Source organism: Mucilaginibacter ginsenosidivorax, assembly GCF_007971525.1.
Lineage (GTDB): Bacteria > Bacteroidota > Bacteroidia > Sphingobacteriales > Sphingobacteriaceae > Mucilaginibacter > Mucilaginibacter ginsenosidivorax.
In genome coordinates this window covers 6,101,954-6,332,639 of record NZ_CP042437.1, presented here as the reverse complement: position 1 = coordinate 6,332,639, position 230,686 = coordinate 6,101,954, and the positions used below count along the sequence as shown (strand labels likewise).

The following is a 230,686-nucleotide window of genomic DNA, read 5'->3' as shown; positions in this document are numbered from 1 at the left end:
AACCCGGTAACCGCTATCGGGCCGAGTATCGGCAGGATATGGATCATTCGGGTCATTCAGCGGATAACCTGTTTCCAGCAGATGACTAGTGTATCCGTGATCGCTGAAAAAACCGGTATGCTGAAAGCCATTCACTGTCGCTTTCTCATCAGGCGTTCCCCTTACCGAACGCGTGATTACTCCCCCTGCGTTGAGTGCCCAGCCGGCCCCCACCCAACCTGCAGGTTCAACTGTTTTTAAGCCCGATGCGTGATAGCTCATGCTTATAGGCAGCGATAAAGCCCCCTGCTGTAGCGTATACAAAGGAATATTGATATCCGGTATCCCTGTATGTAGGCTCACGGGAATATCCACAAATTTAGCAAGAGAGCCGGCCGTGGGCGACGCGATGGATACTTTATTATATTCATTTGCTTCAGCCGAGGTTTGCGCCATTAGATTAACAGAGCCTGAACAGGCAATAAGAATAATGGCAACGTTAATTTTTAAATAATAATTTTTCATTAAAATCTGATTAAGCCTTTAATAAGGCAATATTCCTTTTGATTTATTTCCCTACTTAATAAAAAGAAAACGAGTTTCGATTTAATGCACCAGGGCCTGCTCCAGTTTCTTAATCCTGGCCTCTTGTTTGTTCAATCTTTGTTCCTGCTCTTTTTCCTCCTTATCCTTCTCAATCAAATACAAAGTCAACTCCTCCACTTTTTTAAGCAGCAGCTTATTCATCTCGCCCAGGTTAATGCCATCTTTCTCAACTTGCTGTGCCGATGGGATTTCGGGCAGGTGCTGGTTTTGGTCGATATAGGTTTTTACATCGGTTAATGAAGGTAGCGTGTAGTCTTTTTTGAAAACGTAATCGGGCCAGCCTGTAGTTGTTACCGTTATTGCCTTTGCGTAGGTTGTGCCGTTGGCAGCAACGCGAAAGGTAATGCTGCTTTTGATATTAACATCGGTTAGTGTACGAGTAGCTGTTCCGGCGGTTGGTATAGGGGCTAAATAGATATTTCCTAAAACATCTGTATAAATTACACCTCCGCCATTATTGTAACCATCACCGTCGATTGTCCAGTTTGCAGAGGTACCGCTCCCAATACGCGCCGCGTTAAAGCCAATATAAGATGTACCGTAATTCATATCGACCCCGGGGCACCTTCCTACAGAAAACTTGAAAGTGCCGTTGTTGATTTGGAATGTAGAAATCGGGGCTGAGGTAGCAATACCCACATTCCCGGCCGAAGTAATCCGCATCCGCTCTGTATTAACACCATCTGCTCCAGCCAAATTAAACAAGAATGCTCCAGGTACTATGCCGCTTGATGGAGTCCCGTCGGCTTTAAGAACAAACTGGCCCGAACGCTGAAAGGTGGTGCCATCATGTCCATAAAAATCGAACCAGCCAATGTTATCGCCATTTTGTACTGCAAGAGGGGTGGTTGCCGTTCCGTGAGCTCGTCCGAAATATAAACGTGATCCCTGCCAGTTGGTGTTATTGTATGACTCAAAACCAAAGTCGGAATAAGATCCGCTATTGGTGCTTCGTGCTGTAGTATTGTATAAGTGAAATGGGTAAGCCGGGGTGGTTGTGCCAATGCCAACGGTGTTGGTAGTGGTGGTTACAGTGCCAACTGTTGCCCATTGGGCATAAGAAAAATGGCAGCCCAAAAGCATTACTGCGAGTGATAATAAGTTTTTTTTCATTTTAATTGTTTAGGGGTTATTTATTTCGATTTGGTTTTTTCTAACTCACTTACGCGAGCCTGAAGCGATTGCAGCAGCTTGCTTTTTTCTATGTCTTGCTTATCCTTCTCAATCAAATACAAAGTCAATTCCTCCACTTTTTTAAGCAGTAGCTTATTCATCTCGCCCAGATTAATACCATCTTTCTCCATTTGCTGTGCCGATGGTACTTCGGGTAGGTGCTGGTTTTGATCGATGTAGGTTTTTACATCTGTTAAGGAAGGGAGTGTGTAGTCTTTTTTGAAAACGTAATCGGGCCAGTTGGCAACAAGCTTTACTGTTACTGCGGTGGCAATCATGCTGCCGCCAACTGCCAGTTTATAAGTCGAACCTGAAAGATTCCAGGTTGAGTTGTCAGTGGTTCCTATGCCCACATTGCCTGTGCCGCTAACTCTGAACGCTATTCTGCTTTTAATATCAGCGTCAGCAAGTGTTTGCGTACCTGTTCCGTTTGATGCAACAGGGGCAATGGAAACTGTTCCAAATACATCTGTGTAAATTACACCGCCGCCATTATGATATCCGTCACCCTCAACTGTCCAATTAGCAGAGTTGGCTATCCCTATACGCGCTGCATTAAAGCCAATATAAGACGTGCCATAATTTAAATCGGGACCTGGTGCCCTGCCGACCGAAAACTTGTAGACGCTACTGTTGACCTGGAAGGTAGAAATTGGGGCTATAGCAGCGACTCCCACGTTCCCGGCCGAACTGATCCGCATCCGTTCCGAATTTACACCATCAGCGCCGGCAGTGTTGAATGTAAATGCCCCGGGAACAATTCCATTTGATGGAGTTCCATCAACCTGAAGAGTAAGCTGGCCCGACCGCTGCACTGCGGTGCCATCGTGGCCATAAAAATCAAGAAAACCAATATAATCTCCGCTTTGCACCGCCAGGGGAGCGGTTGATGTACCGCGAGAGCGTCCAAAATACAGCCTTGACCCTTGAAATGTGGAACTTGTGAACGAATCGAAACCAAACTCAGCCGATGACCCGGTATTGGTGCTTCGTGCTGTAGTGTTAAATAATTGAAATGGGTATGAAGGGGTAGTTGTACCTATGCCTATTTTACCATTTTGATCAATAGTTAAACGACGGACATTGGCTGTAACCAAGCTCATGGTAGGGGAATTTGCATAGGCATTGGCGCTTTCGAAAAGCAGGCCTCCCATTTTATCCGATTCGCCTGTTGCGCTTTCGCTCGATAGTTTAAATATCATGCCCAACTGGCGTGAAACAACATCCGGTGTAGCGCCCGGACGGCGGATAGTTATCAAGTCGGCAAACGGTGTAGTTCCTCCTATACCGGTAATTACCTCCAATTTTGGTGTTGCCGAGGGAAACAGCGCAGCCGACGCGTTAATAGTATATGGAGTTGCCGACCCGATAGTGACACTCCCCGTATTGGTGTTGCTGATATTAGGAGTAGTATTAGTCCATTGTGCATGTACAAATGCTGCAACAAAAAGAAGCAGGGTAGTGATAAAGATCGATTTTTTCATGATTGGGATAATAGTTAAAAAGGGATATAAAATGTGACCATGTTGTCGTACGAAAAAAACAACATACCATTTATAAAGGCTACTTTATAGCTGTGCTGAATAAGTTAAAATCAGGATTCGCTCTGGATTACAGCTTAAGATTACTTTGAGATAGTTTCATATTAATGCGATTAAGGGTTAGGTGGTAAATAGGTTGTGTACAAAAAGTATTTTAAATTATGATTTTCGGATTTGTTAAAAATACATGTTTTCTTTCGATTTACAAATGGTAAATTATTTACTATGTTAAATTTCACCTAACAAATTCCTTAATACTTTAATATAAGGTTGACACGTTTTTTTATAAGGCACTGTCGGTATTTCGGTGGGTACGGGTTCAAACAGCTATAAGATATTGAATTGCAATAAGATTTGAGATTTCTGTTCAACCCCTATCCAATTTTTATAAATTAAATTAATTACGGATTTCCATAAGATCAAAAGTTTCGTATATTTGCAGCGCGGCGATGAGGGGACAAATCCATTGTTCTACAAATCGTTGAATGATCTTTAAGAGTCCATAAGTTGTTATAAATTAAGAACTTACAAAACCGAAGTCATTCCTGCTCTAAGTACAAAGCCATACACCGGCGTATCAGGTTTTGTTATAAATGAGAGCATATGCCAATGCGAAAGTAGCTCAGTTGGTAGAGCACGACCTTGCCAAGGTCGGGGTCGCGAGTTCGAATCTCGTCTTTCGCTCATCAAAGCCCTTCTGTAAAAAGAGGGGCTTTTTTTTTGCCCAATTTTGGGATCAAGCAGAAAGGTTAGGGGATAAACTATTTGGTAGTTGCATCGGTGTATTTTACATACGCTGTAAGTATCATTCGGCAATGGGGTTGGCTTTTTTTTGGGAATAGCCGGAAATTTGGCCTGCTGATGAGCGGCGAAAACGACCATGGAATCGAACTTAATATCACCACCAGGGCCACGATGATCCAAATAGCCATTGTTTTAAACTTTTGCGGGTCACTAACCTGCCGTTAGCTTCTGGCCGGGCCAATGGCAATGAGGGTTATCCCGATTAACATCATGGTGATGTGTTCCATACCAAAAAAACGGATGGCTTGTTCATGTACTGCTGTGCCAAAGTGGTGTAAAAAGTAAGCAACAACCGGGCTGATTAAGTATAAGCAGAGGCCCAATGTTAACTGAATATGTGCCACTGTTGCTGTGGCATTTCTTACAACGTTATCGAATTTTAAATGGGGCTTTCGTAACAACCAGCTGCGATAAGCTCAAAAAATAGCGAACAGGAGGGCACTCAATACCAACCAACGAGTGAGTGAGTGTAATGCCAATAATGTTCCGTACCTGTTTATGCAGACGATTAGCCGATAAAAATATTTTTAAGTTTTTATTTTTTTATCATGCGTATTTTGAATTTGATAATGGCAGGCATAAAAGGAACAGAGTTATCCTGACTTCTCAGGATGACTCTGTTCCCCTGAGCGGGAATACATTCAACATTTATAAAGCTTTACGGCTTGTACAGCCCACTTAAAAGTAACATTTTGAAACCTATCAAACAGTTACTTGGTCGCCGCACTCTCTATCACGGTTGCCACTGCTTTGGCCTGCGACATGTACAGGGTATGACTGCCTTTCAATTCCGTTACCTTAGCGCCAGCGCGTTTATACATAGTGCGTTCCAACACAGGATTGATACTTTTATCTTCTGTTGCAACTATTGCATAGGAGGGTTTGTTTTTCCAGGCGGTTTCCGTTAGCGGGGTTAAAAATGATTTAACCGCAATCGGTTGCTGGGAATCAGCCATGAAATTTGCTTTATCTACGCTTTGCTCGGTCGCAAAGCATTCCCTGAATTTCGCTTTATCAAAATAAACAATTCCTTTTTCGTCGGGTGGAAGAATTCCATTTACCGGCAGCGGCGGGCCTGATTGTAGTAAAGAAATAACGGTTTCTCCCTTGTCGGGTACAAAAGCTGCCACATAAACCAGTGCCGCAACTTTGTCTGAAACGCCGGCCTGCGTAATCACCGCGCCGCCCCAGGAATGCCCGACAAGAATTACAGGGCCATCCTGTTTGTCTAAAGCGCGGTTAGTGGCTGCAACATCATCTTCCAGCGAGGTTAATGGATTTTGTACAAGGGTAACGTTGTAACCGTCTTTTTTTAGGATAGCATAAACCGCTTCCCAGCCCGATGCATCTGCAAAAGCACCATGAACGATAACAATATTTTTTTCAGGGGTTTTAGTTTGACCAAATGCGGCCGCCGAAATTAATAACATGCAGGCAGCAACAAGTTTAAATTGCACACCAATTAGATTTTGAAGTTTCATAATATTAACAATTAAGGAACAGGCGGATGCGTTAAAGTTTCTTGAATTTCCTGGAAATCCAGTTAGCTATCATCATATGAAATAGCTTCTTCATCTCTTCGCCCGTTGTTGATCTGCTTGATTAAGATTTAATAAGTTGTATATCGCAATTGATGCGGATCTCGTCGCTGACTACGACCTGTCCCGCCTCCGTAATGGCATCCCAGGTTAAGCCAAACTCTTTGCGGCTGATCTTGCCCGTTACGGTAAAGCCTGCCTTGATTTGATTATACGGATCTGCAACAATGCCGCCAAAATCCACATGTAGTAAGATCGGCCTGGTTACCCCTTTAATGGTCAGGTCGCCATGTAACAGGTATTCATCTGCATTTGGCTCAAACCTTTTGCCGCTAAAACTGATTGCCACGTGCTGTTCTGCGTTAAAAAAATCTGCCGATTTTAAATGCGCGTCACGCTGTTCGTTTTTAGTGCTGATCGAGTCGACATTGGCCGCGAATTCGATTTTTGAGGCTGTTGTAAAGTCGTCACCCTCTGTCAGCACTTCCAGGTCATAAGAATGAAAGTGACCGGAGATGGTGGTAATCATCAGGTGTTTTACCTTGAATTGTACTTCACTGTGTGAAGGGTCGATTTTCCATTTTGTTTTCATGGTTTTTTTGATTTTTATCCAGTAGGCTAATCTTATACCAATAAATCATTTAATTGAAAGTCAATTAGTTGCAATTTATAAACTATTGTTAATTCACGAGATTTCGTAAAAGCCTGGCAAAATCACTTTATATAGTTGGGCAATACCAATGCATGTGCGGAATCATTCAACGCCAAAGTCAAAGCTTTAAGAGGCGTAAGAGGCACTACTTTCTTCTTACTCAGTCTTGCTAAAATATATGCCCGATTTTTTATCCCCTAACTTTTTAGACTGATCCAAAACCTGTCAATATCGTTCAAACACCATCAAGAACAATACGCTGCCAGCCTGAAGTCGTTGTTTTGTAAAATACTTTAATTACAAGTTATACTATTAAAAAAACGGAGGTATATTTGCGCTATAGTAAATAAATTCCCAAACCTTAATCACCATTGATGAAAGTCAAAAACTTCAGGAAATGCTTAACCCTACTGCCATGTGCTATTTTTGCTTGCCTGAACGGATATAGCCAGGCGCCTAATATAACATATACTACCCCGGCACCCTATAAAACAGGAACTGCCATCACACCTCTTTCGCCCCAAAATAGTGGTAAACCCGTTCCTGCTGTGAGTTACGCTTCGGTTACTCCTTTTGCTGGCGGAAGCCTGGGCTGGACGGACGGCAGCGGTACAGCAGCACAATTCAACAATCCCGCAGGCGTTGCACTTGATGCTTCGGGCAATTTATATATTGCCGAAAATAGCGGCCAGCGCATTCGCAAGGCCACACCTGCCGGCATAGTAAGCACAATTGCCGGTACCTATAGGGTGGCGGGCTCTGCCGACGGCCCCGGCTCGTCGGCAACCTTTAACAGCCCATATGGCGTAGCTGTTGATGCAGCAGGCAATATCTATATTTCGGAGACAGCAGGGCGCAAGATCAGGAAAATAACGCCTGCAGGCGTAGTAAGCACCTTTGCCGGCAGCGGCACAAAAGGGGTTGCTGATGGCACCGGCACTGCAGCAAGTTTTAACGTTCCCGAGGGGCTTTGTTTTGACAAAAGCGGCAATTTGTACGTTGCAGATATTCAAAACAATAATATCAGAAAAATAACGCCCGCCGGCGTAGTTAGCACCTTTGCGGGCAGCACCAGCGGCACTCCCGGAGCTGCCAATGGCCTTGGCACAACAGCCTCTTTTTTTGGCCCCACAGGTATTGTGGCTGATGCCACAGGAAATCTGTATGTTACAGATGCCGGCAACCACAAGATAAGGAAAATTACAGCAGCCGGTGCGGTAAGTGATTTAGTTGGCGACGGTACAGCCAACTGGCGCGATGGAACGGGCACATCTGCAGCCCTTAACGACCCTTATGCCATTGCCATTGATGAACTTGGAAATTTGTATGAAGCCGAATATTATTTTAGCCTGGTACGCAAAATTACGCCGGCGGGAGTTATCACCACTATAGCTGGCAACGGAATTGAGGGCTCGGCCAGTGCTGTTGGCAATGCAGCCACATTCAATGATGTTAAGGGCATGGCATGTGATGGCCATGGCAATCTTTATATTGGAGAAGGCTATAATAGCGATGTACGTAAGATGAGTATCTGGGGCTATAGCATCAACCCTGCCCTACCCAATGGTTTAACATTCGATGGTACATCGGGTACTATCAGCGGTACGCCATTGGCAACTTCGTCGCTTACTGTTTATACAATAACGGCTTATAATGCAGGGGGCAGCAGTACTGCAACAGTCGGCCTGTCCACCGTTTTACCGGCCTCGGCGCCAACGGTTACTTCATTGGCACCCGTATTGGCAAGCGCATACTCAACTATAAATATTACAGGCAACAACCTGTTGGGCGCTACTGCGGTTACCGTTGGTGGTGTGCCCGCAAAATCTTTCACTCCGGTATCGCCCACAAGCCTTAATGTAACTATTCCTGGCGCGGCAACATCGGGTACTATCAAAATCACCACGCCTTACGGCAGCGTAACAGCTAATGGCTTTACACTGCTTAAAGCTCCTAAAATTTCCTATAGCCAGCCGCCAGCTTATGTTACCGGCAAAGCAAGTACTACCCTGTCACCTGCCAATACAGGCGGTGAAGTACCCAAAACAGGTTACAGATACGTTAGTCTGCTGGCCGGCAACCCTTCGGGCGGATCAAACGACGGCACGGGTAAAGCCGCCGGTTTTAAATACCCCTATGCAGGCGTATGTGACCTATTTGGAAATCTTTACGTTGCCGACATTACCAACGGCCTCATCAGAAAAGTTACTCCTGATGGCGTGGTTACAACCTTTGCAGGGGGTGGCCACTATCCTAACGACGGCACCGGAAAAACAGCCGGGTTTTATGGCCCGGCGGGTATTACTATTGACGCTGCAGGCAACCTGTATGTGGCCGACGGTAATGACCAGCTGATCAGGAAAATTACTCCGGCGGGCGTTGTTACCACACTTGCAGGCAGCGGGCGCGCGGGCTCCAAAGATGGTAAAGGGGTTTATGCCTGGTTTTCCGGCCCCGTAGAAATGGGTATTGATGCCCTTTGGAATTTATATTGCGGGGAGTTTTCGGCAACAAGCAATCTCAGAAAAATAACTACGGATGGCGTTGTTACTACTGTTGATAACAGCTTTAATGGTGTAACAGGCATAACAACAGACGATGCCGGTAATTTATATATAGCCGATCAGGGACATGCTTTAGTTAAAAAAATGACCCCGGCGGGCTCTGTAAGCATCTTTACAGGCAGCGGAAAAACTGGAAAAGCCGATGGTACCCCTGCATCAGCAAGCTTTACCGGCCTGAGTGGCCTGGCAGCCGATCATTTTGGAAACATTTATGCATGCGAAACAGGCAATAATCAGCTCAGGATGATTGACCCTGCCGGAAATGTATCCACCATTGCACCCTTACCCAAAATACTTGATTCTTATTTTTATAAGCCAAATGGTATTTGTGCCGATGGCAGAGGCAACATTTATATTTTCAATGGCGATAATACAATCCGCAAAATGTCGCTCACAGGCTACTCCATCAGTCCCGACTTACCCGCAGGCTTGAATTTCGATGCATCAACAGGCACCATCAGCGGTACGCCAACAACGGCAAGTGCGCTAACAAGCTATGTTATTACAGCTTTTAATACCAGCGGCAACAGCACTTATACGCTTAAATTCGCTGTAACTCAGGGCAACCTCGCTATAAAATCATTCAAACCCGCATCGGCAGCAAAAGGTGTTACCGTTACCATAACCGGCTCAAACCTGGGCAAAGTTACCGGTGTCCGCTTCGGCAGCATTGCCGCAGCATCATTTAAAGTGGTTAATGATACCACGGTTACGGCGGTGGTAGGTACCGGGGCAACAGGAAATGTAACCTTAACTACCGCTGCAGATAGCACCAGCAAAGCAGGATTTACCTTTGCAGCACCTGTTTCGTTATCGGGATTTACGCCCATGACGGCAGCACGGGGCGCAACGGTTAAACTTAGCGGCAGCAATTTTACAAGCGCTACCGCTGTAAGTTTTGGCGGCACCGCCGCAGCATCATTTAAAATTGTGTCAGATACCTTAATTACCGCGGTGGTGGGTACCGGCGCCACTGGGGCAATAAGCGTTACCTCGCCCGGCGGCTCCGCAATACTCCCAGGATTCAAATTTATTGCTGCGCCTGTAACAACATCGTTTTCGCCATTAAATGCGGCTTCCGGCACAACGGTAACCATTACCGGTACTGGCTTTACAGGCGCTACTGCCGTGAGTTTTGGCGGCGTTGCTGCAGCATCATTTTCAGTTACTTCGGATACGGGCATAAAAGCTGTTATCGGGCAAGGCGCAAGTGGTAATATTGTGATAACAACCCCTGGAGGAACATCAACCTTTGCCGGGTTCAAATTTATTTCCCCAACGGTAGTAACCGCATTTACGCCATTGAGTGCAAGCACCGGCGATAAAGTTACCATCACCGGTACCGGCTTCGGCGGGGTTTCGGCAGTAAGTTTCGGCGATATACCAGCCTATTCTTATACACTAAATGCTGATAATAGCATTACGGCTGTTATAGGGCAGGGTGCAAGCGGCAATATTAAGGTAACTACGCCCGGAGGTACAGGCACGCTTGGCGGATTCAAATATATCCCGGCACCGGCTATTACGTCATTTTCACCTGCAAGCGCTACTAAAGGTACAAGCATAACCATTGCCGGAACAAACTTCACCGGGGCAACCTCCGTAAGTTTCGGTGGTGTTGCTGCTGCCTCATATGTAGTAAATTCCGATAACAGCATTACCGCCGTTATCGGCTCTGCTGCAAGCGGCACAGTTACCGTAACAACCAGGGCCGGCACGGCTACAGTTTCGGGCTTCACATTTATCCCGGTTCCGGCTATTATCTCATTTACGCCGTCATCGGCAGCAACAGGAGATGTGGTGACCATTACAGGCAGTGGCTTTAACGGGGCAACTGCGGTGAGCTTTGGCGGAGCGGCGGCGGCTTCCTTTGTTGTTAATGCCGACAATAGCATTACGGCTGTTGTAGACAAGGGTGCAACCGGCAGTATCAGCGTAAAAACGGCAGGCGGTACAGCGATTTTAACAGGGTTCACTTATTATGCGCCACCTGCTATTGCCTCATTCACGCCGCTTACAGCAACCAATCAAAGCACTGTGACTATTACCGGTACCGGCTTTACAGGTACAACAGCTGTAAGCTTTGGCGGTATGCCTGCCGCCTCTTTTACGGTAGTATCGGCAACAAGCATCAAAGCAGTAACCGGGGACGGCTCTTCAGGCGCAGTATCGGTTACTACACCTTACGGAACTGGTACAAAAACCGGCTTTAACTACGTTCCCCAACCTCTCATAACGGCTGGCGGCCCAACAACGTTCAGTAGTATAAATGGCAGCGTTACTTTAACAGCCAGCCCGGCTAACGGCTATACTTACCAATGGTTTAAGGACGGAACTGCCATTAAAGGCGCAACAGGTGCAACTTATACAGCAGCACAAACGGGGGCATATACGGTAAAAATAACACTAAACGCCGTCACCCGCGAGTCGGATGCTATTGATGTGAACGCTGTGTTTATGTTGCCGGTAAATAATTTTCAGCTTACTTATACCAGTGCGAGTTGCAAAGGTTCGGCAAATGGATCGGTAAATATTACAGCGGCGCAAACATTAAACTACTTAGCTACAATAACCGGTAACGGCATAAGTAACAGTTATCCGTTCACTACCGGCACAGTTATTAATAACCTTGCAGCAGGCACATATAATATTTGTATTACAGTATCTGGCGAGCCCACCTATCAGCAATGTTTTACCGCGGTTATCACCGAGCCCAAAGATTTATCGTTATACACCAGCGTAGGTGGCTCCAACCAGGTTACGCTAAACCTCGATGGCGGAACTGTGTACACAATAAAGCTTAACGGCCTCGAATATACAACCACACAAAGCCAGGTTACCTTGCCGTTAAACACCGGCAGCAACCGTATTTTGGTAAGTACCGACAGGCTGTGCCAGGGAGTAATTGAAAGAGTCATTAACATCAACAATGCGTTGGTCATTTATCCAAACCCTTTTAACAACAACCTTAACCTTGATATTGGTAAACAAGCCGTAAAAAACGCAACTGTAACCATATACGCTATAACCAATGGAAAAGTGGTTTACAGTAATCAATACACAAACCCGTCCGAAATGCTTCACATCGATCTTTCGGCTTTAAAAAACGGCATTTATATGCTTAAACTGTCAGCAGATGGTTCAGATAACATCTCGAAAATAATAAAGCAATGATAAGAAAATCTATCAGTGTGGCTGCCTGCTTGTTACTGGCAATAGTTATAGCGGGATGCCAGAAAAAAAGCTCCCCCACACCACAAGTTGCTAACCCGGCAAAGGCGGCATTAACATTTCCGGCACAGGATGCCGTTTGTACCACAGGTACTATTATATCCGCAACACAAAGTTCGGTAACCTTTACCTGGCAAACTGCAGCCAATACCAGCAGCTACGAGCTAAATTTAAAAAACCTGCTTACCGGTACTTCAACCACACAAACAACAACCTCCAACCAATTGGCGGTTAAACTCTCCCGAAACACACCGTATTCCTGGTATATTGTATCAAAATCAGAAAAAACCAGCAGTACGGCCCAAAGCGACACCTGGAAGTTTTACAATTCAGGGCTCGGAACGGTATCGCACAGCCCGTTTCCCGCAGAACTTGTTTCACCGGGATTCGGGCTTGATGTTGCTTCGGGCGACGGCACCATAAAACTGCAATGGAAAGGCAGCGACGTTGATGGCGATATTACAGGTTATGACCTATATTTTGGTACAACAGTGACGCCGGCCCTGTACATGGCTAATGTAAAGGATATGTTTATGAACGGGATTAGCGTAAAATCGGGAACAACCTATTATTGGAACGTGATCACTACAGATTCGCAGGGTAATACTTCCAATTCGGGGCTGTTTCAGTTTAAGATAAAATAATTGTTTTAGGGTTGACTTATTTATTGCTTTGTCAGCTCGCGAGAGGGTTTCCGACTTCTTTTTTAGAAAATTTACTTATTGGGGTTGATATCAAACGAGTATTTATTTTGCAGATAATATGAAATACAAGTACATTTTAGTTTTAGCAATAATTATTGTTACGCTGCCTGCATTTCGGTTATCTGTAAAAAACATATTAAGCTTTAAAACATCAACAGGTCATACTATCAAAGTAGCAAGGGGGCAAATTCTTTACGATAATAAAATAATATTAAAAATAAAGCACCCTGACGACGTTCTTTATGAAAGCAAATCCAATCGCTTAATAGAGGATCATGGTTCTGTTTTTTTATTTATCGCGATGGCTGGCAACCCCAATATTGACCGCTTAAATGCATTTTTGATCAATTCCACAAAAGCTACTTTGCTGGTTGACGCCATTCTTTCGCCTATTAAAGATCATGACGGTGATGGATACCTGGAATTTGGTGGCAGGGATTTAACAGAAGTGTATGGTAATCCCGATTCGATGTATTATATACCATCAGCTTACTACGAAATACGTGAAGGAAAAATCTATCCGGATAATACGCTAACAAGAAACAAGGATATAAAAACAAACGGATTATACTTACCTCCGAACAAACAACTTGATAAAGATGGCTATTGCTGCAAAGTTGTGCCGGTACCACGACGAAAACATAAACTGCGAATGGCCACTCCATGTAGTTAGATTTCCAACAGTTGTATTTGAATACAACTAATGCTATCAAGCTATTTTATTGGCCAGCCAACACCTCTCTTTTAGTCCTACTGCTTCCGGGATTATTTGCAGCCATTAGTTGCTTTCATATATTTTTTTATACTTTTATCATATGATTGCTAAAACGATTTATAAAACACTCCGTAGCTACTTATTGCTACCCAGCCTGTTACTTTTTATCTTCAAAAACAGCAGTGCCCAAATCTTGCTGTCTCCTTGTTTTACCGATAATATGGTATTACAACAACAAACAAAAGTAAATCTGTGGGGAACAGAAACACCGGCCAAAAATTTCACTGTTACCACCTCCTGGGATCACAAAATTTACCATGCCGCCGGCGATGCGCAGGGTAACTGGAAAATAAAAGTAAGTACCCCAGCCTACGGAGGCCCCTACACCATTACCTTCAACGATGGCCAAATAACAACACTAAAAAATGTGCTGGTGGGCGAAGTTTGGGTTTGTTCCGGCCAATCTAACATGGAAATGCCCCTGACCGGTTTTTATGGCGATGTACTAAACCTGGAGCAGGAGTTGGCTGATGCCGCCAATCATCCCGAGATACGGATGTTAAAAATTGATAACAAAATAAGCTTTACGCCACTTACGCAGGTTCAAACCAAGGGAGGCTGGGCCATATGCAGCCCCCAAACGGTGCGCGACTTTTCGGCCGTCGCTTATTTTTTTGCAAAAAACCTTTTCGCAGGTAAACATATACCGGTAGGTATCATCAACAGCACCTGGGGCGGTACGGCTGCCGAAGGCTGGACCAGCGGCGGCGCTTTAAAGACGATGCCAGCCTTTGCGTCATTTGTAAAAGCTGCCGAAGGCGGCCTCACGCAACAAAAACTGGATGCCCGTTACCAGGAGGAGATCAGCAGTTGGATAGATTCGGTCAACCAACAAGACCCGGCCTTTCAGCAAGGCAGGCTGCTGTGGGCCGAACCAGGTTTCGATGATTCGGGATGGCCAACAATGAAAGTACCTGCCTATTGGGAACAAGCCGGGGTTCCGGATTATGATGGTACCATGTGGTTCAGGAAAAAAGTTACTGTGCCACCAGCGTGGGCCGGCAAAGACTTGAAACTGCACATGGGCGGTATTGATGACTATGATGTTACCTACTTTAACGGAACCGAAACAGGCCATACCGAACTATTTTTTTATCAGCGCAACTATACTATACCCGGCAAGTTGGTAAAAGCCGGCGAAAACACCATTGCCATCCGCGTTTTTGACAATGGCGGTCTTGGCGGTATCAACAAAGGCCCCTTACAGCTATCATTAGCAACCGACACCAGTAGCCAGATTGACCTGTCCGGCTCATGGGCTTATCATCAAGCCAGGTCGCTGGCAGCATTGCCACAGCCGCCCGTGCAATCAAACAGCCCCAGCCGGCCGGCGCTTATTTATAATGCCATGATTAACCCGATATTACCCTATACAATAAAGGGCGTAATATGGTACCAGGGCGAAAGCAACGCCGACAGGGCCCTGCAGTACAAGCATCTTTTCCCTTTGCTGATTAACGATTGGCGGGAAAAATGGAAACAGGGCAGTTTTCCGTTTTACTTTGTACAAATAGCTAATTATGCAGCCACCGACCAGCCGCCAGCTGCTAACTGGCCCGCACTTCGTGATGCACAGTTAAGTACACTTAGCCTGCCACAAACAGGCATGGCGGTAACCATTGATATTGGCGATGCTCACCGCATTCACCCACAAAACAAACAGGAAGTTGGCAGGCGCCTGGCGCTGATTGCACGCGCCAAAACTTATGGTGAAAATATTCCTTATTCCTGGCCACTTTATAAATCACAAACTATCAAAGGGCATCAAATTGAGCTGCAATTTACCCATACCGACAAGGGCCTGCTTGCACGCGGGGATATGCTGAAAGGGTTTACCATAGCAGGAGCTGATCAAAAATTTTATCCCGCATTGGCATTTATAGTTGGCGATAAGGTAATTGTGAGCAGTAGTGATGTTGCCAGCCCCATTGCCGTACGATATGCCTGGGCCAATGATCCGGTTTGCAATTTATATAATGGCGCAAACCTGCCTGCATCGCCCTTTCGCACAGATAATTGGGAAACCGGAAGATAGATTGTCAGGTAACTCAATGAATTTATTATCCTGATCTACCCCGCGTGCAGGCTATAATTGTATGCCAAATCATGGGCCACTGGTGGCCGGTTTATGTTACTTTTAAACAGGCTGCATCCGGGCTCAAAAAAATATTCTTCAAATCCGATAAAAAATGTCACGTATGTCGCTATTTTTTCGTATATTAAGTTATGGGTAGATCAGTAGAAACATTTAGTAAAAAAGAAAGAGAAAAGAAAAAGTTCAAAAAGCAACTGGATAAGAAAGATAAAGCTGAAGAAAGAAAAGCAAATTCAGGTAAAGGAAAAGGATTGGAAGATATGATGGCCTACATCGATGAGAATGGCAATATCACCTCTACCCCACCCGATCCGGCTAAAAAGAAAAAAATTATAGCAGAGGATATCCAGATTGGCGTACCCAAACAGGAAAACCTTGCTCCCGCCGATCCGGTGCGTAAAGGCGTGGTGGCTTTCTATAATGAATCTAAAGGTTATGGATTTATCAAAGACCTGCTAAGCCAGGAAAGTATTTTTGTACATGCTAATGGCTTAACAGAAGCTATCCAGGAAAATGATAAGGTAACTTTTGAAACCGAGCAGGGCGCCAAAGGGTTGAATGCCGTTAAAGTAAAAAAGCAATAATTGCTATCAGCCGTCATCAATTTCCGGAAAACATTAGCAATCCGGTAAACATTGTAAATAAATGGCCGGCCATCAATAAGCCGGCCATTTGAAAAATAGTTTAAAAACTCATTTAAGGCAAGCTATTTATTGATTTACCCGGAATGATTCATAAGTCTGGGCAGCGGTGCGATTACAGGTCATGGCTTGCGTGCCGTTTTCGCTCGAAACATATTTCGCGTTGTTTCCTCTCAGCGAAAATGTGCCGTTCCCATTGTTTACCCAATCAAACTGTTCCCAGGCCCCAATCGCTGTCCGGTTGCAATTTATGGCCTGTGTACCGTTTTCAGAAGATACATATTTACCCTGGCTCATCAGCGCTACCTTACCCCCACCTGCATCAACAATGGTAAATTGTTCCCAGCCCTGGGCGGTAGTCCGGTTACAGTTCATAGCCTGTGTGCCGTTTTCGCTGCTCACATAAAGATTATTGTTTCCCTTAATGGTAATGGTTTGCCCTATGGGTGCAGGAACACTGCCCGATACTACCGGTAGCGTAGGGCGGGTAGCCGTAAGCCCAATCTGGCCTTTCAGCATCCTGCCCCCATCACCTGTAAGGCGTAAATAATAATCTGCAGAGCAGGCTGTACCATCTTCATCCAACGATAAAAAGCCCAAGCCTGCAGGTGTATAGGCCGATGTTTCGGTAGTTTTGGCTATCTGGTTACCTTCGTTATATTCATCAAACATAGAAATGTAAATGCCCTGGGCACCCAGCCTTACCATGTTATAAAATTGTCTCCACATAAAATCGCCATGAACCCTCTGGCGTTTTTGCAAATCGCCCGGCAAAACACATGGCTGGTAATCGATGCCGTTGGCATTACAATAAGACTGATCGCCAACATTATGGTCGGTGTAAAAACCATCGGCTTCCGACGTATTTGAAATCTTCCCAATCATCCAGGGCGAAATCATGTTCAAGGCGTTATAAGTCGCCAAAAAGTCTGGCCTAACTTCGGTACTGTTTGTATCGCGCCAATAAGCAGGCACGCCGCCAATGATATAGCAGCCCTGGGCTTTAAACCAGTTAATAACATCAAGACAAACCGCTGCCGACCAGGGATGGTTGGTATCATTGAAACCGAAGCCCCATATACACACCACAGGTTTTCCATTTTGTTTAGCGTAAGCCGATGACGTGGTATAGGCCGACATTTTGTTGGTCCAGTCGGTTTTAATTTCCGATTGCATGTTAGTCCAGCCGCCTACGTCATACATAATGTAAAATTTACGCCCATAGGTTTCGGCTGCCGTTTTAACTTTGGCAGTGATAGCATCGCGGATTGGTCCTTCCTGCCCGTTGGGATTAAAACGTTGTAAGGCAGCTCCATCAATATTATTTTGCTGCATCCATAAAAAATGGGTATTTACTGTTTGATCGTTGAAGGAAGAAAACAATTTGGCCGGCTGACCATTGCCCAGGTTGCCAAAGTTGGATGCTGTGTAGGTACTTGTATACTCACGAACATCCGGCCAGGAAATAATGCTGGCGTTTGTTGGCGTAGGAACCCCGAACGGATCGCCGGATGCATAGTGCCACCAGGTGTTAAGGGGCGAACCATCGCCCGGGGCGGCAAACCAGCCCTGGTAGCCTACTATCACCTTACCTACAACGTCGCCGGCGGCAGAAGCCGAGGTTTTAAGTTTGGTTGTTTTTCCATCCGTGGTGGTAGCGGGTGCGCTAAGTTTATTTTTGGAACAGCTGATGGTGACAGCGGTGCAAGCTATCACCAGGATAAGATTGGTTTTCTTAAAATTCATAAAGATTGATGTTAAAAATTAATAATTGGTTAAACGACGGAGTTGCGTACCCATTACGGAGGTACAAAGAGTTTCTTTTCCATAGCTGCAGATTAATTTACCTGGTGGATTTGTGCGATTTACACCGATATTATTGGTTACTTATAAAGTAAGCCGGGGAGGCTTAATAAAAGATTAATTATCGCTTAACGTATATAATTCAGAACAGAATAGCAATTCAACTATTTGATATTTAGATAAATATATTGCACTGGCAATCAGAACGGGATATTAAGACATTTCAGTCCGAAATTTATGAAGACGTGTTTTAATATATAGAAATATCTGTGCGGCTTTTTGCCCCCCCTACAGACAGAGCTGGTTGAGTTTGATTTAGGTTATTTTTGGTGCTATAATGGTTTATTTGGGTAACACAGATGCGGTTGCTGATTAGTTTTTAAATATATATTTTGTTGACACATCGGGGCGTATTCAACACGACTTAGAGGCTTAGCCTCGGCCAATCTTATAACCGCGGGTTTTAACCCGTGGAAAAAAATAAAAAAAACGATTAAGAACCGTAGGCTCTATCCATATGAGCAACGCGTATATATCGTTTGAACAGATTGAAAATACCTGGATTTACACCAAAATATGGGCCGTGCCGATGGCACTCTCATTGTCATTGGCTAATCGTCCACGGGTTGAAATCCGTGGCTACAATATGTGCCGGGCTGATGGCCCATAGGAAGAGTGATATAGAAGCTAATTGAAATCGAACAACCCATTCAAACCGGCATAGAGCGATCATTTTCGTTTTATACCCAAAACAACCGTGCTAAATAGCTTGCCAACAGGCCATATTATTTACCAAGCGCAGCATCAAAGTCAATAAAAAGGCCGTCTTTGCCTTCGGTATTATAAACGCCGCCTGCTATAATACTTTGCCCGGTTATGCCCGGATTGTTCCCATGCCCCAGGGGCCACGAGCCTTTTGTATCGGCCACGCCGATGCCTGCGTATGAAGCGGCTTTAATTGCAAAATCGGTACAGTTGTTTTTAGATAGATGATATTCAAGCCCATCGTAGCTTTTGGTGAGCAGCAGGATCTTGTCAAACCTTTTTTTGGAGATAAACTTCCCCATCACCTCGTCCCAGTTATGCCCGTTATCGTTCTTGAACGTGCCCGAGCAGGAAGGATCAAGCGGCGTTGACGAAAACAGGTTGTCTTTTTGAGGATAAAATCCAAACGATATGGAAACCGATGTTGAATCGGTATTGTATTTTATAAGCGTAATAAAAGTATGGCCCGTATTAACTATCTTAAATATGCGTGGTTTACCGGGTACCGGCTGTTTCACATGAAATAACAGCGCATAGGCCGCCGCTTTTTTGCCATCGTTAAAAGTGTTTACAATACGCTGGTAAGTAACAGCCTTGCTTTTCTCTTCGGCCTTATCATTTAATGCTAAGGGTCTTGGATCGTTTACAAATAACGAATCGTCTTTTGAACTAATTGCCAGGTAACGTGTGCTAAGGCCCGAATCAACACTCAATGTATCTGCAGATACCGAATCAGCCAACGGTCTTATTTGCAAGGCTGGTGATTTTGGTCCTTTTTTATATTGCATAGTTTTAAAAAAGCATTTCATGGCCAGCGGATACATGCGCAACCGGGCAAATACATTGGCCAGTTTGTAGTATATCTTAACCCTCGACCTGTTATAATTTACTTCGTTGTTCCCCGCAGTCGAAAATTCTTTCAAGTACCCCATCAGCGCCTTGCGCTCCTGGCGGCTGCTTAAATGGGTTTCCATATTTTCCAGGAAATTGATGTTGCCTTCGGCCGGTACGCGTGTTTTATTAGCTATTACCGATGCTTTGTTAGCATCGTAATCGGTTATAACATCTGCAGATGTATCTGCCCGCATTGGTTTATAATGCACCGCGGCTGATAACTGGGCATGCAGGGGTATACTATATAAAAGATAACCTATAATGGTGAACGCTTTAAAACATTGCGTTATTCGATGGCTATTCATGAAAAGGAGCTTAGATGGATATTGTATTAACGTAATTTATTGGTAAACGGTATATGTGGTTTGCTTACCTGCAACAACAATAGTTGCCGCTACAACCTAAAAAATTAAAACATGTGGGTGTGTTTTTCATATCCGATACAAACGTAATAACATTTCAAATAGTCTACAAATTTAGTAGAGTATTTATTTAACTTGCGGAGTTTTTTGGGTTTTGGTTTAAAATGACAATTACAGGATGAAAAAATATGCTTTAGTAACCGGCGCAAGTAAGGGTATTGGCAAGTCGATAGCCTGGCTATTGGCACAAAAAGGTTATAATTTATTGCTTGTTGCCCGCTCAGAGGCCGAATTGAATGCTTTATCCGTAGCTATCACGTCGGCCCATCAAGTTGAGGTACACTTTTATGCAACCGATTTATCAAACCCAGGCGCAGCGGCAGCTATAGCGGCCTGGTTTACCGGCTTATCTGTACCATTATCTATACTGGTAAATAATGCGGGCTACGGGCAATGGGGTAACTTTGATGAACTTCCACTACCGGGCCAAATGGCCATGATGAGGGTTAATATAGATGCCGTTGTTGAGTTATCGCATTATTTTATTCCGTTTTTAAAATTACAGCAACAAGCCTATATACTTAATGTAAGCAGCACTACGGCCTACCAGGCCGTGCCTACAATGGCTATTTACGCGGCTGCCAAAGTATTTGTTTTATCATTTAGCAGGGCCTTGCGTTATGAACTAAAAAACACTCCTGTATCTGTAAGTTGCCTGTGCCCCGGCCCTACTGATACCAACTTTGTGCATCGTGCAGGCATGGATGCCATTGCAGAACTGGCAGCCAAATTTAACATGACTCCCGATGATGTTGCGGCCATAGGCATCGCCGGCATGTTTGCCAACAAAGCCGAAATTGTACCCGGCTTTTTAAATAAGCTATCGTCAACAGCGGCCAGGCACAGCCCAAAACGCCTTATTGAACGTATAACAGCCGGTTTATATAAACAATAAAAATATTTTCAGGAAAATTTGTTTGATTAAACAATTTATCTACATTTGCATAGTCTATAAAATACATAGACATTATATACATTGAACAAAACACAACATACCATCTTTGCATCCTCCATGCGAATGCCCTCTGCAAAAAGGGTGATGTGTAGCTGTTGTTGTTAATTTTCACCGGCCCCAGGCTCCCTCATTTAAAAGCTGCGTAGCGCTTTTATCCTATTCAACATTAATTATCTATTATTTTAACTACCCATTTTATGGCAGCGGTATATCAAAAATTCACCTTAGGCACAACTATTACGACCGAACAACAAGCTTTTTTTAACCAGCATGGTTTCATCCATTTCACCAATTTTATTAAGCCCGAAACCGTGGCCGATATCATCAAGGCATCTGAACAGGTACAGCAGCAATGGATAGATAATAAAGTAGAAAAGATAAACGGCGTCCCGGTTAAATATGGCAAAGATTTGGATGGCTCGCCAATTGTGCAGCGCTTCGCGTTCATTAACCAACACCATGCGGTGCTTAATGAATTTACCCACGACCCAAGGTTCCAGATATTGTTAAACCTTATTGGTGATGGCGCAAGGTTGGGCACCGAGGAAAAAGACGGGATGGTTTTTAACCATTATGTGAACGGCCCCGAAAGCAGCTTTACCAAAATGGGCTGGCACACCGATGGCTTGCGCGATATATTTCACGGGCAGCGATTAAATCCGATGCTGAATGTAGGTATCCACCTGAGCACATTAAAACCCGAAAACGGAGGATTACGCATTTTGCCCGGTACCCACAGGCAAAACCTTTACCAGATGCTTTTCCGTAAAAAGTATTTCCTGGATCATGATACTGATGAAAATGAGGTAGCAATTACACCAAACGCCGGCGACCTGACCATACACGATGGCCGCTTATGGCACCGTGTGGCACAATCAACCATAACTGGCGAGGCAAGCAGGCGCAGGGTAATATACATACCCATCATAGCGGGCAAATTCGAACCAAAAAATGCTGATAGCCCTACTGCATTTTATCAACGTTTTGCAGGTATTATTAAATAAATTAAATTATGCTGATAGCCTTACTCACCGGTTACCTTATCCGCACAGGAAAGATTGCCGTAATTAAAAACTTCATAAACAACAAGGTGCTTGCCAAAGTTTATGTACGTAGTACCATCAACTAATAGCAAACACCCTGAACTATTTACTCCTGTTGCTTTTTAAAGCTCCCTTAACCAGATATTGCGATAGCTAATAGGTTCGCTTTTATCGCCATGGGCCTGTAGCTTAATGGGCTCGGCGCCATGTTTACGATATTCTGGCTGACCGATGTAAGGGGTATCTCCTTTCAGAATAGTATTGTTTTGTACAAGCACTCCATTATGCAAAACCGTAGCGCGGGCTGCCGATTTTAAGGTGCCATCCTCATTAAACCGGGGGGCTGTCCAAATTACATCATAATACTGCCATTCACCCGGTTTGCGGCAAGCGTTTACCAAAGGCGGCGATTGTTTGTACATACTGCCGGCCTGGCCGTTTACATAGGTTGGGTTTTTGTAATTGTCCAATACCTGCAACTCGTAGCCACCTGCACCCCATGGCAAGGCCGCCAGGAAAATACCGCTGTTGCCACGTGCCTGGCTGGTGCCGGTAATGTTGGATGGAATGCGGTACTCAATATGCAATTGAAAATCCATGAATTTGCGTTTGGTACGGATATCGCCTACGCTTTTATCAACAGTTATAACATTGTCGGCAACTGTCCATTTGTGGGTTGATGTGGAATCGTTTAAATCTACCCACTCATCCAGGTTTTTGCCGTCGAACAAAACGATGGCATCAGATGGTGCTTCGCCCATTTTTTGGCCGGGTGTTACTACAGCTGGTACTGGTGTCCAGTATTCTGTATCTTCTGGTTTTCCTTTTTGCTGCGCGTTTGCAGCTATTGCCGAAACAGCTAATAAAGCTGATAATATGATAACGTTTTTCATTTTTACTATTGATGATCTGTTTTAATAAATTATTTAGCCAGCGATTTAATCCAGAGCGCTATCTTCCGGGCTTCATCTTTAGGCACCTGCGGCATGGGCGGCATCGGTGTCGAGTAATCGGGCCAGTGCTCGGGTTTGGGATTGTGGATCAGCTGTACCAATTCGTTCACGCTGTACTTCTTTTTGGCCACATCAACATAGGCCGGGCCAACCTGGCGCTTATTGGCATTATGGCACGATAAACAGGTATTCTTTAGTAACAACGGCTTTACCTCATCATATGTAGGTACCGCGTTGGCCATAGCCAATGCTTTTGCACCGGCGCCTTTAGCTAAAGCACCTTTTTTAGCATCTGCAGTTGCCACAGTTTTTACCGTTTTGGCCGAATTCAGGGTGCTAACACCCGCCATCGAAAGCTTTTGACCTTCGGGGATGTTGTTGAGGGTGTAATAAGCTGTTGGATGAACAAGGTTAAAATAATTCTCCTTATCGCGTATGCCATCTAATGTGATGGTATGAATGTAATACCGGCGCAGGTTGTTTACAATTAGCCTGGCTTTTAGTCCGTCTTCCGATACTTTAACACCTACGATCGGGCATTTTTCGGTATTTACCGGCGGGCTGCCATATACCGCCTGGTATTTGTAGATGTAGCTTTCTACCGAGTAGGAAGCGATATCCTCTGCTACTTTTTTATCAACCGGTTTGGTAAATTCAATCTCGAAACCATCGGGCATGGCCCGGATAGCGCGCATCTCAAACGGCACCTTATTGTTCCAAACCAAACGTTGCAGGCCCATGGTAGCCTCGCCTGCTGATCCCCAGCCACGGTTAGTTTCGCCGGCTGCTAATGAACCGTCGGGTAGCCAGGCCAACCGCACAATGCCCGATTGAAAACCGCTGCGGAAAGCCCATGCTGCGCCCTGGTACTGGCCGTTAACTTTTTCTAAAAAGATCCTGTCGACCATACTCTGCCCCTGGTCGCACACTAATAGCTGACCGGCAAAGGGGCCAAAAGCATCTTCAGGAATTTTTACAATTTCGGAATTGGAGATACCTAAGATACCGTGAGGTAACCAAACGGTTGGCAATGTCAGCTCGGGAATCTCTTTTTTAACCTCGAATTCAGTCCTGAATTTTTCGTTGACGATATCCTGTGGTTTAAAAGGCCGACCGTCTTTATCAAACTCAATCCTGGGGTTGTTTTTGGCAAAGAACTGCTCGGGCGTTAATTTCAGGGGCGAGTTTGGCAAATTAGTCCACACCAGGCTTGAAGGGTGGCCCATGAAAGCGCCTTTTTCTATCTTCATGATACTGCCCGATCCTACCCAGTCGCCCTGGTTATCACTATACCATAATTCGCCATCAATCATACTGATGCCACATGGCGAGCGGAAACCCGCGGCCCATGGGGTAACCGTACCATCCTCTTTAATATTTAAAGCCCAGCCGCGGTATGGCACAAAGCTCCTCGGATGCCACCAATCGTCCGGAAAACCCAGGTTAAGCGTAACAAAGAAAGAGCCATCGGGCGCCAGTTTTGGTCCGAAACTATATTCGTGGTAATTGCCCGATAATGGCCAGGCGTAAATGGTTTCAAATACATCGGCCTTGCCGTCCATATTAGTATCCTGTAGTTTGGTGAGCTCGCCGCGTTGTACTACGTATAAAGCGCCATCTTTCCAGGCCGCGCCCAAAACCTCATGCAGGCCCGATGCGAATTTCCTGAAATATGGGTGCTGGCCGGTAGGGTTCTCCACCATAAAAATATCGCCCCTGCGAGTAGTTACCGCCAAAGTTCCATTAGGCAGGGTACATAAACCGCCAACTTCCAGTATAGTACCCTCTGGTGCGGGTACCTTCATGATCTTGAAAAAATCATCCTCTTTAGGCGATTCGGCCTGGGCCAGAGTATGTTGTGTATTACTTAACAGCGCGCCAACTATCAGTGTAGTAAATAAGCCTGCCCTGTTTATCATTTGTTTTAATGTGTATTTCATGATTGACGGCTGCTTAAAAGATAATTGAATAGGTTAATTTTCCTTTGATGGGGATAATGAGCTCCTGTTTACCGCCCGCATCCCTAAGGATAGGTTTGGCCCCTGCCGCATCTTCTATTTTGATATAGTAAGATTTGTCATCAACGATATATAATCCGTTACCCGCATCTTCAATGTTGCTGCCGGTAGCCAGGTGGGCAAACAAGCCATCAGCCGGGTTTTGCAAAGTAATTTCGCGGTGAATGCCGTGGCCGCCATCTATAACCGTACTGGCATCATTTACCATCGATCCGTAAATGATGTACCTGAAGGTGGGCTGGTCGTTAGCGTTCAACACATAACCTTTAGGCCGGTAGCCTGTGCCGGCGGTATCTGCCGCCCAGGAAGCCTGTGCATTGGCCAGTTTTTCAATCCCAGGTACAGGTTTGCCCAGGTATTGTACCGAACCCGCTACGCGCGATGAGCCATCGCCCCTATCGTGCCACATGGGGGTGGCATCTAAAAAGCCACCACGCCATATCTGTACTATCATCCCTTTGTCCAGGTCGTAAGTGTAATGTACCTGTTCGGCACTGCCCACATTTACGCCATGGGTAACGCGGATGCCGCCCGGCAGATCAGAAAAGCTGCGCAAAATGGTGTTGGACGTTGCATTAATAAGGATAGGATCAACCGGATCGTTATTACTTACATTGGCATCGGTCAGCAAATATTCGCGGATGCCGGGGCCTGAAACGGTTAAGCCTAAAGCAGGCTTGGCCCAAACGATAGTTTTGGAATAAATCAGATCAAAAGCCAGATTGCCCGGTTGTAACTGGATTTTACCTTCGCCGCGGTTATTGGCCGATGCAATAGCATCAATGCCGCCAATACGCAAGGAGCCGTTACCGCCCGGTACACTTAGTTTAAAAGTATACAGCCCCGCCTCGGTAACCTTTATCGTCCCGGTGTAGTGTAACGCAAAATCGTTGGTTAGCGTGCCTACGTTGGATGATAATATGGTCGAATTTCCTTCGGCCACCGCCTTAGCTTTAGTGTCATTTATTGCGATGGCTGCACCTTTATAAACCGCATATTTCAGGTTAGATAAAACAGGTGGCGCTTTATCAAAACTGGTAATGCTGATATTCCGGAAAGCTACCGCACCATGATCGCCCTGGATACGCAGCGGGCCGGCGGTTGTTTCTTTACTGTCCATCGCACCGCGGGTTGGGCCTGCCAGTTCTGCATTATCCTGTATCAAAACACCGTTTAACCAAACGTAAATTACTTTGGCGTTACTTATCTTTTTGCCCTGTGCATCAAAGCGCGGAGCCTGGAACGAGATACGCATGTGCTGCCATAAGCCAGGAGCCCTGCTGGCATTTTGCCTTGGCGCGTGGCCATCATAGCCTTGCTGGCCGTCGGGCTTGCTATCGTCCCAACGTTCGTAAATGCCCCCGTTGTCGCCCGATTGGGGATTAACTTTACCCCAGCTATCCAGTAACTGAATTTCGTACCGGCCCTGTAAATAGATGCCCGAGTTTGATCCTTTGGCCATCATATAATCCAGCTCCAGGTCCATATCGCCATAGGTGGCTTTGGTATACAGGTCTTTAGCGCCATTTTTACCGGGCAGGTTAACCAATATGCCGGTGCCATCTTTGGTTGTTAAAACTTCGTCTTTATCCAGGTCGGCCTTTGCGCCGGCAGCCAATTTCCAATTTGATGATGGCTCCTGGAAGGCCGAAAGATCGGTTAAGGGCACCGTGCTTTGTGCCATTAATTGATGGCAACCCAACAGGCAGCCCAACAACATAACCAGCTTTTTACTGCTAAAGGTTATAGGCGGATACTTGATACAATACATTTTATTTAAAATTATAATTTGGTTTATGTGGCATAAGATGGTTAAGCCTTATACCGTGCAATTTAATAAATTAACAATCGATTGCGGATAATATTTGAATAAGTTATTTGATAAGAATTAAGTAGAAGCTACTATCCTTTCCCGATTTCTAAAAGCATTAACCCGTTGTCATTTCGAACGAGGTACGAGGAGAAATCCTATACGACTTGCATCACGATAAGCCGTCGGAATGCAAGGCGTACAAGATTTCTCACCCTTTCCCCGCACTTCCTCATCCTTCAAGGGATTCGAAATGACATTGGGTGTAATTTGAAAACTATGTTAGCTGATGCCCCCTATTTCACTACCCTCTTATTCCCCCTATCATCAAAAACAACCACACTCTTCATTCCATCATCAACCTGCATAAACCTTGCGGATTGCGAAAGGAACGAGCTGCCGTAGTAAAACTCCTGCTTAGTTACCCTGCCATCAGCGTATTTGATGATAGCATAAGCATCCCGCTCCTGTACCGCCATGGTTTTAACCTTTGTATTTTGTTTAAAAACTTTCAGGCTATCCTTGTTCTGGCTGGCAGCTAAAAGCACATGGTTATTTTTATCGGGAAACTGCACCAGGGCTTTGCCGTTGCCGGGAATGTAAATGCCGCTTTGCAAAATACTCAGCGGTTTAAAGCCGCCTTTGCCATCGCCTTTCAACATCAAACCATTTAAGGCATCGTAGCGACCTACGGATGCATCGCTACCATAATCATTGCCGTTCATGATAACATCCAGGTTGCCATCGCCGTCAAAATCGCCGGTTTGCATACCGTTGAGTATGGATACCTGGGCTTCTATTGGTAGCGGTATCAGCGTAAATTTGCCGTTGCCATCGTTGCGCAGGTAACATGATTTAAGCAGGTTGGCTTTAAGCCTTAAAGCGCCGTTCAGTTGTTCGGGCGTGAGCATATCCTGCAGGGTGGCAGTAGCAAATGATTTATAGTTGGTATATTTCTTTTTCAGGCTGATCATTTGTTTCAGCTGGTCTTCCCTCCCGTGCAATGGAAACTCTTTCTTTTCGCCATTTACATCCGGGAAAAACACCGATGGGATGGTGCTATACCCGCTGCCGTCGAAGTTTTTGGCGGTGATGTAAATGGGGTATTGGTCGCTGGCCTGCAGCAGGCTGTTTTGGCCAAGGTTGCCCACAATGTAATCGGTACGACCAGTATGCCTGAAATCGCCGCCGGTTATGGTGTTCCACATACCCAGCTTGTCGGCAACGCCCGATTTAGCGGTGATGTTCACAAATTTTCCATGGTCATTTTTCAGGAACGTAATGGGCATCCATTCGCCTGCCATGACCAGGTCGGGCCAGCCGTCGTTGTCAAAGTCGGTGAATAAGGCATCGCAAATAAGGCCCGCATTTTTTAATGCCGGGGCTACCTGGGCGGTAACATCGGTAAATTTAATGTGCCCGTTTTGGCTATCGTTCCTCAATATCATACTTGATACCGGCTGCGGGTATTTCCATGGCTCAACCCTGCCCGATACAAACAGATCAAGCTTACCATCTTTATTATAATCGCAGGCGCGTACGCACAGTTTGCTGGTAAAGTTTGTGGGCAAAGCATCGGTAGCTAAGGTAAAATTGCCTTTGCCATCATTTAAATAAAGCCTGTCCTGGTATTCTGGGCCGTTGGCTGCGGTTTCGTACCCGGCGCCTGCCGCGTATAAATCCAGCTTGCCATCGCCATTAGCGTCGAACAAAAGCAAACCGCCATCTTTGTATTTACCCTGGCTTTGTGCCGGATTATTTTTAACCAGGTCGCGCTGGATGAATTTGCCATTGGCCTGCTGCAAAAACACCTGCGCCGGAAAGTTGGAGTTGCCGCCGATCACCACATCGTCCAACCCGTTATTGTCTACATCACCAACGGCCAAAGCCGGGCAATATTCTGATAGTTTGTGGGGTAGCAATTTTTGAATATTAAAGTCGATGAAGGTTGCATCCTTGCTTACGTAACCTATTCCCAGGGAGTCTGTTACCTCTTTAAACAGCGATTTGGTATAAAATTGGGGCATTGTGGATGGATAATTATCCCTCGCATCGGCAATATTTACGTTCAGCTTTTGATCAGTCTTCACATCGCGCAACACTTGTTTTTTGCCACCCGGCCATTTTACCACTACCGAATCTAACTTGTTAATAGTTCCCAATCCAAAGTGAGCTATGGCCTGCATCGATGACAGGTATCCCCGGTACGGGTCGTGTTCATAAACCTGGTGTTTGCCTTTATCGTAAAAAATTTCGGCCAGTGCACCCAGTCCGTTGATATTATTTTTGTCGCCTTTAAAGGCTATCTGCAGGTAATGCGTACTATCCAGCTTGGTTTTATCATCCCGTGAAGTGTTGCGGTATACCGATGCTTCGTCGTTGATATTGTTCACCACCATATCCATCGTGCCATCATTATCCAGGTCGACGTAAACTGCACCGTTTGAAAACGATGGTGTGTTCAGTCCCCAGCTTTTGCTGACATCATGAAAAGTAAGATTGCCATTGTTTTGAAAAGCATAATTAGGGATCTTGATCTGGGGAATTTGCTCCAGCACCTTTTTCTTGGGCACGGCTGCGTAGGCCTGGCTGCGGTAGGTCATAAAATCACGGTCGGATACATCCTTGGGGAAACCGTTGGTTACTATTACATCGCGGAAGCCATCGTTGTTAAAATCGGTTACCAGGGGTGTCCAGCTCCAGTCGGTTTGGGATATGCCGCTCATGAAACCTACTTCGCTGAATGCCGGGCTGCCAATGGCTCCGTTTTGTCCCAAACGCGGGCCCTGGTTAACTTGCAGTGTATTGCGCACGTATTGATACTGCGTTTTAAACATATCAAAAAGCTGGAAGGTTTGGTAGCTGTTGGCGCCCAGGATCATTTTTTTACGGTAATTATCCTCGGGGTTCATGTCCAGCTCTATCACATCGGCCAGGCCATCGTTGTTAATATCTACAATATCCTGCCCCATGGCGTTGTAGGATGTATGTTTAAAATACTCTTTGGACCGATCTGTAAACGTACCATCGTGGTTGTTGATGTACAGGATATTGCTGGATACAAAATCGTCAGATACATAAATATCCTTCCAGCCGTCGCCGTTAATATCAACCGTGGTGGCTGCGTGGCCAAAACCATCTAAATTGATGCCGGCCTGGGCAGATACATTATGAAAAACGGCATGGTGCAGCTTTTCGTCCCAATCGTTACGGTACAGTTGCCCGGTACTGCTATTGCTGGTGCGGGTGGCTTTGCCAAAAACATTGGGGTAATAGGCAGATGACGCGGTATTAACCGTAAGGTACATATCCAGGTCGCCGTCGTTATCATAATCAAAAAAGCTGGCCATGGTTGATTGTTTGGTCAGCTCCAGGCCATAGGCTTTGGCTTCATCCTTAAAATGAGGAATGCCATCCTTATCAAGCCCCTGGTTAATGTATAAGATATTTTTGCGGCGCAGCGAATCGGGGTAAATGGTATTACATACGTAAATATCCATCAGGCCATCATTATTGATATCAACCACGGCAACGCCCCTGCCCCAGCGGCCCATGCCGCTTACCCCGGCTACATCCGTAATATCCTCGAATTTAAAATCGCCTTTATTCAGATAAAGCCGGTTTGATACCAGGTTGCCGGTAAAGTAAAGGTCCTGCAGGCCATCATTATTAAAATCGCCTACGCCTACCCCGCCACCGTTATAAATATTGGTGAGGTCGATGGGGTTAATGGTATCGGTTTCTATAATCTGGTTATTAAAGTGAATGCCCGAATGCGACGAAGAAATTTGCTGAAACAACGTATGCTTTTTGCAGGAAAGCAGGCATAACGATAATAAAAGCAGCACCGGGAAATAGATCTTATTCATATGGGGATATTCAATTATTTGTTAACAAATGCAATTATTTTTTTAACCTCCTGCGGATATATGGCTATATGATGCGTGTGTACAAAAAACCTTACAGGCGGGGCCTTATCGGCTGTTTGCACAGATATTACATTTGTAGTTAATTCGGGCATGTGGCAGCTAATGCATTTATCTTTAAGCACACCCGCGCTCAGCTTATCTGTCATTTTGCAATAAATATGATTGGGTTTATTATGGCAGCTGAGGCATTTTTGGGTATACAAAACATCGTTGCCACGGGTATTCTGGTGTGTATCGTGGCAGGTTGCGCAATCCATGGTACTGTTCATGTAGCACTTGCTGCTTTGTAATAGCTGCAACTGCTTACCATGCACATCTAAATGACTGGTATCCAACGTACGCTGAAATTCGGGAAGTTTATATCTGGCAAAGGTATCGCCGGGCATAAAACCGAATGTTGTTTTTAACAATGCTGTATGGATACCCGAATGACATACCGCGCACATATCCATCCTTTGCTCCCTGCTTAAATTTGCGTAACGGGCTATAAATTTTGCCGTTTTAACACCGGGATTGTTAGCCTGAAAATCCACGTGTTGTGCGCCGGGGCCATGGCAGCGTTCACAATCAATACCATATACCATGGTGCTTTTGTCAAATTGCTCATCGCGGCTTAACTGCTGCTTTTCCTGGGGCAACTCATCAACATACGAAACATGGCATTCCAGGCAACGCTTCCCTATTGACCGGTAGTTGACAAAATTAAACTGATAGCCAGGACTGGTTGACCATTGCTCCTGTTTATTGTAATAAGATAACGGCAGCTGGTAAAGCCGGTTGTTTTTCCAGTATAAATAACTTTCACCTTTTACCCCGCCAAAAACAATATCAAAACGGTTGCTTTGCTTAACCTTGCCATCCTGGTAAAGGGTTTGGTATAAGCCGCTATCGCGTTTCTCCATCACTATTTTTTGATTTTGGCCGATGTTAAACACGTTAAAGCCTGCTGCAAAACTACCATGTACCGTATTTGCCGATGCAGGGATTGACGCTATATAATGTGCAGTATGCAGGTACGAATCATAAAGCTTACCATGACATTTGACGCAGGCTTTTGAACCGGCGTATAAGGGGCCGCGGGGATCGGCATAGGCATTATTACTCCTAAACTGGAAGTAAATGACTGCCAGCAGGGTAATTAATATGCTTGTTACTATTAGTATTTTCTTCATGTTAGCTTACCGACATGTATAGCCGATAGAATATTTCACAGATGACTGGTGCTTAACCATGACGTTTAAATTAAATGCTTGTTTGAACGCTGGCCACCAACTCACCCCGGCAACGCTGCGCTGGCCGACCCTCTCTCCGGCTGCGCCGCAAAGAGGGTTTTAATATTTTTTCCTTTTTATTTTCCTCTTCCTTTCTCGCCCCTCTATGCGACGCAGTCGGAGGGGCAGATGGGCGGAGCCTCGTCGGGGTGAGTCGCCGCCGCTCGGCTACGTCATGCTCTTCTCAGAATTTAAAAAGGCTTTCTCCCGAAGGAGAAAGCCAAAACAAGTGAACCAATTATATAACTAAACTTATTTCATTTTAATTTATATAACCCTTTTATTAATAACCTGGGTTTTGTTTCAGGTTAGGGTTAAGCCCTATAGCGGTTTGCGGTATAGGTAATATGTCGTGGTTTGCAGGTAGCGTTGTGCGCCAAACGCCATGCAGTTTTCCATCGGCAGTTGGGCCGTAAGGATAAGGCTGAGGTGTTACTGTAGCATCGGTACCGTAGTTTTTTTGAATAAAGGCAGTAGCCACACCCGGGCCTGCCCTGCGCAACAGGTAAAATAAAGAATACTCGCCGGTTAATTCGTGCCTGTACTCGCTTAATACCATTTGCAATGGGTCGGTTATTGGCGATGTTGGTTTACCATCATAAGTAAGTCCATCCTGCATAACTGCCGGTGCTGTGCCGCCAAAAGCCCTGTCTCTAACCAATTTTAAATCGGCCATGGCACCGGGAATATCGCCGGTACGCACTTTACACTCTGCCCTTGACAATAAAACTTCGGCATAACGCATCAGGATTTGATTTTGCGAACCAAATATGGTTGATGAACCGTTGGCGCCTGTAAGGTTTGGATCGCGCCATTTTTTTGCGCAATAGTAGCCAGACCGGGTAAGGTCATCGCCGTACCATGGCTGCCTTAAGGCACCGCAGGTGTTAATGATGTTGCCATCATCGCCAACAAATGAGCCATATTTTTGAGCTGAGTTATCTTTAGTTCCGTTTTTAAAACCGTCAATAACCACCTGGTAACCTTTTATACCACCCCATTTGGCAATAATGCCTGGGCTAATGTTTTGATCGCCGGGACCAATGATGGTTGCATTTTTACGCAAATCGCCTGTTTGGTATGAGTATTCTAAACCTGGGTTACCATAATCATAACCAAAACCGCTTAACTCATGTGGCCAGCTAAAGTCATCAATCCATGCTACTTCGCCACCATTTTGCCAGCCGCCATCCCAGCTTTGTGAGCCCTGGATATCGAACTGAATTTCAAATAACGACTCGTCGTTATTTTGATTGCTAAATTCATGTACATCAATAAAGTTTGGCAATAAATGGTAATTGGCTGTCAATTCGGTATTGTTAAACGCGGTAAGCGCCTCGGTATATTTACCTAACCACATTTGCGCTGAACCCTCGTAAGCATAAGCCGCACCTTTGGTAGCCCTGCCCTTTTCGGTAGCCGGTAATACCGTTTTTGATTGCAGCAAGGTTTCAGCCTGTTTCATATCGGCTACCACTTGTGCAAATACTTCGGCCTGTGTGTTTCTTGGCGCCAAACCGCTCGGGTTTGATTTTAACTCCAACGGAACACCGCCAAAGCTACCCGCCAGGTAATAATAGCTCATCCCCCTTAAAAAGTAGGCTTCGCCTAATAAACGGTTTCCCAATTCAGCGGTAACTACGCCTTTTGTTTTTGCGGTAGCAATGATCTCTAAAGCCGAGTTTGCCCTGATGATATCAAAATAGGCATTTTGCCAAAAGGTATATAATGCCCCAAAAGTCGGGCTGATGGTATAGTTGTTCCAGGCTATATCGCCACCATCATTAAACCAGTCATGGCTGGTAAAATTGGCATAGTACCAGATTGATTTTTTCAGCAAATCGCTGTTTTGGTAACCATCATAAATACTGTTTACCAACGCTACTACATCCTGCGATTTTTGAAACGTAGCATCAGCGTTTGATGCTGTTGTATTGGTTTGTGTTAAGAAATTCTTTTTACAGCTGAGCGGGATCAGCATAGCCCCACACAAGGCCGCTATAGTGAAATATTTTTTATTGATTTTCATATCATTAATTTTTTTGTCCTTGGTTAGAATACTACGTTTAAGCCGATAGTGTAAAACCTTGATGATGGATAAGTACCATTGTCAACACCGTTTTGGGTTGGGTTGGCGTTTTGAGTGCCAATTTCGGGATCAAGACCAGTGTACTTGGTAATGGTGAACAGGTTTTGAGACGAAACATATACCCTTATTTTTGATAATGTAAGTTTCTTAACCAAATCCTGTGGTAATGAGTATCCAACCGTAACAGTTTTCAATTTCAGGAAACTACCATTTTCAATCCAGGCACTTGATGGTAACAGGTTACCGTAATCGGTATCATCATAATGTACCGCGGCATAACGGTTTGACGAGCGTGTAGGAGTCCAATAGTTATTGTAATACTGCTTGCTTACGTTTTCGATACTTACCGATCCTCTTTGCGCAAAGCTCTCCAGGTTACTTTCCTGGTAGTTCAAAATCTTGTTACCGTAAACTCCGTAGAAGTAAGCATTAAAATCCCACGATTTGTACGAACCGCCAAGGTTAAACCCGCCAAAAAACTTAGGCTGCGGACTGCCCAGGGCTACCCTGTCGTCGGCTGTTATTTTACCGCTGCCATCAACATCGGCATATAACCTATCGCCTACGCCGGTGGTAGCTTTGTAATAAAAGTCATTACCTTTTGCTTGTGCAGCCGCGTTTAAAGCGGTTAATTGAGCCTGGTTCTGGATAATTCCGATTGCTTTGTATCCATAAAACTCGCCAATTGGCTGGCCTATATAAGTCCTGGTAAATTCACTCCAGCCATCGCCTGTTAATCCAAGGCCACCAAAGTTGGAGATTGCATTAGTACCAGAATATAAGCCCGTAAGTCTGTTTTTAATGAATGAAAGCGTTAAACCTAAATCAATGTGTACATCACTATTTACAGCGTGATTATAATTAAGGGCAAACTCCCAGCCCTTATTTACCATCGAGCCCACATTTGAAGGTAATGTATTATAACCTGTTTGTGGCGATGCTGCAATGTTTAACAGGAAGTCTTTTGATTTTCTGTTAAAATAATCAACGGTAAGGCTCAATTCGCCATTTAAAAATGATGCGTCCATACCAATGTCGGTAACGTAGTCAGTTTCCCACCTGATGTTATCATTTTCTGGTTGGATTGAAGCCACACCTGCCTGGTAAGTTCCGTTTGAGCCACCTACTTTACCAAAGGCATAACCAAGGTTACCACTGGCTGTTGCAGAAGCGCCTGCAGAATATAATGATTGGTAGGTAAAGTCGCCTATGCCGTGCTGGTTACCCAGCTCGCCATAGCTTCCCCTGAATTTTAAACCTGAAAGCCAGTTAACGTTGGTAAGAAAAGATTCTTTTTTAACATTCCAGTTTACAGCGCCTGAATAAAAAGTACCATACTGATGACCTGGCGCAAACTGCGATGAACCGTCTCTTCTAACCGTACCTGTTAAATAATATTTGCTTGCATAGTTGTAAGCCAACCTTGCAAACTGCGAAGCGTAAGAACGTTTTACTTCGCCGTTGTTAACAGCACCATTGGTATTAGCATCCAATATAAGGTTGGTACCCTGGCTTAAGCTTTTAATAGTGTTGTTTGGCGGCGTAACACTACCACCTAAACTGTTATAATCGCTTTCCTGTTCAGATACACCCGCTACAAAATTGATGGTATGCGAGCCGAATGTTTTATCGTACGACAGGTAATTTTCCCACAACCAGTCGAAGGTGCTGTTGATATGCTGCGAATATAAAGCTGTACCCGATGCACCGGCAGCAGCGCCATACTGATCAATTTTACGGCTATCTGAAGGCTGGAAGTAAGAACCGTTGTAGCCGGTATAAGTAATACCGCCGTTGGTTTTAAATTTAAGGCCGTCGAAAATAGTAGCTTCTAATGACGAGTTAACCAAAAAGTAGTTGTTTATATTTTTATACTGATTGGTCTCGATTGAATAGATTGGGTTGTTATTTTTGGCCACATAAGTATAAATAGGGTTAAAAAAACCGTAGTTGCCATTAGCATCTTTTATCTGGCTGGTTAACTTATTACCGCCGTCAAGTGTTGGTGGCAACTGGTTTATATTACCTAAATTACCGGTACCGAATGGGTTATTTAAATTTTGGTAAGAGTATTTGGCACTGGTTGAAGATTTAAGCCATTTTTTTGGCTGATAATCTAAATTTTCACCTACGGTGATCCTTTTGAAGTAAGAGCCAAGCACAATACCCTTTTGATCATAATAACCAATAGATGTTGAGGATTGTACTTTTTCGTTACCACCACGGATAGCCAAATCATAGTTTTGGGTTAAACCGCTACGGTAAATGGCATTTTGCCAATCGGCATTGGTTAACGACGATGGGCTGGCCCAGTTGGCCAATGTTGTAAAGTGTTTGTTTGGGTCATTTGCGGCTACATCGTTGGCCAGGGTGGCAAACTGCTGCGCGTTTAACAAATCGTACTGTTTAGGCTTGCTCTGGAACGCGTTGTAAGCATTAAACTCAACCTGCGCGCCACCATCTTTTTTACCTTTTTTGGTGGTTACCATAACCACACCATTAGCTGCCCTAACACCGTAAATTGCTGTTGCCGAAGCATCTTTCAACACATCTATAGATGCGATATCGCTTGGGTTGATGTTGTTGATACCACCTGCATTTATTGGATAACCGTCTACCACATATAACGGTGTGTTACCGCCACTGGCCAGGCTACCTGTACCACGTATTAACACTGTAATGTTACTACCCGGCGAAGCATCGTTATTGGTAACCTGTACACCGGCAGCACGGCCTTGTAAAGCCTGGTCTAACGATGTAACGGGTACCTTTGCTATAGTTGCAGCGTTAACGGAGCTAATTGCACCCGTAACATCGCTGCGTTTGGCACTACCGTAACCCACAACAACTACTTCGTTAAGTGCCTTGTTTTCGGGAGATAATTTTATGTTTACTGTTGCGTTGCCGCCAACTGCTACTTCCTGGCTGGTGTAGCCAATAAAGCTGAATATTAGTGTAGCATTGCTGCCTGCTGTAATTGAATAAGTACCTTCGGTATTGGTACTTGTTACGGTGGGGCCGCCTTTTACTTTAACGGTAACTCCCGGTATTGGCAGCCCGTCATCGGCTCCGGTTACCTTACCGGTAATTTTGCTTTGTGCATATCCAGACATACTTACCAGCATAAGTGCTAAGTTGATCCAGATTAAAGCCACAAACTTTTTGATGTGTAGTTTTCCTCTCATACATTAATTATTAGATTTTGAAAATTGGTTTGCGATTGAAGCGGTTCGGCTTTTTTCGTGTCGGCAAAATTTCACCGAACCTTGATACCAAAACTATACAACCCGCACAATCGATTGTACTACTTATGTTTAAATTGATACAACAAATGTTACACGCATTTAAAGCAATGATTATCAATAAGATAAACAGAATACTGAGTATTAATGGTCAAAAAAATACCATAAGCTCCAAACCGATACAACTTTTGATACAGGCGTTATAACTATAATTTGAGGTAAAACAGGATTAAAACAGATTGGGAGATAAGTGTAGATTTCCGGGGAAGGTCAGAGTCCGCATAGCCCTTTCGTAATACTTGATAGAATAAGGAGAAAGACCTGATATACCATTTATTCAAACCTGGTCTCTTTTTAACTTAAAAGCTGTCTAATTAAAAAGAGACCGTCATTGCGAGTAACCACCAGCTCAGGCTGGAAAAAACAATAATGACATGGTTGCAAATGGGTTAATGTAGACGCAATATTTCTCGAATCCCTTTTAAAAAAAAGCGGGGGAATGTGCGAATCCCCTCTTGAGAGGGCGGAGGGGTGTGTTTATGCACGCGCAATGAAACGCGGAAAAACACACCCCTGCCAACGCACTTCCCAGCCCACCCCCTCTCGAGAGGGGAATAAAAACATAATTGATAATCAATAACTTACATCCATGTCATTATAAGGTACGAAGCAATCCCGAACTATATAGGGTTTAGTATATCGGGGATTGCTTCGTACCTCGCAATGACGGTAGTTTAAATTAAATTTAAACAGCTCTTAACACTTTGGGCTAAAGACTTTCGACTTAAAAAATCGGAGCAATTTTAAAAACGGCTTAACGCCGATGGCTTAATTTTCAAAATATTGCCTTGGTTATCAAAGTTCAGGCTATCTAAACAAAGCTCGCGCAATACATATTCTTTATTCTGGGGATGAATACGGTGGTATAAAATATAATACTGGCCGTTTTGCTGAAACACGGTGTGATGGCCCGGACCGATTGTGGTACTATCGGGCGTGGTTGCCAGGATAGGATCATACTGGCCCTCCGTCCACGGGCCAAAGGGCGTTTTACTTACCGAATAGCGCACCTGGTAAGTGGCATCAATGGCTTTACCGTATGAATACATCAGGTAATACAAGCCGCCGCGCTTAACCATATGCGGGGCTTCAAAGTAATGGGGAGGGGTAATGTCCTTCGGTTCGCCATCAAAAGTGACCATATCTTTTTTAAGCTTTACGGCCATGCAATGGCCATTTACCCATTTAAAGCCAGATCCCCAGTATAAATAGGCCTGCCCATCCTGGTCAATAAAGCAATCGGGATCGATATTATGAACACCTGGATATTTATTGCCTGCAACCAGGGGCGTATTGTCGGCTTTTGCATTTTTCCACGGGCCCAGGGGGTGGCTGCTTACCCCTACCCACAACTCGCTGCCAACTGCTACGTACAGGTAATACTTGCCATTGGCTGCCTTGCGGATGGATGGCGCCCATACCATGGAATTATTGGAGGTGGGGCTTGTACAGGCTTGTTTAGTTGGCCAGTTAATATGTTCTGTTTTAAAGGTCACAAAATCTTTGGTCACCAATACACCCAATTCGTTGCCTCCCCAGGGATCAATAGTGGCATAGATATAAAAAAGCCCTTTATCTTTAATTATAGTAGGATCGGCATAATAGCCCTTAACGACCGGGTTATTTATAGCCTTTGTTTGCGCAACTGCTGTCAGCAAAAAACTAAAAAATAATGTTACCAGCAATAGGGTTGTAAATATCCTCATGATGCGCAAATTAACAATTTTATCAATTACCGGTATCAATTGTGCTATTGCTACGCCAAAATATCTTCATGCTCTTTATTCTTCAGTTCGGCGATGTACTCAGATGGCAGCATACCAAACTCTTCTTTAAACACTTTTGCAAAATAGGCGGCATTGTTAAAACCAACTTCGTAAGCAACATTGGCAATACTTAGCTTGCTTTTCTCCAGCAACTGTACTGCCCGTTGCAAACGGATGGTGCGGATACAATCAACCGGCGTTTTACCGGTAAGGCTTAATAATTTACGATAAAGGGATACCCTGCTCAGCGCCAGGTGCCTGGCTAACTCTTCTACCGAGAAATTGGGTTTGGTGATATTTTGCTCAATAAAATCAAGCGCGTTTTTCAGGAATTTTTCATCTTCAGATACCACCACCACATCCTGCGATTGAATATCAACCTGCTTTTGATAGGTTTCTTTAAACGTTTGCTGCATCAGCAATAAATTATTGATTTTGGATAGCAGGATGCCCGAGTTAAATGGCTTAACAATATAATCGTTAGCGCCGCACTCCAAACCCACCAGCTGATCATCTTCGCCGGCCATAGCGGTTAGCAATATAACGGGGATATGCGATGTACGGCTATCTCCCTTTAACTTTCGCGATAACTCAAAACCATTCATTTCGGGCATGGTTACATCGCTCACTATTAATTTGGGGTGCAGGGCAAGCGCTTTTTGCCAGCCTTCTTTACCATTTACGGCCTCAATAATGTGGAAATGATCTTTCAGGTTTTCTTTCAGGTAAAAACGCATATCGTCATCGTCCTCAATTAATAAAACCGTTGGTTTTTTGTTTGAACCCTGTATACCTTCGGTGTTTTTTAACGTTGGCAGCGTGTTATTTTCCTGTATTGCAGGCGCAAGCGTCAGTTTCTCGGTTTTGCCCTCAAATGGTATACTTACAATAAAACAACTGCCATATTCGGGTTCGCTTTCCAGCCTTATCGTTCCGCCATGTATCTTTATAAACTCTTTTGTAATTGATAAGCCAATTCCGCTGCCCTGGTTTAGCAGGCTTTCGGGAATATTATCCTGGAAAAACCGTTCAAAAATCATCTCCTGGTTTTCCTTCGTAATCCCGATACCTGTATCAATTACCCTGATTTCGAGCATCCTTTTATCGGCCGGCAAATTAGCAACCTGCGGGGTATTTAAAATTACGCTGATGCTGCCGCCGGCCGGCGTAAACTTAAACGCGTTTGATAGCAGGTTAAACAGTATCCTTTCTATTTTATCGTGGTCAAATTTGGTGGTAAATGAGTGCAGCTCGCTTTCAAACAGGTATTGGATTTTCTTTTGATGGGCTACATCCGTAAATGACGATGAAACCTCTTTTATAAATTGAATAATATCGCCCTTATTTAAGCTCAACTTCAATTCGTTATGCTCCATTTTTCTGAAATCTATCAACTGGTTAACCAGGTTAAGCAAGCGCTTGCTGTTGCGCTTAATCATGGTTAAATGATGTTGCTGATCGGGGTTATCAGATACCTTAATAAGATCATCAATGGGCGACAGGATTAATGACAGTGGCGTACGAAACTCGTGACTAATGTTAACGAAGAATTTAATCTTCATTAAATCAAGCTGGTGCATGCGCTGCGCTTCTTCGCGCTGGCTGGCAAGTTTTCTTTCAGCCTCTATCTCGGCCTGTTTAAATTCAAATTGCCGCTCCAGTTTGGTTATACCGCGGTGCCTGATGTAAAACAACAGCCCGAGTGCAAGCAGCATGTAAGCAATGTATGCTATTGGTGTTTTCCAAAAAGGCGGCTGAACAGTAATTTTTAGCGAGATCTCTTTACCTGTATTCAATTCCCTCACTTTAAAAGTATAATCGCCACCGTCAAGATTGGTGTAGGTAACACTATGGCTGTTGGCCGGAAAAGTGATCCAGCCTTTATCAAAGCCTTCAAGGGTATACTGGTAACTTATTTTATTGGGGTAAAAATACTCGTTGGCAGCAAACTCTATATCAAATACATTTTCATTATGGTTCAGGGTTATCCAGTCTGTTTCTGCTATGGCTTTGTTTAGCACAACCCTCCCCTTTATCGAATCGCCGGCGGCTACGCTTTTGTTAAACAGCCTAAAATCGGTAAATACCAGTTTGGGATTGGGTTTAAGGGTGTTTATTACTGCAGGGTCAAATAAATTAAACCCATGCGCGCCGCCAAATGCCATTTGCCCGTTCCGTAGTTTTATTGCGGCATATAAGTTAAAATCCCGCCCCTGTAAGCCATCGGCTTCATTGTAATTATCAACCTGGAATTTATATTGCCCGCCTGCGGGTGTTAAACTGATGTTTGAAAGGCCGTTGGTAGTGCTTACCCACATCCGGCCCTGGTTATCTTCTAAAATGTTCGATACATTATTTACCGGCCAGCCCATGCCCTTATCTACATTTAAAAATGTATTGGTTTGGGCGTTAAGTATGCTTAAGCCGCTTTTTGTGCCAATCCACATCAATCCGCGGCTATCCTGGGTTATTATATTTACATCGCTGCCGGCAAGGCTGTTCGGATTTTTAGGCTGATAGTAGTAATGCCGCACCCGGTTTGTTTTGCGCTCTATTACATCAACACCTTTATCGCGGCCTATCCAAATATTTTGCTGCCTGTCCTTATAAAAAAAAGCAGTGTAGTCAGATACCATTTTATACTCGGGATGGCGGAAAGTGTTGCTTTTACGGTCAAGTACGTTCAGTCCGCCGGCAAAGGTGCCGGCCCACAAATTCTGTGAAGCATCCTCTATCATGGTATAAACCCGGTCGTCGCTAATGGTGGTTTTATCTTTATCGCTGTGACGGTAATGAATAAACTTTTTACCATCAAAACAATCCAGCCCGCCAAAATAGGTGCCTATCCAAAGTTTATTTTCATGGTCAACATATAAGCTTATGATAATATCAATTGATAAACTGTTAGGATTAGCCGCATCGTGCTTGAACTGGGTATATTTTTTGGTTTCCGGGTTAAAATTAATAAGGCCGCCGCCATTTGTCCCAATCCATAAATTACCGTTCCTGTCTTCGGCAAAAGCATTAATATCCTCGTAGGGCAGGCTGTTTTTATCTGTTAACAAATGCCTGTAAACCGGAAATTGAATGATGGCGCTGTGGTAATAACTTATGCCCTGCTTAAAAGTGCCCGCCCAAACAATGCCGGCATCATCCCTGTATAAAAAAACACTGTTACCGCTGATGGATTGAGGGTCGTCCTCCTTATTTACCAGGTAGGTTACTTTATGGGTTACCATATCAAGTACATTGATGCCGCCATGATCGGTACCTATCCATATTTTGTTATCATCGCCCTGTATTATGGTATTCACAATATTGGAGTTTAGCCGGCCATCGGGCGTATCTTTGCTAAAATGTAAAAGTGAATAGTTTTGGGTATTGAAGCAGTAGGTACCAAAAGGGCCTGCGGCCGAATAAATCCATAAGTTGTTTTTATTATCAACGGCAAGCGTGTACGATTCCTGCTTATATAAGTTAGCCCTGGCAAGGCCATCAAAACGTTTGATGATTTTATTTAACCGGGTATCCAACAAATCGATGATACCATCGCTATAAATTAACCAAACAGCATTGTTTTTTGTGGCCGCCACATCCATTATGGCATCTGAATGCAAAATGGTTTTTGAAAAGGAGGATGTGCAGTAAAACGATGTGGAACTATCAGCGGGGTTATACCTGTACACGCCTTTATTTTTGGTGATAAACCAAAAGCCGCCGTCTTTATCCTTTCGAATGAGTGTTACATCGCTGGTTATAATTTTATACCGTCGAAGTTCATCGGCAACGCTAACAGCAAAGTTCTCGGTCGCGGGGTCATAAATACTGATATTGCTGTGCGTAAATATCCATAGCTTTTTATCAGGCCCTTCGCTGATGCGCGAAACAAAGCTTTCACTTAGCGAATTGGGATTATCGGCCTCGTGCTTAAAAACCTTAAATTTAAACCCGTCGTACCTGCTCAGCCCCGAGTTTGTGCCAAACCACATGAACCCTTTTTCGTCTTTAAAAATACAATTGACGTGATTATCAGATAAGCCATCGGTAATATCCAACCGCGAAAATTTATATAAATGATTTTGGGCAGATAGCCACTGATGGGTAAAAACAAGAAATATAAATGTTATATAAACTTTAAAACTCATTATTTAGTAATTACCAACAATCGATTGCGGGGTTTAATAATCCGGTTTACGGGATTTATAAAATTACGTAATAAGTGTTATATTAACATCAATATATTTTAATTATTAAAAAGAGGTTAACCTACCCTGGTGCCAAGTGTGTAGGCCTTCCTGAACTCTTTAGGGACACATAGCTTATGGCGTTTAAATATCCGGTTGAAGTTTGAAATATTATTGAAGCCGCACTGGTAAGCAATTTCGGCGATGGAATGCGTGGTGTTTATGAGCATACGGGATGCATTACCAAGCCTGATATCATTTAGGCTTTCAATAAACGATTTGCCCGTATTTTTTTTCAGGAACCGGCAAAATGAGGCCTCGGGCATGTTGGCAACCGTAGCTACTTCGGCAAGCGTTAAGCGCTTGTCGAAATTGTTTTTCATGTAATCAAAAACCTTATCAACACGCCCATTTGTATACCTGAATTTTTCGTCCGAAAAGCCAGGATCAGATAGCATCCTCCTGTTTTTGGATGTAGATAGCGTATGCAATATGGCAAGCAGCTCCAATACCGAGTTAAAGCCATCCTTATTGCTAAGGTTTAATATACGCCGGGTGATATCGCGGGTAGTTTCATACGAGAAAACCAAGCCCCGCCGGGCGTTTTCAAACATGCTTTTAATAAAAAACAACTGGTTACGTTGTAAAAACTTTTCATCAAATAAATCGGTATGAAACTGAATGGTAACCTCATTAATGGCCTCGCTGGTACATTCTCCCGTAAACCACCCATGGTAAACGTTTGGGCCAATAAACACCAGCTCGATATCGTCAATAGTTTCTATGCTATCGCCAATAATGCGTTTGGCGCCTTTGGCATTTATGATCAGGTTTAACTCATATTCGTTGTGGTAATGTAAAGGAAAATCAAACTTTTCCTTCACTTTCGAAAATATCGAAAAACAATCGCCCATATTCAGGGACGTTGTTTCGCGCATCACATTAGGAACCGGCATTTGATACATTTAAATTATTGGCAACCCCGAATTACGGTTTAAAGCGTAAAACTATGCGATTGCCTTTTTTTTTAATGCCACAAATGTTACAGTTTCTACAGCAAATGTTAATCGGATTTTTTTTTACCATCCTTTGTAGCCAAAACAAGTGCTGTGTAAGTAAGTAGTACTGGGTTACGTAGTTAAAAGAATGTTCTAAACTACCGTCATTGCGAGGTACGAAGCAATCCTGAACTATGTGGGACTTAGCTTGTCGGGGATTGCTTCGTTCCTCGCAATGACGATGGATTATATTGACAATCAACAACTTATAATTATACCATTATAAGACACGAAGCAATGACGATCTGTGTTTTGATTTTAAACAGCCTCTCAGAACTTAAAACTTTCGACTTAGGACTATCATCATTAACCTAACATCAGGTGGCCTTCCCGGCTATTTCTGTAATTGCTTTTACCAGCTTATCAAGGTCGGCAAGGGTGGTGTATACGTGCGGTGTTATGCGCACGCAGTTTACATTTTCAAATACAATGGATACCTGGTGAATTTTATATTGACTAAATAACGCGGCATCCAGTTGCGCGGGTGTCATACCATCAATAGATATGCCGCAGATAGCGCAGGAGTATTCTGGTTTTAACGAGGTATGCAGCTTAACTTTGGGCAGGTGCTGTACTTTGGTAGCCCAGTAATTTTTAAGATAACGGATGCGATCTTCCTTACGTTTGCTGCCAATTGCCAGCTGAAAGTTAATAGCCTCGCCTATCCCCTGCTCTATCGGGAAGCTGCGGGTGCCCAGGTTTTCAAACTTGCGGATATCGGGGCCCAATGGGTTATCATCACACAGGAGCGGCATCACTTTAGTTATTTTTTCTTTTTTAATCCACATCATGCCGCTGCCAATAGGTGCCGACAGGAATTTATGCAGGCTGGTGCCAAAGTAATCGCAATTTAAATCGGGAATCTTGAAGTCGAGCAGCCCAAAAGAATGGGCCCCGTCTACAATTACCTCGATACCCCGGGCATGCGCCATATCGCAAATTTTGCGTACGGGCATAATCTGGCCCACGTAGTTTACTATATGTGTAACGTGTATCAGTTTTGTTTTGGAGGTGATGGCATCCTGGTAAGCCTTTACAATCTGCTCGTCATTCTCAATCGGAAAGTCGAAGGTAAGTTGTTTGTATACTATGCCCTCGCGTAGGGCACGCTGGCGATAAGCCTGTACCATGTGCGGGTAATCTAACTTTGCGCCAATCACTTCATCGCCGCTTTTCAGGGGCAAGCCGCAGATGATGGTATTCAAGGCTTCGGTAGCGTTACGGTTTACGGCAATTTCATCGGGCAAGGTACCGGCCAGCAAGGCAAGCTTTTCGCGCAACGGCTCGCGCCCCTGGTCAAGGATGCGCCACATAAAATACGACGGACCTTCGTTGGTAAGCTGGTTGTAGCGCTCCACGGCCTGCTGCACCACAATTGGCGATGGCGACACACCGCCATTGTTCAGGTTGATGATATTAGCGCTTACCGAGTACGACCGCTGGATGACGCCCCAAAAATCCTCGTCCTGCGCCACCTCTTGCGGCGTTAAACGGCTTACCCTGTTTAATGCTGAAGTCCAGTCGGCAGCATGCGCCTGGTTAAACAGGCTTGTAGCCGAAAAAGCGCCGGTAAGTACGGCCGCCTGTTTGATGAAACTGCGTCGATTATTGGTCATGAACGAATTTAGCGTATTTGATGCATACAAACAAGCAATTGATTCGTGTTTTTAGTTGTTACCTGCTATGGAGATTACTGATTAGAAGCGATTTAATGAAATATTTTAACTAAGCGGTTACACCACCGCTTTTGCAACAAACATTGCTTTATAATACTTCCAATACCCAACGCCTAAAAGCAGGTTTGGGGCTACCAGGAAAACACCCATCAACCAGCCCGATGGCACCAGGAAGGTATGAAACAACAACACATTTAAACTGATAGGGAACAGTACCACTGCCGAAAAGGGCGCATAACGGTTGGTAAGCAGCGATAAGCCGCCTGTTATCTGTATCACTTTTTGGATAGGATAAAAGTACCCCGTACCCTTTAACCCGGCAATAAATGCACCCGCCGCACCGGTATGTAATGGCTGGTACGGTATAAAATGCAGAAAATAATCCAAGCCAAACACCAGGTATAAAAAGCCAAGCAGCAGACGGGATATGAGTACGGTTGTTTTCATTTTTTAGTTTTACTATGACTATCAAATAACCGTCATTGCGAGGTACGAAGCAATCCCCTACATGCTAAGTCCCACATTGTTTAGGATTGCTTCGTACCTCGCAATGACGGTAGATTAGAACACTGATTTTTAATATATTTTGTTGAGTGTTATTACTTTTCTTTGAGTTTTATCGACGAATACGCACAAAGACGACGAAAAACAGGTTACAATATTGAATAAAATTCCGTCAGCTTCATAGCATTACATCAAAAAACTATTATTCACCCGCCGCCGGCACCAGCTTTGCTTTCAAATCAGGATCCTTCATACGCATTTATCATCACCTTCATTAATACCTCCAGCTCTTCAAATCCGCTCCCTTTGGTGCTCTGTTTTTAATCTCGGCGGCCCATTTTTTGATGAACATTTGGTGGTAGCGCAGGCGGCTGATGTAGTTGGGTTGGGTATGGTCGCCGTTCCAGCAGTGTTCGGCGCGGTCGCCGTAGTCAACTTCGCAGTTGCAGTTGGGATTATTGAGCTTTTTGAGCACGTCTTCGGCTGTGTAAACGGCGTTGTTGAGGTAGTAGGTGTCCATATCGCCTACGTAGATGTGAATTTTACCTTTCAGACTGTTGCCAATTTTTGGCCAGTCGCGTTGGATGATGTGCGTAAGATCAAAGTGCTCGCGCCAGTAGGCAGCAACCGAGGTATCTATAGCGCCGGTATTTTTATCGTAGATGCGTTTGGGGTAACCATCCTTATCCATGGGCGAAAATACGGCTTCCCAGATATCAAACTGACCACCACTGCGGCTGCGTGTACCTATGGCCAGTTCGCTTTGGTTAACCTCTTTCATGGTCGATCCTACATGGCCCAGGTAGTCGCGTTCTTCGGGGCGGGGTGTCTGTTTAAAATCTGACGACAGGAAATAGGCGTTTTTATCGCCATAAAGATTAATGGTCATGTAATGGTGAAAATCTACCGGGTCGGGGCATGCGGCGTAGCAGCCGTTATACTCGTTGGGATAAAAAACCTGCGCGGCCAGCACTTCCCAGCCACCTGTCGATCCGCCGTACATAAACCTGGCCCAGCCTTTACCTATCCCCCTGAATTGCTTTTCAATCTCGGGGATCAATTCGTAAGTTATCGCATCGCCGTACGGACCAAGATTGGCCGAGTTTACGGCATATGAATCGTCATAATACGGGTTGGCATGCTGAATCTCGATGGCCAGTACCCGCGGGAAGGCAGGGCCTGTCCATTGCTTATAAAAATCGTAGGCCTCCTGCTGCACTATCCTGTTATAGCCTGTGATATGGAAACGTGCCGAAGTATCGGGCTTCAAATTCGGGTCGGGCGGCGTGGTGCTGAAGCCTTCCAGGTCGGCCGGGAAATGCCCATGGAAAATAGCCAGCGGATATTTCACATTAGGGTGCTCATCAAAACCGGCGGGCAGCAATATGTTTGCACCAAGATACATCGGCCTGCCCCAGAATTCGGTAAGCAGCTTGCTTTGAATTTTGATGTGTTTGATGTATTTGGTATCCTTAGGCGCTTCAATAGGCGGGATAACCTTGCTGATATTAAGCGTTAACTCGTTTGAAGCAGCCGGGTCGAAATGAATTTTGACCGGGGCCGAATAAATATTGCCCGGCGCCATATTCCAGTGCTGTCCTTCGCCCCTATCCATCGGCAGCTTTACGGTTTGGCCGGTTTTAAGATGAAATGTTTCGTATTTATGTAACACCACCTGCACGTAATAATCGCCGGCAGGCACATCCTTCAAGCGCTCCAGCGGGTAACCGTAAGCCTGCACATCTATTAGCTGACTGGTGCCCGGCTGCCACCCGTTGATATCCATCCCAAAAACCAGCTGCGATTCGGCACCGTCACTCACCTGGAAACGGGGCTCGGCCTTGTTGTTTTTAGAGAGCAGGAGCAACAGCCTGCCATCCAATTCCTTGCTTTCGCCAAGCGAAGGATCGATGTTTACCCTGAAAGTTTGGGCACTTGCAAAAAACGGAGAGATAAGGAATATGAACAAGATCAGCTTTTTCATGTAGGGCGGGTTTGGGATTAAATATAGGGAAAAAGATGAATTTGTTAAAAAGTGATCTAAAGGTAGTCCGCACAGGATAATCAACGGCCAATCGCCGTAATTACCGTCTGTACACATATGTTTATAAAAGAAGATGTCATTTCGAACGAACCAGCGGTGGATAGCGCGTGAGGTGGTGAGGAGAAATCTTTTACGCCCTGTATTCCAACGGGCTTTTCGAGGTGCAGGGCGTCCAAGATTTCTCCTCGTACCTCGTTCGAAATGACATTTTATTATTGATAATCGAGCATCTAACTATAGATGGATACACGCTGTAGCTTTCGCGAGGGGGCGCACCGGATTGAGCATTACAGGGGGTGTGTGACCAGCGTTCAACGTTCCGGTGCATAAACGCCATCTTGCTCACAGGTATGCGCATTGCTAAAACGAATTAGTAATTGCATCCATGCCTTCTAAGAACATCCAATGACAATCAATCGCCACGCTAAAACGAATTAGCAGCCTGCTCAAAGTTCATTCATTACCGCAATTTTACGTTAGTGTTTATACCAGATACCGTCCGTTGGTTAACGGATTATGGCCGTGTAGTATAAGAGAACGCCCATGAGATTAACCCGCCTGAGAGCTTTGCAGATGGCGCTATTTTTTTCTAATTCATTAAATAAATACAGCACTTATTAGCTAAATTAATACCCAAATACCAACCTAACCATGCGCCGCTTTTTTGCTGTTGTTTTGCTTTTATTTCCCTTGTTTTTTGGCTGTGCCCGTCATGATAATAATCCCCCAAAGCCGGAGAAAAACGTTTACAGGGACACCAGCCGGCACGACGATTATAATGTGAAGATAGCTATACCAACGGCCTGGATAGAGAAGGTGCGGCATTTTGATTACAAACACAGGCACGCCAATTTATTACTGCGCGAATTTGAAAAGTATACCAAACCCGATTCGCTTCTTAAAATCAAGGATGAGGGTGACGTAGATTCGGTTAGAAGAGGAATGGCGCTGCTAAACCCGTTGTTTATAAACCTTGACCAGGAACCAGGCGAAGAACTGGTATGCCTGATGGGCTGGGATGCGAGTTACCCCTCCATGGCGGTATTTAAAAACATTGCCGGTAACTGGTACCTGGTTTACCTGGAAGAATTTTACATGTTTTATTCGGGGCCGGAACTTTATGTATCTAACAGCTTTTCGCCAAACAAAACTTTCTACTTCAGGCGGGTATATGAACGCGGTTCGGGAGTTTACTCAGATGGTTATAGTTTTTATAAACTGATAAACAACAGAGTTTATCATTGCTTGGAGTTGGCTAATGAAGCCCGGATTGAAGGATGGGGCTTATATATTAACCAGGATGTTAGCACAAGCTTTAAATTTAACAGCAGCGACCTTAACACCGAAGATGCTGATGAAATTTGGGTTAATTATAAATACAAGTTTTTCCCCGGCGCTGTTAACGAAGGCGATTGCCCCTGGTGTGCAAACTCTGACATTTCGCTTATTGAAGGAGAAGGCGGTGTAAATTACATATGGGATAATAAACGCCGGCTTTATAAACCTGATATTTCGCTCCAACAAAATGACCCTGAAGAACTTACCGCCAAAAAGATAGCCTGTTTTGGAGATTTTGGGAACGACACCCTGTTTGTAGATGCCTTTCATGACCAGTTAACCCATATAGCAAAAGAAGGAACGCCGCGGCAAAAGGCCATCTTAAAAAAATACCTGGCCTTGGTTAAAAAAGATAAAGTGGCCACCACCCAAAAACTAAAAATAACCACCCAAATTGGCGGAACAACTTTTTACGGGCCGGATACCGCTAAAAAGAAGTGAAGACGCCTTGTTAGAATATCTCATTTTTATTTACTCTCAAGAGGCGGGCTCGGGATTTAGCAGTAGCAAAGGTGTGTTCACCAGCGTTCAACCTTCGCTCGCATAAACACACCCCTCCGCCCCTCTCGAGAGGGGATTCGCGCTTTCCCTCCGCTTTTTGCCACATTTTTCCTAACAAAAAAACCGGCAACCATTACTGCGGGATGATTTGCATGAGGGAGACGCATGTGATGCGTCTCTACAAAAAAGCCGTCGCCCCAAAACAAAAAAGCCGGCAACCATTACAGTTACCGGCTACATTTAACCAATTTATAAACCCATTATTTATCTGTTTTGTACATCGTTAGCTCGCACAGGTGGAAGTAGTTGCCGCCGCCCCATGTTTCCAGTACCTTAAACCGGATGTAGCGGTATGGCGCCAAATTAGCCGGGAAGGTAAATGGCTCGCCGGCGCGTTCAAACGCAAGGTCGGCATCGGTGTTTTGGCCAACAGGCAGTCCCGATGGTTTAACCGAAGTGAAGCTGGCAAGCTTTACCCAATTGCTAAAGTCGCCGTTTGAGCTTGGGTTATTGCTGCCGTAAATTTCGAAGCGTTTTGGATTGCCATAGTTATACAGGCCCGATTCGCGCTGCCAGATTTTCATTTTGGCCAGCGATGCCGATTGCCCCATGTCAAACGTGAACCAGATAGGGAAATTTTGGCCGGGGGTATGAAAACCAGGTTCGCCGGTACTTTTATCCCACAGGTAATATGTTTCCCAGCCGTAGGCCGATGGCACATCTGTTGGCAGGTTATAGGCCTTGAACAATGATTTATCGCATTCCACAATATTATAAATGGTTGGGAAGCTATCGGCAGTTTTTACCGGAAACGCATCCACCGCGTCGGGCGTTGGTTTATATGCCGACTGGTAACTTATTGGGCTGCCCAGTTTATAATCGGTTAAAGTTACCGAGTTATCATTAGGCCCGAATGATTTTTGGGTAGCAGCGCCAAGCTTATTGGTATATAAAATAGTGGTTGATACGTTACCCGTATCGGCCTTGTTAAAGTTTAACGTTACGGTGCCGTCATCATTTAACGAATATGGGTTTGCCGTATTATACCCCCGGTTAAACAGCGCCGATATATATGATGGACCATACACCCGCACGTTGTTTAAATCCTGCCCTACAGATTTGTTGCCATCGTTATCATGTGCTACGATGGTGAAAGTATATACATACTCTTTTAAATTGGGGATTGACACGGTAATTGAATCGGCCGGACTATGCGAGGTAGCATTAACAACTACCGAATCGCTGCCATTATTCCAGCTTACCACGTAGTTTTTGATACTTGGATCGGGGCTGGGGTGCCAAACCAGCACGGCCCGCAAATTGCCGGTATGGTAGGTAACCCCGCTGGCCAGGCCAGGGTAAGTTACCTCGTGATGATCTAAAAAAGATTTATAGTCTGTATCGTATTTTTTGCAACCGGCCAGCGACAGGTACAGCAAAAAGAAAACAGCAACCTTGAAATTAATTTTCATTTTCTTAATTTTTAATGTTAACAACACGTTGTATTACAAAGGATTGCCGTATAACGATACTTCAATTGCGTTTACATAGTTTAAGCCACCAAACGTGCGCGATACATCCAGCCTGATATATTTGGTAGCCGGCGCAGCAAACGGAATAGCAAAGTTTACGCCAGCGGCAACAAAGGCCAGATCAGATGCGTTGGCCTGGTTATTTGGCAGGCCCGACGGCGGCGGCGGAAACACGAAGTTGCCCAGGTTAACCCAATCGCCGGATATGGTGCCCGGTGCCGAGTTTTTTGGCAAAACAGAATCATGCGGGTTATCAACCGTGGTACCCCATAGGGTGAAGTTCTGGATGTTTTGGTACGAATAGATACTGTTAAGCCTTTCCCACAGCACAAAACGGCTCAGCTTGGCGGTTACGCCCAAACCGAATGTACACTGGTTGGTTGGCGCGCCTAAAGTATGCCAGCCCGGTTCATTGGTGCTGCCATCAAACAGGTATTTTAACTCCCAGCCGTAACCAATAGGGCTATCGCTGGCCAGGTGGTATACATAAAACTTGCTTTTATCCAGCAGGGTTTCATACAGTGGTGTTAATGTTTTAAACAAGGTATCAGAGTGGTTGCCAAACCTGTCGGTAGTGTAAACGCCAAACTTGGTGGCTACGGCGCTAAAGCCACGTACCGAAAAGTTAACGGTATCGGTACTAATGTAGTTAGGGTCCTGCTCATCGTACTTGTTGGTTTTGGTGTTAAACGTAAGCACATGCATGGCAATGGGCGCTTTATTGGGGTTGAGGCCAAAAAAGTTTGCGCCGCCAAAATCGGCAGTAATGTTTAGTGCCGCGTTAACCAGCTGATAGTTTGGTGTAAGCGGGTTTACCTTTACGGTAACCGGATCGGACATGATATTGGCACGGCTTACGGCATACAGGGTAACCGTGTACTCCTGGGCGCGGGCAAAGCCATCAACCGTAATGGTATCGGTATAATAGCTGGCCTTGGTTTCGCGCACGGTTTTATCGTTAATGGCGTATTTGGCCAAAACGTACAGCAGGTTTTTTGAATTGGGCAAGGTGTAGGTTAACCTGGCGCTGCCGTTTAAATTGGTTACGTTAACATTGGTTACAGGCCCCGGTTTGGTAGGATCGTTGGATACCACCTCGATGTTCGACTCGGCTTTTTTACAGGACGCAAAAAGCATCATGAGCAAAACGGGCGCTAACAGCAAAACTGAAAGGGATCTGCGGTTATTGATCTTTTTCATAATTTATATTTTAATATTAATCATTTGAAATTTTTACAGCACCGGTAAACTACCAGTATGGGTTTTGGTTAAGGTTGTTATCCACTACAATATCGCTTGTCTGGATAGGCCATAAATAATCCTTAATCCCAAACACGGGTATAATAACCGTTTGCGGGCGGTAATAATTCGCGGCATCGCCTTCGTTAACATTCCAGCCTTGTATGGGCCTGCTTAGCACATCCTGCAACTCTTTCCAGCGGCGTAAATCCCAGCCGGCCTGGCCTTCAAAACATAGTTCAATCCTTCTTTCGCGGTGGATAATTTCGCGCAGGCCATCTTTGGTATTTGGCTTGTCGGGTGTTTTTGAATAGCTGCCCCATGAAGCCTGTACGCCGCCCAAGCCTGCCCTTGCCCTTACTTTATCTATGTAAGTAAAAACTTCGGCAACAGGCCCCTGCGATTCATTAAGCGCTTCGGCATACAGCAGGTAAAGGCCCGCCAGGCGCATCCGCGGCATATGAAAATCAACAGCGGTAAAAACCTCATCATAAACCGACAGGTAGTTGGCCAGTTTTTTTGGCCACATACCGGTAATATTGGTGGCGCTTAAACTTTTAGGCCCCGCTAATGCGTAAGGGCCACGGGCCTGCACATAATAAGCGCTGCTTTCATCCAGCTTGCCGTTGCCAAACCAGATGCCGCCATCAAAACCAATGCTGGCATAAAAACGCAGTTCGCGGTTAAAGTGGCCTTTTGCCGTTTGATAGCCCGATTTGATGTACGAGCCATTGGCATCATCGCCGGTTTGCGGGGTATAGCGGTTGGTATAGTCAAAAGTTTTATCCTCGTTAATGGGCACACCATTGCTGGTATAATATAGCTCGGCAGTTGCAATGGGCACCGCGAATGTTGATGGATAGGTTGATGCCAGGCTTTCGGATTTATCCGTCATCCTTGGGATAGTAAAGCCCTGGTAACCAAAACCGTAATTTAAGGCCCAGATCAGCTCGGGGTTTTGCTCCCATTTATCGGTGATCATGGCCTGCAGGGTTAATACCTTTTTCAGCTTATCTGATACATTGCCCACACTTACCGTTGGCGGCGTAGTGTACAGGTGCAGGCCCTGCGCCTCGCACTCGGTGATAGCGGCTTTACAGGCATCGGCAGCCAGTTTCCATTTATTGGCATCGGCACTTGACGAAAAAAGCAGCTTGCCTGTATTATCCTTAAAATTGGCATAGTCGGGGTTGCCGTTAAACAGCGGACTTGCAGCCGTGGTTAAAACCTCGGCCTTTACGCTCATGGCTATAAATTTGGTAATGCGGCCAAACTCGGTAGCCTGGCTTTCAATAACAGGCGGCAAATCGGGTATGGCTTCATCCAATAACGATACCACGTAGGCAAATGATTCATCAACCGACGAGCGGCTGCGTTTTACATCGGCTGTGCTGGCATTAACCGGGTTATTGGTTTTTATTAAAATAATGGGCCCGTACATCCTTATCATGTAATAATGGTAGTAGGCCTTTAAAAATTTAACCTCGGCAATCCATCGTTTTTTTTCTGATGCGCTTAAATCAATAGGCTTATCAATGTTTTCGAGCATGATGTTACACCTCCTGATGGCCTGGAACAAATTACTGCCCCCGTTGGTGCCATCCCAGTAGTTGATGCTTGGGTTTGCGGTGGTTTGCAGGCCCCTGATCATGTTAAAGCCCACCTCGTTAAAGTAGTGATCGTTCAGGGTGTTGGGGTACACAATTTCTGACGATGTTGCAAAACCCGGATCGTTTACCACGTTGTTCATCTGCGTCATGGTAGCGTAGCACGAAAACAGGTAGTTTTCGGCCTCGTTACGGTTCCTGAAGGCATATTCAAGCGTGCCCACATTATCGGGGGTAACATCAAGGTATTTTTTACATGAAAGGCTCATGGAACACAGCACAATCACACAAATCAATTTATAATATGACGATTTCATATCTTCTGCTTTTTTCTGTTAATTATAAATTCACGTTTAAGCCTATGTTGTATACTTTTTGTATCGGGTACGCAAAGCCGTTACCACCCTGCTCAGGATCCCATAGTTTGAAGGGGCTCCAGGTAAGCAAGTTCAGGCCGTTAAAGTAAATTCTTAAGTTTGATACCCTTAATGATTTGGCTATGCGTGTGGGCAGTGTATAACCAACCTCTAATGATTTAAGGCGCATAAAGCTGCCATCGCGCAGCCACCAGGTGCTTGGCTGCAGGTTGTTTGATATCACGGTTGAGTTAACACCCAGGCGCGGATAGGCTGCATACAAATCCTGGTGCTCTTCGCTCCAGTGGCTGTTGGCAAACTCGGTTAATACCTGGGTATTGCCGTAAACATAAGGATCGGGGCTTTGAATAAAAGGGCTTACCCTGGTAGGATCGACAAAGAACGATACCCTTGCCTGTCCCTGGAAAAATGCCGAAAGATCAAAACCCTTATAGCCGGTTGAAAAACCGAAACCATACACAATTTCGGGCGTTTGCGGATAACCCAGATAGGCCATATCCAATACATCTATTTTGCCATCGCCGTTTAAATCGCGGTATTTAATATCGCCGCCCTGTGGCTTTATACCGCTGCCGTTAAAGATCTGGGTAGGCGAGTTTGCCGCTTCCTGGTCGTCAACAAACAAGCGTTCGGCAACGTAGCCATAACCGCGGCTTATGGGCTGGCCAATAGCGTGGCGCCATGGCTCTTTATAGTCGGGCTCTTCAATGTAGCTGTATTTGTTATTGGAGTAGGTAAAGTTACCGCGGATTGATGCCCAGGCGCTGTTGCCAAAGTTTTGCTTATAATCCATAGATAAATCGATACCCTTTGAATCTACCACGCCCAGGTTGGCGCTTATTGGTGCCTCCAGGCCTTCGCTTACAGGGATGCTTGCGCGTTGCTGTAAAATGTTATAGCGATGGTTTTTATAAAACTCGGCCACGATGTTGAAATTTTTCAGCAATGTCATTTCAACGGCAACGTTGGTTTGCCTCGAGGTTTCCCAGGTTACGTCGGTATTCTCGTAGTTCTGGATGGTTACCCCTTTACGCTCGTACTGGTTATTGATACCAAACTGCGCATAATTATAACCTTGGTTAAACTGCACTACCGATTGGTAGAAGAAACGCTGCGAACCGATGGCATCGTTACCAACCAAACCGTGGCTGGCGCGGATTTTTAAGCGATCAACAATCCCCGGCGTCCACCAGTCTTCATTGGATACAACCCATGATGCGCCAATGGTTGGGAAGAAACCATAACGGTGATTGGCCGAAAAGCGCTCCGATCCGTTATAGCCAAAGTTAAACTCGGCAAAATACCTGCTTTTAAAAGAGTAGGTTACCCTGCCTGCCAGGCCAAGGTTGCGATACGGCAAGGCCGATAACAAATCGCCGGCATTGGCATACAGCGTTTGCTGCTGTGTACCTATCAATGTGGTGTTTATGGTATGGCTGCCGAATGATTTGGCGTACTCCAACGCGCCCTGCAAATAAATAAAAGTATTTACCTGCGTGCCGCCCGGCGAATAGCTCAGGTATTCCTGCGCCACGTTGTAGCCGGTTGGCTGCGGGTTAAGCCAGGTAAGGGTATACTTGTTGGTCTCCTTATCGTAGGTATTAACGTTATAGTAAAAAGGCGAATAGGCCGATTGGGATGTGAAATAAGAATACCTGTTGGTATTAAATATCCCCCTGAATTTTAAACCATCGGTAATAAACTTAAGGTTTTGGTTTAATTCCAGCTGGGCCGACATCCTTGACTCTGACGAGTTTTTATGCCCGCGCAATAATGACGCGTAAGGGTTATTGTAGGAGATACTGTTGCTCGTGGAGCCACCTGTTAACCCGGTATTACCAAACAGGATGTGCTGGGCGTTCAGGTTCGCCGAATCGGCCGGGAAATAAGCCGGGAACAATACGGGGCTGGTATGGATGGCCACGTTATATAAATCGGACGCGAAGGAACCATCGGTAGTAATAGGCCCGTTATACTCGCTAAACGTACCTGATAGCCTTACCACTACCTCGGTAGTCTTGGTCATGTTTACGTTGATGTTTGAACGTAACTGGTAATTTTTAAACTTAACGTTATTGTTGTTATTGTTGCGGATATCGTTCTTCAATACCCCGTTATCAACATTATACGCTCCTGCTATATAGTAGCGGGCAATATTACCGCCACCGCTTACGCTAAGATTATTACGCTCGGTAGTGGCACGTTTTTTAAACAACAGGTTAAGCCAATCCACAGCGGGGTATACATATTGGTTGCTGCCGGGTGTGCCGTTTATGGTATTCTGCGTGTTCCTGATCTTGCTTTCGGGGAAAGGCAGGGGCAATTTAGGGTCGCGGGTTAGCGTGGCCTCGTTGTACAGGTTCATGTACTGGATCGGGTCCACAAGGTCCAACGTCTTTGTTGATTGAGATGATGAATATTCCGACCGGAAATTGATTTTGGGCGCGCCTTCCTTACCCTCTTTAGTGCTTACCAAAATAACACCGTTTGCACCGCGTGCACCATACAGGGCCGTAGCACTGGCATCTTTCAGGATAGAGAAGCTGGCAATATCATCCACATTTAAGCGTGCCAGGTCATTGGTGGATAGCTCCACGTTATCAATCAAAATAAGCGGGTCACGTTTGTAACCGAAGGTAGTTACCCCCCTGATGAAGAAGGAGGCGTTATCCTGCCCCGGCTGGCCACTGCGCTGGTAGGCAATAATACCGGCTGCCTGCCCTGCCAAAGCATTGGTTAAGTTACTTGCCGGTATTTTAAGTTCGCCGGGCTTTATGCTGGTTACCGAACCTACCAGCGCTTCCTTGCGTTCCTTTTTACCAAAGGCTGTTACTACAACTTCTTCGGCAATCAGCTTGTTTTCTTTCAGGATGATGTTGAAGATCTTTTTATCGGCAGTAACAACAACGTGCTGCTCGGTAAAACCCACAAAGCTGATACGTAATGATGTACCTACGGGCACATCCAGCACAAAGCGGCCGTTCTCATCCGTCGACGTCGAGATATTTTTAACGTTTTCGGCCAATATGGTAGCACCCTGTATTTTTACGCCAAGGGTATCGGTTACCTTACCTGTAACGGTAACCCTGGTTTGCGAATAGGCACTGCCAAAAAACAGGGTAAGCACAAAAAGGATAGTGCAACGCCCCAGGATAAGGTGCCTGTTATTTTTTGAAAGTAGTTTACTAAAAATGTAAAGTGGCTTCATAAAATTTGGTTCATAATTTGTTATTCATTAATTGGTTTGCGATCAAATATTTGTTTTCAAATGCAGGATCAGTTATTGGCGAAAAAAAAGCAATATCTTTTTAAGGAGTGGGCCTGGGTGTTAATTCGGAGATATGAAAATAGTGTACGCCCACTTTTAGGGTCGCTTGTCAAATTCCATAAATCACATCGGGCGGATACTTCCCTGGCTTTTTATAATTGGTAGTTCTGCTTTTCTCCCCTGGGGTCAAGAGTCAAAATCTTCACATACTTTATGGGTTTAGTTAATAATTGGTTCTGTAAATGTAGGTGGGGAGCGCGCACCAAAAAATGGATTTACTTTCAAAAAGGATGGACAATTTTATGATTTTTGGCCATCAAAATGGGTTAGTCCATTAATTACCTGCCACATGAAAAAACAGCACTTTGGGGAGTGCGAAAAAGTTGATACTTTTTGTGAATTTTTTGAAAAAAAGTATAGCATTAGTATCTCATTTGTATAAAAAAGTATTGTTTTTTTATACAAAAAGAGCTGCTTATAAAAAAGCAGGGAAAACTTAAGCTACCACCCCAAATTTGTACACAATAACCTGGCAAAAGGCTTCGCCGGGGTTTAATATGGCCGATGGAAAATGAGCATGATTGGGGCTATCGGGATAATGCTGGCACTCCAGGCACAAGCCATCAAAAGGCCGGTATGGCCTTGAATAATTTCCGGGAATTTTGCTTCGGAGATAATCGCCGGTATATACCACTACCGATGGGTAGGAAGTAGCAACTTCAACCTGGCGCCCCGAGGCGTTATCTATAAGCAGCGCGGCGGGTTTCAGGGTATGCCGGGCATCGTTTTGCAGCAAAAAGCAATTGTTATAACCGTTAATGGTATCGCCGCCGGCCATCATTTTATCCCTTAATACTTCGCCATTTAAAGTCCTTTTGCCGGCTGGTTTTACCAGGCCGGTTGGCACGTAGGCGGCATCAACGTCCAGTACATTATCTGCATAAACTTTAAGGGTATGGTCAAAAATACCACCCTCACCGGCAGATAGATTGAAGTAAGCGTGGTTGGTAAAATTGGCCACCGTTTGCTTGTCGGCTGTGGCCTGGTATTTGATTTTCAGTTCATTATCATCAGTCCACTCATAAGTTACTACCAGTTTAAGGTCTCCGGGGTAGCCGCCATCACCATCCTTACTCAGCAGGCTAAAGGCTACGCCACTTTCGGTTATTTGATAATCAAAAACCCGGGTATTAAAGCCGGCATTGCCGCCATGGTTGGAGTTGTTGCCATCATTGGCGTCCAGGTGGTACACTGTTCCGTTCAAAGTAAATTCCGCCCCGCCAATCCTGTTGGCAAAGCGGCCTATGGTGGCACCTAAATAGCATTCGTCGGCAATACAGCCCGGTAATGAATGGTAGCCTAATATTACATTTTCCAGGTTTCCCGCCTTATCCGGCACTACTGCTGATACCAGTGTAGCGCCATAATTGGTAAGCTCCACATATGCCCCTGAACTATTTTCGAGCCTGAAAAAGTAAACCTTACAGCCAACATGTTCGCCCCATTCCTGTTGCGATATCCTGTTTTGGCTTTTGATCATGATTTGGTTGGTTTTATGGCTCAAGGTAAATTATATTATTGTAATTATAACACATATTTAATTAAGCTAAAACTATTTAGCTTGATTAATTGATGCATAAGTTATTTAGCCAGAAGCCTTAAGTCGTAAGTCCCAAATGCTGCTCTGGCATTTTCTGACTTAAAACTTAAGACTCCGAACTTAAGACTAAATTAATAGTTTGTCACGTTCAATTGCTGTTTGGTCATCTCCAAATGGGCCTTTGCACCGGCATGGGCACTATCAAGTTGCAGCACTTTGGTAAACAGGGCCAGCGCAGCATCAAACTCATGCAAACCCAGCATTCCTAATCCCTGTAAAAAGTAAGTGTGAATGGTGTTGCGCAGGTTTAAATCGTCGTCGAAGATGAGCAGATTGGGGAGAGATACGGCAAAGTAATCTATTTTCACTACATCGTTTTCATGGGCTTTGCCATAGGCTATCAGCTTATCAAAAATCTGTTTGGCATGCTCCTGGTCGCCCAGTTTTTTCCAGCTTAGGCCCTGGTAAAAGATCTTATCGGGCTGCTGATCGTTATAAAACACAGCGGCCGACGGCTCATCCAAACCGATGGTTGATTGGGTAAAATAGTGTTTAGCGGCATCAGCCTGGTTCAACCCCTCGTAAGCGCGGCCCAGCCAGTAGTCGATATCGTTTTCCTGTGTGCCAAATAGTTTACCCTCGCCTAAATTATGCGGATAGCTTTTGGCCATGTTTAGGTTGGCAACGGCTTTATTAAAGTCGCCCTCGTCAATATATTGTTTAGCCAACTGCACCAGGCTAAACACGTACTGGCCAGATGCCTTACCTTCGCCGCCCTCCCATGGGTGAAACTGGCGTTTCATCAACAAACCGAGTGCCTTATCGTACTCGCCTGTTAAATTGTAAAGCGTTACCCGTTCCAGGTAGACGTCGTCGCGTTGTTCGGCAACTTCAAGGTTATCTTCCAGCTGCTTCAGCCTTTTATCAACAGGATAGTTGAGCCTTTTATAAAGCTGATCCAGCTCCATCAGCACGCGGGCATCGGTTTTATCCAGTTCAAAAGCCCTTTCAAAATAGCTTAGCGCTTTTTCGACATTGTTTTGCTTGTTAAAATAGGCAATAGCCAAATTCCTGTACACCGTAGGGAAAGTTTCATCCAGCTTTGCTGCTTTTTCCCAGTTGCTTACGGCATCATCATACTGGCGCTTATCATAAAACAGGTTACCCAAATAGTAAGGCGCTTTAGCATCAACCGGGTTAAGCTCCATAGCCAGCTGCAGGATATTCACCTCATCCAAGCGGTTAGGAAAGCACAGGTATGGATCGGCAGCGGCGGCTTTTTTAAACCATTGTTTAGCAACATCAGCTAAATCGTTTTTATAACTGAAATATCCCAGGCTATAATAAACCATCGGGTTGTTGCCGCCATCTTTTAAAGCTAATTGCAATAACTGGTTGGCCTCGCCATACAAACCGGCAGCCGCATGATCAAGCGCGTATTCAAGATAATTCTGATCGTCGTTACGCGAAAGCACTATCAGCTCATCAATGCAAGCTGCCATTTTATCGGCCTCGCCTAATAATTTATAAGCCTGTATTTTCTCAAAAATAACACCCAGGTTAAAGCTATCCCTTTCCAGGGCAATATCTGCTACCTGCAAGGCTTTATCCAGCTGTTTCAGGTTGCGCAGGGCCGCCATTTTTATTACATAGGCCTTGCTGTTATTGGCGTTTCTATCCAGCGATTGGTTAATATGATCCAAGGCCAACGCAAAGTGACCACGGGCCATATCTGTTTTGGCTACCTCAAAAAAGCCGGTATCTTTCCAGGCATTGCTCCAGGTTGATTTGTAGAATACCGTATAAGCTTCATCGGCCCTGCCCAAATATTTTAAGCATAAACCCAGGTTGTAATAAGGTTCGCTGTCGTATGGATTAGGGTTACGCTGAATGCCGGTTTCAACAGCCTGCCGTAAAAAAGGCTCGGCTTTGGCAAACTGCCCCTTGCGGATGTACCATTTACCCAAAGCGTTGTTGTTCCGGATATCGGTTGGTTCGCGGCGCAGGGCTTCTTCATAGTAAGGCACCGGGCTGTATGTGGCATGGCGGTATTGCTCCAAATGCTGCGCGGTCAGAAACAATTGCTCCACACTTTCCACATCGGCAGGCTCCAAAGCGGGCTTAGCCGGGATGGGCATTTCGTTCTTTTTGTTTTTAGCCGGTTCGTAGCGCAATACTTCCTGGTTGCTGCTATTGGTGATGATGAGCAGTAGCGCATTCTCATCCAAACCTGCAGCTACCGTCAATTCCTGTACAAAAACAACCTCAGGCACAATTGTACCTGTGTGTGCAAACAGCTCTTCGCCCTTATAACTGAGGCTGATATGCAGGTCTGTTTGGGCCGATGTTACCTGCACTTTGATGGTCACTTTATCGCCGTTTTTGCTTAAAGCTAACAGGATATCCTTAGATGCGTTTTTTACCATGCCCAGTTCGCGGTAGGGCAAAAAATACTGGGTAAAGGTTTTTTCTTCGTAGGGCATCAGCCAGCTAAAATCGGGCTGGTTATCGGTGAATACGCCCGTCATCAGTTCAATGTATGGGCCATCCTCGTCGGTGAGGTTCCTGTCCCAGGCCTGGCCAAAATCGCTGTGGCCCCAGGTCCATTGTTTTTTACCGGGCGATACATGGTGATTGGCCACGTGCAGTAAACCGGCTTCGGTATCGTGCTCATATCCACCCACAAAATCATAATCGGAGTTAATGGCCATGTATGATGTAGGTACCGGGATATTTTTGTACATCGAGATATCGGTACCCGGCGAATAATCAACCTTGTAGTAAGTACCGGTTGCTATCGGAAAATCGGATACATCGCGTTTACCGTGGTCAAAAACGGCGTTTACATCGGGCGGAAAAACCGATTGGTAATAGTCATTCACTTTTACCGCCGGGTTTGCCCACCATAAAAAGGTTTGGGGCAGGGCCGAGCGGTTAAACAGCTTGGCTTTTATTTCGATATAGGCCGTATCGGGATGCAGGGTAAAACCGGCCATGCCTTTGGTATGAAACATGCGCTCCACCTCGTTCACCCAAACGGTTTTGCTGCCATCGGCATGCTCTTCCAGCTTGTAATCAACCGGATCGAAGGTACTGGGCCTGTGGTGCTGCGGCCAATTAAATTCGATGCCGCCCGAAATCCAGGGGCCGGTTAAGCCTACCAGCGCAGGCTTAATTACCTGGTTATGGTAAATAAAGTGGCGTTGTTTAACCTTATCAAACGCTGTCTGAATGCGGCCGCCTAACTGCGGCAGTATCATCACTTTAAGGTATTTATTCTCCAGGAACAGGCCTGTGTATTCTTTATCTTCTTTTTCGTCGGCAATTTTCTCAATCACCGGGTTTGGATAAACCACCCCACTGCTACCCTGGTAAACCCGTTTTTCAAAAAACATGGGGTTTTTATCAGGCTTGCCAACACCATAAGTGGGGATAATTACTTGCTCTTCCCAAACGGAAACAGTTGAACTTTGCATACTATGTATTATATTTTAATGTCTTATTAAATTGTCTTCTAACTCTTCTAAAGTTTGGCCCTTGGTTTCTTTCACTTTTGTTTTTACAAAAAGGAAGCCCGCAAAACAGATGCCTGCGTACAGGTAAAATGGCCCGTAGGCACCTAATATTTTGGCCAGTATAGGAAATGTAAATACAAGAATAAAATAGGCCAGCCATAAGGATACGATAGCTACCGATGACGCTACACCGCGAATTTTATTGGGGAAAATCTCGGAAATAAGCACCCACGTTACCGGGGCCAGCGAAATAGCATAGGTACTGATAGCCAGCAACACAAATATGGATACCAGCCCCGCCGGGAAATGGTTTTGCAGCAGAAAGGCGAGTATAATATACAATACAGATAAGCCCAGCGCGCCCCAAAGCATCAGTGGCCGGCGACCCAGTTTATCAACCTGCCACATGGCTAATAAAGTAAATACCAGGTTCACCACGCCTATGGCCACAGTCTCGAACAATTGCCGGTTCAGGTTAGCGCCTACCGATTCAAATATGGTAGATGTATAGTTAAATACCACGTTGATACCGCAAAACTGCTGAAACACAGCCAGCGTAATACCGACCACCACGGCAGGGCGTACGGCCTTTTCAAACACCATGGCGTATGATTGTTTGGTTGACCCCATCAATGATTTTTCGACCGCTTTAAAGGTTGATTCGGCAAAATCGGGGGAGCCAATTTTGTTGAGGATAACCCTGGCTTTATCAGGCTGACCGGATTTCATGAGCCATCTTGGGCTTTCGGGCAGCCAGGTAACGCCGATTAAAAATATGGCCGATGGTACGGCACCCAGGCCAAACATCCAGCGCCATGAATCGGCACCATGATTGGCCAAAAAGTAATTGACCAGGTTGGTTATTAATATGCCGATAACCACCGTAAGCTGGTTAATAGCTACGTTTCGGCCACGCACTTCGGCCGGCGAAACTTCGGCAATATACATGGGGCAAAGCATAGAGGCCATCCCCACGCCTATCCCGGCGGCAAAGCGCAGGATTAAGAAGTAAGTTAAAGATGCAGAAAACGCTATCCCGATAGATGATACTGCGAAAATTAATGCAGCGATGATAAGCCCCGGTTTACGGCCATATTTATCGGCAATGTTACCGGCCAGTAAACAGCCAACTATGCAGCCCAAAGCCAGTGACCCGGTTAAAAAACCCTCCCATACCGGCGTTAAGGCAAACTGGGTGCGCAGAAAAGGCAACGCCCCCGAAATCACGGCAAAATCGAACCCGAACAGGTACCCGCCCAGGGCCGAGATAAAGGAAATGCCAATAATATAACTGCTGTTAAAGCTTTTTGAACTACTCATTTTTTAGGTTGGCTATGTTTAACTGGTGGCATAATATTACCATTTATTTTTATCATTAATTTACCGCTACTATTTTTACCAGCAAGGCATCGCCTGTGTTGGCGGCCATGCTAAATGTTTGGGCCTCAGCTTTTAATTCACCAATTGCCTTATCGGTCATAAAATCGCGGAATTCGTATTTTTTATGCGCATCAAGGCCCAAGGCCTGCCTGCTAAACAATTGTTTAAAATCATTTTTAAGGTCGAAATTGAACAAGGCCAGCATAGTAGTATCGCCCGGCAGGTAAAACGACAATTGCTGATCAAAGCTTTCGCCATCGGCTGTTTTAATGGGGATAAACGCTTTTGGATCGCTAAAAAATTGGGCTATGTTTTTATTATTCAAAAATTCCTGTGCCCGGTAGGCGGCTATGGGGTTCCTGAAATCAGATCCATCGCCCAGAATACTACCCATCACCATCATGGCATACAGGCGTACTTTTATTTCCTGCTCGTTGAGATCAGGGTTTTTCTGGAAGTTTTTCATGATGCTTACATCCAGGTTGGTATACGGGAACAAAGTGCCCTGCACCCAGCCCATATGCGATCCTGTGGCTAACGATGCTTCGGTACTGCCCCAGTTAGGAAAGCCTTTCTGATCATCGCGCAGGTGCGAGTATACATCGGTTGATACAAACCGCGTGTGGGTATATTGGTGTGGAAACAGCGGCGAGATGGCCTGGGTGATAAAAACATCCTTACCCATAATTGAATCAACCAGGTGGCGCAGGGTTTTCATACCATAGTTATAGGCCTGTATACCGGTACGGATTTTAGGATCGTAACGTTTGGTACTCTCCAGCGCGCCGGCGGTTAAAAAGTCTATCTTGATAAATTTAGCGTTAATGGCTTTTGCTTTTTTCAACTGCGATATGATAGAAAGCCTGACCGCCGGATGCGTGGGATCCATGGCATAAGCGCCCCAATCGCCATCTTTGTACATGATAGCCTTTCCGTTTTTATCCTGCAACAGCACATCCTCAAACATTACATCGGTGCCCGGCAGCTTGCGCCCTTTAGTATCATTCTTCCAGCTCCACATGGCAAATGGCGTAAAATAAAACCCCATCTGCTGGCCGTTTTTTGCGCCATACTCCCCTATTGATTTTAAAACCTCGGTAGAATAAATACCCTGGTCGTACGAGTCGATACTTAAAACAGGTTTGGAATAAGCGCCAAAATTGGGCATGGAGTGGATAAAATCCGAGATCTGGTTTACAGCAGGCGGCATCATTACCTTTTCGTAACCCAGCACACCCTCAACCCCAAAACTGTTCCAGTAAACAGGGGCCGGTCCCTCCCAGGTTTGCTTGCCATTGATGATGGAATTTACCCTGCCATAATCCTTAAAAGCCTCGTGCAGATCATCCGAACCGCAGATATAAATAGTGGCCGAGCTTACGGTTTGGCCCAGCATGGTACCATGGTCGGCATGGTCATGCGTACCATCCAGGCCACCATAACCTGATTTGAGGGACGGATTATCGGCTGTAGCCACACCGCCAAAAACGTTTAATGAATCAACATAGCCCAGTTGCGTTCCGGTTTGATAGGATAAACCTGTTTTCCAGAAATCGTGGCTTACGCTACCTATTACCAGGCCCGAATTTTTAAGCTGGTCGTACACCGCTAAAAACTCGTAGCTAATGCCTTTGCTTTTGGGCCCGTTGCCTTTCGGCCAGCTCCGCTCCAAAGTAGGCGTCCAATCGTCGTTATCAAAAGGCACATCCAAAATGCGCGGCTCGGTACCGGGAATAAACAGCTTGCCTTTGTTGGCCGGCAGGATAGCTATCGGGCTGATATCCCGTGTTTCGATAGGCTTACCCGCAGATGTTGCGCTTACATTAACAAGCGCGTAAGCTTTGCCCAGGTAAAGGGTGAAGGATTGAGTGATGCTGATGTTGTGCTTTGCATCACTGTGCTTAACAACAAGGTTTAAGCCTTTACCTAAATTATCGTTAACCTGTAGGGTTGTGCAGGAATGGTTAGCAAGATCGGCAGTTGATATGTAGCCCGAGTTTATATCCCGCACGTAAGCCACCGTGTTATCCATATGCATACCGTTGGCAAACAAATAGTTAATAGTGCCGGTAGTTTTATCGACGGTAATTTTTACCTGCGGGCTGCTAATGGCGGTGTTATCTGCACTTTTTTGGAGTTCCTGTGCGCTCAACACAGTTACCGGTAATATTAAAAAAGCTATCAAGCCGAAAGTTTTAATGAAACTGATTTTATAATTACCTGTTGTTTTTTTAAAGTGCTGCATTTAGTGTTATTATAGCTTTGTTATCGCGATAGCCCCTTCAAATGTTCTGAATAGTGTTTTCCGGTACATTTAATCCTGTTGTTATCAGGAACAAACAACGCCCCCCTAACACACTAACATTTTCACTTTTTTTCTTTAATGAAAATGATTATGAAGCATTTGCTGCTGTTGGTATCGCTAATTGGTTACAATGTAAATGTCATGGATAAAACAGGATAAAAAAATAGTTAATGTTACGGAAATGATGGACTTTATTACGCCACCTCAATTTCAATTATTTCTATTTTTTGCCAATATTTTGATATTTTTTGTGAATGTTTGTATACGAAGATCAATCCGTTACTACGGGACACTGATTATCACGGTTTCCATTCAAAAAAATGACTAAAAGTACAGCTATCAGGCGGCGGGACGGTTTTGAAGGGCAAAAGCTTATTGTGCTGCCCAAAAAGGTCATTACCAACTTTTTAAGTAAGGATTTGGTTACCAAGCAAATTTACATTACCGATATTGGCTATTACCCCAAGGCCCGGCACCATTATGCAGAGCGCCCCAATGGTATTAACCAGCATATAATAATTTATTGTACCGAAGGCTACGGCTGGCTGGAGATCAACAAAAAAAAGGTAGAGGTTTCGCCATCGCAATTTATTGCCATACCAGCCAACACGCCGCATAAGTACGCCGCCAACATGGATAAACCATGGACGATATACTGGATTCACTTCAAAGGCGAGGTAGCATCTTTTATAGTTGAACTCATCCTGAAAAATTCAGAAAATTACAAGCCATACCTGTCTTTTAATGAAGACCGGATAAAGCTGTTTGAAGACATTTGCTTTAACCTGGAGAAAGGCTATAGCAGCGATGCGCTGCGTTATGTAAACATGATATTCTCGCATTTCCTGTCATCACTTATTTACGAGGATAAGTTTAACCATGTTGATGATAAGCCCGCAGATAGCGATATAGTTGAAAAAACCATTCAATACATGCAAGACCATGTTAATACCATGATAAGGCTTGATGATCTGAGCAGCTTTGCCAAGTTATCCACTTCGCATTATTCGGCCATTTTCCGGGCAAAAACGGGCTACTCTCCTATTGAGTATTTTAACCAGTTAAAAGTTCAAAAAGCGTGTCAGTATATCTCATTTACTGCCATGTCTATCAAAAACATCGCCCTGACTTTGGGTATAGAAGATCAGTATTATTTCTCGCGGATGTTTACCAAACTGATGGGTACCTCGCCCAACGAGTATAGAAAAAAGGTAAAAGCGAGTAGCTGACATTAAATTCTAAACTCTAATGGGAAACTCTAAATCCTAAATTCTAAAATCTAAATTCTAAAGGGAGAAGCTTAAAGGTAAATGTTATGTTGCGATTGGTTTAGAATTTAGCGTTTTTCCCTCTTTAGAATTTTTTCTTCCCCCAAATAGGGGTACTTAGCTTTTAAGTTGTATCAGGTGTATAAAACAAAATACACTGCCCATGATTATCACCTTAATTATTTGGTTGTTTAAAAAATATGCCATGCCTGCAATTGTCAGTTATAAAGGCAGGGCGGTTTTAAAATCTGGCAAGTTGCTAATCATAGTTTTAATGTCGATAACCTGCACGAGATTATACGCTACCGAAACAACAACCAAATACAACATTTTGCACAGCGGTAAAGTGGTTGGGCATCTTAACTTTTACCAAAAAAACACAGGTGATGAACTTTACCTCAAAATGGTATCGGAAGTTAAAATGAAGTTTATCTTCAGTGTTAACGTTAATTGCAACGAGGAATCAACCTTTAAGAACGGCAAGCTCATCAGCTCGCATGTTTTGCGGCATGTTAATGGTAAAGAGAAAGCCAACCGGGAAACAAAAGCAGCAGGGAACGCCTACCTTACCCTGGCCGAGGGTAAAAGCGGCAAGGTTGAACAAACCGCTATAAACAATAATGTAATGCTTTTATACTGCCATGAGCCGGCGGATGGCAACCTTGTTTACTCTGATAACTTTCAGCAATTTTTAACTGTAAAAAAAACGTCGACGCATGTTTACCGGATTGACCTGCCCGATGGCAATTACAATTATTATACTTACGCCAATGGCATTTGCAGTAAGGTAGATATCCACCATTCATTATACACCATCCAGGTGCAGCTGGCCTAAGTGTTAACGAACAACATGAGGAATATGACCGGGAAAGCCCCTATATTTAACGCATATTTTCACCCTTTATCAGTGGAATACAGCGATAGCACGGTCATTTCCTTATTAAAGCAGGGCAACCAAAAGGTATTTGAGATGGTGTTTAAAAGCCATTTTAAAAACCTGCATGCCTACGCCTATACTTTTTTAAAGGACGACGGACAAGCCGAAGAAGTAGTGCAAAACGTATTTTGCCGGATTTGGGAAAAGCGGGAGTTGTTAAAAACGGACGGCTCGATAAAATCATACCTATACCGGGCCGTTCATAACGAAAGCCTTAATTACCTGAAACATCAAAAAGTAAAAGCATCTTTCCAGGTTTATTATGCAGATGAAATGGACCAGGTACAAGATCATTCGTCGAAAGCAATGCTGGCCAATGAACTGGAAAAGCACATTAGCCAGGCTATGAGCGAGCTGCCGCAGCAATGCCGCACCATTTTTCAGCTCAGCCGCTTTGAACAATTGAAATACCAGCAAATTGCCGACCAGATGGGGCTATCAGTGAAAACCATAGAAAACCAGATGGGTAAAGCATTAAAACTGATGCGAACCAAACTGGCCGAATTTTTAATGATCATTTTGTATTTAATTATCAGCCGTTAGCAGATGAGTAATAGTACCCCACATATGACCGATGATTTGCTGGTAAAACACCTGCTCGGCGAGGCCACGATTGCCGAGCAGGAACAAGTTCAGGCATGGTTAAATGCCGCGGAGGAAAACCAACTGTATTATAATCAGTTTAAAACACTGTGGGACCAAAGTTTAAAGGTTGCCGGCACCCGCCTTATTGATGAAGATACCGCTTTTATACGCCTGCAAAACAGGATAAATAATAGTCCGGCCGCGTCCCAAACTCAAACACGCCGTTTAACTCGGGCAAACTGGCTGGCCATAGCAGCATCCCTGGTATTGGTTTGTATGCTCAGCTATTTCGCGTTGAATTATTTTAGCAGGGTTACTACTGTTAACCTGCAAAGCAATAATAAAGTACTGGTAGATACGCTTCCCGACGGATCTGTAGTTACCATGAACGCTTTATCGCAATTATCGTATCCAAACAGGTTTAGTGGCGATACCCGCCCGGTTGAACTATCTGGCGAGGCCTTTTTCAAAATAACACCCGATAAAACAAAACCTTTTATTATTAATGTAAATGGTGTAACGGTTAGGGTAGTTGGCACGTCATTTAATATAAAAAGCAGGAATGGAAAAACCGAAGTGATTGTTGAAACCGGAATTGTGAATGTAAGCAGGGATAAAAACAGCATCAGCCTTAAGCCTGGCGAAAAAACCGTGGTGTTAAAAAACCGCAGTAGCCTTACCAAACAGAGCACACGGGGTAAATTGTACAGCTACTATATCAACAAAGAGTTGGTGTGCGACAGCACCCCCTTAAGTGAACTGGTGTCGGCAGTGAATGAAATTTATGGCGCACACATTGTTATAGCAAAACCATCATTAAATAAACTGCCCATTACAACCGTGTTTAAAGATCAATCGCTTGAGCAAATTTTATTGGTAGTCACAGGCACATTCCCCATTACGGCAATACACAAGGGTAACCAAATCATCCTGAAATAATTGATATTTCTACCTCGTTCTATGTATTATATAAACCGGGTGCTTTTACTGTTTTTTACGGTGACATTTTTTGCCTGCCTGCATAACCGTGCAGCGGCACAGGTTAACCTTGCACGTAATATTACCATTCACGTAAAAAAACAGCGCCTGGGCACGGTTTTTAAAACCATGGAAGATAAGGGTAGCTTTTACTTTTCATATAACAGCAACCTGATAAAAGCCGATAGCCTGGTAAGCCTTGATGCCGATAATTGGACCGTTAAAGAGGTGCTTGACCAAATGCTGATGAAACGTTTTGAATACAAAGATGCCAAAGGTTTTATCATCCTGCGTTATGCCCCGCTACAACTTGGCTTAACTACCGAAAAATCGAATACCGAAAACAGGGAATACATTATAACCGGTTTTGTTGCCGATGAGCAAACAGGGAAAAAACTCCCCAACGCCAGTGTATACGAAAAAAGCCTGCTGCAATCGGCCATGACCGACCAGAACGGATTCTTTGAACTGCACCTGAAAAACGAAGGCCGGCCGGTACGGTTAACCATCAGTAAAGAACTTTATAAAGATACAACCATCACCTTTTTAAATGATGTGCAAATTACAAGCCGCCCGGATAGCAGCCTGTTTAGCTATGTAGCCAATGATGACAACGACGATATAACCAAAACCGGGCTGGGCCGTTTGCTGCTGTCAACAAAACAGCAAATACAGGCAGCTAATTTGCGCGGCCTGGTGGCTAATGCACCGTTCCAGGCGTCGGCTATACCCAATGTAAGCACACATGGCGCCTTAAACGGGCAAATCATCAATATTGTATCTATAAACGCTATAGGCGGCTACAGCGCCGGGGTACGCGGCGCCGAGATGGGCATTATATTTAACCTTGATAAAGGCGATGTGCAAAGCGTACAGGTAGCGGGCGCCTTTAATGTGGTTGGCGGTAACGTTAGCGGCGTGCAGTTAAGCGGCTTGTACAACAATGTTTTGGGCAATGTAGCAGGCTTTCAATTTACATTTTTACACAACAGCATTAAACGCGACTTATCGGGCGTTCAATTAAGCACTTACAACCATGTGCGGGGAAAGGTTTCTGGCTTACAGATAGCGATATTGGGCAATATTGCCGGCAAAAACGTAAGCGGTCTGCAGATAGGCGCGGGCAATATAGCGCAGCAAAAATTTGAGGGCATACAATTTGGTATATTCAATTTTGCCAAAAAGCTAAGGGGTGTTCAGTTAGGGTTGATTAATGTGGCCGATACTTCGTCGGGATTTAGTTTTGGGCTTATCAATTATATCCGCAATGGGTATAATAAGCTAAGCCTGTCATCAAACGAAACCTTGAATGCCAACATAGCCATAAAAACGGGCAGTAATAACTTTTATACAGTTTATACCGGCGGTTTAAGAATTACCCCCAACAGTAAGATATACGGCGTGGGAATGGGGCTGGGTACCGTACTTGACATGGGCAAACACCTTACTTTTAACCCCGAAATTAGCAGCCGTTACCTGTATGAAGGAAGCTGGCGCTATACCAACCTGCTGCAACGGCTTGATGGCAACCTGAACATTAAACTGGGCAAAAAAGCATCATTATTTGGTGGCCCCTCCCTTAATTTTTACTACTCCGACCAGGAAAATGCGGTTAAAGGCTACGGGCTGGCGCAAAACCTGCAGCACAATTTCAGCGCAAACCAGCATCATTCCTGGTGGGTGGGTTGGAATGCGGGGTTTAATTTCTTTTAAGCCATATACGCCTGGTTATCCAGCTCGCCTGCCCTGAGTACATTATGTTTTGTCAAAAAAACAATCAACGCATCTGTCGAAAAATCTCCGGCTAAATCTAAACTGGTATGCATATGCCCAATTTTCACATCACAGTAATCGCGGTGAAACTCAAACGTGATACCGCGAAAAATACCGGAGATAAATGCTACGGTTTCTTCATCAAGCAACCTGAAACCGTTATTGCTGATCCTGCAATAACGACAAAGTTGTTTAATAGGGCGATATGCGTGCAGGGCTATGATCATTGGTTTTTAAGGATGACTTTTAAACGGCTTTGAATGATAGCTTGTTTTAAAAATCCCGGTAAAATGCTATCTAAAATAAACATCATTTTATTAATAATACCGGGGATAATTTCTTTTTTACCCTTTAACAGGCCATCAATAGCAATGCGCGCTACATCCTCGGCTTCCAGGATAGTGGCCCTTGATACGCCTGTTAATTTATTATTAAGCACCAGCAATTCTGGTTTGGTATTAATGCCACCGGGACTGAGCAAACTGATGCTTACGTTTGAGCCGGATAACTCCAGCTGCAAACATTTTGTAAAATAACGGATAAATGATTTGGTAGCGCCGTAAACCTGCTTTTTGGGCACTACAAACAAACCGCCAAGGCTGCCCACATTTAAAATGTATGATGTTACGTTATCATCGGCCTGCTTTAAAAACAAACGGGTAAGCAATACCGGAGTTATTACATTAAGCTCAATCTGCATTTTATAAAAAGATATCTCCTTTTCTTCAAACCACGACCAATTGCCCAGCCCCGCATTGTTAATGAGCAGGTTGGCGGCAATGCCTCTGTCCTGCAAGTAGCTAAATATTTTCGGGTAATTTTCTACGTTGGTCAAATCCATTTCCAGGTGATCGGCGTGCACATCAAAATTTTTACGGATGTAGGCAGCCAAATCGCAAAGGCCCGAGCCGGGCAGCGCTACCAGCAATAAATTGATATTACGTTGGGCCAGTTCAATGGCAAATGATTTGCCCAGGCCTTCGCTGGCGCCGGTAATTATGGCGGTTAATTGCGTCATGGTTTAGTTTACCTTTAAATAGTTAACGGTGCGTTGCATCCCTTCATAAAAAGGGGTTATTTGGTAGCCCAGCTGGTCAACAGCTTTTTGGCTACTATATTTTTGATCGAATTTTAACCGGTCGGCAAACTCGGGCAAAAAAACCGGTGGTAAGCCAGTAAGCCTGGTTTTCAGCCACTCAACCCTGCTATAAGCTTTAATAGCCCGCTGCGGAATATTGAGCATGCTCCGGTATTTGCCCGATACAGCCGTGAGCGTACTAAAAAATTGGTTGAAGCTAATATCCTCGCCACCTAAAATATAACGGTTGCCGGCAATTCCTTTCTCCATCGCAGCCATGTGGCCAGCCACTACATCATCTAAAAAAGCATAATTAGCCACCTGCTGTCCATTGCCCGGTATAATGCGCCAATTACCTTTTAAATAGCCGCAAACCATTTTACCAACGGTATTACTATCGGTTACCGGCCCTTCGCCAAACACGCGGGAGGGATTTACAGTAACCACATCCAAACCCTGCTTTACAAACTGCTGCACCTCCAGCTCGGCCAGGTATTTGGTGCGCTCGTAGGCTATCGGAAACCCTACTATCCGGGGTTCGTTTTCGCTAAGCGGGTATTTTAGCGTTGGGCCCCATACACCGCAGGTGGATGTATAAACTATTTTCTGAATCCCTGTGGCAGCGGCCGCTTCCAGCACATTACGTGTGCCCGTAACATTGGTTGTATGAAAATCATCGGGATTGCGGCTCCACATTTTGGCCAGGGCGGCAGTATGATAAACCTGGCTACAACCCTGCAGGGCATTAAGCAAACCGGCAGCATCAAGTATATCCCCTTTAACCGGCTCAATATTTTTATGTTTGAGCAGGTAGGGATGCGCCGTATTGCGGCACAAGGCTTTCACCTCAAAATCTTTTTGAGCAAGCGCTAATGTAAGCTGACGGCCAATAAAGCCGGTGGCGCCGGTAACTAATACTTTCATAACCTTTATACAACAGTATTAAGTTTTACCCCTATTTGATTATGAAAAATTTGGCGCGTTTCGGAAAAATAAGCGGGATACAGATAGGTCAAGCGCACCTGGTTGGGTTAACATAACTTAACACATTTCAAATAAAATATTTATAAATACTTAATAATCAATACATTGAATTTAAACATGGTTAACATTGAATTGAGCTCAATTTAGGGCATCCTAATATTTGTGTTTGTTGTTTGCCAATAAAGCCCCTTCGGTAGCAGGGGCATTTAACCAGCATCAACAAGTCGTTTGATGATGATATCTTCCCGACGCTATAAGCTCATTACGTTAGTTATTTTGATGCGCTCGCCCTGCGTGACTATTTTGTACTCAAAGTATTGAACTTGTAAGTTAACGTCATCAAAAAATAGCGCTTCAGCGTATTATTCTGTACATCGTAAATGGTGTTATTACCGGTAAAACGGTACACACTGGTGTTTTGGTTAAACAAATCATAAACGGTCACTTTTATCTCGCCCCTGTCTTTTTTCAGGAACTGAAGGGCTACCGAGCTGCTTATTACGTTAACACTTTTTTGAAAGCCATTGCTTACCTGCGAGTTATAGTTAAATTCCTGTTTGGTTTCCCACACTATCCGCTTTGGCCAGCGCACCACCACGTTGTTTTGCATGCTGTAGTTATCGGTAAACACTTTTTTATGATCGCCATAATTATAAGAGGTATATACGGGGCGATAGCCGCCGCCGGCATTAAGCTCTATCTTATCGTTCCAGTTTATATTGAAATTTTGGTTAAAGCCGAGCGAAAAATACTTTTGCCATCCGTCTACCCCATTGATGATGTTAATATTTCGCCGGTAAAACCCATAAACGGAGGTATTTGTGTTCAGCGTCCATTTACCCATCTTTTTAAACTGTTTATACATCCCTATTGATCCATTTACGCTAAACTGCCCATCGCGATTTACAAAATTGGTGGCCTGGGCTCCGTTGGCTACGCTTATTTGTGTTTGTACAATAGCATCCTGCTCTGTACTGAAACTGGCGTAACTATAAATATTAACCTGCGATGCCTGGAAGTATTTATTAAAGTTGATATTGATATTATCGTTGATGGTTGGCTTTAAATTGGGATTGCCTGTAAAGCTGTATAACGGGCTATAAACAATAGTCTGTGGCTGCAAGGCAGATAAATAAGGCAAACTGGCCGAGCGGTTGTAACCAACAGAAAAAGAGCCGAACTCCATTCTTATGGTCGGCAAAAAAAACAGGTAGTTGTGATAATTTGTCACGACAGCAAATTTATTTTCGGCTTGCTGCCAGTTAAATGATAAACCCGCGATAAGAGATATCTCCTTGGTAAACTGGTAGGTAATGCCGGGCTTAACATCCTCGGTAAATAAATTACGTTTAAGGTTGGTACTTTGGCTTAGCAGGTAAATATCATAAACCTGGGTAGTTTTATTAAAATCAAAAACTGCGTTTTCCTCGCGCGACCGGCTATAATTGCCCGATGTGGTAACATCGACAATTAATTTTTTAGTAAACGGGTACCTGATACTCCCATTTAAACCCGCCGAGAAATTGGAGTTTTTCCCATTGCCCTGCCGGTTTAAGGTATCCGATTTAAGGCTTGATACAAATGAATTGAGGTTTGTTTTACTCAGGCTTTGCGATTGGCTGGGGCTATACTGCAGGTTATGGCCTATATTTATAGATGCCCCCTTTTTTCCTTTCAGTCGCTTGTTATAATAAAAGTCCTGCTGAAAATCTGTGCCATGGCTGTTGTTGCTTGAACTGCCGCCATTGGTATTTAAATGACCTTCAAAATTGTTATAATTATCTGAAAAAGAGGAATTTGACGAGTTATCGCGTTTAAAAACAAGCTTAGGCGAATAGTGGATGGTATTAAGCGTATCCGGGTTCCAATCAACCAGGCCGGTTATGGAATGCGAATAGCTGTTTGACCGGTTATCATTGGTTGATGTAGTACTAAGCGTGGTATCGCCCAGGAACTTTTGCACATGCGCCTGGTTTTGCGACGTATTGTTTTTTTGGCTGTAAAAATACAGCAGGTTTAATTTTAGCTTTTTGCCATAATCGGTATTGATATTGAAACCGCCTGATGTTATTTTTTCGATGCCACCGCCCCAGTTTTGACCACCGGTATTCACGGTGCCATTATAAAGGTTATTGCCACCGCTCCTGTCAAACCCGCCCTGCGAATACAACTCATCATTTGAAAAAGCCGTACGGTTAAGGTTATTGCTTAAACCGATGAGGCTTACCTGCAAGGTATCCCTAAACATATTAAACAAGCCGCCGCTTTCATACCTGCCGCGTGTGCCAGCACCGGCAAAACCTTTACCAAACGTACTGCGCTTTATGGCTTTTTTCAGTTTAAGGTTAATCACCTTTTGTACTTTGGTATCGCTTATCAGGTGGTCGGGGTCGTTCTCCCTGTCATCATAAACCTGTATCGAACCTACTATGGCGGCATCCAGGTTTTTGGTGGCTATTTTAATATCGCTGCCAAAAAACTGCTTGCCATCTATCAATACTTTACTTACGCTTTTGCCATTTACGGTTATAGTGCCATCGCCATTAACCTGTACGCCGGGTAGTTTTTTAAGTAACTCCTCTACTACCGCGTTGGGCCGGGTTTTAAAAGCCTCGGCGCTAAACTCAATGGTATCTTTTTTAATAGTGATGGGCACCCGCTCGGCCCTGATCACTACCTCATCCAGCATTTTATTACTCAACGCAATTTCGCCAAGATCAACCACCTCGTTTTTTTGAAAAGTTAAAGCCTTGATAAAGCTTTTGTGCCCGGTGTATGATATTACCAGCTTGATTTTCTTTCCCAACGGGAGGTTGCTTAGTTCAAACTCGCCTGTTTTTTTACTTAGCGTATAGGCTATCAGCGATGTATCTTTTAGATCAACCGCGGCCACAGTACTTAATTCAAGGGGCTTTTTGTTTAATGAATCAACAACATGGCCCTTAATAGTTACATGTTTTTGGGCAAAAGAAATGGATATACCGGTAAAAAGGAATAACAGGATAATAAGATAGCGCATGGATATATAAGGTGTAATAAGGTAGATTGAAGGCTTGTGGCAGATTTTTTATAACGACAGGAGTTTACTTCATAAAAGCAGGCAATGTATTGATAAAAGTATATTTACTATCCTCTATGGATATTTAAAAAACGAGGTCAGTTAACGGCTCAACCAAAAATATGAGCCATAATGCCTCCTAAAAATGGACAATCAGCATATTATAATGGATAATACTGCTAATAATTAAGCCACGGAGGATTTTGCAATTCATAATAAAGATGGTTAGGTAATATTTTGTATTTCACAAAACAGGTAAACGGATATAGTTTAAAAGTATTATCCATCAAATGTTAAGTTTACCCATTTTAATTGCATCCATGCCTTAAAAGATTTACCTTTTGCCAATTACCAACCAATAATCCTGTATAAATCCGGAGGCTTTGTTGCTTTTCATCAAATCGATTTAAAAAATGGCACCAGCTTATCGGTTTGGCTGATTATTATGTTGTAACCCAATGCCCAAACGTTTATTAACGTACTAAACAACCTCTGTTTATCACCCTTTCGGCAAAGTTTTTTGGGTAAACCAGTTTTTTTGACCGATAATTGTATTACCATCATCCAATTGCCTATTTAAATGACTGTTAATGACATTGTGCTTTGCGAGCGCCTTATGGGCGGCGATGTAGACGCATATAAGCAAATTTATGACAAGTACCATAGCCAGTTGTATTATTACGCCTTAAGGTTTTTGAAAATGCCCGAACTGGCCGAAGACGTAATCCATGATGTGTTCCTGAAATTGTGGGAAATTCGGGAACAGCTAAAACCCGAATTTGGAATAGTTGGTTACCTATACAAAATAACCCGGAACCAGGTGTTTAAGTTAATTAAAAAAATTGCTGTAGAAACAGAGTTAAGAGCCAAAGTAATAAGCATTATTGAAGAACAAGCCATTGAAAGCGAAGCAGACTTGCAATGGAACGAATACGCAGGACTACTTGGCAGCGCAGTTGAGCAGTTGCCGCCTCAATGCAAAAAAGTATTTAATCTTTGTCGCCAGGAGGGTAAAACGTACGACGAAGCCGCCCAGATATTGGGTATTAGTAAACATACCGTTAAAGAACATATGATGGCCGCCATGAAAAGTATTAAAAAATATTTCAGGCAAAACGCCGATATCGTATTCAGTTTGTTAATTATCGAACTGATGAAAAAGTAGCAATGGGTAATTGTGCCTCGTTTTTACTTTTTATAATCTATCCGTTCCAATATCTTTTTAAACTGTAAATGGGTATTGTCTTCGGCCGACTCATCATTAGTGTCCCACCAATCAAAAAGCAGTTTCAACGAATTATGGGCAATTGGGTTTTGTTTAAGCAAATTGTCTAATTTATCTAACTCTTCCCCGGTGGCTTCATTTGCCATTCTTTTGGTAACAAGCATCCAAATATGATCTTCCATATAATTCGGCGCTATTGGTTATTTTTCGGTGTAGGTAACATGTAGTTGTATAAATACCTTTATAAACGTCGTATTTTATATTAAATTATTCAACAATACATAAGCGCTTTGTTATGTGACGTACGCTTTTAGCAAAAGGTTGCACCCTAAGCTTAGAATTGCTAAAAAAATATTTTCGCCGCTACCCCCCCGACCATCAGCCTTTAGGATATATACAAACGATTATGACTCCTAAAAAGAATTACCAGCTCCTGCTGAATAAGTATTTGTTGAATGAATGTACTCCTGCCGAAGCAGAAGAACTGTTCAATCACCTCAAAAAAGATGAGGCAGGCCGCTTATTGCTTAAAAATTTGCAAACCAGTTTCAATAAAGAAATAAATGAACCCCGGTCTATCAATCCGGTAATCAGCAATAATGTGTGGCAAAAGCTGGAGGCCAATATCAGCAGCGAACAACAACCCAAATCATATCCGTTTAAAAAGTGGATTTCGGTTGCGGCGGCGGCTATTATTTTGCTTACAGCGGGTTTGTTTTTATATAAACCCAAACCGCATAACTACCAATTGGCTTCGCGCAAGGAAAGGTTTAAAAATGATATAGCACCGGGCAGCAACAAGGCCGTACTCACGCTGGCCAACGGCCAGACAATTATTCTGAACCAGGCCAAAAACGGCTTAATAACCAAACAAGGCCAAACTACCATCAATAAAATAAACAACGGTTTGCTTTCATACAAAGCACCAAATGCCGGTAATGCCCCTGTTCAGTACAACACGGTATCCACCCCAAGGGGTGGCGAATACCAGGTTATCCTTCCCGACGGAACAGCAGTTTGGTTAAACGCTGCATCGTCATTAAAATTCCCGACAGTATTTACAGGTACCGAACGCGACGTGGAGTTAACCGGCGAAGCCTACTTTGAAGTTGCCAAAAATAAAGCGATGCCGTTTAAGGTGATGGCCAACAAAGTGCAGGTTGAAGTATTAGGCACCCATTTTAACGTGAATGCCTATGACGATGAAGACGCGCTGAAAACCACGCTGTTGGAGGGCTCGGTTAAGCTAACCAGTAATGGCGGGCAGGTAATGCTGCAACCCGGCCAGCAAGGAAGCTTTAATAAACAGGCCGGTAGTTTTCGTGTAATCAAAGCGGATGTTGATGAAGCCGTAGCATGGAAAAACGGCAATTTTATGTTTGCCAGCGAGGATATCCAGAGTATTTTAAGAAAAGTGTCCAGGTGGTACAATGTTGATATTGTTTACCAGGACAACGCGCCAAAAAAAGCAATATGGGGTACAGTATCAAAATTTGATAACGTATCTGAAGTGCTAAAAGTGGTTGAATTAACCGGGGTTGCTCACTTTACAATTGACGGAAGGAGGATAACGGTGATGAAATAGCTATACACGCCTGCCGGGGACTGAAACCCGCTATTTTATTACAGTGCAAAAAAAATCCAGAAGTGGTTGCAACACTCCTGGACAATTAAATGCCTGTTGGCAATAGCCCGGGTTACCCTTATATAAATCTTGACAAACCATATTCAGTTATAAACCCAAACTATTCAAAATTATGAATTTTTTTCCTCATTATTTATGCCGTAAACCAGGCGGCATCTATACTAAGATATTGCTAATAATGAAGCTAACTTTAGTTATAATGATAGGATTTTTATTGCAGGTTAGCGCAAAAAGCTATGGCCAGCGGATAAGCCTGTCGCAAAAAAATGTTTCGCTCGAGGAAGTGTTTCGCGAAATACAAAAGCAAACAAAGTTTAACATCCTGTGCGATGCAGAAATCATTCAGCAATCGCCATCTGTAAGCGTAAACCTGCGCAACGCTTCCATTCAGGATGCACTTTCTGTTTGCCTTGCCGGTAAACGTTTAACCTATGTTATTGATGGCAATACCATTGTAGTTAAAAGAAAAACCCAGGAAGAAACTGTAAAAGAAAGCCAGGCAATTTTAGTAACCGGGTTGGTTACCGATGATAAGGGCGTGGCATTGCCCGGTGTTACGGTTACCATAAAAGGCACCTACTCGGCAACATCAACAGATGTTAATGGAAAGTATACCATATCTGTCCCCTCTTCTGCTTCGGTATTAATTTTCACCTTCGTGGGCTTCGAAAACACCGAAATCGCCGTTGGCGTACAAACTACCATCAACGTTAAAATGAAAGAGGCAGGCAATATCCTCAACGAAGTTGCTGTAGTAGGCTATGGCGTGCAAAAAAAGGTAAGCCTTATTGGCGCGCAATCAACCGTAAATATCGAAGAATTAAAACTGCCAACATCAAACATCACCTCGGCCCTGGCCGGCAGGATTTCGGGCGTTGTTGGCGTACAACGCTCGGGCGAACCAGGCAAGGATGTTGCCGATATCTGGATTCGCGGTATAGCTACTTTTGGGGGTGGCTCATCAAATCCACTGGTATTGGTTGATGGTGTGGAACGTAGCATTAACAACATCGACCCGCAGGATATTTCGTCGTTTACGATATTAAAAGATGCATCGAGTACTGCTGTATACGGCGTGCGCGGCGCTAATGGCGTAGTGCTGGTACAAACCAAGCGCGGCAAAGTTGGCAAGGCCCAGATTTATTTGGACTATAACGAAGGTGTAACCACATTTACACGCCGCCCCAAACTGGCCGATGGCGTAACCTACATGAACCTGGTAAATGAAGCTTTAACCACCCGTGGGCAGGCTCCTAAATATACACAGGATTATATTGACAAAACGGCTAACAACACCGATCCGTTACTGTACCCAAATGTTGATTGGCTTGATGCCACCTTTAATAAACTTGGGCACAACCGCCGGGCCAACTTTAATGCAAGCGGTGGTGTTGATAATGCGCAATATTACGTTTCTGTTGGTTATTACAACGAAGGCGGCTTTCTTAAAACAGACCAGCTTGCGCAATATAACTCGGATGTTACCTATACCCGCTATAATTTTACAACCAACCTAAACCTTAAAATAAGCAGTACCACCAAACTCGATCTTGGTGTTCAGGGATACGCGGCCCAATCAAACGGCCCTGCGCTTTCAACCCAGGATATTTTTGTTAACGCGCTTTCCGTTCCGCCGGTTGAGTACCCCATCTCCTACCCAGGGGGCTTTATTCCGGGCAAATCTGCAAACGGAGGTTTCAGAAACCCATACGCCGATTTAACCCGCCGCGGATACAATACCGACTTTAATAACACCATACAAACCAACCTGCGCGTTACCCAGGATTTGAAATTTTTCACAAAAGGTCTGAGTGCTACCGCTATGTTTTCATTTGATAACTACAGCGATCATAGTATCAACCGGTCTAAACGGGAAGATACTTTTTTCCCCGACAGCAATAACCCCTATAATGCCGATGGCTCACTTAACCTGGTGCGCACCTATACAGGCAGCGGCAATTATTTAAGTTACACCCGCAACAATGGGGGCCGAAGGCAATCATATACCGAGGCCGCCATTAATTACGACCGCAGCTTTGGCAAACACCACATTACCGGCCTTGCATTAGGGAACGCTCAGGATGGCGTAGATGCTTTTGCAGGTGATTTTACATCGTCAATACCGCACCGTTACCTGAGTTTAGCCGGCCGTGGGACCTACTCTTTTGACGAGCGCTACTTTTTTGAAGCCAACTTTGGCTATAATGGCTCCGAAAACTTCGACCCAAAAAGGCGCTATGGATTTTTCCCGTCGTTTGGCGCAGGTTGGGTTGTATCTAACGAAAAGTTTTTCGCCCCTGTTAAGGATGCACTTACATTCCTGAAATTTCGCTATTCGGATGGCTTTGTGGGCAGCGACGATTTAGGTGCCGGCCGCAGGTTTGGTTACCTGACCATAGTATCCGAACTAACAGATGTTAACAACGGCGGATACACTTTTGGTAAAGGTTTTGAAAACTCAAACGGTATTAACGTAACCGATTATGGTGTAAGCGTAAGCTGGGCAAAATCACACAAGCAGGATCTGGGCATGGAGGTAAGAACATTACATGATAACCTGTCATTAATTGTCGATCTTTTTAAAGAACACCGCACCGGCATATTTCTGCAAAGGCAATCGGTACCAGGCTTTGTGGGCCTGGTTAGCCAGCCCGAGGGAAATCTTGGTGTGGTAAATAATAAGGGTATTGATGCTACGCTTGACTACAATGCCCATTTTGGTAAGGTGAATGTAGGCCTGCGCGGTACATTTACCTATAACAAGGCTGTAGTGGTTGAAGATGACAGGCCAACGCAAACATATCCATGGCTTGATCATCGTGGCCAGCCTATCCTGGCGCGATACGGCTACCAGGCAGTTGGTTTATTTAAAGATCAGGCCGAAATTGATGCCAGCGCCGTACCGGGCGATAAATCAAAAGTATTGCCAGGCGATATTAAATACAAGGATTTAAATGGCGATGGCTTGATAAACGCCTATGACCAAACAAAAATTGGTAACGGCGATGTACCATCAACTGTTTACGGTTTTGGCGTAAATGTGGAGTATAAAGGCTTTTACGTAGGTGCATTTTTCCAGGGTATAGCTAATGCCGATATCATGCTGGGCGGTGCCGGAATTATCCCTTTTAATGGTGATGGCGGCGAAACCAATGTTTATAGCAACGCTGTTGACCGCTGGACACCACAAAACCCAAGTCAGAATGTATTTTACCCCCGTTTGGCTTATGGCGACAGCGAAAACTTCAACAACTCGCAAGCCAGTTCGTGGTGGGTTAAGGATGTAAGCTTCATCAGGTTAAAAACCGCCGAGCTGGGTTATAACCTGCCCGCCGGCTTATTTGATAAGTTTCATGTAAAAGGTGCCAGGTTATACCTTATAGGTTACAACCTGCTCACCTTCAGCAAATTTAAATTATGGGACCCGGAGCTTAACACCGATCAGAACGGACGTGCCGACGGCGCCAAATACCCGAGTGTTAAAACTATTTCATTAGGCCTTAACCTGAAATTTTAACCAATAGCCATTCATCATTATGAAAAAGATATTTTTATTTGCAGCAATATTGGTATTAACGGCTACTACTTCATGTAAAAAGTATTTAGACCAGGTACCAAACGACAGGTTATCATTAGACGAAACCTTTAACAGCCGCGCCAGTGCCGAAAAATTCCTGGCCAATGTATACAGCAATATCCCCGACGAATTTGGACAACGCTTTCCCGGCGGATCGCGCAACGCCGGTTTATGGACAGGCGCATCTGATGAAGCCGACTACGACTGGGGTTTTGTTTCATCAAACGATGTAAACATTGGTAACTGGGATGCAAACAGCGGTTTTGTATCATCGTACTGGACAAATTTTTACAAGGGTATCCGTTCGGCTACGTTTTTTATAGCCAACGTTGATAAAGTGCAGGATATGGCGCCGGCCCTTAAAACCCAATACAAGGCAGAAGCACAGGCCCTGCGCGGAATGTTTTACTACTACCTAATGCGCCTTTACGGGCCCGTAGTATTACTGGGCGACGAGGTAATACCGCCCGATGCGGCTTTTAGCGATGTGCAATTGCCCCGCAGTTCGTTTGACGAGTGTACAAACTATGTATCAGCCGGGTTAAAAGCCGCTGCCGATCAGTTGCCCGCTGTGCCGTCAAATGATAGCAATTACGGCCGTATCACAAAAGGGATTGCACTGGCTTTCAGGGCGCAAACTTTATTGATGGATGCAAGCCCGCTGTACAATGGCAACACCGATGAATCGGCTATGAAAAACGCCGATGGCAAGCAACTCATTAGCCAATCTTATGATGCAGCCAAGTGGAAAACAGCTTCAGATGCTTACAAAGATTTCATTACTCAATTGGTACCTACCGTGTATGACTTGTTCCGCAAAAACGATGCAAACGGCAATTATGACCCTTACCTGTCATGCCGCGACATCTGGTTGACCGACTGGAACAAAGAGGTTATCCTGGCCAGGGCCAATAACTCATTAAGCTCCCGCCAGTACGAAATGACACCTTATCACAACGGCTACGCATCAGAAGTTCGCGGTTCGGGTGGTTTGGGTGCTACCCAAAATATTGTTGATGCATTTTTTATGGCGAATGGCAAAAGCATCACCGATGCAGGCTCGGGCTATGTAAGTACCGGCAATTCAACTACCGATACCAAATACACCAAAGCAGGCATTTACAACCAATGGGTAAACCGCGAGCCACGTTTTTATGTGGATATTACCTATAACGGCAGTACCTGGCTGGATATCAACACAGGGCTTATAACCACCCAGTTATACAATCATGGCAACTCGGGCAAAGCAACCGGCGGTAACGATTACTCGCCAACCGGTTATATTGTGCGTAAAATGCAGGGGTTAGGTAACTGGAATGTGGGTGGCCGCACACTCATGCTGCTACGCTTAGCCAATATTTATATGGATTATGTAGAGGCCTTGAACGAGGCAGCCCCCGGCGATCCTGATATTCTTAAATACCTGAATCTCATCCGCGACAGGGCCGGCGTACCGGTTTACGGCTCGGCCGATTTGCCTATACCTGCCGATCAATCGGCTATGCGTACCGCTATACGCAAAGAGCGCCGCGTTGAGCTGGCCTTTGAAAACGTGCGTTTTTTTGACGTGCGCCGCTGGAAAATTGCCGAGCAAACCGACAACGGGCCAATTTACGGCCTCAATATCAATGCCGACCTGCCCGACTTTTTGAAGGTAGTTGCGTTTGAAACCCGTGTTTTTAGCAAACGGCATTACTTTTTCCCTATTCCGCAGCAGGATGTGGATACAGATAAAAAATTAGTACAAAACCCGGGCTGGTAATACAGGCCGCATAACTATAGCAGCAGCGGAACACCCGTTGCTGCTTTTAAACCAGGTCCCTAACCGGCCTTGGGGCAAAATTCCATTTAAAACATCACTATGAAAAAGTTAACCTGTTTTTTAGCATTAAGTATTTTCACCGGCTTTGTTAGCTGCAGCAAGGGTAAAGATTCCGCACCCGCCAAAACAGCCGTAGTAAAACCTGTTGACCAGGACTTTACCGCAGGTGATGCTGACCTGGCCTATAATGCGTTCAACAGTGCCTTTTATGATTCAGCTAACAAGCTGTATTACAGCACCACCAAAAAGGACGGCGTGGCCGCTATATGGACACAGGCCATTTATTGGGATATGGCTATGAATGTTTACCAGCGTACCAAAGCGTCAAGCCAGCTAACCATGATTGGCGATATTTACCAGGGCAACTACAACCATTACGATGGCTATAACTGGAGCAACCAAACCGTATGGTTTATTTACGACGATATGATGTGGTGGGTAATGGCCCTGGCACGTGCTAACCAAATTACCGGCAACGCCACCTGCCTGCAAAAAGCCAAAGAGGGTTTTGACCATGTTTGGGCGGGTTCTTATGATTCTGTGGATGGCGGTATGTTTTGGGATTTTAAGCACAGCGGTAAAAACTCTTGTATCAATTTCCCTACAGTAATTGCGGCTATGCGCCTGTATACCATTACCGGCGACGCCGGTTACCTTGCTAAAGCCAAATCCATATACACCTGGAGCAAAACCAACCTTGTTGATGCATCAGGTAAGGTAAACGATAACAAAATTGGTAACAACCCCGCCGGCGGCCAGGATTATACCTACAACTCGGGGACAGCCATAGGCGCCGCACTCGCATTATACAAGCAAAGCAATGATGCCGCCTACCTGGACGACGCCAGGCTGTATACCGACTACGTAAAAAACAACCTGTGTACCAACGGCATACTACCCGCCGAAGGCGACTTTAACGAGCAGGGCGTGCTTAAAGCCATATTTGCCCAGTACGTAATGCAGCTGATAACCGAGGCCGGCCAAACCCAGTATTTAAGCTGGATTCAAACCAATGTAAATACAGGCTGGCAAAACCGCGACGCTACCCGCAACCTCACCTACCGTAACTACGCGGTAGCCTGCCCCACCGGCGACATACAATCATACGAGGCCAGCAGCATAGTAACCTTTATGCAGCTTTGCCCGCCCACAATAAAGTAGCACCCTACATATACCTATCACAGGCCCGCCGCTTAAAACGGCGGGCTTTTTTGTGCGTACGGGTGTTCGGTTTTTTGTGGAGTGTTCGGGTGTTCGGGGGCGATGATACAAATAGTTGATTATAAGAAACTTAAGTGTTCGGATATTTTCCAAGCATCACAAACTACTAATAATCAAAGCCTTATTTACTTAACAATACTTCTACCTTACACGTGGGGCATTCTTGTCTTTCAAACCTTCCGCTTGTAACAAAATCTGTCGCTTTTCTGTCTTAGTAAAAACACCTCACCATGATCATCGTAAAAACCGACTCATTCAGCACCCCGGCCCGGCTGGCACTTTATATCAACGAAAACAATATCAAACGCGAAAACATCCTGACCATCACCGATGGCGCGCGCGGTTTAACCATATTTTTCTACGGCGATTCGGAAGTGGAAGAGATTACGCATGGATTATTTTCATAGTTGCACTTTTTATGCAAATAGTTGCAGCTTTTTAATAATTATGGCCTAATTTTCGTTAACTTTTTTACACAAATATTCAATTTTTAAATACATGAAAATTGCTACCTATAATGTTAACGGTGTAAACGGCCGCCTGCCGGTGCTACTGCGCTGGCTTGCCGAAACCGCCCCCGATGTGGTTTGCCTGCAGGAGCTAAAAGCCCCCCAGGATAAATTCCCGTTGGAGGCCATTACCGGTGCCGGCTACAACGCTATATGGCATGGCCAAAAAAGCTGGAACGGCGTAGCCATCCTGGCCCGCAGCAACTACGAGATTAAAGAACTGCGCAAAGGCCTGCCCGGCGACCCGGACGACGAGCACAGCCGCTACATTGAAGCATTTATAAATGGCATCGTCATCGGTTGCCTGTACCTGCCTAACGGCAACCCCGCTCCCGGACCCAAACTGGATTATAAGCTGCGCTGGTTTGAGCGCCTTACCAGCCACGCCTCGGGCCTGCTGGCGCATGGCATACCCACTATAATTACCGGCGACTACAACGTAATGCCCACCGAACTTGACGTTTACAAGCCCGAGCGCTGGCTGGACGACGCCTTATTTCGACCCGAGGTACGCCTGGCCTTCAAAAACCTGGTCGATCAGGGCTGGACGGACGCTATCCGCAAGCTATACCCCACCGAGGTGATCTATACCTTTTTCGATTATTTCCGTAACGCCTACGGCCGCAACGCCGGACTCCGTATCGACCATTTCCTATTAAGCCCTCACGTAGCCGACCGCCTCCAATCCGCTGGCGTAGACCGCAACGTACGCGGCTGGGAAAAAACCAGCGACCATTGCCCGGTATGGATAGAAATTGAAGAGAGTATCAAGTAGTAAGTATCAAGATAGCTGTGAAGGTATGTATGGCTTTAAAACTATGCCAATTGTTAAAATTCGAGGATTCTGAAGGGAAAATGGCATTCAAAAATAAAAAGCTGTTATCCTGAGTGGTAAAATTTCCCGAAATTCCGGAGGAGGAATGACGCATATCGCATGGCGGCGAAGACTCACCCGGTCGAGGCTGCGCCCGCCACCCTCTCTTCGGCTTCGCCGGAAAGAGGGACTTGGAAATCCATTATTTATCTTTTATAAAACATTGATATTAAGCGTTCAAGACCCCCTTTCCACCGCAGGTGAAGAGAGGGTGCTCGGGCGCAGCCTCGACCGGGTGAGTCTTCGCCGGCGTTCAAAACCGATTTTTATTTGAACCGAACACGTCATCGGCGGCACAATGTCGCCATGCCCCCTAAACTCCGCGTCAATTCCGTTCAAACCGGCCTGTTTTATTAACCAGCACTATTTTATATAGGATGAGGTCGAGTTTGGTGCCGATGTCATCTTCCCGCTCTGATAAACCGTGCGACGGGTGATTGGCCGGTTTTTCGGCAAAGGGCATCAAACGGTGGGTAATAGCCATCATGGCCTGCTCCTTTTCTGCAATATCCGTAATCTCTTCAAACCGTCCCCAGGCAATCACGCTTTGCCAGTTAAAAATGGTTTTAATGTCGTCGACAGCGAAACATACGCGTGGGTTCTTTCGCATCATCTCTATCTTTTTCCCCATGGTACTGTGGCCAATCACCTGTTTTCCGTCGTAAACATAATTTACGGGCACAATGTAGGGTACACCGGCATCGGTACAGGCTATGCGCCCGGTAACCTGTTTTTTAAGCAGTTCTTCCATCTGCATTTCGTTCAGTTTACCCAACATTTCAGTGCCTCCTTGTTGCCTTTGAGCCCATCACCGCTTCCACTTCACATTCCTGGCCTACCGCCGAAACCAGGCTCCGCAAATTTTTCTTATTCATATGGTCGAACCCATGGTTCATAACCGCTTTCTTTTGGGGATCTTTTTGCAGCATGGCCCCCAGTTTTAAAACAAAGCGATCTATCCACGATAGTTTGGAAACAACACAACGCCCCGGCAAAAAAAATACTCCCGTCGTTTTCAAAACCCCTGGCTCCAGGTTTGTACGCAGCAGCAGCCGTTGCTCTGCCTTATCACCTGCCGTTGTACCGCACACAATAAATAAGAATATCTTTTTGTTGGCCAAAATGCTACTATTCCGTTTCAGCCATTTTCCAATAGTCAGTTTACCAACATAAACCGAACTGCCCAAAATCACCAGATCATAACCCGCAAGTATAGTTGGTGTAGCCTCGTCCGCCTTTAAAAATGGCATGTGCAGCTCATCAGCCAGCCATTGCGCATACTGCTCAGTTGCGCCGTATTTACCCTGGTATACAATAATCCCATTCATGATTTTTCCCGGTTTTTAATTTCGGCAATTTAGGTAAGTCCATCTCCGAGGAAAATGACCGGCGTCATGGGAATAGCTGATGGGCGTCTCTTTTAGTATCGAGTAGCAAGACAGCTGCATGAAAAAGTATCAAGTCGCAAGTATCAAGCATCAAGATCAGCCGCGGGAATATATCTTGTCCTAAACTTTCGTCATTGACAATCAGAAACTTACAAACACGTCATTATGAGCAGAGCCCGGCAATCGCGAACTGTATATGGCGTTGCTTGCTGGTATCAGGTAGCGAGTATCAAGATAAGCTTTAATAGTGCAGGCAAGCCTACACGCCTCTGCCGCCACATACGGTGGTGCTATGCCTCGGCAGAGGCTACCCATTTGTAGCGAAATGCCAAACAAGTTTTTTGCTCCGCAGGTGCTACCTTTTTACGCCCCATCCCGGCACTTCAGCAGCGCTATTGGCAGCATTATTAAAAAGACACGACTTATTTGTATCTTTAGAAATAATTTCGGATCGGGGTGTCCCTAATCGGAATAAAGCCGGGCGACCGGCTTTATTGTTTGGTGATTATTATGCTGGTTGGATGTTGCCTAAACGATCAACATTAATTTTAATACAAAACCCTTTTATAAGATTAACTTAGGTTATACCTTTACAATGCGGCCAATGTTATCAACCTTCACTTTCATCCCGTTTACCCCTCCTAAGCTTTGAATATTAAGAAATTTATTCAACTCTTTGGCTGCTAAACTGTCGTCTAATTTTGTTTCGAGGTGATGTCTGAACCACAGATCTATCGCGCCAGACGATCTCTTCGACATTTTTTGTACCCGGTACAAATGCTTACTGATCAATGCATAATTTTTAACGCTAATGGCCGATTGTAATTCTTTATCGGCTAACCCAAACACGAACATTTCATTTTGCTGCAAAGAAGTTAAGTAAACCCAATCAGGCTGTGGTAATCCCTGTAAAAGTTCCTGGTCATCGAAACCTGAATTTATCACCTCATCCCATACCATTCCCGGTTCTTTGATAATTACAGGCAGCTTTGCCTGTTTCCTCTTCACCGCATCCCAAAATGACACAGTGTTTTCCTGCATTTTACCATCCTTATCCCGATAGATGGCTATGTGGTGATTATTCCGTGTTATAACAAAGTCGATGGGCTCACCATACTCATTTTTATGCAAAGGTTGTAGATCTGTGTAGCCGGTAAAACACCTTACTGATCTCGCGGCTATTCCCTTTTCTTGGTTGAGCCAAATGGTATTCTCGTTTTTAAATGCCTCCTTCGGGTTATTTCCATACTTCGCCAAATGGGCTTTAACAATTGCTTTTACGCCTTCGTCAACAATAGATTCAACATCAGCCACTTTAAAATTAGTATCCAGTTTATATCTAACCACGTGCTCATAATAGTAAATCACAACCTTATCATACCCAGTCCTTTCTTTAAACAGGGACAGGTTTTTATTATTGAAAGCTTGTTTTATATCATTATCAAACTGCCGTAGGTATTCTGTTATCTGGGCTCTTATTTCTCGCCTTGCTACTTCTTTTAAATTATTAAACCTGGGCGATAAGGAAATTTCTTTAAATCTTTTTATGCGGCCATACACTGTTTCTTTATGCAAAAAGCCGCGGGGAATAACTTCAATTGTTTTATGCGTAGATGATCCTTGCTTAATCAAATTATTGCTATTACTGGTAACCTTTTTGCCGGATTTAAAAGAAACAAGAATGTTATCTATCGCAGTCAGAACTTTTGCTGTTTCAAATGGTCGTTGTAAGATTAAATACTTTTGAAGTAAAGATAACCTGTCATTAAATCTTGTACCCTTGACCTCGTTAAACATCTCATCCCTATTTTCCTGGGCATTTACTTTGTTAATCCTATTTATAAAGCCTTGCTTAGTACAGGCAACCGTTAAAGCGTCTATAGCATGATGTCGATGGTCTTCTCTTTTACTCCATCCAATAATTTTTTCTTTTTTATGCGTTTGTCCGTTAGTTACATATTCTATCAATTCAGTTTGATTAACTGTCTTATATCTATCTATCTGCAAATCCATTATCACATCGTCCCAACCCCATAAATGTCTAATCTCTGAAGTAACGGGACCACTGGTTGCATGTACATTCCTACATATCTGCGTTAAAAGATTTCTTACTTCTTTAGTAATAAACCGGGTTTCTTGTAACTGCCTATTGATGAAATCTTCTGGTATCTTATCAAGCGACATCATTAGTTTATTAAATTTCGCTTTGGATATTCCATCCTTTTTATAAAGGTGAATTTTAATAAATTCCAGATACGCATTATAGGTATGATCGCCTTGTGACTTCATAAAATCATGTGCTGTCATTTGATTTTTGCTTCCAAAACTTCCTGAGTTTAACCTTTTGGGACAGATGGTTTTATTACTAAAAGAATCATCAAACAAACGCGATTTAGGAATAATGTGTTCAATATCATATTCACCACTGAAAAGTTCTCCTAATGATATTGCTTTTTGAGGCTCATAAGGTGATACTTTACCAAATTCTTCCCATAATTTATATCGTTCAATATCGTTTCGCGAAACTCTTCTAAAGGGTAAAAGTTGTTTAATTATGGCTTCTATTTCTTTATGGCGTTTATCTTGTTTGCTATTTCGCGAGTATGCCTTATTCCGCTCCTCTGCATTTTGACGTAACTCTCGGGCAAGTTCTACCCTTATTTCAAATGCACCCTTATAACGTTCCTGGTTGGTTACATATCCATTATTTTCATCAATAATTTCATTGACAAGGTTTATTACCTGGTTAATGATCTTTTCTACTACCGGTTGACGCAAACTATTTTTAGGGTAAAGTTCTAATTTATCAATAAGGTCACGTGCTTCATTTTGAGCCGTTGTTTGAGAATTAGAATGATTATAACCCGCTGTTTTACAGGCCTCAGCATAATTCAAACCTTTTTGTAAATAAGGCACGATGTTTCTGAATGCCTTTGCACTTAAATTACCATAACCTTGTTTCGCAAAATCTATTTTAGCCAATGCTTTCGCTGCTTCGGGCGAAAAGCCGTAACGGCTTTGTAATTTGGCAATAAGTGTATCTATCTCCTCAACAGAATATAGCAAATGCCATAGTTGAAATAGCGGTTCTCTTTCAAAGCCGGCACCAATTTGCAATTGACCGTATACCTCTCCGGTTTGCTTGTTTACTTTTTGATCAGATGTAAGGTTAAACTGCAATAATTCTTCATGGTTTATCTTAAAGTGGTCGAATACTTTTCTTATAGCCGCATAAGTACGGTTCCCCTCCAATTCCTTTTCATTGCGGATATTTAGTTTGTATTCATCATACCCAGATTTGTAGCCGAGTTCCTTCAAACAATCTTTTGTAGTTAACTTACCTTTAACTGTTAGCAAATTAAATAAGCTTTGCTTTTCCTCTATCGTTAAAGGGCGTTTACCTTGTTTATCAAAGCCTTGCTCCTGCCCCTTCATGGCCTTAAAACTGGTGAGTTCTATGTTGTTGAGTTCCTGCCATATTTTGGCTACTTGAAAAAGTGGCGAACTTTTAGGTGTTGCCTTATGGTGCTTTTCAAACAGGCAATTGCTAACTAAACCCTTTTGTGAACGGAGCGGACGTTGGTAATAAATTGTTTCATTCCTGATCTTTTGCTTATTATCTTCTGTTAATACTTCAGGATAATACGCCTGCTGTTTGTTCCAAATCCGGTCAAATTCATCAAGGTAAGTGCTGCGCAGGTAAATATTTTCTTTGATGCGGATTTTATCATCGATCAATAATTGTGTATAAAAATGTTGGCCTATAGTGATACCTTCATCTTTTAAGGCCTGTTCACGATCGTTGATCAGATCAAGATAGCCTTTCTTTTTGGGTTTCGCATTCGAGGCTTCCGTTTCTTCGGCTGCCGTAACAGCTGTTTGCTCTTCATCGTTATTGGCCTTACGATTGCTTTTGTACCCTCGCTTTTGGTTAAGATGAAAAAATATACGCCCAATCTCTTGCAATGCTAATTGTTCTGTTACTCCTTTTGCTCTTAAGCCATAAAGATCAAGCGCACTTAAAAGAAACAGCTTTTTATCCGGCATCATATTTAATGCTTCTAACAGAATGCCAAGCTGCCGTCTGCGCAATTTATAGCGTTGCAAATTACGCCTGGCTCCTCGCCTTAAAGTACGATCCGCATTTTTAGACATGGCGTTGCCTTTGGTAAACTCGTCGTTTTCATCAGACGAAAGTGGAATGATACGGACGCCGATACCAGCAATAGAATAACTCTCATCGGGTAACTCCGGTTCATGTACCAGTGCCCAGCCAACAGAATTGGTGCCAATGTCAAGACCAAGGATTTTTTTCATGGAGTATTGATTTAGGTAAAATTTAATAAGATGGAAGAATGCAAATTACAAAGAATGAAGCAAATCGCAACTAATATAGACTCTTAAAAATGCATGCATAATACATTGATAATCGAAATATTAAAATCAAATTCAACCACCTTATTAAATTTATTTATATTTGTATTGTGCGGCCGGAGGGATTCGAACCCATCTTTTGGAGCTTAGTAGGCATCTGTTCTATCCATTAAACTACAGCCGCAACCAGAAATTACCACCTGTCCGTGGTTTTTTTTGGATCGCTTCAAAGATATAAAAAGATTATCTATATTAGAAAGTTAAATTTTTCAAAATTAAAAAAGGCGAGTTACCCCGCCTTAAATGTTTTCACAACGGAATAATCCTTATTGTGATTTGCTTTCATTCTTGAAAAGTAAATTTATAAAAAATTAATTCAAAAGTCTTTAAATAATAAAATTGATTATTTTTCTTACTGTTAAATAATTTTTATACTTTGTGGATAATTTAAACCATATTTCAAAATATAGAATATTAAATCAACCTAATACCAAATTATTAATCAACGCGAAGCGTTGCTGACCGTTTCTCTACGGAAGAACCGCGAATTTTGTACGAGAGAATGGAACAGTTGAGTGATGCAGCTTTACGGGTGCCTCCTTTACTGTATTTAATTCTCTCTGGTTCTTCGCGGTACCGTCCGTAGGTTGAGGTCAGTAAGGGGGGCATATGTAAGGAATTGCGGTAATACATCACAATTATGCCAACCCTAACCTGGATCGGAAAAGAAAAAGTAATTACCCATCATCATGATGTGCCTTTTAAAGTGCTGGCACATCAGTATACTTTCAATACCAGCGCCCCTCCCGACCTGGGCGAACCTTCCAACAAAATAATCCACGGCGATAACCTCGAAGCGCTGAAATCATTACTCCCCGAATATGAGGGCAGGGTGAAATGTATTTATATAGATCCGCCTTACAATACCGGCAACGAAAGTTGGGTATATAATGACAACGTAAATCATCCCAAATTAAAAAAATGGCTGGGCCAGGTTGTTGGCAAAGATAGCGAAGACCTTACCCGTCATGATAAATGGCTTTGTATGATGTACCCGCGATTGGTACTACTTCACAAATTGTTGGCAAAGGATGGGGTGATATTCATATCTATTGATGATAACGAACAGGCAGTCTTAAAGCTCATATGTGATGAGATTTTTGGTGGGGGCAACTTTGTTAACAATATCATATGGCAAAGAGCATATGCTCCAGTCAATACAAAAAAGCGTTTTTCTCCAAATCACGACTTCATTATTTGTTACGGTAAAGATATTAACGCACTAACCTTTCTTCTAAAAAGAACAGACGAAGCTAATGAACGCTATATAAATCCAGACAACGACAAAAGAGGCTTATATAAACCAGGAGATTTAAGTGTCGGCCCAATAGTCGAAAAGCAAATATATCCGATCACAACACCAAGTGGGCGCATAGTTTACCCACCGAAAGGATATTGTTGGCGTTATACAGAATCGCGATTTCAGGATTTAATTGCAGACAATCGTATTTGGTTTGGTCCCGATGGAAATAATGTGCCGGCCATTAAACGATTTATTTCTGAAGTAAAAGATGGCATCACCCCCATGACTGTTTGGACTTATAAAGAAGTAGGTCATACCCAAGATGCGAAAAAGGATATAAAAACTATTTTTTCAGAAAACGAACTGCTGTTTGAAACCCCTAAAGCGATAAAGCTTATGGAACGGATAATTCAGTTAGCTACCTCCTCCAACTCCATCATCCTCGACAGTTTCGCTGGCAGCGGCACTACCGCGCATGCCGTGCTTAACCTCAACAAAAAGGATGGCGGCAACCGCAAATTTATCCTCATTGAAATGGAGGACTATGCCGAAAGCATTACCGCCGAGCGGGTGAAACGGGTAATGCAAGGTTACGGCGGCAAAGAGGGTACCGGCGGCAGTTTTGATTATTATATCCTGGGCGAGCCGCTTTTTGTGGGCGAAAACCGGGAGTACCTGAACGAAGCCGTGGGCATTGATAAAATTAAAAACTATGTATGGTACAGCGAAACCCGGACCGCTCTGGATAAGTTTACTCCCGGCGCTGCCGATGATACTTTGTTAGGTGTGCACCACAATACGGCTTATTACTTTATTTACCACCCGGAAAGGCTTACCTCGCTTGATTTTGACAGCCTGGTGGGTATCAATGTACAGGCGGGGCAATACATTGTATACGCCGATAACTGCCTGCTATCTAAAGATTTTTTGTTTAGGCACAACATTGTTTTTAAAAAAATCCCGCGCGATTTAAGCCGCTTTTAACATGGAATTAAAAAGCTATCAATATAAAGTTATTCGCGACCTGGAAACATACCTGGAGTATGTGCAGCAATATAAAAAAACGGACAGGGCTTTTAACCTGTTTTGGGAGGAACGCATTGGTCCCTACAACCCGCTTAGCGGCGAGGGCATGCAACCGTATAAAAATACCATTCCAAACGCGGCACATGTTTGTATTAAGGTGCCCACGGCGGGCGGTAAAACTTTTATTGCCTGCAACGCACTGCACACCGTTTTTAGCGCTTACTCGGCCGTAATGCCCCGCGTGGTAGTTTGGCTGGTGCCATGGAGCAATTTATTAGGGCAAACGGTATCGGCATTAAGCAACCCGGCCCACCCCTACCGTCAAAAACTAAACAGTTTGTTTAACCACCGGGTAGAGGTGTATGAAAAAAAAGATTTGCTGCAGGGATTGAACTTTAACCCTGCTGTGGTTAAGGAACAACTGTCTATAGTGGTAATGAGCTTTGCCAGTCTGCGGGCTAAAAACAAGGAAGACCGCAAAGTGTACCAGGAAAACGGGCAGCTAGCTTCTTTCGCTTCACAATACACCAATATAGGTTATTTATTGCAGGATGTGGACGAGACATCGCTCATAAACGTACTGCGTAGTATGCAGCCGGTTATTGTTGTAGACGAAAGCCACAATGCCGAGAGCAACTTAAGTGTAGACATGCTGAATGCGCTGAACCCATCCTTCGTGTTGGATTTAACCGCTACGCCCAAAAACAACAGCAACATCATTAGCATGGTGCCTGCTATCGAACTTAAAAAAGAGCACATGGTAAAGTTGCCGGTAATTGTGTACAACCACCACGACAAAACCGAGGTGGTAAACAGCGCCCTGCACCTGCAACGCAAGCTGGAATTGCTGGCCATTGAACAGCAAAAGCAGGGTGGCAGGTACATTCGCCCGATAGTATTGTTCCAGGCGCAGCCCCGCATTGGCGAAGAGAACATTACTTACGAAAAACTTAAACGCCAGCTGATAACCATTGGCATCCCCCAAAACCAGATCAGGATAAAAACAGCTACCATTGATGAACTTAGGGGCGAAGATCTGCTATCTCCCTTGTGCGAGGTGCGATACATTATCACCATTAACGCTTTAAAAGAAGGCTGGGATTGCCCTTTTGCCTATGTGCTGGCTTCGCTGGCCGATAAATCGTCGGCAGTGGATGTCGAACAAATATTAGGCCGGGTACTGCGGCAACCGTATGTAACAAAACACAGCGCATCGCTGCTCAATATATCGTATGTGCTCACTGCCTCGGCCAAATTTAACGATACGCTGCAAAATATTGTGCAGGGCTTGCAGGCCGCGGGCTTTAGCGATAAGGATTACCGGGAAATTGATGTGATGACCGAAACGGAGAAGCAAGCTGCTATACCCGGTGTTTTAGAGCAATTTTTATTCCCGGAGAAAACAGGGACCGATGATCCGGAACTGGACACCAATCGGATAAATTTTGATTTGGGTGATACGATAACACCCGTTGCTAACGATTCGGTATTGGCAAAAATTGAAGATATGGCTATTGCACAAAGCGCTGCGCTGCAAGCCACCATCAACCAGCAACGCACGCAGCCTGCCGATGAGCAAATATTTGAAGAAATGGGCGATAAAATTAAGCGCTATAAACTGGTGGCTGCCGGCAAACCCTATGTTGCGGGAATAAAGCTGCCTCAGTTTTATTTGAATACAGGCAGGGCCAACATTTTTGGTACCGGCAGGGAGTTTTTAAGCCAGGAGCCTTTGTTAAGCCTGTTTAAGCTGAGTAATGAGGATATCAAAATTGATTTTGAACAGATCTCGTCGGATTTATATAAGGTAGATATTGAGGAAACCGGACAAAGCGAATATGATGCCCGCTTTACTAAAATTGAAGACATGGTGCTGAAAGAACCCGTAGTGGCCTACATTTTAGCTAAGCCACCAAGCAACCAGGTAAAAGATATTGCCCACCAACTGATAAAGATGATTGGCGACATGTACCCCATTGCCGACCAGGAGATCAGGATTTACATAGAACGGATCTTAAGCTCACTTAACGCCGAACAACTTCAGGATATTTTAGTGAGGAAGTTAAGCTACGCTGATAAAATAAAAGCCAAAATAAAACAGCATGCTGATAATTATGCCGAGGAACGGTTTAATGATTTGATTAAGATAGGCAAGATTGAAGCCGAAGCTACCTGGGCTTTCCCCGAAATGATAGTGCCGGGAATGCTCGGCGGAGCCGTTAGCAAATCGTTATATGAACGCGAGGGACTAATGAACGATTTTGAAACCACCATGATCCGCAATATTGCGGCGCTGCCCAACATCACCTTTTGGCATCGTAACCTGGGGCGGGGTAAGGGTTTTATGATTAACGGATATAAATCAAATCATTACCCCGATTTTATTGTGGGTACCAAACTGGGTAAGGTGATTTTGATAGAGACAAAGGGCGACGACCGGGATAATTCCGACAGCCAGGCTAAATGCCGATTAGGCAATAAATGGGCCGAACTGGCGGGTAATCGCTTTAGTTATTTTATGGTGTTTGACAAGAAGGCGATTGATGGCGCTTATAATGCTGATAAGGCGCGGGAATTGATAAAACAGCTGTAGCCTTTGGAGCAAAGATTTTGGGATGAAGAAGCATAGGCGGAAGATTTTTGGGTAAAGCAGCAATGAACACCAATAACCTCTGCAATTCACCTCTGGTGGGGCAGGAAAAATTTGTTCAATAATTACAATCACGTTAATATGATTAAAAGAACGCTTCACTTCAGCAATCCTGCTTACCTAAGCCTCAGTCAGGGGCAGCTTATGATTGATTTGCCGCATTTAAAAGTGTTAGGCGAAAAGGAATCCAAAAAGTCGGTGCCTATCGAGGATGTGGGCATTGTAGTGCTGGAGCATCAGCAAATTACCATTACCCATGGCTGCATAGCCGCGCTGCTGAATAATAACAGTGCCATTATTACCTGCGACCATACCCACCACCCTACCGGCATGATGCTGCCTATTGACGGGCACCATACCCAAAGCGAGCGCTTCCGGTACCAGGTTGATGCGTCGCTGCCTTTAAAAAAACAGCTGTGGCAACAAACTACGCAGGCCAAAATACTGAACCAGGCGGCCATATTGGCCGGCCGGGGTATCGATCATGATAATATGCTGCACTGGGCAAAATCGGTACGCAGCGGCGACCCTGATAATTACGAGGGCCGCGCGGCGGCTTATTACTGGAAAAACGTGTTTCCCAAAAAGGTAGAGTTTTTTCGCGGCCGGGAGGGCGACCCGCCCAACAACTTACTCAATTACGGCTACGCCATATTACGGGCCATTGTGGCAAGGGGGTTGGTATGTTCGGGGCTGATCCCTACGCTGGGCATCCATCACCGTAATAAATATAATGCCTATTGCCTGGCCGATGACATTATGGAACCCTACCGGCCATATGTTGATTTGATTGTATTGCGCATCATTGATAACGGCGAGAATTTTTTGGAGCTGGGTAATTCTATCAAATCGCAATTACTGGCTATTGCCACAGTTGATGTGCAGTTTGAAAAAAGCCGCAGTCCACTAATGGTGGGCGTACAAAACACCACCACATCGCTGGCCCGCTGTTACGAAGGGAAGCTGAGAAAAATAACCTACCCTATGATGAAGGATTTTGCACCAAGGCGGGGCGTGTTGTATAAAGACCTGGAAGAAGATTTTATAAGCCTGGCTGCCGAAGAAGAAGGGAAGTATTACAAAGCCGGCGATGATGACGACGAAGAAGAATTACCTTTTTGATAAATGCGCTTAAATGAATACCGGATTTTGTGGGTATTAGTTTTTTTTGATTTGCCTACCGAAACCAAAAAGGACAGGCAGATTTACAGCAAGTTTCGTAAGGATATTATGAAAGATGGCTTCGGCATGTTCCAGTTTTCTATTTACCTGCGCCATTGCAGCAGCCGCGAAAATGCCGACGTACACATTAAACGTGTAAAAAAGATACTGCCGCCCAAAGGCCATGTAGGCATCATGACCATTACCGACAAACAATTTGGCATGATGGAACTATTTTACGGAAAAGAAGAAAAAGAATTACCGGATACGCCCCAGCAACTGGAATTATTTTGAGCTGAAAGCGGAAGGCTTAAGGCAAAAAGCGAGGGGAGGATTAAAATTTGTTAATTAGAGACCCTCTTGCCGCCCTTGTAAAATTATGACAGGATAATAAAAGCGAAACCGATAAAAAATCCGGAAGCTTATGCAACCGGATTTTTTATTCCTGATTTTTGATATAAACAATTGATATTTAGAATTTTATACCATGGCAGGTTGATTCAAATATCAGTTGTTCAAAGAATGAAAGCAAATCACAACACAGCCTGGATTTAGGATTGTATATTATTGTTGATTCAAATATCAGTTGTTCAAAGAATGAAAGCAAATCACAACAATGCAAGTTCTGGCCTGTTAACTAAGTCAGTTGATTCAAATATCAGTTGTTCAAAGAATGAAAGCAAATCACAACGTAGATAGCTTGCGTAAAAAAGGATGTTTAGTTGATTCAAATATCAGTTGTTCAAAGAATGAAAGCAAATCACAACTTTTGCTGTCTTTACTTGTATTTTAGCCTCGTTGATTCAAATATCAGTTGTTCAAAGAATGAAAGCAAATCACAACGTTGCCTATATTCGGCCGGACGTTTAGCAAGTTGATTCAAATATCAGTTGTTCAAAGAATGAAAGCAAATCACAACAAACTTCCATACCGCACACCCATGTGCAAGGTTGATTCAAATATCAGTTGTTCAAAGAATGAAAGCAAATCACAACACCCAGTCTTCGTAGCTTCCTCCGCTTATGTTGATTCAAATATCAGTTGTTCAAAGAATGAAAGCAAATCACAACCCGCCTGGCCATTGCCATTAGCATTGGTACGTTGATTCAAATATCAGTTGTTCAAAGAATGAAAGCAAATCACAACTGCATATTCATGCCGACGTTTAGTCTGTTAGTTGATTCAAATATCAGTTGTTCAAAGAATGAAAGCAAATCACAACTGCATGTTCATTCCAACATTTAGTCGGTTAGTTGATTCAAATATCAGTTGTTCAAAGAATGAAAGCAAATCACAACCGTTACAGTCTATTCCTGGTGTGTTTTGTAGTTGATTCAAATATCAGTTGTTCAAAGAATGAAAGCAAATCACAACGGGCTTGTGAACGTTATTGTTGGGTTCGTTGTTGATTCAAATATCAGTTGTTCAAAGAATGAAAGCAAATCACAACCCGCCTGGCCATTGCCATTAGCATTGGTACGTTGATTCAAATATCAGTTGTTCAAAGAATGAAAGCAAATCACAACTTGTTGGGTTCGTTCCGCCGCTATTGGTTGTTGATTCAAATATCAGTTGTTCAAAGAATGAAAGCAAATCACAACTATCGGCTCTCGACTTCCGATAGAGGTACTGTTGATTCAAATATCAGTTGTTCAAAGAATGAAAGCAAATCACAACCAGGTACTATCATAGGCGCTACTACCACAAGTTGATTCAAATATCAGTTGTTCAAAGAATGAAAGCAAATCACAACCTCTTTAATTAAACGGGCACCAGTTAAATGTTGATTCAAATATCAGTTGTTCAAAGAATGAAAGCAAATCACAACGTTGGTGTTCCTGCTGGTGGTTGGCTACTTGTTGATTCAAATATCAGTTGTTCAAAGAATGAAAGCAAATCACAACCCTAATGCGTCGTTTTGAGATTTTGAGAGGGTTGATTCAAATATCAGTTGTTCAAAGAATGAAAGCAAATCACAACATACCGGCCAGGTAGTTATAGAAAAAATGGGTTGATTCAAATATCAGTTGTTCAAAGAATGAAAGCAAATCACAACGTAGCCCGTAGGGCAAAAGAAGCGGCCATGGTTGATTCAAATATCAGTTGTTCAAAGAATGAAAGCAAATCACAACGTAGGAAACCTGTTAAGGGCTGCGGGTTCAGTTGATTCAAATATCAGTTGTTCAAAGAATGAAAGCAAATCACAACCCAATACCGGGAAAGATAGAGCCGATTGCGGTTGATTCAAATATCAGTTGTTCAAAGAATGAAAGCAAATCACAACGTGTCGGTGCGTTATATGATAACGTCCTTTGTTGATTCAAATATCAGTTGTTCAAAGAATGAAAGCAAATCACAACAACCGATTGTATTGTAATTGTCTGTTGTATGTTGATTCAAATATCAGTTGTTCAAAGAATGAAAGCAAATCACAACGCATATTCATTCCCACGTTTAACCGATTGTGTTGATTCAAATATCAGTTGTTCAAAGAATGAAAGCAAATCACAACTGCTGTTTGCTGTTGATTTGAATGCTCCTAGTTGATTCAAATATCAGTTGTTCAAAGAATGAAAGCAAATCACAACTGCATATTCATTCCCACGTTTAACCGATTGGTTGATTCAAATATCAGTTGTTCAAAGAATGAAAGCAAATCACAACTCGCCGAAAGCATGGGAACATTAGCCGCGCGTTGATTCAAATATCAGTTGTTCAAAGAATGAAAGCAAATCACAACGCAAGCGCGGCAGTCCCGAAATTGCGGTTAGTTGATTCAAATATCAGTTGTTCAAAGAATGAAAGCAAATCACAACAGGGTTGAACAGGTAACTACCAATGACAAAGTTGATTCAAATATCAGTTGTTCAAAGAATGAAAGCAAATCACAACATGCGAAAGGCACATTAAAACCCCATTTAGGTTGATTCAAATATCAGTTGTTCAAAGAATGAAAGCAAATCACAACAATTACACTGTTGTTTGGATAGATGGCCGTGTTGATTCAAATATCAGTTGTTCAAAGAATGAAAGCAAATCACAACCTGTAATGGTTAAAGTCCAAAAAGAAATGTGTTGATTCAAATATCAGTTGTTCAAAGAATGAAAGCAAATCACAACTAAAGCCTCGCGTTCCCTAAAGTCGCTGCCGTTGATTCAAATATCAGTTGTTCAAAGAATGAAAGCAAATCACAACAGATATTTGGAAAGAAGCCCGAGCCAAAGTGTTGATTCAAATATCAGTTGTTCAAAGAATGAAAGCAAATCACAACCAAGCTTTTCCAGGCTAAATACACCATCAGGTTGATTCAAATATCAGTTGTTCAAAGAATGAAAGCAAATCACAACCCATTTATGGTAGATGTCCCTGGGTATGAAGTTGATTCAAATATCAGTTGTTCAAAGAATGAAAGCAAATCACAACATTGTTTTTGATTTATGTGAATTAATTTGTGTTGATTCAAATATCAGTTGTTCAAAGAATGAAAGCAAATCACAACTTACAGTGAATGGCTATGTACGGTTGATGAGTTGATTCAAATATCAGTTGTTCAAAGAATGAAAGCAAATCACAACAATGATGCACCATAACCTAATTTTTCCTCAGTTGATTCAAATATCAGTTGTTCAAAGAATGAAAGCAAATCACAACTTTAGCTGTTGAGTTGTCAAATTTAGAATGGTTGATTCAAATATCAGTTGTTCAAAGAATGAAAGCAAATCACAACGGTTTTGTAGCTGTTTATCAGCCACCATTTGTTGATTCAAATATCAGTTGTTCAAAGAATGAAAGCAAATCACAACTGCATGTTCATTCCCACGTTTAACCGATTGGTTGATTCAAATATCAGTTGTTCAAAGAATGAAAGCAAATCACAACACGCTTGTTGGAGTTCCGGCGGGTGGTTGGGTTGATTCAAATATCAGTTGTTCAAAGAATGAAAGCAAATCACAACTCTCCTTGCCATTGCCATTATCATTGGCGCGTTGATTCAAATATCAGTTGTTCAAAGAATGAAAGCAAATCACAACTGCATGTTCATTCCCACGTTTAACCGATTGGTTGATTCAAATATCAGTTGTTCAAAGAATGAAAGCAAATCACAACGTGGCGTAGGCGGCGCATTTGGCTGGCTCAGTTGATTCAAATATCAGTTGTTCAAAGAATGAAAGCAAATCACAACATTGGGGTGCTGCGTACGAACTGAACAGCGGTTGATTCAAATATCAGTTGTTCAAAGAATGAAAGCAAATCACAACGGCACCGATATTTGGGCATACGCAGGCACTGTTGATTCAAATATCAGTTGTTCAAAGAATGAAAGCAAATCACAACTTTAAAACCCCTATTAAATATCATGGCTATGTTGATTCAAATATCAGTTGTTCAAAGAATGAAAGCAAATCACAACTAGAAGATGTTTGCCGCGATCTGAACCGCGGTTGATTCAAATATCAGTTGTTCAAAGAATGAAAGCAAATCACAACCAGCCGTCGAAAGTCGGGGTAAAGATGTGGTTGATTCAAATATCAGTTGTTCAAAGAATGAAAGCAAATCACAACATTATATCATCAATCTTAGCATTGTGCCAAGTTGATTCAAATATCAGTTGTTCAAAGAATGAAAGCAAATCACAACGGCGTTATACTTACTACGCCCATTACTATGTTGATTCAAATATCAGTTGTTCAAAGAATGAAAGCAAATCACAACTAGCGAAGTGTGGGGCGATATAGTTAGTAGTTGATTCAAATATCAGTTGTTCAAAGAATGAAAGCAAATCACAACCTTTTACCGTCATATAAACAATGTGCAATTGTTGATTCAAATATCAGTTGTTCAAAGAATGAAAGCAAATCACAACCAGACGTATCGCTAAATACCGCGCTGAGCTGTTGATTCAAATATCAGTTGTTCAAAGAATGAAAGCAAATCACAACAATAATGCCCTGGTGGCCGTACTGGGTACCGTTGATTCAAATATCAGTTGTTCAAAGAATGAAAGCAAATCACAACTTATCCCAAATTGGGTAATCCCGGTCAGTAGTTGATTCAAATATCAGTTGTTCAAAGAATGAAAGCAAATCACAACGATATGGCTTTGGCACGCCTGATGCGTAGCGTTGATTCAAATATCAGTTGTTCAAAGAATGAAAGCAAATCACAACTTGTAAATACCCCTAAACTCTTCGATAGTGGTTGATTCAAATATCAGTTGTTCAAAGAATGAAAGCAAATCACAACCAGATACAATCGCTATGAAAACGCAAAAAAGTTGATTCAAATATCAGTTGTTCAAAGAATGAAAGCAAATCACAACCTGACTTCAACCCAAAAACGGCACTTCCGGGTTGATTCAAATATCAGTTGTTCAAAGAATGAAAGCAAATCACAACCTGACTTCAACCCAAAAACGGCACTTCCGGGTTGATTCAAATATCAGTTGTTCAAAGAATGAAAGCAAATCACAACGCGGCCTGCTACCTGGATTATACTGGTAAAGTTGATTCAAATATCAGTTGTTCAAAGAATGAAAGCAAATCACAACGTTGAATTGTCATAGAAATGTCATTTAGTGTTGATTCAAATATCAGTTGTTCAAAGAATGAAAGCAAATCACAACCCTGAAGACGTTGTAAAAAGATACCATCACGTTGATTCAAATATCAGTTGTTCAAAGAATGAAAGCAAATCACAACGACCACAAACGATGCGCCGGAAACTGACGAGTTGATTCAAATATCAGTTGTTCAAAGAATGAAAGCAAATCACAACTATACTATCGTTCAATACTTCGATATCATAGTTGATTCAAATATCAGTTGTTCAAAGAATGAAAGCAAATCACAACTTGCCAATACCGTAGCATTGAATACATTAAGTTGATTCAAATATCAGTTGTTCAAAGAATGAAAGCAAATCACAACGTTAGCTGGTAAAGCAAGTAAGCCCAACCTGTTGATTCAAATATCAGTTGTTCAAAGAATGAAAGCAAATCACAACGAATATGAAAAACTTCAAACAAAAATCAAAGTTGATTCAAATATCAGTTGTTCAAAGAATGAAAGCAAATCACAACCAATCATACCTAATCTGCATAAAGATGATTGTTGATTCAAATATCAGTTGTTCAAAGAATGAAAGCAAATCACAACAATGCAAGTTCGGGCCTGTTCACTAAATCAGTTGATTCAAATATCAGTTGTTCAAAGAATGAAAGCAAATCACAACAACTATTAAAAGCAATTACCAAATATTTCCGTTGATTCAAATATCAGTTGTTCAAAGAATGAAAGCAAATCACAACGCTTTTGTTCTTTGTGATAATCGGAAACAAGTTGATTCAAATATCAGTTGTTCAAAGAATGAAAGCAAATCACAACGCAGGGTATACAATTTATGTAACAAAAACAGTTGATTCAAATATCAGTTGTTCAAAGAATGAAAGCAAATCACAACAAGATTACCGATTAAAAACACCGAAAAGAAGTTGATTCAAATATCAGTTGTTCAAAGAATGAAAGCAAATCACAACTAATTCTTTTATCTTATTTTCAGATTCAGAGTTGATTCAAATATCAGTTGTTCAAAGAATGAAAGCAAATCACAACACAAATCATGCTGTTTATTTTCCTGATGCAGTTGATTCAAATATCAGTTGTTCAAAGAATGAAAGCAAATCACAACATGGTACGGATGCGGTTATTCGTTTGTTAAGTTGATTCAAATATCAGTTGTTCAAAGAATGAAAGCAAATCACAACAGGTAAAAATCTTTATATATATCTACGTGGGTTGATTCAAATATCAGTTGTTCAAAGAATGAAAGCAAATCACAACGTTAAACGTAGAGCGGATGAAGCGTTAGTGGTTGATTCAAATATCAGTTGTTCAAAGAATGAAAGCAAATCACAACCTCCGGTAGACAATTCGTCTACAGACTGGGGTTGATTCAAATATCAGTTGTTCAAAGAATGAAAGCAAATCACAACACCGTCAGATACACGCTTTTCGCTGTATAGGTTGATTCAAATATCAGTTGTTCAAAGAATGAAAGCAAATCACAACGCAAGGAAGCTTTACCTGCTTTTGGGATATGTTGATTCAAATATCAGTTGTTCAAAGAATGAAAGCAAATCACAACTTATCAGGATACCTACATATCTTAAACAGCGTTGATTCAAATATCAGTTGTTCAAAGAATGAAAGCAAATCACAACTCTATGCAGCGCCCTACCTTTCGAGCCTGGGTTGATTCAAATATCAGTTGTTCAAAGAATGAAAGCAAATCACAACACTTGTGAGGCTTTTTTATTTTAAACCCCTGTTGATTCAAATATCAGTTGTTCAAAGAATGAAAGCAAATCACAACAAATAGCTATCAATCCTTATTATCCACTTGGTTGATTCAAATATCAGTTGTTCAAAGAATGAAAGCAAATCACAACTAATCGTAATAACTGCGCTTCATTAATAGTGTTGATTCAAATATCAGTTGTTCAAAGAATGAAAGCAAATCACAACCGAGCTCTCTTGCGTACACCATTTTCCGGGTTGATTCAAATATCAGTTGTTCAAAGAATGAAAGCAAATCACAACCGCAATGCGGTCATGCCGGCAATGGGATCAGTTGATTCAAATATCAGTTGTTCAAAGAATGAAAGCAAATCACAACACAAACCCTAAATACAGCCTGCGGGTAAGCGTTGATTCAAATATCAGTTGTTCAAAGAATGAAAGCAAATCACAACGTGATTTCCGGTTTATAATTGCTGCAACTTGTTGATTCAAATATCAGTTGTTCAAAGAATGAAAGCAAATCACAACCGATCGGCAAAATTTACATCATCTTCTTTAGTTGATTCAAATATCAGTTGTTCAAAGAATGAAAGCAAATCACAACAGGCGGCGAGGTTGATCATAAAAAAGCAAAGTTGATTCAAATATCAGTTGTTCAAAGAATGAAAGCAAATCACAACACTTGTGAGGCTTTTTTATTTTAAACCCCTGTTGATTCAAATATCAGTTGTTCAAAGAATGAAAGCAAATCACAACAAATAGCTATCAATCCTTATTATCCACTTGGTTGATTCAAATATCAGTTGTTCAAAGAATGAAAGCAAATCACAACAATATGTAGATGCTTATTTCAAAAGTAAAAGTTGATTCAAATATCAGTTGTTCAAAGAATGAAAGCAAATCACAACATATCCCATCCGGGCAGCAGCTTGCCGTCAGTTGATTCAAATATCAGTTGTTCAAAGAATGAAAGCAAATCACAACTAATTTCAAACCATTCCGAACTCGGAACGGGTTGATTCAAATATCAGTTGTTCAAAGAATGAAAGCAAATCACAACTGCCTGCGGAAGGTTCTAAACACCTTGCCGGTTGATTCAAATATCAGTTGTTCAAAGAATGAAAGCAAATCACAACACAAACCCTAAATACAGCCTGCGGGTAAGCGTTGATTCAAATATCAGTTGTTCAAAGAATGAAAGCAAATCACAACCTTTGAAGGGTTTTGACTTATATCCCAACCGTTGATTCAAATATCAGTTGTTCAAAGAATGAAAGCAAATCACAACTCAGATCGGCGTATGGCGATGCGTTTGCGGTTGATTCAAATATCAGTTGTTCAAAGAATGAAAGCAAATCACAACAGGCTTTCTGTTGTAAATGTTAGCGTTACCGTTGATTCAAATATCAGTTGTTCAAAGAATGAAAGCAAATCACAACGTTCCCTTTTTTTTAAAAAAAAGGGGTGGTGTTGATTCAAATATCAGTTGTTCAAAGAATGAAAGCAAATCACAACAGGGTTTGAATAAAGGTGGTATAAGCAGTTGTTGATTCAAATATCAGTTGTTCAAAGAATGAAAGCAAATCACAACTCGAAACCGGCACGTTTGTGAAACTGCCATGTTGATTCAAATATCAGTTGTTCAAAGAATGAAAGCAAATCACAACACCGGCCGAGTTCATGACCAGTTACCATAGTTGTTCCAAATATCAGTTGTTTAAAGATTGAAAGCAAATCACAACTTAAGTAAGGCCCTGCCCCAATTAACCGATGTTGTTCCAAATATCAGTTGTTTAAAGATTGAAAGCAAATCACAACCGCCGTTTGTTCTCGCAACCAACTACAACCAACCACCCTACACCAGCCCCCATATACCGTCAACCCTATGTCGTTATCCACCCCTCAAATTGTCACTTCTGCCCAGTATAAAATCCCGGAATGCTATCGATATTTGTATTGTCAATAAAATCGAAACAACTTAAATCACATTTTATGAAAAGAGTATTTAAAGGAACTGATGTCATGAAACCTGCATTCATAATTGCTTTGCTTTTTTTTACCGTATTGCAGTGTTATGGCCAGCAGCTTAAACCTGCAAATAGTGGCTATGCGCCTGTTAATGGCATTAAGGTTTATTATGAGGTATATGGCGAGGGTAAGCCCCTGGTTTTGCTGCATGGTGCATTTTATACCATCGAGATGAACTGGGGCCAGTTAATACCTGAACTGGCAAAAACAAGAAAGGTAATTGCCGTTGAAATGCAGGGGCATGGGCACACCCCGTTTTCGGACAGAAAATTAGATATTGCTACCATGGCCAGTGATGTGGTAGGGGTTATGGATTTTTTAAAAATTGACAGTGCCGATGTTGCAGGTTATAGTATGGGTGGCTCTATAGCTTACCAACTGGTTGTGAAAAGCCCTAAACGGGTAAAAAAACTGGTGATCATTTCTTCTACCTACAAATCCGGTGGCTGGCTGCCGGTTATAAACGATGGATTTAAAGGCTTTAAGCCCGAGTTTTTTAACAATACGCCTATAAAAACGGCATATGATGCAGTAGCACCCGATAAAACAAAATGGACAAAGTTTATTGAACAAATGATTGCTTTTGCCGGGGTGCCTTTTGACGTGGGCGACGCCAATATTGCCAAAATCACATCGCCGGTATTGCTCATCTCGGGCGACAATGATGGCCTTGATAAAGTAGAGTTGATGAAAACATACAAATTACTGGGAGGTGGCGTAGCTGCCGATTTGGGGCCGATGCCAAAATCACATTTAGCCATTGTGCCCGCGCAGAGCCATGTGAGCCTGATGATGCAAACAAAAACAATAGCAGGTTACCTTGACGACTTTTTAAAGTAATAAAATAGTACCGGATATTTTTAAAGACGAATTTCAATCTCAGATTTATCTATGAACTAATTATAAACAAAATGAGAAAAATCAGAATTTTTGAACATATCTCGCTGGATGGCGTGATTGAACACGACGGAGACTACACCTACGGGGCATGGACTACGCCCTACCGTAGCCCTGCCGGGGCGGCAATGCTATTTGAAGCTTACGGGCCAAATTTCGACCTGCTGCTTGGTCGCCACACTTACGATATATTCAGTAGTTTTTGGCCCAATGCCGGAGATTTCCCGATGGCAAACGCCATAAACGCTGCAACAAAATACATAGCAACCCACAACCCCGCCAGCCTGGAATGGGGACCGGTGCAGCATTTGGGTGAGGACGTTATAGAGGCCATTCGTGATCTCAAACAAACAGACGGCCCCGACTTGATTGTTGTGGGAAGCTCGACCCTAACGTCGGTATTGCTTGACCAGGGACTGGCCGACGAGGTTGTGCTCATCACCTACCCGGTTTTGCTTGGCCATGGTAAACGCTTATTAGCGGACAGCATTAACGCCAGGGAACTTGTTTTTGTCGACTCGAAAGCCACGCCAACAGGTTTACTCGTGAACACCTACCGGCACGTTGGACCGTTGAAATCCTAATATTTTATACACTCCGGCTATTAGGCGGGCGGAATTATTGTTGATTCGTTCGGCCTGACTTTTATGCTGGCAATACTTATAATAAAGAGGCTGTCTCATTATCTGAAACAGCCTCTTTTCCTTGCATTAAATTGTTAACGCTAATATCATTATTTAGGGGCAAGGTCGCCGTACCAGTAAGCCGCCGTTACGCCGCCATCCATCAAAAAATCACTGCCGGTTATGAAAGCGCCGTCCTGCCCCATGAGCAAAGCGCCTACGTTGCCAACCTCGTCGGGGGTACCGGCCCTTCCGGCAGCCGAGATATTGATCATTTTGCGATAACCTTCGCCACGCGGGCCGTTTAATTCGTCCTTAGCCAGCGGCGTAATGATAATTCCAGGGCTAATCGCGTTTATCCGCGCACCGCGCTTGCCCCAATTCACAGCTTCGGCCATTACGCGCAGTGAATTTCCGCGCTTTGATAATTGATAGGCACGCAATGAATCTTTTACCTGGGCGGGCTGCAAAAAATCTAAAGCCAGCAATTCGTCTGCAGGTGTGGTTGCCAATGCTTTATCCTGTTCAGGGGTTAATGCGGGCAAGCGGTGGCCCGACTGCGAAGCGATAACTACACCAGATCCACCGCTTGCAATCACCTTGCCAAATTCTTCCAATATAACAGCGTTGCCATAGAGATCGATATGCAATATTGTTGAAGGCGATGCCTGCGAAGGCGATACACCGGCAGCTTGTATCAACCCGGTAACGCTGCCGATTGACGTAGCCTTTTCGACCAATGCCCGGACAGACGTACGGGATGAAATATCAACCGTTGTAGTGCTTACTTCGAAACCAGCCTCGCCCAACACTTTGGCAGCAGCGTCGGCATTATCTTGTTTCAGGTCGGCCAGTAAAATATGCTTTCCGGCACTCACTCGGCGGGCAATGGCCTGGCCGATGGAACCTGCGCCAATTACAACAATTACATTTTTCATAAATATATCTTTGTTTACGTCAGTTATCACAAGCCCAAAGTCCAGCTTGTTTTTTGGTTAGCTATTATACGGATCAGCATGCTTGTTGTTTCTCTTCCGCTTGTTAAGCGGATTTTAAAGGGTTACGACGGTTCATACTTAAAAGATTAGTGTTGTGGTTGTGCCGGTTGGGCTATGTTGGTTTTCATTTTAACCGGCCGTATTAATGTTGAAAAAGTAAGCGAACCCATTTTCCATTTGCCGTTTTCTTTAAGGTATACCTCGGTCACCATAAACGCATGCACAACTTCGTTACCACCCACTACTGCCAGCAAATCGATATCATTTAACAGGATAGCCGTATTACCGAAAATATTTACAGATGCCCCGTAAACCTCGGCTTGTTTATACCAGATGAAGCCGCCCTTAATGGTATTCAGTTCCTGGGTTTTACCCCAGCTTCCGCCCATGTGCACAAATACACAGTTCTCGGCAAACAGCCCGGTTAATGCATCTACATTTTTGCCGGCCATCCATGTCCATTTCGTTTTGGATAGGTCAAGTAGTTCCTGTTCGTCCTTAGTTGTAGTTGTTGATGCCGCACCGGGCAATTTGGCCTGGCCAAGGGATAACTGCACACCGGCAATACACATGAACAGCGCGATAATGATTGCTTTCATATTTTTGGTTGTAAAATAGGTTTGTATATATTAAGAAATTAATTTGCGCTGTTGTACTCGGCATCGGTTACCCTTTGCAGCCATATGGTTTTATTTTTAGCACTGTTTGTGCTTACCGCTATATAGGTGAACAAACTATTGGGCGATGCGCCGTGCCAGTGTGCCACACCCGGGTCGCAATTGATAACATCCCCTTTATGAACAATGCGGATTGGCTTACCTTTTTCCTGGTAATAGCCTGTCCCCTCGGTAATCATCAGGATTTGCCCAGCGGGATGGATGTGCCAATCGAGTTTTGCACCCGCCGCGAAAGTTGCATTGGCCACATTAATATCAATAGTACTATCGGCTTTGTTAAGTTCGGTAAGCCAAACTGTTCCGGTATGATTATTAACAGTTGAAATTTCGCCCTTTGGAAAAACCGGGGCATTTTGAGCAGTTGCCCGCATTGTAAACCCGGCAAATAATCCGCAGGTAATGAGCAGTAATTTTTTCATAATAATTATTTTAACGGTTAACCATTTTTTGTCCCTGTTCGGAATAACGATGGCCGTGCACCTCGATTTGTGACAGGCTATTGCCAATCTCAAGGAGATCTTTGGCAGATAACCGGATATCCTCAGCACCCAAATTCTCTTCCAAACGGTGCATTTTTGTGGTACCGGGAATTGGAACAATCCAGGGCTTTTGCGAAAGCAGCCAGGCCAACGCAATTTGGGCAGGCGTTGCGTTTTTGTCTTTGGCAATAAGGCCAAGTACCTCAACCAATGCCTGGTTCGCCTTCCGGTTTTCTTCGGAGAAACGAGGAACTGTGTTCCTGAAATCGCTTTTATCAAATGTGGTACTCCCATTAATGGCGCCCGTTAAAAACCCTTTACCCAGCGGACTAAACGGCACGAAACCAATACCCAGTTCTTCCAGTACAGGTATTATATCCTGCTCAGGTTCGCGCCACCAAAGGGAATATTCGCTTTGCAGGGCCGCAACCGGTTGTATCGCATGCGCTTTGCGGATAGCGCCAACCCCAGCTTCCGACAGGCCAAAATGTTTAACCTTGCCTTCGGCAATCAAATCTTTAACTGTACCTGCAACGTCCTCCATCGGCACATTCGGATCAACGCGATGTTGATAAAACAAGTCGATGTGGTCTGTTCTCAAACGTATCAATGCGGCTTCAGCAACCTTACGGATATGCTCGGGCCGGCTATCTAAACCAAGGGGTGGTTTGCCGTCTTTAAAGCCAAATTTGGTGGCAATAACCACCTGGTCGCGAAAAGGCTCCAGGGCCTCGCCTAAGAGCTCTTCATTGGTAAAAGGCCCGTAAGCTTCCGCTGTATCAAAAAACGTAACACCGCGCTCAAAGGCGGCGTGTATTAATTTAATTGCTTCCTGTTTTTCTGTTGCCGGGCCGTAGCCAAAACTCAGTCCCATGCAACCCAATCCAAGGGCCGATACTTCCAGCCCGCTATTTCCTAATTGTCTCTTTTTCATTTTTTTTAACCGTTGTAGTCCTCGTCTGTAACCTGCTCCAGCCAATCTACCGGTGAGCCATTCTCCTTTTCCTGTACAGCAATGTGACTCATGGCTGTGGTGGTAGTTGCGCCGTGCCAGTGCTTTTCGTTCGGTTCAAAGTAAACCACATCGCCCGGAAAGATATTTTCTTTAACACCTCCCTCCCGCTGTACCCAGCCCGCTCCTGCGGTAACAATAAGTGTTTGACCGAAGGGATGCGTATGCCAGGCAGTACGCGCGCCCGGCTCAAATGTCACCAGCGCCATTGCTACACGCGCAGGTGCGGGTGGTTCGTTTAGCGGATCAATTCGTACAGTACCGGTAAAATATTCGGCCGGCCCTTTTGCCGACGGCTTAGAGCCAATACGTTGAATTTTCATAGGTTTAAATTTTAGTTATTCAATTTTCGTTCTCCCAGCCATTTCACCATTTTAGGATCGCGGTGATCGAAAAAACTGCTAGCATTGGTATCCAATGTTTTAATGCGTTCCATTTCATCAGTTGTAAGTTCGAAATCAAGGCTATCCAGGTTTTCGGCCATGCGCTGCTTACGTACCGATTTTGGAATAGCGACCACGCCCCTTTGGGTAAGCCAGCGCAGTACTACCTGGGCAATTGACTTGTTGTATTTGTTGCCAATGGCCTGCAGCAATTCATTTTTAAACATATCATTCTTGCCCTCAGCAAAGGCCCCCATGATTCTATCTGCACGTTGTTATCAATCATGAATTGCTGCGCATCAATTTGCTGGTGAAACGGGTGCGTTTCTACCTGGTTAACAGCCGGCACAATTTCGTTGTTGATAATCAGGTCAATCAACCTGTCGGGCTGAAAGTTGCTTACGCCGATGGCACGTATCTTGCCTTCTTTGTACAAATCTTCCATCGCGCGCCATTCGCCATATACATCGCCGTAAGGCTGGTGAATTAAGTAAAGGTCGAGATAATCCAGCTGTAGCTTCTTCAACGAAGCTTCAAAAGCCTTTTTAGCGCCGTCGTAACCGTTTGATTGAATCCACAGCTTGGTAGTAATAAACAGCTCTTCCCTGGCCACACCGCTGCGCTTAATGGCTTTACCCACGGCTTCTTCATTCATATAGGATTGTGCGGTATCAATTAACCTGTAGCCGGTATCAATGGCATCCACTACATTTCTTTCACATTCTGCCAGGTCGGTTACCTGGAAAACGCCAAAACCGAGGATTGGCATTTCAACACCGTTATTTAATTTTACTTTTTGCATAAAGGATATTTAACAACACAAAGGTGAGGCGTTTTATCTGACGGGATAGGATACAGATTACGGATGTTTCTACCATTATTACTGATTTAAGCGCTGGTATGATTAATGCGTTGATTAATAATGTAAATTCGAATAAAGAATTAGATTATGGACAGCATGCGGCGTTTTAATACGATTAGCGAATACAATGCATTTAATAACAACGAAACCAGGCACCCATTGGTTAGCGTTGTCGATCTGTCAAAGGCTGCCCCCAGGCAGGGCTCACAAATGTATTTTGGCTTTTACATCGTATTTTTAAAAGATGTTAAATGCGGCGACCTGGTTTATGGCCGTAACACTTATGATTACCAGGAGGGCACATTGGTTTTTATGGCGCCGGGACAAGTGGCTGGCGTAAACAGTAATGGCGAGTACTACCAGCCCAAAGGCCATGTACTGGCTTTTGATGCAGATTTAATTCATGGTACATCGTTGGGCAGGCATATTCAGGACTATAACTTTTTTAGCTACCAATCAAACGAAGCGCTGCATTTATCTGAAAAGGAACGGAGCATTGTATTGGATTGTTTTTCAAAAATAAATTACGAACTGGAACGGGGGATTGATAAACACAGCAAGAGGTTAATTGTATCCAACATTGAATTATTTTTGGATTACAGCGTTCGCTTTTACGACAGGCAATTCATCACCCGCGACCACGTGTATAAGGGAACCATTGAGAAGTTTGAAAAGCTATTGAATAATTACTTTTCTTCAGAAAAACCTCAAACAGTTGGCCTGCCATCGGTGGCCTATTGTGCCGATGAACTAAATTTATCGCCAAATTATTTTGGCGATCTTGTGAAGAAAGAAACCGGCAAAACCGCGCAGGAGTATATCCAGTTTAAACTTATTAACCTTGCCAAAGAAAAGATCTTCGACGGTGAAAAAACCGTGAACCAGGTTGCTTATGAGTTAGGTTTTAAATACCCGCAGCACTTTACACGGTTGTTTAAAAAACAGGTGGGCCAAACACCCCATGAATACCGTTCATTGAATTGAAAACTTATTAAAGTTATATATTAGTATTAAGTCAACAGTATTAAGTCGTAAGTCTAAAGTTGAATTTTTCCTTTTTCGACTTAGAACTTAAGACTTTGGACTAAAGACAATCCGTCAATTTATCGTTGACACGACATTTAGCGTGCTTCCGGAAAGCGCCAAAGGCATCACCAGCATGAAATTGGTGATTTAGTTGATTACCCAACGGTAACGGCGTTCCGGGGGTGAGATACCGGGACGCTTTTTTGATATTTTTGCAATATCTAAAAATAGCAGTTAAAGCTTTAACATTTAATACCAATTATAAATGCTATGATTAACATTAATGTAAACGGAACACCGCATCAGATTGAGGCAGACCCGAATATGCCACTGTTGTGGGTAATACGGGATATTATTGGCCTCACCGGTACAAAATTTGGCTGCGGCGTGGCACAGTGCGGTGCCTGCGTTGTTCACCTGAATGACCAGGCAGTCCGGTCATGTGTAACCAAAGTAAGCCGTGCCGAAGGTCAAAAGATCGTCACCATTGAAGGTCTTTCTAAAAATAATGACCACCCGGCCCAGCTTGCCTGGAACCAGGAGCAGGTGCCGCAATGCGGTTACTGTCATTCGGGCCAAATCATGTCGGCGGCGGTGTTGCTTCGCGAAAATAACAACCCCAGCGATGCCGATATTGACGCGGCCATGGCCGGTAATATTTGCCGCTGCGGCACCTACCAGCGTATTCGCAAAGCTATTCGTACAGCTGCAGAATTGCAGAGAAAGGAGAGCGCCAGCAAATGAAAAAGCAATTAAAAAATAAGCGTCGTTATACGGGCGTTGCGAGAGCCTTTGCTGTAGTTGGCGTATTGTTATCTGCCATAGCTATCATGTCTTTCGGGCTAAACTCCGAACCCGGAAAGAGAGAGGCCGCCCCTATCGTCGTCAGGAAAGATAGTGTGGCATCGGTTAAGGCGTTTAAACAGGTTTACAGTGTTTTGATGAGCGCCCGGTGTATGAACTGTCACCCCTCGGGCAATATTCCTTTACAGGGCGACGACAGTCACCTGCATACCATGTCGCCCCAAAGGGGAGTTGATGGCAAGGGTGTTTATGCCATGAAATGCGCTAATTGCCACCAGGCAACAAATACACCTGGATTGCATACGCCTCCGGGAAACCCCAACTGGCATTTGCCCCCGGCCGATATGAAAATGATATTCCAGGGCCGGAGCCCGCGGCAATTGGCCAAACAGATCATCGATCCCAAACAAAATGGCCATAAGGATATGAAAAAGCTGATTGAGCATGCTGATGACGGTTTGGTTTTAAGTGGCTGGAACCCCGGCGAAGGCCGTACCCTGCCACCCATGAGCCACGCAGCATTTAAAAAAGCATGGATAACCTGGCTAACCACCGGGGCATACGCGCCAAAGAAGTAACAGACAGCCTAACCAATAACCAGAATACCATGAGTGTGAGTAACATATCAAGAAGAAACTTTTTAAGGGCGGCGGGCCTTACCGGAACAGCTTTACTTGTTGGCCTGTATTTTCCGTCGGGCGCCGAAGAAGCTAAGGTTGCTGCCGCAGATTCGGCGGTGGCTTCGGATATAGAGATGAATGCCTGGATACATATTGACACGAATGGCAAGGTTACTATTTTCAGCCACCGGGCCGAGATGGGCCAGGGTGCTTACCAATCTGTTCCGCAAATTGTTGCAGAAGAACTGGAAGTTAATTTGAATGATGTAAACATACGCTTCGCGCAGGGCGATCGTCAAAAATACGGCAACCAGGTAACGGGCGGCAGCTCTACCATCCGTGGTTCATACAAGAATTTATTGAAATTAGGTGCATCAGCACGCGAAATGCTGATAGCGGCAGCAGCCACCAAATGGAATGTGCCGGTAACAGAATGTTATGCCGAAGCCGGGCACGTGATCCATCGTCCAACAGGAAATAAATTTCATTACGGCGAACTGGTGGAGGCAGCATCTAAACTGGAAGCACCTAAAGATGTTGTATTGAAAAAGCGGTCCGATTACAAACAGATAGGCAAACCGCTGCACAGGCAGGACACCCCGTTAAAAACCAACGGCAAAGCCATTTTCGGGTTAGATTTTAAACTGCCGGGGATGCTATATGCTGTAGTGGAGCGAAACCCACGCTTACGCGGAACACTCAAATCATTTGATGCCAGCGCGGCGCTGAAAGTTCCGGGTGTTAAAAAAGTATTCAAAATACAAACGGGTGTTTTTCAAACTTTCAGAGACGGCATTGCTGTGGTAGCCGATAGCACCTGGGCCGCCATACAGGGCCGCAAAGCGTTAACCATTGAATGGGACGACAGCGGCTTTGAGCACGTGAACACGCCCGATATTTATAAAAAACAACATGAACTCATTAACAACGAAGAAGGCTTATCTGCCAGGAAACAGGGCGATCCGGATGCCATATTAAATACAGCCACCCAAAAGCTGGATTTGGTTTATGAAACACCATACCAGTCGCACAGCGCTATGGAGCCGCTGAATTGCGTGGCTTTTTACCAGCCCGATAAGCTGGAAATATGGGGTCCGATACAGGCACCTGAATGGGTGCAGGATTACATTTGCGCGCAGTTTAAGCTGCCGAAAGAAAAGGTGATTGTTAACATGACCTTTTTAGGCGGCGGTTTCGGGCGAAAGGCCTTCATGGACTATCCACACGAGGCTTGCCTGATCTCGAAAGAAACCGGCACCCCTGTGCAGGTAGTTTGGACCAGGGAAGACGATATGACACAAGGTCCCTACCGGGCCGGCATCTCATACCGTTGCCAGGGCGCCATCAGCAACGGGCAATTAAGCGCTTTAAAGTTCCGGATGGCCGGGCAAAACACGGCTCACTGGCAAGGAGGCCCTAAAGACAGGGCCAACCGCAGCACTACCGAAGGCTTCCTGGCCCCATACTATAAAAGCATAAAAGACATTAGCTTCGCCGATGTGCCGTTTGAAACACCTATCCCCAATATCTGGTGGCGATCAGTATATGCATCAACCAATGGCTTTGCTTACGAAAGTTTCCTGAACGAAATGGCGCACCTTGCCGGTAAAGACCCGCTTGATTTTAGACGAGGCTATTTAAACGAAGAACGGGAACAAAAGCTAATAGATAAAATGGAACAGGTTTCGGGCTGGAAGCTGAAAAACAAAGGCGACGGATTTGGGGTTGCCATTACCGAATGCTTTGGAACCACCGTTGGCCAGATTGTTAAGGTATCGAAAAAGAACGGTGAAAAGGTAAAAATTGATAAGGTGTGGGCTGTTGTAGACTGCGGCTGGTACGTAAATCCGGATATTGTTCATGCACAGGTAGAGGGTGCCATTGTTATGGCGCTTGGCGCTGCTACTACACATGAAATTACCTTTAAAGATGGGTTGGTAGAGCAACGGAATTTTTATAACTATTTAATGCCCAGAATTAACGATATGCCTTTGGTTGAGGTGCACATTATGGAAAATGATGCCAATGCCGGTGGTGTTGGCGAGCCGGGACTACCGCCATTTGCACCAGCCCTAACAGAAGCTATTTTTGATTTGACAGGCAAACGCATCCGCAAATTACCGTTTGACATGGCAACCGTATAAAGGTGCGGACAGAAGGGACAAATAATACTGAACACCGAATATCCAATATCCAACACCGAAGTTTTTCCTTCATTATTCGAAATTGGATATTCGGTATTCGATATTAAATCGACCTTAATTCCCTACCTTAATGACATTGGGCTAAGGTCGGTGCAGTATGAACAGAAAGCCTCGCGGTCGATTCTACAGGTAGCGTATGCCTTCTAATTCTTCACCCTCCCCTGCTCGGTATCCGCGCCGGTTTGTTCTTTTTTGCGCTGGCCGGCTACGGCTTTGCCGAAACGGAAACTGAGCGTTAGCAGGGCCGACCGGGTGTCGCCGTGGTTGGTGTAGCTGGCATCGGTAAGGTACAGGTTATTGATAGTGCCCCGGTTGATGTTGGTATACAAAATATCGTTCACGCTCAATTTAACCGTTACTTTGGGCGATAGACTTTTTGATACCGCTGCATTTAAAGCCCCCTTACTACCGGTAACAAACTGGGCACTGGTAATACTGCTTTGGTAATTGCCATCAACCTGCAGGTTAAAACCTTTTTTAAGCTTAAACTGCAAAATGCCTTGCCCGTATACAAACGTGCCTTTGGTATCCAATAAGCCGGTGTAAAAATTACTGCGCGAGTGTACGCGGGTAACCTCGCCATTTACCTGTACAGTAAGCCATTTTGCCGGCTCAAAGTCGGCATCGACAGAAAAGCTGCTTACCGTTTTATGGCCGATGTTGCCGGGGCGGCTGTAGTAAATACCGTTTACTATCTGGATAGTTTCATCCGTATCGTTTTTTGTGTCGCTGTAACTGAGCGTACCGGTAATATGGTTTTTGAAAATATAGGCCAGCTCAATTTTATTGGCGAACGATGGCTGCAGGTAAGGGTTCCCTATGTAATAAGTAAATTTATCCAGGGGAGAAACAAAGGGGTTCAGGTCCTGGTAATACGGCCTGTCAATACGGCGGCCGTAGTTCAGCTGAATTTGGTTATCGGCCAGGCTATCCAGTTTATATTGCACAAATAAGGTTGGGAACAGGTTGGCATAATTACGGTTAAAGGCCGAATCGGGTTTTATAACGTTGCCCAGCTGATGTCCTTTCGAGCTGGTATTCTCCAATCGTAAACCAGCCTGGATGCTCAGCCTTTTAAATTCCTTGTTGAGGTTAAGGTATGCGGCATTAATATTCTCCTTATAATTAAAGTGGTTTGTTTTATCATAATCGGGCGTGGTATTGCCGTTTAGAGTATTAAAATAACCGGCCACGTTATCTGTTTGGGTATAGCTTGTTTTTACCCCGGCTTCCAGTTTTATGCCGCCGCCCAGCGGATGCCCGTAATCGGCCTTGCCAGATAGTATTTTAATATTTGACGGCAGGTTGCCGTTTAAACTGCTTTGGTCTATTAATGCCCCGCCGGGCAAAAAGGTGTGGCTGTCAAAATCCTGCTGGTTGGTAGTGGCATAATGCAGGTAATCAAGGTTGGCGGTAAAATCCGGGCCGTCTTTCTTAAACTCGTGCCGGTAATTCAGGTTCAGGGCTGTATTTTTAAAGCTGCCCTTTTCGGTGTTTTTTGAAATCACGCTTGAGTCGAGCTGCCCTGCCGCATTTAACAGGTTGCCCGTGCCTGTACTTAGCAAATACGGATAGCGGGCCAAACCGGTGAGCGCTATGCCAAAGGTTGTATTTGGCGATGCATCATAATCGGCACCAATGGTAACCTTACCGCCATGCCCCCGGCGGCGGTTATAGGTATCCTGGTTAAAAATACCGGTAGTTTGGCCATCGGTATTTTTGTACCGGCGAAAAATGGCAACATCGGCATAACTGTTACGCACAGTGTAAGCCAGGTTGCCAAACAAGTTGAGCTTATTTTTTCGATAATTGAAATTAAAGCTGTTGTTGGTACGGGTATACCGGGACTGCCCAATGCTTAAACTAAGCCCCAGGTTAAAGCCCCTAACCTGCGTTTTTTTTGTTTTGATATTGATAACGCCCGCATTACCTGCCGCATCATATTTGGCCGGCGGGTTGGTCATAATTTCTATTTGTTGCAGGCTTGATGATGGCAGGCTGCGCAGGTAATCGGCAAGGGCGGCTCCCGACAGGTAGCTGGGCTTATCATCAATAAAGATGACAACGCCTTGCTGCCCCTTAAGGCTGATTGTCCCGTTCTGATCAACCAGCACACCCGGCGATTTCTCCAACACCTCCAGCGCTGTAGTACCCGCATTGCTGATGATAGCATCTACATTTACCACCGTCCGGTCTATCTTATGTTCGATATACGATTTTTTACCGGTGATACTTACCTCTTTAAGCGCAATGTTACCTGTTTGCAAAACCACCTCTTTTAACGACACCGCCGGTTGCTTATCGCTGATAGCGATAGTATCGCTTTTATAAGGGGTATAACCGGCGGCGGTTATAAACACCCGGTAAAGGCCGGTTTTTAGTCCGTTAAAAACAAAGTTCCCGGCAGCATCTGCCAATTCGTATTTAAGCACTATAGAATCCTTTACGCCGCGTAGTGTTATGGTAGCGCCATCAGCAGGCTTTTGGGCGGCATCCCGTACTTTACCGGTTATTTTACCGGTTGCTATCTGGGCGTTTACAAAAATCGGGGCAATAGTTATCCATATGGTTAAAATAACCATGATCAGTTTTTTCATTTCAATAAGATTAAAGGGTTTGGTACCTGTGCAGGCTTACTTAATTACATTTTTGCTTAATTGCCCGCAAAGGTTTTTGAGGCGCAACAGGGATACTGCAGAATTGGTGTCTTTATCAACCTTAACCAATAGCCAACCGGCAGACGCCCTGATGTAAAAATTGCTGCTATCGCCAAGCGTTACCCGGGTATCTAATTCATCTGCGTTTTTAAATACGGTTACTGGTTTTAAAGTTTGGTTGATAAAAGCTTCTACCTTTTTAGTTTGATCGCGACTGTAGGAGGCTTCCAATTTAAACAGGCTGAATGTCTCGGTTATTTTAACCTGAGTGCGGTTGCCATTATTGGCAATAGTAAAGGACAGGCAAATAGTAATGGATATAATGCCGGTTATGAGTAGATAATAAAACGATTTCATGTGTTGGTGATTTTTAAAGGATTGATGGATTTATTGATTAATGGGCATAGCTTGCCCATGTCCGCGGTGCGGACGTTTAAACGTGCTATAAATTTTGCAGCTGTCTTGATTCTTAACTCTTGACTCTCCTCGCTCTCCTACCTAAGCTTTTTTAACAGGAAGTAGTATCCAAGGAAACCAAGGGCTATACTGAATATCATTACAATGGCGGCATACAAACCCGATGGCATGTAAAAGCTGATGACGGTAAGGCCGATGGCTATAGCCGTTAATATGGCAAACCATTTAAGCGAATTCTCTTTGCCTTTTTGGTTTGCGGGCAGTAACTGGGCAATTACACCTTCGGCAACGCCTTTTTCAACAATACGGCGTTTTAACCTGTCGTCTAAAAAAAGCTTGATGAGTGTGAGCACAAATGATGAGGCCAGGAAAACGAGGATAATGATTACGACGCTGTGCATCATCTCAAAAAAGGCCTGCTCATTTGTAAATGGATCAAATACTGTTTGCGCATTGGCAGTAATACCTGCCGGCATTAGGGATATGATAGTGGCTATTTTTTTCATGTTGTTGTTTTTTATTGTTGTTATACCGGATGAGACCGGCAGCCCGTGTTTATGTTGCAGTTAATTAAAATCCAGCTTTTTCATCTGGTCGTGGTGTTCTTTGATCATGGTATTAAGCATGCCGGCAAATATTGCTATCGCGCTTGCTGTTAAAATGGTGCCAAACAACGCAGGCAGGTTTTGAAATAGCTGCAGCAGGTAAGTGCCAAACAGCAAGGCAACTGCAATAAGGAAAATCATAGTGAGGGTTACGCCCAATGCTGCTATCCACGGAAATTCTGCCTTTGGGGCCGGTAATTGCTGCAGCACCAGGTCGGCAAGGTTAAAATCAAACGCAGGCTTTTGCAGGGCACTTATTTGCCGTGTAAGCAGCCGGTAATTGGCCAGTTTGGCGCTGCAGGCGGCACAGCCTTGTATGTGGGTGGATACATCTTCGCCCAAACCCATGCCTTCCAGGGCGTATTGCTGTAATTCATTGTCTGTTGGATGGTAACTACTCATAAATCTTCGCGTTTATAGTTGGTTAGCAGGTTTTGTTTTAAGGCCTTGCGGGCCCTGAACAGGTAATTTTTAATGGTGCCTTCGGGCAGATTGGCGATCTGGCCTATTTCGGCATAACTCATTTCTTCCTGGTGATACAGGGATAACAATGTTTTATAAACCGGTGACAGTTTATCCATTTCGGCATTTAAAATAACCGACAGCTCCTTTGCCGATAGCAGGCGCTCTACCTCGTTATCGTATCGTCCAACATCTTTTTGCTGCAGCCGCTCAAGCGTTTGCTCTTGCCCGTCATCGTCGTCATCCTGCGCATCTATCAGTACCACCTTCTTTTTCTCCAGGTAATGCAGGCAGGTATTGTAAGTAATTTGTGCTATCCAGGTTGATATTTTGCATTGAAATTTAAAACCAGGCAAGTTTTTGTACGCCTTCAGGTAAACGTCCTGCGCAATATCTTTCCTGTCGGCTGGTACGGGTATCATCTTAAAGATAAGCTGCGCCACCAATCCCTCGGTGTTTTTAATAATTATACCAAAAGCATACCTGTCGCCACCCAAAACTCGGGAAACCAGTTGCTGATCTGGGTGCTGATATTCGTTTTGGTGACTCACTTGCTGATTAGACCGGGCTATCGCATAAAGGTTGCAATAATTTTTTAGTATCAAGTAGCGACTATCAAGCATCAGTACAGCTTCATCTCTTTAAGTTCGAAAATCAAAAATCCTGATGTTTGAGGCCCGAAGCTTGAGGCAGCCGAAGAGATGAAATTAATTGAGGAACAGAAAAAACACGTAAATGCTGAGTTTACCCCCTCACAATGGCGATTATGCCAATCACCGCATTGCACATTACCATCTAACTTAGCCTAAGATTATAACCCGACCAACGTTTCCAGCTCCTGATTATCAACTATTGCGTATTAACCAATTCTGTAGCCTATGTTTTGACGGCTATACGGGGTATATGCAAAATATGCTTGCTAACCAATTTATTATAAATCAAAAACCAAAAAACCAAATGAAAAAAACCTTAGTTTTCTTATGTTCCATTTCTATTTTTTGTAGTTGTACAAAAAACACAGCCGACTTGACTCCGACTCACCCTTTGGCAACTGCCAAACCAACAAGTTCGGTAACCACAATGGCGGTAGGGGCTGCTTCTATAGCCGGCGTAAACTGGGCCGATGGCCGCGATAACTTTGTTGATGGCTGGGTTATTCCATCTGGTTTAACTTCTTCTGACAATTACAGCACGGTTAATGCAAAAGCCAATTCGATATTATCGGGCTTTCAAACCAACATGCCAGGTGTCAATACAATAAGGATACCTATAAATTACCCCAGTGTATCCCAATCGTGGTGGAGCGCTTATACCGGTGCTATAGATGCCGCCCTTAACAAAGGCATGAAAGTAATTATATGTTGCTGGGATAGCGCATCGGCCAACGACGGATTGATAGATAACATGACCAATTTTTGGTCCATGTGGCAAACCGTAGTTAATAAATATGGCAGCAATGGCAACGTTTATTTCGAGGTGTTTAATGAACCCCACGGCTACAGCTTATCCAGTTTAACAGCAATTTATGCGCAGTGGCTGGCTAATTATCCGAGCGTAGCAAAAGGCAGGGTGTTGCTAAGCGGCACAGGCTATTCAGACAACGTAACCGGGGTTGGTGCCGACAGCCGCTTTACCAGCTGCCTGCTTTCGTTGCACAATTATGCCTATTGGGCAACCCACTCAACTGCAGCATGGCAAACCGACTGGCAAAACAGATACGGAAGTTATGGTTCGAGGACGGTAGTTACCGAATTTGGAGCAACAATGAGCAGCGGTAAAGATTATCAGAATGGTTCGCAATCCGACAATGAGATTGCCTACATCGTAGGATCGAGTAATGTATTCCGGAACAACAGAATCGCCAGCGTTTACTGGCCCGGTTTAAGAGACAACGATAGTTACAGCATCCAAAAAAGAGGTGGAAGCGGCAACAACATCACGCTGACCACTGTAAACTCTTCCGGCGTTTTTCGTGTTCGTTACGGTTGGGGCCTAAACTAATCGTTTTTTAATATATTTAAGAATATCGTTAGCAATACAATCAATTAGGCCGCTTCATAAACAATTATGAAGCGGTTTTTTATTTCCGTCTCTTCAATACCCCTTTGAAAAAGCCCGCTGAGGCTGCCCGCCCTGTATAAAACTATACATAACTGGCTTAATTTCCTGTATCTACGTCATTAAAAAACTTTTCAATTTCATTCACCGCGTTTTCAAGTCCCTTTTCATTCCTTATTTCCCTGCCAATAGCTGTCGCATTGTTTTTTACTTCACTTGTTTGAATTTTTGATAGCGCAGAAATCAGCTTATTGGCGTCGAGCTTTTTAACAGGGATATGAACCCCAAATTTCATCCGTTCGGCTATTTTGCCCCAGGTAGGCTGGTCGGTGTAAAACGAAATAATTATTACCGGTAAATCGTTTCGCAGCATAGCTGCCAACGTACCTGCGCCACCGTGGAATACCCCTGCCTTACATTTTGGTAAAACAGCGCCGTGGTTTACATATTTTGTTACGAACAGGTTTTTATGCGACGGCAAGTTTTTAAAAAGCGACCAGCCTGTACAAAACAAAACCCGCTCATTGGTTTTATTTAAAATGGTGTTTAAAATGTCTATAAATTTTTCGGTATTGCCAACACCATTACTACCAAAGCCCATGTATATGGGTTTATCACCTTGCTGTAACCAGGCATTTAATGTGGCCGGGGTTTCGTCCCTAAACTGGCCTGGTATTTTTTCTTCGGGAACAGTTAAAAAGCCGGTTATTTTATGATTATCGTCCCAATCTTTAGGTTGCGGGATCAGGCTGGGGCTTAGGCAATATAAATCGAGCGGCTTTTGCTTGCCAATATAATCTATAAGGTTTTCCTTTAAAATGGGCAGGCCTAATTCTTGTCTGAATTCGTTGGTCTCTGTCTTTACAAACTTCCAGAAAAACAAGTGTGCCAGCTTATAGGTCAGCTTATTATACCATGGGAAATCCAGGAAATCAAAGTCGCCTAAAGGAAATTCAGCTGTAGGTACAACCGGTGGCATAAAATAGGTTAACGCAATTTTTTTATGTTGCTTTTCTGCAATCGCGCTTGTAACGGGTAACGTTGCCGCATTGGCTATAATAAAATCTACCTGGTTAACTCCTTCTATACAGCTTTTGCGTAAAGGCCCCCTTATTCCATGGAGCGCTTTAAAAAAGTACTTCATCAGCTTAATGGTATTCTCTGTTTTCAGTACGCTTTGGCCCTCCGCCGAATTCATCATTTCTTCGGCATTTCCATACAGCGGATGAAAAGTAAGGCCATAGCCCTCCACTAATTCCTTAAAATTTCCTGGTGCTGCAATAATTACCTGGTGTTTTTTGTCGATAAGCCCTAAAGCCAAAGCAATATAGGGTTGTATATCGCCCCGTGTTCCGTAAGTAAAAATTCCTATGTTCAATTGTGGCTGGTTTATTTACAAAGGAACTGATAGAAAAGTATTTCTTTTAGTAATTGTTAAAAATTAATGGGGGGGGGTATGAAGTGACAATCAATAGGCTTGGAACACGAGGTACAGGCAATACGTGTGTGCCGGCAGTGAGGCTGACCGCGATAACAAAATAGTTTTTTTACACCCCGCAAATCATTTTGACTTTTGAATTAAAAAATGGCGTTCCCGCTGATAGAAGCGGCCCGGGCTCATACTGCACAGACGTTATCCGTAAGGCCGATATCCCCATTTTTAGCAAAAGTACTGCGTTTCGATGTGGGTGGCTGACTTTAAATAGGGATATGGTGACAAAACCCATCTCTACTTTTGGAATTTTGATTATAGCACCTTTTACAAAAGGTCAACCTCTTTGTTTTGGCATATCGGGGTTATGGCTTGTATGTAAAACAGCATAAATGGTTATAAGTTTGTCAAACTCGTCCACTTTATAATGGATCATAAAAGGAAAAACATCCAAAACAGCGGTCTTTACTTCATCATACCTAGTTGTATACGAATAGGGATTTTTCCTGATCAGGTTTATCTTTTGGCGAACTTTCAGCGCAAACTTTTTACCAAGTTCTTTTTTCTGCAAATTATACCATAGGGCGGCTTCCCTGATATCGTGTTTGGCAGAGATTAACATAACAACCTTATACATTTACAGCTCCTTTTCGATATCGTCCATCGCTGTATCAAAATCTATAGCTTGTTCCGGTTGATTTTTATAATCGTAAACGCGGTTCCTTACCAAATCAACGTGCCATGCTGGTACTGTAAACTCTTCTTGTTCAATCCCTTTAAATCTACTTTTTAATTCATTCCATTCGTTGATAGGAATAAACACGCCGGTTGTTTCACCGGTACTGTCAGAAATAAATTGTAAACTCATAATTACAGTTTTAATACGCTAACACATTTAATCGTAGTAACAAAAATAAGGATAAAACTTAAAAATAGAAAAAGTCCGAAAGTCGGGAAGTCCAAAAGTTTTTTAAATGGAGGTATGATGGCTATCGCCCCTTACAAATCCGGCGTAATACTAAATTTAATACCATATTGGTTCACCCCGGGATGATCGAGGTAGTTGAAGCGTTTAATCACATCAACCCGCAGCAGTTTAAATATATTGCCTATGCCAACGCCTGCTTCAATGTAGGGAGTGCTGCCCAGTGCGTAGGTGCCATTGGCATTGCCCAGCGCCGGGGGCAGGTTATACAGGTTGGCCGACAGCAGCGGGTTATTTTCGGCACGTAAGCCGCCGTATATGGCTTTAAACGACAGGAACTCGCGCCATTTGAGGTGCTCTATCAGCGGAATTTTATTGAGGATAAAGCCGTTGAAGCTGTGGGTAATGTTGATGCCCGCCGAGTGATCGCTCACAAACTCAAGGTAGTTCATGTTGTTGTAGCCGTCCGGGTCGTACTTTAATGATTGGTTGGCGGGCGGCATATTTAGCAGCGGGAACGGAACTTTGCCGGTAACAAGATTGCCCAACAGCGTTATATCGGTAAAGCCCAATTGCGACATGTAAAAACGCTTAAAAATATTGGCCGATATGTTGTTGTAACTATAAGCCCCGTTTAACAGGCCCGCAAAACCATGATTGATTTGAAGGTTAAAAATAGGGTATTTACTGTATATGGTGTGCCTGAATATGGTGCCTTGTATAAACTGCTCATGCGGGGCGTAGCGCATACCCAGGGCAACCTCGGTAGTGGTAAGGCTGGGAATAAGGCTATTATCGGTATTTGATTGAAACTGAAGGGTGCCTGCGGGCCGTTGGTTCCAGTTGCGCAGGGCCAGGTTGTATGAAAAATGATTATCAAAATCCCTTACATAGGCCAGTGTAAATGTGCGGTTATACAGCCAGTAATTGGTGGTACCGGTATGGAACGATGTAAGCGCGGCTTGCTGGTTACTTACCGCAAAACTTTGCCCAGGCAGGTCAACATCGTACCGGTAGCCTATTTTAAAGTAGTTGTTGGCGTAGCGGTATGGCGCTGTTTTGTTGAGCGATAAATAGGTGTTCAATTCATACTTGGCTGTTTTATCTTTGGTGCCGTAGGCGGTATAGCCGTCAAAAAAAACAGTTTTGCTCAGGGCAGGCGTTGTACGCCCTCCTAACTGGAAGCGCGCCCCCTCCTGGTTATCATACGCAAATATCGATCCGATTGGGCCTATCTGCACGGGGCCCACCGTGGCAAAGCCGCCGGTAAGTGTTGCCGCTATCCAGGTGAACCGTTTATATGATGGCATGCTTTCCAGCCGGTTTATGCGCGCATAAAGCTGTTTTTGCTGGCTGTTAAGGGTATCGCTGCGATGTTGTGCCCAGTAAGCGGTATCGGGTTTGTTGGCATCGGCCATGGTTTGGGTGCTTTTACCCTCATAAAATTCGGCAGGCTGGGGCTGGTTTAGTTTATAGTTATCATAAAAAACAGTACGCTGGCCGTATACAGCTAAACCTTTGTTTTTTAAAATTCCAAAGTCAGCCGCAACATCACTTTTCTGCAGGTAGTAACGCCCGCCAGGAAATTGCTTAAAATCAAGTTTCACCTTAAGGCTACGCATAAAGTTAATGTTGATTTGCTTGTTAACATCCAGCTCGCATGATTGTACGGCATAATGGCCATCCAGTGAAACCAGCAGGCGGCCTTCAAAAAGCAAGTCGCCTTTGTTGCGGGGCGTAAAACTGATGCCTACCAGTTTACCTTTATCAGTTTGTATAGTATCAGTAATAAAAAACTTATAAAAATCGGGCGAGTGATTGGATATCGGGCTTAAAAACTGGTTGGTTACAATAAAAATATTGTTGGCGTAAATATCAATATCATTCCCGTAGAAACGGTTAAGATAGGTATCAAGCCCGGCGGTATCAACAAACTTAATAATGTTGGTTTCCTTTTGCGCCTGCAATATGCTGATGAATTTGGCAGGCTCTTTACGATAATAATGCTGGTAAAGTTTTTCGCTAAAGTAAACGGGCAGGGAGGTTTCTTTGCGCCCGTCAATCACCTGGGAACTATCGAGCATAAACTTGTATTTGCCAAAAAACTTACCATTAACAATTTTGGGCGACAAATGGAACAACGACATGCCGATACGCTCGTACTGGTTATATTGATAGTAGTCGGCAGCCTCCATCCGGTTTTCATCTTTATGATCAATTACCTGTTGAATAAGCTCGACGGCAGGATTGCCTTTATTGCGGTACCGCGCTTTCTTGCCCGATGTAACCGACACCTCTTTCAACTGCGTTTGCTTGCTGCGCATGCGCACCTGCAACTGGATGGCCTGCCCCGGTTTTATAGTACGCGTAAGCGATGTGTACCCTACATAGCTAAAGGTAACACGACTAAACAAACCACCGGCGCTTAACCTGAAATTGCCATCTTTATCGGAAGTAGTGCCAAAATTACTGCCATTAAACGTAATACTGATATAAGCCAGCGGCAAGCCCGAGCCATCATCAACTATATGTCCAGTTACGGTAGTAACCGCAGCTTTGTTTGTTTTAAGGCTATCTGTTTGCTGCGCGGCAGCATGTATTGAAAATAACAGTAAAATAGCCAGGCAGGCTGCGCTTAATTTATTGGCGATAAAAAATTTATAAAAGCGGAATTTTCCCTGTATCAGCAAAGTTATTTTAATGTCGGGGTTACAAAAAGTAAGTAGCAAATTGATTGATTAAACGTAAAAAAAGCTATTTGAAGTATTTAGTTATTCATATTAATTATCCATTAACCTTTCATTAAGGGCCAAGCTACCACGGTGTTAGTAGTAAACAAGCCGTTAACGCACGGTTGAAAATGTTAAGCGATAGGCCCAAAAACAACAACCTTTTAAACAACTATGTAGTGCTGTTAACGTAATAGCACAGCTTAAGTTACCATCTGATTCTGTTTTGATACTGAAGATGATGACTATATTGTTCAATTTTATAACCGACGTGGTTAAGGTTTCTGTTTTTCGCTAAGCTTTTGCTTAAACTTTTTATCCTCTTTTTGTTTATACTCGCTAGCTTTCTTTAACGCGTCGGCCTTTTCCTTGATTTCTTTTTTGGTAAGCGGCTGATTTTTTTCTTTTTCGTCGGCCTTTCCTACACCGGCACAACCCTTAAGGCCGTTAAGCAGGGCCGACCATATAGTTTTAAAAAACGGGAAGTTTTTGGGCCTGATAAAGGCCACATCGGCCACACGGGGGATAGTTTTACCATTGTCGGGGTTATCGCTTTTCAGGATCACCGTATTCGCCAGCAATGAAATGATGCCCTTTTTTGCGTAACCTTTTTCATCGTCGGTCTTTAATACATCAACCTTAAGATTATGGTACAAAAAGGTAACCTTACCCGCCGACCTGCGCTGGTTACCATGGATATCAAAATCAAGGCTGGTTACCGTGCCCGATGTAATGCGCACCAGCCCAAGCGGCATAACAGCCGGATTAGCATCGGCCATATTCATGGCGCCCATATGCCCTTTGTAGCTGTAGCTATAGCCATCATCGGCAAGGTTAAAGCCAAATTGCAGGTTTAGCCGCCCCTTGCCCATAAACAGGGTACTCAGGTGTGCAGTAGCAAGCGGTTGCTTTTGTAACAAAGCCTTTTTATTGGTAAGGTTAAAAATGCTGCCTGTAACTGCGCTAAACCTCACCGTACCGGTTTTACGCGATTTGCCTTTTTTGAATTCGCTGTAGTTTACATCGAGATCTTTAATATCAAGGGTATCAACCTGAAGTCCCATTTTTAGCTGGCGGATGGCCCAGTTAGGAAAAGTAACCAGCCTGTCGGTAGTTTTAAGCGGGCCATTTGGGTTACTGAATATGCTGAATTCGCCTTTATTTAACACCGCCCTCGCCACATCCAAACCCTGGCCTTGTCGGTAGCTTCGGTAATTAAAATGGTGCAGGGTAATAGCATCCAGGTGCAGACCAAACCGATCTGTGTGGCTTTTAGCCAGGTACATACTTATAGTAAGCGGCTGCACATCTACCCCGGCAATATCCAGCCTGGAGGTTTTGGTTGATAACTTTACCGAGTTTATTTTATAAGTGTACAGCCCGTTTGCCGATTTGCCGGTGTAATGCCTAAGCTGGGTAACAATATCGCGGCAATACAATGTGCGGGATGTATCAGCCTGCGTAGCCGAATCTATGAGCAGGTTGGTAGCGTGCACGTCCATCTCTTTTAACACATGAACCGATGGCTTAGGGCCCGACTTATCGCGGTAGGTAAAATTGATTTCGCCAAGGCGGATATCATCAACACGGATAAGCTTAAAACTGGCAGAAAGTTTTTGATAAATGGTACGCTTGTCTGCCGGTTTTTGGGGCTGTTGCTTATCACCGTTTTTGCTAATATATATTTCAGGATTTTTCAGGTCGATCAATGCTACTTCTATCTTTTTATGCAGCCAGATATCCAGCGGATGTGCACCAGATACTTCCAGCCGCTTCACTTTGATCTCGAATAAACGATTTGGCGCTTTGCCTGCCTGTTGCAGGCGGTGGTATGCCGTGGTATCGGGTTTAAAAGTGATATCGTGCAATACGGCGGTGCCGTTAAATACATTAATATCGAGTTTGCTGAAATTTACCCGGTACAGGCTGTCGGTGCCTTTAAGTACAGCCTCTTTAAATTTCGATGAGAGGGTTCTGCTTAAAAAACTATTCAAAAAAAACACCACTACCAGTATGATAACGCCTAATATGCCCAGGCCTATTATCGAAATCTTTCGCCACCTGTTTTTAAAAACCCAAGCCGTCATATTCTATTTGCTTTTACATTTAGCAACCACCACGGCGGCTTTTACTGGTTGTTTAACAAGGAAGTAGGGAAATTGATTTTATAAACTCAAAAGTTAAAATTCAAAAGTCAAATTGGTTTACGTAACGGATAGCAAACGAACGCCACAGCTAAAAAGCAAATAAAAAAAGCCCATTCCTTTGCAGGAACAGGCTTTACAAATGATTATATAGGGTATTAAACTATTTTAACATTTACTGCATTTGGGCCTTTACGACCTTCTTCTACATCATAGCTAACTGAGTTATTCTCGCGAATGTTGTCAATTAAACCAGATGAGTGTACGAAGATCTCGCTTCCGCCATTTGCCGGGGTAATAAATCCGAAACCTTTTTCGTCATTAAAAAATTTTACTGTTCCTTGTTGCATTATATTGTATATTAATAAGTTGCAAACATACACTAAATAATTGACATTTTTACTATTGGTAAAATAGTTTAATTTTTGGTAAAAACAAAGCTATCCGATAAGCCTGTTATCAATCTTTGTCTTTATGACCATGTCCCTTGCCGTGTCCATTACCATTGCCCTGGTCGTCGTCGCCATCATCGTTCTTTTGCTTTTTATATTTTTGCTTATCCCAGCCTTTATGTTTACCGTTATCCCAATGGTTACGATATTTCTCGTCACGGCTATCTCGGATAATAATCTGATCGCGACGCCCCTTGTAAGTTGCATATTTGGTACGATAAAAGTTATTCCGTACCCACGGGTCTTTTTCGTTTATTACTACTTTATAACTTTGATAGGGGTCAAAATTGCCATACCTGGCGGGCAATACACTTGTTTTTATCCAGCTGTTATTTTGGTAATAAACATACTGATGTGTTGGCACGGAGTAGTATACATCAATATCCGGCATGTAATAGTAACGGGCATAATCGTAGCCAACTGGTCCCCATGCGGGCTGACTCCCGATATTGATACCAAGGCTAACACTTACCTGGGCATCGGCTGCCTTGAAGCTAAAAAGGCTTAACAATGCCATTGCGGCGAAGACTATTTTTTTCATATAAAGTTAATTTGCATGTACGACAATGTATTATCAAAAAGGTTTTATCCGGGGCACATATAATTTATCCTTTAAGCCTACCGCTTTCATAGCTCAGAGTTGATAAAATTCACCTTAAAAATATCTCATCCCGCATCCAACTTGTCTTTATCTTATCCTATTTTTGCCCCAATGAAAACAGTAAGCCTTGCTCGCACCACCAGCACCGATCCCGATTTTCGCATCCTGGTAAACCAGCTTGATGCTGATTTACGCGACCGCAATGGCGCTATGATGGATATTTACGATCAGCATAACGTAATAGAAAAAATTGATACAGTGGTGATAGCTTATGTTGATAACCAGCCTGCCGGATGCGGGTGTTTTAAATGGTACGATGACGAAGCTGTAGAAGTTAAACGAATGTTTGTACGCCCTGATGCACGTGGCAAAGGCATAAGCAAAATGGTATTAACTGAGCTGGAAACATGGGCACATAGCTTAGGCTATAAATATACCGTGCTTGAAACCGGCGAAAAACAGGTAGAGGCATTAAGCTTATATCCTAAATCAGGCTACGCACCCATCCCCAAATATGGACCGTATGTTGATCTGCCGGATAGCATCTGTTTCCGGAAGGCACTATAAATAACCTTGCCAAAAAAGAAAGCCACCGAAGAAATCTCCGGCGGCTAACACACAATCACACACATCTGTTATCACTACACCCACGAGCCCCGCAACCCGACACCCGCAACTTAAATATTACTGATCGGCTAACTGAAAGTTCATTGGTATTACGTATTTAACGCGCACGGGCTGCCCGTTTTGCATGCCTGGCTTCCAGGCTTTAGCCAGTTTTAATACACGGGAAGCTTCTTCATCAAATCCAAAACCCGCACCGCGTTCAACCTTTATATTTGATAGCGAGCCATCTTTTTCTATCACAAAACTCATTAATACCTTGCCAGATACCCCTTGCTCCTGCGCTACCACCGGGAACCTTAAATTCTTTTGCAAAAATTTACTCCACGCCGCTGCACCACCTACCGGTTCGGGCATTGCTTCAAGGCTGCCATCCATATCATGTATAGCATTATCAACCGCAGGGCCGGTACCTGTTGTACCCTTATTTGTATTAGCATCCATGGCATTGCCTGGTTTATCAGCTCCTTTACTGTCTGTAGCTCCAATGGTGCTTGCCTGTAATTCGGCAGTGGTATGCGGTTGCACAATGGGGTCATTAGGTACCACAACAGGTGGCGGGCTGGCAAGTGTTTTTACAGGCTCAACAGGCTTAGGTGGTTCGGTAGATTTTGGTGGCTCGGCCTTTTTTGGCGGCGCTACAGGGGGCTGAACCAAAACGCTTGTCAAATCAACCGGTGTCATTTTAACTATTTCTACCGGTTTGCCTTTAAAAACAAAGGCCGATATTACAATAACCGCAATGCCTGCAAAAGCCAGGCCCATTGCCTTACTCATAGTTCGGCCATAATGTTGTCTTAATTCATAAGCTCCGTATTCTTTGTTACGATGGTCAAATACAAGGTCGAGCCACTCGGCATTGTACAAATCAAATTTTGTGATAGGCATAATTTAAAGAATTAAATTTCTTATATAACGATAATGCATTTAATATATTTTACAAAATCTTAAAAAACTTACTATATTTTTATTTTAAAAAGTGTACCGAATACACTTTCAGCAGCATTTTGACGGATATTTTCATCCCAAAACAACGCTTAATACCCATTTTGATAATTAGCCGCCAATCATTACAAAAAGTCTCGATGCTTAATACGCACTGCCTGATCCTATTCTCCCGCTAATTGAAAATTAAAGGGAATGCTATAGGCTACCCTCACCGGGTGCCCATTCTGGATGCCGGGTTTCCAGGCTTTGGCCAGTTTCAGCACCCGTACAGATTCTTCGTCAAGGCCGTAACCAAGTCCGCGCACTATTTTTATATCTGTTAGCTGTCCATCCTTCTCCACAATAAAACTCACAAATACTTTACCCGATATGTTATTTTCACGAGCCAAAGCTGGATACTGCAGGTTCTTTTGTAAAAACTTAGCCCAGCCGGCCATTCCACCGTCGGGTTGCGGTAATATTTCTACTTCGCTAAACGGCCTTACCTTTTCATCTTCGGTAATAGGATTAGCTGTACCAGCGCCTCCTTTTATACCATCGGCCTCCAAAATATTTTCGGGCACGTCATCACCACTACGGTCAGTACTGGCTATGGTCGACTTTTGAAGATCGGCAACAGTATGCGGATCAACCGTTTGCTCGGCCGGCACCACAACAGGCGGCGGAAAGCGCAGTGTTTTTGAAAGCGTTTTAGGTTGAGGCAGGTCTGGCGATCGAGGGGCTTCAACTTTAGGGTGTTTTACCTCTTTCGGCGGATTAATTGGCAGTATTTCCGGTAAAACATACTCGTGTATAACAGCCCCATCAACCTTATGCCTAAAAACAATACTCCCCACAATTAAAATCGCCAGGCCGGCAAAGGCCCATCCCATAGCTTTACCCATGGTACGGCTATAATGCTGCCGCAGTTCGTAAGCACCATAAGTTTTGTTACGATGATCAAATACAAGCTCGAGCCACTCGGTATTGTACAAATTAAATTTTGTTACTGACATGATTTAAAGAATTTTATTTCAAAAATAACGACAAATCAAAACAAATAGTATATTTAATTTTGAGTAAATCAATATTTACCAAATAAAATTTCGCAAAGCCAAAACAGCGAGATAATTATTCGTACAGAATATTTAATATGATCTCGTTTAGCCGGGGCAGGACACCGGAGCAGGGCCACAAATTATCGTGCGCTTTAAATCCTTTTGTTAAAAAATCATAAATCACTAAAATTCAAAAAAAGTTAAATTCAATGAAAAAAATCCAAAAAATGCAATACACAATCTATATTTTACAGCAATCAGTGAATTAAAAAATCGAATTCTATACATATTTTTCACATAAACAGTAAAAAGGTTAAAATAATTGTAAAAAAAATGCATTTATTTTATTTTTTTACTACTTTTAGACATGTTCAATAGCCTTTATCGGTTTACGGCGTTAATTTTCCTTCTATTTTCGGGGCTTTCGGCCTCGGCAAGGGGAGGATTGTACCATGCCAGCCATAAAGACGATAAAAAAACATCGGTATCGGCCACAACCAACCATCATAGCCCTTATAACTATGATTACAGCCTTAATAATGTACCGGTACAAATTATAAATCTGCAGCAGCACCGGGGTTCGCATTCGCTGCCATTCCTTTACACAAGCCCCAATTTCTACACTATAAACGTAAAGTATCTCAATTTTATTTGCGGCAGGGGCACAAGCGAGCTATCGCGGTTCCGCAAACTCATTCTTTTTCCATTCCACGCTTTTTGGTAATAGTTAAACAATTACATGCGGCTGTGCTGATTACACAACCGTGTTTATTGTTTTTTAAAACTTAGTTTAAATACTTACAGGCATTTTGATTGGGTGCCCTGGTGTTAAGTTGATAGTACTAAGCCTTGAGTCAGAAGTCAGATTTATTCTTTTTTTGACTTGGAACTTAAGACTTTCGACTAAAAACTATTCGTCATTACACTATTGGCGTAACACTAAGTATAGTTATTGATGCTGCCCGGTATTTTGATTGGGTACCGGGCAGTTTCTTCAATGATCATTAAACTAAAAGTATTAACCAACCTTGTTTATACAGTGTTAAGCGTACCTGCACAAGGGCCAGGCTTTAACAGTTGGTTGTTATTGCAATAAAATCAGTTATTGTAGTTAGCTATCAATATTTTATAAACCGGGCTTTTTTTAAACTGGCTTTTGCTTCAGGCATTAAGCTATCAGCTTTTTATTAACTATTCCCTAAAACCCTAAGCATGAAAAAATTCATCCCATTTGGCATACTTATACTTATCATAGTACTTGCCCTTATATTTCCTTCGGTTACTTTAACAACCGTTAAAGACAGTAAAATTGATACCGGCGATACTGCCTGGCTATTGGTAAGTACTGCCCTTGTATTGATCATGACACCAGGACTTGCCTTTTTTTACGGCGGTATGGTGAGCAAAAAAAACGTGCTATCAACCATGCTGCAAAGCTTTGTATGTATGGGCGTTATCACCGTAATTTGGGTTATTTTTGGCTTTAGCCTTGCCTTTGGCGATACCATTGGCGGCTTCATCGGCGATCCGCGCACCTTTTTTATGATGAAGGGCACCCTGGGTAACGCCACCTGGAAACTTGCACCAACCATTCCATTGGTATTGTTTGCCATGTTCCAGTTAAAATTCGCAGTTATCACCCCGGCCCTTATTACCGGCGCATTTGCCGAGCGTATCCGCTTTAACTCCTATGTTATTTTTCTTTGCCTGTTTATGGTATTTATATATGCGCCTTTGGCCCACTCAACCTGGCATCCGGATGGCTTCCTGTTTGGTAAAGGAGTACTTGATTTTGCTGGTGGTACCGTTGTACACATGAGCGCCGGCTGGGCTGCGCTTGCATCGGCATTATATTTAAAAGGCCGTAACGAAACATCGCACAATCCGGCCCGCATCAGCTACGTTTTATTGGGTACAGGTTTATTATGGTTCGGCTGGTTTGGCTTTAACGCAGGCTCTGCTTTAGGTTCGGGTACGCTTGCTGCTACGGCATTGGCTACTACAACCACTGCATCTGCAGCAGCAGCAATGGCCTGGATGTTTTTTGATATCCTGCGTGGCAAAAAGCCGGGTGTGTTAGGCGCGTGTATTGGTGCCGTAGTTGGCCTGGTTGCCATTACACCCGCCGCAGGGTTTGTAACCATCCCCCACTCGTTAATAATTGGTATTGTTGCAGCAGTTGTAAGTAACCTTGTAGTTATCTGGAGAAGCAAAACCAGCATCGACGATACGCTTGATGTATTCCCTTGCCATGGCGTAGGCGGTATGGTTGGTATGTTGCTAACCGGCGTGTTCGCACATCAAAATGTAAATAGCGCCAACACAACAGGAAACGGCTTATTTTATGGCGAAACCCATTTATTTTTCCTTCACCTGGTAACTTTAGTTGGCGTATCGGCTTTTGCTTTCTTCGGCTCATTATTATTGTTAAAAATAACCGACATGATAAGCACACTACGTGTTACACCTGAAGAAGAACTGGCAGGCTTGGATATCAGCCAGCACGATGAAGAATTGTAATAACCCGAATTTCACGAATTGATTTACACGAATTGGGTCGAATTTTCACAAAGCTGCTTTGAAAGCTATAAATACGAAAGGAGGTGTTTACGAATCACCGTATCAGAACAAAAAGAAAATCAAACAAACAACAATCAAACAGAATATCAATTAACAAAAAAGAATTAACGTTTTTAATATTGTCTCGCCAAGGCTAACTAAAAACTAAAGCCGCCCTACAAGTTAAGGGGCGGCTTTTTTGATTCACACGAATTCCACGAATTGGGTCGAATTTCACCAATCTGCTTTGAAAGCTATTAATAAGGAAGGAGGTGTTTACGAATTATCGTATCGAAGAAAAGAAGATCAAGCAACCAGCACAGCAACAGTGGCAAAAAATCAAATCGCCCCGCAGTTTGAACCAATGAACCAACAGATATGTAATAAAGCGACACCAATGAACTAATGAACCAATGAACTGACACAATGACCTACCAGTCTTTCGTCGATATCTTTTTTAATGCAGGAGCGGCTTTTTTCACCGGCGCAACTTTTAACATATACGATTTTAAAACCGCACCGTTTTGCCGGCTGTAATTGAGTATCTTGTCCAAATAAACTACAACATCTCTTTTCTCCAGTTTATTTTTTGCCTCCTCCATCGGGAATATAATACCAGGATCTAAAACCTCCATACCATACCTATCGCGCTTATAAGGGGTAAATTTAAAATCGGTAAACCAATAGCGATATTTTGAATCTTTAACTTCTATCCTTAGCGCATAGCTTATTTCACCTCCAAGGCTGCCCGATAACAACGATTTTTTCAACACAACGAAACTGCCCTCCCCTATCAAAACACCCTGGCCTTCATCGGTTTTTGTAATTTTTAGCTTGCCTTTAGGATATGCTTTATGCATAAAATACAATCCCCGGCCATACAAGGTGTCTTTGCTTAAGCCCGGCTGATCAACCGTTTGGTAGTAAATGTATTTATTACGTTCATCAAAGGCCAGTGTATCTTTTTGGGCGATGGCGCTTTTTGCAGAAAGGATGCAGATTAGAGCTATAAAGATGTTTTTCATATAAGTAAGAGTCAAGAATCAAGAGTCAAGAGTCAAGATAAAAAGCACACGTGCTTTAGTATTAGAGATCAGCAAACTTATATAAGTACTTCAAATCTATTCAACTTTGAAGTTGTCTTAATTCTTGGTTCTTAACTCTTGACTCTACGCAGCTATAAAGATAAAAAGCCTCCCGGTTATATCAGGAGGCTTTTTGTAAAATAATGTTTTATTTTAAATTAGAACGCATATACAGCGGCTAACAAAAACTGACCGGCTGATTTTGAAGCAGTACCATCACTCTTCAAGAAAACATCACCAGTTTTTGTATGATCTAACCTAAACTCAGGAATGAAAGTTAAAGGACCTGATTTGATGCTGCAGGTTAAAGTTGAAGCAACAACCGAGTTACCCGGAGAAATGCCAATATCAGCACCGCCGTTTGTAGCTTTAGCTTTAAAATACTCTTCCCTTAAGCCAAAAGTAACTGCTTTTGAAACAGCTATTTGAGGATATAAGGCATAACCAAAGTAGTTATAAGCACCCATACCTGTTTTACGTGCGGCATTTAAACCTAATTTAAATGCATCGGTTATTTGGTAAGCGGTGGTTAAATCCAATATAGTACCAGAGTATTTGCCACTTGCAAAGTTAATGTAAGCTGTCCATCCTTTAACAGGTGCTAAAAACAACTGCGAGCCAAAGGTTGATACTTCTGGCGTAGCTGAATTTGCCTTGTAGGTATTCCAGTTGTCGTTAAAAATACCTGCCATTAAACTTACTTTATCAGAGAAAGCGTAAGTTGCTTTAAAGCCTGCATTTTGGAACGGGCCCGCGCTGAATAAGTAAGAAGTTGAATAGTTAAAGTTACCTGTCGGGCTAATTACCTCGTAACCTACAAATGTAGCCATGTAACCTGCAGTTAAGTTAAACTTATCGGTTACATCGTAAGATACATAAAGGTTTTGGATATGGTAGCTTGATGTACCGGTTGGCAAACCACCTAATGAAGCATCAGGAATTGATTGCTCCTGACCACGCGGACCAAAAGACATTTCGCCAACAAACGATGCCTTACCTACTTTTTTCTTTAAACCAAGATCAATCATACCAATTGATACCGAATTATTGTCAGAACCGAAAGAGGTTTGGATGTTTGGTTTATTAGCAAAATCTTTTTTGAAGTAGGTATCTACCGAACCGTAGATAACCAAAGGGGCATCTGACGTGGTTTTAACGGTATCCTGCGCTTTAACTACGAAGGTACCGGCAACAAGAGCTGATAAAAGTAAAAGTGTTTTTTTCATGATAACGATTTAATTGATTTGAATTTGATTTGGGTTGAAATAAAGCTTTCCCATTAAGCTAATGCACAACAATAGCCTTTAGTAAAAGCGGTTAAAAAATTGTAAGGTTGAAATAAAAATACCTGTGCGGTTGGCTGTAAAAGATTGTCGGCATTAAACCAACCGCACAAGGCATTAAAGATTTTTATTATACTGCAGATGGAGATGCTACACCTTTATCAAAAAGGCCGCTTAAGCTAATCTCATCATCCTGAGGTGGGTAAACTTCGATACCGTGATCGAATACATCGATACCGCCAGCACCTGTTTCACCTTCTTCTTCGATACGTAATTTCCATGGGTGGCCTAATTTGTTGATGATAAACATCATTACAAAAGTTACCACGAATACTGCAATGGTAATGGTAAAGCTACCTATCAACTGTGCTTTTAATACATCAAAACCACCACCGTAAAATAAACCTTTTACAGGTGCAGAGTTATCGGCACCAGTTGGGCCTGTAGCGCCATACTGGCCAGATGCAAATAAACCTAATGATAAAGTACCCCAGATACCGCAAAGGCCGTGTACAGATACTGCACCAACCGGATCGTCGATACGGAACCACTCGATAAGGTAAACACCTGCAAATATTACCACACCGGCAACAGCACCTAAAAGGATTGAACCCAGCGGGCTAACCCAGTAACAAGGGCAGGTAATAGCAACTAAGCCACCTAAGAAACCATTGATAGTGAAAGCTAAATCAAATTTACCTTTTGTTGGGCCAAACCATAGTGCCATAAGCATTGCGGCAAAACCGCCGGCGCAGGCAGCAAGTGTAGTATTGGCAGCAACGCGGCCGATACCTTGCATATCCATTGCAGATAAAGTTGAACCAGGGTTAAAACCATACCAGCCAAACCACAGGATGAAACCACCCACTGCTGCAATTAACAAGTTATGACCTGGAGGTAATCCGCCTTTTTCCTTATCGTCGCGGGCAAATATCCTGCCCAACCGTGGGCCTAACACCATTGCACCTGCCAGTGAAGCCACACCACCTATAGTGTGTACTACAGTTGAGCCGGCAAAATCGCGGAAAGGCTGAGCACTTAAATGAGCAAATATGCTTGAAGTACCCATTACTGCTAAGAAACCATCTGGTCCCCAGGCCCAGTGACCTATAATTGGGTAAATAAAACCTGTAATACCTATACTGTAAAGAATATCGCCACGGAAGCTGGTACGGCCAATCATTGCACCAGATACGATAGTTGAGCAAGTATCAGCAAAAGCGTACTGGAATATCCAGTGTGCCAATACAGGGATACCTGTTGAACCATAAGTATCAGGCGTATTTTGCAGGAAGAACCAGTTGGTGATGGTTTTACCATCAGCACCCAAACCACCCCAGCCAATAAAGCCGTTACCATTACCAAACATAAACGCATAACCTACAGCGTAAAATAACAAACCGCAAAGGCAAGTATCAAAAATACACTCCATTAATACGTTCACGGTTTCTCTTTTGCGGGCAAAGCCTGCTTCAAGCATAACGAAACCAGCTTGCATACCAAATACTAAAAAGGCAGCAACCAGTGTCCAAACAGTGTTAACTGTGTTAATTAACGACGTTTCATGAGCGGTGTAAGTTTCGGCAGCATGCGCAGATGTGCCAAGTACACCAGGTAAAACCATCATTGCGGCAAAAACCAGCAAGAGGCCAATCATTTTTCCTGTAAAAATGGTAGCTCCCAGCGCCCATTTCTCACGTGTCAGCTGTCGGACTGAACTTAGGAGGTTTAATTTTGTAGAACTTACTTTCATTTGTTTTTTAATTTAGTTTGATTGTTTTTTAATAGTTTAATTTTAGTTTGATTGTTGTATTATATAAATAGTTTGATTGCAAGGCATTAATTCTTCAAAAAACAACCTTAAAAAAACACTCTTTAGGTTTTGACCAATAAACACTACACTTTTTTATAAAAAATATAATATTTATAGGGTTTATGTAAATTATTTCATGAAATTAGGTAGTTATTTTAACAATAACAAATTTTTAACAAAAAAAACATGATAAAAAATATAAAAATTATCATAATCGCAATTCAAAACTAAAAAACAGGTTAAATTTTAATGAATTTTCAATGCCAAAAAGCAATAAATACCCATAAAACAGATTTACAATTACAAAAAAGACATTTTACCAAGCAAAACAGTAAAAACACGTTGTTTTGGTAAAAAAATCGAAAGAAAATAACATAAAAAGCAAATTTTAACACCATCTTTTCCATAATCCCCGCAGTAACCTTTAATATATTTAGCTTTTTGATAACTTAACAGCAGCCCAAATCATTTTATTTCGTTAAATTTTGGTGCATATTTTAAAGGATAGTTCTATTTTTGAATTTGTCTTTATTTAAAACCGTATATAAACCTATATATAATGCCTAACATCCGATTTAAAGCGCTTCAGGACGTTCTAAACAGAACTATCCCCGAGGTGAAACCGCCTGCAGCCAAAATCTCTGAATATTTTGGTGCCAATGTTTTCGATAAAAAGAAAATGAAGGAATACCTTTCGACAGAAGCGTACCAGGGTATAGTTAACTCCATTGAAAAAGGCGAGCCTATCCCGCGCGACCTGGCCGAACAGATAGCCTCGGCAATGAAATCATGGGCGCTGGGCAAAGGAGCTACCCATTATACACACTGGTTTCAGCCGCTTACCGGCACAACTGCCGAAAAACACGACGCTTTTTTTGAATCAACTGCCGACGGCGGCGCAATTGAGCGTTTTAGCGGCGATGCATTATCGCAGCAGGAGCCAGATGCTTCCAGCTTCCCGAGCGGCGGCATCCGTAATACTTTTGAAGCCCGTGGTTATACCGCCTGGGATCCGTCGTCGCCCGCCTTTTTAATGGCGCGTACCTTATGTATACCTACAGTATTTGTTTCTTATACCGGCGAGGCGCTGGACTACAAGGTACCTTTATTAAAGGCCTTAAGTGTGCTTGATAAGGCCGCAGTTGACGTTTGCCATTATTTTGACAAAGGTATCGAGAAGGTAAATGCATCATTAGGATTGGAGCAGGAATATTTTTTAGTTGATATTGCCCTATTTAACGCCCGCCCCGATCTTTATTTAACCGGCCGTACTCTTTTTGGTCATATATCTGCCAAAAACCAGCAACTGGAAGATCACTACTTCGGTTCAATTCCCGAGCGGGTGTATGCCTATATGCAGGATATGGAAGCCGAGGCCTTATTATTAGGTATACCATTAAAAACACGCCATAATGAGGTTGCTCCATCGCAATTTGAATGCGCACCAATATATGAAGAAATAAACCTGGCCATTGACCACAACCAGCTCCTGATGGATTTGATGGACCGTGTGGCCCGCCGTCATAACTTTAAAGTATTGCTTCACGAAAAACCTTATGCCGGCATTAACGGATCGGGTAAGCATAACAACTGGTCGTTAATTACCAATACGGGTAAAAATCTGTTGTCGCCGGGCAAAACGCCTAAGAACAACCTAATGTTCCTTACCTTTTTTGTAAATACCATTAAAGCGGTTCATGAACATGCCGATTTGTTAAGGGCGTCTATCGCATCAGTGAATAACGATCATCGCCTGGGCGCAAATGAGGCACCTCCGGCTATCATATCTATTTTCCTGGGCAGCCAGCTAAATGATGTGCTGGATGAAATAGAAACATCGCGTATCAGCAAGAAAATAAAAGAGGATAACCTATTATGGCAAGGCATTCCTAAAATACCACAGATACTGCCTGACAATACCGACCGTAACCGTACTTCGCCATTCGCGTTTACCGGCAATAAATTTGAATTGAGGGCGGTAGGTTCGTCGGCCAATTCGGCCAGCCCGATGACAATCCTTAACCTGATTGTTGCCGAGCAGCTTAAGAAATTCAAATACGATGTAGATAAACTGATTAAAAAAGGCGAAAAGAAAGACCTCGCCTTATTGATTGTTATCAAAAAATACATCAAGGAGTCAAAAAACATCCGTTTTGAGGGCAACGGTTATAGCGACGAGTGGGAAAAAGAAGCCGAACGCCGTGGTTTGGCCAACATTAAAACTACGCCAAAAGCACTGGACGCATTTTTATCCGAAAAGGCAGAGATCCTGTTTGCCGAAACCGGCGTATTTAGCCCCCGTGAAGCGCATGCCCGCCATGAAATTTTATTAGATAGCTTTTACAAGAAGCTACAGATAGAAGCCCGCGTAATAGGCGAACTGGTTCAAAATGTAATTATTCCGGCTGCTATAGAATATCAAACCAAACTGATAAACAATGTAAAAGGCTTAAAAGATTTAGGGCTTGCACCATCAACCTATGAAGCCCAGCTTGACCTGATCACTAAAATTTCTGATCACGTTAACTTCATCAAAACCAATGTTGACCAAATGGTTGACGCCCGCAAAACAGCCAACGCCGTGGAAGACATTCGCCAGCGCGCTATTGATTACGATGAAAAAGTTAAATCGTTCTTCGCCCCTATCCGCTACCGGGTTGATAAACTGGAGCAGCTGGTAGATGATGGCATGTGGCCGTTACCTAAATTCAGGGAGTTGTTGTTTTTGAAATAGACACACGAATTGCACGGATTTAGGCGAATTTCACGAATGCCTTACAAATGCCACTAATTTTCAGGAGTTAGTGGCATTTTTTCTTGACTTTACAGCAATCAAACACTTTTTCAATCTACAAATACAAACTAATCAGCTAATATCGATTTTACTTTATATAAGGTCTAATAATTAATTTCACAAACGGTTTTTAGTTCAATATTGGGTTTTAGGAAATGAGAGAACATTTTCCAAAAAGCAGCCTTTCTTTCTTTAAGGGTCTTAAGATACCTGTTATGCGTTATTTTCTTTCTCATATACCACCACGCCCTTTCAACTGCATTGAGATCAGGGCTGTATGGTGGTAGGAAAAACAATTCTAATACCGGATGCCTTTCAATCCATGCGTTTATTTTCTTTGCATGGTGGTAGGCTACATTGTCTAATACCACAATTATCTTTGATACTCCTTTATAGGTTGCCAGTATTTTCTTCAGATGTTTCTTAAAGGTATGGCTATTGCCTTTATCTGCAAAACTTACCGTTATTTGGCCCGTATCATAATTATAACTTCCGAAAACAGTTTGCCTTTCCCTTTTTCGCTGCTTACACGGTATCTGAGGTTGTTCGCCTTTCTTTGACCACCCGTAGCTTACCGTAGCCGTGTTGGACAGCGAACACTCGTCTTCGTAAAGCAATACACTATCCGGGGGCAATTCAAGGAGTTTTTTTTAATGCCACTTTAAATGCTTCTTGTTTTTGTGTATCCGTTTCAGGGAATAAACCCCGCCCTTTCTGATAGGTAAAGCCTAATGATTTAATAATATTATAAATCTGGGCTTTCTTATAAACAAGGCCGTAATTCTTTGCTATCCATTCGATCAACAACGGCCCTGTCCATGTAGCGGTGTTATAACCATGGCCTGCGGGCGATTCCTTTGTCAACAAATCAGCTATCCTGTTCCGCTGTACCTCATTCAGTCTTGCTGTCCGGCCCCTGCCTGGCTTATCCCTTAAACCGTCTATGCCTTCTTTTTCAAACCGATGTACCCAATTAGTGATTTGTTTAAAACTGGTATTATATAATTCTTCCAGTTTTCTGCTTGGCTGTCCTATGGATACCTGGTAGACAGCATACAAACGTATCCCTATTGTGTAACGCTCATCGTCCCGGAACATTGCTTTTATCTCATCCGGCGCATAATTCTCTACCTTTAATACTGGCCTTGACATTTTGTATCTCCTTTCTTTTTATAAAGATACAATTATTATTGTGTAATTATTTAATGGACTTTATGTAAACGTTTTTTGCCCTCTGCCATTCAGCGTTACTTTTATTTGGTCGTTAAAAAAACTCTGTAGAAAAGGCCAACTACTTGCATTAACGCCACCATTACCATTTTTGTCGATATTATCAAGAATTTTCAAATTGCCCATATAAATTAGCTCGCTTTTAAATTTTTGCAGGTCTTTTCTCCAGATAATAAATCTATAGGCACCCACATAATAAGGTTTCATATCTGTATATATACCCCACATTTTATTTAAGGCCTCATCTGAATACTTAAAATGCCCCTCCTTGGTATTTGCTACTCCAAAAAACTCACCGTCTATTATGTCGTTTATTGATGGCACCCTTGGTCTACTATAAGTTAAAGCTGCGAATGTATAGTGATGAGGACTACTTTCTTTGTAAACACTCGTACAAATAATAGCCTTATAATTATCATCAATGGCTTTAAAGGCAAAGGCATCTCCTGGGTTAATAATCATAAATCGAATTCAAATTTATTGCTTCTAAAGCTACGCGAATAAATCACTTGCTTTATGCTGCTCGATAATTACTTCACGATATTTGCTTAACAGGGCCGATTTGGATATAAAGCCGATGAATAAGCCATCCTTTGCAACCGGCAGCTGCCATACATCAATAGCATCAAAAGTTTCCATTACGCTGCTGGCAGGTTGCTCGTAATCAATTACTGCTGGTGGTACCGTCATAATATCGGCGATGGTTTCGTCGGCTTTCTCCTGGTTAAACAGGCGCCTGCGTATATCATCAACCAGTACTACCCCTTCCAATCTTCCATCCTCTTTAAGTACCGGGAATATATTGGCATCCGTTACCGCCAGTGTCTTATAAAAATCATTAACAGTAGTTTGCTTATCAATAGCGGTATATTTCCTGTTGATGATGCTATCAAGCGATATCGCGTTCAGCATGCCGTAATCCTGCCCGGGGTGAATATTTTTTTCGTGGATAAGGTGCTGCCAGTAAATATTATGAGGCGATGAAAGGCGCGATATGATGTAGGATATAGATGACACAATCATAAGCGGAATAAACAACACATACCCACCGGTAATTTCGGCAATCAAAAATATCGCGGTTAGGGGGGCGTGCATCACGCCGCTTAAGGCACCGGCCATACCTACTGCTATAAAATTACTGGTATTTAAATGTATCAGCCCGGTAAGGTTTACGCCATAAGCCACTGTTAACCCCAAAAAAGCCCCGGTAAACATGGTGGGCGCAAACGAGCCGCCGTTGCCGCCCGAGCCCAGGGTAATACCGCTGGCAATTATCTTCATAAAAACCAGCGCGATAATAAACAAAAGCATAAACCACTGATTTGACAGCCAGCCAGCAAAAAACGATTCGTCTTTAAGCGCATCAATGTTGCCATTTAAAATAGCTTGCAGGTAATGATAGCCTTCGCCAAACAATTGGGGAAATATCATAATAATAAGGCCCAGGAACAGTCCCCCTAAAAGCGCACGCACATACCTGTTTTGTTTTTTTAAAATGCCGCCCTCCAGCTTACCCCCTACCTTATTAATATAGATGGCCATCCAGCCGCTAAACAGCCCCAGCAGAATGTAAAAAGGGATAGCGGTAACCACCCAACCCTCGGTAACCAGGTGAAATAACTGCCCCGAGTATAATAACTTAGATACAACAACCCCTGTTGCCGATGCGATAAGCAAAGGGATAAAGGTAGGAATGGTAATTTCGCCAATGAGTATCTCCAACGAGAACAGTACTCCGGCTATTGGACTATTAAATACTGCAGCGATACCCGCGGATGCCCCGGCAGCCAGTAGTACTGTTTTTTCATAAGGCGTAAGCTTAAAAAACTTGCCCACGTTTGACCCTATGGCAGCCCCGGTAGCTACAATAGGTGCCTCTAAGCCTGCCGAGCCGCCAAAACCCACCGTTAACGAGCTGGTTACAATATGCGAGTAAACGTTATTGAGCCTGATGTTCGACCGGTTCTTTTTAATATTAGCCAGGATACTGCCTATCCCCTTTTGAATTTTATCTCTATTACCCAGGTGTTGCCAGGTTACTGCTAAAAAAATACCCAGCGCGGGTAAAAACACATAGGCTATATGATAGTACAGGTGCGATGAAATATTACGGCTTACATCCTCCATAAAGTGCACCAGGAATTTTAAGGCTATTGCCGCCAGGCCGCCAAAAAATCCGACAAACACACTGCAATAAATTAAAAAGTTCCGTTGGCTATTACGCCTCAGGCGCCAGCGGTTTATTTTATAGGAGATTGTTTTTAACACGAATTTCACGAATTAGGTTGAATTAACACCAATTCCACCACACACTGCAAGTTATAAAATTTGATAATCATTCGTTAAAATTCATTCTATTTATAAAATCCATACTTTACTAATTCGTGCCTGTTCTATTCAATTCCTGCAATTCGTATATAAAATTCGCGTAATTCGTGCGTATATTTGCCCATGATTTCTTCGCAAAGATATGATCAAAGGGGTGTATCTGCCTCTAAAGATGATGTACATAATGCCATTAAAAACATTGATAAGGGCATTTTCCCAAAAGCATTTTGCAAAATAGTCCCCGATATATTAACAAACGATGAGGCGTATTGCAATATTATGCATGCTGATGGCGCAGGCACCAAATCGTCATTAGCTTATACTTATTGGAAAGAGACCGGCGACATATCTGTATGGCGTGGCATAGCCCAGGATGCTATTATCATGAACCTTGATGATTTGCTTTGCGTTGGCGCTACTGATAACATCCTGCTGTCATCAACCATTGGCCGCAATAAAAACCTGATACCTGGCGAAGTAATAGCGGCTATTATAAACGGCACCGAAGAAATTTTAAGCGAACTACGCGATGCCGGTATAGGCATTTACTCCACCGGTGGCGAAACTGCCGATGTAGGCGACCTGGTGCGCACCATTATTGTAGATTCTACTGTTACCTGCCGTATGCCGCGTACCGATGTTATATCAAACCACCGCATTCAACCGGGCGATGTTATTGTGGGTTTGGCATCATATGGCCAGGCCACTTATGAAAAAGAATATAACGGCGGCATGGGCTCAAACGGATTAACATCTGCCCGTCATGATGTGTTTAACAAAACCATCGCCGAAAAATATCCCGAAAGTTATGATTCGGCTATCCCTTATGACCTTATCTTCAGCGGTAGTAAAAACCTTACCGACCTGGTTGATATTGGCAACGGGCAAACCATAACCGCAGGCAAACTGGTATTAAGTGCCACGCGCACCTACGCACCTATTATAAAAGCTATACTTGATAAATACCGCAGCCAGATTAACGGCATGGTACATTGCAGCGGCGGCGCGCAAACCAAAGTACTGCACTTTATTGATGAGCTGCATATCATCAAAGACAACCTTTTCCCTGTTCCTCCATTGTTTAAGCTCATTCAGCAGGAATCAAAAACCAGCTGGCAGGAGATGTACAAGGTATTTAATATGGGGCACCGCATGGAGCTTTACGTACCTGCTGAGGTAGCACAGGATTTAATAGCCATATCCCAAAGTTTTGGCGTTGATGCCCAGGTTATCGGTCGTGTTGAAAAAGCCGACACCAAAAAAGTAACCGTAACATCGGAGTTTGGGGTATTTGAGTACGAATAGATGTGCAGATTTTAAATGTGCAGATATGCAGATGATGGATTTAGTTGGCACTACAATACTTTGTGTAGCTAAGTTTTTATAAATCATTACTATCTGCCACAAAAAACCATTATTTGAGTAGATTTAATTTAAAAAATCACTCCTTTATGCTCAGGTTTCTATCAGCAGAGTCGCCATTTAGTTTATGGGGCATATTTTTGGCCGAAAACCTGCTGGTTACCGCAATGGCCCTGGCCTTTGGTTACCTTGTACTCAAACTTAACCGGAGGCCGGTACAAACGGCATCGCGCAATGAGGTATTGATTTGCCTGCTTACCAATTTAATTAATACGGCCATAACCTATGCCGGTTTCTGGCTTTGGCAGCATGGGTATATTGTTATGAGCTTTGCCATCAATTGGCTTATCCTGGTTGATTTTGTGGTTTTATTTTTGCTGATGGACCTGGCGATGTTTATTTTCCATTACGCCATACATCACTCCGTAATTTACAAGGCTGTTCACCGTTTCCATCATCATTATACCGATCCTATCCCCATTGATCTTTTTGTACTACACCCGGTAGAAACTGTTGGCTTTGGATCATTATGGCTTATTATAATCGCGATGTTTAATTTTAATTTTTATGCTGTTATAATTTACCTCACTGTAAACGTATTTTTTGGCATCATGGGGCATCTGGGTATCGAGCCTGTTCCGGCCCAAATCAGGAAAGCAATTCCGTTCAGGTATCTTGGTACATCATCATTCCATCATGATCATCATTTAAACATCCATTATAATTATGGCTTTTACACCACCATATGGGATAAACTGTTTAAAACTTATAAATCTTAGCCGGAAATTAATCGCGTTGATATCTACCCCCATGAATTTTAAGATGTATAAAAACAGAAAACCCGGCCAAAATTGGCCGGGTTTTCTGTTTTTATAGTTAGGTTATATTAGTTAAATATATAACGTAAACCTAACTGGGCCTGCCAGCGTGAAGCCTGGCTGATATCGGCTTTGTATGATGATTGCAATGGCACTAAGTTAGTTGCATCAAGATACGGGAATGAATATGTAGCTTGTTTTTGACCTGCTGCATTGGTAACAGCACCTATGTATTTGGTAACAGTTGATGATCCATTGCTGAAACCGGTAAATGAGTTTTGATAAACACCCCAGTTACGGTTAAGTAAGTTACCAATGTTGATGATATCTAAAGATATTTCAATGGTATTTTTCACTTTACCTGCAGTTACAAAGAAATCCTGTGCAATGTGTAAATCGGCTCTTTTAAAGGTTGGCAAAATAGCACCGTTCCTTTGAGCATATTCACCTCTGTGTTTGCTCAGGTATGGATCCTGGTTAATAAAGTTATTTAACTGGCTCCAAAGCTGATCTGCTGTACGTAAATCTTTAGCGTCATTTGGCACCAGGATAATGTCACCTTTGTTTTTAGGGATAAACATTAAATCGTTGGTAGCACCATCACCGTTTGGATCGCCCGAGGTAATGTATGATACGGCACCATTATTAGCAGCTTCAAATATTAAACCAATGGTTGTTGCAGCATGTTTAAAGTACTCATGTTTGTATGAGAATGAAGCAATTACCCTGTTTGGTTGTACATATGAGCTATTTGAAAGGTTATCGGCATTTGGATTACCTGCTACGTAACGGGTGCTCCAGATAGTTGATGCGGTTGAACCACCATCGTTAACATCTTTTGAACCTGTATGGGTGTAAGCTACGTTAGCATACAAACCATTGCTGAAGCTTTTTTGTAATTGGGCAGTAACAAAGTATGAATAGCCTTTGCTGGTGTTGGTCATGTAATACAAACCGGTGATAGATGGGTTTGCAGCAGTTGCAGCAGCAGCGGCAGGAGTTGTATTTTTTGAATCGTAACGGATTTGACCTTCCGGACCAGCTAATGTTGAATAACCATCAGATAGTACCAGGTTTTGGTGGTAAATAGCGTTAACATCTTTGGTGTATGAACCTTCTATTGTAGCAATGATACCACCTGGCAATCTTTGATCAATAGCTAAGTTCGACCTCCAGATTTTAGGATACTTCAATTTAGGGTTGGCAACATCTAACTCGTATGATGTATTAGCAACACCAGCACCGGCAGCCGGGCGGTTAGCATTAACATCAGGGTTAAATATTAAACGGGGATCGTTTGGAGTTGCACTTTTGTTAACAGTATACGAACCAAATAACACACCGTTGTTTGATGCCTGGTTAGATACCCATACAAATGGAACTGTACCGGCAAATAAGCCTGTACCACCACGTAGTTGTGTAGTACCATCGCCAAACACATCGTAGTTAAAGCCTAAACGTGGTGATAATTGCACCCTGTTTTTAGGTAATACCGATGGATCAACATGCGTACCACCCTGGAATGTTAAAGGAGGTACATTTGCGTTTTGCTGCAATGTTGTTGGGAATACGTCATAATCAGCACGTAAGCCGTAAGTTACCCTTAAGTTATCAGTAACATGCCATTTATCCTGTATGTACGCGCTATAAATAGAAGCGTTGATTTTAGCATAAGGGAATGAACCATCTGGCAATGCAGAGTTACGTGTTGAATACTGAGTAGCCGGTAAGCCATTCAGGAAATCGTAAGCAGAGTTGTAAGTATATAAGCCATTATAGTTTGGCGCAAAACCGTTTGTGTAGCGTTGTGCCTGGCCTGTGATACCCACAGTAACCTCGTGTTTACCTGCGTAGTAAGTTAAATCATCAGAAAACTGAAGGATGTTTGTGCTTAACAAGTTACCTGCAGTAAACAACTCATAACCAAAGCTGGTTGTAACAGCCGACGCAGTAGTTTCTTTACCTGTAGATGGATCGTAAACACCATTACCAATATCAACCATTGGTATAGCGGCACCGCCTAATGACGCACGATAATCGCGCAGGGCAGAGTAGCCGGCAGTTAACCTATTTGAGAATGAATTGCTGATACGGGTATCCAACTCGATAATACCAATGTTAAAGTTATTATTGATGCGGTAACCTGAACCATAGAATGGCAGCGTAGTAACACCTGGTGCACGGGTAGTATTGCTGATACCTGTGATACCTGAGTTACTTGCAGGCTGATCTTTATATGATTTCAAATAAAAATACTTAGCACTTAAAGTGTTATTTTTATTGATGTTCCAATCTAACTTAACGGTAATCTTGTCGCTATGCGTAGTATAGCTGTAGCCCTGGTAAGCACCCGGATCATAGCTATATTTTGATTTCAGGTAATCAGAAATTGAGTTTAAGGTTGCAGCATCAGCTTGTGACACGGTAGCACCGCTTACCCCTGGGGTTGCAGCTACGTATGCAGTAGCCGGATTGCTGATGCGTTCCTGCTCGCCTGATAAAAAGAAGAATAATTTATTCTTGATGATTGGACCACCAATGCTTAAACCATCCTGGTGATAGTTAAAAGGTGTTTTAACAATATCAGTAACACCTGCATGGTAACCGGTAAGGCCGGTGCTGCGGATGTAATCATAAACTGTACCTTTAAATTCGTTGGTACCTGATTTTACTACAGTGTTAACACCTGCACCGGTAAAGTTACCCTGACGAACGTCATAAGGTGCAATATCAACCTGGATTTGGTCAATCGCATCTAATGAAATAGGCTGTGAACTTGTTTGGCCACCCAAAGTACCTGATAAACCAAATGAGTTGTTAAACAACGCACCGTCAACAGTGATGTTGTTGTAACCGCTGCTACGGCCGCCAAAGCTTAAACCGTTTGCAGATGGAGTCAATTTAGTGAAGTCAGATAAAGAACGGTTAATAGTAGGCAAACTTTCAATTTGCTGACGGCTGATAGTTTCGCGGGCGCCGGTACGTGAAGAGTTAATTACTTTACTACCGGAAGCTGTTATCTTTACTTCGCCCAAAGTAGCTGTATTATCCTCAAGCGCGGCAGAAAGCTTTTGATCCTGGCCGATAGATAATGTAATGTTATCCTGCTGGTAAGTTTTGTAACCAATAAAGCTTACTTTAAAGGTGTACGGACCGCCAACCCTTAAGTTGGGGATGTTAAACCGGCCGTCTGAACGGCTAACAGTTGCATACACTGTACCGGTTGGCACGTGTGTAATGGTTACCGTAGCACCCGGGATGGCACCTTTAGCATCGGTAACGATACCGTTAATGCTGGCGGTGGTAACCCCCTGGGCAGCCGCATTCCTGTTAATAAGGAATGTAAAACCGGTTAATAATAATAAAAGAAGTAAATGCTTCCTCATAAATTGCTTTTTTAATTATACTTTGAGTTAATTGGCAGCAAAGATAACTAATCCCCTCATTGTCAATGTTAAGTTTATGTTAACAATCTTTATATATTTTTCAACATAATGTCATAAAATCACACAAAATGCATAGTAAAAAGGTAGATTTAATGTAATACTTGTAATTATCTTGTTACTTTAATCTGCACAAACACCGGGCTGTAAAAATAATTTTTTATCGCCCTGGTAAAATGATCGTTTTTCTCATTTCGCCCCTTTTTACTTAGCTTTGCGCCTTTAAAATGTAGCCCCCTGCGTTTATTACACATCCGGCTATAAATCCGTTCAAAACAAAAATTTAGTTATCAAAGTATATCATTAAAAATATGGACTACGATTTAATTGTTATAGGGTCGGGCCCGGGTGGCTACGTAGCAGCTATCCGTGCTTCTCAGCTCGGTTTAAAAACTGCCATTATCGAAAAAGAATCATTAGGTGGCATTTGCCTCAACTGGGGTTGTATCCCAACTAAAGCCTTATTAAAAAGCGCCCAGGTTTTTGAATACCTCAACCACTCGCAGGATTATGGTATTAAAATAAACGGCACAGGCGAAGTTGATTTTGGCGCGGTTATCAAACGCAGCCGCGGCGTAGCCGATGGCATGAGCAAAGGCGTACAATTTTTAATGAAAAAAAACAAAATCGAAGTAATAAACGGTTTTGGTAAATTAAAATCAAAAGGTGTTGTTGAAGTAAAATTAAACGATGGCAGCACTAAACAAATTACAGCCACCAGCATCATTCTTGCAACAGGTGGCCGCAGCCGCGAGTTACCAAATATAAAACAGGATGGCGTTAAAGTTATAGGTTACCGCCAGGCTATGATATTGCCAAAACAGCCAAAATCAATGGTTGTGGTAGGATCTGGTGCTATAGGTATCGAGTTTGCTTATTTTTATAACTCAATAGGCACTAAAGTTACCGTTGTTGAGTATTTGGATAATATTGTACCGCTTGAAGACGAAGAAGTTTCAAGAAACTTACAACGCATATTAAAAAAGCAAGGCATCAACATCCTTACCGGCGCCAACGTAGAATCTGTTGACAGCACCGGCGAACTTTGCAAGGTAAATGTAAAAACGGCGACAGGCATGGAAGTTATCGAGGCCGAGATTGTTTTATCTGCTGTAGGTATATCTACCAATATTGAGGGTATTGGCCTGGAAGAACTTGGTGTTAAAACCGAGCGCGGCAAAGTATTGGTTGATGACTATTACAAAACCAATATTGATGGTGTTTACGCCATTGGCGATATTGTAAAAGGCCAGGCCCTTGCCCACGTTGCATCTGCAGAAGGTATTATCTGCGTTGAAAAAATTGCAGGTCAAAACCCGCATCCTTTAGATTATAACAACATTCCGGGTTGTACTTATTGCTCGCCCGAAGTGGCATCAGTAGGTTATACCGAAAAAGCGGCTAAAGAAGCAGGTTACGAAATTAAGGTTGGTAAATTCCCATTCTCGGCATCGGGCAAGGCAAGTGCCGCCGGCGCCAAAGATGGCTTTGTAAAACTGATATTTGATGCCAAATACGGCGAATTCCTGGGCGCGCACATGCTGGGTTACAACGTTACCGAAATGATTGCCGAAGTAGTTACAGCCCGCAAGCTGGAAGCTACCGGACACGAGATCATTAAATCGGTTCACCCGCACCCAACCATGAGCGAAGCTGTAATGGAAGCTGCCGCCGCTGCTTATGACGAAGTAATACACTTGTAAAACAAGTCCATAGCCGATGGCCGATAGTCCATAGTTATTTTTTTTAACTTTGAACTATCGGCTTTTTTACATCTATTGTTTTTTCGAACTATGGTCTATGGACCATTGGCTATTGACTAATCATGAAACTACACACTATCGATACCGGCTTTTTTAAATTAGATGGAGGCGCCATGTTTGGGGTGGTACCCAAAACCATTTGGAACAAAACTAACCCTGCCGATAGCAATAACCTATGCACCTGGGCCATGCGCTGCCTGCTGGTTGAAAACGGCAACCGTTTAATATTGGTAGATACCGGTATTGGCAATAAGCAGGACGAAAAGTTTTTAAGTCATTATTATTTACATGGCGATGCTACACTGGATAGTTCGCTTGCCGCACTTGGTTTTCACCGCGATGATATTACCGATGTATTTTTAACACACCTGCATTTTGACCACGTAGGCGGTGCAGTAGTGCGCAATGGTGAAAAACTGCTACCCACCTTCAAAAATGCAACATACTGGAGCAACCCCAAACATTGGGATTGGGCAATAAATCCTAACGACCGCGAAAAAGCCTCTTTTTTAAAGGAGAACATATTGCCCATACAGGAAAGCGGCCAGTTGCAATTTATAGATGCACAGGACGGGATCAACTTTGCCGAAGGTTTTTATATCCGTTTTGTATCCGGCCATACCGAAGCGATGATGTTGCCGCTTATTAGCTACAAAGGCAAAAAAATACTTTACATGGCCGATCTGCTGCCCTCTGTAGGCCACCTCCCACTACCCTACGTAATGGCTTATGACATGTTCCCGCTTACTACCCTCAAAGAGAAAAAACTATTCCTTACAGAGGCCCTGGAGCAGGATTATGTACTTTACTTTGAACACGACCCGATAAATGAGTGCTGCACATTGCAACAAACAGAAAAAGGCATCAGGGTAAAAGATACATTTAAATTGAGCGAGTTGTAACCATTCATCCTCTGAATAACACTTCTTTGGGTATACCCACTTAATGCCTCATTTAACATAATGCTACTCAGAACTCAGAACTCAGAACTCAGAACTCAGAACTCAGAACTCAGAACTCAGAACTCAGAACTCAGAACTCAGAACTCACAACTCACAACTCACAACTCACAACTCACAACTCAGAACTCACAACTCACAACTACCTATACCCTGCCGCCTGTAAATCAAACAACTCGGCATAGCGGCCGCCTTTCAGGAGCAGTTCTTCATGGCTGCCAATTTCAACCAGTTCGCCTTTTTCCAGTACCAGTATCCTGTCGGCCATGCGCACGGTGCTAAACCTGTGCGAGATGAGCACCGCCGAACGGCCTTTAGTAAGTTCGGCAAAACGTTCAAAAACACTGAATTCTGCGCGGGCGTCAAGTGCCGATGTTGGCTCGTCTAATATCAACAGTTGCGCATCGCGCATGTAGGCGCGGGCAAGGGCAACTTTTTGCCATTCGCCGCCAGATAGTTCAACGCCATCGGCAAAGCGCTTGCCCAGCTGCTGGTCATAAGCGCCCGGTAGTTTGGCAGCCAATACGTCGGCCAGGCTTTGGCGGGCCGAGTGCTCTATCAGCGGCCGGTTATCCTGTTCGCTTATTTTACCTACAGCAATGTTTTGTGCAAAGCTCATTTGATACCGTAAATAATCCTGGAAGATAATGCCTACGTTAAGCCGCAAATCGGCCAGGTCATATTCGCGCAGGTCAATACCATCTAATAAAATGCGTCCCTCGGTTGGGTCATACAACCGGGATAGCAATTTAACCAGGGTGGTTTTGCCAGCCCCGTTCTCTCCTACCAGCGCCAGCTTTTCGCCGGGGTAAAGGGTAAAACTAAGGTGCCTGTTGGCCCATTTGTCGGAGTTGAGGTATCTGAACCCAACATCCTCAAAAGTAAAGCCCTGTTGTATAGTTTCAGGGAATGGCAGGCCACTTGCCGAAAGTTTAATTTTAGGTTCGATCTCAAAAAATTCAAAAAAATCGCGCAGGTAAATAGCCCCTTGCGATACTGCTGTAAATCGGGTGAGTATTCCCTCAAGCAAAGCCCTTAGCTGCCTGAACGAGCCTGCCAGAAAAGCCAGTTCGCCTATGGTTACACTGCCCTGTACCGCACGTATAATAATCACTACGTAAGCGCCGTAATAGCCCAGGCTCCCCAGCATAGCAAAAAATGTACCCCATAATGACCGGTTGATGGCCAGCCGCTTATTATCAGCATAAAATTTATTCGAAAGCTGCTTAAACCGGTTAATGATAAAGCCCGAAAGATCAAATATTTTTACCTCTTTGGCAGTCTCGTCGCTTGCACCCAGGTAACGGATATAATCCAGCTCACGCCGCTCGGGCGTTTGGCCACGGGTAAGGGCGTAGCTACGGTCGTTAAAGTACGATTCGCCTAAAAAAGCCGGGATTATGGCTATCAGTAATAATATAATAAGCCATGGGTTAAAAGTCATGAGCCCCACAGCCAAAAAGCCCATGGTAATTAAATCCTGAACCTGGCTCATTACCTGCGATAGTAATATGGTACGGCCAACGGTTTGCTGCCGGGCGCGCTCCAGCTTATCATAAAACACCGAATCTTCAAACTGGTCAAGATCAAGCGTGGCGGCATGCGCCATAATTTTTACAGATGTATGGTTGCTAAATAAATCGCCGAGCAGACTATCCATCAGGGTGATGGCCCGGCTTAGCGCGTCTGTCAATATCGCCAAGGCAAACTCAAGCCCTACCAGTTCCCAAAGCTGGGTCATCTCTTTTACCTGGCTGTGGCTTATGGTAACCACCTTATCAATGATAAGCTTGCCCACGTACAGCAAGCCAAGCGGCATAGCCGAACGGGCAATGCGTAGCAGGGCGTTAACTACAGTCATCCAACGGTTGGTTTGCCATACCAGCTTAAAAAAAGCAGGCAGATTGCGCAACGCGTCGAAACGTTCTTTTAGGGTTATTTTGTTGTCGATGGTATTTTTAGGCGGGCGGTTGGTATTCAATATAAAATCCTTCTTTGTTTAATGTATTTAAACAAATTTACTCAATTGGCAAGCGATTAGCATACAGCGCCGGTATTTGTGAGGGGTGGATGACAATAGCTACACTTTATGTAACAGTTTAATCCGTTGAATCAATTTATAGGATGATACAGCCCTCTTCATTTTCATTTGTGTTTGCAGGCATTCCAATATGATGAATAAAACAAAAATGGTTAAAGCCGAACTGAGGACTATCAGCGCGGCATAATGCGGGGCATTATTGTCTGTCAACATGGTATTGGCAATAATACCGCCGGTAATCAATATCAAAACACCAGCTGAACGATTACTTAAAGCAGACCGGCAAATGCAGTTGCCTTCCTTAGTCACAGTATTAAAAATCAGCTTAGGCACAAACCTGTCAAACCGCGACATTAAACGGGTATAATTGATGTTATTTTTAACTATCTGCTTTGCAAAAATTAAGTTAGCAACTTTAGGCTGAAACCCGGCCAAACTTTCCCGTTCTTCAGAAAACGTAGCTAAGGCAGCTTCCAATATAGCTCCATCCTCTTCGTTAAATCTCACTTTTTTAAAATAGATCATCTTTTTATAATCTAAATATAAAATAAATCGGTGCCATTTGCCACACAGAAAAATAAACCTCTATTTTTGCCGCCATCATGAGCACTTCACTAAAAAATAAATTCGACAGTATAATTTTTGATTTGGACGGCACCCTTTGGGACAGCACAGCAAACGTGGCACTGGCCTGGCAACACGCCATTAATCAGGTTGATTATTTGAACGAAGATATGACTGTTGAACGGGTAAGATCAATTACCGGGATGACTTATGATGCCATATTTGATAAGCTATTCCCCACCCTGAGCGATGAACAGCGTAAGGAAGTGCAAGCCTTATGTGCTGTAAGCGAACTGGAAATATTGCATAAAAAAGGTGGCGAGCTTTACCCTGAACTGGAAGAAACACTGAAATACCTGGGCACAAAATACAAGCTATACATTGTGAGTAACTGCCAAAGTGGATATATCGAGGTATTCCTGGATTTAAATAACATGCACCCTTACTTTTTGGCGCACCAATGCTTTGGTACCAAAGGCAACCCCAAGGCAGATAATATTAAAGATATTGTGAACGATCATGGCCTTCAGGCACCTGTTTACGTAGGCGATACCATGGGCGATTATACATCGGCAACAAAAGCAGGCGTACCATTCATTTTTGCAAGCTATGGTTTCGGCGTTGTGCCTGATGGTATGGTGGCTACAGTGGATAGCTTTGCCGAGCTGACGGAGCTTTTGTAGTTACAAACGGCTCCTGTTTTTAACCCAATTACTTGTTTCGGCAACAACATTAGCGGCTACAATGGCTTTGTTTTTACCAAGCAATTGTTCCATTAATATTGCGGCAATCTTCGCTTCCTCTTCATTCCCGGTTTGTAAATCCTCGGGGGTAAAGTATTTTTTTACAAAATGGGTGTCAAAATTGCCCGATGTAAAAGCATCATGCTGCATTACAAATTTGCCGAAGCCCAATGTGGTAGTAATTCCGGTTATCTGGTATTCGTCAATTGCCCTTATCATGCGTTCTATGGCTTCCGGGCGGTCTTTTCCATAAGTTATCAGCTTGGCTATCATCGGGTCGTAATAAATGGGGATTTCCATACCTTGTTCAAACCCATCATCAACCCTTACACCCGGCCCCTTTGGCGTTATATAAGTTTGCAGGGTGCCAATATCCGGCAGGAAATTATTGGCAGGATCCTCGGCATAAACCCGCAGTTCCATAGCGTGGCCGCGTATTTGCAAATCCTCTTGTTTAAAACTGATAGGCAGGCCACGGGCTATGTTAATTTGCTCCTTTACCAGGTCAACGCCGGTAATTAATTCTGTAACCGGGTGCTCAACTTGTAGCCGGGTGTTCATCTCCAGGAAATAAAAATTGAGCGCATCATCCATAATAAACTCCACGGTACCAGCACCAGTGTAATTTACCGACCGGGCTACATCAACGGCGCATTTGCCCATTTGCTCCCTTATGGCCGGCGTTAACACTTTTGACGGCGCTTCTTCAATCACCTTTTGATGCCGGCGTTGTACGGAGCAATCGCGCTCAAACAGGTGTACAATATTGCCATGAGTATCGCCCAGAACCTGGATCTCGATATGCCTTGGCGACGAAACATACCGCTCTATAAATACCGATCCATCGCCAAAGGCAGATGTGGCTTCGGATACCGCCAACTGCATTTGCTCTTCAAAATCATCGGGACCGTCAACTATACGCATACCTTTACCGCCGCCGCCTGCCGCCGCCTTTATCAAAATAGGAAATCCAACTTCGACTGCGCGTTTTTTTGCCTCGGCTACATCGGTTATAGCTTCCTCGGTACCAGGCACCATGGGGATGTTATACTTTAACGCGGCGGCCTTGGCCGATAGCTTGTTACCCATAATCTCCATGGCCTCGGGCGATGGCCCTATCAAGATAAGACCTGCCTGGCGCACCAGCTTGGCAAACGCTGCATTCTCGCTCAAAAAACCATAACCAGGGTGTATGCCTTCGGCACCGGTTTTTATACAAGCCGCAATAATCTTTTCGCCAACAAGATACGATTGATTAGATGGGGCAGCACCAATATAAACAGCTTCATCAGCATACCGAACGTGCAATGCATCACGATCAGCATCCGAATAAACGGCAACAGTTTTAATACCCATTTCGCGGGCCGAACGCATTACCCTTAAAGCTATTTCGCCCCGGTTGGCTACCAGTATTTTTTGCATAAAACAAATGTAACTGATTTAACGGTTAGCAGCCGAAAATTTTGAGGTTTGATAATACTTATCAGCCCCCAAAATTGGGGTATAGATAATATTAGATAATAAATTTAAATATCTAAAAAACGGCGGCTTTCATCTTTTAATTAGTCCATAAACGTTCAACGGCCGATATTTAAATCGGCCCTTATTTGTTTAACCTAAAAGCATCAAGAGAAACGAACCCGACAATTATTGGGATCTGTAATTACCTGCCAGACCTATCAAGCCTGTAGGTTTTACGACTACAGCGATAGCAAACATAGTGTTTGAGTGGTAACCAAAAAAAGAAGGTTCTGACAAACGGACCTCTTTTAATACGTGATATACCAACATTGCCGCAGTTACGGCAACGCAATTCCTTTTGAGAACTCAAAGGTTTTATTTTTGCAATGTTATCAATGCTATTCCGAGCATCTAATTCGGCTGTCATATTGTTTATTTCTTAAGGGGTACTTTCAAGTTCTAAAATAGTTAAAAATTGTGAATTTATTATGAACATTTTAAAAAGTATTAAAAAAAGGCGTTTTCAGCTTATTTTGTATTTATTTTTCACCTGTTTGTTAAATAATAAAGGCCTGGGGTGGTAACCCCAGGCCTTTATTATATTATTCCTTTTTATCAGGCGCAGGTGTACCTGCGGGTGGAGGACCAGGCTGACCACCGGGAGGCGGGCCGCCAGGACCAACACCAGGAGCACCCGGAGGAGGGCCGCCCGGACCACGGCCTGCCGGCAATGTTACTTCGGGATGGGCCGTGCCACGGTGACAGCTGTAGCAATTAACACCCGACTTTAACGTGAGGCCTAATGAATCTTTTTTGGCATCAAAATATTTTTCGTTGATTTTGTTCATCATCTTGAACATATCGCGGGCCATTTTCTTCTCTGGCTTGGCATCGCTTGCCCAATCCATTTGTTTTGCAGCTTCATCACGTACATGGCAAAAATTGCAATGTACACCTAAAGAATGCTCCCACTCTTCCATTACGCCATGAAGTTGATCTTTAGTGATGTTTTTGGGTAATACCTTCAGGTTTTTCCATCCAGGTTCATCAGCCTTTTTGGGCGTCATCGATGTCATGGCACCTACTACCACTACCGACATTAAACCGAGGGTAACTAATATTTTTTTGTTTACCAGCATAATTGTCATATTTAAGTCATCTAATGTAGATATTAAGTTTGAATGTTACAACTTTTAAAATGACGATTATTTGGTAACTTTTTAGATACAAGCCCCCCAGCCCCCTAAAGGGGGAGCTTTTTGATTTGTAAATTATTTAAAACGGGACAACCTCATTCTCCCCAAAGGGTCAGCGGTTACCCACAAGTGTCCTGAAAATGGAGCTTTTCGATTTGCAATATTCAAAGTGGCCAGCTTCGTTCCCCCTTCAGGGGGTTAGGGGGCATAGCTTCTCGCTGATAGCCCAAAGTTTGTCCCTGGCGGCGGTATCAGTAGCGATAGCCGATGTTTTGGCAATTTTTTTCTTTTTGAAATAGGCGCCGTTATATTTATCAAGACGCGGCGCGGTCGCCAGGAATACGGTAGTTGCGGCCCCTTGCTGCGCGCTGATCATAAACGGGCGGATGAGGGTGGTCATCAGTTTACCCAGCCCTCTAAAATCATCCCAAAAATGGGTATTAACTACGCCAGGATGCAACGAAAAAGCAAGGATTCCTTTATTTGCAAATTTTGACGCCAGCGATTGGGTAAAATAAATATTGAACAATTTATTCATCCCATAAGCTTTCCAGGCATTGTACGATTGCTCGCATTGCAGATCATCAAACTGTGGAGTGCCGCGCTTATGCGCTTCTGAGCTAACGTTTATAATACGTGCCTGCCCTTTTTGCAGCAGCGGCATCAACAGGTTTGTCAATAAAAAATGTCCCAGATGATTGACGGTGAAGGTTAATTCAAAACCATCTTTACTTAGCGCACGTTCGGCAAAAATCCCACCTGCATTATTGATGAGTGTGTTGATGGCAAATAGCCTGCCGGATAATTCGGCGGCGGCATCGCGCACGGTTTGCAAATCGGCCAGGTCGCATTTAATAACGTGCACATCCTTGTTCCCTGTTTCGTTAATCAACTGGGCTTTGAGTTCTTCGCCTTTGTGTGTGTTGCGCACCAACAGGTAAAGTGAGTGCCCTTGCCTGACTAATGAAAGCGCAGTTTCTTTTCCGATGCCTGATGTGGCGCCTGTAATAACAGTTGTTTTTATTGCCATTCCCCCCAGCCCCCTAATGGGGGAGCTTTTGATTGGCAAGATAGAGGTTTTTCCTCAAAGAATAAGCTTTAAAGCCCTCCCCTGAAGGGGAGGGTCGGGTGGGTTTACTTTTGCATCACCATAACGCCGTTCATCAGCAAGGTACTGCCGCCATCGGCTACTATGTTGTAAACTTTTTGGATTCCGCCGCCATTTTCTGTTTTTTGAAGAACAGTAAAGGCCTCGTATTTACCGGTTTGCTCGTTAAGGCAAAGCACTTCCTGACCGGCAGTAATCTCGCCCATTTTCAGGTTGCCTTGTTTGGTAAGCATTGGATGGTTTGGTGTGGCCTGCAATATTTTGGTATTCAGGTTTACCAACTGGCCTGCCCTGGTGTTTTTAACATCTGCAGCAACAAGCACCAGGCGGGTTAACGCGTAATTTTTTGCTTCATGGGTGGTTAACTCCTTTACCCTAACTACCGAACTTTTATTGGTAACCGGATCAATGGTAATTACTTCATCGCCACTTTTTATAGTGCTCAGCATTTTTTTGCCGCCGTTGGCCATGGTTACCATTTCGTCACCAGGGAAACAAATATCGTTACCGTAAGTGGCCGATTCTTCTTTCATATCCTTACCCCCATTCAGCACTTTATATTGCTGAAAGCTTAGCTCTTTCGAAAGTACATAAGATAGCTTCAGGATAAAATTGGTTTCAACCTTGTTAATGTTGTCAATATCTAAAAAATATTTTTCCCATACTTTACCATCGGCTGTAAAATCGGGCACCAGCGCTTTATATAATTTACCTTTTTCATTGGTATAAAATACCATCAGGCCTATTTCCTGCATACCGTCCTTAGCTATCAGCTTGTATATATCTACGCGTTTTTTTAATCCGTCGGATCCGGTGATGAAATAAGGCTTACGGTTTTCATACCTGTCAAGTACATAGGCATTCTCGAACTTTACATAAGTGTCCTTATCCAGATCGGCAATCGTAAAAGTTTGCGCCTTGTTATACTCATCCATAGTAAGCGGACGAGGATTTACCGCTGCCGTTGTTTGCGCGCGGCTTAAATAAATAGAACCGGTTAAAAGTATTGTTAATGTTAGTTTACGCATATGTTGAGGAGATTCAAGAGTCAGGAATCAAGAGTTAAGACTTTATTTGTTGGTATTTAAAACTGATTCTGCAATTGATATTTGTTATTGTATTATTTGTATCTATTTCTTTTGAAATAAAAGATAAGAGAGATAAAAGGTTAGAATCAATAGCCGTTTTTCTTGACTCTTGATGCTATTCTAAGAAAGTTGTTTAAACGCCTCGGCAAATGCTTCCATTTCGTCCATACGGCCAATGCTTACGCGGCACCATTCTTTGCCGTTAAACTGCCAGCTACGTACGCCTACGCCGCGTTTCATCATTTCGCTTACAAATTTTTTGCTGTCCATTTTTAGCGGGAACATTACAAAATTGGCCGATGAGGGGATGTATTCGTAGCCTTCTTTTTTTAATACCGAATATAAGTACTCTTTTGACGCCAGCGTTTTTTCAAGCGCTTCTTTCAAAAATGCTTCCTCGCGATAACCGGCAATAGCACCTGCAATGGTTGTAGCCGAAAGGGAGAAACCGGTGGTGTAATTAGATAAAGCTTTGATAGTATCTGGCTGAGCCACGATGTAGCCGCAACGCAGGCCGGCAAAACCATATAGTTTAGAGAATGTACGGGCAACTATAATATTGCTGCCGGCTTTCATGGTGCTTATCATCGAAGAACCTTTAGGATCGGGCAGGTAATCGATGTAGGCTTCATCAACAAAAACAGTTACTTTTTTTGATACACGCTCACAAAATGCTTTCAGTTTAGCGGTGTCCAATATAGTCGCCGTTGGGTTGTTAGGGTTACAGATATAAACCAGCCCGGTGTTGGCGTCAATTTTGGCCTCCATGGCGTCCAAATCAAGTTTATAATCGGCAGTCAATGGCACTTTAACCCATTTGCCTTCAAGTCTTTCGGCATGCGATGGCAAATCGTCATAAGATGGATCGCCGGTGATGATACTTTTTCCACCTTTGCTGTAATACATGGCGGCAGCAAGTAATAATGGAGATGAGCCGGATTCCATCAGGATGTTACCGGATGAAATTCCCTCATAGCTGGCAATTTTATCATAAAGCATCCCCATTGATTGCATTGGGTATTGGTAACCCAGGTCGATAGCTTCCTGGATTGCTTTTTTTGCGGCGGGCGATGGGCCAAATGGATTTTCATTGGCCAGCAAGCGGGCTTTTAATACCGGTGGGGCATCTGCAATGGCATCCATATCGGTAAAGCGTTTAGCCAGTGGGGCCAGCTTTTTAGCAACCGGCATAGCGGCCAGCTTACTGATTGTCCCCGAAAAGAAGGCCAGTCCCCCGGCCATAAGTGCGCTGGACTTGATCCAGTTTCTGCGATTAAGTGAGTTTGCCATGGTTTTAAATTAGAATCAAGAGTTAAGAATCAAGAGTCAAGACGAAGCTGCCTTTACTCTTTCTCCAATTATAGTGTGTTCTTTTATTTATGTAATTATTTATCGTTGTATTTCAAAAGCGGTCTCCTGTCTTCAGAAGCCAAAATCATAAATCAAATTTCCCATTCCCCCTTCAGCTATCTTAACTCTTGATTCTTAAATCTTGATTCTTCTCTCCCCCCTTATTTTACCGCCGGGTATGAAGCCCTTCCCTCGGTTACCCTGGCATGCAGGGCAGCCACTGTGCTGCGGGCCGATTCAAATGCTCCGGCCATCCATGCGTTAAGATAGGTTAGGTGTTCGCCGGCAAAGTATACGTGCTTATCGGGCTTTAATAGTACCGGGTATTGTGTTTTGCGTGTTTCGGTGCTGTAAACAGCCCATCCGCCTAAATTGTACTTTGTTTTGTGCCAGCTAACCGAAAAAGATCCTTCAAATTCCTTATCATATTGTGGGTGGATAAGCCTGCCTTTTTCCAGCGCAAACTTCTCACGATCGGCATAACCTAAAGCGCCGATTTTCTGGGCTTTTTCGTTAAAATTGTAATATCCAATCAAGATACCCTTTTTTCCCAAATAATCATAAGATGGGTAAAAAATTTGTGTTAAATCGTTGTTGGTGTGGGTAATACCACCGTATATATGCTCATCCTCCTCCCAAAACCTGCGTTTAAACTGCAAACCTATTTTACCGGTTTGTATATAGCTGATATAATCGATAGCCCGGCTAACATCGCCCGAAAAATTGTTGTTTACATTACTTAGCACGGGTAGCGGCAAAGTACAAATACACATATCGCCACTTAATTCGTGAACGCCTGTGGCATCTTTATAAGTAATTTTTACCCCTTCGGCCAGGTTATTGATCGAGGTAACCTCGGCACCCATTTTTACTGATGGCGCTACCTTTTTTTCAAGGGCTCTGGCAATCTGATCCATCCCGCCTACTGCCTGGAACATGGTCATCTGCAGTTCGTAAGTGTATTCGGCTACGTTGTAAAAATCAGGGTCCATGAGACCCGAGTGCAGGATATCGGCCAGTTTATGCGGCTCGGCAATTTTGCCAGGCCGGTCTCCCGCTCCAGGCGATTCGGTATAACCGCGCCTGGCAGATGCCTTATACAGTTTATCTATATCAAGACCTCCTTCGGCTTGCAGGTAGGCAATAATCTTTTCGCCGTCCTCTTTGGTCATGGCGCTATCCAAGCCGCCATGATCAATGCTTTTGGCCAGCATTTCGGTCATATAACCGCGGATATCGTTATGAATTTCGCGTACACGGATTTTTTTGTTAGAGAGCGGGCCTTTGCCTTCGGCAAAGTAATAAGCGCCTTCATTAACGTTGTTGTACACCTGTATGGGGACACCCAGCTCTTTACAGTAATGAAGTGTTAACTCGTGATGATGCGGAATACGCGACGGGCCGGCGTTAAAGTAAAGGCCATCATCAAATTTGGCAATAACGGCGGGTTTATCAATCTCCTGGTTGGTTGCGCCATTGCGGATACTCCAGCAGCGGCCGCCAGTACGGTGGCGGGCTTCCAGTATGGTACATTGATAGCCTAATTTATTAAGCTCATAAGCGCAGGTCATGCCGGCAAGGCCTGCCCCTAATATAATAATGTGTTTGCCCTTGCCGTCGCCTTCCAAATTAAAGGCGTGTGCGGGAGCGGGTTTTAGCATGCCCAAAGCAAGCATAGCGGGATAGGCCCCGCCGGCCAGCATAGCACCCTTACCCAAAAAATCTCTGCGGGTAATTGTTTTCAATAAGATCAGCTTTTATGTTTTACAATTATGTAAGGCTTAAAGATAGTTTTTTAAATGATTTAATAAAAGATATGCTATAATTTTTTAATTATGATAATATCTACGGGATTAGTATGGATTATTTGAAAAATAAGAAAGTCAATAAAAAAAACCGCTCCCTTTTGGGAACGACCTGTAATTTCAAAAGTTTTATTAGCCGGCTTACTGCGCCGGCTGCCCCTTGTGCGCAGCTACCGCCTTGTTGTAATAGTCAAGCAGCTTATCTATATTTTTGAGGTTATACTTATGCTGTTTAATGCTTTCAACTACCTGCTCTTCATCGCCTAATATCTCCACCATAATATCTTCAAAATTGGCATCGGTTATACGTTGCATATCGGCAGTGCTTTCGCCAAAATAGTAGGTAGTTTTTGAGCTTTTACCACCTCCGCCATTGCCGCCGCCGCCACCAAGCGAAACGCCTACCCCGCCGCCAAGGCCGCCACCATAACCACCACTGCCGTAACCCATAGCTATGCCCGGCGAGAAATGGACACCACCGCCACCACCGGTTGCGCCTTTGGCCGCGTATAATTTAAGGGGTTCGTCAAGTACCACTTGTACAAAATCGGTTTCCTCTTTGCTCCATTCCTCGTTGCGTGGGGCGTGGGCAACCACAAAACTATCCTTGCCTGCCACAAACGAGCGGATATCACTGGCGCTGAGTTTATAGGGATTTGTTTTTTCGTCGTCTTTAAACTCAATAAAGCCTTCATCCTTAATTGGGCCTTTGCCGCCGGGGTTTACGCGGATAAAGCCGGTTGTGCGGTTACCTTTTACATCGGTAAAAACACCAGGCTGCCATTTTTGCGATTTTGCTGATACAAAACACAGCATAAAAAATAAAATGATTAAAATTGAGCGCATAACAAGTATAAAATACAAAGAACGTAATTTTTAGATATTTAATATGATGACTGTTGATTTACGCAGCGACACCGTTACCAAACCAACACCCGGCATGCTGGAAGCCATGTGGAGCGCCAAAGTTGGCGATGATGTTTTTGGCGAAGATGAAACCATAAACCAACTGGAAGAAAAAGCCGCCGCCATGTTTGGCATGGAAGCGGGCATTTTTTGCCCATCGGGTACCATGACCAACCAAATTGCCATTAAATGCTTTACCCAGCCCCTGGATGAGTTGATTGCCGACCAAACCGCCCATGTGTACCGCTACGAAGGCGGCGGCATTGCCTTTAACTCCGGCGTATCAACCCGTTTACTGAACGGCTACCGCGGCATTATCACCGCCGAAATGATTGAGCCCGAAATAAACGCCGAAAACATTCACTACCCACACACCAGCCTGGTGGTGTTAGAAAATACGGTGAACAAAGGTGGCGGCAGCTGCTATACTTTAAATGATATTGAGCCAATAGCTCAACTTTGCCAATCAAGTGATTTAAAGCTCCATTTGGATGGTGCCCGTATTTTTAACGCCCTTGCCCATACCAGCGATAAAGCTGTTGATTATGGAACTTATTTTGATGGTATTTCGGTTTGCTTATCTAAAGGACTTGGCGCACCTGTTGGCTCGGTTTTACTGGCTGATAAGGCAACTATAAAATACGCCCGCCGCATTCGTAAAGTAATGGGTGGCGGCATGCGCCAGGCGGGTTTCCTGGCTGCGGCAGCTATATATGCTTTGGACCATCATGTAGAACGCCTGAAGATAGATCATGCCCACGCCCGCATTTTAGGCGACGAACTGGGTAAGTTAAGCTGGGTAAGCAATATATTGCCGGTAGAAACCAATATTGTACTGTTTGATACCGTAGAACCAGCCAAAGCCATATTGGCCAAACTCGCCGAAAAAGGCATCAAAGCCAGCGATACCGATAAACACCGCATCCGTTTTGTAACACACCTTGATGTGCACGCCGACCAGGTAGAGTATTTGGTTGAAGTGCTGAAGCAGTTGTAGAGGTTATACGTTTTAAGTTGTACGTAATACGTTAAAAAAACAAAAACGTACAACTTAAAACGTACAACTTACAACTTATTTCGGCACCCTATCAGCCGATTGCCGTTCAACCATCCAGCCGGGGTATTCTTTCGGCAGAGCGCTTACTTCGTCGATGCGTTTTAGTTCATCGGCAGATAATTCTAATTCGACTGATTTCAGGTTGTCATTCAGCTGATCTACGTTCTTGGCGCCGATGATGGTGCTGGTAATCCCTTTTTGCAGGCGAACCCATGCCAAAGCGACCTGGGCGGCAGATACGTTTTTATGTTTTCCTATCTCGCTTATCACGTCCACAATGTCATATGCCTTATCCTTATTTATCGGCGGGAAATCAAAAGTATCCCTGCGCGATCCTTCTGATTTTTGATTCTCGCGGGTAAACTTGCCCGAGATAAAGCCACCCGCCAAAGGACTCCATGGCATCACTGCCAGGTTTTGATCGTTGGCTACCGGCAGCAGTTCCCTTTCAATATCGCGACCGGCCAAAGAGTAAAAATATTGCAGCCCTACAAATTTATGCCAGCCATTCTTCTTGGCTATACCGGCGGCTTTCATTACCATCCAGGCAGGCCAGTTGCAGCAGGCAATATAACGCACTTTGCCCGTGAGCACAATATCGTTTAATGAACGCATAATTTCTTCAACCGGGGTTTTTAAATCCACACCGTGAACATACAGCACATCAATATGATCAACCTGTAAGCGTTTTAAACTGTCATCAACCGAATTAAATATATGGTAACGGGAAAGGCCGGTATTATTTGGCCCCTCGCCCATGCGGCCACGTACTTTGGTAGCGATGATAAGTTCCTGGCGGTTTAAACCAAGGTCGATAATCGATTGGCCAAGCAATGTTTCTGATTCGCCAAAGGAATATACGTTGGCCGTGTCGATGAAATTGATGCCCGAATCAACAACGGTTTTCATCAGTTCATTAACACCCTCCTGTTTTATCTGCCCTATGGCTTCCCAATAGCCTTTGCCACCAAAGGTCATGGTGCCAAAGCAAATTTCGGACACCAGCAGGCCGGTGTTACCTAAAAAATTGTATTTCATAAGTTTGATGTTTTGTTGATGGTGAAGTTAGGAAAATGAGGAAGAACCAGGAAAATAGCGCAAATATTTAAGTTTTTTTGACAGTCAATAAACATACTATACCATGAAAGGGGTATGAACAACAAAAGCCCGGGCGGGCCTTGTATCATATCTTAATAATCAATAAACTTTACCTAAAGCTTCTCTATTTCCTGGATGGAAAGCTTGGTTGCTTTTGCAATAAATTCAACCGTTAAACCTTCTTTTTTCAGTTCGCGGGCTATGGCAGCAGCTTCTTCGTGTTTACCTTTCAACTTACCTTCCTGTATGCCTTCCAATTTACCTTTCAACTTACCTTCCTGTATGCCTTCCTGCTTGGCCCTGTCCAATAAAAGTTCTTCGATACCCATTGTGGCGCTCCTTTCTGTTAAAATTTCTACCCCTTGCTCAAATTTAGTATTTATATCCGGGTTTTCAAAGCGAACATAATACTTCAAAAAATTCATTAACACCCTTATTTTGTCCTTTGATATATGCCTGGTTAACAACAATTTTGCCAATTTAAGTTTTAACTCAAGCAACAGTTCATCCCTTGCACTACTGTCTTTTAAGTTTTTGCCGGCAAGTGCCGCTCTGGCAGTTAGTACTACTAATGCAAACGGATTATCAGTTCCCAGCAATTCCTCATCACTCTGGCTGGCTGTTTTATAGGTATTAAAAGTATATCGCAAACTTGTACCCATAAAGTCTAAGGCAAAGTGATCCGGCCTTTCTTTTGTGTTCGCCTCGGTAAAGATGGCATATGCAACTATAGGCTTTTGGTACTTATCCAATATCCGATAAAAGTAGGTAAACATACGACTGCCAAAATCCTTTTGATATTGGCCCTGCACCTCGATATGTACCAAAATCCATTCTTCTTTACCGCTTTTGGTAAATACCTTAACCAGTTTATCAATCACTTTGGGAGAGTACTCGTCGGTCTCCGGCGGGAAAACCTGCTCCAGTTCCTTATCCAAAAACTCAAATCCCTTATCAAAATCAAATATATCCCTGGCATCAGGATTAAGAAAACATAAGAAATCGTCAAAAACATCTTCAAGAATGCCTTTCCAAAGAATATCATCTTTTCTTCTCATTAAACAATAATATAAAATATCATTGGCAAAGCACCAAATACTAACAAATTAGTTACATTACTAATTTATTAGTTGTAATACTAATCAATTAGTATTACATTTGTTTATAACAGAAAAATCGATGCAAAAATTAGCTAAACGGGAAGAACAAATCATGCAGGCTGTATGGAACCTGGATAAGGCATTTATTAAAGAGATTATACAGGAATTGCCCGAGCCAAAACCTCACTATAACTCGGTAGCTACCATAGTAAAAATACTGGAAGAAAAAGGCTTTTTAGCACATGATAGCGTGGGCAATATTTTTCAGTACTACCCGGCAATTGCCAAAGAAGAATATCAAAAACATGCTATGAAAGATGTAGTAAGCCAGTATTTTGATAATTCTTACTCGCGTATGCTGGCTTTTTTTGCCAAAGAGCAAAAACTTACCGAAGCAGAATTGAATGACATTATAGAAATCATTAAATCGAATAAAAAATGATACCCTACCTGTTGCATGTAGCATTGCTAATAACAATTTGCCTGTTGTTTTATAAGCTGTTTTTACAACGGGAAACTTTTTATAACCTTAACCGGTGGGTGCTACTCATCTGCTTACCGCTCTCCTTTTTACTCCCGCTTATCCACGTTCCGCAGCAATGGTCGGTAAGGGCTACTGAACAGCAAAATATTGCCGGTGCTGATGAATTACCAATGGTTACTTTGCCGGCAAAAGCCTTTCCGTCGATTAATGCAATAACACCCAGGCTGTCAAAACCCGGTTCAAAACCGACAGATACACCAAAGCCTACCGCAGCCCCTCCGGCAAAACCGATGAGCACAGTCGCATCGAATTTTACTTTGGCTGATATAATGCAATGGCTATTTATTATTTATATAGCCGGTGTGGTGGTATTTGCTTTAAACCTGCTAATACAGCTTATTTACACGCTTTACACAGCCTATGCCCGCCCGGTAATTATTGATGGCCCCTACCGTATTGTTGAGCTTACCGGCGATAAGGTACCCTGCTCATTCCTGAATAATATATTTATCAATCCCGAAAAGTACGATTGGGATACCTACAACCAAATCCTGGTACATGAAAAAGTACATGCCCGCCAACTGCACAGTATTGATATTTTGCTGACCGAATTGGTTATTGTACTGCAATGGTTTAACCCTTTTGCCTGGTGGTACCGTACAGAAATGGAAAATAACCTGGAGTATCTTACCGATGAAGCGGTTACCAGCAAGCACAATATCGATCGTTCGTTATACCAATTAAGCCTGCTGAAGGTATCAGCCCCTCACCTGTCGCTCCGGATTGCAACCAATTACAACCAGTCTATCCTAAAAAAACGCATCCTGATGATGAGTATTAAAAAATCAAACCTGCATACGCTGTGGAAATACTTTTTACTGGTGCCCTTATTCGCCGGACTTGCCTGTATCCTTAACCAGCCTGCTATCGGAAAAAACCGGCTGATGAGTAAAGGGATGTATACCGGTATTATTCCCGACTCTTTATACAAGGGCGATATTGTAGGTTTTTGGTATGCCAACAAAGAGGGTAATGTACTCAATATGGACATGAAGATAGTGATCAAAAAGCAGGATTGGAGCTATAACGGCTTTGTTTTCCCGGTGAGCGCGTTTTCATCCTTACCACTCAAAAAGCAAAGCGATTTTTATGTAAAACGCAATGCGGGCACCATATTATTTAATGGCAAGTTTGAAGGCGACCAGGGGCTTGGCCGGTTTAAAATGACGTTTAATAAAACCTACCTTGAGCATTTACAAAAAGCCGGTGTAAAAAACACCAATGAGGATGCCCTTATTGGCCTGGTGGTAAACGACGTGAAAGAAGATTATATTAATTTACTGATAGATAACGGGTTTAAGGACTTAACCGCCGAACAACTATCTACGCTGGCATTATTTAAAGTAACACCTTCCGAAATAAAATTCTGGGGACATTCGGGCTTCAAAAATCTAACTGCCCGGGATTTACAGCGGGCAAAAAGCGCCAATATGGATAGCAGTTACGTTAGCGAAATAAAAAAGGCCGGCTATCCCGACATTACTTTTAATGAACTATGCCTGCTTAAATCGGATAGTATAACAGCCGACTACATTAAGGGCCTTACCAGGGCAAAATTAGCCGCCAGGGTACCAGGCGATACTACCGGAACGGTAATACCTGTAAGTATAATTTCAACAGCCAAATACATGCATGTTGACAGCGCATACCTGCGGGCACTGGCCGGCTTTGGATATGATTTGACAGCATCGCAGCTGCACTCTTTCAAAAACTTCAACATAACGCCCGAATATATTACCGGACTGCAAAATTCGGGCTATAGCAATATACCGGCAAGCACGCTGCTTAGCCTCAAAATTTCGAAAATAACACCCGAATATATCAAAGGCTTTCATGATGTGGGGTACAACAACATCCCGTTAAACGCTTTAACGCTTTTTAAATCGCAGGGTATCACACCCGATTTGGTTATGGGTTATAAAACAATGGGCTACACCAATATTGAGCCCACCACATTGGTACAGCTTAAGGTAAAAGAAATAACTCCCGGATTTATTAAAGGCTTTAGCGACCTCGGCTTTAAAAACATACCCTTAACCCAGCTTTTTGTACTTAAAAACACTGGCGTAACCCCCGCCTATGTAACGTCAATGAAGCAAAAGGGACTAAACTCAAAAGACATACAAAAGTATATAACCTTAAAAAACTCATTCAATTAATAATTAACCTATGAAACGCAACCTTATAACCTTATTTTTTTTAGCTTTTATTTGCTTTGAAGTAAAGTCGCAAACGGCTTTAACCGGTAGCCAGGCTTATGACAATGCGCAAAACCTGCGTGCAAAAGCCCGTAAATTTTACGACAAGGACAATCCTACCAAAGCCGATTGCGATAGCGGCCTTGCTATTTTAAATACCGCGGTAAATTTCCTGGACAAGCCCGAGGTGATAGAACTTGCCCAGGATAATTTATACTTAAAAGGCCGTAAAAGTGATGTTTATTACGATATGATATTGTGCTATGCCCTAAGCAAACAGTATGATAAGGCTTTGGACATATTTGACAAAATGGGAAACGAAGGTAATTACTACCGTATCGACTTTTATGAAACCGACTCGCTGTTTATACCCATGCGATCGAATCCCAGGTTTCAATCGGCATTGAGCAGGCTTAAACTGAGGCAGGCGCTTTGGAAAGATGAATCTTTAAAAACGCCGTATAAGGAAAACATATCGGATGCTGAAAAAACAGCGGGGCTATCACTGTTATGGTCGCAGGCAAAATACAATTTCGTCAATTTTGACCATGCCGCGATAGACTGGGACAAAACCTATCTTGATTATCTGCCGCTGGTAAAAAACACTACATCAACCGCGCAGTATTATAAAGTACTGCAGCAGTTTTATGCACAACTTAAAGACGGCCATACCAATGTATACGTACCAAAAGAATTGTCGGCCGAATTTTACACCCGTCCCCCATTCAGAACCGAACTTATTGAAGGCAGGGTATTTGTAACCCAGGTTTTTAGCGACAGCTTAAAAACCCTGGGCATTACCCCAGGCACCGAAGTATTGAGTATAGACGACATCCCGGTGATAACCTATGGCAAAACACACGTAGCGCCTTACCAAAGCAGCTCGACCCCGCAAGACCTTGATGTACGCACTTATACCTACGCCTTGTTGGCAGGCCCGGCCACCAAAACCCTGCATTTACAATTACGCAGCAGCACCGGTAAAACCTGGCAACAGGATATTGCCCGCACCGGGTACCACGATGTAAAAAATGCTTTGCCATCGCTGGAGTATAAGCGCATAGGGCAAATTGGTTATTTAACGGTAAACAATTTTGAAGACGAAAAGATAATGAAACAGTTCGATTCGTTATTCACCCAGATAGCTGCCACAAAGGGGCTTATCATCGATATCAGGAATAATGGTGGCGGCAGCAGCGGCATTGGTTACCACATTATATCGTCGTTAACCAACAAGCCATTTAAAGGATCGTATTCAAAAGTGTTAAGGTACATGCCTACTATTGCCGGCATCCAATGGCACGAAAACATGCCCGGCGAGTGGGATGCCAACGGCAAACAATATTATGATAAGCCGGTGGTAGTTTTGATAAGCGCCCGCACGTTTTCGGCAGCCGAAGATTTTACAGTGGCTTTTGATTATATGAAACGCGGGCAGCTTATTGGGCAAACAACAGGTGGCAGCACGGGCCAGCCTTTTGGCTTTAGCCTGCCAGGCGGCGGATCGGCACGCGTATGCGGCAAACATGATGCCTACCCCAATGGTAAAGAGTTTGTGGGCGTAGGCATTGCACCCAATGTGGTCATAACCAAAACTATTAAAGACTTATGGAAAGGTACCGATGCCGCATTGGAAAAGGCTTTGCAATTGCTGAATAAGTAAACGCGGGTTAATATGTATAAATAACGGCCTCTTACTATCATTTACGTTAGTAAGAGGTTATTTATGCAATGTACTAAAACTATAGAGTGGATATTATTAATAGTAGACGTAGTCGGGGCTTGGTTGCCGCTCAATATCAGTGGTTTAGTTATAATTTTTCCACCTCTTCAACAGAAAGTTTTGTTGCCTTAGCTATAAATGCTGAAGTTAAACCTTCTTTTTTAAGCTCACGAGCTATCTCAAGTGCTTTCTGATACTCACCTTTTTTTTCGCCTTTTCTCTCGCCTTTCTTTTCGGCCCTGTCCAATAAAAGTTCTTCTATACCCATGGTCTTGCTCCTTTCTGTTAAAATCTCTACCTGTTGTTCAAATTTAGTGTTTATATCCTGATTTTCAAAGCGTATGTAATACCTTAAAAAATTCATCAGTACCCTTATCTTTTCTTTCGCTATCTGTTTGGCCAGCAATAACCTGGTAAGGTTGAGTTTTAAGCTCAAGAGCAGTTCGTCACGTTCCCTGCTGTTTTTCAAGTCTTTACCTGCAAGCGCAGCCTTTGCTGTAAGCACAACCAGGGCAAAAGGATTATCGCTTGCTTGCAGCACATCATCGCTTTGGCTGGCTATTTTGTAGGTATTAAATGTATATCGTAAGCTGGTGCCCATAAAATCTATGGCAAAATGGCTTGGTCTTTCCTTTGTGTTGGATTCGGTAAATATGGCGTAGGCAACTATTGGCTTCTGATATTTATCCAGTATCCTATAAAAATAAGTGTACATCCGGCTGGCAAAATCTTTTTGATACTGGGCCTGCACTTCTACATGCACCAAAATCCATTCTTCTTTGCCTGCTTTAGTAAATACTTTAACCAGCTTATCAATCACCTTCGGCGAGTACTCGTCGTTTTCGGGCGGGAAAACCTGTTCCAATTCTTTGTCAAGAAATTCGAAACCCTTGTCAAGGTCGAACACGTCTTCAGCATCGGGATTAACAAACCGAAGAAAATCGTCAAAAACATCTTCCAAAATCCCTTTCCAAAGGATGTCGTCTTTTCTTCTCATCAAACAATAATAAAGAAATGTTTACCAGTAAAAAAAGAATTGAGGGTAATAAAATTCGAACATTTGCTGTGTCCTATCTCAACCCTGTTTCCGCTTTCTGCTCAAATACTTCCTTACCGGGATGTCATAAGCCACCATGGCCAGGTAGCCCATACCAACCAGCAATATTACGCCCGCTATAACTATATAAACAATTTGACTGGTTGGCGGCTTGTGGCTTATTACGTAATTACCAAAAAACCAGATACCCACATAGTGGGTCATATACAACGGATAAGAAATATTGCCCGAAAAGTTGCAGAGTTTTTTAAGGCCTCCCGAAAGCGTGGCCCCCGCCCCCAAAGCAATAAGCAGCGGAAAATAAAAAAGCACCACAAGTAATTGTGCAAGCCAGTTCCATTTGCTGTGGGGCATCATTAAGGCCGCTAACAGTAAAAGAGCAAGCCCGATAAAACCAAGCTTGTTTTTGATAATGAAGTTAAAACGGTATACAAGCAGCCCGGCTGTAAACGAATAAAAAATGCGCGCACCGCCTTCCCAAAAGTTTTCGCCGGCCCAGCCGCCCGATAATATTTTGGCATGGAAGGCCACAAAACCGAGCGCTGCCGCGGCTATAACCAGCAATACAACCAAATACTTGCGCGCAAGCCTGTAAAGCACCAAAGCATAAACAATATTGGCTATATACTCCCAAAATAACGACCATGCCGGCGCGTTAAAACTAAACAGGTTAAAATACCGCTCCTGCATGGCCGGAAACGGGATAAGCAGCATCGAGCTTACAAATATCAGCGCCAGCCGGCCAACGCTGTAAGCTTCGGGATGGCCACCAAACGGATCAATAAGAAAACCGATAAGGCCTAATACCGAGCCTAAAATAACCAATGGATGCAGCCTGATAATCCTCGACTTAAAAAACTCCAGCACGCCCATTTTACCAATCCTGTCATCATAAGCATAACCTATTACGAAGCCCGACAGGCAGAAAAAAAAGTCGACGGCGAGGAAGCCGTGGCCAATAAAGTTTACATCGTAACTTGGAAAAAGGAACTCGGTAAAATGAAATACCACTACTGCCAAAGCTGCAACGCCACGCAGGCCGTCCAGAATTTCGAAATGTTGTTTAGTTTTTAAATTTACAGGAATAGTGCTCATGAATAATTATTGCGCCGGCATTTGGCAACAGCGCTTTTTTAAAGAGTATGTGTGATGTTTCAAGAATACCGATAAATATCAACCCCGGCAAATTTGGCGGCGTTTTTAACTACCTTTATAAAAAGCAAAATCCCGGATGGTTGCCCGTCCGGGATTTTGCGATGCTTTGTATTTACTATTGTTTAGCTATCCTGTACATTTTGCCATTATCAGTTACGCCGTACAACGCGCCGTCTTTACCGGTGGCAAGTGAGCGCCAACGTTCGCGTTTGTCTTTAAACAGGCGCTCCTCGCCCACAACTTTATTATCTTTAATAACCAGGCGCGCAATGTGCGATCCGCTTAGCGCGGCTACAAAAAGGTTACCCTTCCATTCCGGTATCATATCGCCGGTGTAAAAAGTAATACCGCAAGGCGATATAACAGGGTCCCAGTAATAAATTGGTTGGGTTACCCCCTCTTTTTGCTGAATACCATCACCAACTTTTTCTCCGCTGTATTCAATACCATAGGTAACCACAGGCCAGCCGTAATTATTACCCGGGCGAATGATATTGATCTCGTCGCCGCCGCGCGGGCCAAACTCATCTTCCCATAGTTCGCCGGTTGCGGGGTTCCAGGCCATCCCTTCGGGGTTGCGGAAACCGTAGGCATAAATTTCGGGCAAGGCATTTGGTGTGTTGGCGAAGGGACCACCCGGTACGGCCTTACCATCTTTGGTTAAGTGAAGTACTTTACCAATAGCAGCGCTCAAATCCTGTGCTTTCATGCGTATGTCGCCGCCAGAACGTTCGCCGGTGCTTACAAATAAGTTGCCTTGCTTATCAAACAAAATGCGGCTACCGTACTGTAAAGCACCCCTGTAAGCTGGCTTTGCGCGGTATATCACTTCAATGTTTTCAACCTGGGTTTCGTCTGCAGATAATTTGCCTTTAGCTACCGCCAGTATGTTACCTTCAGGAGTTACTTCGGCATAATCCCAAAATAGCATCCGGTTGGTTTTAAAATCAGGATCAATGTTTACATCAAGCAAACCACCCTGACCCTGAGCCAGTACTGCGGGTAAATTGGCGATCGTTTTATCAGCCTGGCCATCCGCTTTTAAAATACGCATTGTTCCACCTTTTTGGGTTATCAAAAAGCGGCCATCGGGCAATACGCAAAGCGCCCAGGGCTGCTTTAACTCGCTATTTATAACCGTTGCGGTTACCGCCATTTTGGTTTTAACCCCCGTAATACGCGTTTGACCGGGGAAGGCCGATTTATAATCGCTATTGGGCTTAATGGTTTCAACAGGGGCACCTTTGCCGGTATCAGCAGCCGCAGTTTGTTGCGGGGCCGCGTGGCAGGCCGCTATCCCGGTTGTTAACGACAGGCTTAAAATGAATGTTTTATAATTTTTAGGCAGCATGAATTTGGTTAATAAATGTTTATAATACATTAATAGTTAAAACTACAAATTGGTTTTGAGGATAGCCCGCATATGCTGTAAAAATATTATGACATGCCGCTATGGGCTATTGATTCTTAGCCCTTCTCTTAAAACTTAATCCCCTACCCCTTGTTGTACTTTGCATGAATCGCCTGGTAAAAAAACTCGAAAAAATTGGTCGCGACCCAAAAGTTACTGCAAAGGCAGTTGGCTTACGCTATGTTTCAGACTCAACCCCAGGCTATACCCGAAAAAAAGCGGGCAAAGGCTGGAGTTATTATGATGCCGACGGCGCGCTGGTAAAGGATAAGGAATTGATTGCGCGTTTTGCCAAACTGGTTATCCCACCGGCTTATACCAATGTGTGGATCTCGCCCTATGAAAACGGGCACCTGCAGTTTACAGGTACCGATGCAGCCGGACGTAAGCAATACCGCTACCATGCCGGCTGGAACCAGATTCGTAACCAAAGCAAATACCACCGCCTGCAAACCTTTGCCGAACACCTGCCTGCTATACGTGCCCAGGTAGATAAAGACCTGGCCCGCCACAACCTTGATCATGAAAAAGTTGTGGCACTGGTGGTACGCCTGATGGAACTGACCAGCATTCGCGTGGGTAATGAATCGTACAAAAAGCTTTACGGTTCGTTTGGGCTAACAACACTGCTTAACAAGCATGTGGCCATTGAAGGATCAAAAATTAAGTTTGAGTTTAAAGGCAAAAAAGGTGTTTTCCATAAAATAGCCTTGCAAAGCAGGCGCCTGGCCAACCTGGTAAAACAATGCCGCGATATACCGGGCAAAGAACTTTTTCAGTATTATAAACCCGATGGTGAACGGTGCAGTATCGGCTCGGGCGATATTAACGATTACCTGAAAGGCATTACCGGCGAAGATTTTACCGCCAAAGATTTTCGCACCTGGAGCGGCAGCGTAAGCGCCCTTTATGCCTTTAAAGAGGCCGGCGAGTTTAAAAACATTACCGAATGCAAAAAGAAAATTGTAAGTGTATTGGACGAGGTAGCTATTAACCTTGGTAATACCCGCACGGTTTGTAAAAAATACTACGTACACCCAACGGTAATAAAAAGCTACGAGGAAGGCACCATATTTAAATATATTGATAAAATTAACGGGCACGAAGACGTAAAAGCAGCAGAGTTAAATATTGCAGAGCAGGCATTGCTAAAGTTATTAGAAACAGAAAAACTCGCTATCGCGAGTTGATTTGGGGTTGATTGTCGGAATCAGAATTCTCAGAATTTTTAAATCAACAGAATTAACGAGCGTTTTATAACACAATTAACCAATCACTAAGCAACATGGTTGATTAAGCTAATGGGGATAGTAAACTTATCAACTACTAACCATTTAACTGATCCTATTATTAACTTAATCAACCTTGTTTTGTGTAGTGGATGGTTTGTTTGAATTGATTGTGTTAGGTGATTGGCCATTTTGAAATCAATATTTTGATTATCAATAACTTAATCAACAAAATCCAACTCAATCAACCACTCACTTTTTCTTAAGCTCAATAACAATTACGCCTTGTTTGGCTTTTTCGCCGTATTTTTTATCAGTGGCGGCATCGTTTTTAAGCACGTTTATACTTTTAATATTACTTTGGTCTACTTTTTTAAATTCGGCCTGGGTAACCTCTTTACCGTCTACCAAAATCAGCGGGCTTGCTTTATCATCATTCCGGGGACGGATCCGCAAAATTTTAGTTGCGGTAGCATTTATTCCATTTTTGCTATCAACCATAGTTACCGGATCACCGTCGGCTGTCATCATCACAATGGTATCCATTGGCAGGGTGCTATTTAAGGTAATTGCATTCCCTTTTACAACTATGTTTTTACGAATTGGCTTGCTGTTCCAGCTGGTAACCGTTGTAGCGCCCGAAGCTGCACTGCCCGATAGCCTTTTGGTGACCCTTACGCTGCTAACCCCCGTACCTGTTACTGTAACGGGTTCAGCATCGTCGTCATCATCTGCAGTGCCTACCGTAACATCGTTTATCTTCAGATTAGATTTAAGCGCCTTTGTGGATTTGGCCGACACCGTTACTTTACTGAGGCCTTTAACCTTACCTACTACTACAGGATCGGCAGTGTTAACGGAGTAAGTGTAATAAATATGCTTTGTTTTGCCGTTTGCATCCTTTAAAGTATCACCGGCAATTTTCATATCTCTTATAAAAACTTTATCAACGCGGCCTTTTATATGAGCGGGGCTAAAATCCATCACTGTAGCAAAACCGGCATCTGTTGTACCTTTAAATTTATCCAGCTTTTCTTTAAATTTTAAGCCCTCGGCCGAGTTTTTTGTGGTGATAAAAACCAGCCCTACATTATCGGCAACCTTATCATCCACAAGCTGTGCAGCATCGCTGTTTCTAAAAACATTAACACTAAGGATATCATCGGGATTTACATTTTTGATATCGCCTTTTTTACCGTTTATATAATATACAACCGAGTCGTTGCCATTGATATGGATAGCAAAAGCCCGTTTGGTGGTATCGGCGACAGCCATATCTTTTAATATAAAGTTCACTTTGGTATTTACGTGGTCAATAGCTCCCTTATTAACGCTGTTTACCTTTATTTTTCCTGCGGCTACCAATTGTGCTATTTTTTCTCTAATGGCTTTACCGGCAGCGGAATTTTTCCTTGTTGCAAAGGCCACTGCATGGTTGCCATCGCCGGCTTTAAAATACTTTTTGGCGTCAGTTGCTGTAAGGTAATCTATACTTTCGGTATCATCGGCAAAGCTATTTGCATTTGATACCTGTACACCATCCAAATAAAATACAGTGTTGCCATCATCTGCTTTACCCTTAGTTGTGTTTGTTGGTGTTTTATTCTCATCCTTACCTGGCAAAATCAATTTTATGGTTGCTGCCAGCTTATTTATGCCTACAGCATTACCTACATTATTTGATAATATGGTTATCGATTTAAAGGCGGCACTTTTTTTAACAAAATCGGCTTTTGAAATACTAAAAACCAATAACAGGCCAACAACAACCGGCACCATGAACACGTACCGGGTTAGGTTTATTTTTGAAGATCGTTTGGCGTTCATCATGATGATACGTTTTTTAATGGTTGATAAATTGAAATGGTTTACAATGCCAGGTTGCGTGTTATTAAAACTTACCGATACCAGGCTATACTGATAAGTTTTGCTGTCGATGCCTTTTTTAAGGATCTTTTGATCGGTTATAAACTCAATATTTTCGCGGATGGCTTTTTTCATGAGCCAAATGCCCGGGTTAAACCAATAAAAAATGCTGCTGAGTTCGGCCAGCAGAATATCGGCCGTGTGCCATTGGTTTACGTGCACCTGCTCGTGCAGTAAAATTGCCTTTAAATCGGCAGGCTCATGGTTGGCAGGATTAACAAATATGCTTTGCCAGAATGAGAATGGCGCGGCATCCTTATCTATCAGCCTTACCTGGTGGTTACCAATGGTAGCGGGCTTTGAGTTTTTATATAAACGGTACAACGAAAACAGCTGCACAAACAAGCGAATACTCAACAGTGCCGCCCCTAACCAGAATACCGATTCGATATAAAACCAATAGTCGGGCTTATCAACTGTTTTTGCCAGGGCCTGCGCGGGCGCCTGCCAGTTTATGGCAACCTGCTGAACCGGCCTTGCCAATTGCTGGTGCCGCTGTATAAAATCCGACAGATTTATTTGGGGGTATATGCTGGCAAACAATATAGCTGCAAGCAGGTAAACGCGGTTAAGGGTATAAAAAGTAAGGTGCCTTAATACCAGGTAATAACCCGCGCAAAACAATAACAGGGCAATATTTACTTTAAACAAAAAAACAAACAGTGCTGGCATGGCTTTAGGGTTTATTGTTTTTCAATCAGTTTAATGATCTCTTGCAGGTCTTTCGCGCTTAGCTTTTTATCTTTGGCAAAAAAGGTTACCAGGTCTTTATAGGAGTTTTGGAAGTAATCGTTCACAAAACCACTCATAAAGCGCTTTTTGTATTCCTCCTCTTTTATGGCCGCGCTATAGCGCAGCGAGTTGCCCATTTTTTCGCTTTGTAAAAAGCCTTTTCGTTCCAGGTTTTTTATGGTTGATGCCAGCGTGGTATATGGCGGCTTGGGTTCCTCCATCTGGTCAAGAAAATCTTTTATAAAACCCACCTCGCATTGCCATACCGCCTGCATGGCTTCTTCCTCTTGTTTTGATAATTTCTCCATTGCTAATTACGATTATTTCGTAAATCTACGAATAGTTCGTAAATATCAAAATTATTTAACAAAAATTAACAAAGGCAATAGCCTCACCCTGCCCTCTTCAAAGGAGAGGGTTCTGAAAAAGGAAAGCCCCGTGATGTTTTTAACACTACGAGGCTAACAAATGTGCAAATCAAAAGTCCTCTACTTTGGAGAGGATTTAGGTGAGGCATCTTAATCTATCTTAATCTATCTTAATTCCCTTATAATACTCCGCCGCCTTATAATCCTTGCGTAACGGGAAACCATCCCAGTCATCGGGTAATAAAATGCGGCGCAGGTCGGGATGGCTGGTGAAGAAGATGCCTAAAAGGTCATAAGCTTCGCGTTCGTGCCAGTCGGCAGTGCGGTATATGGCGGTGATGCTTTTAAATTCGGGGAGTTCGCTGCTTTCCCGGTCGTGGGGCTTGCTTATCTTTAGGGTAAGCTGCGTTTTATACGGAATAGATGTGAGGTGATAAACCACACCGTACCGGTTGGCCTCATCGTTATAATGCAACCCGCTGATGCTTGATAAAAAATCGAAGTATGTTTTGGGGTTATTACGCAGCTCCAGGCACACCCGGTCAATATCGTCGGGGTTAATGAGCAAGGCAGGCTGCAGGCCGCCGGTTTCTTCGCCGGCAATAACAGCGTCGCCAAATTTTTGGATAAGTAATAATTTAATGTCGTTAAACATCATGGGGCCAAACGTACTTTTTTCCAGGTTTTTTTATCAGTTTTCTTGTAAAGGATACGATCATGCAGCCTGCTTGGCCTGCCCTGCCAAAACTCTACCAGTTGCGGCTTTAAAATGTATCCCCCCCAATATGATGGCTTCGGAATTTCCTTGCCTTCGTATTCGGCTGTAAGCTGGGCTTGTTTTTCTTCCAGCACTTTCCTGTCTTCAATTTCCTGGCTTTGCGGCGATACCAATGCACCTATCTGGCTGTCTACAGGGCGCGAGTGAAAATACCGTTCAGATTCTTCTTTGCTCAATTTCTCCAATGTACCTTCAATACGCACCTGGCGTTCCAGTTCGCCCCAAAAAAAGGTGATGGCGCCATGCGGATTTTTAGTTATTTCTTTACCCTTACGGCTCAGGTAATTGGTGTAAAACATAAACCCCTCTTTATTAATACCTTTTAGCAAAACAATCCGCGCCGATGGTTTTCCGTTTGTAGTTGCCGTAGCCAGGGTCATGGCGTTAGGCTCAGGCAATTTTGCGGCCAAAGCTTCGTTAAACCATTGTTCAAACTGGTTCATAGGGTCGGCCTTTGTGCTGTTTTCCAATAAAGTAGCGGCAGAATATTCCTGCCTTAAATTTTGTAGTTGCTGCTCGTCCATTTGTGCAAACTTACTAATTAATTAATCCGTATATATTGATATATTTTCATTTTCATAATTGAACATATTTTTACTATGCTTGTTGTGTTATTTAAATTTAAACCTGTATGTTAAGTACTATATCGGCAGCCGCCGGACGCCTGCTTATTTCTGAACCCTTTATGCTGGATCCTAACTTTAAACGGTCGGTCATTATCCTCACAGAATTTTCTGCCGACGGCGCCATGGGCTTTATTTTAAACCACCATGGCGAATATATGCTTGGCGACGTACTGCCCGATGTATCGTACTCCGAAATGCCGGTTTATGAAGGCGGACCAGTAGGCAAAAACACCTTGCACTTTATCCACCGGGTACCCGAAAAAATTGACGGCGGTATTGAAATTGCTTCGGGCGTATACTGGGGCGGCGATTTTGAGCAAATAAAAAAGCTGGTGAGCAACTACCAGCTTAACCAAACCGAAATAAAATTTTTTGCAGGCTACTCCGGCTGGACAGCGCAGCAGCTGGACGGAGAAATTGCCGCCGACAGCTGGATAGTAACCGACAGGTTTGCCCCCGAAACCCTTTTTGAAGGCGAAGAGCACAACCTGTGGAAAGATGTGATCAAAGGTCTGGGCAACCGCTACGCACATATAGCCAACTTTCCGGAAAATCCGGCACTGAATTAGTGGGCAGTTCTCAGTTTGCAGTGGGCAGCTTGCGGCATGCAGTTTTAAGTTTACAGTAGATTGCAGGGCAATCCCGCTGGTAGAAGCGGGCCGGGCTGTATGCTCATACGCCTGCAGGCATTACACACGTTGGCCGGTATCCGCGCCCATCCCTATTGCAATTGTCTGAATCAGAATTTTCAGAATTAAAGAATGGGCAGAATTTTGTCTGAACCTGAATTTACAGAATTAAAGAATTACCGGAATTTAAAAAGCCAATTCGAGAAATTCTAAAAATTCGTTTAATTCGAGTTCAGACATCTTCAAATAATTCCTTCATCTGCACATTCGCAGCCCTTTCAAACCGTCGGGTTAATTCGGCATTGGCTGTTCATCTTGGCTCTTGATTCTTGACTCTTGATTCTCTTTTACCCTTCCATTTCTCTTGCCGATTCTTCAACCTTTTTCTTCAGGTCTTCTTTAAAATCGATAAGGTTTTTTACCAGGTATTCGTCGGCAGTTGATAGGATTTGCGCGGCAAGTATGCCTGCATTTTTGGCTGCATTAAGGGCTACAGTGGCCACAGGAATCCCGTTTGGCATCTGGAGTATCGAAAGTATCGAATCCCAGCCATCAATAGAGTTGCTTGATTTTACAGGCACCCCAATAACCGGCAAATGGGTTAATGATGCCACCATACCAGGCAAATGCGCGGCACCACCGGCACCTGCGATGATTACCTTAATGCCCCTGTCGGCAGCGGCACGTGCATAGCTAAACATCCTATCCGGTGTGCGGTGTGCCGATACTACCGTAATTTCGTATTCAACACCTAATTCTTTTAAAACATCGGCAGCATCCTGCATAATATGCAAATCAGATTTGCTGCCCATAATGATAGCTACTTTTGGTTGGCTCATGTTGTTGTTACAATTTTATGTCATTGCGAGCGTAGCGCGGCAATCTCGTCGGGTGCAAAGCGAATTTGCACAGTTAGAAAATTGATCGGGAACCCGTAATGAGGTATTAATTTTCTGTCACCCTGAGGAACGAAGGATCTACCTGCTATACATGACCGATAGAAAAATTCGTGAATAGATCCTTCGTCCCTCAGGATGACAATATTTTATTTTGGACATTGTTTTTTACCGACTTACGAAGTTTTAAAAACTTCGTAAGTCATTTTTCTTGCTTATGTCATTGCGAGCGCAGCTTGGCAATCACTTCGCATACACAGCGGTCATGCTTACGAGGAGATTGCTTCGTTCCTCGCAATGACATATTTTGTCTAACTTATAACCTTCAACGTTTTCTGCACAAATCTCGCTTTTTCTATCGCTTTCTCTCTATCCGCGTCTACTATCGTCACATGCCCCATTTTCCTAAAAGGTTTTGTCAGCGCTTTGCCGTAAAGGTGAATGTAAACACCGGGCACTTTTAGCACCTTTTCTATCCCTTTGTAAACGGCGGGGCCTTCGTAGCCGGCTTCGCCTAATACGTTTACCATAATGGCGTTGTTCAGGCAGGTGGTGTCGCCTAATGGCTGGTTAAATATGGCCCTTAAATGTTGTTCAAACTGCGATACCACGTTGCCCTCAATGGTTTGGTGCCCGCTGTTATGCGGACGCGGGGCCAGTTCATTGACTAATATTTTGCCGTTTTTATCTAAAAACATCTCAACGGCCAGCAGGCCAACTATTTTCAGGCTTTCGGCTATTTTTTTGGCTATCTGTTCTGCTTGTTGCTGTACTTCAAATGGTAGGGTTGAGGGCGAAATTAAAAACTCAACCAGGTTGGCTTCGGGGTTAAATTCCATCTCCACCAGCGGGAAGGTGCTTACTTCTCCATTTTCGTTGCGGGCTACTATTACGCCTATTTCTTTTTCAAAATCAACCCATTGCTCTATCAGGCTGGGTTCTTTAAAAGCTTTATCCAGGTAACTTTCATCAACTACCTTGTAAACGCCTTTACCATCATAACCATCCCTGCGGAGTTTTTGGATATAAGGAAAAGGAATAGTGCTTTGCAGTAATTCCCGGGGCGACGATATAATCTGGAAATCGGCGGTAGGGATATCGTTTTCTTTGAAGAATTGCTTTTGCAAACCTTTGTCCTGTATCAGCCTGATGATGCGCGATTGTGGGTAAACCAGCACACCTTCTTTCTCCAGCTGCTCCAGCGCGTCTACATTTACCTTCTCTATTTCGATGGTAAGTAAATCAACGGTTTTTCCAAAGTTATATACAGTTTCGTAATCGCCCAGCGAACCCACGGTAAACTCATCGCAAAGTTTGCGGCAGGGAGCTTCCCGGTCAGGATCGAGGATTTTAACCGTAACATTATAATTTATAGCCTGTTGTATCAGCATGCGCCCTAACTGGCCGCCTCCTAAAATACCTAATTTTAAATCTCCGTAAAATGCTTTCATTTGATGTTGCAAGTTTACCTGAAATCTTTCAAAAACCCATAACCTGCTTTTATATCGGGGGTTGTTATCCTTTTTTTACCTTCAGGTAGTAAAAAACGCTATGCACTGTTAAAAAGACGAACCCTGTTATAAGGTAAATCACCTTATACTGCGGGGGCAGCTGCATGGTAAATATGGTTACTATAAAAGCTATGGCCCCGCCAAAATACAGCGGCAACCTTACCGGCAGGTTATTCCAATAGGCAGGATTTACCAGGAATAATGATGGCAGCGACATTATAAAAACAATAATGTTAAGTAACACTATCCCTTCGCAAATTTTAGGCAAAGCGATGGAGTAGTCGGCCCCTTTTTGGGTAAGGGCGTAATAAATACTGTTCACTGCAATTGATAAAATGACAGAAAATATAACCGTTTTAAAAAGCTGCCTGGCGAGTACTTTCATAGTTGAATATTTTTGAGCATAGCCCGCAGGCCATGTTTGTATGCAGGTGCAAAATAATGTAATAGCTTGTTTAAAGCTTTAATATGAATGTCACAAAATGACATTAGCAGCCCTTCAATCTTCCTCAACAATATTATCAGGCGTTAACCTCCTGAAAAACATAAAGCAAAGTACAATTATCTGCGAGATTATGTGGGTGGCGTAAAATTCCTTATCGCTGTATTGCAGTTTTGTGCCAACCAACACATAACCCAGAATTGCTATGGGTGTCATGAAACACACTATAAATGCCTTATTTTTTTGGTTTTTAAAGTTTATAGACATAAAAAGGCCGGGGATCCAAAGCAAAGTTAGGGGGAAATCAAGCACTAAAGCGCCAACCAGGGTTGATGGCACCAGGTGACTATCCCACTGGCCCTTAACCGTGAACAGCATAAATACAAAATTAAGTACGATGGATAATAACACCGAAAAAAGGTATTGCAATAAAAGTAATTTCCAGATTTTCATGATATGTATATAAGCCCCGGAAGACCGAACGGCAAAGTTTTTAAAACTACATTTTTATTGCCGAAATAGAAATACCGATTAATGACCGCTATATCCGCATTTGAACCAATGCGCTTTCAGGCAGCATTTTCGCCCGGCAGCCCTCTCATTCAACAATCAATTGTACCCTCCACTTGAATTTCTTTCAAAAAATGCTCGTAACATTCGCACCTGTTCAACCTGCTCAAATTCAAGAAATTCGCCCTCTTTCTTAATTCGTGAAATTCGCCTCAATTCGTCCAATTCCGGTCTATTTAAAACCTTTTGTGTAATTATTAGTTATAATACCTGTGCATATTTATTAATTATATAACTTAAAAGAAAATACTATTAGGTAAACTGCTACTCATTTACATTTAATTTACGAACAAAATCAAAAAGAAAGATGAACATGAAAAAGTCAGTTTTAATTGCTGTGGCCGCCTTAGGCATCGGATTTTTATCAAACAACGCTATGGCGCAAACCCAGCAAACAGATACCACTAAAACAGCCCCTGCAACTACACCCGCCGCTCCTGCAGCCGCATCGGGCGATGTAGTAGGCGTTTTAAGCAGCACCACAGATTTTGCTCCATTAGCACTGGCCGTTAAAACTGCCGACCTGGAAACTACATTAAAAGGCCCCGGCCCATTCACTGTATTTGCGCCAAATGATGTTGCATTCAGCAAAGTGCCAAAGCCCACTATGGACGATTTGACCAAAGATCATGGCAAACTGGCCAAAGTGCTCAAATACCATGTAGTTGCCGGTAAATATACCAAAGCCGATATTATTAAAGCTTTAAGCGCGGGTAAAGGAAAAGCAGTATTAAAAACTATAGACGGTGATAATCTTACGCTATCGGTAAATGATAAAAGCAATTTGCAAATTGTAGATGCCAAAGGGAACGCAGCCTTAGTTATCTCGTTTGATACCATGGCGTCAAACGGCGTTATTCATGGCTTAAATGGCGTGCTGATGCCGCAATAATTCAGCAGCACTGCACTTTAAGAAAGACATCCCTGTATAGTTACCGGGATTAATGATCAATTTTAAATCCAAAGGGTTTGGCAATAAAACGCCAGGCCCTTTTTTATTGGCTGTTATTAAGCACCCCGGTATTGTTCAATTTATAAACCAGCTGCCCATCAACCGTTTCCGAATAAGTAAATCCGTTGCGTTCCAATAGTTTTACCGATGGCTCATTTTGCGGCATTGGCCAGGCCGTTATAGTTTTAAGCTGCATATCCTTAAACCCAAAGGCTATAACTTTTTTGATGGCCTCGCCCATCAACCCGCTACCCTGGTATGTTGGCAGCAGTTCATAGCCAATTTCTGCGGTTGCCGCGTCGTAATCAAAATTCCAGCAGCAAATAGTGCCTATAACACCAGGAGTATTTTTTAATTGGATAGCCCAGTACACGCCTTTCCCGTTAAGCCTATCCTCGTTACGCGCCCGGATGAATTGATTAATGGCCTCCATAGTTTGCTGGTTACTACGGCCTATAAAACGGCTTATAGCTTCATTACTGCGGATAGCTAAAAGCTGCTCACTATCTGCTGGGACAAGCTCCCTTAAAACCAATCTGTCGGTTTTTAATTGCGGAAAAACGGCTGACGGAAAAACAATACTCATTATTTTTTTGGAGAAAATTTAGCCTTCCAGTATTTATTATCGGCAATAAGCGCAACGGGTATGCCAATGCAAACGATAAGGATAACCAACCCGGTTAAAGCTACATGCACTTTAATGTGATGGTAACCAATTTTACTTAAGGGCACTACGATTAGGTTCATTACCAGCCAAACTATAATACCGTAAACAACGGCTATAATATATTTATTACGGATAAGCTTATCAAAAAACGGGTAAAGCAGGTAAAAGGCTGTGGTAAACAAAAATGCTATAAGGTAATGGAAAAACACGCCAGCCACTACCATTTGCGTGCCGCTGGTAAAAGCCGCTTTGCCAAATACGGCGCTTGCAATAAATTCAAAAATAACATCGGCGCCCACCTTGGGGTTGGTAATAAAACTCCAGATGATGGCTGCCATACCATCAAGCGTGCCGGTTAAAAAACCAAGCCAGAAAATAGTTGGCAAGGCATCCCTGAGCTTTGATGGTTGGTTTTTTGCTGCCATGGCGGTTTATTTTATGGTATAAAGTTATACTTTTTATAAAAACCGTACGTATGGCGGCTTTTATTTTTTATCTGTAAAAAAATATTAAAACTGATGCTTATTTTTATGCGGATGAATGCTACCAACACAATTGAAATACCGGGCCTTATTACGCAAAAAATAACCCAAAAGCTGGTATTTAATACAGATGGCATCACCATACAAAAAAACTCCCCGTTTGCTGGTTCTGCTTTTTTGCCTGCCACCAATATTGCAGCTTTCAGGTATGGGGTTAGCTGGGTAAGGGGCTATAAATTTGTTTTTGGCCGCCAGTATTTTATCGAAGTACAAAATTACGATCGTAAAATTTCGCGCATTAAGCTGGGCAGTTATTACGGTATCCGCAAAGAAGTATATGGCAGGCTTTGGAACGATATTATCCAGCAGTTATGGGAAAACTACTTTGTAAACCTGTTTAATTATTACCACGACCTGTATAAAATTAACCAGACTTTTGAGCTTTGTGGTATCACTTTCCATTTTGCCGGCATATGCTGGGACCAGCAGGATATTTTACCCTGGCACACCATAGCCGTTAGCAGTTACAGTACCTATTTTATGATTTACAACTGCCAAAACAAAAAGCAGTGCAAAAGCAAAAACTTCGCCAATGACTGGAACGCGGTAATATTACAGGTGCTGCTAAAGGAGATTGTTAAAGAGCGTAATGTGATGCTATCGTAATCAAAAAGTGTAGAGACGCATAATTGCGTCTCCCGGTTGCAAATCGAACATGCAAATCGACATTGCAAATCCTGAATATCCTATGGGAGACGCAATTATGCGTCTCTACAGAAGCAAAATCCTTACTTTAAATACTCATCCAGCCAGGCAAACACTTTGTTCCTTATATCTTCCGCATCAAACATCACCCCAAAATGAGGGGCGTTGGGCACAATAATAAATTCGTTTTTTACGCCTGCCAACTTCAAATGCAAGCTAAGCGAAATTGATTGCAGCGGGTTAACCGCCTCGTCCTTTTCGCCTTGCACAATCAAAAACGGCGGATCGTTTTTATCAATGTAAGTCACCGGGCTGGCAATCTTGCCTAAATCGGGCCTGTCAAATACGCTGGCGCCCAATAACAACGAGATGGCATGCTGCGCATCCTTTTGATCTGGCCCGGCAAGCGAAAGAAAGTCTGAAGGGCCATAGAAATCCAACACCAGTTTAATTTTAAAATGGCTCTTTTTGCCTGCCGGATAAAAAGCCGCAACATTGTCATTACCGGATAAACCCATCAACGAGGCCAGGTGCCCGCCTGCCGAAAAGCCTATCAGCGCTATCTTATCCTTATCCAACTTATATTTCGACGCATTTTGATATAAGAACTCCAAAGCCTGGTTACAGTCCTGTATCTGCGCCGGGAATGCGGCCTGTGTACTCCACCGGTAATTGATAGATGCAACTGCGTATCCTTTGTCGATAAATCCTTTTAGGGTTTCGGTCATATAACCCATATCAGCATATTTATCGTTCATGCGCCAGCCGCCGCCATGTATCCATACAATAAGCGGATATTTGCTTTTTACAACTGGCGGCAGGTAAATATCCAACAGGTGATTTTTTAAGGTATCGCCGGCATAATTAATATCGCCGTAAAGCGCAGTCCCCTTTGGAAAAAATGATTGCCTTGGAGTGGCTGTTTGGGCGATTGCGTAATTGCTAAACAGCAGGAATAAAACGATAAGCTTTTTCATAATTTATTGGTTGTTTAAAGATAGGTTTTAGATAGATGTTTTTCACCGGAAAATTCATTGTCACCTTTGGATTTAGCGAAACAATGGCCAACGGCGGCCCGGAAATGATAAAAGGGGTATTTGCAAGGTTGAACCCAGAAAAGTAACCGCCCCATTTGTCATTTCGAAACGAGGCACGAGTGAGAAATCCTATGCGCCCTGCATTCTGAAATGCTTATTGGAATGCAAGGTGTATAAAGTAAAACTTTGCCAATGACTGGAACGCGGTAATATTACAGGTGATGCTAAAAGAGATTATAAAGGAGCGCAATGTGATGCTATCGTAGGTAATAAGCAGTTTGTCATTTCGAACCTTGAAGCGGGGCAAAAACGGGGGAAGGGTGAGAAATCCTATACGTCCTGCATTCTGATATCCTCGTCGAAATGCAGGGCGTATAAGATTTCTCTTCGCCCCCATGCGCCTTCCCCCTCGCTCATCGAAATGACAATTTATAATTAAAATGATTAAAGTTCACATGAACAACTCTATGAATTATCCTCTACGCCCCTATCAACCTCTCTCCTTCAATCTTCTTCTGCAATTCCAAAATAGCGCCAATCAAAGCCTCGGGGCGGGGTGGGCAGCCTTGTACGTATACATCAACGGGGATCACCCTATCTACGCCTTTTACCACGTGGTATCCGTGCTGCCAGTACGGACCGCCGCAGTTGGAGCATGAGCCCATACTAATCACGTATTTAGGTTCGGGCATTTGCTCGTACAGGCGCTTGATGCGTTCGGCCATTTTAAAGGTAACAGTACCTGCTATAATGATCACATCAGCCTGGCGGGCTGATGGGCGGGGGAACACACCAAAACGGTCAAGGTCGTAAGTAGATGCCATGGAACCCATCATCTCGATGGCGCAACAGGCTATGCCGAAGCTTAACGGCCATAGGGATGATAAACGCGCCCAGTTAAGCAGGTCGTTCATTTTGGTGATCACTACACCGCCGTCTTCGCTGGTTATATCGCTACTCATTTGTGGGCTTTTTAAAGGTGGGTTTAAACATGGGCTTGCGCGCCGGGGCGGCCTCTGCAGGTGCTTCGGCAACAACAGGCTCAGGTGCAACAGGTTCACTGGTCATGCTAAATGGTTTTACAACAAATTCGCCTTGCTCCAGGTTCAGCTGCTCGTAAAACGATAGCGGGATGTTTACATCGGTTGTGGGTACGGTTGGTTTGGCTTTTATCCATTCCAAATCGCCTTTGGCCCACACGTAAACCAGTCCTAATACCAGGATGCCTAAAAAGATAAACATTTCGGCCAGCGAGAACCATCCCCAGCGGTTATCGGCGGCAATCAGCTCGTGGTTGCCAAAAACGGTAGCCCAGGGGAATATAAAAACCATCTCGACATCGAACAATAAAAATATTAACGCGATAACGTAAAAACGCGAATTGAAGGGCAGCCAGGCATTGCCGGTAGGCTCTTCGCCACATTCATAGGAAGTTAGCTTCTCGTAATTGGGGTTACTGGGAGCCAGTAACCGGTTGAAAAAAAATATCACGCACACCATTATTATCCCGGTGATAAGAAAGATGAGTATCTTTCCAAATTCTGATATTTGCGAAACCTCGGTCATGACAACAAAATTAACAAAACAAACAGATTTTGACGCAATAATTATTGGCGGCGGCGCCTGCGGCCTCATGTGCGCGGTGCAAGCCGGCTTTTTGGGCAAGCGTACGCTGGTGCTGGAAAAGGCCGACCGTGTAGGTGCCAAGATACTGATAAGTGGTGGCGGCCGCTGTAATTACACCAACCTGTACGCTACCAACCAGCAATTTATATCGCAAAATCCACACTTCTGTAAATCAGCCTTTTCGCAATGGACAGTGGATGATACCATCAGTTTTTTTGAAACCTATGGCATTACCGGTAAAGAAAAAACTTTGGGCCAGCTATTCCCCGAAAGTGATAAAGCTAAAGATATAGTCGAAGTGTTCACCAACCTATGTGCCGATATGGAACAGGATATCTGGTGCAATGCCGACGTAAAAATGGTTGAAAAAACTGACGATGGTTTTACCGTTCGGGTCGAGCTTAATGGCAAACAGGAATTTATAAGCGCGCCCAATGTGGTTATAGCCGCAGGTGGCCTGCCTATCCCCAAAATGGGCGCTACCGATTTTGGATTGCGTACCGCCCGGCAGTTCGGTTTAAAAATTGCCGATACCGCCCCTGCCCTGGTGCCGCTTACCATTACCGGCAAAGATCAGCCCTGGTTTGAGCAGCTGAGCGGCAACAGTATTTTTTGCCGCGTTTGGAACGACAGGATCAGCTTTGAAGAAAACATACTGTTTACCCACTGGGGACTAAGCGGACCTGCCATATTGCAGATCTCCTCGTACTGGAAACCCGGCGAAACCATCTACATCGACCTGCTCCCCAACCAAAACATTGCCGACCTGATTCAGCAAGAAAAAGAAACCAACGGCAAAAAAATGCTGCTGGCCTACCTGGCCGGCCTATACACCCGCAAGTTTGCCGAGGCATTAAGCGATAGGTTGCCTGTAGAGAAAAACCTGGCATCGCTCACCAAAACCGAGATTGAAGATATTAGCCAGCTGATACACGGCTTTAAAGTAAAACCCGCCGGCGATAAAGGGTACGACAAAGCCGAAGTAATGCGCGGCGGCGTATCAACCGACGAGCTATCATCCAAAACCCTCGAAGCAAAAAAAGTCCCCGGCCTGTTCTTCGGCGGCGAATGCGTTGATGTAACCGGCTGGCTTGGCGGCTACAATTTTCAATGGGCCTGGGCCAGCGGGTTTGTGATAGCGCAGAATTTGTAGGTAGTTAATGGAATAAATACGCCAATCCCACCTGTTATGCGGAGCAATAAATCCCTGGATTCTGAAGCGAAAATGACCTATATCGCATGGCGGTTAAGACTCACCCGGCGAGGCTGCGCCCGCCACCCTCTCTTCACCTGCGGTGTAAAGAGGGGCTTGAACGCTCAATATCAAAATGTTATAAAAAAAACAAATAGTAAATTTTCGAGCCCCTCTTTCCGGCGAAGCCGAAGAGAGGGTGGCGGGCGCAGCCTCGCCGGGTGAGTCTTAACCAGCGTTCAGAGCCAATGTTTGTGTAAAAATCAATGCATCAAGAGTAGGTACGAAGCATCTATTCGCGAATATGCATATCGTATAACAGATCCTTCACTACGTTCAGGATGACAGAAAATGTTCCTTCTACCTTTCCACTATCTCATAATTCCTATACTCTCCTATCCGCCAGCCGGTATACTTCTCTACAAACTGCAAAAACTTACGGCGAAAGGTCATCGCTTTGCGCAACTCTTTGGTGCTGAAATCAATATTCCAGTTGGTGGCGGCAATGCGTTTTTGTATGGGTGCGGGGTGGGTGCCGGTAAAGCGGACCAGTTTATCGGCGTTGCTGTAGTCAAACTCAAAAGTTTCGGGCAGGTTTTGCTCCATCCAGGCATCGTCGTGGTAAAACTTGTTGAAGTTGCGGATTTTGTTATTTAATCCCTGCGGAGGTTTGGCCCAACCGTAGTGGTAAATGTAAGCGTCAATCAGCTTTACTTTAATCTTCCGGTCGTTAAGGCGGAAACCCTGCGCATCCCGGTAGGCATGTATGCCTTTGATGTTTTTAACCAGGCGGATCTCGCGGCGGTACCACCTGCGCGAATCGCCGTAGTAATCATAGGAGCCGTAAAAATGAAGGTATTTAAACAGCAGGCCTTCAATGTTAGGTTTGTTAAGCGCATCCTCCATCTCCTTTTTTATCAACGGATGATATTTCTCATGTACCGCCTCATCCCCCTGGATATAAAATGCCCAGTCGCTATCCGGCGATATGGCCGCGAAGGCCTTCTCCGTCTCTACCGCGAACACCCGGCCGCCATCTTTCAGCGAATCGTCCCAAATGGTATCGATGATCTTGATTTTTGGCGATCCGATGGCCTCGATCAGTTCGCGAGTGCCATCATCAGAGTTGCCGGCTGCTACGATAAACTCATCGCAAAGGGGCAAAATGGAGTTGATGGCCTCCACAATTGGATAATCGTTTTTAACCGCGTTTCTGATAAAGGTAAATCCGGATACTTTCATTAGGGGCAAAGGTAACGTTTGCTAATAAATGATTGGTAACGGTTACACCAATTGTTGGTGGTAAAATTACTGGGTTAATAGTATGGCGGCGACGACTCACCCCGAACATCGCTACGCTCGTTCTGCCCCTCTCTCCGACTGCGTCGCATAGAGGGGCCAAAAAATAAAAAAATGAGCTAAACCCTCTTTGCGGCGCAAGCCGGAGAGAGGGTCGGCCAGCGCAGCGTAGCCGGGGTGAGTCGTAGCCAGCGTTCAAACCGAACGATTGCTTATTATAACCTCTCCTTAAATATTTTCGTAGAAAACAAAGCTAAAAAAGGCCCGCGGTACGGCTTAAATATCAATCAAATAGTTAAATATTTTACTTAGCATTGTATCAATAAACCCCAATACAAACCATGGACATTATCAGAAGAGACAACATTACCTACGAAGAATTTATGGAAGAGCATTATAAACCGGGCATTCCGCTGGTTTTTACAAATGCCGCCAAAGTTTGGAAAGCTAATGGGCTGTTCACTCCCGATTGGTTCAGGGAAAATTATCCCGACAGACAAACGGATGTACGTGGCAATATCCTTACCATGAAGGAGGCTATGGACATGGTAGAAGCCAGTACCGAAGAAAAACCCGCGGTATACCCTATTATATTTGATATCCCGGCAACTATACCGGAGTTGATGCCGCTTTTAGATCCCCTGGATTTAAATTACGCATCACCAAACTGGTTAAAAAATAAAATGTTCAGCATTGGCAAATGGGGCGGCGCTACCGAATTGTTTGTTGGCGGCCCGGGCGGCAGGTTTCCGTACATGCACATAGATTATTACCATTTAAACGCCTGGATAACTCAACTGTACGGCCAAAAACGTTTTACCGTTTTCCCACGCGGACAGGAGCATTTACTATACCCCCGCCCCGATGATCCATGGCGTTCGGAAGTAAACGTATTTGAACCCGATTACGAAAAACATCCGCTGTTTAAAGATGCCACTCCAATAAATTTTGTAGTCGGGCCTGGCGAAACGTTATTTATCCCTTTTGGTACCTGGCATACGGCCTATTCGCTTACGCCAACCATTTCGGTGGCCTTTGACACCCTCAACAGCAAAAACCACAAGGAATTTATGCAGGATGTATGGACGTTTAAAAAACGCCAAAGCAAACTGAAGGCGATTGCTATGTACGCCTACGCCGCTGTGGCTACACAAACATCGAAGATTAGTGAGGGGTTGTCAAGTCGGAAGTCTTAAGTCGAAAGTTCTAAGTCGGAAGTCTTTAGCTGTAAGCCTGAAATGCTATCTTAAAATTGTTTAGTCGCCGGTATTTATTTCGATTTTTTAGGCTAAATACTTTAGACTTAGAACTCTGGACTTTAGACTTAAAACACGGTTATGTCATTAAATGAAAAAAAACAGCGGCTTATAGCTATAAACTGGCTATTTCACGGATATTTATGCAAACCGATGCGGTAACAAATTGGTTGGTAAATCATCAAAGCATAAAAATTATCCGTTGGAAACTATCCTTAATATTCAAGATCTCAGTAAAACATACCAAAGCGCCGGGCGTACGCTCACCGTGCTTGATAATATCAACTTCGCCATCACCGAAGGCTCTACCAACGCCATTGTCGGGCCATCGGGCAGCGGCAAAACTACCCTGCTGGGGCTGTGTGCCGGGCTGGATAGATCAAGCACCGGATCGGTAGCGCTAAATGGCATCAACCTGGGCAATTTAACCGAAGATCAGCGCGCGCAGGTGCGTAACCAATATGTGGGCTTTATTTTCCAAAACTTTCAATTGCTGCCAACGCTTACCGCTTTAGAAAATGTGATGGTGCCGCTGGAGTTACGAAACGAAAAAAATATTAAAGCGCGTGCGCTTGATTTGCTGGACAAAGTTGGCCTTGCCGACCGCGGGCATCACTACCCATCGCAGCTATCTGGCGGCGAGCAGCAAAGGGTATCACTGGCACGGGCGTTTTCAAACGCGCCCAAGATCCTGTTTGCTGATGAGCCAACTGGTAACCTGGATGCCGAAACCAGCGAAAAGGTGATTAAACTCATCTTCGATCTGAACAAAGAGGCCGGTACTACCCTGGTTGTAGTAACCCATGACCTTGACCTGGCCGCCAAAACACAACGCATCATCAGGATAAAAGGCGGCAAGCTGGTATCCGACGAAAAAACAATTAACGGGTAAGTTATGGACACCAATCCGGTTAATTATAAACGAAAAACAAACGTTGCCTGGCTATTTAACATGGCCTTGCGCGATAGCAGGAAAAACCGGTCGAGGTTGTTCCTGTTCATATCGGCCATCATATTTGGTATTGCCGCGCTGGTGGCTATCTACTCGTTCAGGTACAATGTCCAAAACGACGTAAATGGCCAGGCTGCAAGCCTCATCGGTGCCGATTTGCTGATATCGGGTAATAAGCCCGCAGATGTTAAGCTGAAAAAAATGCTCGACTCGCTGGGCGATAAAAGATCAACCGAGCGGAGTTTTGCATCGATGGCCTATTTTCCCAAAAGCAAAGGCACCAGGCTGGTACAAATCAGGGCTTTGCAGGGCGATTACCCTTATTACGGCACTATAGAAACCACGCCCGAGATTGCCGGCACCTCCTTTAAGCAAGGCCAAATGGCGCTGGTTGATAAAACGCTGATGCTGCAATTTGGCGCCAAGGTTGGCGACTCGGTACGCATAGGCACCGAACATTTCCTGATAGCCGGGGCGTTAGACAAAGCTCCCGGTCAAAGCGGTGCCATGGCAGGGATAGCCCCGGTGGTGTACATCCCGATGCGATACCTGGAGCAAACCGGCCTCATGAAAACAGGCAGCCGCGTAAACTATACCTTTTACTACAAGTACGACCATAAAGTTGATATGGAAAAGCTGACCAAAAAGCTGGACCCCATATTGGATAAAAATGGTATGAACTACGATACCATTGAAACCCGCAAGGAAAACACCGGCAGGGCCTTTGGCGATCTGGGCAGGTTTTTATCGCTGGTTGGTTTTATAGCCCTGTTATTGGGCTGTGTGGGTGTAGCCAGCGCCATTCATATTTATGTGCGAGAAAAGATAGCCTCCATAGCCATTATGCGTTGTTTGGGTGTTAAAGCATCCGAGGCGTTTTTGATTTACCTGATCCAGATAGTAGGTATCGGGCTCATAGGCTCCATTGCGGGCGCGGCTTTGGGTACGGCCATACAGCATTTGCTGCCGCTGGTTTTTAAAGACTTTTTGCCTTTCACTATTTCTGTTGAGATATCGTGGCTGGCCATTGGTCAGGGTATTTTATTGGGGGTAATTATATCGATCTTGTTTGCGCTACTGCCGCTGATATCGGTGCGTAATATATCACCGTTAAACACGCTGCGCATGTCATTTGACGAGGCAGGCCGCAAACGCGACCCTTTAAGCTGGCTGGTTTACTTACTCATCATCGTGTTTGTTTTAGGCTTTACTTATTTGCAATTGGATAGTTGGATAGGCAGCATCTTTTTCACTATCGGTATTTTAGTAGCCTTTATGATACTGGCCGCCGTGGCCTGGTTGCTGATGCGCGTGATGAAACTGCTTATCAACAGCGGCTGGAGCTATTTATGGCGCCAGGGCTTTGCCAATTTATACCGGCCAAACAACCAGACTTTAATCCTTATGGTTTCTATCGGGCTAAGTACTACCTTTATTTGTACGCTGTTTTTTATCCAGAGTATCCTCATTAGCCAGGTAAATTTATCCAGCAGCGGCAATCAATCCAACATGATTTTGTTTGATATCCAAAAAAGCCAGAAGGATGCCGTGGCCAATGTAACCCGCAAAAACGGGTTGCCGGTTTTGCAACAGGTACCCATAGTAACCGTGAGGTTAGAGCAGATAAACGGCAAAACTGCCGCCGATGTAATTAAAGATACCACCATCAAAATCCCCCATGGCGTGTTTGCCTGGGAATATAGGGTAACCTTCAGGGATACGCTTTCATCATCAGAGAAACTGCTTGATGGCAAATGGATAGGCAAGGCCGAAGCAGGGAAAGACATCCCGGTATCGGTAGAAGAAAACCTGCAAAAACGCGCCCACCTTAAAATTGGCGATAAATTGGTATTTAACGTTCAGGGGGTACCGATGCCTGCTTATGTAGCCAGTGTGCGTAAAGTTAACTGGGGCAAAGTGCAAACCAATTTCCAGGTGGTTTTCCCTACCGGCGTGCTGGAAGATGCACCGCAATTCCAGGTGTTGATGACGCATGTGCCGTCAAGCAAAGTATCGGCGGCTTTTCAACAAGCGGTAGTAAGGCAATTCCCCAACATATCCATTATCGACCTGGGGTTGTTGTTAAGCATCCTTGACGAATTGTTAAGCAAAATCAGTTATGTAATCCGTTTTATGAGCGCCTTCAGCATCATTACGGGCATTGTAGTACTCATTGCTTCGGTACGCATCAGCAAATACCAGCGCATACAGGAAAGCGTTTTGCTTAGAACACTGGGGGCCAGCCGTAAACAAATATTAGCTATAACAGCTTTAGAATACTTATTTTTAGGCAGCTTATCAGCCTTAACAGGTATTTTGATAGCCGTGGCAGGTACATGGTTTTTAGCAAAATATAGTTTCGAGATGCCCTATTCGGTTAGCTTTGTGCCTGCGTTGATTTTATTTTTCATCATCGCTTTGTTAACGGTAATTATTGGCTTGTTAAACAGCCGGGGCGTGTTGAACAAACCGCCTTTAGAGATATTAAGAACAAACGCTTAACCGCGTTGTATTAGTTTTATGAATAGAGTAAAAATCTTTTTTGTACTTGTGTCCACATTTGCTTTGGCAAGTTGCGGCAGTGGCGATAAATCAAACTCCAATGCATCAGCACCGGCAGATACTGCTGCTAAAACTGCTGCATCGGCGCAGGTTCAAACTATTTTATTTTTTGGCGATAGTTTGACAGCAGGCTATGGGTTAGATGACCCGGCAAATGCTTTTCCCGGTGTTATCGCAAAAAAAATAGATTCGCTGAAACTGCCCTACAAAGTGATTAACGCCGGGGTAAGCGGCGAAACATCTGCCGGAGGTAACGGCCGGATAGACTGGACCTTGAAACAAAAGGTTGATATATTTATACTGGAATTAGGGGCAAACGATGGCCTGCGCGGCATATCGCCTACCGAAACCACCAAAAACCTGCAATCTATTATTGATAAGGTAAAAGCAAAATACCCGGCCGCCAAACTGGTCATGCTGGGCATGCAGGTGCCGCCAAATATGGGTGCCGATTATGTAAACAAGTTTAAGGCGGTGTTCCCTGCACTGGCCACCAAAAATAAAATGGCCCTGGTGCCATTCCTGTTACAAGGCGTAGGCGGCCACCCCGACCTTAACCAGGGCGATGGCATCCACCCAACCGAAAAAGGCGCCAAAATTGTTGCCGGGAATGTTTGGGAGGTTTTGAAGGGTGAGTTGGATAATCCTAAGGGGACATATTAATACTTTCGTAAGTACCGAATTTCTCTCAGTGTTTCTTGTGTATTGACTTTCTATTACACAACAACAATTTTGTCATTTCGAACGAGGTACGAGGAGAAATCTTATACGCAATGCACTTCGAAAAGCCAGTTGTGAATGCAAGGCATATAAGATTTCTCTTTCGCTCTCCCGCACAACCCCACGCATGCTCTATCGAAATGACAATTTTCTTTACTTAGAGAGATGTGTACACACAGTAGCTCCCGTTGGGAGGGAATAAAAATCTTCCAATTTCCAATTATTTCAAAAACTCAATCCGTAAGCGCCTGGTAAACCATAGCCCTGAATTTATCCTGGAAAGCGTTGTGCGGCAATGGCCAGTTCTGAACAAATAACAGGCATACCAGGTGTTCTTTCGGATCAACCCAATACAGGGTGCCAAAAAAACCGCCCCAGGCAAATGAGCCTTCGCTTATACCCAGCTTTTTTGAACTTATGTCGGTTGTAAGGCCAAAACCCAGGCCAAATTTCTCTTTATTGGGGTTGATGTACAGGTCGCCAATCTGGTTGGTGGTCATGAGTTCAACAGTGTGTCGTGCTAATAAACGCTGGCCGTTATAAACCCCGCCATTCAGCATCATTTGCAAAAAAGTGGCATAATCTTTAATTGTGGATGTTAAACCGGCGCCACCCGCATAATAGGTACCGTTAACAGTGGGGTAATCGGCGCTAAGGCCGTCAAAAGTAGATGCATTCCATTTAATAAGATGGTCTTTTTTATCGGGAGTATACACGGCTACCAGTCGGTTTTGTTTGGCGGTGGGGATATAAAAATAGGTATCCTTCATCCCAAGGGGATCAAAAATGCGTTCTTTCATAAACTGGTCTAAGCTTTTGCCCGATAGTTTTTCAACCAGGTAGCCTAAAACATCTATGTTAAGGCCGTAAGTCCAGCGTTCGCCCGGCTGGTGCTCCAAGGGTAGCGGGCCCAGCTTTTTCATGGCATCGGCCAGTAGTATTTTATCTGTAACAAAGCCGGCCGGAATGTGGGCTTTGGCATAAACTGCATTCATCGTAGGCGAGCCGATCTGGGCATAGGCTATGCCCGAAGTATGGGTAAGTAAATCGCGAATGGTTATCTCCCTTTTGGCAGTGACAGTGGTATAAGTGGTATCTTTAGGGTTGAAGGTATCTATTACCTTTGGATGAGCAAACGCCGGCAGGTATTTGGAGATGGGATCGTCCAGCAGAAACTTACCTTCTTCAAACAGCATCATAACAGCTACACTGGTAATAGCTTTGGTTTGCGACGCTATGCGAAAGATAGCATCGTTATTCATCAATTTTTTTTGTTCAACATCGGCCATGCCGAATGATTTATAATAAACCATTTTGCCATTGCGGGCTATCAGCCCAACCGCTCCATTGATATAGCCCGAATCGATGGTTTGTTCAATCATGTTATCAATGCGCTGCAAACGTTCGGCAGAAAATTTTTCATTGGCCGGTGTACCAGCCTGTAAAGTATTACCCTGCGCAAGGGCACCTATAGCAAATGCAACAAACAGAAGTAACGCAACTATTTTTTTCATCCCAGGGAGAGGTTTATAATTTGGATACAAAGTAGGATTTTTTACTTAATAAAAAGAACTGTACGGCCAAACAGGCTCCTACCTTTTAGTTGGTATGTATCACCTGCATATCCCGGCACATGGCATAAAAAAAGCCGCCCGCAAAGGCAGCCTTTTCATTTATATATGGGAGATGAATTGTATTATCTGATATCAGCAGAAAGCTTATTGCCTTACACCAAACCCACCGCGGTTTCCGGCAAATTCGCGGCCGCCGCCACGGTTTCCATGATCCTGGCCACCGCCGTTGTATCCGTGGTCATGACCACCACCCTGATTTTGATTGCCGTGATCCTGGCCGCCGCCGTTTGACTGTCCGCCCCAGTTACCGTGGTTTTGGTTGCCGCCCCAGTTGCCCCGGTCGCCTCCATTATCCGGCCTGCCGCCCCAGTTTCCGCGGTTGTTGTCTGGTCTGCCACCCCAGTTGCCACGGTCACGGTTGTTATCTCTTACGTTGTCCCATCCACGGTTGTTAAACCTGTTATCGCGGCCCTGATAAGCATATCCTCCATCGTACCTTCTTTCAAAGCGATGGCCCCAGTTGCCGCGGTCGCCTGCATAACCACCCCACCTTTGTCTATAAAAATCATGGTGCATATAAGGGCGGTTACCATGTACCTCGTACCTTACAGCTGTACGCCAGTCGTAATTACGGTAAGCGCCGGGTAAGTAAGCGCAGGTTACCCAATTGCTGCCATTATTGTAGTAATAACAGTGGTTTGGCACGCTATAATATGCCTCTACTTCAGGTAAATAGTAATAATCATCACTATCATCGTTATAGTTTACCTGGGCGTTATCGTCGTTATATACAGGCTGTTCTTCAACCACAACAGGCGGAGGGCTTGGTACATAAACACGGTGAACAGGAACATTAAAACCTACATGTATTGATAATTGAGCGTTTGCTTTATTAGCTATAAAACCACTCATTGCTATTGCTGATACTATGATTAACTTTTTCATTTTGTTAAATTTTATACAGCTATGACCACCTGCAATGGCAATGGTTTAATCCATTGTTGCTATATATGTTACAACTGCTATAAATCAGTACTTAATTTGCTGCCGGTATCGATTGTGGGAAATTTAATTTGGCGGGAATTGTGCACGGTAGCCGGAAGTTAATTGGCTACGTAATTTTTACGTACAATAGAGGAATGCCGGGAGCGGGTAAGCCTATTAGTTATAGGTGGAGCACTAAATAGAGGTTTGCAACCTTTGTAAATGTGCCAAAATAAAGCATGAAGAAGAATATTAGTATCAACGGCAATGTCACTGATAATCATTTGCCTCATCACGATCGAATTTGTATCCCCCGCTATTAAAAGTAAAGTTTCTTACTTTATCTTTAAAAGTAGTAATTCTGATTTCCTTTGAGGTGGGGTCTTCTACAGCCGCGTTTTCTACAGAAAGTGCGATAACTTCAATCATTTTGCCAACCAGGTCATCCGGCAATTCGAGTGTCAGCCAATTCTTGTTGGATTTTAATATTCTCCGTATCATCACAACGAATTTACAAAAAAACAAATCGAGCAGATATTATTGGGCAATAATTTTTGATAGGTAGAAGCAAGAGTTGTGAATGAATATCAGCAATTTAAGAGATTGTTTAAAAACAAAATAGATCGTTACTGCTTCGTACCTACCCATGACGTATTGGCATTTACATAAACGTTCGCTTGAACGCCGGCTAAGACTCACCCGGTCGAGGCTACGCCCGACCACCCTCTCTTCACCTGCGGCGGAAAGAGGGTTTTTTAATTTAATTATTTCATAATCAAGTATTTATTCAACATAAATTCCAAAACCCTCTTTCCGGCGAAGCCGAAGAGAGGGTCGCCGGCGTAGCCTGGCGGGGTGAGTCGTAGCCGCCATGCGATATGCGCCATTCCCCATTTTACCCCTCGCGTGGATATATGCTTCATTAGAAGTATAAAACATTAATAAACCATTTTTAGACAGCAGTTTAATATTCCCCAACAATCCTAATTGTCATACAATTACTACAAATCAGATTTCGGGATTCCCTGTATATTTATTTAATTTGATAATCAATCAGAAGCCATGAAAAAAAGAAACATCGTATGGACAATGCTGCCTGCAGCAGCAATTGCCGGCGCTATACTGTTTAACAGTTGCAAAAGCGGCAACCCCGATAATAAAAAAGGTAGCGATACTACCGGCACAACTACAACTGCGGCAAATGCCGGGCTTAAGCTTCCGGCAGGTTTCAGCGCAGCCGCAATTGCCGAAAAACTGGGCGGCACCAGGGAAATAGCCATTACGCCGCAAAACAACATTTACGTAAAGCTTAACACCATAAAAGATGGCAAAACCATTTTGTATTTAACACAGGATGGCGACAAAGCCACTTTAAAAACAAGCTTTGGCGATTATAAAGGCACGGGCGCCTTTGTAAAAAACGGCTACCTGTATGCATCGTCCGACCAGGAAGTTTTCCGTTATAAGCTGAATGACAAGAGCGAAGTAATAAACCCAGATCAGCCTGAAAAAATTGTGACCGGCCTGTTAAGCCGCAATGAGCACGAAGCTAAAGCCATAACGCTTGATAACGATGGCAACCTGTATGTTAACATTGGCGCGTACTCCAACGCCTGCCAGGTAGATGATAGAAAAAAAGGTTCGCCCGGCCAAAAAGGCTGCCCTATTTTAGATTCGGCAGGTGGCATCTGGCAGTTTAAAGCCGATAAGCTTAACCAGCACTATGGCGATGGCATCCGTTACGCCACCGGTTTACGCAATGTGGTTGGGATGGACTGGAACCAGCAAAACAACCAGCTTTTTGTAATGCAGCATGGCCGCGACCAGCTTCATGATCTGTTCCCGGAATATTTTACAACCAAGCAGTCGGCAGATTTGCCTGCCGAGTGTATGTACGCCATAAAAAAAGGCGATAACGCCGGCTGGCCATATATGTATTACGACTGGCAGCAAAACAAAAAGATATTAATGCCCGAGTACGGCGGTGATGGCAAAAAAGAAGGAGGCGAAACGGCCATAAATCCGGCTGCTGCATTTCCGGGCCACCTAGCACCTAACGGCTTGTTGTTTTACACCGGAAGCCAATTCCCCGAAAAGTATAAAAACGGCGCTTTCATCGCTTTTCATGGTTCGTGGAACCGTGCACCAGAACCGCAGGCAGGTTATTTTGTGGTTTTTCAGCCTTTTAAAGATGGCAAGCCAAGCGGTGCATACGAGGTTTTTGCAGACAATTTTGCAGGAAGTGCCGAAAAAGCAGCCAAAGGTAGTGCCGAACATCGCCCATGCGGATTGGCGCAGGGACCAGATGGCTCACTTTATGTAACCGACGATAACCAGGGAACCATTTACAAAATAACGTATAAAAAATAATGATGGACTTAAAAAAAGCCCTCGTACTCATACCGTTAATAACATTTTTTACCATTACCGCGTTACAGGCACAAACCAAAAAGCACAAGGCCGCTGGCAAACAATCATCGGCTGCACTAAAGGCATCCATGGCAGCCGGCGCCCCAATATTTGCCGAAAACTGTGCCGCATGCCACCAGGCAGATGGTATGGGGATACCCAGCATGAACCCGCCCCTGGCCAAAACCACTTTTGTTTTGGGCGATAAAGTCAAACTGATTAAAATAATATTAAACGGTTTTAGCGACGATGTAGATATCAATGGCCAGCGCTACTCCAACACCATGGCAGCTCATGACTTTTTAAAAGACCAGGAAATTGCCGATTTGCTCACCTACATCAGGAATAGTTTTGGCAACAAAGCATCGGCAGTAAGCGCGGCGCAGGTAAAGGCAGTGAGGGCAGCGAAATAGGTGAAAGGTGAAAGTTAAAAACTGAAAAGGGTTAAAAAAGAGGCCGTATCATAAATCAAAATACCCCTCTGAGAATCGCCTGTACTAAAATAGACTCCATTAGGTACCCGAATAAATCATACAAAAAAGAGGCTTATCATGATTTATGATACAGCCTCTTTTGCTTTTGTCCTTCTATGTCGGACCTTGGGTCTTTGACCTTTTGCCTTTCGCCTTTAACCTTTCTCCTTACTCCGTTATCTGGTAGGTATAAGCCAACGTATGCTTCATTTTTGAGCGGATGCGTTTAATGCTTTGCTCAATATCAATTTTATCGTTATGGTCTGTTACTTCCATAAAGGCTTTTTGATAGTTAATTAAGGCTTTTGTCCAGTCTTTGCTTTTTTCGTGGAACAGGCCAAGCAGGCTGTAAACTTCGGCGGTATCAACTCCGGGTGTATTCAGGGCTTTAACAGATACATTGTTTACCAGTTTTTCCATATTCAAAAACACAAGCAAATCAAGATAATGTGTATAGTTATCCGGAAATGAAGGTTCCAGCTCCATACAGGTTTTAAAATGGTAGCCCGCGGTTTGGTAATCTTTTACTTCGTAATAGTATAACATACCCAGTTGATGATGGGCACGCGCGTATAAAGGATCGTTGCTGATAATTTCGTTCAGTAATTTAAGCCCTTTGGTAGTTTTACCATAAGAGAGTTTATCCACGGCCTGCAAATACTTTTCTTCGATAGTATAATAAGTGTCCATAAATTTTTTTGTTGTATAAAAAGTGTGCTAACATTCAGCACTTGTTGTAATAAATAATGATGTGTAATAAAAATCTGTCGGTATAAAAAGTATTGCCGCTATACCGGGGTGGAGAAGCGTATGATTGATGCATAACCCTTCTGCTGCGACACCATGGGCCACATTATAGTTTTACAGAATGAATTTTTAAACAGCATCATTTATTTTTTTACAAATTTACAATTAATGTGGCAATTTGCAAAATGGGGTATAGAGAAGGAAAATGCAGATGGAATGGCGGCGACGACTCACCCCGACGAGGCTTCGCCCGTCTGCCCCTCTCTCCGACTGCGCCGCATAGAGGGGCGAAATTTTTTTTTTCAACCCTCTTTGCGGCGCAGCCGGAGAGAGGGTCGGCCAGCGCAGCGTAGCCGGGGTGAGTCGTGGCCAGCGTTCAAAGCCGAGGTTTATTTGAACACAAACACATCATGATAAGATCAATACCATGACATCTGCTACTTCCAGGCCCGGTTTTAACCACTTAGTGTGAAAAATCCATCAAAGTGAATAATGACTTTAAGATAACTACGCCGCAATAGCCGTATTCCCTCTACCTGCTTCAATCATAAAATTGTTTTTCAATTCCCTTTCAGATACCAGTACGCTAAAATCGTCGTATCTAACGCCGTGATCAAGCGGGTAAAGGGTATAGCCACGTTTAAGGGCATCGTAGGTTCCAAGCTCGAAAATTTCGTCTTGTTGTTTTCCTTTTATTTTTGCGCCGGCTACCAACTGGTAGGCGTCGAATATATTTTCAAAATTATTGTTTTTCATGGTACTAATACCATTACAATTACTTTGCCAGTTTTTAAGCAAACCAGTCAAAAAGGTCATTTTGTTTTAAACCTGCCTTTTCTTGTCGATTTAAATCATTGATTACCAACCCCTCTCCCATTTGTATTATTCGTGTGCCATAGGTGTAGGCGTCTTTTAAGTTATGGGTAATCAATATAGCGGTTAATTTAAAATCGCTAATCAGCTTATCTGCAGTGCGCATGACTACATCGGCCGAGCGGGGGTCGAGCGCTGCCGTAGGTTCGTCCAACAGTAAAACCTTGCAGCTATCTATCACACTCATTAAAAGCGTAAGGGCCTGCCTCTGCCCGCCCGAGAGTGTGCCCATGGATTGCTCAATTTTATTTTCGAGCCCCATGCCCAGGGTGGCAATCTTATCTTTTACTTCGCGCTTAAAGTTATCATTAATACCAATGGATAAACCCTTGGGCTTTGTACGAATAGCCGCCAGGCGAAAGTTATCCAGTATGCTGAGGTCTGATGCCGTACCACTCATCGGGTTTTGAAAAACACGGGCTATCCACTGGCTGCGTTTATAGTCGGCCAGTTTGGTTACATCGTTATCATCAATAACAATTGTGCCGCTATCCGGCATAACGCTGCCTGCAACCAGATTGAGCAGCGTGGTTTTACCCGATCCGTTGGAGCCCACAATCACCAAAAACTCTTGGCTTTTAATTTGCAGCGTGATGCCATTAACCGCATTTACCTGGTTGGCCTTTCCCTTATTAAAAACCTTATGTACATTGTTTATAGCTATCATGAGGCTTTACTGAATGATAAACGGGGAAGACTAACAATTAACAATACAAAAGCGGCGGTAACCAGCTTAAGCAAGTTGGCATCAACCCCAATAGCCAGGGTAAAGGCCAATACCAGCTGAAATATCACGGCCCCTGCCAAAACCAGGGCCAAACTGATCCATACATTAGTGATGCGGAACCAGTTAATGAGCGTTTCGGCAATAATCACCGAACCTAAACCTACAATAACTATTCCGATACCCATGCTGATATCCGCGAAACCCTGGAACTGTACGATGAGGTATCCGCTGAGTGCCGTAAGCGCATTGGCCAGAGCCAGGCCTGTAATTTTCATCCTGTCGGTATTAACACCCAACGCGCGGATCATCGATTCGCTGTTGCCGGTTGCCCGCATGGCTATTCCGAAATCTGTTTTGAGCAGGTAGCCAATAAGTAAGGTTATGATGACCACGAACACCGAGAGCAGGATAAATGTGTTTTGGTTAGGATCGGCCACGATGTTTAAAAGCGAGAATAACGAAGCCGTACCTATAAGCGGCACATTGGAGCGGCCCATAATAGTAAGATTGACGGAGTACAAGGCAGTCATGACCAGGATACCGGCCAGCAAAGCATTTATTTTTAGCCTGGTATGAATAAGCCCCGTTAAAGCTCCGGCCAGCCCGCCAGCTATAATCACCGTTGGTAAAATAAGGTACGGTGATAAATGGTGACTTAGCATTACCGCCGTAACAGCACCGCCTAAAGTGTAACTGCCATCGGTGGTGATATCAGGAATATTAAAAATCTTCATAGAGATATAGATTCCCAGCGCAATAGCCGAAAAGCACAATCCCTGCAATAAAGCGGTAAGGTAAAAATCCATGTTTTGGAGCTGAAAGCCTGATGCGTAAAGCTGAAAGCTAATTTAAGGTAAAGTGATTATTTAACAGCCTCAAAATTTGATGGTACGGTAATGTTATATTTTTTTGCCGCAGCGGGATTGTATACCCGCTTCCTCACTTTTACCATTTCCCATTTCAGGCCGTCGGTTTTATGAGTTTTTAAGTATTGGGCTGCCTGCGTGCCTGCCTGGTATCCCCATTGGTAAATATCGGCGCCAAAAGCGGCTACAGCACCCCGTTGCACCAAACCTGCTTCACTGGTAAAAATGGGAACATTTTTTTCGTTACAGCTTTTCAGGATGGTTTCAAAAGATGCAAAAACGGTATTATCCGGGTTGGCGAAAAAAGCATCGATATTTTTGCTTAACAGCGATTGTGTAACCAATTGGGCATCTGCCGATGTGTTTACCGGCAGGGCTACAATGGTTATATGCTGCTTTTCGGCCAATGATTTAATCCGGTTAAGCGCATCTGCCGATTGCGGTTCAGCTTGATTATAAATCATCCCGATAACCAGTTTAGCCCCTTTAGGCTTCAGCAATTTAGGGATAATAGAGAATGACGTATCGATATAATTAAGATCTTCCAAAGCACCAAACAGGTTTGCAGGAGCCTCGCCTTTGTCATTCAATAGTTTCATCCTTTCGGGCACCGGCGATACCATGGCAAAATCGGGAATGGTTTTGGTGTTTTGCAAAGCGGTTACCGTAGCTAAGGTGGTGCAGGTAGCCAACAGGTCAACCTTTTCTGATACAAAGTAATTGGTGATCTGGGTGAGCGTTGGGATATTTCCCTGGGCATTGCGGTACTCTATCTGTACCGTTTTCTTTTCTTCGCTAAAACCCTCTTTTTTTAAGGCATCGGTAAAGCCGGTACGCGCCTGGGATATGGTTGCATCTTCAAAAGCATCAATAAAACCAACAACCGGAATATTTACTGCCTTTGGTTTGGGCTTACATGATGCTATGGTAATCAATAATAAAGCAGCGGGAATGTATTTGAAAAACTTCATTGTACTAAGTTAAATATTTGAGGCGAAGCCCCTCCCAACCCTCCCCGGAAGGGAAGGCTTTTGTTAGCATAAAATTATGAAAATTATTTAAAGTCTCCCCAACCGGGGGAGATTTAGAGGGGGCTGTTCGTCAACTCCTCCACCAACCCCACCTGCCCCATATTAATCTTTACCTTTGCTTCCCCGATAGTAAACCACCCTGCCCTATCCACTTCCGGAAACGACTGCATTTTACCCGATTTTGGCGGCCACTCCATTTCAAATAAATTGCTCTTAATGTTGGCGGCATCTATATCTCCTTCTACCAAATATGCCTGCACTATTTTGCCGCTTTTTTGTTTGATGGGTTTCAGGGCTATAAATTCGCCGTCGATATATTGGCCGGTTTCTTCGTAAAACTCGCGTTTGGCGGCTTCAAGCGGGTCTTCATCGCTCTCATATTCGCCTTTCGGGATTGACCATGCGCCATCATCCTTATTTTTCCAGAACGGCCCGCCCGGATGAACCAGGAAGACTTGTATTATATTGTTCAATTTGCGATAAAGCAGTATTCCTGCACTTTGCCTGGGCATATTTTTAAGGGTTTGTAGCTTTAGGTCTTCCGCCTTAAGCTTTCAGCTTTTTATTATACAAGCTTAAAGTAATATTGTTATTTTTATATCCAACTACAACCTAAAATTAGTAAACCTATGGCAGACGAAAGATGGAGTAAATTTAAAATTACTGCGGATTTTGACACCGATGTACGCAGCATTTATGAATCATGGGCCACACCCGCCGGCCTCGAAAAATGGTTTTTACGCAAGGCCGATTTTTACGCCATTGCCGGCCGCCTGCGCGAACCCGACGAGTTTATCAAAAAAGAAGATACCTATTCCTGGTACTGGCATGGCTATGACGATACCGCCGTAGAAAACGGGCAGGTACTTGAAAACAATGGTTCCGATTTGCTAAAGTTCACTTTCTCGGGCGGCAGCATTGTTACTGTCGATATCCAAAGCAAATACGGATTAACCATTGTTGAATTAACCCAGGAAAACATACCCGAAGAATTGGATCCGTCAAAAAATCTTTTTGTGCAATGCCAGATAGGCTGGACGTTTTACCTGGCCAACCTGAAATCGGTTATCGAAGGCGGTAACGATCTCCGCAATAAGCGGCTTGACGTAGCCAGCAATTTTAAATAATTTTTTATAGTTAACCATTTACAATTATTCTGCTGGTTTGGTTTAATTCCCCCATCCACTACCTGTTATGTGTACACATCTTTTAAGAAAAACCCCAGAGGGGTTGAATGTCGGTAGAAATAGTCAAATATAGCCTTACGTGCCGTAGGTACGTCACTATTGAACTTTTCAGATCGAATGAGCATTGATAAATAGCGAAATTTGGCGGTTAGTTCCGTACCTACGGCACGAAAAGGGAGGCGGTAATAATTATTCTACCGACATTTCACTCCTAACGGAGTGGCTTTTCAAAATTGATATCTCGTATAAAAATATGTACACACAATAGTTCCACTAAAAGGCCATAGCGGTGGCAAGTCCGGCTGTTTTAAAGTTTAAGATACCCGATTTTTCGGGCAGTTTTTTCTGAAATTTCGCAAAAAAAATGTCATCTTATTTTTGTATTAATAAATGTAATTTTTGTATCAAAAAAATAGCACATTTATTACTAAAAAGTATCAAATAAATACCTTATTTTTAACTATTTATGTATGAAAAAATAGCGGTTTTGATAAATAAAAGGAAGCATGTAAATTTGTACTGTTTACCCACCAATAAAACGGGGTTTATGCTACTTTTGCAAGCGTTAAATTCCCTCTAATTTTGTGAATTAACGGCTGTCCACTTCGGTCCCCGTGTTAAACATTATACATTCAAATAAATTCATTTTACACTGACAAACAAACCGCTGTATAATTATAGCTTTGTCAATCAAAAAATTCCCCGCTTCAGGGGGTTAGGGGGCTTCGCTTTATGTTTACAGGCATTATTGAAACTTTAGGAAAAATAGCCGATCTGAAACACGATCAGGGCAATTTACATATCACTGTTGAGTCGGCCATTGTGCACGAGTTAAAAATCGATCAGTCGGTAGCGCATAACGGCGTTTGCCTAACGGTAGTGGCCGTAGCCGACGGACTGCATGTGGTTACCGCTATTGAAGAAACCCTGAATAAAACCAGCCTGGGGCACCTTAAAATTGGCGAACCGGTAAACCTGGAACGCTGCATGCAAATGAACGCCCGCCTGGATGGCCACATTGTACAGGGCCATGTTGACCAAACCGCCGTTTGTACCGCATTTAAAGAGCTTGACGGCAGTTGGGAATACACTTTTGAATATGATGCCGCCACGGGCAATGTAACTGTCGAGAAAGGCTCAATTTGCGTCAATGGCATCAGCCTTACGGTTGTAAATTCGCAGGCCAATAGCTTTTCGGTAGCCATTATTCCCTACACTTTTGAGCACACCAACCTGCACAACGTGCGCGAAGGATCGGTAGTAAACCTGGAGTTTGATATTATAGGTAAGTACGTGGCAAGGTTGATGAATAGGTAAGTAGGATACGCGCTTTTTTTTTATTCCCTCCCAACGGGAGGGGTCGGCCGGCAGTGAGCGCAAAGGCAGGGAGCGGTTTTGCAGAGCGACGAATTGCAAAGTTGATTGAACGCCTGATTTACCCCCCCCTCCCCAAGGAAGGAATCGCACAATTCCCTGCTTTTTTTGCTGAGGGATATAAATTTCAACACTATCCGGATATTAAGCGCAGCCTATCGCGATAGTTCCGTAACCCTCGCCATAGCATAACTAACATACTTTTGCTGTTTGCCTGTCGGTTTACCGGTCATAAATTTTTTGTAGTACTTAACGGCCATTTTTTTGTTTTTGAGCGATCCATCGTATATCGTGGCCATCAGGTAATAAATAATAGGTTTCTCATCAAATTGAAGGGCCTTTTCATAGGCAGCTATCGCCGCTTTGTATTTTTTCCGTACATCGTAGCTATCGGCCATTTCGGTGTAATAATCACTTATATTGGGCGATATGCCTGCTTCAATAGCTTTGCCCAGGTTTTCAATCGCCATCGGCTGATCTTTGAGTTCTTTATAAGCCAGCGCGGCAATATAGTAGCTGGTTTCTGATTGGCTTACTTCCGGAATCCGTTTAAAAACATCAATACTGCATTCATATTGCTTCAGGTTGTAATAAGCCGATTCCAGTTTAGTCAATACCAAACCATTATCGGCGCCGGCGGCTATCAGTTTCAGACAAGTGCTTTTTACTATATCATATTTCTTTTCGGCATATGAAAGTTTCAGCAGGCTTTGCAACAGCACAATGTTTTCAGGGTCCTGGCTTATAGCTCCATCCAGCACCTTTTCGGCTTGTGTGTTAAGCTTTAGGTTTACGTACATATCGCTTAAGTCAGATGCCACATCGGCATCGGCAGGGTTTAGCTTATTGGCTTTTTGCAGGTACATGGTCATCTTATCCAGGTCGTTTTTATCCTGGCTAATTTTTGCCAACTGTTTAAAAACATAAAAATTGGTTGAGTCTTTTTGAGCCAATACCTGGTAGTACATTAACGCCTTAGCGTTATTCCCCCTTCTTAAGTTGATAGAACCCAGGCTATAAAGCACCGCCTTAGTGGTAGAATCTATCACATACATGCGTTGGTAATACCCCTCAGCATCGGGCAGTTTACCGGCCATTTGCGATGTGTAGGCCAGTTTGCCCAGTATTTTTATATCGGTTACAGGTTCGGGATAGGTTTGCTTTAGCAGGTCGGCAGCCTCTGCAAATCGCTGGCTTTGGTAGTAATCTAATAGTAACGCATCGCTTGCAGCAGTGGTTTGCTGTGCAATAGCGGGTTTAATTAAGCACGCTAAAAACAGGCAGATTATTATATTCTTCATATCAACTAACACATTAGTTATTTTAAACTAAATTATTAGTTATATATCAAATATCCAAATGGTAAACAATTTTTGTTATTTGAGGTTGAGTAGATATAACAATTAAAAAACACAACTTATGGATAAGCTAAAGAAATTCGGACTGATGGAGAAAATTGTCCATGAACTGGAAGATTTAAAAAACAGCCAGCAGGCAATCATCACCAAACTTGCTAAAATAGAAGTAGATAACATTGAGCTTGGCGATAAACGCCTGGAAAAAGATTTGCCCGACATGCACCAGCGTGTTGCCGATAACCTGGACACTATTGCCAGCATCCTGCAAGACTTTGCCAGCCAAACCGAAACCTACAGCGATAAAAATAACATTGCCGCGCTAAGAGAGCAGGAAGCGATTGGCAAGTTGTAAAAAGAAAGTCCCCGTAAACGGGGATTTTTTAATGAACCTAACTGAACATATCAATACCAATATCCTGCCGGAAAGCATTTTTGACTTTCGATTTTTAACTTTTGATTTTTAACTTTTGATTTTTTAAGGGCGATGCCTTCGGCCCGGGCTAACCGCTCATACTACACAGGCCTTATTCACAGGCCGGTATCCGCTTTTATCCCTATCGCAATTGTCTGAATCAGAATTTTTCACCTTTTGTTTGCTTTTAAGAGGTGTTCAAGAAGGCTGCGCCGTTTACAGAATTAAAGAATAAGCAGAATATCAAGCTTTTTAAAAACAGAAATTTTCAGCTGAAAGCTGAAGCCATGTTTCACCACGAGGTAAAACCTCGCGGCAGCTAATCGAAAAAAATTGTCTTGATTCTTGACTCTTAATTCTTGCTTCTATTTTACTGATACTGTATATAAACAGGGCTCGGTTTCAATGCCAGCACCTCTTTAGGCGTTAGCATACGTTTAGGCCCGTTTTTGATATCGTTTTTATAAAACAGTTTGAAACCGGTAAATTGTACAGGCTCGGCAGCGATAAAATATTTATAGGTACCCTTTTTAAGGTCGGGGCCGCCCCAGCCATCCATATCCATCACTAACTGAACTTCGCTGCTTAGTTTAATATCTTTGTAATTGGTTACCATGCGTTTGGTAAAGCGGTGTACGATAAAAATTTTAGGCGGCATGTTATTTTTCCTGACCAGGCCAGCCAGGTATTTGGATACATAGTTAATATCGTCGGCATCAAATGTACCAATGCGTTTACCGGGTACACTCCCCTCTTTCATGCTAAATTCCGGGTCGATGCCCAAATGTACATTGGGCATCAGCAAATATTTTTCAAGTTTGGGAATCTCAGTTTGAACGGTGCTGAAACCAACCTGCAGATCAAGAAATACCAGGGCATTCATGGTTTTTGCCATGGCTATTACTTTATCTATCTGGCTAAAAGGCATCCGCAGGTTATGCAAGCCATTGCGGCCGGCATCGGCCTGGGCAGTTACGCAAATGTAATGCAGGGCTGGTATTACAGGGGTAAGCGTATCGGCCTTTTCCCAAACCTTGCACTCGGTCTTTAGTTTGTCCATCATTACTTTAGGCTCGTACTCGCCTAAAACACCCATATTTTTTGAGTACATATTGCCATAATAAGCTACTACCCGGTTAAAAGGTAAAATAGCGCCGGGCAATGGCAATGGTGCGTTTTTTACAGGCCAGCGCCCGGTTTTATCGCCATTGGCCATCCGCTTCATCAATGAATCGTAACGCGCGGTATCAAGTGCGGTAATATTTTTGGTGGTGTCTTTTGCGTTTCGGATTACAACACCGGCTGCATAAACTTTATTAAATGAACCTTGTAAAAAAACAGCCGCGAGGGCCAGAAATGTAAGTACTGCCGTAATTCTTCTCATCTATAAAGTTAGTTCTGTATATTATTCAATACTCTTGCCACGCATCGCAGTACTAATTGCCTGATCCATTAACCGTTCGGCAAAGGGCCGGGTAAATTCGTTTACCTGGTCTATATTTTTCAAAATGAGGTCTTTATCTCCTGTAGCAATGGCATTTTTTAAAGCGGCTATATAGCTGATTGTTTGTTCAGTTTCCTCTGCCGATACATAGCTACCGTTCTTTTGCAAAAACCGCTCCACGGTGTAAATCATCTGCTCGCCTTCGGTACGTGCTTCTATCAGCATACGTTCTGTAACGTCGTCTTTGGCGTGGGTAATGCTATCCATCAGCATTTGTTCTACCTGTTCGTCGGTAATGCCATAGGTGGGTTTTACCTCAACCTCCTGCTTAACACCACTGCGCAATTCAATAGCCTGTATAGTCAGGATGCCATCGGCATTCAGCAAAAAGTTGATATCTACTTTAGGGAAACCTGCCGGCATACTCGGGATGCCTTTCAGGTTAAACTCGGCCAGTTTACGGTTTTCTTTGATCAGGTCGCGCTCGCCCTGGTAAACAGCAATTTTCATATTCACCTGCCCGTCTATCGACGTGGTGTATTGCCTGCCGCCTTTGGTAGGCACCTTACTGTTGCGGGGTATAATTACATCCATCAGGCCGCCCATGGTCTCGATGCCGAGGGATAACGGGGTAACATCGAGTAGTAAAATATCTTTACGGTTGCCGGCCAGTATATCGGCCTGTATAGCCGCACCCAATGCAACCACCTCATCGGGGTTAACATCATCATGTACCGGGCGGTTAAAAAATTCGGCCACCATTTTTTTAACCAATGCCGTACGGGTTGATCCGCCCACCATGATCACCTCATCAATCTCTGCTATGGTCAGCTTGGCATCCTTCAGCGCATTTTGGCAACTGGTAATGGTTTGCTGTACCTTGGGCATAATCAGTTCTTCAAACGTGTTCCTGTCCAGCGTACACCATATCTCGCCTATCTTTTCGTTAAACAGGCTTTGGTGTGCAAATGCCTTCTTGGCTTCTTCTGCTTTAAGGCGCAATTGCTGTGCAAGTTCGTTATTGGCTATTATTCCGGCTTTGTCCAGCTTATTTTTTTCAATCCAGTAATCAACAATAATGCGGTCAAAATCGTCGCCACCCAAAAAGGTGTCTCCATTTGTCGCCAATACCTCAAAAATCCCGTTCTGGATTTGCAGTACCGATACATCAAACGTACCGCCGCCCAGGTCATACACGGCTATGGTTTTTACTTCTTCAGGATCGAGCCCAATGCCATAGGCTAAACTGGCTGCAGTTGGCTCATTCACAATACGTAAAACATCCAGCCCGGCCAGTTTACCGGCATCGCGGGTAGCCTGCCGCTGCGAATCATTAAAATAAGCCGGAACCGTTATTACCGCGCGGTTAACAGGGGTTTTAAGCGCATGCTCGGCGCGGGCTTTTAACTCTTTTAGTATCAGGGCCGATAATTCAATAGGCGTATAAAATTTATCGCCTACTTTAATTTTTACCAGGCTCTCGGTATCGTCATCAATAACCTTGTACGAGAAAAAATCTTTATAATTTTCGATGTCATGATAGCTGCGCCCCAATAAGCGCTTTACCGAAAAAACGGTATTCTGCGGATCGGTTATCAAATATTCTTTAGCCTCGTTACCTACCAAAACATCTCCTGTAGACCCAAAATGGACTACTGAAGGTACTAAAACACCCTTACCTGTATCATTTATAACATGAGGTTGCTTATCAGGATTAATAAAAGCCACCAGTGAGTTGGTAGTACCCAGATCGATACCTACAATGATATCCTCTTTTTGCAGCGAGCCTGTTGCCAGGTTGATAGAAACTTTAGCCATTACTTTTACTTAACAAACCGCAAATGTACTCAGTTTTGGCAGATGCTGTGTCTTTTCAATCTCTAATTATCAAAATCAGGCTTGCAGACCTGCCGAACCTCAATTAGCCGGGTATTATTTCTCATAAATACCTATTTCGGGGTATTTCATAAACCTTATATATAAGCTATGTTTGTTCAACCAAACCTGTTGTAAACTATAAACGCTGAGTAATTAGAAAATATACGACCTTATCACATCCATTTCAGAGGGGGAAATAGTTAAAGTGAGGAAGCCCGTTGAAGTAATTCATCGGGCTTATTTGTTTGTCTGAATCAGAATTTTCAGAATTTAAGAATTAACAGGATCCTTTCTATTGAAATAGATTCTGGACATTCTCTCATTCTGAAAATGGCATAGCTTTCTTGAACACCTCTTAAAAACAAACAAAAGGTGAAAAATTCTGATTCAGTTTACGCCAACGCTTCTGCAGCTTTCACTTTGCGTTCAAATACCAACAGCGAGATCAGCAAAATAAACCCGATAGCAAAAAAACCATCCAATACCAGGGCCGAATCGCGCATCTCGCCCGTCCACCCCTCTACAAACCCGAAAGTGAACAAACCTACCACAATTGATAATTTTTCGGTAACATCATAAAAGCTAAAATACGATGCGGTATCCGGAATGTTTGGGGGGATGTATTTAGAATAGGTTGAGCGCGATAACGATTGTACCGCCCCCATAACAAGGCCAACAAAAACGGCAGCGACATAAAACTGGTTTGCGTTGGCAATAAAATACACGCAGGCACATATTACACACCACAGCCCCACGATAACCGATAGGGCTTTAACATTGCCGTATCTTTCTGATGCTTTAGCAGTTATTGCAGCGCCAATGATGGCCACCACCTGGATAACCAATATTATGCCTATCAAAGCGTCATCCGGCATTTTAAGCTCTTTGGCAGCAAAGTTGGCAGCAACCAGCAAAATGGTCTGTACACCTACCGAGTAAAAGAAAAATGCCGGTAAAAACCGTTTTAATAAAGGCAGCTGTTTAACTTTTTTGAAAACCTTAGCCAATTCCTTAAAACCACCGGTAAACACGTTATACTCATGCGATCCTGCATTGGGCGTTCCCTTGGGTAAAAGGTAAAATGGAATAAGCGAGAACCCTATCCACCATAAGGCCACTATCAGAAAAGAGAGTTGGGCCGATTTATCTTCGGTCATCCCGAACCAGGCATGCCATTGCACAAATACCAAACAAAGTACCTGCACCACAATACTGCCTGCAAAACCATAAATAAAACCCTTGGCGCTTACGGCATCCTGCTTATCAATGGTGGCTATTTGCGGCAGATAGGAGTTATAAAACACAAAGCCGCCGCAATACCCTACAGAGGCCAGCCCGAAACATATCATCCCAAACTCAAAGGTCTTCATCTCAAAAAAATACAAGCCAAAACAGGCAAGTACCCCCAGCCAGGTAAACAACTGCATGTACAGTTTTTTGTGGCCCTTATAATCGGCGATGGAGGTTAGTATCGGCAATAAAACTACTATAATAAGGTACGAAAGGCCCAGGATGTAATTTGACAATACCGTATTTACATACCGGTGGCCAAAAAAGGTAACCATGCCGCCCGGGTTATTATACTGCGTAATCCCTACATAATAAGCCGGGAATATGGTAGAAGTGATCACCATATTATACGATTGGTTGGCCCAATCGAACATAGCCCATCCCCAGATGGTTTTCTTGTTATTTTTTTCTTGCATTGTTTTGGGTTAATTGATTAGGTTGGATTGAGTTGAATGGGTTGATTAAGTTAAATACCTAAGATTTAGTTAGATTGAGTTGAGCAACATGTGATTGCGTACCCGTTAAATTGATCAACTTAATCAACCCAATAAACCTAATCCAACTTAATCAACCACTCACCAACCTATTTAATCCCGTAATGATCGTTCATTAATTTTACAAAGATGGGGCCTGGTAAAATGGCCTTCAGGGTAGGTACTATGGTTTGGCCAATGGCACCAACCAAATAGCTGTGGGCAGGTTTTGATTTGCCTACTATTTTAACAATTTGGGCTGCCAGTTTTGAAGGTGCGGCGCCAATGCTTTCATCTTTTTCCATGGCGGCAACAGCGGCATCAAACTCGGCTTTCAGTTTATCATTTTTGAGGGTAAAAGGCAATTTTTCGCGGTTGCCGGTAAAGTCGGTTTTAAAATCACCGGGATTTACCACAGATACCTTAACACCTGTATTTTGTAATTCCATACGCAGGCTTTCGGAGTAGCCTTCTATCGCGAATTTTGATGCGCTGTATAAGCCCTGGTAAGGCAGGCCAAACAACCCGGCCAATGAGCCTATATTGATAACCAGGCCCTGCCCTTTTTCAATCATACCCGGTAAAACGGCGCTGCTCACACGTACTACCCCAAAAAAGTTAACTTCAAACTGCTTTTTGGCGGCATCAACCGGCATGGCATAAAGCGGACCTGTAATGCCATTACCTGCATTGTTAACCAAAACATCAATCTTGCCTTCGGCCTTAATAATGGTTGCAATAGCCGCGTTTACAGATGCATCATCGGTAACATCCATTTGTAAAGGCATAAATGATACATCGCTGATGCGTTTAATATCGCGCGTGGTACCATAAACGGTGTGGCCCTGGGCAGCAAGTGCTGTTGCAGTAGCCAAACCTAAACCGGATGATGCCCCTGTTACAAGAATTACTTTTTTCATTTTTTGATTAGTGATTAAATACTTTAAGTTTTGAATTATTTATGCAGGGAAATAATTTGCCATAAAACTATAAAATTATAATCAGCGTGCGATGGCATATAGCAAAAAACCCTAAAGTATTTTAAAACCTACAGGTGGCGGCGCGCCAAAGGCTCATTAAAAACTTAAACGCTCACTTAATTTTACATCATTTTAGCCCGATAAACAAAAAAAATACTGATTTTTGGCCGCAACAAAACACCGCGAAACATTGGTTATCTCTAATTCAAAATACGAAGAGGCATTACTTAATTACAATAAAAAAATTGCCGATGCCAGTGTAGAGGATATGGTGCTCAATATGGGCCCGCAGCATCCGTCTACCCATGGCGTTTTGCGTTTGGAGCTGATAACCGATGGCGAAATTGTAAAGGAAGTAATACCGCATATTGGTTATCTGCACCGCTGTTTTGAAAAACATGCCGAATCATTAACCTACCAACAGACCATCCCGTTTACCGACAGGCTTGATTACCTGGCATCGATGAACAACAGCCACGCTTTTGTGATGGGAGTTGAACGGATGATGGGCATCGATAAAGATATCCCTAAACGTATCGAATACATCCGCGTGCTGGTTTGCGAACTTAACCGAATTGCATCGCACCTGATTGCTATTGGCACCTACGGTATTGATATTGGCGCTTTCACTCCTTTTTTATGGTGCTTTAGGGATCGGGAGCATATTATGGGCATGCTGGAGTGGGCCTCCGGTTCGCGCATGTTGTATAACTACATTTGGGTTGGCGGCCTGTTTTACGATTTGCCGGTAGGCTTTGAAGAGCGTTGCCGCGATTTTGTAGAGTATTTTAAACCCAAAATGGTTGAGCTTAACCAACTCCTAACCGACAACCAGGTATTTATATCGCGCACGGCAAAGGTTGGCATACTGCCTTTAGATGTAGCCATTAACTACGGCTGTAGCGGCCCTATGCTGCGGGCATCGGGCCTTAAATGGGATTTACGCCGTATTGATAACTATTCGGCCTACCCCGAACTTGATTTCGAGATCCCGATAGGTACCGGCCTGATGGGCAAAGTGGGCGACTGCTGGGACCGTTACAAAGTACGCGTTGACGAAATTGAACAATCAGTAAGAATTGTAGAGCAATGCCTCGACAGATTGCAGAAAGAACTCAAACGCACGCCCGATTTTGACCCGCGTGCCAAAATGCCCCGCAAAACCATTCCCAAAGCGCAGGATTATTACATACGTTGCGAAGGCGCCAAAGGCGAACTGGGTTTTTACTTTGTAGCCGACGGAAAATCCGAAATCCCCACCCGTGTAAAAGCCCGCGGACCAAGCTTTAACAACCTCTCTGTACTCCCCGAAATTTCAAAAGGCGTATTGATTGCCGATTTGATTGCCATTGTAGGATCAATAGATTTTGTTTTGGGTGAGGTGGATAGGTAAGCATTCTTATACTAACTACCATGATACCCAAATGGGATTGCCTGTACCGCACAAACGCATCGAGTTGGGTTAACATAACTTAACACATTTTGGAGAATATATTTGCAAATACCTAATAATCAATGCTTTAACTTTTTATCATGGTTAACACTAAATTGGTGTTTTTTGCATTTAAGCGCATCCAAATATTGGTGCCTGTGGTTGGTTAAAACAGGTACCGAAACAACTTGGAAAGCCAATTCGAGAAATTCTAAAAATTCGTTTAATTCGAGTTCAGACAACAAAATCCAAAAAAGTCTGCTAAATCCGGAGAATCCTCGGTTCGGAAAAAAGTCGCTAATCAAAAAAGAGACACCTTACGGTATCTCCTTTTAATTATTAATTTTTATTGGAATTGGGCGTATTAATAAGCTTTAACCATGAACACATAGTTTTTTAGCTTTTTTACCTGCTGTGGGCGGCTTAAACCTGCCAGGGTATTTTTTGTACTTAAGGTTAAATCTTTACTCAATGAATCGGATGGTATATTTTGTATCGCTTTTAATAGATAAGTTGATTTTTTTGCAAAACCTGCGCCGGCCATCTCGGGCTGCCTGCCGCTTATAATACCAACAACATTTCCTTTACTATCTAACAACGGGCCACCGCTATTACCGGGATTAACGGGAATAGATACCTGGTATTCAGTTGTATCGCCGGAGTGGCCATTTCTTGCTGTTAACGAACCTGGACCGTAATTTTCTTCACCGCTTGGATAACCGAAGGTGTAAACATCTTCACCCAAATCGCTTAATGATTTCTTAAAATTGTAAGGCACATTGCCCAGATCTTTAAACGCCGGATCATTAATCTGCAATACAGCTATATCATATTGGGGTTCTGTATAGATCACTTTAGCATGGAATGATTCCCCGGCCGCATTTTGAACATATACCGAATCGGCACCATCTACAACGTGAAAATCTGTGGCTATATAACCGTTAGATGATAAAGCGAAACCAGTACCCCTGTATTTACCCGGATTGGTATTTCTGGGCTTCGCATGGGTTTCTTTGATAATGGTATTTGTTTGATTTTGTAAGTCGTTGGCTTTATCCTCAACTCTTTTAATCTGATCCTTTAACTGTACATAGCTTAAATCATGATTATTCAGTTTCCCGGTAAAAAACAAAGTGCTCAATATTGCAAAAATGGCTATCGATGCAGCTACCGATATTTTTGAATGGTGGTGCCTCCACATATTTACTATCCAGTTGGGCTTAATTAAAAGCTCTTCTTTTAGTGTATGCACATCAATCTCGCTGTGGATAGCATCCAGGCGTTTCTCCAGTTCAACGCGTTCGCCGTATTGTTTAATTAGCCCTACAAATAGTTTATGCTCTATTACTTTGCTGTCAACATTAGCGTCGTTTTTACGCAATGTCTCAAATTCGGCACGCTCGCCGGCGGTCATATCGCCGTTTAGGTACCTGTCAATCAATTCCAGAATAAGATTCTCGCTCATCTCTTTACACTCCTTTTACTTCTGCTGAAAAAATAATTTTTTCAACCTTTGCAGGCATTTATACTTTTGCGTTTTGGCATTATCGGCATTGGTGTACCCAAAACGTTCACAAATCTCCTGCATAGATTTGTTATGTATATAAAAATCTTCCATAATAGTTTTACAGGGTTCGCCTAACAACTGAAGGGCCGCCTCCATTTTATTAAACTGTATATCCCGGTCATTATGTTTTTCAACCTCATCATCAACAGGCAGATACTCTTCAAAATCCCTGATATCGCCCCCGTACCTGTTCATCTGGCTTAACCTTTTAAGCCAAAGCCTGCGGCAAACCGAGTAAATGTATGTTTTAAGCTTACTGCTTAACTCAAACTCGCCCGATTTTATCTTGTTATAAAGAACAATAATAGCTTCCTGGTATATATCCTTGGCATCATCCTCGTTTCCGTTATTGTTGATAATTAACTGTAATATCATCGGAAAATAGGTTGTGTATAACCTTTTCAGTACTATTTCCGAATTGTTAAGTATCCCGAGAACTATTTCGCTATCTGTTGGTGCCGAAGCTTTTAAGTCTTTATTCACTCTTAATACTGTTTATGCCAAAATGTAACCCAACGTTGTGAAAAAAAGAAACAAGAGTCAAGAATTAAGACTGAATAAAATGTATTTAAACCCAATAAAAATGGCGCATTTTAATTACCCGCCCGGATAACTCAACCCGGGATCTTTCCTTTTTTAGATTCTTGATTCCTGACTCTTAATTCTTGATTCTATTCAATGTTAATACTATAAATGTAAATAAGGTAACCCCCAAAGTAATTATATTATTGCAGGGCAAATCTGCAAAAAAAAAGTGGCACCCAAACTCATCGCCGCCAATCAAAAAATAACCAAAAATCTAAAAATTTTATTTTTAATTAATTTCATGGGTTACCTTTTTCATAAAACTGTATTAACAACAGTAAACGATCAAAAAATACTAACATTTTAAAACACACAACGATGAAAAATTTATTAAAAACCAGCTTTGTTGCTTTAGTTATTGCTGCTTCTTTCGCTGCTTGTAATGGTAATGCTAAAAAAGAAGGTGGTGATACTACCGTTAAAGTTGACTCTACAGTTAAAGTTGACTCTACAGTTAAAACTGATACAACCAAAGTTGATACAGTAAAAAAAGACACAGTTAAAAAATAACTGACTGCTGTCGCACTAGTTAAAAAGAGCCAGGGTACTACCTGTAGTTCTTTTGATGGTTTAATAGTTTTTTTTGATAAAAGGTAACCAATATTTTTTTTAAAAATCATGGGTTACCTTTTATCATTAATTGTATTAACTACCGAACGATCAAAAAAAAATTAAAACTCATAAAACTCAAAACATGAAAAATTCATTCAAATTAGGCTTAGTTGCCTTAGCTATCGCTACTTCATTTGCAGCTTGTAAAGGTTCTGGTTCTTCTACTTCTGTTGATTCAGCTAAAAAAGATTCAGCTAAAGTTGATTCAGTGAAAAAAGATTCAACTGCTGCAACTGATTCAACTGCTAAAGCTGGTGCAGCTAAAGTTGACTCTGTAAAAAAAGATACAGCTAAAAAATAATTATTAAGCCTTTAAACTGG

General features: G+C 43.4%; 173 protein-coding genes, 1 tRNA gene and 1 CRISPR repeat array (1 of these 175 only partly in view). Of the genes, 63 read left to right on the top strand and 111 right to left on the bottom strand.

The genetic code is table 11. The features are described from left to right. The 3 genes from FSB76_RS26350 to FSB76_RS26340 form a co-directional block, all read right to left on the bottom strand. Nucleotides 1–504, bottom strand: the 5' end (the start) of a protein-coding gene (locus FSB76_RS26350; RefSeq protein WP_147058756.1) for a DUF5977 domain-containing protein. Its footprint begins 3,771 nt before the window's first position; the window shows 504 of its 4,275 coding nt (coding positions 1–504); the start codon lies at nt 502–504; its stop codon lies off the left edge, out of view. Nucleotides 505–585: 81 nt separating this feature from the next. Continuing rightward, entirely contained in the window at nt 586–1,698 is a 1,113-nt protein-coding gene (locus tag FSB76_RS26345; RefSeq protein WP_147058754.1) for a hypothetical protein, read from the bottom strand. Between the two features lie 20 nt (nt 1,699–1,718). Then, the gene (locus tag FSB76_RS26340) at nt 1,719–3,242 is read right to left on the bottom strand and encodes a hypothetical protein (RefSeq protein WP_147058752.1); all 1,524 of its coding nucleotides are present in this window, start codon (nt 3,240–3,242) and stop codon (nt 1,719–1,721) included. Between the two features lie 668 nt (nt 3,243–3,910). On the opposite strand from FSB76_RS26340, the gene FSB76_RS26335 reads away from it, so the two are divergent. Beyond that, nucleotides 3,911–3,983 (top strand) — tRNA-Gly (locus tag FSB76_RS26335). A 77-nt stretch (nt 3,984–4,060) separates the two neighbouring features. Here the strand turns inward: FSB76_RS26335 and FSB76_RS32390 are convergent. The 4 genes from FSB76_RS32390 to FSB76_RS26320 form a co-directional block, all read right to left on the bottom strand. After that, nucleotides 4,061–4,231, bottom strand: coding sequence for a hypothetical protein (locus FSB76_RS32390; protein ID WP_192910105.1), 171 nt, complete (start codon nt 4,229–4,231; stop codon nt 4,061–4,063). A 33-nt stretch (nt 4,232–4,264) separates the two neighbouring features. After that, entirely contained in the window at nt 4,265–4,447 is a 183-nt protein-coding gene (locus FSB76_RS32385) for a hypothetical protein (RefSeq protein ID WP_192910104.1), read from the bottom strand. Between the two features lie 366 nt (nt 4,448–4,813). After that, nucleotides 4,814–5,584 (bottom strand): alpha/beta hydrolase, encoded by a 771-nt coding sequence (locus tag FSB76_RS26325; RefSeq protein WP_147058750.1) that lies wholly within the window; start codon nt 5,582–5,584, stop codon nt 4,814–4,816. A 121-nt stretch (nt 5,585–5,705) separates the two neighbouring features. Further along, the gene (locus tag FSB76_RS26320) at nt 5,706–6,233 is read right to left on the bottom strand and encodes a YceI family protein (protein WP_147058748.1); all 528 of its coding nucleotides are present in this window, start codon (nt 6,231–6,233) and stop codon (nt 5,706–5,708) included. 434 nt (nt 6,234–6,667) lie between these two features. On the opposite strand from FSB76_RS26320, the gene FSB76_RS26315 reads away from it, so the two are divergent. The 5 genes from FSB76_RS26315 (at nt 6,668) to FSB76_RS26295 (ending at nt 16,246) form a co-directional block, all read left to right on the top strand. Beyond that, complete coding sequence (locus FSB76_RS26315; protein WP_147058746.1) at nt 6,668–12,031, top strand: IPT/TIG domain-containing protein; 5,364 nt, start codon at nt 6,668–6,670, stop codon at nt 12,029–12,031. Further along, a complete protein-coding gene (locus FSB76_RS26310) occupies nt 12,028–12,732 on the top strand; it encodes a hypothetical protein (protein ID WP_147058744.1) in 705 nt (234 codons plus the stop codon). Before FSB76_RS26315 ends, FSB76_RS26310 begins: the two co-directional genes overlap by 4 nt. A gap of 118 nt (nt 12,733–12,850) precedes the next feature. Beyond that, nucleotides 12,851–13,465, top strand: coding sequence for a hypothetical protein (locus FSB76_RS26305; RefSeq protein WP_147058742.1), 615 nt, complete (start codon nt 12,851–12,853; stop codon nt 13,463–13,465). 142 nt (nt 13,466–13,607) lie between these two features. After that, entirely contained in the window at nt 13,608–15,602 is a 1,995-nt protein-coding gene (locus FSB76_RS26300) for a sialate O-acetylesterase (RefSeq protein WP_147058740.1), read from the top strand. Between the two features lie 191 nt (nt 15,603–15,793). Then, complete coding sequence (locus tag FSB76_RS26295) at nt 15,794–16,246, top strand: cold-shock protein (RefSeq protein WP_147058738.1); 453 nt, start codon at nt 15,794–15,796, stop codon at nt 16,244–16,246. A 126-nt stretch (nt 16,247–16,372) separates the two neighbouring features. Here the strand turns inward: FSB76_RS26295 and FSB76_RS26290 are convergent, their stop codons facing one another. Together FSB76_RS26290 and FSB76_RS26285 are read right to left on the bottom strand one after the other, a co-directional pair. Then, nucleotides 16,373–18,049, bottom strand: coding sequence for a lectin (locus FSB76_RS26290; protein WP_147058736.1), 1,677 nt, complete (start codon nt 18,047–18,049; stop codon nt 16,373–16,375). An 842-nt stretch (nt 18,050–18,891) separates the two neighbouring features. Next, on the bottom strand, nt 18,892–20,070 hold the full coding sequence (locus tag FSB76_RS26285) for a hypothetical protein (protein WP_147058734.1): 1,179 nt from the start codon (nt 20,068–20,070) through the stop codon (nt 18,892–18,894). Between the two features lie 235 nt (nt 20,071–20,305). On the opposite strand from FSB76_RS26285, the gene FSB76_RS26280 reads away from it, so the two are divergent. Together FSB76_RS26280 and FSB76_RS26275 are read left to right on the top strand one after the other, a co-directional pair. Next, nucleotides 20,306–21,082, top strand: coding sequence for an SDR family NAD(P)-dependent oxidoreductase (locus FSB76_RS26280; RefSeq protein WP_147058732.1), 777 nt, complete (start codon nt 20,306–20,308; stop codon nt 21,080–21,082). 257 nt (nt 21,083–21,339) lie between these two features. Then, nucleotides 21,340–22,146, top strand: a complete 807-nt coding sequence (locus FSB76_RS26275; RefSeq protein WP_147058730.1) for a phytanoyl-CoA dioxygenase family protein — start codon at nt 21,340–21,342, stop codon at nt 22,144–22,146. A 161-nt stretch (nt 22,147–22,307) separates the two neighbouring features. Here FSB76_RS26275 and FSB76_RS26270 read toward each other — a convergent pair whose 3' ends face one another. From FSB76_RS26270 to FSB76_RS26210, 13 genes are all read right to left on the bottom strand, one after another. Beyond that, nucleotides 22,308–23,078, bottom strand: coding sequence for a 3-keto-disaccharide hydrolase (locus FSB76_RS26270; protein ID WP_147058728.1), 771 nt, complete (start codon nt 23,076–23,078; stop codon nt 22,308–22,310). A gap of 29 nt (nt 23,079–23,107) precedes the next feature. Beyond that, the gene (locus FSB76_RS26265) at nt 23,108–25,078 is read right to left on the bottom strand and encodes a c-type cytochrome (RefSeq protein WP_147058726.1); all 1,971 of its coding nucleotides are present in this window, start codon (nt 25,076–25,078) and stop codon (nt 23,108–23,110) included. A 13-nt stretch (nt 25,079–25,091) separates the two neighbouring features. Next, nucleotides 25,092–26,927 carry a 3-keto-disaccharide hydrolase gene (locus FSB76_RS26260; protein ID WP_147058724.1) on the bottom strand — a complete coding sequence of 612 codons (1,836 nt, stop codon included), beginning with the start codon at nt 26,925–26,927 and terminating at the stop codon, nt 25,092–25,094. Nucleotides 26,928–27,262: 335 nt separating this feature from the next. After that, complete coding sequence (locus tag FSB76_RS26255; protein WP_147058722.1) at nt 27,263–30,835, bottom strand: VCBS repeat-containing protein; 3,573 nt, start codon at nt 30,833–30,835, stop codon at nt 27,263–27,265. 14 nt (nt 30,836–30,849) lie between these two features. Continuing rightward, entirely contained in the window at nt 30,850–32,067 is a 1,218-nt protein-coding gene (locus FSB76_RS26250; protein WP_147058720.1) for a multiheme c-type cytochrome, read from the bottom strand. A 382-nt stretch (nt 32,068–32,449) separates the two neighbouring features. Then, complete coding sequence (locus FSB76_RS26245; protein ID WP_147058718.1) at nt 32,450–34,195, bottom strand: RagB/SusD family nutrient uptake outer membrane protein; 1,746 nt, start codon at nt 34,193–34,195, stop codon at nt 32,450–32,452. A gap of 23 nt (nt 34,196–34,218) precedes the next feature. Next, nucleotides 34,219–37,440, bottom strand: a complete 3,222-nt coding sequence (locus tag FSB76_RS26240; RefSeq protein WP_147058716.1) for a SusC/RagA family TonB-linked outer membrane protein — start codon at nt 37,438–37,440, stop codon at nt 34,219–34,221. An 860-nt stretch (nt 37,441–38,300) separates the two neighbouring features. Further along, nucleotides 38,301–39,263, bottom strand: a complete 963-nt coding sequence (locus FSB76_RS26235; RefSeq protein ID WP_147058709.1) for a family 43 glycosylhydrolase — start codon at nt 39,261–39,263, stop codon at nt 38,301–38,303. 50 nt (nt 39,264–39,313) lie between these two features. Continuing rightward, nucleotides 39,314–43,468 carry a hybrid sensor histidine kinase/response regulator transcription factor gene (locus tag FSB76_RS26230; RefSeq protein WP_147058707.1) on the bottom strand — a complete coding sequence of 1,385 codons (4,155 nt, stop codon included), beginning with the start codon at nt 43,466–43,468 and terminating at the stop codon, nt 39,314–39,316. Between the two features lie 116 nt (nt 43,469–43,584). Further along, on the bottom strand, nt 43,585–44,463 hold the full coding sequence (locus FSB76_RS26225) for an AraC family transcriptional regulator (protein ID WP_147058705.1): 879 nt from the start codon (nt 44,461–44,463) through the stop codon (nt 43,585–43,587). 419 nt (nt 44,464–44,882) lie between these two features. Continuing rightward, nucleotides 44,883–46,181, bottom strand: coding sequence for an aminotransferase class V-fold PLP-dependent enzyme (locus FSB76_RS26220; protein WP_147058704.1), 1,299 nt, complete (start codon nt 46,179–46,181; stop codon nt 44,883–44,885). Between the two features lie 117 nt (nt 46,182–46,298). Continuing rightward, nucleotides 46,299–46,688 (bottom strand): acyltransferase, encoded by a 390-nt coding sequence (locus FSB76_RS26215; RefSeq protein WP_147058702.1) that lies wholly within the window; start codon nt 46,686–46,688, stop codon nt 46,299–46,301. Nucleotides 46,689–47,019: 331 nt separating this feature from the next. Next, nucleotides 47,020–48,729, bottom strand: a complete 1,710-nt coding sequence (locus tag FSB76_RS26210) for a hypothetical protein (RefSeq protein WP_147058700.1) — start codon at nt 48,727–48,729, stop codon at nt 47,020–47,022. Nucleotides 48,730–49,440: 711 nt separating this feature from the next. Between FSB76_RS26210 and FSB76_RS26205 the strand changes: the two genes are divergently transcribed. Continuing rightward, nucleotides 49,441–50,568 (top strand): hypothetical protein, encoded by a 1,128-nt coding sequence (locus FSB76_RS26205; protein ID WP_147058698.1) that lies wholly within the window; start codon nt 49,441–49,443, stop codon nt 50,566–50,568. Nucleotides 50,569–50,888: 320 nt separating this feature from the next. Here FSB76_RS26205 and FSB76_RS26200 read toward each other — a convergent pair whose 3' ends face one another. The 8 genes from FSB76_RS26200 to FSB76_RS26165 all read right to left on the bottom strand — a co-directional run bounded on the left by FSB76_RS26200 (nt 50,889) and on the right by FSB76_RS26165 (nt 67,391). Further along, the gene (locus FSB76_RS26200) at nt 50,889–52,100 is read right to left on the bottom strand and encodes a DUF4998 domain-containing protein (protein ID WP_147058696.1); all 1,212 of its coding nucleotides are present in this window, start codon (nt 52,098–52,100) and stop codon (nt 50,889–50,891) included. 33 nt (nt 52,101–52,133) lie between these two features. Then, nucleotides 52,134–53,360: a DUF4959 domain-containing protein gene (locus FSB76_RS26195; RefSeq protein WP_147058694.1), complete on the bottom strand. Its 1,227-nt coding sequence runs from the start codon at nt 53,358–53,360 to the stop codon at nt 52,134–52,136. A 49-nt stretch (nt 53,361–53,409) separates the two neighbouring features. Next, entirely contained in the window at nt 53,410–55,323 is a 1,914-nt protein-coding gene (locus FSB76_RS26190; RefSeq protein WP_147058692.1) for a RagB/SusD family nutrient uptake outer membrane protein, read from the bottom strand. Nucleotides 55,324–55,345: 22 nt separating this feature from the next. Then, nucleotides 55,346–58,591 (bottom strand): SusC/RagA family TonB-linked outer membrane protein, encoded by a 3,246-nt coding sequence (locus tag FSB76_RS26185; protein ID WP_147058690.1) that lies wholly within the window; start codon nt 58,589–58,591, stop codon nt 55,346–55,348. A gap of 556 nt (nt 58,592–59,147) precedes the next feature. Next, nucleotides 59,148–60,191, bottom strand: a complete 1,044-nt coding sequence (locus FSB76_RS26180; RefSeq protein ID WP_147058688.1) for an aldose epimerase family protein — start codon at nt 60,189–60,191, stop codon at nt 59,148–59,150. 191 nt (nt 60,192–60,382) lie between these two features. After that, complete coding sequence (locus FSB76_RS26175; protein WP_147058686.1) at nt 60,383–63,727, bottom strand: tetratricopeptide repeat protein; 3,345 nt, start codon at nt 63,725–63,727, stop codon at nt 60,383–60,385. 15 nt (nt 63,728–63,742) lie between these two features. Next, the gene (locus FSB76_RS26170) at nt 63,743–65,086 is read right to left on the bottom strand and encodes a sugar porter family MFS transporter (RefSeq protein ID WP_147058684.1); all 1,344 of its coding nucleotides are present in this window, start codon (nt 65,084–65,086) and stop codon (nt 63,743–63,745) included. 55 nt (nt 65,087–65,141) lie between these two features. After that, nucleotides 65,142–67,391, bottom strand: coding sequence for an alpha-amylase family protein (locus tag FSB76_RS26165; protein WP_147058682.1), 2,250 nt, complete (start codon nt 67,389–67,391; stop codon nt 65,142–65,144). Between the two features lie 380 nt (nt 67,392–67,771). On the opposite strand from FSB76_RS26165, the gene FSB76_RS26160 reads away from it, so the two are divergent. The 5 genes from FSB76_RS26160 to FSB76_RS26140 all read left to right on the top strand — a co-directional run bounded on the left by FSB76_RS26160 (nt 67,772) and on the right by FSB76_RS26140 (nt 72,932). Next, entirely contained in the window at nt 67,772–68,680 is a 909-nt protein-coding gene (locus tag FSB76_RS26160; RefSeq protein ID WP_147058680.1) for an AraC family transcriptional regulator, read from the top strand. Nucleotides 68,681–68,882: 202 nt separating this feature from the next. Beyond that, nucleotides 68,883–69,554: a DUF6134 family protein gene (locus FSB76_RS26155; protein ID WP_147058677.1), complete on the top strand. Its 672-nt coding sequence runs from the start codon at nt 68,883–68,885 to the stop codon at nt 69,552–69,554. A 15-nt stretch (nt 69,555–69,569) separates the two neighbouring features. After that, complete coding sequence (locus FSB76_RS26150) at nt 69,570–70,199, top strand: RNA polymerase sigma-70 factor (RefSeq protein WP_225976320.1); 630 nt, start codon at nt 69,570–69,572, stop codon at nt 70,197–70,199. A gap of 3 nt (nt 70,200–70,202) precedes the next feature. Beyond that, on the top strand, nt 70,203–71,180 hold the full coding sequence (locus tag FSB76_RS26145) for a FecR domain-containing protein (protein ID WP_147058675.1): 978 nt from the start codon (nt 70,203–70,205) through the stop codon (nt 71,178–71,180). A gap of 21 nt (nt 71,181–71,201) precedes the next feature. Beyond that, nucleotides 71,202–72,932 carry an LA_2272 family surface repeat-containing protein gene (locus FSB76_RS26140; protein ID WP_147058673.1) on the top strand — a complete coding sequence of 577 codons (1,731 nt, stop codon included), beginning with the start codon at nt 71,202–71,204 and terminating at the stop codon, nt 72,930–72,932. Here FSB76_RS26140 and FSB76_RS26135 read toward each other — a convergent pair. The 4 genes from FSB76_RS26135 to FSB76_RS26120 form a co-directional block, all read right to left on the bottom strand. Next, a complete protein-coding gene (locus FSB76_RS26135; protein ID WP_147058671.1) occupies nt 72,929–73,219 on the bottom strand; it encodes a hypothetical protein in 291 nt (96 codons plus the stop codon). The two genes, FSB76_RS26140 and FSB76_RS26135, sit on opposite strands and share 4 nt — an antisense overlap. Then, nucleotides 73,216–74,010, bottom strand: coding sequence for an SDR family NAD(P)-dependent oxidoreductase (locus tag FSB76_RS26130; protein WP_147058668.1), 795 nt, complete (start codon nt 74,008–74,010; stop codon nt 73,216–73,218). Before FSB76_RS26130 ends, FSB76_RS26135 begins: the two co-directional genes overlap by 4 nt. A 3-nt stretch (nt 74,011–74,013) precedes the next feature. Further along, nucleotides 74,014–74,994, bottom strand: coding sequence for an NAD-dependent epimerase/dehydratase family protein (locus FSB76_RS26125; protein WP_147058666.1), 981 nt, complete (start codon nt 74,992–74,994; stop codon nt 74,014–74,016). A gap of 358 nt (nt 74,995–75,352) precedes the next feature. Beyond that, entirely contained in the window at nt 75,353–78,073 is a 2,721-nt protein-coding gene (locus tag FSB76_RS26120; protein ID WP_147058664.1) for an outer membrane beta-barrel protein, read from the bottom strand. 619 nt (nt 78,074–78,692) lie between these two features. Between FSB76_RS26120 and FSB76_RS26115 the strand changes: the two genes are divergently transcribed. Continuing rightward, the gene (locus FSB76_RS26115) at nt 78,693–79,277 is read left to right on the top strand and encodes an RNA polymerase sigma factor (protein ID WP_147058662.1); all 585 of its coding nucleotides are present in this window, start codon (nt 78,693–78,695) and stop codon (nt 79,275–79,277) included. 23 nt (nt 79,278–79,300) lie between these two features. Here FSB76_RS26115 and FSB76_RS26110 read toward each other — a convergent pair whose 3' ends face one another. Then, nucleotides 79,301–79,519, bottom strand: a complete 219-nt coding sequence (locus FSB76_RS26110) for a hypothetical protein (protein WP_147058660.1) — start codon at nt 79,517–79,519, stop codon at nt 79,301–79,303. A gap of 224 nt (nt 79,520–79,743) precedes the next feature. On the opposite strand from FSB76_RS26110, the gene FSB76_RS26105 reads away from it, so the two are divergent. From FSB76_RS26105 to xth, 6 genes are all read left to right on the top strand, one after another. Continuing rightward, a complete protein-coding gene (locus FSB76_RS26105; protein ID WP_147058658.1) occupies nt 79,744–80,922 on the top strand; it encodes a FecR family protein in 1,179 nt (392 codons plus the stop codon). Nucleotides 80,923–81,160: 238 nt separating this feature from the next. Then, entirely contained in the window at nt 81,161–84,499 is a 3,339-nt protein-coding gene (locus FSB76_RS26100; RefSeq protein WP_225976319.1) for a TonB-dependent receptor, read from the top strand. 19 nt (nt 84,500–84,518) lie between these two features. Then, nucleotides 84,519–86,321, top strand: coding sequence for a RagB/SusD family nutrient uptake outer membrane protein (locus FSB76_RS26095; protein WP_192910103.1), 1,803 nt, complete (start codon nt 84,519–84,521; stop codon nt 86,319–86,321). A gap of 99 nt (nt 86,322–86,420) precedes the next feature. Further along, on the top strand, nt 86,421–87,542 hold the full coding sequence (locus tag FSB76_RS26090) for a glycoside hydrolase family 76 protein (RefSeq protein WP_147058654.1): 1,122 nt from the start codon (nt 86,421–86,423) through the stop codon (nt 87,540–87,542). A 290-nt stretch (nt 87,543–87,832) separates the two neighbouring features. After that, nucleotides 87,833–88,009, top strand: a complete 177-nt coding sequence (locus FSB76_RS32280; RefSeq protein ID WP_158642989.1) for a hypothetical protein — start codon at nt 87,833–87,835, stop codon at nt 88,007–88,009. A 91-nt stretch (nt 88,010–88,100) separates the two neighbouring features. Then, nucleotides 88,101–88,886, top strand: a complete 786-nt coding sequence (gene xth, locus FSB76_RS26085) for an exodeoxyribonuclease III (protein WP_147058651.1) — start codon at nt 88,101–88,103, stop codon at nt 88,884–88,886. 424 nt (nt 88,887–89,310) lie between these two features. On the opposite strand, the gene FSB76_RS26080 is transcribed toward xth, so the two are convergent. The 3 genes from FSB76_RS26080 to cas9 all read right to left on the bottom strand — a co-directional run bounded on the left by FSB76_RS26080 (nt 89,311) and on the right by cas9 (nt 94,690). Then, nucleotides 89,311–89,763 carry a pyridoxamine 5'-phosphate oxidase family protein gene (locus FSB76_RS26080; protein ID WP_147058649.1) on the bottom strand — a complete coding sequence of 151 codons (453 nt, stop codon included), beginning with the start codon at nt 89,761–89,763 and terminating at the stop codon, nt 89,311–89,313. Between the two features lies 1 nt (nt 89,764). After that, nucleotides 89,765–90,313: a flavodoxin domain-containing protein gene (locus tag FSB76_RS26075; RefSeq protein WP_147058647.1), complete on the bottom strand. Its 549-nt coding sequence runs from the start codon at nt 90,311–90,313 to the stop codon at nt 89,765–89,767. 642 nt (nt 90,314–90,955) lie between these two features. Then, on the bottom strand, nt 90,956–94,690 hold the full coding sequence (gene cas9 / locus FSB76_RS26070) for a type II CRISPR RNA-guided endonuclease Cas9 (protein ID WP_147058645.1): 3,735 nt from the start codon (nt 94,688–94,690) through the stop codon (nt 90,956–90,958). A 757-nt stretch (nt 94,691–95,447) separates the two neighbouring features. Between cas9 and FSB76_RS26065 the strand changes: the two genes are divergently transcribed. From FSB76_RS26065 to FSB76_RS26040, 6 genes are all read left to right on the top strand, one after another. Continuing rightward, nucleotides 95,448–97,034: a site-specific DNA-methyltransferase gene (locus FSB76_RS26065; protein WP_147058643.1), complete on the top strand. Its 1,587-nt coding sequence runs from the start codon at nt 95,448–95,450 to the stop codon at nt 97,032–97,034. 1 nt (nt 97,035) lies between these two features. After that, complete coding sequence (locus tag FSB76_RS26060; RefSeq protein ID WP_147058642.1) at nt 97,036–99,669, top strand: DEAD/DEAH box helicase; 2,634 nt, start codon at nt 97,036–97,038, stop codon at nt 99,667–99,669. Nucleotides 99,670–99,807: 138 nt separating this feature from the next. Next, on the top strand, nt 99,808–100,848 hold the full coding sequence (gene cas1, locus FSB76_RS26055; RefSeq protein WP_147058640.1) for a type II CRISPR-associated endonuclease Cas1: 1,041 nt from the start codon (nt 99,808–99,810) through the stop codon (nt 100,846–100,848). Nucleotides 100,849–100,851: 3 nt separating this feature from the next. After that, nucleotides 100,852–101,181 carry a CRISPR-associated endonuclease Cas2 gene (cas2, locus tag FSB76_RS26050; protein WP_147058638.1) on the top strand — a complete coding sequence of 110 codons (330 nt, stop codon included), beginning with the start codon at nt 100,852–100,854 and terminating at the stop codon, nt 101,179–101,181. Between the two features lie 200 nt (nt 101,182–101,381). After that, nucleotides 101,382–110,004: a CRISPR direct-repeat array (repeat unit 46 nt; unit sequence GTTGATTCAAATATCAGTTGTTCAAAGAATGAAAGCAAATCACAAC). 174 nt (nt 110,005–110,178) lie between these two features. Continuing rightward, complete coding sequence (locus tag FSB76_RS26045; RefSeq protein WP_225976318.1) at nt 110,179–111,054, top strand: alpha/beta fold hydrolase; 876 nt, start codon at nt 110,179–110,181, stop codon at nt 111,052–111,054. A gap of 71 nt (nt 111,055–111,125) precedes the next feature. Further along, nucleotides 111,126–111,695, top strand: coding sequence for a dihydrofolate reductase family protein (locus tag FSB76_RS26040; protein ID WP_147058636.1), 570 nt, complete (start codon nt 111,126–111,128; stop codon nt 111,693–111,695). A 149-nt stretch (nt 111,696–111,844) separates the two neighbouring features. Here the strand turns inward: FSB76_RS26040 and FSB76_RS26035 are convergent, their stop codons facing one another. From FSB76_RS26035 to FSB76_RS26010, 7 genes are all read right to left on the bottom strand, one after another. Beyond that, a complete protein-coding gene (locus FSB76_RS26035; RefSeq protein ID WP_147058634.1) occupies nt 111,845–112,672 on the bottom strand; it encodes an SDR family oxidoreductase in 828 nt (275 codons plus the stop codon). Nucleotides 112,673–112,818: 146 nt separating this feature from the next. Continuing rightward, nucleotides 112,819–113,331, bottom strand: a complete 513-nt coding sequence (locus tag FSB76_RS26030; RefSeq protein ID WP_147058632.1) for a nuclear transport factor 2 family protein — start codon at nt 113,329–113,331, stop codon at nt 112,819–112,821. A gap of 38 nt (nt 113,332–113,369) precedes the next feature. Further along, nucleotides 113,370–113,828 carry a cupin domain-containing protein gene (locus FSB76_RS26025; protein ID WP_147058630.1) on the bottom strand — a complete coding sequence of 153 codons (459 nt, stop codon included), beginning with the start codon at nt 113,826–113,828 and terminating at the stop codon, nt 113,370–113,372. 10 nt (nt 113,829–113,838) lie between these two features. After that, nucleotides 113,839–114,822: an aldo/keto reductase gene (locus FSB76_RS26020; RefSeq protein ID WP_147058628.1), complete on the bottom strand. Its 984-nt coding sequence runs from the start codon at nt 114,820–114,822 to the stop codon at nt 113,839–113,841. Between the two features lie 5 nt (nt 114,823–114,827). Continuing rightward, a complete protein-coding gene (locus FSB76_RS26015; RefSeq protein ID WP_147058626.1) occupies nt 114,828–115,223 on the bottom strand; it encodes a (R)-mandelonitrile lyase in 396 nt (131 codons plus the stop codon). Nucleotides 115,224–115,234: 11 nt separating this feature from the next. Continuing rightward, nucleotides 115,235–115,510, bottom strand: a complete 276-nt coding sequence (locus tag FSB76_RS32865; protein ID WP_317131358.1) for an aldo/keto reductase — start codon at nt 115,508–115,510, stop codon at nt 115,235–115,237. Further along, complete coding sequence (locus tag FSB76_RS26010) at nt 115,447–116,085, bottom strand: aldo/keto reductase (protein WP_317131357.1); 639 nt, start codon at nt 116,083–116,085, stop codon at nt 115,447–115,449. Before FSB76_RS26010 ends, FSB76_RS32865 begins: the two co-directional genes overlap by 64 nt. Nucleotides 116,086–116,232: 147 nt before the next feature. Between FSB76_RS26010 and FSB76_RS26005 the strand changes: the two genes are divergently transcribed. The 4 genes from FSB76_RS26005 to FSB76_RS25990 all read left to right on the top strand — a co-directional run bounded on the left by FSB76_RS26005 (nt 116,233) and on the right by FSB76_RS25990 (nt 120,739). Beyond that, nucleotides 116,233–117,129 (top strand): helix-turn-helix domain-containing protein, encoded by an 897-nt coding sequence (locus FSB76_RS26005; RefSeq protein ID WP_147058624.1) that lies wholly within the window; start codon nt 116,233–116,235, stop codon nt 117,127–117,129. A 312-nt stretch (nt 117,130–117,441) separates the two neighbouring features. Beyond that, nucleotides 117,442–117,915: a (2Fe-2S)-binding protein gene (locus FSB76_RS26000; RefSeq protein ID WP_147058622.1), complete on the top strand. Its 474-nt coding sequence runs from the start codon at nt 117,442–117,444 to the stop codon at nt 117,913–117,915. Continuing rightward, on the top strand, nt 117,912–118,553 hold the full coding sequence (locus FSB76_RS25995; RefSeq protein ID WP_147058620.1) for a cytochrome c: 642 nt from the start codon (nt 117,912–117,914) through the stop codon (nt 118,551–118,553). The genes FSB76_RS26000 and FSB76_RS25995 overlap by 4 nt, the downstream gene beginning before the upstream one ends. After that, on the top strand, nt 118,508–120,739 hold the full coding sequence (locus FSB76_RS25990; RefSeq protein ID WP_225976317.1) for a xanthine dehydrogenase family protein molybdopterin-binding subunit: 2,232 nt from the start codon (nt 118,508–118,510) through the stop codon (nt 120,737–120,739). Before FSB76_RS25995 ends, FSB76_RS25990 begins: the two co-directional genes overlap by 46 nt. Nucleotides 120,740–120,942: 203 nt before the next feature. On the opposite strand, the gene FSB76_RS25985 is transcribed toward FSB76_RS25990, so the two are convergent. The 5 genes from FSB76_RS25985 to FSB76_RS25965 all read right to left on the bottom strand — a co-directional run bounded on the left by FSB76_RS25985 (nt 120,943) and on the right by FSB76_RS25965 (nt 125,491). Next, nucleotides 120,943–123,396: a TonB-dependent receptor gene (locus tag FSB76_RS25985; protein ID WP_147058618.1), complete on the bottom strand. Its 2,454-nt coding sequence runs from the start codon at nt 123,394–123,396 to the stop codon at nt 120,943–120,945. Between the two features lie 36 nt (nt 123,397–123,432). Continuing rightward, nucleotides 123,433–123,813, bottom strand: a complete 381-nt coding sequence (locus FSB76_RS25980; RefSeq protein ID WP_147058616.1) for a hypothetical protein — start codon at nt 123,811–123,813, stop codon at nt 123,433–123,435. A gap of 137 nt (nt 123,814–123,950) precedes the next feature. Further along, nucleotides 123,951–124,379 carry a hypothetical protein gene (locus FSB76_RS25975; protein WP_147058614.1) on the bottom strand — a complete coding sequence of 143 codons (429 nt, stop codon included), beginning with the start codon at nt 124,377–124,379 and terminating at the stop codon, nt 123,951–123,953. A 60-nt stretch (nt 124,380–124,439) separates the two neighbouring features. Continuing rightward, a complete protein-coding gene (locus tag FSB76_RS25970) occupies nt 124,440–124,880 on the bottom strand; it encodes a hypothetical protein (protein WP_147058612.1) in 441 nt (146 codons plus the stop codon). After that, nucleotides 124,877–125,491 carry an RNA polymerase sigma factor gene (locus FSB76_RS25965; RefSeq protein ID WP_225976316.1) on the bottom strand — a complete coding sequence of 205 codons (615 nt, stop codon included), beginning with the start codon at nt 125,489–125,491 and terminating at the stop codon, nt 124,877–124,879. The genes FSB76_RS25970 and FSB76_RS25965 overlap by 4 nt, the downstream gene beginning before the upstream one ends. Nucleotides 125,492–125,966: 475 nt before the next feature. On the opposite strand from FSB76_RS25965, the gene FSB76_RS25960 reads away from it, so the two are divergent. Continuing rightward, the gene (locus FSB76_RS25960; protein WP_225976315.1) at nt 125,967–126,941 is read left to right on the top strand and encodes a cellulase family glycosylhydrolase; all 975 of its coding nucleotides are present in this window, start codon (nt 125,967–125,969) and stop codon (nt 126,939–126,941) included. A 157-nt stretch (nt 126,942–127,098) separates the two neighbouring features. On the opposite strand, the gene FSB76_RS25955 is transcribed toward FSB76_RS25960, so the two are convergent. From FSB76_RS25955 to FSB76_RS25925, 7 genes are all read right to left on the bottom strand, one after another. After that, nucleotides 127,099–128,376, bottom strand: coding sequence for a glycosyltransferase (locus FSB76_RS25955; RefSeq protein ID WP_147058605.1), 1,278 nt, complete (start codon nt 128,374–128,376; stop codon nt 127,099–127,101). A 391-nt stretch (nt 128,377–128,767) separates the two neighbouring features. Next, a complete protein-coding gene (locus FSB76_RS25950) occupies nt 128,768–129,067 on the bottom strand; it encodes a type II toxin-antitoxin system RelE/ParE family toxin (RefSeq protein WP_147058603.1) in 300 nt (99 codons plus the stop codon). Beyond that, complete coding sequence (locus tag FSB76_RS25945) at nt 129,068–129,298, bottom strand: hypothetical protein (RefSeq protein WP_147058601.1); 231 nt, start codon at nt 129,296–129,298, stop codon at nt 129,068–129,070. Nucleotides 129,299–129,429: 131 nt separating this feature from the next. Next, entirely contained in the window at nt 129,430–132,084 is a 2,655-nt protein-coding gene (locus FSB76_RS25940) for a DUF5686 and carboxypeptidase-like regulatory domain-containing protein (RefSeq protein ID WP_158642988.1), read from the bottom strand. Between the two features lie 275 nt (nt 132,085–132,359). Then, nucleotides 132,360–134,171 carry an AsmA family protein gene (locus tag FSB76_RS25935; RefSeq protein WP_147058597.1) on the bottom strand — a complete coding sequence of 604 codons (1,812 nt, stop codon included), beginning with the start codon at nt 134,169–134,171 and terminating at the stop codon, nt 132,360–132,362. Nucleotides 134,172–134,386: 215 nt separating this feature from the next. Further along, entirely contained in the window at nt 134,387–134,578 is a 192-nt protein-coding gene (locus tag FSB76_RS25930) for a cold-shock protein (protein WP_090648758.1), read from the bottom strand. A gap of 109 nt (nt 134,579–134,687) precedes the next feature. Next, nucleotides 134,688–135,221: a hypothetical protein gene (locus FSB76_RS25925; protein ID WP_147058595.1), complete on the bottom strand. Its 534-nt coding sequence runs from the start codon at nt 135,219–135,221 to the stop codon at nt 134,688–134,690. 171 nt (nt 135,222–135,392) lie between these two features. Here FSB76_RS25925 and FSB76_RS25920 point away from each other — a divergent pair, with 171 nt between their 5' ends. Beyond that, nucleotides 135,393–135,848, top strand: a complete 456-nt coding sequence (locus tag FSB76_RS25920; protein WP_147058593.1) for a GNAT family N-acetyltransferase — start codon at nt 135,393–135,395, stop codon at nt 135,846–135,848. 117 nt (nt 135,849–135,965) lie between these two features. Here the strand turns inward: FSB76_RS25920 and FSB76_RS25915 are convergent, their stop codons facing one another. Both FSB76_RS25915 and FSB76_RS25910 read right to left on the bottom strand, forming a co-directional pair. Then, nucleotides 135,966–136,793 (bottom strand): energy transducer TonB, encoded by an 828-nt coding sequence (locus FSB76_RS25915; RefSeq protein ID WP_147058591.1) that lies wholly within the window; start codon nt 136,791–136,793, stop codon nt 135,966–135,968. Nucleotides 136,794–137,014: 221 nt separating this feature from the next. Next, nucleotides 137,015–137,848, bottom strand: coding sequence for an energy transducer TonB (locus tag FSB76_RS25910; protein WP_147058589.1), 834 nt, complete (start codon nt 137,846–137,848; stop codon nt 137,015–137,017). A 409-nt stretch (nt 137,849–138,257) separates the two neighbouring features. On the opposite strand from FSB76_RS25910, the gene FSB76_RS25905 reads away from it, so the two are divergent. From FSB76_RS25905 to FSB76_RS32275, 3 genes are all read left to right on the top strand, one after another. Next, nucleotides 138,258–138,614, top strand: a complete 357-nt coding sequence (locus FSB76_RS25905; RefSeq protein ID WP_147058587.1) for a hypothetical protein — start codon at nt 138,258–138,260, stop codon at nt 138,612–138,614. 488 nt (nt 138,615–139,102) lie between these two features. Then, nucleotides 139,103–140,410 carry an ammonium transporter gene (locus tag FSB76_RS25900; protein ID WP_147058585.1) on the top strand — a complete coding sequence of 436 codons (1,308 nt, stop codon included), beginning with the start codon at nt 139,103–139,105 and terminating at the stop codon, nt 140,408–140,410. 286 nt (nt 140,411–140,696) lie between these two features. Then, nucleotides 140,697–140,855, top strand: a complete 159-nt coding sequence (locus FSB76_RS32275) for a hypothetical protein (RefSeq protein ID WP_158642987.1) — start codon at nt 140,697–140,699, stop codon at nt 140,853–140,855. Between the two features lie 25 nt (nt 140,856–140,880). Here FSB76_RS32275 and FSB76_RS25895 read toward each other — a convergent pair whose 3' ends face one another. The 3 genes from FSB76_RS25895 to FSB76_RS25885 all read right to left on the bottom strand — a co-directional run bounded on the left by FSB76_RS25895 (nt 140,881) and on the right by FSB76_RS25885 (nt 144,570). Beyond that, entirely contained in the window at nt 140,881–141,474 is a 594-nt protein-coding gene (locus tag FSB76_RS25895; RefSeq protein ID WP_147058583.1) for a DUF4468 domain-containing protein, read from the bottom strand. 218 nt (nt 141,475–141,692) lie between these two features. After that, nucleotides 141,693–142,760, bottom strand: coding sequence for a porin (locus FSB76_RS25890; protein ID WP_147058581.1), 1,068 nt, complete (start codon nt 142,758–142,760; stop codon nt 141,693–141,695). Between the two features lie 187 nt (nt 142,761–142,947). Further along, nucleotides 142,948–144,570 (bottom strand): ammonium transporter, encoded by a 1,623-nt coding sequence (locus FSB76_RS25885; protein ID WP_147058579.1) that lies wholly within the window; start codon nt 144,568–144,570, stop codon nt 142,948–142,950. Between the two features lie 619 nt (nt 144,571–145,189). On the opposite strand from FSB76_RS25885, the gene FSB76_RS25880 reads away from it, so the two are divergent. After that, the gene (locus tag FSB76_RS25880) at nt 145,190–147,364 is read left to right on the top strand and encodes a glutamine synthetase III family protein (protein WP_147058577.1); all 2,175 of its coding nucleotides are present in this window, start codon (nt 145,190–145,192) and stop codon (nt 147,362–147,364) included. Between the two features lie 164 nt (nt 147,365–147,528). Here the strand turns inward: FSB76_RS25880 and FSB76_RS25875 are convergent, their stop codons facing one another. From FSB76_RS25875 to FSB76_RS25860, 4 genes are read right to left on the bottom strand one after another with little or no spacing between them, the layout of a single operon-like run. After that, nucleotides 147,529–148,059, bottom strand: a complete 531-nt coding sequence (locus FSB76_RS25875) for an IS630 family transposase (RefSeq protein WP_225976314.1) — start codon at nt 148,057–148,059, stop codon at nt 147,529–147,531. Between the two features lies 1 nt (nt 148,060). Beyond that, entirely contained in the window at nt 148,061–148,576 is a 516-nt protein-coding gene (locus tag FSB76_RS25870; protein WP_147053445.1) for a helix-turn-helix domain-containing protein, read from the bottom strand. A 60-nt stretch (nt 148,577–148,636) separates the two neighbouring features. Next, nucleotides 148,637–149,116 (bottom strand): hypothetical protein, encoded by a 480-nt coding sequence (locus FSB76_RS25865; RefSeq protein ID WP_147058575.1) that lies wholly within the window; start codon nt 149,114–149,116, stop codon nt 148,637–148,639. Nucleotides 149,117–149,146: 30 nt separating this feature from the next. Beyond that, nucleotides 149,147–150,841, bottom strand: coding sequence for a chloride channel protein (locus FSB76_RS25860; RefSeq protein ID WP_147058573.1), 1,695 nt, complete (start codon nt 150,839–150,841; stop codon nt 149,147–149,149). A gap of 264 nt (nt 150,842–151,105) precedes the next feature. Here FSB76_RS25860 and FSB76_RS25855 point away from each other — a divergent pair, with 264 nt between their 5' ends. Both FSB76_RS25855 and FSB76_RS25850 read left to right on the top strand, forming a co-directional pair. After that, the gene (locus FSB76_RS25855; protein ID WP_225976313.1) at nt 151,106–152,287 is read left to right on the top strand and encodes an AIR synthase related protein; all 1,182 of its coding nucleotides are present in this window, start codon (nt 151,106–151,108) and stop codon (nt 152,285–152,287) included. Nucleotides 152,288–152,433: 146 nt separating this feature from the next. After that, nucleotides 152,434–153,123 carry a sterol desaturase family protein gene (locus FSB76_RS25850; RefSeq protein WP_147058571.1) on the top strand — a complete coding sequence of 230 codons (690 nt, stop codon included), beginning with the start codon at nt 152,434–152,436 and terminating at the stop codon, nt 153,121–153,123. A 107-nt stretch (nt 153,124–153,230) separates the two neighbouring features. Here FSB76_RS25850 and FSB76_RS25845 read toward each other — a convergent pair whose 3' ends face one another. Continuing rightward, on the bottom strand, nt 153,231–156,548 hold the full coding sequence (locus FSB76_RS25845; RefSeq protein WP_147058569.1) for a TonB-dependent receptor: 3,318 nt from the start codon (nt 156,546–156,548) through the stop codon (nt 153,231–153,233). A 368-nt stretch (nt 156,549–156,916) separates the two neighbouring features. On the opposite strand from FSB76_RS25845, the gene lpdA reads away from it, so the two are divergent. Beyond that, nucleotides 156,917–158,308 carry a dihydrolipoyl dehydrogenase gene (lpdA, locus tag FSB76_RS25840; protein ID WP_147058567.1) on the top strand — a complete coding sequence of 464 codons (1,392 nt, stop codon included), beginning with the start codon at nt 156,917–156,919 and terminating at the stop codon, nt 158,306–158,308. Between the two features lie 122 nt (nt 158,309–158,430). Further along, a complete protein-coding gene (locus FSB76_RS25835; protein ID WP_147058565.1) occupies nt 158,431–159,270 on the top strand; it encodes an MBL fold metallo-hydrolase in 840 nt (279 codons plus the stop codon). Nucleotides 159,271–159,469: 199 nt separating this feature from the next. Here the strand turns inward: FSB76_RS25835 and FSB76_RS25830 are convergent, their stop codons facing one another. Next, a complete protein-coding gene (locus FSB76_RS25830) occupies nt 159,470–161,308 on the bottom strand; it encodes an ABC transporter ATP-binding protein (RefSeq protein ID WP_225976312.1) in 1,839 nt (612 codons plus the stop codon). Nucleotides 161,309–161,407: 99 nt separating this feature from the next. Beyond that, nucleotides 161,408–161,893 (bottom strand): hypothetical protein, encoded by a 486-nt coding sequence (locus FSB76_RS25825; protein WP_147058563.1) that lies wholly within the window; start codon nt 161,891–161,893, stop codon nt 161,408–161,410. Nucleotides 161,894–161,970: 77 nt separating this feature from the next. Here FSB76_RS25825 and FSB76_RS25820 point away from each other — a divergent pair, with 77 nt between their 5' ends. Next, nucleotides 161,971–162,615, top strand: a complete 645-nt coding sequence (locus FSB76_RS25820) for an HAD family hydrolase (protein WP_147058561.1) — start codon at nt 161,971–161,973, stop codon at nt 162,613–162,615. Here FSB76_RS25820 and accC read toward each other — a convergent pair whose 3' ends face one another. The 7 genes from accC to FSB76_RS32380 form a co-directional block, all read right to left on the bottom strand. Continuing rightward, complete coding sequence (accC, locus tag FSB76_RS25815; RefSeq protein WP_147058560.1) at nt 162,616–164,097, bottom strand: acetyl-CoA carboxylase biotin carboxylase subunit; 1,482 nt, start codon at nt 164,095–164,097, stop codon at nt 162,616–162,618. It lies immediately after the preceding gene. 641 nt (nt 164,098–164,738) lie between these two features. Continuing rightward, nucleotides 164,739–165,275: a c-type cytochrome gene (locus FSB76_RS25810; RefSeq protein ID WP_158642986.1), complete on the bottom strand. Its 537-nt coding sequence runs from the start codon at nt 165,273–165,275 to the stop codon at nt 164,739–164,741. Nucleotides 165,276–165,522: 247 nt separating this feature from the next. After that, nucleotides 165,523–166,362: an SDR family NAD(P)-dependent oxidoreductase gene (locus FSB76_RS25805; protein WP_147058556.1), complete on the bottom strand. Its 840-nt coding sequence runs from the start codon at nt 166,360–166,362 to the stop codon at nt 165,523–165,525. Nucleotides 166,363–166,466: 104 nt separating this feature from the next. Next, on the bottom strand, nt 166,467–167,468 hold the full coding sequence (locus FSB76_RS25800) for a Hint domain-containing protein (protein ID WP_147058554.1): 1,002 nt from the start codon (nt 167,466–167,468) through the stop codon (nt 166,467–166,469). A gap of 180 nt (nt 167,469–167,648) precedes the next feature. After that, nucleotides 167,649–168,818 carry a pyridoxal phosphate-dependent aminotransferase gene (locus FSB76_RS25795; protein WP_147058552.1) on the bottom strand — a complete coding sequence of 390 codons (1,170 nt, stop codon included), beginning with the start codon at nt 168,816–168,818 and terminating at the stop codon, nt 167,649–167,651. Nucleotides 168,819–169,039: 221 nt separating this feature from the next. Further along, nucleotides 169,040–170,623: a flavin monoamine oxidase family protein gene (locus FSB76_RS25790; protein ID WP_225976311.1), complete on the bottom strand. Its 1,584-nt coding sequence runs from the start codon at nt 170,621–170,623 to the stop codon at nt 169,040–169,042. A 201-nt stretch (nt 170,624–170,824) separates the two neighbouring features. Further along, nucleotides 170,825–171,499, bottom strand: a complete 675-nt coding sequence (locus tag FSB76_RS32380) for a hypothetical protein (RefSeq protein WP_192910102.1) — start codon at nt 171,497–171,499, stop codon at nt 170,825–170,827. Nucleotides 171,500–171,572: 73 nt separating this feature from the next. Here FSB76_RS32380 and FSB76_RS25780 point away from each other — a divergent pair, with 73 nt between their 5' ends. After that, nucleotides 171,573–172,586: a threonine aldolase family protein gene (locus FSB76_RS25780; protein ID WP_317131356.1), complete on the top strand. Its 1,014-nt coding sequence runs from the start codon at nt 171,573–171,575 to the stop codon at nt 172,584–172,586. A 75-nt stretch (nt 172,587–172,661) separates the two neighbouring features. On the opposite strand, the gene FSB76_RS25775 is transcribed toward FSB76_RS25780, so the two are convergent. Together FSB76_RS25775 and FSB76_RS25770 are read right to left on the bottom strand one after the other, a co-directional pair. Further along, a complete protein-coding gene (locus tag FSB76_RS25775; protein ID WP_147058550.1) occupies nt 172,662–173,684 on the bottom strand; it encodes an aldo/keto reductase in 1,023 nt (340 codons plus the stop codon). Between the two features lie 173 nt (nt 173,685–173,857). After that, nucleotides 173,858–174,802, bottom strand: a complete 945-nt coding sequence (locus tag FSB76_RS25770) for an RpnC/YadD family protein (RefSeq protein ID WP_147058548.1) — start codon at nt 174,800–174,802, stop codon at nt 173,858–173,860. Between the two features lie 121 nt (nt 174,803–174,923). Here FSB76_RS25770 and FSB76_RS25765 point away from each other — a divergent pair, with 121 nt between their 5' ends. From FSB76_RS25765 to FSB76_RS25755, 3 genes are read left to right on the top strand one after another with little or no spacing between them, the layout of a single operon-like run. Then, a complete protein-coding gene (locus FSB76_RS25765; protein ID WP_147058546.1) occupies nt 174,924–175,286 on the top strand; it encodes a BlaI/MecI/CopY family transcriptional regulator in 363 nt (120 codons plus the stop codon). Continuing rightward, nucleotides 175,283–177,547 (top strand): M56 family metallopeptidase, encoded by a 2,265-nt coding sequence (locus FSB76_RS25760; RefSeq protein WP_147058544.1) that lies wholly within the window; start codon nt 175,283–175,285, stop codon nt 177,545–177,547. The genes FSB76_RS25765 and FSB76_RS25760 overlap by 4 nt, the downstream gene beginning before the upstream one ends. Nucleotides 177,548–177,557: 10 nt before the next feature. After that, on the top strand, nt 177,558–179,249 hold the full coding sequence (locus tag FSB76_RS25755; protein ID WP_147058542.1) for a S41 family peptidase: 1,692 nt from the start codon (nt 177,558–177,560) through the stop codon (nt 179,247–179,249). Between the two features lie 148 nt (nt 179,250–179,397). On the opposite strand, the gene FSB76_RS25750 is transcribed toward FSB76_RS25755, so the two are convergent. From FSB76_RS25750 to FSB76_RS25740, 3 genes are all read right to left on the bottom strand, one after another. Next, a complete protein-coding gene (locus tag FSB76_RS25750) occupies nt 179,398–180,306 on the bottom strand; it encodes an RpnC/YadD family protein (protein ID WP_147058540.1) in 909 nt (302 codons plus the stop codon). 78 nt (nt 180,307–180,384) lie between these two features. Then, nucleotides 180,385–181,461 (bottom strand): acyltransferase family protein, encoded by a 1,077-nt coding sequence (locus tag FSB76_RS25745; RefSeq protein WP_147058539.1) that lies wholly within the window; start codon nt 181,459–181,461, stop codon nt 180,385–180,387. A gap of 175 nt (nt 181,462–181,636) precedes the next feature. Continuing rightward, nucleotides 181,637–182,872: a PQQ-dependent sugar dehydrogenase gene (locus FSB76_RS25740; RefSeq protein WP_225976310.1), complete on the bottom strand. Its 1,236-nt coding sequence runs from the start codon at nt 182,870–182,872 to the stop codon at nt 181,637–181,639. 164 nt (nt 182,873–183,036) lie between these two features. Between FSB76_RS25740 and FSB76_RS25735 the strand changes: the two genes are divergently transcribed. After that, nucleotides 183,037–184,122: a DNA topoisomerase IB gene (locus tag FSB76_RS25735; protein ID WP_147058536.1), complete on the top strand. Its 1,086-nt coding sequence runs from the start codon at nt 183,037–183,039 to the stop codon at nt 184,120–184,122. Between the two features lie 291 nt (nt 184,123–184,413). On the opposite strand, the gene FSB76_RS25730 is transcribed toward FSB76_RS25735, so the two are convergent. The 4 genes from FSB76_RS25730 to pdxH form a co-directional block, all read right to left on the bottom strand. Further along, nucleotides 184,414–186,759, bottom strand: coding sequence for a M56 family metallopeptidase (locus tag FSB76_RS25730; RefSeq protein ID WP_147058534.1), 2,346 nt, complete (start codon nt 186,757–186,759; stop codon nt 184,414–184,416). Nucleotides 186,760–186,770: 11 nt separating this feature from the next. After that, nucleotides 186,771–187,127: a BlaI/MecI/CopY family transcriptional regulator gene (locus tag FSB76_RS25725; protein WP_090653318.1), complete on the bottom strand. Its 357-nt coding sequence runs from the start codon at nt 187,125–187,127 to the stop codon at nt 186,771–186,773. A 220-nt stretch (nt 187,128–187,347) separates the two neighbouring features. Beyond that, nucleotides 187,348–187,845, bottom strand: coding sequence for an NADH-quinone oxidoreductase subunit C (locus FSB76_RS25720; protein WP_147058532.1), 498 nt, complete (start codon nt 187,843–187,845; stop codon nt 187,348–187,350). After that, a complete protein-coding gene (gene pdxH, locus FSB76_RS25715; RefSeq protein ID WP_147058531.1) occupies nt 187,842–188,489 on the bottom strand; it encodes a pyridoxamine 5'-phosphate oxidase in 648 nt (215 codons plus the stop codon). Before pdxH ends, FSB76_RS25720 begins: the two co-directional genes overlap by 4 nt. Before the next feature lie 107 nt (nt 188,490–188,596). On the opposite strand from pdxH, the gene FSB76_RS25710 reads away from it, so the two are divergent. Next, nucleotides 188,597–189,160 (top strand): YqgE/AlgH family protein, encoded by a 564-nt coding sequence (locus FSB76_RS25710; protein ID WP_147058529.1) that lies wholly within the window; start codon nt 188,597–188,599, stop codon nt 189,158–189,160. 407 nt (nt 189,161–189,567) lie between these two features. On the opposite strand, the gene purE is transcribed toward FSB76_RS25710, so the two are convergent. From purE to FSB76_RS25690, 4 genes are all read right to left on the bottom strand, one after another. After that, nucleotides 189,568–190,059, bottom strand: coding sequence for a 5-(carboxyamino)imidazole ribonucleotide mutase (purE, locus tag FSB76_RS25705; protein WP_147058527.1), 492 nt, complete (start codon nt 190,057–190,059; stop codon nt 189,568–189,570). A 368-nt stretch (nt 190,060–190,427) separates the two neighbouring features. Continuing rightward, nucleotides 190,428–191,567: a 5-(carboxyamino)imidazole ribonucleotide synthase gene (locus tag FSB76_RS25700; protein WP_147058525.1), complete on the bottom strand. Its 1,140-nt coding sequence runs from the start codon at nt 191,565–191,567 to the stop codon at nt 190,428–190,430. 64 nt (nt 191,568–191,631) lie between these two features. Then, a complete protein-coding gene (locus tag FSB76_RS25695) occupies nt 191,632–192,012 on the bottom strand; it encodes a hypothetical protein (protein WP_147058523.1) in 381 nt (126 codons plus the stop codon). Between the two features lie 114 nt (nt 192,013–192,126). Further along, a complete protein-coding gene (locus FSB76_RS25690; RefSeq protein WP_147058521.1) occupies nt 192,127–192,522 on the bottom strand; it encodes a hypothetical protein in 396 nt (131 codons plus the stop codon). 430 nt (nt 192,523–192,952) lie between these two features. Here FSB76_RS25690 and FSB76_RS25685 point away from each other — a divergent pair, with 430 nt between their 5' ends. After that, nucleotides 192,953–193,531, top strand: coding sequence for a fasciclin domain-containing protein (locus FSB76_RS25685; protein WP_158642985.1), 579 nt, complete (start codon nt 192,953–192,955; stop codon nt 193,529–193,531). 103 nt (nt 193,532–193,634) lie between these two features. On the opposite strand, the gene FSB76_RS25680 is transcribed toward FSB76_RS25685, so the two are convergent. Beyond that, the gene (locus tag FSB76_RS25680; RefSeq protein ID WP_147058517.1) at nt 193,635–194,177 is read right to left on the bottom strand and encodes a GNAT family N-acetyltransferase; all 543 of its coding nucleotides are present in this window, start codon (nt 194,175–194,177) and stop codon (nt 193,635–193,637) included. Next, entirely contained in the window at nt 194,177–194,683 is a 507-nt protein-coding gene (locus tag FSB76_RS25675) for a hypothetical protein (RefSeq protein ID WP_147058515.1), read from the bottom strand. The genes FSB76_RS25680 and FSB76_RS25675 overlap by 1 nt, the downstream gene beginning before the upstream one ends. Nucleotides 194,684–194,776: 93 nt before the next feature. Here FSB76_RS25675 and FSB76_RS25670 point away from each other — a divergent pair, with 93 nt between their 5' ends. Next, the gene (locus FSB76_RS25670) at nt 194,777–195,406 is read left to right on the top strand and encodes a hypothetical protein (RefSeq protein WP_147058513.1); all 630 of its coding nucleotides are present in this window, start codon (nt 194,777–194,779) and stop codon (nt 195,404–195,406) included. Between the two features lie 122 nt (nt 195,407–195,528). On the opposite strand, the gene FSB76_RS25665 is transcribed toward FSB76_RS25670, so the two are convergent. The 3 genes from FSB76_RS25665 to FSB76_RS25655 form a co-directional block, all read right to left on the bottom strand. Next, on the bottom strand, nt 195,529–196,422 hold the full coding sequence (locus FSB76_RS25665; RefSeq protein WP_147058511.1) for an alpha/beta hydrolase: 894 nt from the start codon (nt 196,420–196,422) through the stop codon (nt 195,529–195,531). 539 nt (nt 196,423–196,961) lie between these two features. Next, nucleotides 196,962–197,444 carry an NADH-quinone oxidoreductase subunit B gene (locus FSB76_RS25660; RefSeq protein WP_090653327.1) on the bottom strand — a complete coding sequence of 161 codons (483 nt, stop codon included), beginning with the start codon at nt 197,442–197,444 and terminating at the stop codon, nt 196,962–196,964. Further along, complete coding sequence (locus FSB76_RS25655; protein ID WP_147058509.1) at nt 197,437–198,048, bottom strand: NADH-quinone oxidoreductase subunit A; 612 nt, start codon at nt 198,046–198,048, stop codon at nt 197,437–197,439. The genes FSB76_RS25660 and FSB76_RS25655 overlap by 8 nt, the downstream gene beginning before the upstream one ends. Here FSB76_RS25655 and FSB76_RS25650 point away from each other — a divergent pair. Next, nucleotides 198,047–199,261 carry a BaiN/RdsA family NAD(P)/FAD-dependent oxidoreductase gene (locus FSB76_RS25650; RefSeq protein WP_147058507.1) on the top strand — a complete coding sequence of 405 codons (1,215 nt, stop codon included), beginning with the start codon at nt 198,047–198,049 and terminating at the stop codon, nt 199,259–199,261. The two genes, FSB76_RS25655 and FSB76_RS25650, sit on opposite strands and share 2 nt — an antisense overlap. Nucleotides 199,262–199,660: 399 nt before the next feature. Here FSB76_RS25650 and FSB76_RS25645 read toward each other — a convergent pair whose 3' ends face one another. Further along, nucleotides 199,661–200,542, bottom strand: coding sequence for a glycosyltransferase family protein (locus tag FSB76_RS25645; protein WP_147058505.1), 882 nt, complete (start codon nt 200,540–200,542; stop codon nt 199,661–199,663). A 398-nt stretch (nt 200,543–200,940) separates the two neighbouring features. Between FSB76_RS25645 and FSB76_RS25640 the strand changes: the two genes are divergently transcribed. From FSB76_RS25640 to FSB76_RS25625, 4 genes are all read left to right on the top strand, one after another. After that, on the top strand, nt 200,941–201,795 hold the full coding sequence (locus FSB76_RS25640) for a cupin-like domain-containing protein (RefSeq protein WP_147058503.1): 855 nt from the start codon (nt 200,941–200,943) through the stop codon (nt 201,793–201,795). 262 nt (nt 201,796–202,057) lie between these two features. Further along, nucleotides 202,058–202,747 carry an ABC transporter ATP-binding protein gene (locus FSB76_RS25635; protein ID WP_147058501.1) on the top strand — a complete coding sequence of 230 codons (690 nt, stop codon included), beginning with the start codon at nt 202,058–202,060 and terminating at the stop codon, nt 202,745–202,747. Between the two features lie 3 nt (nt 202,748–202,750). Next, entirely contained in the window at nt 202,751–205,309 is a 2,559-nt protein-coding gene (locus FSB76_RS25630; RefSeq protein WP_225976309.1) for an ABC transporter permease, read from the top strand. Nucleotides 205,310–205,327: 18 nt separating this feature from the next. Then, on the top strand, nt 205,328–206,032 hold the full coding sequence (locus tag FSB76_RS25625) for an arylesterase (protein ID WP_147058499.1): 705 nt from the start codon (nt 205,328–205,330) through the stop codon (nt 206,030–206,032). A 290-nt stretch (nt 206,033–206,322) separates the two neighbouring features. On the opposite strand, the gene FSB76_RS25620 is transcribed toward FSB76_RS25625, so the two are convergent. From FSB76_RS25620 to FSB76_RS25610, 3 genes are all read right to left on the bottom strand, one after another. After that, nucleotides 206,323–207,603: a serine hydrolase domain-containing protein gene (locus FSB76_RS25620; RefSeq protein ID WP_147058497.1), complete on the bottom strand. Its 1,281-nt coding sequence runs from the start codon at nt 207,601–207,603 to the stop codon at nt 206,323–206,325. A gap of 204 nt (nt 207,604–207,807) precedes the next feature. Continuing rightward, nucleotides 207,808–208,608, bottom strand: a complete 801-nt coding sequence (locus FSB76_RS25615; protein WP_147058495.1) for a hypothetical protein — start codon at nt 208,606–208,608, stop codon at nt 207,808–207,810. Between the two features lie 309 nt (nt 208,609–208,917). Then, nucleotides 208,918–209,148: a hypothetical protein gene (locus tag FSB76_RS25610; protein WP_147058493.1), complete on the bottom strand. Its 231-nt coding sequence runs from the start codon at nt 209,146–209,148 to the stop codon at nt 208,918–208,920. Between the two features lie 561 nt (nt 209,149–209,709). Here FSB76_RS25610 and FSB76_RS25605 point away from each other — a divergent pair. Together FSB76_RS25605 and FSB76_RS25600 are read left to right on the top strand one after the other, a co-directional pair. Further along, nucleotides 209,710–211,017, top strand: a complete 1,308-nt coding sequence (locus FSB76_RS25605) for a PQQ-dependent sugar dehydrogenase (RefSeq protein ID WP_225976308.1) — start codon at nt 209,710–209,712, stop codon at nt 211,015–211,017. Further along, nucleotides 211,017–211,469 (top strand): c-type cytochrome, encoded by a 453-nt coding sequence (locus FSB76_RS25600; protein ID WP_225976307.1) that lies wholly within the window; start codon nt 211,017–211,019, stop codon nt 211,467–211,469. The genes FSB76_RS25605 and FSB76_RS25600 overlap by 1 nt, the downstream gene beginning before the upstream one ends. A 228-nt stretch (nt 211,470–211,697) precedes the next feature. On the opposite strand, the gene FSB76_RS25595 is transcribed toward FSB76_RS25600, so the two are convergent. The 6 genes from FSB76_RS25595 to FSB76_RS25570 form a co-directional block, all read right to left on the bottom strand. Then, on the bottom strand, nt 211,698–212,219 hold the full coding sequence (locus tag FSB76_RS25595; RefSeq protein ID WP_090653004.1) for a tetratricopeptide repeat protein: 522 nt from the start codon (nt 212,217–212,219) through the stop codon (nt 211,698–211,700). A gap of 564 nt (nt 212,220–212,783) precedes the next feature. Further along, on the bottom strand, nt 212,784–213,032 hold the full coding sequence (locus FSB76_RS25590; protein ID WP_147058490.1) for a hypothetical protein: 249 nt from the start codon (nt 213,030–213,032) through the stop codon (nt 212,784–212,786). 34 nt (nt 213,033–213,066) lie between these two features. Beyond that, nucleotides 213,067–213,816, bottom strand: coding sequence for an ABC transporter ATP-binding protein (locus FSB76_RS25585; RefSeq protein ID WP_147058489.1), 750 nt, complete (start codon nt 213,814–213,816; stop codon nt 213,067–213,069). Beyond that, nucleotides 213,813–214,682 carry an ABC transporter permease gene (locus FSB76_RS25580; RefSeq protein ID WP_147058487.1) on the bottom strand — a complete coding sequence of 290 codons (870 nt, stop codon included), beginning with the start codon at nt 214,680–214,682 and terminating at the stop codon, nt 213,813–213,815. Before FSB76_RS25580 ends, FSB76_RS25585 begins: the two co-directional genes overlap by 4 nt. Nucleotides 214,683–214,738: 56 nt before the next feature. After that, the gene (locus FSB76_RS25575; protein WP_147058485.1) at nt 214,739–215,713 is read right to left on the bottom strand and encodes an ABC transporter substrate-binding protein; all 975 of its coding nucleotides are present in this window, start codon (nt 215,711–215,713) and stop codon (nt 214,739–214,741) included. A 113-nt stretch (nt 215,714–215,826) separates the two neighbouring features. Beyond that, a complete protein-coding gene (locus FSB76_RS25570) occupies nt 215,827–216,285 on the bottom strand; it encodes an NUDIX domain-containing protein (protein WP_147058483.1) in 459 nt (152 codons plus the stop codon). 117 nt (nt 216,286–216,402) lie between these two features. Here FSB76_RS25570 and FSB76_RS25565 point away from each other — a divergent pair, with 117 nt between their 5' ends. Continuing rightward, entirely contained in the window at nt 216,403–216,900 is a 498-nt protein-coding gene (locus FSB76_RS25565) for an SRPBCC family protein (RefSeq protein ID WP_147058481.1), read from the top strand. Nucleotides 216,901–217,692: 792 nt separating this feature from the next. After that, nucleotides 217,693–218,277 carry a riboflavin synthase gene (locus FSB76_RS25560; RefSeq protein ID WP_147058479.1) on the top strand — a complete coding sequence of 195 codons (585 nt, stop codon included), beginning with the start codon at nt 217,693–217,695 and terminating at the stop codon, nt 218,275–218,277. Nucleotides 218,278–218,489: 212 nt separating this feature from the next. Here FSB76_RS25560 and FSB76_RS25555 read toward each other — a convergent pair whose 3' ends face one another. Then, nucleotides 218,490–219,635, bottom strand: coding sequence for a tetratricopeptide repeat protein (locus FSB76_RS25555; protein ID WP_147058477.1), 1,146 nt, complete (start codon nt 219,633–219,635; stop codon nt 218,490–218,492). 118 nt (nt 219,636–219,753) lie between these two features. Here FSB76_RS25555 and FSB76_RS25550 point away from each other — a divergent pair, with 118 nt between their 5' ends. Beyond that, entirely contained in the window at nt 219,754–220,044 is a 291-nt protein-coding gene (locus FSB76_RS25550) for a hypothetical protein (protein ID WP_147058475.1), read from the top strand. Between the two features lie 430 nt (nt 220,045–220,474). Here FSB76_RS25550 and FSB76_RS25545 read toward each other — a convergent pair whose 3' ends face one another. The 4 genes from FSB76_RS25545 to FSB76_RS25530 form a co-directional block, all read right to left on the bottom strand. Further along, nucleotides 220,475–221,488 (bottom strand): hypothetical protein, encoded by a 1,014-nt coding sequence (locus tag FSB76_RS25545; protein ID WP_147058473.1) that lies wholly within the window; start codon nt 221,486–221,488, stop codon nt 220,475–220,477. A gap of 21 nt (nt 221,489–221,509) precedes the next feature. After that, the gene (gene hscA, locus FSB76_RS25540) at nt 221,510–223,366 is read right to left on the bottom strand and encodes a Fe-S protein assembly chaperone HscA (RefSeq protein WP_147058471.1); all 1,857 of its coding nucleotides are present in this window, start codon (nt 223,364–223,366) and stop codon (nt 221,510–221,512) included. 452 nt (nt 223,367–223,818) lie between these two features. Continuing rightward, nucleotides 223,819–225,132 carry an MFS transporter gene (locus tag FSB76_RS25535; protein WP_147058469.1) on the bottom strand — a complete coding sequence of 438 codons (1,314 nt, stop codon included), beginning with the start codon at nt 225,130–225,132 and terminating at the stop codon, nt 223,819–223,821. 167 nt (nt 225,133–225,299) lie between these two features. After that, nucleotides 225,300–226,109: an SDR family oxidoreductase gene (locus tag FSB76_RS25530; RefSeq protein ID WP_147058467.1), complete on the bottom strand. Its 810-nt coding sequence runs from the start codon at nt 226,107–226,109 to the stop codon at nt 225,300–225,302. A gap of 328 nt (nt 226,110–226,437) precedes the next feature. Here FSB76_RS25530 and FSB76_RS25525 point away from each other — a divergent pair, with 328 nt between their 5' ends. Then, nucleotides 226,438–227,562: an NADH-quinone oxidoreductase subunit D gene (locus FSB76_RS25525; protein WP_394349442.1), complete on the top strand. Its 1,125-nt coding sequence runs from the start codon at nt 226,438–226,440 to the stop codon at nt 227,560–227,562. A gap of 403 nt (nt 227,563–227,965) precedes the next feature. Here the strand turns inward: FSB76_RS25525 and FSB76_RS25520 are convergent, their stop codons facing one another. Continuing rightward, nucleotides 227,966–229,066 carry a S1C family serine protease gene (locus tag FSB76_RS25520; RefSeq protein ID WP_147058465.1) on the bottom strand — a complete coding sequence of 367 codons (1,101 nt, stop codon included), beginning with the start codon at nt 229,064–229,066 and terminating at the stop codon, nt 227,966–227,968. Between the two features lie 15 nt (nt 229,067–229,081). After that, nucleotides 229,082–229,651 (bottom strand): RNA polymerase sigma factor, encoded by a 570-nt coding sequence (locus FSB76_RS25515; protein WP_147058463.1) that lies wholly within the window; start codon nt 229,649–229,651, stop codon nt 229,082–229,084. Nucleotides 229,652–230,071: 420 nt separating this feature from the next. Here FSB76_RS25515 and FSB76_RS25510 point away from each other — a divergent pair, with 420 nt between their 5' ends. Both FSB76_RS25510 and FSB76_RS25505 read left to right on the top strand, forming a co-directional pair. Then, nucleotides 230,072–230,263, top strand: a complete 192-nt coding sequence (locus FSB76_RS25510) for a hypothetical protein (protein WP_147058461.1) — start codon at nt 230,072–230,074, stop codon at nt 230,261–230,263. Between the two features lie 184 nt (nt 230,264–230,447). Continuing rightward, complete coding sequence (locus FSB76_RS25505; protein ID WP_147058459.1) at nt 230,448–230,666, top strand: hypothetical protein; 219 nt, start codon at nt 230,448–230,450, stop codon at nt 230,664–230,666. Nucleotides 230,667–230,686 lie beyond the last annotated feature (20 nt).

Coding starts and splice junctions, on each gene's coding strand:
- FSB76_RS26345 (WP_147058754.1), bottom strand. CDS start 1,698: ATGAAAAAAAACTTATTATCACTCGCAGTAATGCTTTTGGGCTGCCAT.
- FSB76_RS26340 (WP_147058752.1), bottom strand. CDS start 3,242: ATGAAAAAATCGATCTTTATCACTACCCTGCTTCTTTTTGTTGCAGCA.
- FSB76_RS32390 (WP_192910105.1), bottom strand. CDS start 4,231: ATGGCTATTTGGATCATCGTGGCCCTGGTGGTGATATTAAGTTCGATT.
- FSB76_RS26325 (WP_147058750.1), bottom strand. CDS start 5,584: ATGAAACTTCAAAATCTAATTGGTGTGCAATTTAAACTTGTTGCTGCC.
- FSB76_RS26320 (WP_147058748.1), bottom strand. CDS start 6,233: ATGAAAACAAAATGGAAAATCGACCCTTCACACAGTGAAGTACAATTC.
- FSB76_RS26315 (WP_147058746.1), top strand. CDS start 6,668: ATGAAAGTCAAAAACTTCAGGAAATGCTTAACCCTACTGCCATGTGCT.
- FSB76_RS26310 (WP_147058744.1), top strand. CDS start 12,028: ATGATAAGAAAATCTATCAGTGTGGCTGCCTGCTTGTTACTGGCAATA.
- FSB76_RS26305 (WP_147058742.1), top strand. CDS start 12,851: ATGAAATACAAGTACATTTTAGTTTTAGCAATAATTATTGTTACGCTG.
- FSB76_RS26300 (WP_147058740.1), top strand. CDS start 13,608: ATGATTGCTAAAACGATTTATAAAACACTCCGTAGCTACTTATTGCTA.
- FSB76_RS26295 (WP_147058738.1), top strand. CDS start 15,794: ATGGGTAGATCAGTAGAAACATTTAGTAAAAAAGAAAGAGAAAAGAAA.
- FSB76_RS26290 (WP_147058736.1), bottom strand. CDS start 18,049: ATGAATTTTAAGAAAACCAATCTTATCCTGGTGATAGCTTGCACCGCT.
- FSB76_RS26285 (WP_147058734.1), bottom strand. CDS start 20,070: ATGAATAGCCATCGAATAACGCAATGTTTTAAAGCGTTCACCATTATA.
- FSB76_RS26280 (WP_147058732.1), top strand. CDS start 20,306: ATGAAAAAATATGCTTTAGTAACCGGCGCAAGTAAGGGTATTGGCAAG.
- FSB76_RS26275 (WP_147058730.1), top strand. CDS start 21,340: ATGGCAGCGGTATATCAAAAATTCACCTTAGGCACAACTATTACGACC.
- FSB76_RS26270 (WP_147058728.1), bottom strand. CDS start 23,078: ATGAAAAACGTTATCATATTATCAGCTTTATTAGCTGTTTCGGCAATA.
- FSB76_RS26265 (WP_147058726.1), bottom strand. CDS start 25,078: ATGAAATACACATTAAAACAAATGATAAACAGGGCAGGCTTATTTACT.
- FSB76_RS26260 (WP_147058724.1), bottom strand. CDS start 26,927: ATGTATTGTATCAAGTATCCGCCTATAACCTTTAGCAGTAAAAAGCTG.
- FSB76_RS26255 (WP_147058722.1), bottom strand. CDS start 30,835: ATGAATAAGATCTATTTCCCGGTGCTGCTTTTATTATCGTTATGCCTG.
- FSB76_RS26250 (WP_147058720.1), bottom strand. CDS start 32,067: ATGAAGAAAATACTAATAGTAACAAGCATATTAATTACCCTGCTGGCA.
- FSB76_RS26245 (WP_147058718.1), bottom strand. CDS start 34,195: ATGAAAATCAATAAAAAATATTTCACTATAGCGGCCTTGTGTGGGGCT.
- FSB76_RS26240 (WP_147058716.1), bottom strand. CDS start 37,440: ATGAGAGGAAAACTACACATCAAAAAGTTTGTGGCTTTAATCTGGATC.
- FSB76_RS26235 (WP_147058709.1), bottom strand. CDS start 39,263: ATGAGGATATTTACAACCCTATTGCTGGTAACATTATTTTTTAGTTTT.
- FSB76_RS26230 (WP_147058707.1), bottom strand. CDS start 43,468: ATGAGTTTTAAAGTTTATATAACATTTATATTTCTTGTTTTTACCCAT.
- FSB76_RS26225 (WP_147058705.1), bottom strand. CDS start 44,463: ATGCCGGTTCCTAATGTGATGCGCGAAACAACGTCCCTGAATATGGGC.
- FSB76_RS26220 (WP_147058704.1), bottom strand. CDS start 46,181: ATGACCAATAATCGACGCAGTTTCATCAAACAGGCGGCCGTACTTACC.
- FSB76_RS26215 (WP_147058702.1), bottom strand. CDS start 46,688: ATGAAAACAACCGTACTCATATCCCGTCTGCTGCTTGGCTTTTTATAC.
- FSB76_RS26210 (WP_147058700.1), bottom strand. CDS start 48,729: ATGAAAAAGCTGATCTTGTTCATATTCCTTATCTCTCCGTTTTTTGCA.
- FSB76_RS26205 (WP_147058698.1), top strand. CDS start 49,441: ATGCGCCGCTTTTTTGCTGTTGTTTTGCTTTTATTTCCCTTGTTTTTT.
- FSB76_RS26200 (WP_147058696.1), bottom strand. CDS start 52,100: ATGAAAATTAATTTCAAGGTTGCTGTTTTCTTTTTGCTGTACCTGTCG.
- FSB76_RS26195 (WP_147058694.1), bottom strand. CDS start 53,360: ATGAAAAAGATCAATAACCGCAGATCCCTTTCAGTTTTGCTGTTAGCG.
- FSB76_RS26190 (WP_147058692.1), bottom strand. CDS start 55,323: ATGAAATCGTCATATTATAAATTGATTTGTGTGATTGTGCTGTGTTCC.
- FSB76_RS26185 (WP_147058690.1), bottom strand. CDS start 58,591: ATGAAGCCACTTTACATTTTTAGTAAACTACTTTCAAAAAATAACAGG.
- FSB76_RS26180 (WP_147058688.1), bottom strand. CDS start 60,191: ATGATCAAAAGCCAAAACAGGATATCGCAACAGGAATGGGGCGAACAT.
- FSB76_RS26175 (WP_147058686.1), bottom strand. CDS start 63,727: ATGCAAAGTTCAACTGTTTCCGTTTGGGAAGAGCAAGTAATTATCCCC.
- FSB76_RS26170 (WP_147058684.1), bottom strand. CDS start 65,086: ATGAGTAGTTCAAAAAGCTTTAACAGCAGTTATATTATTGGCATTTCC.
- FSB76_RS26165 (WP_147058682.1), bottom strand. CDS start 67,391: ATGCAGCACTTTAAAAAAACAACAGGTAATTATAAAATCAGTTTCATT.
- FSB76_RS26160 (WP_147058680.1), top strand. CDS start 67,772: ATGACTAAAAGTACAGCTATCAGGCGGCGGGACGGTTTTGAAGGGCAA.
- FSB76_RS26155 (WP_147058677.1), top strand. CDS start 68,883: ATGATTATCACCTTAATTATTTGGTTGTTTAAAAAATATGCCATGCCT.
- FSB76_RS26150 (WP_225976320.1), top strand. CDS start 69,570: ATGAGGAATATGACCGGGAAAGCCCCTATATTTAACGCATATTTTCAC.
- FSB76_RS26145 (WP_147058675.1), top strand. CDS start 70,203: ATGAGTAATAGTACCCCACATATGACCGATGATTTGCTGGTAAAACAC.
- FSB76_RS26140 (WP_147058673.1), top strand. CDS start 71,202: ATGTATTATATAAACCGGGTGCTTTTACTGTTTTTTACGGTGACATTT.
- FSB76_RS26135 (WP_147058671.1), bottom strand. CDS start 73,219: ATGATCATAGCCCTGCACGCATATCGCCCTATTAAACAACTTTGTCGT.
- FSB76_RS26130 (WP_147058668.1), bottom strand. CDS start 74,010: ATGACGCAATTAACCGCCATAATTACCGGCGCCAGCGAAGGCCTGGGC.
- FSB76_RS26125 (WP_147058666.1), bottom strand. CDS start 74,994: ATGAAAGTATTAGTTACCGGCGCCACCGGCTTTATTGGCCGTCAGCTT.
- FSB76_RS26120 (WP_147058664.1), bottom strand. CDS start 78,073: ATGCGCTATCTTATTATCCTGTTATTCCTTTTTACCGGTATATCCATT.
- FSB76_RS26115 (WP_147058662.1), top strand. CDS start 78,693: ATGACTGTTAATGACATTGTGCTTTGCGAGCGCCTTATGGGCGGCGAT.
- FSB76_RS26110 (WP_147058660.1), bottom strand. CDS start 79,519: ATGGAAGATCATATTTGGATGCTTGTTACCAAAAGAATGGCAAATGAA.
- FSB76_RS26105 (WP_147058658.1), top strand. CDS start 79,744: ATGACTCCTAAAAAGAATTACCAGCTCCTGCTGAATAAGTATTTGTTG.
- FSB76_RS26100 (WP_225976319.1), top strand. CDS start 81,161: ATGAAGCTAACTTTAGTTATAATGATAGGATTTTTATTGCAGGTTAGC.
- FSB76_RS26095 (WP_192910103.1), top strand. CDS start 84,519: ATGAAAAAGATATTTTTATTTGCAGCAATATTGGTATTAACGGCTACT.
- FSB76_RS26090 (WP_147058654.1), top strand. CDS start 86,421: ATGAAAAAGTTAACCTGTTTTTTAGCATTAAGTATTTTCACCGGCTTT.
- FSB76_RS32280 (WP_158642989.1), top strand. CDS start 87,833: ATGATCATCGTAAAAACCGACTCATTCAGCACCCCGGCCCGGCTGGCA.
- xth (WP_147058651.1), top strand. CDS start 88,101: ATGAAAATTGCTACCTATAATGTTAACGGTGTAAACGGCCGCCTGCCG.
- FSB76_RS26080 (WP_147058649.1), bottom strand. CDS start 89,763: ATGTTGGGTAAACTGAACGAAATGCAGATGGAAGAACTGCTTAAAAAA.
- FSB76_RS26075 (WP_147058647.1), bottom strand. CDS start 90,313: ATGAATGGGATTATTGTATACCAGGGTAAATACGGCGCAACTGAGCAG.
- cas9 (WP_147058645.1), bottom strand. CDS start 94,690: ATGAAAAAAATCCTTGGTCTTGACATTGGCACCAATTCTGTTGGCTGG.
- FSB76_RS26065 (WP_147058643.1), top strand. CDS start 95,448: ATGCCAACCCTAACCTGGATCGGAAAAGAAAAAGTAATTACCCATCAT.
- FSB76_RS26060 (WP_147058642.1), top strand. CDS start 97,036: ATGGAATTAAAAAGCTATCAATATAAAGTTATTCGCGACCTGGAAACA.
- cas1 (WP_147058640.1), top strand. CDS start 99,808: ATGATTAAAAGAACGCTTCACTTCAGCAATCCTGCTTACCTAAGCCTC.
- cas2 (WP_147058638.1), top strand. CDS start 100,852: ATGCGCTTAAATGAATACCGGATTTTGTGGGTATTAGTTTTTTTTGAT.
- FSB76_RS26045 (WP_225976318.1), top strand. CDS start 110,179: ATGAAAAGAGTATTTAAAGGAACTGATGTCATGAAACCTGCATTCATA.
- FSB76_RS26040 (WP_147058636.1), top strand. CDS start 111,126: ATGAGAAAAATCAGAATTTTTGAACATATCTCGCTGGATGGCGTGATT.
- FSB76_RS26035 (WP_147058634.1), bottom strand. CDS start 112,672: ATGAAAAATGTAATTGTTGTAATTGGCGCAGGTTCCATCGGCCAGGCC.
- FSB76_RS26030 (WP_147058632.1), bottom strand. CDS start 113,331: ATGAAAGCAATCATTATCGCGCTGTTCATGTGTATTGCCGGTGTGCAG.
- FSB76_RS26025 (WP_147058630.1), bottom strand. CDS start 113,828: ATGAAAAAATTACTGCTCATTACCTGCGGATTATTTGCCGGGTTTACA.
- FSB76_RS26020 (WP_147058628.1), bottom strand. CDS start 114,822: ATGAAAAAGAGACAATTAGGAAATAGCGGGCTGGAAGTATCGGCCCTT.
- FSB76_RS26015 (WP_147058626.1), bottom strand. CDS start 115,223: ATGAAAATTCAACGTATTGGCTCTAAGCCGTCGGCAAAAGGGCCGGCC.
- FSB76_RS32865 (WP_317131358.1), bottom strand. CDS start 115,510: ATGTTTAAAAATGAATTGCTGCAGGCCATTGGCAACAAATACAACAAG.
- FSB76_RS26010 (WP_317131357.1), bottom strand. CDS start 116,085: ATGCAAAAAGTAAAATTAAATAACGGTGTTGAAATGCCAATCCTCGGT.
- FSB76_RS26005 (WP_147058624.1), top strand. CDS start 116,233: ATGGACAGCATGCGGCGTTTTAATACGATTAGCGAATACAATGCATTT.
- FSB76_RS26000 (WP_147058622.1), top strand. CDS start 117,442: ATGATTAACATTAATGTAAACGGAACACCGCATCAGATTGAGGCAGAC.
- FSB76_RS25995 (WP_147058620.1), top strand. CDS start 117,912: ATGAAAAAGCAATTAAAAAATAAGCGTCGTTATACGGGCGTTGCGAGA.
- FSB76_RS25990 (WP_225976317.1), top strand. CDS start 118,508: ATGGATAACCTGGCTAACCACCGGGGCATACGCGCCAAAGAAGTAACA.
- FSB76_RS25985 (WP_147058618.1), bottom strand. CDS start 123,396: ATGAAAAAACTGATCATGGTTATTTTAACCATATGGATAACTATTGCC.
- FSB76_RS25980 (WP_147058616.1), bottom strand. CDS start 123,813: ATGAAATCGTTTTATTATCTACTCATAACCGGCATTATATCCATTACT.
- FSB76_RS25975 (WP_147058614.1), bottom strand. CDS start 124,379: ATGAAAAAAATAGCCACTATCATATCCCTAATGCCGGCAGGTATTACT.
- FSB76_RS25970 (WP_147058612.1), bottom strand. CDS start 124,880: ATGAGTAGTTACCATCCAACAGACAATGAATTACAGCAATACGCCCTG.
- FSB76_RS25950 (WP_147058603.1), bottom strand. CDS start 129,067: ATGTATAAGGTTGTTATGTTAATCTCTGCCAAACACGATATCAGGGAA.
- FSB76_RS25945 (WP_147058601.1), bottom strand. CDS start 129,298: ATGAGTTTACAATTTATTTCTGACAGTACCGGTGAAACAACCGGCGTG.
- FSB76_RS25935 (WP_147058597.1), bottom strand. CDS start 134,171: ATGACGGCTTGGGTTTTTAAAAACAGGTGGCGAAAGATTTCGATAATA.
- FSB76_RS25930 (WP_090648758.1), bottom strand. CDS start 134,578: ATGCAACAAGGAACAGTAAAATTTTTTAATGACGAAAAAGGTTTCGGA.
- FSB76_RS25925 (WP_147058595.1), bottom strand. CDS start 135,221: ATGAAAAAAATAGTCTTCGCCGCAATGGCATTGTTAAGCCTTTTTAGC.
- FSB76_RS25920 (WP_147058593.1), top strand. CDS start 135,393: ATGAAAACAGTAAGCCTTGCTCGCACCACCAGCACCGATCCCGATTTT.
- FSB76_RS25915 (WP_147058591.1), bottom strand. CDS start 136,793: ATGCCTATCACAAAATTTGATTTGTACAATGCCGAGTGGCTCGACCTT.
- FSB76_RS25910 (WP_147058589.1), bottom strand. CDS start 137,848: ATGTCAGTAACAAAATTTAATTTGTACAATACCGAGTGGCTCGAGCTT.
- FSB76_RS25905 (WP_147058587.1), top strand. CDS start 138,258: ATGTTCAATAGCCTTTATCGGTTTACGGCGTTAATTTTCCTTCTATTT.
- FSB76_RS25900 (WP_147058585.1), top strand. CDS start 139,103: ATGAAAAAATTCATCCCATTTGGCATACTTATACTTATCATAGTACTT.
- FSB76_RS25895 (WP_147058583.1), bottom strand. CDS start 141,474: ATGAAAAACATCTTTATAGCTCTAATCTGCATCCTTTCTGCAAAAAGC.
- FSB76_RS25890 (WP_147058581.1), bottom strand. CDS start 142,760: ATGAAAAAAACACTTTTACTTTTATCAGCTCTTGTTGCCGGTACCTTC.
- FSB76_RS25885 (WP_147058579.1), bottom strand. CDS start 144,570: ATGAAAGTAAGTTCTACAAAATTAAACCTCCTAAGTTCAGTCCGACAG.
- FSB76_RS25880 (WP_147058577.1), top strand. CDS start 145,190: ATGCCTAACATCCGATTTAAAGCGCTTCAGGACGTTCTAAACAGAACT.
- FSB76_RS25870 (WP_147053445.1), bottom strand. CDS start 148,576: ATGTCAAGGCCAGTATTAAAGGTAGAGAATTATGCGCCGGATGAGATA.
- FSB76_RS25865 (WP_147058575.1), bottom strand. CDS start 149,116: ATGATTATTAACCCAGGAGATGCCTTTGCCTTTAAAGCCATTGATGAT.
- FSB76_RS25855 (WP_225976313.1), top strand. CDS start 151,106: ATGATTTCTTCGCAAAGATATGATCAAAGGGGTGTATCTGCCTCTAAA.
- FSB76_RS25850 (WP_147058571.1), top strand. CDS start 152,434: ATGCTCAGGTTTCTATCAGCAGAGTCGCCATTTAGTTTATGGGGCATA.
- FSB76_RS25845 (WP_147058569.1), bottom strand. CDS start 156,548: ATGAGGAAGCATTTACTTCTTTTATTATTATTAACCGGTTTTACATTC.
- lpdA (WP_147058567.1), top strand. CDS start 156,917: ATGGACTACGATTTAATTGTTATAGGGTCGGGCCCGGGTGGCTACGTA.
- FSB76_RS25835 (WP_147058565.1), top strand. CDS start 158,431: ATGAAACTACACACTATCGATACCGGCTTTTTTAAATTAGATGGAGGC.
- FSB76_RS25825 (WP_147058563.1), bottom strand. CDS start 161,893: ATGATCTATTTTAAAAAAGTGAGATTTAACGAAGAGGATGGAGCTATA.
- FSB76_RS25820 (WP_147058561.1), top strand. CDS start 161,971: ATGAGCACTTCACTAAAAAATAAATTCGACAGTATAATTTTTGATTTG.
- accC (WP_147058560.1), bottom strand. CDS start 164,097: ATGCAAAAAATACTGGTAGCCAACCGGGGCGAAATAGCTTTAAGGGTA.
- FSB76_RS25810 (WP_158642986.1), bottom strand. CDS start 165,275: ATGCTGGTAAACAAAAAAATATTAGTTACCCTCGGTTTAATGTCGGTA.
- FSB76_RS25805 (WP_147058556.1), bottom strand. CDS start 166,362: ATGGCAATAAAAACAACTGTTATTACAGGCGCCACATCAGGCATCGGA.
- FSB76_RS25800 (WP_147058554.1), bottom strand. CDS start 167,468: ATGCGTAAACTAACATTAACAATACTTTTAACCGGTTCTATTTATTTA.
- FSB76_RS25795 (WP_147058552.1), bottom strand. CDS start 168,818: ATGGCAAACTCACTTAATCGCAGAAACTGGATCAAGTCCAGCGCACTT.
- FSB76_RS32380 (WP_192910102.1), bottom strand. CDS start 171,499: ATGCTGTGTTTTGTATCAGCAAAATCGCAAAAATGGCAGCCTGGTGTT.
- FSB76_RS25780 (WP_317131356.1), top strand. CDS start 171,573: ATGATGACTGTTGATTTACGCAGCGACACCGTTACCAAACCAACACCC.
- FSB76_RS25775 (WP_147058550.1), bottom strand. CDS start 173,684: ATGAAATACAATTTTTTAGGTAACACCGGCCTGCTGGTGTCCGAAATT.
- FSB76_RS25770 (WP_147058548.1), bottom strand. CDS start 174,802: ATGAGAAGAAAAGATGATATTCTTTGGAAAGGCATTCTTGAAGATGTT.
- FSB76_RS25765 (WP_147058546.1), top strand. CDS start 174,924: ATGCAAAAATTAGCTAAACGGGAAGAACAAATCATGCAGGCTGTATGG.
- FSB76_RS25760 (WP_147058544.1), top strand. CDS start 175,283: ATGATACCCTACCTGTTGCATGTAGCATTGCTAATAACAATTTGCCTG.
- FSB76_RS25755 (WP_147058542.1), top strand. CDS start 177,558: ATGAAACGCAACCTTATAACCTTATTTTTTTTAGCTTTTATTTGCTTT.
- FSB76_RS25750 (WP_147058540.1), bottom strand. CDS start 180,306: ATGAGAAGAAAAGACGACATCCTTTGGAAAGGGATTTTGGAAGATGTT.
- FSB76_RS25745 (WP_147058539.1), bottom strand. CDS start 181,461: ATGAGCACTATTCCTGTAAATTTAAAAACTAAACAACATTTCGAAATT.
- FSB76_RS25740 (WP_225976310.1), bottom strand. CDS start 182,872: ATGCTGCCTAAAAATTATAAAACATTCATTTTAAGCCTGTCGTTAACA.
- FSB76_RS25735 (WP_147058536.1), top strand. CDS start 183,037: ATGAATCGCCTGGTAAAAAAACTCGAAAAAATTGGTCGCGACCCAAAA.
- FSB76_RS25730 (WP_147058534.1), bottom strand. CDS start 186,759: ATGCCAGCACTGTTTGTTTTTTTGTTTAAAGTAAATATTGCCCTGTTA.
- FSB76_RS25725 (WP_090653318.1), bottom strand. CDS start 187,127: ATGGAGAAATTATCAAAACAAGAGGAAGAAGCCATGCAGGCGGTATGG.
- FSB76_RS25720 (WP_147058532.1), bottom strand. CDS start 187,845: ATGATGTTTAACGACATTAAATTATTACTTATCCAAAAATTTGGCGAC.
- pdxH (WP_147058531.1), bottom strand. CDS start 188,489: ATGGACGAGCAGCAACTACAAAATTTAAGGCAGGAATATTCTGCCGCT.
- FSB76_RS25710 (WP_147058529.1), top strand. CDS start 188,597: ATGTTAAGTACTATATCGGCAGCCGCCGGACGCCTGCTTATTTCTGAA.
- purE (WP_147058527.1), bottom strand. CDS start 190,059: ATGAGCCAACCAAAAGTAGCTATCATTATGGGCAGCAAATCTGATTTG.
- FSB76_RS25700 (WP_147058525.1), bottom strand. CDS start 191,567: ATGAAAGCATTTTACGGAGATTTAAAATTAGGTATTTTAGGAGGCGGC.
- FSB76_RS25695 (WP_147058523.1), bottom strand. CDS start 192,012: ATGAAAGTACTCGCCAGGCAGCTTTTTAAAACGGTTATATTTTCTGTC.
- FSB76_RS25690 (WP_147058521.1), bottom strand. CDS start 192,522: ATGAAAATCTGGAAATTACTTTTATTGCAATACCTTTTTTCGGTGTTA.
- FSB76_RS25685 (WP_158642985.1), top strand. CDS start 192,953: ATGAAAAAGTCAGTTTTAATTGCTGTGGCCGCCTTAGGCATCGGATTT.
- FSB76_RS25680 (WP_147058517.1), bottom strand. CDS start 194,177: ATGAGTATTGTTTTTCCGTCAGCCGTTTTTCCGCAATTAAAAACCGAC.
- FSB76_RS25675 (WP_147058515.1), bottom strand. CDS start 194,683: ATGGCAGCAAAAAACCAACCATCAAAGCTCAGGGATGCCTTGCCAACT.
- FSB76_RS25670 (WP_147058513.1), top strand. CDS start 194,777: ATGCTTATTTTTATGCGGATGAATGCTACCAACACAATTGAAATACCG.
- FSB76_RS25665 (WP_147058511.1), bottom strand. CDS start 196,422: ATGAAAAAGCTTATCGTTTTATTCCTGCTGTTTAGCAATTACGCAATC.
- FSB76_RS25660 (WP_090653327.1), bottom strand. CDS start 197,444: ATGAGTAGCGATATAACCAGCGAAGACGGCGGTGTAGTGATCACCAAA.
- FSB76_RS25650 (WP_147058507.1), top strand. CDS start 198,047: ATGACAACAAAATTAACAAAACAAACAGATTTTGACGCAATAATTATT.
- FSB76_RS25655 (WP_147058509.1), bottom strand. CDS start 198,048: ATGACCGAGGTTTCGCAAATATCAGAATTTGGAAAGATACTCATCTTT.
- FSB76_RS25645 (WP_147058505.1), bottom strand. CDS start 200,542: ATGAAAGTATCCGGATTTACCTTTATCAGAAACGCGGTTAAAAACGAT.
- FSB76_RS25640 (WP_147058503.1), top strand. CDS start 200,941: ATGGACATTATCAGAAGAGACAACATTACCTACGAAGAATTTATGGAA.
- FSB76_RS25630 (WP_225976309.1), top strand. CDS start 202,751: ATGGACACCAATCCGGTTAATTATAAACGAAAAACAAACGTTGCCTGG.
- FSB76_RS25625 (WP_147058499.1), top strand. CDS start 205,328: ATGAATAGAGTAAAAATCTTTTTTGTACTTGTGTCCACATTTGCTTTG.
- FSB76_RS25620 (WP_147058497.1), bottom strand. CDS start 207,603: ATGAAAAAAATAGTTGCGTTACTTCTGTTTGTTGCATTTGCTATAGGT.
- FSB76_RS25615 (WP_147058495.1), bottom strand. CDS start 208,608: ATGAAAAAGTTAATCATAGTATCAGCAATAGCAATGAGTGGTTTTATA.
- FSB76_RS25610 (WP_147058493.1), bottom strand. CDS start 209,148: ATGATACGGAGAATATTAAAATCCAACAAGAATTGGCTGACACTCGAA.
- FSB76_RS25605 (WP_225976308.1), top strand. CDS start 209,710: ATGAAAAAAAGAAACATCGTATGGACAATGCTGCCTGCAGCAGCAATT.
- FSB76_RS25600 (WP_225976307.1), top strand. CDS start 211,017: ATGATGGACTTAAAAAAAGCCCTCGTACTCATACCGTTAATAACATTT.
- FSB76_RS25595 (WP_090653004.1), bottom strand. CDS start 212,219: ATGGACACTTATTATACTATCGAAGAAAAGTATTTGCAGGCCGTGGAT.
- FSB76_RS25590 (WP_147058490.1), bottom strand. CDS start 213,032: ATGAAAAACAATAATTTTGAAAATATATTCGACGCCTACCAGTTGGTA.
- FSB76_RS25585 (WP_147058489.1), bottom strand. CDS start 213,816: ATGATAGCTATAAACAATGTACATAAGGTTTTTAATAAGGGAAAGGCC.
- FSB76_RS25580 (WP_147058487.1), bottom strand. CDS start 214,682: ATGGATTTTTACCTTACCGCTTTATTGCAGGGATTGTGCTTTTCGGCT.
- FSB76_RS25575 (WP_147058485.1), bottom strand. CDS start 215,713: ATGAAGTTTTTCAAATACATTCCCGCTGCTTTATTATTGATTACCATA.
- FSB76_RS25570 (WP_147058483.1), bottom strand. CDS start 216,285: ATGCCCAGGCAAAGTGCAGGAATACTGCTTTATCGCAAATTGAACAAT.
- FSB76_RS25565 (WP_147058481.1), top strand. CDS start 216,403: ATGGCAGACGAAAGATGGAGTAAATTTAAAATTACTGCGGATTTTGAC.
- FSB76_RS25560 (WP_147058479.1), top strand. CDS start 217,693: ATGTTTACAGGCATTATTGAAACTTTAGGAAAAATAGCCGATCTGAAA.
- FSB76_RS25555 (WP_147058477.1), bottom strand. CDS start 219,635: ATGAAGAATATAATAATCTGCCTGTTTTTAGCGTGCTTAATTAAACCC.
- FSB76_RS25550 (WP_147058475.1), top strand. CDS start 219,754: ATGGATAAGCTAAAGAAATTCGGACTGATGGAGAAAATTGTCCATGAA.
- FSB76_RS25545 (WP_147058473.1), bottom strand. CDS start 221,488: ATGAGAAGAATTACGGCAGTACTTACATTTCTGGCCCTCGCGGCTGTT.
- hscA (WP_147058471.1), bottom strand. CDS start 223,366: ATGGCTAAAGTTTCTATCAACCTGGCAACAGGCTCGCTGCAAAAAGAG.
- FSB76_RS25535 (WP_147058469.1), bottom strand. CDS start 225,132: ATGCAAGAAAAAAATAACAAGAAAACCATCTGGGGATGGGCTATGTTC.
- FSB76_RS25530 (WP_147058467.1), bottom strand. CDS start 226,109: ATGAAAAAAGTAATTCTTGTAACAGGGGCATCATCCGGTTTAGGTTTG.
- FSB76_RS25525 (WP_394349442.1), top strand. CDS start 226,438: ATGGTGCTCAATATGGGCCCGCAGCATCCGTCTACCCATGGCGTTTTG.
- FSB76_RS25520 (WP_147058465.1), bottom strand. CDS start 229,066: ATGAGCGAGAATCTTATTCTGGAATTGATTGACAGGTACCTAAACGGC.
- FSB76_RS25510 (WP_147058461.1), top strand. CDS start 230,072: ATGAAAAATTTATTAAAAACCAGCTTTGTTGCTTTAGTTATTGCTGCT.
- FSB76_RS25505 (WP_147058459.1), top strand. CDS start 230,448: ATGAAAAATTCATTCAAATTAGGCTTAGTTGCCTTAGCTATCGCTACT.